The 230686-nt window shown below is 64.2% G+C and carries 215 protein-coding genes, 7 pseudogenes and 1 riboswitch (2 of these 223 running past the window's edge); of the genes and pseudogenes, 92 read left to right on the forward strand and 130 right to left on the reverse strand.

Annotated elements, in window-relative coordinates; translation table 11 throughout:
• A protein-coding gene (locus QA642_RS30235) for an autotransporter domain-containing protein (protein ID WP_283080107.1) crosses the window boundary here: on the forward strand, nt 1–713 show its final stretch. 3514 nt of this gene lie to the left of the window's left edge; only the last 713 of its 4227 coding nucleotides appear in the window; its start codon lies off the left edge, out of view; its stop codon occupies nt 711–713.
• Nucleotides 714–846: 133 nt separating this feature from the next.
• On the opposite strand, the gene QA642_RS30240 is transcribed toward QA642_RS30235, so the two are convergent.
• From QA642_RS30240 to QA642_RS30280, 9 genes are all read right to left on the reverse strand, one after another.
• Nucleotides 847–1362 carry a GNAT family N-acetyltransferase gene (locus tag QA642_RS30240; RefSeq protein ID WP_283080108.1) on the reverse strand — a complete coding sequence of 172 codons (516 nt, stop codon included), beginning with the start codon at nt 1360–1362 and terminating at the stop codon, nt 847–849.
• 56 nt (nt 1363–1418) lie between these two features.
• Nucleotides 1419–1820, reverse strand: coding sequence for a dihydroneopterin aldolase (gene folB / locus QA642_RS30245; RefSeq protein WP_283080109.1), 402 nt, complete (start codon nt 1818–1820; stop codon nt 1419–1421).
• 38 nt (nt 1821–1858) lie between these two features.
• A riboswitch (ZMP/ZTP riboswitch) is annotated at nt 1859–1938 on the reverse strand.
• A gap of 303 nt (nt 1939–2241) precedes the next feature.
• Nucleotides 2242–3351 carry a polyamine ABC transporter substrate-binding protein gene (locus QA642_RS30250; RefSeq protein WP_283080110.1) on the reverse strand — a complete coding sequence of 370 codons (1110 nt, stop codon included), beginning with the start codon at nt 3349–3351 and terminating at the stop codon, nt 2242–2244.
• Nucleotides 3352–3358: 7 nt separating this feature from the next.
• On the reverse strand, nt 3359–4537 hold the full coding sequence (locus QA642_RS30255) for an aminotransferase (RefSeq protein ID WP_283080111.1): 1179 nt from the start codon (nt 4535–4537) through the stop codon (nt 3359–3361).
• Nucleotides 4538–4545: 8 nt separating this feature from the next.
• Nucleotides 4546–4872 (reverse strand): rhodanese-like domain-containing protein, encoded by a 327-nt coding sequence (locus QA642_RS30260; RefSeq protein WP_008139644.1) that lies wholly within the window; start codon nt 4870–4872, stop codon nt 4546–4548.
• Nucleotides 4873–5043: 171 nt separating this feature from the next.
• Entirely contained in the window at nt 5044–6972 is a 1929-nt protein-coding gene (locus QA642_RS30265) for a potassium transporter Kup (protein ID WP_283080112.1), read from the reverse strand.
• 143 nt (nt 6973–7115) lie between these two features.
• Entirely contained in the window at nt 7116–9014 is a 1899-nt protein-coding gene (locus QA642_RS30270) for a potassium transporter Kup (protein WP_283080113.1), read from the reverse strand.
• 169 nt (nt 9015–9183) lie between these two features.
• Nucleotides 9184–10014, reverse strand: coding sequence for a flagellar motor protein MotB (locus QA642_RS30275; protein ID WP_283080114.1), 831 nt, complete (start codon nt 10012–10014; stop codon nt 9184–9186).
• Between the two features lie 21 nt (nt 10015–10035).
• Nucleotides 10036–10809 (reverse strand): MotA/TolQ/ExbB proton channel family protein, encoded by a 774-nt coding sequence (locus tag QA642_RS30280; protein WP_018645542.1) that lies wholly within the window; start codon nt 10807–10809, stop codon nt 10036–10038.
• Nucleotides 10810–11107: 298 nt separating this feature from the next.
• Between QA642_RS30280 and plsY the strand changes: the two are divergent.
• Nucleotides 11108–11781 (forward strand): annotated as a pseudogene (gene plsY, locus QA642_RS30285) (glycerol-3-phosphate 1-O-acyltransferase PlsY).
• A gap of 174 nt (nt 11782–11955) precedes the next feature.
• Entirely contained in the window at nt 11956–12249 is a 294-nt protein-coding gene (locus tag QA642_RS30290) for a hypothetical protein (protein ID WP_283080115.1), read from the forward strand.
• Nucleotides 12250–12266: 17 nt separating this feature from the next.
• Here the strand turns inward: QA642_RS30290 and QA642_RS30295 are convergent, their stop codons facing one another.
• The 4 genes from QA642_RS30295 to QA642_RS30310 form a co-directional block, all read right to left on the reverse strand.
• Nucleotides 12267–12986 carry an RraA family protein gene (locus tag QA642_RS30295; RefSeq protein ID WP_283080116.1) on the reverse strand — a complete coding sequence of 240 codons (720 nt, stop codon included), beginning with the start codon at nt 12984–12986 and terminating at the stop codon, nt 12267–12269.
• Between the two features lie 122 nt (nt 12987–13108).
• A complete protein-coding gene (locus tag QA642_RS30300) occupies nt 13109–13990 on the reverse strand; it encodes a phosphatidylcholine/phosphatidylserine synthase (RefSeq protein ID WP_283080117.1) in 882 nt (293 codons plus the stop codon).
• Between the two features lie 86 nt (nt 13991–14076).
• Nucleotides 14077–14775 carry a phosphatidylserine decarboxylase gene (locus QA642_RS30305; RefSeq protein WP_283080118.1) on the reverse strand — a complete coding sequence of 233 codons (699 nt, stop codon included), beginning with the start codon at nt 14773–14775 and terminating at the stop codon, nt 14077–14079.
• A 78-nt stretch (nt 14776–14853) separates the two neighbouring features.
• Entirely contained in the window at nt 14854–16809 is a 1956-nt protein-coding gene (locus QA642_RS30310; RefSeq protein WP_283080119.1) for an ABC transporter ATP-binding protein/permease, read from the reverse strand.
• A gap of 201 nt (nt 16810–17010) precedes the next feature.
• Between QA642_RS30310 and QA642_RS30315 the strand changes: the two genes are divergently transcribed.
• Complete coding sequence (locus tag QA642_RS30315) at nt 17011–17616, forward strand: TIGR00730 family Rossman fold protein (protein WP_283080120.1); 606 nt, start codon at nt 17011–17013, stop codon at nt 17614–17616.
• Nucleotides 17617–17619: 3 nt separating this feature from the next.
• Here QA642_RS30315 and QA642_RS30320 read toward each other — a convergent pair whose 3' ends face one another.
• The 4 genes from QA642_RS30320 to cysS all read right to left on the reverse strand — a co-directional run bounded on the left by QA642_RS30320 (nt 17620) and on the right by cysS (nt 21707).
• Entirely contained in the window at nt 17620–17997 is a 378-nt protein-coding gene (locus QA642_RS30320; RefSeq protein ID WP_283080121.1) for a VOC family protein, read from the reverse strand.
• 128 nt (nt 17998–18125) lie between these two features.
• Nucleotides 18126–19724: a citramalate synthase gene (cimA, locus tag QA642_RS30325; RefSeq protein ID WP_283080122.1), complete on the reverse strand. Its 1599-nt coding sequence runs from the start codon at nt 19722–19724 to the stop codon at nt 18126–18128.
• Nucleotides 19721–20212, reverse strand: coding sequence for a GNAT family N-acetyltransferase (locus QA642_RS30330; protein WP_283080123.1), 492 nt, complete (start codon nt 20210–20212; stop codon nt 19721–19723). Before QA642_RS30330 ends, cimA begins: the two co-directional genes overlap by 4 nt.
• Nucleotides 20213–20327: 115 nt before the next feature.
• A complete protein-coding gene (cysS, locus tag QA642_RS30335; protein ID WP_283080124.1) occupies nt 20328–21707 on the reverse strand; it encodes a cysteine--tRNA ligase in 1380 nt (459 codons plus the stop codon).
• Nucleotides 21708–21995: 288 nt separating this feature from the next.
• Between cysS and QA642_RS30340 the strand changes: the two genes are divergently transcribed.
• Nucleotides 21996–22301, forward strand: coding sequence for a hypothetical protein (locus tag QA642_RS30340; protein WP_283080125.1), 306 nt, complete (start codon nt 21996–21998; stop codon nt 22299–22301).
• Between the two features lie 142 nt (nt 22302–22443).
• Complete coding sequence (locus QA642_RS30345; protein WP_283080126.1) at nt 22444–23646, forward strand: DUF2865 domain-containing protein; 1203 nt, start codon at nt 22444–22446, stop codon at nt 23644–23646.
• Between the two features lie 54 nt (nt 23647–23700).
• Here QA642_RS30345 and QA642_RS30350 read toward each other — a convergent pair whose 3' ends face one another.
• Nucleotides 23701–24609 carry a DUF2189 domain-containing protein gene (locus QA642_RS30350; protein ID WP_283080127.1) on the reverse strand — a complete coding sequence of 303 codons (909 nt, stop codon included), beginning with the start codon at nt 24607–24609 and terminating at the stop codon, nt 23701–23703.
• A 536-nt stretch (nt 24610–25145) separates the two neighbouring features.
• Here QA642_RS30350 and QA642_RS30355 point away from each other — a divergent pair.
• The 5 genes from QA642_RS30355 to QA642_RS30375 all read left to right on the forward strand — a co-directional run bounded on the left by QA642_RS30355 (nt 25146) and on the right by QA642_RS30375 (nt 29670).
• On the forward strand, nt 25146–25979 hold the full coding sequence (locus tag QA642_RS30355; RefSeq protein WP_283080128.1) for a cytochrome c oxidase subunit II: 834 nt from the start codon (nt 25146–25148) through the stop codon (nt 25977–25979).
• 78 nt (nt 25980–26057) lie between these two features.
• Nucleotides 26058–27836, forward strand: a complete 1779-nt coding sequence (locus tag QA642_RS30360) for a cbb3-type cytochrome c oxidase subunit I (RefSeq protein ID WP_283080129.1) — start codon at nt 26058–26060, stop codon at nt 27834–27836.
• Complete coding sequence (locus QA642_RS30365; RefSeq protein ID WP_283080130.1) at nt 27833–28531, forward strand: cytochrome c oxidase subunit 3; 699 nt, start codon at nt 27833–27835, stop codon at nt 28529–28531. Before QA642_RS30360 ends, QA642_RS30365 begins: the two co-directional genes overlap by 4 nt.
• A gap of 14 nt (nt 28532–28545) precedes the next feature.
• On the forward strand, nt 28546–29268 hold the full coding sequence (locus QA642_RS30370; RefSeq protein ID WP_283080131.1) for a heme-copper oxidase subunit III family protein: 723 nt from the start codon (nt 28546–28548) through the stop codon (nt 29266–29268).
• Nucleotides 29269–29277: 9 nt separating this feature from the next.
• On the forward strand, nt 29278–29670 hold the full coding sequence (locus QA642_RS30375) for a cytochrome C oxidase subunit IV family protein (protein ID WP_235547117.1): 393 nt from the start codon (nt 29278–29280) through the stop codon (nt 29668–29670).
• 167 nt (nt 29671–29837) lie between these two features.
• On the opposite strand, the gene QA642_RS30380 is transcribed toward QA642_RS30375, so the two are convergent.
• The 3 genes from QA642_RS30380 to QA642_RS30390 form a co-directional block, all read right to left on the reverse strand.
• A complete protein-coding gene (locus QA642_RS30380) occupies nt 29838–31595 on the reverse strand; it encodes an NAD+ synthase (RefSeq protein ID WP_283080132.1) in 1758 nt (585 codons plus the stop codon).
• Between the two features lie 212 nt (nt 31596–31807).
• Nucleotides 31808–32161, reverse strand: coding sequence for a diacylglycerol kinase (locus QA642_RS30385; RefSeq protein WP_027557254.1), 354 nt, complete (start codon nt 32159–32161; stop codon nt 31808–31810).
• Nucleotides 32162–32165: 4 nt separating this feature from the next.
• Entirely contained in the window at nt 32166–33554 is a 1389-nt protein-coding gene (locus tag QA642_RS30390; protein WP_283080133.1) for a 3-deoxy-7-phosphoheptulonate synthase class II, read from the reverse strand.
• A 181-nt stretch (nt 33555–33735) separates the two neighbouring features.
• Between QA642_RS30390 and QA642_RS30395 the strand changes: the two genes are divergently transcribed.
• On the forward strand, nt 33736–34632 hold the full coding sequence (locus QA642_RS30395) for an alpha/beta fold hydrolase (RefSeq protein ID WP_283080134.1): 897 nt from the start codon (nt 33736–33738) through the stop codon (nt 34630–34632).
• 4 nt (nt 34633–34636) lie between these two features.
• Here QA642_RS30395 and QA642_RS30400 read toward each other — a convergent pair whose 3' ends face one another.
• Nucleotides 34637–34900: a hypothetical protein gene (locus tag QA642_RS30400; protein ID WP_283080135.1), complete on the reverse strand. Its 264-nt coding sequence runs from the start codon at nt 34898–34900 to the stop codon at nt 34637–34639.
• A gap of 182 nt (nt 34901–35082) precedes the next feature.
• Nucleotides 35083–36567: an aldehyde dehydrogenase family protein gene (locus QA642_RS30405; protein WP_283087009.1), complete on the reverse strand. Its 1485-nt coding sequence runs from the start codon at nt 36565–36567 to the stop codon at nt 35083–35085.
• Nucleotides 36568–36680: 113 nt separating this feature from the next.
• Here QA642_RS30405 and QA642_RS30410 point away from each other — a divergent pair, with 113 nt between their 5' ends.
• From QA642_RS30410 to QA642_RS30420, 3 genes are all read left to right on the forward strand, one after another.
• Complete coding sequence (locus QA642_RS30410; protein WP_283080136.1) at nt 36681–37763, forward strand: substrate-binding domain-containing protein; 1083 nt, start codon at nt 36681–36683, stop codon at nt 37761–37763.
• Between the two features lie 80 nt (nt 37764–37843).
• Nucleotides 37844–38218 carry a winged helix-turn-helix domain-containing protein gene (locus tag QA642_RS30415; RefSeq protein ID WP_283080137.1) on the forward strand — a complete coding sequence of 125 codons (375 nt, stop codon included), beginning with the start codon at nt 37844–37846 and terminating at the stop codon, nt 38216–38218.
• 14 nt (nt 38219–38232) lie between these two features.
• A complete protein-coding gene (locus QA642_RS30420; protein WP_283080138.1) occupies nt 38233–38679 on the forward strand; it encodes a hypothetical protein in 447 nt (148 codons plus the stop codon).
• Between the two features lie 3 nt (nt 38680–38682).
• On the opposite strand, the gene QA642_RS30425 is transcribed toward QA642_RS30420, so the two are convergent.
• Nucleotides 38683–39060 carry a hypothetical protein gene (locus tag QA642_RS30425; protein ID WP_283080139.1) on the reverse strand — a complete coding sequence of 126 codons (378 nt, stop codon included), beginning with the start codon at nt 39058–39060 and terminating at the stop codon, nt 38683–38685.
• 184 nt (nt 39061–39244) lie between these two features.
• Between QA642_RS30425 and QA642_RS30430 the strand changes: the two genes are divergently transcribed.
• Together QA642_RS30430 and QA642_RS30435 are read left to right on the forward strand one after the other, a co-directional pair.
• Entirely contained in the window at nt 39245–40654 is a 1410-nt protein-coding gene (locus QA642_RS30430) for an aldehyde dehydrogenase family protein (protein WP_283080140.1), read from the forward strand.
• A 67-nt stretch (nt 40655–40721) separates the two neighbouring features.
• Nucleotides 40722–41282: a DUF2478 domain-containing protein gene (locus QA642_RS30435; protein WP_283080141.1), complete on the forward strand. Its 561-nt coding sequence runs from the start codon at nt 40722–40724 to the stop codon at nt 41280–41282.
• Nucleotides 41283–41286: 4 nt separating this feature from the next.
• Here the strand turns inward: QA642_RS30435 and QA642_RS30440 are convergent, their stop codons facing one another.
• The gene (locus tag QA642_RS30440) at nt 41287–41862 is read right to left on the reverse strand and encodes a hypothetical protein (protein ID WP_283080142.1); all 576 of its coding nucleotides are present in this window, start codon (nt 41860–41862) and stop codon (nt 41287–41289) included.
• 159 nt (nt 41863–42021) lie between these two features.
• On the opposite strand from QA642_RS30440, the gene QA642_RS30445 reads away from it, so the two are divergent.
• Complete coding sequence (locus QA642_RS30445) at nt 42022–42960, forward strand: LysR family transcriptional regulator (RefSeq protein ID WP_283080143.1); 939 nt, start codon at nt 42022–42024, stop codon at nt 42958–42960.
• A gap of 11 nt (nt 42961–42971) precedes the next feature.
• Here QA642_RS30445 and QA642_RS30450 read toward each other — a convergent pair whose 3' ends face one another.
• The 5 genes from QA642_RS30450 to QA642_RS30470 form a co-directional block, all read right to left on the reverse strand.
• The gene (locus QA642_RS30450) at nt 42972–43556 is read right to left on the reverse strand and encodes a TIGR00645 family protein (protein WP_283080144.1); all 585 of its coding nucleotides are present in this window, start codon (nt 43554–43556) and stop codon (nt 42972–42974) included.
• Between the two features lie 34 nt (nt 43557–43590).
• Nucleotides 43591–44229 (reverse strand): TerC family protein, encoded by a 639-nt coding sequence (locus QA642_RS30455; protein ID WP_283080145.1) that lies wholly within the window; start codon nt 44227–44229, stop codon nt 43591–43593.
• Complete coding sequence (locus tag QA642_RS30460) at nt 44226–44588, reverse strand: hypothetical protein (RefSeq protein ID WP_283080146.1); 363 nt, start codon at nt 44586–44588, stop codon at nt 44226–44228. The genes QA642_RS30455 and QA642_RS30460 overlap by 4 nt, the downstream gene beginning before the upstream one ends.
• A 2-nt stretch (nt 44589–44590) precedes the next feature.
• Nucleotides 44591–45049: a TerB family tellurite resistance protein gene (locus QA642_RS30465; RefSeq protein WP_283080147.1), complete on the reverse strand. Its 459-nt coding sequence runs from the start codon at nt 45047–45049 to the stop codon at nt 44591–44593.
• 392 nt (nt 45050–45441) lie between these two features.
• Entirely contained in the window at nt 45442–45822 is a 381-nt protein-coding gene (locus QA642_RS30470) for a nuclear transport factor 2 family protein (protein ID WP_283080148.1), read from the reverse strand.
• A gap of 159 nt (nt 45823–45981) precedes the next feature.
• On the opposite strand from QA642_RS30470, the gene QA642_RS30475 reads away from it, so the two are divergent.
• The 4 genes from QA642_RS30475 to QA642_RS30490 all read left to right on the forward strand — a co-directional run bounded on the left by QA642_RS30475 (nt 45982) and on the right by QA642_RS30490 (nt 50561).
• Nucleotides 45982–47742 carry an MOSC and FAD-binding oxidoreductase domain-containing protein gene (locus QA642_RS30475; protein WP_283080149.1) on the forward strand — a complete coding sequence of 587 codons (1761 nt, stop codon included), beginning with the start codon at nt 45982–45984 and terminating at the stop codon, nt 47740–47742.
• A gap of 15 nt (nt 47743–47757) precedes the next feature.
• Nucleotides 47758–48354 (forward strand): redoxin domain-containing protein, encoded by a 597-nt coding sequence (locus QA642_RS30480; protein ID WP_283080150.1) that lies wholly within the window; start codon nt 47758–47760, stop codon nt 48352–48354.
• A 39-nt stretch (nt 48355–48393) separates the two neighbouring features.
• Complete coding sequence (locus tag QA642_RS30485) at nt 48394–49857, forward strand: PLP-dependent aminotransferase family protein (RefSeq protein ID WP_283080151.1); 1464 nt, start codon at nt 48394–48396, stop codon at nt 49855–49857.
• A gap of 74 nt (nt 49858–49931) precedes the next feature.
• Nucleotides 49932–50561 (forward strand): FMN-binding negative transcriptional regulator, encoded by a 630-nt coding sequence (locus QA642_RS30490; protein ID WP_283080152.1) that lies wholly within the window; start codon nt 49932–49934, stop codon nt 50559–50561.
• On the opposite strand, the gene nhaA is transcribed toward QA642_RS30490, so the two are convergent.
• The gene (gene nhaA, locus QA642_RS30495) at nt 50558–51793 is read right to left on the reverse strand and encodes a Na+/H+ antiporter NhaA (RefSeq protein ID WP_283080153.1); all 1236 of its coding nucleotides are present in this window, start codon (nt 51791–51793) and stop codon (nt 50558–50560) included. The genes QA642_RS30490 and nhaA overlap by 4 nt on opposite strands.
• 195 nt (nt 51794–51988) lie before the next feature.
• On the opposite strand from nhaA, the gene QA642_RS30500 reads away from it, so the two are divergent.
• From QA642_RS30500 to QA642_RS30515, 4 genes are all read left to right on the forward strand, one after another.
• Nucleotides 51989–52813, forward strand: coding sequence for a class II glutamine amidotransferase (locus QA642_RS30500; RefSeq protein WP_283080154.1), 825 nt, complete (start codon nt 51989–51991; stop codon nt 52811–52813).
• A 19-nt stretch (nt 52814–52832) separates the two neighbouring features.
• A complete protein-coding gene (locus tag QA642_RS30505) occupies nt 52833–54059 on the forward strand; it encodes a carboxylate-amine ligase (RefSeq protein WP_283080155.1) in 1227 nt (408 codons plus the stop codon).
• A 62-nt stretch (nt 54060–54121) separates the two neighbouring features.
• Nucleotides 54122–54307 carry a hypothetical protein gene (locus tag QA642_RS30510; protein ID WP_283080156.1) on the forward strand — a complete coding sequence of 62 codons (186 nt, stop codon included), beginning with the start codon at nt 54122–54124 and terminating at the stop codon, nt 54305–54307.
• 351 nt (nt 54308–54658) lie between these two features.
• The gene (locus QA642_RS30515; RefSeq protein WP_283080157.1) at nt 54659–55795 is read left to right on the forward strand and encodes a hypothetical protein; all 1137 of its coding nucleotides are present in this window, start codon (nt 54659–54661) and stop codon (nt 55793–55795) included.
• 193 nt (nt 55796–55988) lie between these two features.
• Here the strand turns inward: QA642_RS30515 and gor are convergent, their stop codons facing one another.
• From gor to rpiA, 3 genes are all read right to left on the reverse strand, one after another.
• Nucleotides 55989–57377 carry a glutathione-disulfide reductase gene (gene gor / locus QA642_RS30520; protein WP_283080158.1) on the reverse strand — a complete coding sequence of 463 codons (1389 nt, stop codon included), beginning with the start codon at nt 57375–57377 and terminating at the stop codon, nt 55989–55991.
• A gap of 132 nt (nt 57378–57509) precedes the next feature.
• Complete coding sequence (locus QA642_RS30525) at nt 57510–58028, reverse strand: DUF2059 domain-containing protein (RefSeq protein WP_283080159.1); 519 nt, start codon at nt 58026–58028, stop codon at nt 57510–57512.
• 2 nt (nt 58029–58030) lie between these two features.
• Nucleotides 58031–58744 (reverse strand): ribose-5-phosphate isomerase RpiA, encoded by a 714-nt coding sequence (gene rpiA, locus QA642_RS30530; protein ID WP_283080160.1) that lies wholly within the window; start codon nt 58742–58744, stop codon nt 58031–58033.
• A 147-nt stretch (nt 58745–58891) separates the two neighbouring features.
• Here rpiA and QA642_RS30535 point away from each other — a divergent pair, with 147 nt between their 5' ends.
• The 6 genes from QA642_RS30535 (at nt 58892) to QA642_RS30560 (ending at nt 65368) form a co-directional block, all read left to right on the forward strand.
• Nucleotides 58892–59566 carry an HAD family hydrolase gene (locus tag QA642_RS30535; protein WP_283080161.1) on the forward strand — a complete coding sequence of 225 codons (675 nt, stop codon included), beginning with the start codon at nt 58892–58894 and terminating at the stop codon, nt 59564–59566.
• A 154-nt stretch (nt 59567–59720) separates the two neighbouring features.
• Entirely contained in the window at nt 59721–60197 is a 477-nt protein-coding gene (locus QA642_RS30540; RefSeq protein WP_283080162.1) for a hypothetical protein, read from the forward strand.
• 119 nt (nt 60198–60316) lie between these two features.
• Nucleotides 60317–61351: a GTP 3',8-cyclase MoaA gene (moaA, locus tag QA642_RS30545; protein ID WP_283080163.1), complete on the forward strand. Its 1035-nt coding sequence runs from the start codon at nt 60317–60319 to the stop codon at nt 61349–61351.
• Nucleotides 61352–61640: 289 nt separating this feature from the next.
• On the forward strand, nt 61641–62180 hold the full coding sequence (locus QA642_RS30550; RefSeq protein WP_283080164.1) for a TRAP transporter small permease subunit: 540 nt from the start codon (nt 61641–61643) through the stop codon (nt 62178–62180).
• Nucleotides 62177–63778 (forward strand): TRAP transporter large permease subunit, encoded by a 1602-nt coding sequence (locus tag QA642_RS30555; protein ID WP_283080165.1) that lies wholly within the window; start codon nt 62177–62179, stop codon nt 63776–63778. Before QA642_RS30550 ends, QA642_RS30555 begins: the two co-directional genes overlap by 4 nt.
• A gap of 300 nt (nt 63779–64078) precedes the next feature.
• Nucleotides 64079–65368: a M20/M25/M40 family metallo-hydrolase gene (locus QA642_RS30560; protein WP_283080166.1), complete on the forward strand. Its 1290-nt coding sequence runs from the start codon at nt 64079–64081 to the stop codon at nt 65366–65368.
• Nucleotides 65369–65390: 22 nt separating this feature from the next.
• On the opposite strand, the gene QA642_RS30565 is transcribed toward QA642_RS30560, so the two are convergent.
• From QA642_RS30565 to QA642_RS30585, 5 genes are all read right to left on the reverse strand, one after another.
• Nucleotides 65391–68357, reverse strand: a complete 2967-nt coding sequence (locus tag QA642_RS30565; RefSeq protein ID WP_283080167.1) for an autotransporter outer membrane beta-barrel domain-containing protein — start codon at nt 68355–68357, stop codon at nt 65391–65393.
• A 418-nt stretch (nt 68358–68775) separates the two neighbouring features.
• The gene (locus QA642_RS30570) at nt 68776–70161 is read right to left on the reverse strand and encodes an ATP-binding protein (RefSeq protein ID WP_283080168.1); all 1386 of its coding nucleotides are present in this window, start codon (nt 70159–70161) and stop codon (nt 68776–68778) included.
• A gap of 1 nt (nt 70162) precedes the next feature.
• Nucleotides 70163–70837: a response regulator transcription factor gene (locus QA642_RS30575; RefSeq protein WP_283080169.1), complete on the reverse strand. Its 675-nt coding sequence runs from the start codon at nt 70835–70837 to the stop codon at nt 70163–70165.
• 204 nt (nt 70838–71041) lie between these two features.
• Nucleotides 71042–71995, reverse strand: a complete 954-nt coding sequence (locus QA642_RS30580; protein WP_283080170.1) for an ABC transporter substrate-binding protein — start codon at nt 71993–71995, stop codon at nt 71042–71044.
• A gap of 170 nt (nt 71996–72165) precedes the next feature.
• Nucleotides 72166–73893: an adenylate/guanylate cyclase domain-containing protein gene (locus QA642_RS30585; RefSeq protein WP_283080171.1), complete on the reverse strand. Its 1728-nt coding sequence runs from the start codon at nt 73891–73893 to the stop codon at nt 72166–72168.
• A gap of 290 nt (nt 73894–74183) precedes the next feature.
• Between QA642_RS30585 and QA642_RS30590 the strand changes: the two genes are divergently transcribed.
• Together QA642_RS30590 and QA642_RS30595 are read left to right on the forward strand one after the other, a co-directional pair.
• Nucleotides 74184–75041 (forward strand): metal-dependent phosphohydrolase, encoded by an 858-nt coding sequence (locus QA642_RS30590; RefSeq protein WP_283080172.1) that lies wholly within the window; start codon nt 74184–74186, stop codon nt 75039–75041.
• Nucleotides 75042–75291: 250 nt separating this feature from the next.
• Complete coding sequence (locus QA642_RS30595) at nt 75292–76665, forward strand: epoxide hydrolase family protein (RefSeq protein ID WP_283080173.1); 1374 nt, start codon at nt 75292–75294, stop codon at nt 76663–76665.
• Nucleotides 76666–76770: 105 nt separating this feature from the next.
• On the opposite strand, the gene QA642_RS30600 is transcribed toward QA642_RS30595, so the two are convergent.
• Entirely contained in the window at nt 76771–77859 is a 1089-nt protein-coding gene (locus QA642_RS30600; RefSeq protein WP_283080174.1) for a TRAP transporter substrate-binding protein, read from the reverse strand.
• 384 nt (nt 77860–78243) lie between these two features.
• On the opposite strand from QA642_RS30600, the pseudogene QA642_RS30605 reads away from it, so the two are divergent.
• Nucleotides 78244–78609 (forward strand): annotated as a pseudogene (locus QA642_RS30605) (DUF5939 domain-containing protein); the annotation flags it as partial.
• Nucleotides 78610–78796: 187 nt separating this feature from the next.
• Here QA642_RS30605 and QA642_RS30610 read toward each other — a convergent pair.
• The 6 genes from QA642_RS30610 to QA642_RS30635 form a co-directional block, all read right to left on the reverse strand.
• On the reverse strand, nt 78797–79147 hold the full coding sequence (locus QA642_RS30610; RefSeq protein ID WP_283080175.1) for a zinc ribbon domain-containing protein YjdM: 351 nt from the start codon (nt 79145–79147) through the stop codon (nt 78797–78799).
• A gap of 82 nt (nt 79148–79229) precedes the next feature.
• On the reverse strand, nt 79230–79403 hold the full coding sequence (locus tag QA642_RS30615) for a hypothetical protein (protein ID WP_018644642.1): 174 nt from the start codon (nt 79401–79403) through the stop codon (nt 79230–79232).
• A 379-nt stretch (nt 79404–79782) separates the two neighbouring features.
• Nucleotides 79783–80121 carry a hypothetical protein gene (locus tag QA642_RS30620; protein WP_283080176.1) on the reverse strand — a complete coding sequence of 113 codons (339 nt, stop codon included), beginning with the start codon at nt 80119–80121 and terminating at the stop codon, nt 79783–79785.
• Between the two features lie 370 nt (nt 80122–80491).
• Nucleotides 80492–81583 (reverse strand): TRAP transporter substrate-binding protein, encoded by a 1092-nt coding sequence (locus QA642_RS30625; RefSeq protein ID WP_283080177.1) that lies wholly within the window; start codon nt 81581–81583, stop codon nt 80492–80494.
• A gap of 204 nt (nt 81584–81787) precedes the next feature.
• A complete protein-coding gene (locus QA642_RS30630) occupies nt 81788–82930 on the reverse strand; it encodes an Mrp/NBP35 family ATP-binding protein (protein ID WP_283080178.1) in 1143 nt (380 codons plus the stop codon).
• A 53-nt stretch (nt 82931–82983) separates the two neighbouring features.
• Complete coding sequence (locus QA642_RS30635; RefSeq protein ID WP_283080179.1) at nt 82984–83421, reverse strand: VOC family protein; 438 nt, start codon at nt 83419–83421, stop codon at nt 82984–82986.
• A 199-nt stretch (nt 83422–83620) separates the two neighbouring features.
• Between QA642_RS30635 and QA642_RS30640 the strand changes: the two genes are divergently transcribed.
• The 5 genes from QA642_RS30640 to QA642_RS30660 all read left to right on the forward strand — a co-directional run bounded on the left by QA642_RS30640 (nt 83621) and on the right by QA642_RS30660 (nt 88360).
• Nucleotides 83621–84493, forward strand: coding sequence for an NAD(P)-dependent oxidoreductase (locus tag QA642_RS30640; protein WP_283080180.1), 873 nt, complete (start codon nt 83621–83623; stop codon nt 84491–84493).
• Nucleotides 84494–84515: 22 nt separating this feature from the next.
• Nucleotides 84516–85793 carry a sodium:proton antiporter NhaD gene (nhaD, locus tag QA642_RS30645; RefSeq protein WP_283080181.1) on the forward strand — a complete coding sequence of 426 codons (1278 nt, stop codon included), beginning with the start codon at nt 84516–84518 and terminating at the stop codon, nt 85791–85793.
• Nucleotides 85794–85932: 139 nt separating this feature from the next.
• A complete protein-coding gene (locus QA642_RS30650; RefSeq protein WP_283080182.1) occupies nt 85933–87528 on the forward strand; it encodes a HAMP domain-containing sensor histidine kinase in 1596 nt (531 codons plus the stop codon).
• 45 nt (nt 87529–87573) lie between these two features.
• On the forward strand, nt 87574–87777 hold the full coding sequence (locus QA642_RS30655; protein WP_283080183.1) for a DUF1289 domain-containing protein: 204 nt from the start codon (nt 87574–87576) through the stop codon (nt 87775–87777).
• Between the two features lie 28 nt (nt 87778–87805).
• Entirely contained in the window at nt 87806–88360 is a 555-nt protein-coding gene (locus tag QA642_RS30660; RefSeq protein WP_283080184.1) for a TIGR02281 family clan AA aspartic protease, read from the forward strand.
• A gap of 6 nt (nt 88361–88366) precedes the next feature.
• Here the strand turns inward: QA642_RS30660 and dusA are convergent, their stop codons facing one another.
• The 11 genes from dusA to QA642_RS30715 form a co-directional block, all read right to left on the reverse strand.
• Nucleotides 88367–89326 (reverse strand): tRNA dihydrouridine(20/20a) synthase DusA, encoded by a 960-nt coding sequence (dusA, locus tag QA642_RS30665; RefSeq protein WP_283087010.1) that lies wholly within the window; start codon nt 89324–89326, stop codon nt 88367–88369.
• Nucleotides 89327–89847: 521 nt separating this feature from the next.
• Nucleotides 89848–90873: an aromatic ring-hydroxylating dioxygenase subunit alpha gene (locus QA642_RS30670; RefSeq protein ID WP_283080185.1), complete on the reverse strand. Its 1026-nt coding sequence runs from the start codon at nt 90871–90873 to the stop codon at nt 89848–89850.
• Nucleotides 90874–90888: 15 nt separating this feature from the next.
• The gene (locus QA642_RS30675) at nt 90889–92250 is read right to left on the reverse strand and encodes an amidohydrolase family protein (RefSeq protein ID WP_283080186.1); all 1362 of its coding nucleotides are present in this window, start codon (nt 92248–92250) and stop codon (nt 90889–90891) included.
• A complete protein-coding gene (locus QA642_RS30680; protein WP_283080187.1) occupies nt 92247–93047 on the reverse strand; it encodes an ABC transporter permease in 801 nt (266 codons plus the stop codon). The genes QA642_RS30675 and QA642_RS30680 overlap by 4 nt, the downstream gene beginning before the upstream one ends.
• On the reverse strand, nt 93044–93898 hold the full coding sequence (locus QA642_RS30685; RefSeq protein WP_283080188.1) for an ABC transporter ATP-binding protein: 855 nt from the start codon (nt 93896–93898) through the stop codon (nt 93044–93046). Before QA642_RS30685 ends, QA642_RS30680 begins: the two co-directional genes overlap by 4 nt.
• An 11-nt stretch (nt 93899–93909) precedes the next feature.
• On the reverse strand, nt 93910–94905 hold the full coding sequence (locus tag QA642_RS30690) for an ABC transporter substrate-binding protein (RefSeq protein ID WP_283080189.1): 996 nt from the start codon (nt 94903–94905) through the stop codon (nt 93910–93912).
• A gap of 394 nt (nt 94906–95299) precedes the next feature.
• The gene (locus QA642_RS30695) at nt 95300–96403 is read right to left on the reverse strand and encodes a hypothetical protein (protein ID WP_283080190.1); all 1104 of its coding nucleotides are present in this window, start codon (nt 96401–96403) and stop codon (nt 95300–95302) included.
• 333 nt (nt 96404–96736) lie between these two features.
• The gene (locus QA642_RS30700; RefSeq protein ID WP_283080191.1) at nt 96737–97321 is read right to left on the reverse strand and encodes an NAD(P)H-dependent oxidoreductase; all 585 of its coding nucleotides are present in this window, start codon (nt 97319–97321) and stop codon (nt 96737–96739) included.
• A gap of 3 nt (nt 97322–97324) precedes the next feature.
• Nucleotides 97325–98680: an FAD-binding oxidoreductase gene (locus QA642_RS30705; RefSeq protein ID WP_283080192.1), complete on the reverse strand. Its 1356-nt coding sequence runs from the start codon at nt 98678–98680 to the stop codon at nt 97325–97327.
• Nucleotides 98677–99474, reverse strand: coding sequence for a cysteine hydrolase family protein (locus tag QA642_RS30710; protein ID WP_283080193.1), 798 nt, complete (start codon nt 99472–99474; stop codon nt 98677–98679). Before QA642_RS30710 ends, QA642_RS30705 begins: the two co-directional genes overlap by 4 nt.
• Before the next feature lie 30 nt (nt 99475–99504).
• Complete coding sequence (locus QA642_RS30715) at nt 99505–99924, reverse strand: cupin domain-containing protein (RefSeq protein ID WP_283080194.1); 420 nt, start codon at nt 99922–99924, stop codon at nt 99505–99507.
• Nucleotides 99925–100068: 144 nt separating this feature from the next.
• On the opposite strand from QA642_RS30715, the gene QA642_RS30720 reads away from it, so the two are divergent.
• The 3 genes from QA642_RS30720 (at nt 100069) to QA642_RS30730 (ending at nt 103698) form a co-directional block, all read left to right on the forward strand.
• On the forward strand, nt 100069–100971 hold the full coding sequence (locus QA642_RS30720; protein WP_283080195.1) for a LysR family transcriptional regulator: 903 nt from the start codon (nt 100069–100071) through the stop codon (nt 100969–100971).
• Between the two features lie 178 nt (nt 100972–101149).
• Nucleotides 101150–101956 (forward strand): creatininase family protein, encoded by an 807-nt coding sequence (locus QA642_RS30725; protein WP_283080196.1) that lies wholly within the window; start codon nt 101150–101152, stop codon nt 101954–101956.
• Nucleotides 101957–102078: 122 nt separating this feature from the next.
• Nucleotides 102079–103698: a CocE/NonD family hydrolase gene (locus QA642_RS30730; protein ID WP_283080197.1), complete on the forward strand. Its 1620-nt coding sequence runs from the start codon at nt 102079–102081 to the stop codon at nt 103696–103698.
• Between the two features lie 65 nt (nt 103699–103763).
• Here QA642_RS30730 and QA642_RS30735 read toward each other — a convergent pair.
• From QA642_RS30735 to QA642_RS30745, 3 genes and pseudogenes are all read right to left on the reverse strand, one after another.
• Nucleotides 103764–103993 (reverse strand): annotated as a pseudogene (locus tag QA642_RS30735) (FCD domain-containing protein); the annotation flags it as partial.
• Nucleotides 103994–104293: 300 nt separating this feature from the next.
• Nucleotides 104294–104648, reverse strand: a pseudogene (locus QA642_RS30740) (hypothetical protein); the annotation flags it as partial.
• Nucleotides 104649–104661: 13 nt separating this feature from the next.
• Nucleotides 104662–105249 carry an aldehyde dehydrogenase family protein gene (locus tag QA642_RS30745; RefSeq protein WP_349253882.1) on the reverse strand — a complete coding sequence of 196 codons (588 nt, stop codon included), beginning with the start codon at nt 105247–105249 and terminating at the stop codon, nt 104662–104664.
• Here QA642_RS30745 and QA642_RS30750 point away from each other — a divergent pair.
• Nucleotides 105246–107603 (forward strand): annotated as a pseudogene (locus QA642_RS30750) (PAS domain S-box protein); the annotation flags it as partial. The gene QA642_RS30745 and the pseudogene QA642_RS30750 sit on opposite strands and share 4 nt — an antisense overlap.
• 460 nt (nt 107604–108063) lie before the next feature.
• On the opposite strand, the gene QA642_RS30755 reads toward QA642_RS30750, so the two are convergent.
• Nucleotides 108064–110394: a filamentous haemagglutinin family protein gene (locus tag QA642_RS30755; protein WP_283080198.1), complete on the reverse strand. Its 2331-nt coding sequence runs from the start codon at nt 110392–110394 to the stop codon at nt 108064–108066.
• Nucleotides 110395–111376: 982 nt separating this feature from the next.
• On the opposite strand from QA642_RS30755, the gene QA642_RS30760 reads away from it, so the two are divergent.
• The 5 genes from QA642_RS30760 (at nt 111377) to QA642_RS30780 (ending at nt 119701) form a co-directional block, all read left to right on the forward strand.
• Nucleotides 111377–112963 carry a radical SAM protein gene (locus QA642_RS30760; RefSeq protein WP_283080199.1) on the forward strand — a complete coding sequence of 529 codons (1587 nt, stop codon included), beginning with the start codon at nt 111377–111379 and terminating at the stop codon, nt 112961–112963.
• A 77-nt stretch (nt 112964–113040) separates the two neighbouring features.
• The gene (locus QA642_RS30765; protein WP_283080200.1) at nt 113041–114201 is read left to right on the forward strand and encodes a thiolase family protein; all 1161 of its coding nucleotides are present in this window, start codon (nt 113041–113043) and stop codon (nt 114199–114201) included.
• A gap of 5 nt (nt 114202–114206) precedes the next feature.
• Entirely contained in the window at nt 114207–114671 is a 465-nt protein-coding gene (locus QA642_RS30770; RefSeq protein ID WP_283080201.1) for an OB-fold domain-containing protein, read from the forward strand.
• A gap of 54 nt (nt 114672–114725) precedes the next feature.
• Entirely contained in the window at nt 114726–116342 is a 1617-nt protein-coding gene (locus tag QA642_RS30775; RefSeq protein ID WP_283080202.1) for a radical SAM protein, read from the forward strand.
• 170 nt (nt 116343–116512) lie between these two features.
• Complete coding sequence (locus QA642_RS30780) at nt 116513–119701, forward strand: BREX system ATP-binding domain-containing protein (RefSeq protein ID WP_283080203.1); 3189 nt, start codon at nt 116513–116515, stop codon at nt 119699–119701.
• Here QA642_RS30780 and QA642_RS30785 read toward each other — a convergent pair.
• The 12 genes and pseudogenes from QA642_RS30785 to QA642_RS30840 form a co-directional block, all read right to left on the reverse strand.
• Nucleotides 119655–120077 (reverse strand): annotated as a pseudogene (locus QA642_RS30785) (CoA transferase). The gene QA642_RS30780 and the pseudogene QA642_RS30785 overlap by 47 nt on opposite strands.
• Before the next feature lie 78 nt (nt 120078–120155).
• Nucleotides 120156–121310, reverse strand: a complete 1155-nt coding sequence (locus QA642_RS30790; protein ID WP_283080204.1) for an acyl-CoA dehydrogenase family protein — start codon at nt 121308–121310, stop codon at nt 120156–120158.
• Between the two features lie 31 nt (nt 121311–121341).
• A complete protein-coding gene (locus tag QA642_RS30795) occupies nt 121342–122841 on the reverse strand; it encodes a tripartite tricarboxylate transporter permease (RefSeq protein WP_283080205.1) in 1500 nt (499 codons plus the stop codon).
• A 12-nt stretch (nt 122842–122853) separates the two neighbouring features.
• On the reverse strand, nt 122854–123321 hold the full coding sequence (locus tag QA642_RS30800) for a tripartite tricarboxylate transporter TctB family protein (RefSeq protein ID WP_283080206.1): 468 nt from the start codon (nt 123319–123321) through the stop codon (nt 122854–122856).
• Nucleotides 123318–124100, reverse strand: coding sequence for a carboxymuconolactone decarboxylase family protein (locus QA642_RS30805; RefSeq protein ID WP_283080207.1), 783 nt, complete (start codon nt 124098–124100; stop codon nt 123318–123320). Before QA642_RS30805 ends, QA642_RS30800 begins: the two co-directional genes overlap by 4 nt.
• Before the next feature lie 13 nt (nt 124101–124113).
• A complete protein-coding gene (locus QA642_RS30810) occupies nt 124114–124887 on the reverse strand; it encodes an SDR family oxidoreductase (RefSeq protein ID WP_283080208.1) in 774 nt (257 codons plus the stop codon).
• A 10-nt stretch (nt 124888–124897) separates the two neighbouring features.
• Complete coding sequence (locus QA642_RS30815; RefSeq protein ID WP_283080209.1) at nt 124898–125923, reverse strand: acyl-CoA dehydrogenase family protein; 1026 nt, start codon at nt 125921–125923, stop codon at nt 124898–124900.
• Between the two features lie 40 nt (nt 125924–125963).
• Complete coding sequence (locus QA642_RS30820) at nt 125964–126734, reverse strand: SDR family NAD(P)-dependent oxidoreductase (protein ID WP_283080210.1); 771 nt, start codon at nt 126732–126734, stop codon at nt 125964–125966.
• Nucleotides 126734–127921: an acyl-CoA dehydrogenase gene (locus QA642_RS30825; RefSeq protein ID WP_283080211.1), complete on the reverse strand. Its 1188-nt coding sequence runs from the start codon at nt 127919–127921 to the stop codon at nt 126734–126736. Before QA642_RS30825 ends, QA642_RS30820 begins: the two co-directional genes overlap by 1 nt.
• A gap of 76 nt (nt 127922–127997) precedes the next feature.
• Nucleotides 127998–129215 (reverse strand): ABC transporter substrate-binding protein, encoded by a 1218-nt coding sequence (locus tag QA642_RS30830; RefSeq protein WP_283080212.1) that lies wholly within the window; start codon nt 129213–129215, stop codon nt 127998–128000.
• 63 nt (nt 129216–129278) lie between these two features.
• Nucleotides 129279–131402 (reverse strand): acetate--CoA ligase family protein, encoded by a 2124-nt coding sequence (locus QA642_RS30835; protein ID WP_283080213.1) that lies wholly within the window; start codon nt 131400–131402, stop codon nt 129279–129281.
• Between the two features lies 1 nt (nt 131403).
• Entirely contained in the window at nt 131404–132174 is a 771-nt protein-coding gene (locus QA642_RS30840) for an enoyl-CoA hydratase/isomerase family protein (RefSeq protein ID WP_283080214.1), read from the reverse strand.
• 186 nt (nt 132175–132360) lie between these two features.
• Here QA642_RS30840 and QA642_RS30845 point away from each other — a divergent pair, with 186 nt between their 5' ends.
• Nucleotides 132361–133338, forward strand: a complete 978-nt coding sequence (locus QA642_RS30845) for a tripartite tricarboxylate transporter substrate binding protein (RefSeq protein ID WP_283080215.1) — start codon at nt 132361–132363, stop codon at nt 133336–133338.
• Between the two features lie 22 nt (nt 133339–133360).
• On the opposite strand, the gene QA642_RS30850 is transcribed toward QA642_RS30845, so the two are convergent.
• Nucleotides 133361–134035: a TetR/AcrR family transcriptional regulator gene (locus QA642_RS30850; RefSeq protein ID WP_283080216.1), complete on the reverse strand. Its 675-nt coding sequence runs from the start codon at nt 134033–134035 to the stop codon at nt 133361–133363.
• A gap of 104 nt (nt 134036–134139) precedes the next feature.
• Between QA642_RS30850 and QA642_RS30855 the strand changes: the two genes are divergently transcribed.
• The gene (locus QA642_RS30855) at nt 134140–135051 is read left to right on the forward strand and encodes an SMP-30/gluconolactonase/LRE family protein (RefSeq protein WP_283080217.1); all 912 of its coding nucleotides are present in this window, start codon (nt 134140–134142) and stop codon (nt 135049–135051) included.
• Here QA642_RS30855 and QA642_RS30860 read toward each other — a convergent pair.
• Nucleotides 135032–135949, reverse strand: coding sequence for a LysR family transcriptional regulator (locus QA642_RS30860; RefSeq protein ID WP_283080218.1), 918 nt, complete (start codon nt 135947–135949; stop codon nt 135032–135034). The two genes, QA642_RS30855 and QA642_RS30860, sit on opposite strands and share 20 nt — an antisense overlap.
• Before the next feature lie 145 nt (nt 135950–136094).
• Here QA642_RS30860 and QA642_RS30865 point away from each other — a divergent pair, with 145 nt between their 5' ends.
• The 3 genes from QA642_RS30865 to QA642_RS30875 all read left to right on the forward strand — a co-directional run bounded on the left by QA642_RS30865 (nt 136095) and on the right by QA642_RS30875 (nt 138284).
• On the forward strand, nt 136095–137177 hold the full coding sequence (locus tag QA642_RS30865; protein ID WP_283080219.1) for an LLM class flavin-dependent oxidoreductase: 1083 nt from the start codon (nt 136095–136097) through the stop codon (nt 137175–137177).
• 47 nt (nt 137178–137224) lie between these two features.
• A complete protein-coding gene (locus QA642_RS30870; RefSeq protein ID WP_283080220.1) occupies nt 137225–137728 on the forward strand; it encodes a flavin reductase family protein in 504 nt (167 codons plus the stop codon).
• A gap of 67 nt (nt 137729–137795) precedes the next feature.
• On the forward strand, nt 137796–138284 hold the full coding sequence (locus QA642_RS30875; protein ID WP_283080221.1) for a hypothetical protein: 489 nt from the start codon (nt 137796–137798) through the stop codon (nt 138282–138284).
• Between the two features lie 165 nt (nt 138285–138449).
• On the opposite strand, the gene dhaK is transcribed toward QA642_RS30875, so the two are convergent.
• The 18 genes and pseudogenes from dhaK to QA642_RS30965 all read right to left on the reverse strand — a co-directional run bounded on the left by dhaK (nt 138450) and on the right by QA642_RS30965 (nt 154375).
• Complete coding sequence (gene dhaK, locus QA642_RS30880) at nt 138450–139439, reverse strand: dihydroxyacetone kinase subunit DhaK (RefSeq protein WP_283080222.1); 990 nt, start codon at nt 139437–139439, stop codon at nt 138450–138452.
• Nucleotides 139440–139479: 40 nt separating this feature from the next.
• A complete protein-coding gene (locus QA642_RS30885; protein ID WP_283080223.1) occupies nt 139480–139911 on the reverse strand; it encodes a hypothetical protein in 432 nt (143 codons plus the stop codon).
• A complete protein-coding gene (gene ptsP / locus QA642_RS30890; RefSeq protein ID WP_342731304.1) occupies nt 139908–141506 on the reverse strand; it encodes a phosphoenolpyruvate--protein phosphotransferase in 1599 nt (532 codons plus the stop codon). The genes QA642_RS30885 and ptsP overlap by 4 nt, the downstream gene beginning before the upstream one ends.
• A gap of 4 nt (nt 141507–141510) precedes the next feature.
• Complete coding sequence (locus tag QA642_RS30895) at nt 141511–141825, reverse strand: HPr family phosphocarrier protein (protein WP_283080225.1); 315 nt, start codon at nt 141823–141825, stop codon at nt 141511–141513.
• Complete coding sequence (gene dhaM / locus QA642_RS30900) at nt 141818–142204, reverse strand: dihydroxyacetone kinase phosphoryl donor subunit DhaM (RefSeq protein WP_283080226.1); 387 nt, start codon at nt 142202–142204, stop codon at nt 141818–141820. Before dhaM ends, QA642_RS30895 begins: the two co-directional genes overlap by 8 nt.
• Nucleotides 142201–142815: a dihydroxyacetone kinase subunit DhaL gene (gene dhaL / locus QA642_RS30905; protein ID WP_283080227.1), complete on the reverse strand. Its 615-nt coding sequence runs from the start codon at nt 142813–142815 to the stop codon at nt 142201–142203. Before dhaL ends, dhaM begins: the two co-directional genes overlap by 4 nt.
• Nucleotides 142812–143819, reverse strand: a complete 1008-nt coding sequence (locus QA642_RS30910; RefSeq protein WP_283080228.1) for an ABC transporter ATP-binding protein — start codon at nt 143817–143819, stop codon at nt 142812–142814. The genes dhaL and QA642_RS30910 overlap by 4 nt, the downstream gene beginning before the upstream one ends.
• On the reverse strand, nt 143812–144909 hold the full coding sequence (locus tag QA642_RS30915; protein WP_283080229.1) for an ABC transporter ATP-binding protein: 1098 nt from the start codon (nt 144907–144909) through the stop codon (nt 143812–143814). Before QA642_RS30915 ends, QA642_RS30910 begins: the two co-directional genes overlap by 8 nt.
• Before the next feature lie 6 nt (nt 144910–144915).
• On the reverse strand, nt 144916–145128 hold the full coding sequence (locus tag QA642_RS30920) for a hypothetical protein (RefSeq protein ID WP_283080230.1): 213 nt from the start codon (nt 145126–145128) through the stop codon (nt 144916–144918).
• Nucleotides 145125–146078 carry a carbohydrate ABC transporter permease gene (locus QA642_RS30925; RefSeq protein WP_283080231.1) on the reverse strand — a complete coding sequence of 318 codons (954 nt, stop codon included), beginning with the start codon at nt 146076–146078 and terminating at the stop codon, nt 145125–145127. Before QA642_RS30925 ends, QA642_RS30920 begins: the two co-directional genes overlap by 4 nt.
• Nucleotides 146075–147034: a sugar ABC transporter permease gene (locus QA642_RS30930; RefSeq protein ID WP_283080232.1), complete on the reverse strand. Its 960-nt coding sequence runs from the start codon at nt 147032–147034 to the stop codon at nt 146075–146077. The genes QA642_RS30925 and QA642_RS30930 overlap by 4 nt, the downstream gene beginning before the upstream one ends.
• A gap of 101 nt (nt 147035–147135) precedes the next feature.
• Complete coding sequence (locus tag QA642_RS30935) at nt 147136–148482, reverse strand: extracellular solute-binding protein (RefSeq protein ID WP_283080233.1); 1347 nt, start codon at nt 148480–148482, stop codon at nt 147136–147138.
• Nucleotides 148483–149101: 619 nt separating this feature from the next.
• Nucleotides 149102–149578 (reverse strand): annotated as a pseudogene (locus tag QA642_RS30940) (flavin reductase); the annotation flags it as partial.
• Nucleotides 149579–149586: 8 nt separating this feature from the next.
• Nucleotides 149587–150840, reverse strand: coding sequence for a Zn-dependent hydrolase (locus QA642_RS30945; RefSeq protein WP_283080234.1), 1254 nt, complete (start codon nt 150838–150840; stop codon nt 149587–149589).
• Between the two features lie 3 nt (nt 150841–150843).
• Entirely contained in the window at nt 150844–151725 is an 882-nt protein-coding gene (locus QA642_RS30950) for an alpha/beta hydrolase (RefSeq protein WP_283080235.1), read from the reverse strand.
• Between the two features lie 11 nt (nt 151726–151736).
• Nucleotides 151737–152882, reverse strand: a complete 1146-nt coding sequence (locus QA642_RS30955; protein ID WP_283080236.1) for a pyridoxal phosphate-dependent aminotransferase — start codon at nt 152880–152882, stop codon at nt 151737–151739.
• Nucleotides 152883–152889: 7 nt separating this feature from the next.
• Entirely contained in the window at nt 152890–153669 is a 780-nt protein-coding gene (locus QA642_RS30960) for an SDR family oxidoreductase (RefSeq protein WP_283080237.1), read from the reverse strand.
• 67 nt (nt 153670–153736) lie between these two features.
• Nucleotides 153737–154375, reverse strand: coding sequence for a GntR family transcriptional regulator (locus tag QA642_RS30965; RefSeq protein WP_283080238.1), 639 nt, complete (start codon nt 154373–154375; stop codon nt 153737–153739).
• A gap of 296 nt (nt 154376–154671) precedes the next feature.
• On the opposite strand from QA642_RS30965, the gene QA642_RS30970 reads away from it, so the two are divergent.
• The 7 genes from QA642_RS30970 (at nt 154672) to QA642_RS31000 (ending at nt 161169) form a co-directional block, all read left to right on the forward strand.
• On the forward strand, nt 154672–155541 hold the full coding sequence (locus QA642_RS30970; RefSeq protein ID WP_283080239.1) for an ABC transporter ATP-binding protein: 870 nt from the start codon (nt 154672–154674) through the stop codon (nt 155539–155541).
• Nucleotides 155538–156323 (forward strand): class II aldolase/adducin family protein, encoded by a 786-nt coding sequence (locus QA642_RS30975; RefSeq protein ID WP_283080240.1) that lies wholly within the window; start codon nt 155538–155540, stop codon nt 156321–156323. The genes QA642_RS30970 and QA642_RS30975 overlap by 4 nt, the downstream gene beginning before the upstream one ends.
• Before the next feature lie 23 nt (nt 156324–156346).
• On the forward strand, nt 156347–157363 hold the full coding sequence (locus tag QA642_RS30980) for an ABC transporter substrate-binding protein (RefSeq protein WP_283080241.1): 1017 nt from the start codon (nt 156347–156349) through the stop codon (nt 157361–157363).
• A complete protein-coding gene (locus QA642_RS30985; RefSeq protein ID WP_283080242.1) occupies nt 157360–158175 on the forward strand; it encodes an ABC transporter permease in 816 nt (271 codons plus the stop codon). Before QA642_RS30980 ends, QA642_RS30985 begins: the two co-directional genes overlap by 4 nt.
• Nucleotides 158172–158930: an ABC transporter permease gene (locus QA642_RS30990; protein ID WP_283080243.1), complete on the forward strand. Its 759-nt coding sequence runs from the start codon at nt 158172–158174 to the stop codon at nt 158928–158930. Before QA642_RS30985 ends, QA642_RS30990 begins: the two co-directional genes overlap by 4 nt.
• Before the next feature lie 4 nt (nt 158931–158934).
• Nucleotides 158935–160239, forward strand: coding sequence for an LLM class flavin-dependent oxidoreductase (locus QA642_RS30995; RefSeq protein WP_283080244.1), 1305 nt, complete (start codon nt 158935–158937; stop codon nt 160237–160239).
• A 69-nt stretch (nt 160240–160308) separates the two neighbouring features.
• On the forward strand, nt 160309–161169 hold the full coding sequence (locus QA642_RS31000; protein WP_283080245.1) for an alpha/beta hydrolase: 861 nt from the start codon (nt 160309–160311) through the stop codon (nt 161167–161169).
• Nucleotides 161170–161248: 79 nt separating this feature from the next.
• Here the strand turns inward: QA642_RS31000 and QA642_RS31005 are convergent, their stop codons facing one another.
• From QA642_RS31005 to QA642_RS31050, 10 genes are all read right to left on the reverse strand, one after another.
• Nucleotides 161249–161635, reverse strand: a complete 387-nt coding sequence (locus tag QA642_RS31005; protein WP_349253803.1) for a Rieske (2Fe-2S) protein — start codon at nt 161633–161635, stop codon at nt 161249–161251.
• On the reverse strand, nt 161628–162332 hold the full coding sequence (locus QA642_RS31010) for an ABC transporter ATP-binding protein (RefSeq protein ID WP_283080247.1): 705 nt from the start codon (nt 162330–162332) through the stop codon (nt 161628–161630). Before QA642_RS31010 ends, QA642_RS31005 begins: the two co-directional genes overlap by 8 nt.
• Nucleotides 162325–163107 carry an ABC transporter ATP-binding protein gene (locus QA642_RS31015; protein WP_283080248.1) on the reverse strand — a complete coding sequence of 261 codons (783 nt, stop codon included), beginning with the start codon at nt 163105–163107 and terminating at the stop codon, nt 162325–162327. The genes QA642_RS31010 and QA642_RS31015 overlap by 8 nt, the downstream gene beginning before the upstream one ends.
• Nucleotides 163107–164153: a branched-chain amino acid ABC transporter permease gene (locus QA642_RS31020; RefSeq protein WP_283080249.1), complete on the reverse strand. Its 1047-nt coding sequence runs from the start codon at nt 164151–164153 to the stop codon at nt 163107–163109. Before QA642_RS31020 ends, QA642_RS31015 begins: the two co-directional genes overlap by 1 nt.
• On the reverse strand, nt 164150–165022 hold the full coding sequence (locus tag QA642_RS31025; protein ID WP_283080250.1) for a branched-chain amino acid ABC transporter permease: 873 nt from the start codon (nt 165020–165022) through the stop codon (nt 164150–164152). Before QA642_RS31025 ends, QA642_RS31020 begins: the two co-directional genes overlap by 4 nt.
• Before the next feature lie 131 nt (nt 165023–165153).
• Entirely contained in the window at nt 165154–166308 is a 1155-nt protein-coding gene (locus tag QA642_RS31030; protein ID WP_283080251.1) for an ABC transporter substrate-binding protein, read from the reverse strand.
• 92 nt (nt 166309–166400) lie between these two features.
• Entirely contained in the window at nt 166401–167600 is a 1200-nt protein-coding gene (locus tag QA642_RS31035; RefSeq protein ID WP_283080252.1) for a 2Fe-2S iron-sulfur cluster-binding protein, read from the reverse strand.
• On the reverse strand, nt 167597–168433 hold the full coding sequence (locus QA642_RS31040; protein WP_283080253.1) for an FAD binding domain-containing protein: 837 nt from the start codon (nt 168431–168433) through the stop codon (nt 167597–167599). Before QA642_RS31040 ends, QA642_RS31035 begins: the two co-directional genes overlap by 4 nt.
• Nucleotides 168430–170820 carry a xanthine dehydrogenase family protein molybdopterin-binding subunit gene (locus QA642_RS31045; protein WP_283080254.1) on the reverse strand — a complete coding sequence of 797 codons (2391 nt, stop codon included), beginning with the start codon at nt 170818–170820 and terminating at the stop codon, nt 168430–168432. Before QA642_RS31045 ends, QA642_RS31040 begins: the two co-directional genes overlap by 4 nt.
• 9 nt (nt 170821–170829) lie before the next feature.
• Complete coding sequence (locus QA642_RS31050) at nt 170830–172107, reverse strand: amidohydrolase/deacetylase family metallohydrolase (RefSeq protein WP_283080255.1); 1278 nt, start codon at nt 172105–172107, stop codon at nt 170830–170832.
• Between the two features lie 156 nt (nt 172108–172263).
• On the opposite strand from QA642_RS31050, the gene QA642_RS31055 reads away from it, so the two are divergent.
• The 3 genes from QA642_RS31055 to QA642_RS31065 all read left to right on the forward strand — a co-directional run bounded on the left by QA642_RS31055 (nt 172264) and on the right by QA642_RS31065 (nt 175432).
• Nucleotides 172264–172758 carry a MarR family transcriptional regulator gene (locus QA642_RS31055; RefSeq protein WP_283080256.1) on the forward strand — a complete coding sequence of 165 codons (495 nt, stop codon included), beginning with the start codon at nt 172264–172266 and terminating at the stop codon, nt 172756–172758.
• Nucleotides 172759–173045: 287 nt separating this feature from the next.
• Entirely contained in the window at nt 173046–174464 is a 1419-nt protein-coding gene (locus QA642_RS31060; RefSeq protein WP_283080257.1) for a cytosine permease, read from the forward strand.
• A 14-nt stretch (nt 174465–174478) separates the two neighbouring features.
• On the forward strand, nt 174479–175432 hold the full coding sequence (locus QA642_RS31065; protein WP_283080258.1) for an acetamidase/formamidase family protein: 954 nt from the start codon (nt 174479–174481) through the stop codon (nt 175430–175432).
• Nucleotides 175433–175457: 25 nt separating this feature from the next.
• On the opposite strand, the gene hydA is transcribed toward QA642_RS31065, so the two are convergent.
• The 5 genes from hydA to QA642_RS31090 are packed head-to-tail and all read right to left on the reverse strand — an operon-like array spanning nt 175458 to nt 180235.
• A complete protein-coding gene (hydA, locus tag QA642_RS31070; RefSeq protein ID WP_283080259.1) occupies nt 175458–176867 on the reverse strand; it encodes a dihydropyrimidinase in 1410 nt (469 codons plus the stop codon).
• 11 nt (nt 176868–176878) lie between these two features.
• Complete coding sequence (locus QA642_RS31075) at nt 176879–177610, reverse strand: aspartate/glutamate racemase family protein (RefSeq protein WP_283080260.1); 732 nt, start codon at nt 177608–177610, stop codon at nt 176879–176881.
• A gap of 9 nt (nt 177611–177619) precedes the next feature.
• Nucleotides 177620–178396: an ABC transporter ATP-binding protein gene (locus QA642_RS31080; RefSeq protein WP_283080261.1), complete on the reverse strand. Its 777-nt coding sequence runs from the start codon at nt 178394–178396 to the stop codon at nt 177620–177622.
• Nucleotides 178396–179247: an ABC transporter permease gene (locus tag QA642_RS31085; RefSeq protein ID WP_235547275.1), complete on the reverse strand. Its 852-nt coding sequence runs from the start codon at nt 179245–179247 to the stop codon at nt 178396–178398. Before QA642_RS31085 ends, QA642_RS31080 begins: the two co-directional genes overlap by 1 nt.
• A complete protein-coding gene (locus tag QA642_RS31090; protein ID WP_283080262.1) occupies nt 179231–180235 on the reverse strand; it encodes an ABC transporter substrate-binding protein in 1005 nt (334 codons plus the stop codon). Before QA642_RS31090 ends, QA642_RS31085 begins: the two co-directional genes overlap by 17 nt.
• 202 nt (nt 180236–180437) lie before the next feature.
• On the opposite strand from QA642_RS31090, the gene QA642_RS31095 reads away from it, so the two are divergent.
• The 4 genes from QA642_RS31095 to QA642_RS31110 all read left to right on the forward strand — a co-directional run bounded on the left by QA642_RS31095 (nt 180438) and on the right by QA642_RS31110 (nt 182399).
• Nucleotides 180438–181145 carry a GntR family transcriptional regulator gene (locus QA642_RS31095; protein ID WP_283080263.1) on the forward strand — a complete coding sequence of 236 codons (708 nt, stop codon included), beginning with the start codon at nt 180438–180440 and terminating at the stop codon, nt 181143–181145.
• 2 nt (nt 181146–181147) lie between these two features.
• On the forward strand, nt 181148–181897 hold the full coding sequence (locus QA642_RS31100; protein ID WP_283080264.1) for an aspartate/glutamate racemase family protein: 750 nt from the start codon (nt 181148–181150) through the stop codon (nt 181895–181897).
• A 95-nt stretch (nt 181898–181992) separates the two neighbouring features.
• A complete protein-coding gene (locus QA642_RS31105; protein WP_283080265.1) occupies nt 181993–182130 on the forward strand; it encodes a hypothetical protein in 138 nt (45 codons plus the stop codon).
• 146 nt (nt 182131–182276) lie between these two features.
• Nucleotides 182277–182399, forward strand: a complete 123-nt coding sequence (locus QA642_RS31110; protein WP_283080266.1) for a hypothetical protein — start codon at nt 182277–182279, stop codon at nt 182397–182399.
• Between the two features lie 17 nt (nt 182400–182416).
• Here QA642_RS31110 and QA642_RS31115 read toward each other — a convergent pair whose 3' ends face one another.
• The 10 genes from QA642_RS31115 to QA642_RS31160 all read right to left on the reverse strand — a co-directional run bounded on the left by QA642_RS31115 (nt 182417) and on the right by QA642_RS31160 (nt 191614).
• Complete coding sequence (locus QA642_RS31115) at nt 182417–183430, reverse strand: formate dehydrogenase subunit gamma (protein WP_283087012.1); 1014 nt, start codon at nt 183428–183430, stop codon at nt 182417–182419.
• Between the two features lie 43 nt (nt 183431–183473).
• Nucleotides 183474–184070: a formate dehydrogenase FDH3 subunit beta gene (gene fdh3B, locus QA642_RS31120; RefSeq protein WP_011088224.1), complete on the reverse strand. Its 597-nt coding sequence runs from the start codon at nt 184068–184070 to the stop codon at nt 183474–183476.
• Nucleotides 184071–184082: 12 nt separating this feature from the next.
• Nucleotides 184083–187025, reverse strand: coding sequence for a formate dehydrogenase subunit alpha (locus QA642_RS31125; protein ID WP_283080267.1), 2943 nt, complete (start codon nt 187023–187025; stop codon nt 184083–184085).
• Between the two features lie 2 nt (nt 187026–187027).
• On the reverse strand, nt 187028–187246 hold the full coding sequence (locus tag QA642_RS31130) for a twin-arginine translocation signal domain-containing protein (RefSeq protein ID WP_283080268.1): 219 nt from the start codon (nt 187244–187246) through the stop codon (nt 187028–187030).
• 29 nt (nt 187247–187275) lie between these two features.
• Nucleotides 187276–188055 (reverse strand): Cro/CI family transcriptional regulator, encoded by a 780-nt coding sequence (locus QA642_RS31135; RefSeq protein WP_283080269.1) that lies wholly within the window; start codon nt 188053–188055, stop codon nt 187276–187278.
• Nucleotides 188056–188183: 128 nt separating this feature from the next.
• Nucleotides 188184–188810 carry a DUF3306 domain-containing protein gene (locus QA642_RS31140; RefSeq protein WP_283080270.1) on the reverse strand — a complete coding sequence of 209 codons (627 nt, stop codon included), beginning with the start codon at nt 188808–188810 and terminating at the stop codon, nt 188184–188186.
• Nucleotides 188807–189322 carry a DUF3305 domain-containing protein gene (locus QA642_RS31145; RefSeq protein ID WP_283080271.1) on the reverse strand — a complete coding sequence of 172 codons (516 nt, stop codon included), beginning with the start codon at nt 189320–189322 and terminating at the stop codon, nt 188807–188809. The genes QA642_RS31140 and QA642_RS31145 overlap by 4 nt, the downstream gene beginning before the upstream one ends.
• On the reverse strand, nt 189319–190326 hold the full coding sequence (locus tag QA642_RS31150; protein WP_283080272.1) for a DUF6352 family protein: 1008 nt from the start codon (nt 190324–190326) through the stop codon (nt 189319–189321). Before QA642_RS31150 ends, QA642_RS31145 begins: the two co-directional genes overlap by 4 nt.
• Nucleotides 190323–190862: a DUF6505 family protein gene (locus QA642_RS31155; protein ID WP_283080273.1), complete on the reverse strand. Its 540-nt coding sequence runs from the start codon at nt 190860–190862 to the stop codon at nt 190323–190325. Before QA642_RS31155 ends, QA642_RS31150 begins: the two co-directional genes overlap by 4 nt.
• Nucleotides 190859–191614 (reverse strand): biotin/lipoate--protein ligase family protein, encoded by a 756-nt coding sequence (locus QA642_RS31160; protein WP_283080274.1) that lies wholly within the window; start codon nt 191612–191614, stop codon nt 190859–190861. Before QA642_RS31160 ends, QA642_RS31155 begins: the two co-directional genes overlap by 4 nt.
• A gap of 152 nt (nt 191615–191766) precedes the next feature.
• On the opposite strand from QA642_RS31160, the gene QA642_RS31165 reads away from it, so the two are divergent.
• Together QA642_RS31165 and QA642_RS31170 are read left to right on the forward strand one after the other, a co-directional pair.
• On the forward strand, nt 191767–193737 hold the full coding sequence (locus tag QA642_RS31165) for a 4Fe-4S binding protein (protein ID WP_283080275.1): 1971 nt from the start codon (nt 191767–191769) through the stop codon (nt 193735–193737).
• A 4-nt stretch (nt 193738–193741) separates the two neighbouring features.
• Nucleotides 193742–194035: a hypothetical protein gene (locus tag QA642_RS31170; protein WP_283080276.1), complete on the forward strand. Its 294-nt coding sequence runs from the start codon at nt 193742–193744 to the stop codon at nt 194033–194035.
• Between the two features lie 4 nt (nt 194036–194039).
• Here QA642_RS31170 and QA642_RS31175 read toward each other — a convergent pair whose 3' ends face one another.
• Nucleotides 194040–195320: a c-type cytochrome gene (locus QA642_RS31175; protein ID WP_283080277.1), complete on the reverse strand. Its 1281-nt coding sequence runs from the start codon at nt 195318–195320 to the stop codon at nt 194040–194042.
• Between the two features lie 198 nt (nt 195321–195518).
• Between QA642_RS31175 and QA642_RS31180 the strand changes: the two genes are divergently transcribed.
• Nucleotides 195519–195755 (forward strand): hypothetical protein, encoded by a 237-nt coding sequence (locus QA642_RS31180; RefSeq protein WP_283080278.1) that lies wholly within the window; start codon nt 195519–195521, stop codon nt 195753–195755.
• A 151-nt stretch (nt 195756–195906) separates the two neighbouring features.
• Here the strand turns inward: QA642_RS31180 and QA642_RS31185 are convergent, their stop codons facing one another.
• The 5 genes from QA642_RS31185 to QA642_RS31205 form a co-directional block, all read right to left on the reverse strand.
• The gene (locus QA642_RS31185) at nt 195907–196119 is read right to left on the reverse strand and encodes a hypothetical protein (protein WP_283080279.1); all 213 of its coding nucleotides are present in this window, start codon (nt 196117–196119) and stop codon (nt 195907–195909) included.
• Between the two features lie 425 nt (nt 196120–196544).
• Nucleotides 196545–197894, reverse strand: a complete 1350-nt coding sequence (locus QA642_RS31190; RefSeq protein ID WP_283080280.1) for a carbohydrate porin — start codon at nt 197892–197894, stop codon at nt 196545–196547.
• Nucleotides 197895–198036: 142 nt separating this feature from the next.
• Nucleotides 198037–199095, reverse strand: coding sequence for an ABC transporter permease (locus QA642_RS31195; RefSeq protein WP_283080281.1), 1059 nt, complete (start codon nt 199093–199095; stop codon nt 198037–198039).
• Entirely contained in the window at nt 199092–200618 is a 1527-nt protein-coding gene (locus QA642_RS31200) for a sugar ABC transporter ATP-binding protein (protein ID WP_283080282.1), read from the reverse strand. Before QA642_RS31200 ends, QA642_RS31195 begins: the two co-directional genes overlap by 4 nt.
• 61 nt (nt 200619–200679) lie before the next feature.
• Entirely contained in the window at nt 200680–201642 is a 963-nt protein-coding gene (locus QA642_RS31205; RefSeq protein WP_283080283.1) for a sugar-binding protein, read from the reverse strand.
• Nucleotides 201643–201896: 254 nt separating this feature from the next.
• Here QA642_RS31205 and QA642_RS31210 point away from each other — a divergent pair, with 254 nt between their 5' ends.
• On the forward strand, nt 201897–203165 hold the full coding sequence (locus QA642_RS31210; protein ID WP_283080284.1) for an ROK family protein: 1269 nt from the start codon (nt 201897–201899) through the stop codon (nt 203163–203165).
• Between the two features lie 117 nt (nt 203166–203282).
• Here the strand turns inward: QA642_RS31210 and QA642_RS31215 are convergent, their stop codons facing one another.
• From QA642_RS31215 to QA642_RS31240, 6 genes are read right to left on the reverse strand one after another with little or no spacing between them, the layout of a single operon-like run.
• Complete coding sequence (locus QA642_RS31215) at nt 203283–204332, reverse strand: LacI family DNA-binding transcriptional regulator (protein WP_283080285.1); 1050 nt, start codon at nt 204330–204332, stop codon at nt 203283–203285.
• Nucleotides 204329–204973 carry a ThuA domain-containing protein gene (locus tag QA642_RS31220; RefSeq protein WP_283080286.1) on the reverse strand — a complete coding sequence of 215 codons (645 nt, stop codon included), beginning with the start codon at nt 204971–204973 and terminating at the stop codon, nt 204329–204331. Before QA642_RS31220 ends, QA642_RS31215 begins: the two co-directional genes overlap by 4 nt.
• A 10-nt stretch (nt 204974–204983) precedes the next feature.
• Nucleotides 204984–206081, reverse strand: a complete 1098-nt coding sequence (locus tag QA642_RS31225) for a Gfo/Idh/MocA family oxidoreductase (protein WP_283080287.1) — start codon at nt 206079–206081, stop codon at nt 204984–204986.
• A 23-nt stretch (nt 206082–206104) separates the two neighbouring features.
• Nucleotides 206105–206953 carry a carbohydrate ABC transporter permease gene (locus QA642_RS31230; RefSeq protein ID WP_283080288.1) on the reverse strand — a complete coding sequence of 283 codons (849 nt, stop codon included), beginning with the start codon at nt 206951–206953 and terminating at the stop codon, nt 206105–206107.
• Nucleotides 206946–207884, reverse strand: coding sequence for a sugar ABC transporter permease (locus QA642_RS31235; RefSeq protein WP_283080289.1), 939 nt, complete (start codon nt 207882–207884; stop codon nt 206946–206948). Before QA642_RS31235 ends, QA642_RS31230 begins: the two co-directional genes overlap by 8 nt.
• Nucleotides 207885–207886: 2 nt before the next feature.
• On the reverse strand, nt 207887–209146 hold the full coding sequence (locus QA642_RS31240; protein WP_283080290.1) for an extracellular solute-binding protein: 1260 nt from the start codon (nt 209144–209146) through the stop codon (nt 207887–207889).
• Between the two features lie 162 nt (nt 209147–209308).
• Here QA642_RS31240 and QA642_RS31245 point away from each other — a divergent pair, with 162 nt between their 5' ends.
• From QA642_RS31245 to QA642_RS31340, 20 genes are all read left to right on the forward strand, one after another.
• Nucleotides 209309–210067 carry an SDR family NAD(P)-dependent oxidoreductase gene (locus QA642_RS31245; protein WP_283080291.1) on the forward strand — a complete coding sequence of 253 codons (759 nt, stop codon included), beginning with the start codon at nt 209309–209311 and terminating at the stop codon, nt 210065–210067.
• 249 nt (nt 210068–210316) lie between these two features.
• Nucleotides 210317–211567 (forward strand): ABC transporter substrate-binding protein, encoded by a 1251-nt coding sequence (locus tag QA642_RS31250; RefSeq protein WP_283080292.1) that lies wholly within the window; start codon nt 210317–210319, stop codon nt 211565–211567.
• Nucleotides 211568–211690: 123 nt separating this feature from the next.
• Nucleotides 211691–212518 carry an AraC family transcriptional regulator gene (locus QA642_RS31255; protein WP_283080293.1) on the forward strand — a complete coding sequence of 276 codons (828 nt, stop codon included), beginning with the start codon at nt 211691–211693 and terminating at the stop codon, nt 212516–212518.
• Nucleotides 212519–212709: 191 nt separating this feature from the next.
• A complete protein-coding gene (locus QA642_RS31260; RefSeq protein WP_283080294.1) occupies nt 212710–213720 on the forward strand; it encodes a branched-chain amino acid ABC transporter permease in 1011 nt (336 codons plus the stop codon).
• A 1-nt stretch (nt 213721) separates the two neighbouring features.
• Nucleotides 213722–214804 carry a branched-chain amino acid ABC transporter permease gene (locus QA642_RS31265; RefSeq protein WP_283080295.1) on the forward strand — a complete coding sequence of 361 codons (1083 nt, stop codon included), beginning with the start codon at nt 213722–213724 and terminating at the stop codon, nt 214802–214804.
• A complete protein-coding gene (locus tag QA642_RS31270) occupies nt 214797–215579 on the forward strand; it encodes an ABC transporter ATP-binding protein (protein WP_283080296.1) in 783 nt (260 codons plus the stop codon). Before QA642_RS31265 ends, QA642_RS31270 begins: the two co-directional genes overlap by 8 nt.
• Nucleotides 215572–217776: an ABC transporter permease gene (locus QA642_RS31275; RefSeq protein WP_283080297.1), complete on the forward strand. Its 2205-nt coding sequence runs from the start codon at nt 215572–215574 to the stop codon at nt 217774–217776. Before QA642_RS31270 ends, QA642_RS31275 begins: the two co-directional genes overlap by 8 nt.
• Nucleotides 217777–217779: 3 nt before the next feature.
• Entirely contained in the window at nt 217780–218613 is an 834-nt protein-coding gene (locus tag QA642_RS31280) for a phosphoenolpyruvate hydrolase family protein (protein ID WP_283080298.1), read from the forward strand.
• Nucleotides 218614–218639: 26 nt separating this feature from the next.
• A complete protein-coding gene (locus QA642_RS31285) occupies nt 218640–221546 on the forward strand; it encodes a flotillin family protein (protein WP_283080299.1) in 2907 nt (968 codons plus the stop codon).
• A gap of 9 nt (nt 221547–221555) precedes the next feature.
• On the forward strand, nt 221556–221993 hold the full coding sequence (locus tag QA642_RS31290) for an SRPBCC family protein (protein WP_157331006.1): 438 nt from the start codon (nt 221556–221558) through the stop codon (nt 221991–221993).
• A gap of 2 nt (nt 221994–221995) precedes the next feature.
• Nucleotides 221996–222439 carry an SRPBCC family protein gene (locus QA642_RS31295; protein WP_283080300.1) on the forward strand — a complete coding sequence of 148 codons (444 nt, stop codon included), beginning with the start codon at nt 221996–221998 and terminating at the stop codon, nt 222437–222439.
• A gap of 3 nt (nt 222440–222442) precedes the next feature.
• Nucleotides 222443–223261, forward strand: a complete 819-nt coding sequence (locus QA642_RS31300; RefSeq protein ID WP_283080301.1) for an FAD binding domain-containing protein — start codon at nt 222443–222445, stop codon at nt 223259–223261.
• A 6-nt stretch (nt 223262–223267) separates the two neighbouring features.
• Nucleotides 223268–223744: a (2Fe-2S)-binding protein gene (locus QA642_RS31305; protein WP_283080302.1), complete on the forward strand. Its 477-nt coding sequence runs from the start codon at nt 223268–223270 to the stop codon at nt 223742–223744.
• Nucleotides 223745–223756: 12 nt separating this feature from the next.
• Nucleotides 223757–225349 carry a molybdopterin cofactor-binding domain-containing protein gene (locus QA642_RS31310; protein ID WP_283080303.1) on the forward strand — a complete coding sequence of 531 codons (1593 nt, stop codon included), beginning with the start codon at nt 223757–223759 and terminating at the stop codon, nt 225347–225349.
• Nucleotide 225350: 1 nt separating this feature from the next.
• Nucleotides 225351–226373, forward strand: coding sequence for a molybdopterin cofactor-binding domain-containing protein (locus tag QA642_RS31315; RefSeq protein WP_283080304.1), 1023 nt, complete (start codon nt 225351–225353; stop codon nt 226371–226373).
• 10 nt (nt 226374–226383) lie between these two features.
• Nucleotides 226384–227265 (forward strand): MoxR family ATPase, encoded by an 882-nt coding sequence (locus QA642_RS31320; RefSeq protein WP_283080305.1) that lies wholly within the window; start codon nt 226384–226386, stop codon nt 227263–227265.
• Entirely contained in the window at nt 227262–228383 is a 1122-nt protein-coding gene (locus tag QA642_RS31325; protein WP_283080306.1) for a VWA domain-containing protein, read from the forward strand. The genes QA642_RS31320 and QA642_RS31325 overlap by 4 nt, the downstream gene beginning before the upstream one ends.
• Complete coding sequence (locus QA642_RS31330) at nt 228380–229264, forward strand: amidohydrolase family protein (RefSeq protein ID WP_283080307.1); 885 nt, start codon at nt 228380–228382, stop codon at nt 229262–229264. The genes QA642_RS31325 and QA642_RS31330 overlap by 4 nt, the downstream gene beginning before the upstream one ends.
• A gap of 30 nt (nt 229265–229294) precedes the next feature.
• Entirely contained in the window at nt 229295–230143 is an 849-nt protein-coding gene (locus QA642_RS31335) for an MBL fold metallo-hydrolase (protein ID WP_063694536.1), read from the forward strand.
• Nucleotides 230144–230215: 72 nt separating this feature from the next.
• Nucleotides 230216–230686, forward strand: partial view of an isochorismatase family protein gene (locus QA642_RS31340; RefSeq protein WP_283080308.1) — the beginning only. Its footprint extends 1104 nt past the window's final position; only the first 471 of its 1575 coding nucleotides appear in the window; it begins with the start codon at nt 230216–230218; the stop codon falls past the right edge of the window.

The raw sequence follows: 230686 nt of genomic DNA on the forward strand, positions 1-230686 counted from the left end.
TGCTCGGCTTCGCGCTCGGCGGCGCCGGCTACAACTTTGCGCTGTCCGACAGTCTCGGCAGCGGCCGCGCCGATCTGTTCCAGGCCGGCTTCTATGCCCGCCACAATTTTGGACCGGCGTACCTCTCCGCCGCCCTCGCCTATGGCTGGCAGGACGTCACCACCGACCGCACCGTGACGGTGTCGGGCACCGACAAGCTCACCGCCAACTTCAAGGCCAGCACCTTCGCCGGCCGCCTCGAAGCCGGCTGGCGCTTCGCACCGATCCCCGCCTCCAGCTTCGGCGTCACGCCCTATGCAGCCGTGCAGGCGACCACCTTCCACGTCCCCGGCTACGGCGAAACCGCGATCGTCGGCAGCAACCAGTTCGCGCTGTCCTACACCGCGCAGGACACCACCAATGTCCGCACCGAGCTCGGCGCCCGCACTGACCAGCGATTCCTCGTCAATGACGGCGTGCTCACGCTGCGCGGCCGGCTCGCCTGGGCGCACGACACCAACACCAGCCGCCTCGTGAACGCCGCCTTCCAGACGCTCCCCGGCGCAGCGTTCACAGTCAACGGCGCGCAACCGGCAGCAGACTCCGCGCTGGTCGGCGGCCGCGCCGAGATGAAATGGCGGAACGGCCTGTCGCTCGCAGGCACCGTCGAGGGTGAGTTCTCCCAGAGCACGCAGACCTACACGGGCAAGGGCACGGTGCGTTATGAATGGTAGGCGGGCATTTTTCGGAGCCTCTGACAGTTGGGACTCTCGGAAAGGTCCGGCAGCGTCGGTGTGTCGGGATCGTGGTTGGGATCGTACCTGACTTGCCAGAAGCGCTCGGGTATCTTGTCTGCTGCGATGCTCTTCATCTTCCACCGATCCGGAGAGCGTAATAGCGTGAGTGGGCCTCGCCGCCCGGGTCCCATGAGGCCGTGAGCTGGAAGCCCATCCTTTCGTAAAGCCGATGCGAGGCCGTCAGCGCGTTGTTGCTGGACAAGCGTATACGATCGTATCCCGCATTCCCGGCAAAGCTGATGAGGCCATCGGCGATCGTCCGCGCGATGCCGCGGCCTCGGTAGATTGGGGCGACAAACATGCGAACCATTTCGCACTCCCGATCGTTGAAACCCTTGATTGCGCCGGTGCCGATGATTGCGCCTTCGGCAATCGCGCACAAAAAGAGAGCTCGATCGGCGTAGACCGTGTCCGCGTTGTCGACGTCCGACAGGCGCGAATAAATGAAGTCCCGGACGAAGGCGTCCGGGTGTTCGTGAAAATGCTCGCGCCAGACGGATTCGATGAGCCGCCGGACCGCTAGCGCGTCACCAGGCCGGAACGGCCGAATTGTCCAATTTGGCTCCATATGTGTTGGCGCCGCCATGCGCATCCCTCCCGAGATCATGAGCCCAGAAGTCATTTCCAAGACATTGGAGGGTGTCAGGCGCCGGCGATCTCGCCCTGGCATAATGCGAGGTCGGCGCGTCGAAGGCTGACCTGGACGCCGACCTGGTCTATCGCATGAGCAATCGGCGGACTGGATTTCGCAACGGCGACTGTCACGCTATCCATCCTGATGAAGCGCCGCAGCAGACCTGCAGCGATCGTCTCGCCCAGAGCCTCCAGAGTCTGGAACTTGCCTGACCCAGCAATTTGCACGGCTTCATCAACGACGGCGTCGTATCTCACTGAAGAATCCAGATCGTCACTGAGGTGCGTCCGGACCTCTTGCAGATCGGCGGAAATATCGAAACTGAATTTCTGTCCGAGCGTTCGCTCTTCCTCGAACAGGCCGTGATAGCCGTAAGTCTGAAGTCCGGTGATTTTGATCGACGTCAGCATGGGCAGCTCCGGATGAAGCATTTTGATTCGGGGTTTCCCCAAATCGCCCAGGCGAGCGGCAATTGCCCCGCGCTTCCCGATGGTGCTCCATCCGACGTCGCCAGTCACGCGAGGTCTAAACGATATCAGCTTTCCGCAATGCCCACAATGAACATCGTTCCTGCTCGGGAGGCGGCAGGATACTCTTCTGCTCCTGTTTTGCCCGACGAGTCAAACGACCGGAGCCTGATGACGTCAGGCGCGCCCAGCGGTTGATTTCTCGCCGCTCGGGAGCTGCCTCACGTCCTTGCGCCCGCGCATCGATTAGACCAGATCGCACCGCAACTTAAGCACTGCCACCGCCGGCAACGCCGCCGGTCGCAGTTCTACTGTGCATGGGGTTGTTTTGCAGGATTTGGTTTTGAGAGTGATCCCGGAGCGCCTACCGCCCCGTCTTCACCTTGGTCCAGAGCCGGTTGATGATGCGCTGGGTGGCCGGCTCGCGCGCCGTGATGACGAACAGTTTTGCAAGCGTCGCCTCGTCCGGATAGATGTTCTTGTCGTTCAGGATCTTTGGATCGACCAGCTTCTGGCTGGCGAGGTTGCCGCTCGCGTAGGACAGGAAGTCCGAGTTCTTGGCGGCGACATCCGGGCGGTAGAGATAGTTGATCAGCTCGTAGGCCTCCTTGACGTTCTTGGCATCCGCGGGAATCGCGAGATTGTCGAAGAACATCTGCGCGCCCTCCTTCGGAATGGTGTAGCCGATCTCGATGCCGCTCTTGGCCTCCGCCGCGCGGGCGCGGGCCTGCATGATGTCGCCGGACCAGCCGACCACGAAGCAGATCTCGCCGGTGGCAAGCGCGCTCAAATATTCCGACGAGTGAAACTTGCGCACCGACGGGCGGACCTTGGCGACGACGTCTGCGGCCTTCTCGAGGTCGGCCTGCTTGGTCGAGTTCGGATCGAGCCCGAGATAGTTCAGCGCCGCCGGAAAGATGTCGTCGGCGGAGTCCAGCATGTGCACGCCGCAGTCTTTGAATTTCGCGAGGTTCTCCGGCTTGAAGACGATGTCCCAGCTGTCGATCTTCGCGTCGGGGCCGAGGATCTGCTTCACCTTGGCGACGTTGTAGCCGATGCCCGTCGTACCCCACATATAGTTCGCAGCGAAGTCGTTGCCGGGATCGTAGGTCGCAAGATGCCTGGTCACCATCGGCCAGGCGTTGGCGAGGTTCGGCAGCTTCGACTTGTCGAGCTTCTGGAAGATGTTGGCCTTGATCTGGCGCTGCAGGAAATAGGCCGTGGGCACCACGACGTCATAGCCGGACTTGCCGGCCATCAGGCGCGTCTCCAGCGTCTCGTTGGCGTCGAAGGTGTCGTAGACCACCTTGATGCCGGTCTCCTTGGTGAAGGCCTCAAGGACATCCGGCGCCATGTAGTTGGACCAATTGTAGAAGTTGACGACGCGTTCCTCGGCCCCGGCGGGAGGCGAAAGCAACGTCAGCGCGGCGATTGCAAGACCAAGGCAAAATCCCGAGCGGCTGACGTTCGTCATCTCAAACCTACCTCTTGCGTCCACGCACCGCGTCCGACAGCCGCTCCAGCGCGATGTCGAGGGTCTCGTCCTTCTTGGCAAAGCAGAAGCGCACCACCGAGGTCACCGGGTCCTGCTCGTAGAACGCCGAAACCGGGATCGCGGCGACCTTGTAGTCCTTCACGATACGCCAGCAGAACTCGGTGTCGCTCTCGTTCAGCCCGAGCGGCGACAGGTCGACGGTGAGGAAGTAGGTGCCTTGCGACTTCAGCACGGGGAAGCCGAGGCTCTCGAGGCCCTTGGTCAGACGGTCCCTGCTCCGCGTCAAATCCTTACGCATCGACAGGAAGTAGTCGTCGGACTTGCCGAGGCCGTAGGCGACGGCGGCCTGCAGGTTCGGGGCGGTGGTGAAGGTCAGGAACTGGTGCACCTTGGCGGCGACGCGCAACAGCTGTGGCGCGGCGCAGACGAAGCCGATCTTCCAGCCCGTCAGCGAGAAGATCTTGCCGGCCGAACCGACCTTGATGGTGCGCTCGCGCATGCCGGGAATGGTGATCAGCGGGATGTGCTTGTGCTCGTCGAAGGTGACGTGCTCCCAGACCTCGTCGCAGATCGCGATGACGTCGAACTCCTGGCAGTAGCGCGCGAGCAGCTCGAGGTCCTCGCGCGGATAGACCACCGCAGAGGGATTCAAGGGGTTGTTGAACAGCACCGCCTTGGTCTTTGAATTGAACACGCTTTTCAGCATGTCCTCATTCAGCCGCCAGTGCGGCGGCTCGAGCCGGACGAGGCGCGGAATGCCGCCGGCCTGGCGGATGATCGGCAGATAGGAATCATAGACCGGCTGGAAGCAGACCACCTCGTCGCCGGGCTGGACCACGGCGAGGATCGCCGAGGTCAAAGCCTCCGTGCCGCCGGAGGTCACCATCACCTCGCTCATCGGATCGAGCTTGAGCCCGTGCCAGTGGCCGTAATGGGTCGCGATCGCCTGGCGCAGCTCAGGCAAGCCCATCATCGACGGATACTGGTTGTAGCCGTTCAGCGACGCCTCGGCCGCGGCGCGGCGGATATCCTCCGGGCCGGGATCGTCAGGAAAGCCCTGGCCGAGATTGATGGCGGCATTGTCGCGCGCGGCCTGCGACATCGCCTCGAAGATGGTGACAGGAAGGTCGGCGAAGACCTTGTTCAGGGACGAGCTTTTCGACATCGGGCCGATCAGCCACCGACCTTGCTGGGAAGACCCGCCGCCTTCCAGCCGAGCATGCCGCCGGCCAGGTGCTTGTCGTAAGGCAGGCCCGCCGCCTGAGCCGCGAGCGAGGCCGTCACCGAGCGTTTGCCGGAGCGGCAGGCGAACACGACCTCTTTGCCTTGCGGATCGGGGATCGCTTTGGGATCGAAGGTCGAGAGCGGCACGACGACGCCATAGGGATAGGCCTCGGCCTCGACCTCGTTCGGCTCGCGCACGTCGACGAGGAGATAGCGGCCTTCCGCGACACCCTTGGAGACCTCGTCCGGGGTCAGATCCTGTACTTGATTTGCCACATCATCCTCCAACGTCGCGGGGCCCTCGCCGGGGCGATCCCGGCGGGCGGCAACCTCGCCTCTCGGCAGACGAAAATCAAGCGCTACAAAGGCTTGAGCTGCCTTGCGCAAGTTAAGGCTAAATCGCAGCGACTTGAAGTGTGCTTTGAATCCTAGGCCGGGATGGCCGGCCTAGATCGTGACCTGCGTTCCGACCTCGACCACGCGGCCGCTCGGGATCTGGAAATAGTCGGTGGCGTCGTTGGCGGAGCGGCTCAGCGAGATGAACAGCCGGTCCTGCCAGCGCGGCATACCGGAATGGGCGGCGGGCTTGAGCGCCCTACGCGACAGGAAGAACGAGGTCGACATGATGTCGAACTGCCAGCCCAGCTTGCGGGCGATGGCGAGGGCCTTCGGCACGTTGGGCGATTCCATGAAACCGAACTTCAGCGTCACCTTGGAGAAGGTCGGCGAGATCTGCTCCAGCCTGACGCGCTCGGCCGGATCGATGCGCGGGGTCTGCGCGGTCTCGATGGTGAGAATGACGTTCTTCTCGTGCAGCACCTTGTAGTGCTTCAGACTGTGCATCAGCGCGGTCGGCGCGCTGAGCGGATCCGAGGTCAGGAACACGGCGGTGCCTGACACACGCTGCGGCGGGCGCTTTTCGAGCATCGCCACGAGGTCGGCGAGCGGGAACTCGAGCTTGCGCGACTTCTCGAACAGCAGCCGGCTGCCGCGACGCCAGGTGTACATCAGCAGGATCATCAGCGAGCCGAGCGCCAGCGGCACCCAGCCGCCCTCGAACACCTTGAGCAGATTGGCGGCAAGGAAGGTGAAGTCGAGGAACAGGAACGGGATGATCAGCGCCGCGGCGGCGACCGGCGACCAGCGCCAGGCCTTCCAGACCACGACGAAGCCCATCATCCCCGTAACCACCATCGTGCCGGTCACGGCGATGCCATAGGCGGAGGCGAGCGCGCTGGAGGAGCGGAACAGCAGCACCATCAGGATCACGGCGACCAGCAGCAGCTGGTTGATGCGCGGGATGAAGATCTGGCCGGAATGGGCCTCGGACGTATGGCGAATTTCGAATCGCGGCAGCAGACCGAGCTGGATTGCCTGGCGCGTCAGCGAATAGGCGCCGGTGATGACGGCCTGGCTTGCGATCACGGTCGCCATGGTGGCCAGCACGACCATGCTGCCGCGCAGCCAGCCTTGCGGAAACAGCTGGAAGAACGGGCTCACGATCGCGCCGGGATCGTCGAGGACGAGCGCGCCCTGCCCCAGATAGTTGAGCGCCAGCGACGGCAGCACGATGAACAGCCAGGCGGTCTGGATCGGCCGCTTGCCGAAATGGCCGAGGTCGGCATAGAGCGCCTCGGCGCCGGTCACGGCCAGGAACACCGCGCCCAGCGTGACGAAGCCGATGATGCCGTGGTGGAGCATGAAGGACACCGCATAGAGCGGGTTCAGCGCGAACAGGATCTGCGGCTGCCGGATGATCGGGCCGATCGCCGCGATCGCAATCACGGCAAACCAGACGCACATCACCGGGCCGAAGAACGCCGCAACGCGCGCGGTGCCGCGCGACTGCACGGCGAACAGGCAGACCAGAATCACCACCGTCAGCGGAACGATATAGGGCTCGAAGGTCAGCGTGACGTCCTTCATGCCTTCGATCGCCGACAGCACCGAGACCGCCGGGGTGATCACGGCATCGCCGTAGAATAGCGCGCCGGAGATGATGCCGAGCAGGACGATGGTGGCCCCGCCGGTACCCACCGCACGCTGGGCCAGCGCCATCAGGGCGAGCGTGCCGCCCTCGCCGTTGTTGTCGGCGCGCAGCAGGATCACGACGTATTTGAGCGTCACCACGACGATGAGCGCCCACAGGATGAGGGAGACCACGCCGAGCACGGCCGCCGTCGTCGGCGACCCTTCCGCGCCCGCGGCCACCGTCACCGCCTCGCGGAACGCGTAGAGCGGGCTGGTGCCGATGTCGCCATAGACGACGCCGATGCTGCCGAGCGTCAGCGCGCCGAAACCGGCGGTGGTGTGGGCGTCGCCATGCCCATTGGCCGCCGCCGTTTCCGGGGCGGGAACTGCTACGTCGCTTGTCATGGGAGAGCCCGATGGCCTCTAAAAATGCTTCACTGCACAACGGCGGAAGAGCGCGCGGCTTATAGTCCTGCGCTACCGGCATAGCCTAGCCCGATTTTGGGCCCTCGCCATGCGAATTTCGCATGGGTTCAGCAGTTGCGTTTTCAAATAGTCACTTGGGTTCCGACTTCAACCACCCGCCCGGTGGGAATCTGGAAATAGTCGGTGGCGTCGTTCGCGGACCGGCTCAAGGCGATGAACAGATGGTCCTGCCACAGCGGCATGCCCGACTGTGCCGACGCCTTCAGCGACCTCCGCGACACGAAGAACGACGTCGACATGATGTCGAACTGCCATCCCTGCTTGCGCGCGATCGCCAGCGCCTTCGGCACGTTCGGCTGCTCCATGAAGCCGAAGCGCAGGCGGACCTTCGAGAACTTGTCGCTGATCTTCTCCATCCGGAATCGCTCGGAGAGATCGACCCGCGGCGTATGCGCGGTCTCGATGGTCAGGATCACGTTGTGCTCGTGCAGCACCTTGTTGTGCTTGAGATTGTGCAGCAGCGCGGTCGGCACGAAAGCGGGATCGCTGGTCAGGAACACCGCGGTGCCCTTGACGATGTGCGGAGGCCGCTTCTCCAGGCTGCGGATCAGGTCGTCGAGCGGCACCTCGATCCGGCGCGTCTTCTGGATCAGGATTCCCGAGCCCTTCCGCCAGGTCCAGATCGTGCCGGCCATGGCCGCACCGAACAGCAGCGGCACCCAGGCGCCTTCGAGCAGCTTGAGCAGGTTGGCGCTGAAGAAGGTCATGTCCACCATGACGAAGGGCAGGATCACGGCCGCGGCGGTCGCGGCGCGCCAATTCCACAGCTTCCAGATCACGACGAAGCCCATGATGCCGTCGGCCACCATGGTGGTGGAGACCGCGATGCCATAGGCCGAAGCCAGATTGCTCGGCGTGTGGAACAGCAGGACCAGCAGCATCACGCCGATCAGCAGCAGCCGGTTCACCCGCGGCAGATAGATCTGGCCGGCATGGGTCTCGGAGGTGTAGCGCACCTCGAAGCGCGGCAGCAGGCCGAGCTGCACCGCCTGATAGACCAGCGAATAGGCGCCGGTGATCACCGCCTGGCTCGCGATCACCGTGGCCGCGGTCGCAAGCCCGACCAGCGGCAGCACGAGGTTCTCGGGCACCATGCGATAGAAGGAGTGCTCGATCGCGCTGGGATCGGACAGCACCAGGGCGCCTTGTCCGAAATAGTTGATCAGCAGCGAGGGCAGCACGAAGAACATCCAGGCCGACTGGATCGGTTTGCGGCCGAAATGGCCGAGGTCGGCGTAGAGCGCCTCACCGCCGGTGACCGCCAGGAACACGGCGCCCAGCGTCACCAGGCCAATCGTGCCGTGCGACAACAGGAATTGCAGCGCGTAATAGGGATTAATCGCCGCCAGCACCGACGGATCGTCGGCGATGTGGACGGCGCCCATCACCGCAAGGCAGGTGAACCAGATCACCATCACCGGTCCGAACGCCGAGGCCACCAGCGCGGTGCCCTTGCTCTGGACGGCGAACAGCAGCGCCAGGATCAGAACCGTGAGCGGCACGACATAATGCTCGAACGCAGGCGTTGCGAGCTTCAGTCCGTCGACCGCCGACAGCACCGAGATCGCCGGCGTGATCATGGAATCGCCGATGAACATGGAGGCACCGACGACGCCCAGCGCAAGCAGGAACCAGCTCCGACGTCCGAGCGCGCGCTGGCCGAGCGCCATCAGCGAGAGCGTGCCGCCCTCCCCGTTGTTGTCGGCGCGCAAGAGCAGCAGGACGTATTTGGCGGTGACGACGATGAACAGCGCCCACAGGATCAGCGAGAGCACACCGAGCACGATGACCCGCGAGACCGGCTCGCCGCCGGCGGCGCCCCTGACAGCCTCGTGGAATGCGTAGAGCGGCGACGTGCCGATATCGCCGAAGACGACGCCGATGCTCCCGAGCGTGAGCGCCCAAAAGCCTGTTTTGACCGGCCCTTCCTGGGCCTCGGTCGATGTAATGCTCGCCGCCATGGAGGTGGAAAACGCTTCTTCCCTTGAATTGATCCGGCGCCTTTTGACGCTTCCTGCGCGCCTGTCAATTGGCACAACATAGCAGGCGCAGCCGCGGATGCTGTGACGGCGCGGCCACGCCATCGCCTGCGCGACGAGATGCCTCAGGTAGGATGGTAGCGCAAGGGGGTTACGGCTTCAGATTCGGCGGCAGCGGCGGATCTTCGCGCATCAAGGTGATGGTCACCCGTCGGTTGGCCGCGAGCGAGGGATCGTCCGGAAACAGCGGCTGGGTGTCCGCCTTGCCGGAGACGGCGAAGATGTGGGACGGCGGCAGGCCCTCGCGTTCGAGGATCTGGCGCACCGCGTTGGCGCGGTCGGCCGAGAGGTCGAACGCGCCGTAGTCGCTGCGGGTCGGCACGAACCCGGCCGCGGTGTGGCCGGCAATGGAGACACGGAGCGGCGTCGCCTTCAGCGGGACCGCAAGCTTCTCGATCAGGCGGCGCGTGCGGTCGTAGGGCACCTTGGAGCCGTCGGCGAACATCGAGCGGCCGTCCTGGTCGACGATCTCGAGGTTAAGACCCTGCTTGGTCTCCTCGAACATGATGTGCTTGGACATCTCGGTCAGTTCCGGCATGTCCTGCAAGGCTTGGCGCAGCGAGGCCGCGGCGAGCGCGAAATTGCGGTCGACCTTGATCTTGGCACCGGAGGTCTTGTCGCGGTCCTCCTGATCAGGCGTCGGCGTGTTGGAGGCATCCTCGGGCTGGATGTGATCGACGTTCTTCAGGCGCGGACGGGTCGGCAGGCCGTCGGATTCGACGATGCCGGCGTAGCGCGCTTCGCTCTGCACGCCGAAGGCATCGCGCATCGAGCCGGCGACGATCTTCAGCTTGTTGGCGTCCTGCGTCGAGAACGCGACGAGCATCACGAAGAAGCTCATCATCAGGCCCATCAGGTCGGCGAAAGTCACGAACCAGCCGTGACCGCCGCCGTGAGCATCGCCGCGCTTCTTCTTGGCCATCTCGCAAAATCCCGGCGGGCGTTACGCCGGCACCGGCTCGCCTTCGGCGTGACGATGCTTCTCCGGCAGATAGGCCAGCAGCATTTCGCGCACGAGCGTCGGGCTTTTGGAGTCGCGGATCATCAGGATGCCGTCGATGATCAGCGTGCGGTTGGTCTCTTCATCCAGCAGCTTGCCGTGCAGCTTGTCGGCGATCGGCAGACAGAACAGGTTGGCGACCAGCGCGCCGTAGAGCGTGGCAAGCAGCGCGGTCGCCATGAACGGGCCGAGCTTGGAAGGGTCGGTCATGTTGGCGAACATCTGCACCATACCGATCAGGGTGCCGATCATGCCGAAGGCCGGGGCGCAGTCGCCGATGGCGCGGTAGATCTTGCTGCCCTCGTCGAGGTGCATCAGGAAGTTGTCGCGGTCGCGCTCGAGATTGTCGCGGATGAAGTCGAGGTCGTAGCCGTCGGCGACGTAGCGGATGCCCTTGGCCAGGAACGGCTCGTCGGTCTCGACCTTTTCGAGGCCGACCGGGCCCTGCTTGCGGGCGATCTCGGCGATGCGGGCGAGCTCGTCGACGAGGTCGTGCGCCGACAGCCGGCTCATGGTGAAGGCGAACTTCGCGCCGAGCGGAAGGCCATGCAGCAGCGCCGAGAGCGGAAAGCGGATCATGGTGGCGGAGATCGAGCCGCCGAAGATGATGATCATCGCATGTTCGGAGATGAACATGTGGAGGTCGCCGCCCATGAAGATCATCGCAGTGATGACGATGATGCCGGCCGTGAGCCCAACGCCCGTCATGATATCCATGGGAGACTCCAACGCGTCCGCAACAACGGCCGTCCTGGCCGATGGCGCGGCCCAACCCCGAACCGCATCGGAAACCCTAGAGTGCCGCCCTTAAAGCCACGTAAAGGTTAAGTTGAGCCGGCCCGCCCGACCGGTACAGCGTGCTGATAGACGCCCGCTTTGCCTGCAGCCGACATGAATCTCAACGCTTCGCTAACCATGATTGCGCGGCAGATGATAATGTCCCCGGCGGCGAGCATGGGCTCGGTAACGCGCAGCCGTGAGCGATTGCCTGATACAAAGCGCCGAGGTGAATCTGATGGGTTTCTGGATAGCGGGTGCGATTGGATTGGCGATCGCCTACCTCTTCGGTTCTCTGCCTACGGGCTACCTGGGCTGCTTAGAGGCATAGACATTCGCGAGCACGGCTCCAGATCCACCGGCGCGACAAACGTGTTGCGCACCCTCGGGAAATGGCCTGCCCTGGTCGTGCTTTTTGTCGATGTGCTGAAGGGCGCCGCGGCGATCGTCTTCGCCCGCTGGTTTTATCGTTGGCTCTCCACATTGCCGTCTGTCACGCCGCCGACCGCGCTCGATCTGCAAACCTGGATCGCCTGGGCCGTGTGCCTCGCGGGACTTGCCGCGCTGTTGGGGCACAGCCTTTCGATCTGGCTGAACTTCACGGGCGGCAAATCCGCTGCGACCGGGCTCGGTGTCCTGCTGGCGATGTCCTGGCTAGTCGGTTTGGGGGCTGCAATCGCCTTTGGCATTGTGTTGGCTGCTTCTCGCATTGTGTCACTGAGCTCGATCGTGGCCGCGCTGACTGCGATCGCCCTCGTCTGCAGCCTGGAGCAGCCTTTGCCCTATCGGTTGCTCGTGATTGCAGGCGGCATCTACGTGATCGTCCGCCACCGCGCCAACATTCAACGGCTGCTCGCAGGGACAGAGCCGCGGTTCGGACAATTCAGTCCAGAACCCAGGTCGGGATCGTAAGGAACTGCCGAGACTTCAGTCGCTTCTATCGCGAAGCTGAATCCGAACTTCATGAGCCCGGGTGGTCTTCGTAGCGCGCCGGCCGGCGACTGCGGCCCTGCGCCACATCCGCGGCGAGAGACCATGCAGTATTCTGCAGCCGGGCGGCCTGCTCCATCACGGGAGCGATTTGCAATGCTGACGGTGTTCAGTCTTCTCACCGCGCTTCCCGCGGTGCTGGCGTTTCATCTGCTCGCGCCGGAGCTCGTTCTTCCGGCGTTCAGCGCGCTGCTCTTCGTCGAGGCCGCCTTCGCCGTGGTCGCGGCGCGCTTGCTCCACAGTCCCGACAGCACGGATGAGATCACGCTGTGGGATCTGGCGGGCGGCTTCACTTTGGTCGGATGCGCCGCCGCCGTGTTCGGCGAGCCGGATCAGGCCGCCCTGTTCCTGACGGAGCAAGGCAGCCCGCGGCCGGCGTCGCGGCCATAGGCTGCTCCGGCGCCCGCTCAGTGAATCTCCGCCGAGCGCTTCAGCGCGGCCTTGAGCTTCTCCAGCGAGAAGTCGGGGCTGCGCGCGATCTCCAGGATCGGCGTCTCGCGGCGGCCGCAGAGCTCGGCGGCCTCCGGCAGCTTTGCGGCAACGTCCAGCGGGATCACGATCGCGCCATGCTGGTCGGCGTGGATGAGGTCATCCGACTTCACCGTCATGCCGGCGACGCGCACCTCGCCGCCAAAGCTCTCCGCATGCACCCAGGCATGCGACGGGCCGATCGAGCCGGCCAGCGCCTGGAAGCCCGGTGCCCATTGCGGGATGTCACGGATCGAGCCGTCGGTGATGACGCCGAGACAGCCGAGCGCCTTGTGCACGTTGCTCTGCACCTCGCCCCAGAACGCGCCATAGCCGACGTCGGGGCCGTCGATGTCCTGGATCACGGAGATGCGCGGACCGTGGCCGGTGCCGACATATTCGTAATATTCGATGCGGCGCTTCGACTGCTCTTCGGGAGGCAACGACGACTTCAGCACCGAGCGGATCGCGACCGTGCGGGCATAGCCGACGATCGGTGGCAGGTCGGGGAACGGGCAGACCAGTTGCTTGGTGGTGTAGCCGATCAGGCGGCGCTCGGGCGCCACGATCTCCATGGCATTGCAGATCGTCGGCGTGTCATAGCGGCCCAGCGCTTCGAGGACGGAAGCGGGCAGCGGCCCGGTCGCGGTATCAGTCACGGCGTTCTCTCCCAGATTGGCGGCCGCTGTTGGCGCGGTGCCGCCGGCACTGGGCGATATAGCCGAGATCGGGCGTCAACCCAATCGGGACGTCCTCATGGCAGATATCCGCGCCTGATCGCTCAGTGCAGCCGGCCGGGCCGGTCGTCGTCGTGCGGCGGTTCCGACAGGTTTGCCAGCGTTGGCGCCGACGGCGGCGACGGCACCTCGCCGCCCGCCGGCGCAGCGGCTTCCGTTGCCCGCGCCTGGTCGCGGTAGGATTTGTAGCCGAGCGGCAGGCAGAGCAGGTACAGCACCGTCCCGATCGAGAGCACGTGCCAGGGATAGGCGATCAGGATCGCGATGAAGACGATCACCGCGACGAAGGCCGGCAGCACCAGTTCGGGCGGCACGCGCATCCGCTTGGTCTTGCCGGAGAACACCGGCAGGCGCGACACCATCAGGAAGGCGATCAGCAGCGTGTAGGCCGCCGTCACCGCCGCTGGGATGCGGCCGAGATCGAGGAACGCGACATAGATCGGCAGCAATACCGTGATCGCGCCGGCCGGCGCCGGCACGCCGGTGAAGAAATTGGCGGCGAAGGCCGGCTTGTTCGGATCGTCCATGGTGGCGTTGAAGCGCGCAAGCCGCAGGCCACCGGAGATCGCGAACACCATCGCGGCGATCCAGCCGGCATTGCCGAGCTCGTGCAGCTGCCAGAAATACAGCATCAGGCCCGGCGCGACGCCGAAATTGACGAAGTCGGCAAGGCTGTCGAGCTCGGCGCCGAATTTCGACTGGCCCTTGAGAATGCGCGCAACGCGGCCGTCGATGCCGTCGAGCGCGGCCGCGAACACGATGGCGTAGACCGCGAGCGACATCCGTCCTTCGATCGACAGACGAATCGAGGTCAGGCCGGCGCAGATCGCCAGCAGCGTGATGACGTTGGGCACCAGCATGCGCACCGGGATCGGGCGGAACCGCCGGCGGCGTACATCGGGATCTCTCAAATCATAGGGCGTCATGGCTGTCCTCACCTCAAGGCGAGATATAGCAAGCCGCATCCCCCTCCGCCATCGCGGCGAAAGGCCCCTTTTGGACTGGTTATTGGTTAATTGGCGCGGAAAGCGCGGCTCGGGTCGTCGCCGGTAAGGTCGGCCAAAATGGTCTCGCCCGCGATCGCGGTCTGGCCTTCCGACACCAGCGCCTTGGTGCCAACAGGCAGGTAGACGTCGAGCCGCGAGCCGAAGCGGATCAGGCCAAAACGCTCGCCGGCGCCGATCGCCTGACCTTCCTTGACGAAGCAGACGATGCGCTTGGCGACGAGGCCTGCGATCTGGATCACGCCGATCCGCGCCGTCGGCGTCGAGATGACGAGCGAATTGCGCTCGTTGTCCTCGCTCGCCTTGTCGAGCTCGGCATTGATGAACAGGCCGGGCCGGTAGGCAATGCGGTCCACCCTGCCCGCGATCGGGCTGCGGTTCACGTGGCAGTTGAACACGCTCATGAACACCGAGATGCGCGGCAGCGGCCGGTCGCCGAGCCCCAGCTCGGCGGGCGGCAGCGCCATGGTGATCATCGAGACGCGGCCGTCGGCCGGCGACACCACGAGCCCCTCGCGCACCGGCGTCACACGGACCGGATCGCGGAAGAACAGCGCGCACCACACGGTCAGGATCGTGCCGATCCAGCCCAGCGGCGACCACAGCCAGAACAGGATCAGGCTTGCCAGCGCGAAGCCGCCGATGAAGGGATAGCCCTCCTTGTGGATCGGCGGGATCTGACGCTGGATCGAATCGAGAATGGACATCGCTATCTGCCGCTCGAGGTTAATGGCACGGGTCGTTGCGCGGGCTTGTTTAGGCCAGAGTTGGGACCGGAGACAAGGTCACTCCGCGGCCGCCGGCGCCGCGAGGGCGTCCTCGACCGGCGGCGGCTCCCGGTTGGGCGCCTCGCTAGAGTCGGCCATCTGGGCCAGTTTCTCACGTGCGGCCTCGGCCTCGCGCTGCCTGTTCCACATGCTGGCATAGAGCCCGCCCTGCGCCAGCAGCTTGGCGTGGGTGCCGCGTTCGGCGATGCGGCCCTGGTCCAGCACGATGATCTCGTCGGCACCGACGATGGTCGAGAGCCGGTGCGCGATCACCAGCGAGGTGCGGTTCTTGGCGACACGGTCGAGCGCGCCCTGAATCTCGTGCTCGGTATGGGTGTCGAGGGCCGAGGTCGCTTCGTCCAGCACCAGGATCGGCGGCGCCTTCAAGACGGTGCGCGCGATCGCGACACGCTGCTTTTCGCCGCCTGACAGTTTCAGGCCACGCTCGCCGACCTGGGTCTCGTAGCCCAGCGGCGCCATGCGGATGAAATGGTCGATCTGCGCGAGGCGCGCCGCCTCCTCGACGTCGGCGTCGCTCGCATCCCAGCGGCCGTAGCGGATGTTGTAGCGGATGGTGTCGTTGAACAGCACGGTGTCCTGCGGCACCATGCCGATCGAGGCGCGCAAGCTGGCCTGCGTGACCTCGCGGATGTCCTGGCCGTCGATCAGGATCTTGCCGCCCGAGACGTCGTAGAGGCGGAACAAGAGGCGCGAGATCGTCGACTTGCCCGCGCCGGAGGGACCGACGATCGCAACCGTCTTGCCGGCCGGCACCTCGAAGCTGATGCCTTTGAGGATCGGCCGCGTCGGCTCATAGGCAAAGCGCACGTCCTCGAAGCGGACCGTGCCGGCGGACACGTTTAGCGGCGCCGCGCCCGGCACGTCCTTGATCTCGGCCTCGCGGCCGAGCACGCCGAACATCTTCTCGATGTCGATGATCGCCTGCTTGATCTCGCGATAGACCATGCCCATGAAATTCAGCGGCTGGTAAAGCTGGATCATCATGGCGTTGACCAGCACGAAATCGCCGACCGTGTTGGTGCCATTGCGCACGCCGATCGCGCACATCAGCATGGTCGCGGTCAATCCCAGCGTGAAGATCACGGCCTGGCCGGTGTTGAGCACGGCGAGCGAAGTATAGGTGTGGACGCTCGCCTCCTCGTAGCGCGCGACCGACTTGTCGTAGCGCTGCGCCTCGCGCATCTCGGCGCTGAAATACTTCACGGTCTCGTAGTTGAGCAGCGAGTCGATTGCCTTGGTGTTCGCCTCGGTGTCGGAATCGTTCATCTTGCGGCGGATGCCGATCCGCCACTCGGTCGCGATGTAAGTATAGTACATGTAGACCGTGACCGTGATCAGGGTTGCGACCACGTAGCGCCAGTCGAACTGCCAGAGCAGCACCGCCATCAGCAGCGAGACCTCGACGATGGTCGGGATCAGCTGCAGGATCACCATGCGCACGATCACCTCGATGCCCTCGCGGCCGCGCTCGAGCACGCGCGTCAGGCCGCCGGTCTTGCGCTCCAGGTGAAAGCGCAGCGACAATTCGTGCATGTGGACGAAGGTCATGGTGGCGAGCTTGCGCACCGCATGCATGGCGACGCGGGCGAAGATGCCGTCGCGCCACTGTGTCAGCACCGCCATCAGGATGCGCATGGCGCCGTAGCTCGCGGTGAGCAGCAGCGGCGAGGCGATCACCCAGAGATGCCAATTGTCGGCCGCGACCGGCGCGGTGTTGGCGCCGGTCAGCGCGTCGGTCGCCCATTTGAAGCTGAACGGCACCGCCAGCGTGATCAGCTTGGCCGCGAGCAGCAGCACCATCGACCAGACCACGCGCATCTTCAGGTCGAAGCGGTCGCCCGGCCAGATATAGGGCCACAGATGCGCCAGCGTGCCCATCAAGGTGGCCGCGGCCGGCGCTCCGCCGGCAGGTTCAGGAACGTCGGCGCCGTCGAACGATTGAGGTTGGTCCATCAAGAAGCCTGAAAGCCCGCCGGATGCGGACGTCGCTGCGATTAACGGTTTTCGCCCGTCATATAGAGCCTTCCAGATGCCAGCGCACCCCGCCAGATGGCGAATCTTCGATTGTTTGTCGCCATTTACCGGTAGATTCCCGGTCAGGTCGAATCACCGATTGGGCTTGACGCCCCTTCGCTGCAATGCATCATGACACCAATGAGCACCATTCAAACCGTCTGTGTCTATTGCGGCTCCGGCCCCGGAACCAATCCCCGCTTCACCGAAGGCGCCAAGGCGTTCGGCAAGGCCCTCGCCGAGAACAACATCCGCCTCGTCTATGGCGGCGGCTCGCTCGGCCTGATGGGCTCGGTCGCGACCTCCGTGCTCGACCACGGCGGCACGGTCACCGGCATCATTCCCGAATTCCTCCGCAAGCGCGAGAACGCGCTGACGCGCGTGCAGGAGATGATCGTCACCCCCGACATGCACGAGCGCAAGCGGCTGATGTTCGAGCGCTCCGACGCCTTCGTGGCGCTGCCGGGCGGCGTCGGCACGCTGGAAGAGCTGGTCGAGCAACTGACCTGGAAGCAGCTCGGCCGTCACGCCAAGCCGGTGCTGCTCGCCAATATCGACGATTTCTGGGAGCCGCTGTTCTCGCTGCTGTCGCATATGCGCCAGACCGAGTTCATCCGCGCCGGCCTTTCGGTCGACATCCTCAAGGCCGACCGCGTCGAGGAGATCCTGCCGAAGCTGAAGGCGGCGGCAGCCCAGATCGCCGAGGCGGAAAAGCAGCTCGCCCCGGAGGTTGCGCGCAGGCTGTAAGAGCTACTCGCTCGGAAACGTCACCGCCTCGACCCGGTTACCATCGGGATCGAGGACAAAGGCTGCGTAATAGCGCACACGGTCGTGTGGCCGCAGGCCCGGCGCGCCGTCGGAGACACCACCGGCGGACACCGCGGCGGCATGAAACGCATCGATCTCGGCGGTGGTCTTCGCCCGCAGGCAGATGTGCACGCCGCTCTCGGCCGGTACGCGCGGCATGCCCTCGCGCAAATTGATCCAGAACTCCGGATAGGCCTTGCCGAAGCCGACCGTCCGTGGCCGCGTCACGAGACGCGTCAGGCCGAGCGTTGCGAGTGTCGCCTCGTAGAATTTTGCGGAGCGATCGAGATCGCTGACGCCGACGGAGATGTGGTCGATCATGCCCCTGCCCTCTCCTCCTCGTCATTGCGAGGAGCGAAGCGACGAAGCAATCCAGACTGCTTCGGCGGAAAGACCCTGGATTGCTTCGCTTCGCTCGCAATGACGGTGCTTGTGGCGCCGCCGTAGCCCTACGCCGGCGCGCCCGATTTCACGAGCTTGTAGATCACCGAATCCATCAGCGCCTGGAACGAGGCGTCGATGATGTTCGGGGACACCCCGACCGTGGTCCAGCGGTCGCCGTTCTCGTCCTCGCTCTCGATCAGCACGCGCGTGACCGCGCCCGTGCCGCCATTGAGGATACGCACGCGGTAGTCGATCAGCGTCAGGCCCTCGATGTATCTCTGGTACTTGCCGAGATCCTTGCGCAGCGCGACGTCGAGCGCGTTGACGGGGCCATTGCCTTCGGCCGCCGAGATCAGGCGCTCACCGGCGACGTCGACCTTGACCACCGCGAGCGCCACGGTGACGCGTTCGCCATGCGAATTGTAGCGCTGCTCGACATTGACGTCGAACTGCTCGACCTCGAAATAATGCGGCACCTTGCCGAGCGTGCGGCGCGCCAGGAGATCGAACGAGGCGTTGGCGGATTCATAGGCGTAGCCCTGTGCCTCCCGCTCTTTCAACTCCTCGACCAGCCGCGTCAGCTTCGGATCGCTCTTCTCGTAAGCGATGCCGGCACGGTCGAGCTCGGCGATGACGTTGGAGCGGCCGGCCTGGTCCGACACCAGCACCTTGCGGTGGTTGCCGACCGTTTCGGGCAGCACGTGCTCGTAGGTCTGCGGATCCTTCAGCACGGCGGAGGCATGGATGCCGGTCTTGGTGACGAAGGCGCTCTCGCCGACGTAAGGAGCATGCCGGTTCGGCACGCGGTTGAGCATGTCATCGAGCGTGCGCGACACTTTCACGAGCGTCGCCAGCTTCTCTGCGGTGACGCCGATCTCGAAGGCGTCGGAAAACTCCTTCTTCAATTTCAGCGTCGGGATCAGCGAGCAGAGATTGGCGTTGCCGCAGCGCTCGCCGAGGCCGTTGAGGGTGCCCTGGATCTGCCGCGCGCCGGCGCGCACCGCCGCGAGCGAATTCGCCACCGCCTGCTCGGTGTCGTTATGGGCGTGGATGCCGACATGGTCGCCGGGGATGTGCTTCGTCACCTCGGTGACGATGGCCTCGACCTCGTTCGGCATGGTGCCGCCATTGGTGTCGCACAGCACCACCCAGCGCGCACCGGCCTCATAAGCGGCCTTGGCGCAGGCGAGCGCGAAAGTGGCGTCTTCCTTGTAGCCGTCGAAGAAATGCTCGCAGTCGAGCATGACCTCGCGGCCCGCAGCCTTCGCCGCCGCGACGCTGTCGCGGATCGAGGCGAGGTTTTCCTCCTTCGTCGTCTCCAGCGCGACGCGCACCTGGTAGGCCGACGACTTTGCCACGAAGCAGATCGCATCGGCTTTCGCCTCGAGCAGGCCGGCAACGCCGGGATCGTTGGAGACCGAGCGCCCTGCCCGCCGCGTCATGCCGAAGGCGGTGAAGCGCGCATGATTAAGCTTGGGCCTCGTCGCGAAGAATTCGCTGTCGAGCGGATTGGCGCCGGGATAACCGCCCTCGACATAGTCGATGCCGAGATCATCGAGCATGGCCGCAATGATCTGCTTGTCGGTCAGCGTGAAATCGACGCCGTTGGTCTGCGCGCCGTCGCGCAGCGTGGTGTCGAACAGATAGAGGCGCTCCCTGCTCATTGCGGTGCTCCGAGCGTCTTCTTCATGGTGGTGTTGGCGAGCCACTCGTCATTGACGGTGACGCTGTTGCGCCGCTGGGCGGTGTAGCCGCGCTTGGCGAAGAAATTCTGGGCGGTGTCGCTGGCATCGACGGTCAGCGCGGTTGCGCCGCGGCCGCCGGCGAGCTTCTCCAGCGCATCGACCAGCATGGTCGCGATGCCCTGCCCGCTAACGGCGGGATGCACATAGAGCATGCGGATTTGATCGGTGCCGCGCAGCGAGGCAAAGCCAACGGGCGAGCCTTCCAGCGTCGCGATCAGCGTCAGGTCGGAGGCGAGCTGCTTGCCGAACTCCTCGTCCTCCGCGGCCTCCATCCAGGCCTGCTGCTGCGCCTCGCTATAGTCGTCGCCGGTCAGCTCCTCGATGCTGGCGGTGAAGATCGCGGCGAGCACCGGCACGTCATCCGGCAGGAACGGCCGCAGGCCGGGCTTTGGCAAACTCTGTCCCATCGTCGTCACCACATCCCATAGAGTTTCAGCGCGATCGCCACGGCGGCGCCGAGCAGTAGGATCTTCAGCGCGATGTAATAGAGCCAGTGCCGCGGGAACGGCGTGTCGGGCCGTTTCATCGCGCGATCTCCCAGGTCGTGCCGTCCTTGGAGTCCTTGATCGCAACGCCCATCGCCGCAAGCAGATCGCGGATGCGGTCGGACTCTTTGAAGTCCTTCCGACCACGCGCCGCCGTCCGCTCCGCGATCAGGCGCTCGACCTCTGCGGCATCGACGCCGCTCGCCTGCTGCTTGCGCCCTTCCCATTGTGCCGCGCTCTCGGAGAGGAAGCCGAGTAGCCGCAGCGATCCCGATACTGCAGCGGCATCGCCGCGCAAGCCGTGCAGCGCCGCAATCGCGAGCGGCGTGTTGAGGTCGTCGAGCAGCGGCTCGACGACGGATGCCGCCGGCTTGCCGGGCGCAACGTCGGCCGCGACCCGATACCAGTCGTCGAGCGTCCTGGCGCTCTCCTCCAGCGACTTCATCGTCCAGTCGATCGGCGAGCGGTAATGCGTCTTCAGCATGTTCAGGCGCAGCACCTCGCCCGGCCAGTCCTGGAGCAGCTCGTGAATGGTGATGAAGTTGCCGAGGCTCTTCGACATCTTCTCGCTCTCGACCTGAAGGAAGCCGTTGTGCATCCAGTAGTTCGCCATGCGCTCCTGGTGGAAGGCGCAGCAGGTCTGCGCGACCTCGTTCTCGTGATGCGGAAACACGAGATCGATGCCGCCGCCGTGGATGTCGAAGTGCTCGCCGAGATGCTTCCAAGCCATCGCCGAGCACTCGATGTGCCAGCCAGGACGGCCCTCGGCCTTGATGCCGGCCGGCGACGGCCATGACGGCTCGCCCGGCTTGGACGGCTTCCACAGCACGAAGTCGGTATTGCCCTTCTTGTAGGGCGCAACGTCGACACGGGCGCCGGCAACCATCTCGTCCAGCGAGCGGTTGGACAATGCGCCGTAGCGCGGCAGGCCCGCATTGGCCGCGTTCATCGCCTGCGGCGAGAACAGCACATGGTCCTCGGCGGCATAGGCGAAGCCGCCCTTGATCAGCCTCTCGATGATCTCGCGCATCTCGACGATGTGCTCGGTCGCGCGCGGCTCGACGCTCGGCCTGAGCGCACCGAGCGCGTCGACGTCGGCGTGAAACTGCTCGCCGGTCTGCTCGGTGACCTTGCGGATCGCCTCGTTCAGCGGCAGGCCGGGAAAGTCGCGCGCAGCACGGTCGTTGATCTTGTCGTCGACGTCGGTGATGTTGCGGACATATTTGACGTGCGCCTCGCCGTAGATGTGGCGCAGCAGCCGAAACAGCACGTCGAACACGATCACCGGCCGCGCATTGCCGATATGGGCGAAGTCATAGACGGTCGGTCCGCAGACATACATGCGGACGTCCTTCGCATCGAGCGGCACGAACGGCCGCTTTTCCTTCGTCAGCGTATCGTAAAGGCGCAATTCCATATGGATACCCGTCGGCTGTTGGCCGGGCGTCCAAGGCTCTCAATGTGTTTGAGAAAAGACGGCTCCAGCCAGCGAATCGCTAGCTCGTAATCTCGCGGCAAATGACGCAAATGGCGAGGAGACCGTTCATGCGGAACATATGGGCCATGAGGCGGCCCTGCGTCAAGAGAGCCGCGAAAATGCCGCTTTATTTCCGCAAAGCGCGGCCTCGCCGCCTTGATGGTTCGTCATCCTTAACCTTTTGAGACTATTCAGAAGCTGGCGGTTCCCCAAAGCCCCGGTATTTTCATGCGATCGATATTTGCGCTCATTTCCTTTGCCTCCATCCTTGCGGCATCCGGCGCTTTCGCCGAGACCCGCGTCTTCATCATCGCCAGCCAGGCGGACGGCTACGGCATCGACCAGTGCCTGGCCAAGGGCGACAAATGCGGCGCACAGGTCGCGCGGACCTATTGCCAGTCACGGGATTTTGCCCAGGCATCGAGCTATCGCCGGGTCGATCCCGATGAAATTACCGGCTCTGTCCCCAAAACCGGCGCAAACTGCTCCCATGGGCATTGCGACGAATACGTCGCAATCACCTGCCAGCGCTGAATTCGCTCGGAGCTGGCGTACCTTAGGTCCGATCTTTGGCCCTTGAAACGACGTGACGATGCCGCAGGAAGCGGCTATGGGAGGGCGCGCTTCGGCCCCCAAACTCACTTGGAATGTCACATTGGGCCGTGACCTCGCTAGAATGGCGGATATGCCTGAATCTCTCTCTCTCTTCCGTGCCCGCTCCCTCCTTGCCTGCACCGTGCTCCTCGGCGCCGTCGTGCTTGCCAACGGCGCTCTCGCGCAGGCCGGCCCGCCCGGACCGCCGCCGCAGCCTGGCCAGAACGGGCTCGGGCCGAACCCGATGTGCTCGCGGCTGGAAGGCCAGCTCGCCGCGCTCGATCGGGGCGGCGGCGGTGGCGACCCCGCGCGCGAAGACCAGATCCGCCGCTATCAGGAGTCCCAGAGCCGCCAGCAGGCCGAGCTCGACCGCGTCACCATGCAGGCCAAGCGCATGGGCTGCGATTCCTCCGGCTTCTTCTCGATGTTCAACGGCCAGTCGGCGCAATGCGGCCCGGTCAACACCCAGATCCAGCAGATGCGCGCCAATCTGGACCAGATCACCAGCAGTCTCGAACGCCTGCGTGGCGGCGGCCCCGGCGGCTTCAGCCCGGAGCGCGACAATCAACGCCGCTCGGTGCTGGCGGCGCTGGCGCAGAACAATTGCGGCCCGCAATATGCCAACGCCGCGCAGTCGCAAGGCGGCGGCAACTTCCTGAGCAATCTGTTCGGCGGCGGCAACAACCCCAACAATCCGCAAGGCGTGCCGCCGGCCGATCTCGGCCCGCAGTCGGGCACCTACCGCACCGTGTGCGTGCGCACCTGCGACGGCGCTTATTTCCCGATCTCGTTTGCGACCGTGCCGGCGCGCTTTCCCGACGACGAGAAGACCTGCAAGGCGCTGTGCCCGGCCGCGGAAGCCGTGCTCTACACCCATCGCAATCCCGGCGAGGACATGAACTCGGCGGTCTCCACCGCCGGCCAGCCCTACACGGCGCTGCCGACCGCGTTCAAATTCCGCAGCGAGTTCAATCCGTCCTGCTCCTGCAAGGCCGCGGGCCAGACCTGGGCCGACGCGCTGAAATCGGCCGACGACAAGGCCGCCGCCGAGCAGCAGGGTGACATCATCGTCACCGAGGAGAGCGCCAAGAAGATGCAGCAGCAGCGGCTCAGCAAGGGCACGCCGCAGCCCGCCAATGGCAAGAAGGGCGCAGCGCCTGCGCCGACGACGGCGGCTGCGCCAGCGCAGACGCCGCCGGCGGACACCGGCACTGCTGCGTCGAGTTCAGAGAACAAGCCGATCCGCTCAGTCGGCCCGACCTTCCTGCCGCAACAGCAGAAGTAGGCCCTGATCCGTCATGCCCTGCGAAGGCGGTCGCCAGGCGCGGCCGCTTCGCGGTTACTGCTCACCCTCGCGGCTCCACGGGAAGAGATTGGCCGGAAAGTCCGCTGCGTAGCGCTTTCCCTTCGGGGGCGGCGGCGGCTCGTCCGGTGGATTTGGATTCGGCTCGACCACCCGCCGATAGAGGTGCCAGGTGGCGTGACCGAGCACCGGCAGGACGACAGCGAGACCGACGAAGAACGGCAGCGAGCCGATCACGAGCAGTGCCGCGACGATGAGGCCCCATCCGGCCATCGCAACCGGATTCGCCGCCACCGCTCGGAGCGACGTGCGGATCGCGTCGATCGCAGTCGCATGCCGGTCGAGCATCAACGGAAACGACACGACGCTGACGCACAAGGCCACAACCGCAAACAGGAAGCCGACACCGCAACCGACGATGATGAGCGACCAGCCTTCCGGCGTCGTCAGCACGCGCGTTGCGAAGTCGGGAATGCTTGCGGCCGCCGCGTGACCGAAGATCGTGACATAGATTGCGTTCGCGACACCGATCCAGGCCCCGAACAGGACCAGCAGGAGCACGCCGAGTTCGACCATTGCGCCGAACGACGGTGCGCGCAGCACCTTGATCGCATCCCATGCATCGACCTCCTCGCCGCGCTCGCGACGCCGGCTGAGTTCGTAGAGACCGATCGCGGCAAAAGGGCCGATCAAGGCAAAGCCGGCAGCCAGCGGAAACAGGAGCGGCAGCACCGAATAGCCGAGAACCATCCTGAACAGGACGAGACCGAGAACGGGATAAATCACGCACACGACGATCGCGTGGCTCGGCATCGCCTGGAAGTCCTCCCAACCCAGGCGTAAGGCCTCGGTCAGGTCAGACAAGCTGATCTTGCGAATGGGATAGGAGGCCGCTTCGCCGAAGACGTGCCGCCTGATGATGTCGTGGGAGTACAGAGTGGCCATGAACGGACCCTCCCGTGCTGAAAATCGCGGTTTCGATCACACGCGCTTTTCAACCACGCGTGTCCGCCTGACGAGCGAGAGACGCGATGGGCCGAGTACGGCAACCCAGGTTCAACGGAAACGAGCCTGGCCGGACGGAACCCGTCGCGACCTACGTCGCAAGCTTAGCCCGCACGGAGCACGGCTGCACTCACGGTTCGGTGAATATGCATCTGCACCGATTTGTGCGTTGCGTCGTCTGAGACGCTGCCACCTATGATCCACGCGCCGGGCGGCGACAACGCCCACGCTACGTCAGCACTCTTACATGCTCTATTGACGCCGGATTAGGCTGGGACCATCTTAGAGCCAGACGCCCTTAGTTCCGATGAAATTGATGGTCGCGAGCGTTCTCTTGATTTCGCGACCAGAGGAATGGGCGAGGCAACAGGCCGGCGATGGCATAGATGCCAGCTAAGAAAGGCCAGCCATCGCGACAGACATGAGCTCCGCCCTGGATTCGTATCCGTAGCCTTCGATGGCAAGGATGGATCAGGATGGCTGTCGCACTGATACTGCTTCTGGTCGCGATCGGCTCGGTGCTGTTTCACCTCTACAGCCCGTGGTGGTGGACGCCGATCGCCACGAACTGGGCCTATATCGACCACACCATCAACATCACGTTCTGGATCACCGGCTTCGTCTTCGTCGCGGTCATCGCCTTCATGGCCTATTGCATCTTTCGCTTTCACCACAAGGACGGAAGACGGGCTGACTACAATCCGGAAAACAAAAAGCTCGAATGGTGGCTGAGCGTCGGGACCGGCGTCGGAGTCGCGGCCATGCTGGCGCCTGGCCTCGTGGTCTGGCACCAGTTCGTGACGGTGCCTGCGGATGCCACCGAGGTCGAGGTCATGGGCCAGCAATGGCAATGGAGCTTCCGCCTTCCGGGCAAGGATGGGCGGTTGGGCACATCCGATGTCCGCAACATCGCTGCCGACAATCCGATGGGCCTCAATCGGGACGACCCACACGCGCAGGACGACGTCGTGATCGAGAACGGCGACCTGCACCTTCAAATGGGAAAGCCGGTCAAGGTTCTCCTCCGCTCGGTTGATGTCCTGCACGATTTCTACGTGCCCGAATTCCGCGCCAAGATGGACATGGTTCCTGGCATGGTGACCTTTTTCTGGATAACGCCGATCCGAACCGGAACGTTCGATGTTCTGTGTGCGGAGCTTTGTGGCGCTGCCCATTATCAGATGCGGGCCAAGGTCATCGTCGACGAAGAGCGCGAATATCACGCTTGGCTGGAGCAACAAAAGACGTTTGCCGAATTGTCGCCGGCAAAAGCTGTCGTGAAGGCGACGTACCAATCCGGCGGCAAGTAGCAAGCTGCCGCTGCAAAGATGGATCGGGTGCAAGAGGCCAACGCCTCACCCCCGATGGAAACGACCGAGGAGGTTTCTATGGTCGATATTCCATATGAAGGGATCGCAGGCATCCCGCCTGCCGAAGTACCCGATGTCGAGCTCTATCATCCAAGGAGCTGGTGGACACGGTATGTCTTCTCGCAGGACGCCAAGGTGATCGCCATTCAGTATTCGCTGACGGCCACGGCCATCGGGCTGGTGGCCCTGGTGCTGTCGTGGCTGATGCGACTGCAACTGGGCTTCCCCGGCACCTTCTCTTTCATCGATGCCAACCAGTACCTGCAGTTCATCACCATGCACGGCATGATCATGGTGATCTATCTGCTCACTGCATTGTTCCTGGGCGGCTTCGGCAACTACCTGATCCCGTTGATGGTCGGCGCCCGGGACATGGTCTTCCCTTATGTGAACATGCTGAGCTACTGGGTCTACCTGCTCGCAGTCCTGGTGCTGGCCTCGACGTTCTTCGTGCCCGGCGGCCCCACCGGCGCCGGCTGGACGCTATACCCGCCGCAAGCGATCCTCTCCGGAACGCCCGGGCAGGATTGGGGCATCATTCTCATGATGTCGTCCCTGATCTTGTTCATCATCGGCTTCACCATGGGCGGGCTGAATTACGTGGTCACGGTGCTCCAGGCGCGCACCCGCGGCATGACGTTGATGCGCTTGCCCCTGACGGTGTGGGGCATCTTCACGGCGACCGTGATGGCGCTCCTGGCATTCCCTGCGCTCTTCGTTGCCTCGGTCATGCTGCTGCTCGACCGTCTCCTGGGAACCAGCTTCTTCATGCCCTCCCTCGTCGAGATGGGCACGCTGTCGAAATATGGCGGCGGCAGCCCGCTGCTCTTCCAGCACCTGTTCTGGTTCTTCGGCCACCCCGAGGTCTACATCGTCGCCCTGCCCGCCTTCGGCATCGTCTCCGATCTGATCAGCACGCATGCGCGCAAGAACATCTTTGGTTACCGCATGATGGTCTGGGCGATCGTGGCCATCGGCGCGCTCAGCTTCATCGTATGGGCGCACCACATGTATGTGAGCGGCATGTTCCCGCAATTCGGGTACTTCTTCGCCACCACGACGCTCATCATCGCCATCCCGACCGCGATCAAGGTCTACAACTGGGTGCTGACCTTGTGGCGCGGCGACATTCATCTCAGGGTGCCGATGCTGTTCGCCCTCGGCTTCATCATCACCTTCGTGAATGGCGGCCTCACCGGCCTCTTCCTCGGCAACGTCGTCGTGGACGTGCCCCTCTCGGATACCATGTTCGTGGTCGCGCATTTCCACATGGTGATGGGCGTGGCGCCAATCATGGTCGTGCTCGGCGCGATCTATCATTGGTACCCCAAGGTCACGGGGCGGATGCTGAACGACGTCCTGGGCAAGTTTCACTTCTGGGTCACCTTCCTCGGCGCCTACCTGATCTTCTTCCCCATGCACTATCTTGGGCTGCTCGGAGTTCCGCGCCGGTATTTCGAACTCGGCGACACGGCGTTCATCCCGTCCTCGGCCCATTCACTGAATGCCTTCATCTCCGTGGTGGCCTTGACCGTCGGCTTCAGCCAGATGGTGTTCCTGTTCAATCTTGCCTGGAGCCTGTTCAAAGGTGAGGCCTCAGGCGGCAATCCGTGGCGGGCGACGACGCTGGAGTGGCAGACGCCGGAGACGCCCCCCGGACACGGCAACTGGGGCAAGGAGCTCCCGGTCGTGTACCGATGGGCCTATGACTACAGTGTGCCCGGTGCCGCGGAGGACTTCATTCCGCAGAACCAGCCGCCACGCGCGACGCAGCTCGTTCAGGGAGCAGCTTCGTGAGCGCCATCATCCTGTTCCTGACTGTGCTTGCGATGATCGCCGGATGGTGGCTGTCGCAGCAGCGGCTGACGGCCAAGCCCTGGCTGGAGGAAGGCTCGGTCGGTGACTTCCCCGGCGGCGATAGCATGTCCTGGCCGGCAGCGAAGGTCGGACTTGGCGTGTTTCTCGCCGTCGCCAGCGCATTATTCGTCCTCTTCATCAGCGCCTACTCGATGCGCATGAGCGTGGTGGACTGGCGGCCGCTGCCGGTACCGCGGCTGCTGTGGGTCAACACGGGCGTCCTGGTCCTGAGCAGTATCGCGCTGCAATGGTCGTACGTGGCTGCCGGGCGACACGATACCGAGAACGTCAAGATCGGTCTGCTCGCTGGCGGAGCATCCGCCGTGATCTTCCTCGCCGGACAGCTCCTGGCCTGGCAACGGCTCGGGGCTGCCGGATATTTCGTGGCGTCCAATCCGGCGAATTCCTTCTTCTACCTGTTGACCGCGGTGCACGGGTTGCATCTGACGGGTGGCCTGGTGGCCCTCGGACGAACCTCGGCCAAGGTGTGGCGTGGCGCCCCCGACACGCGCTTAAGCGTGGAACTGTGCGCCATCTACTGGCATTTCCTGCTGCTGGTCTGGCTTGTCCTGCTCGGGCTTCTCACGGGCTGGACCGACGATTTCGTCAACATCTGTCGCCAATTGCTGAGCTAGGGAGGCGAGACCAGATGGCTGAGACCGTACTGACACATTCGGGCCAATCGCCTACGCGGCTTGAAGGCTGGCGCGGCATCGCCGCCGACTGGGCGTCCGATCAGCGCGCCTTCAAGAACGTGTCCTGGGGCAAGGCCATGATGTGGATCTTCCTCCTCAGCGACACCTTCATCTTCAGTTGCTTCCTGCTCTCCTACATGACGGCGCGCATGTCGACGACCGTGCCGTGGCCCAACCCGAGCGAAGTCTTCGCCCTCAACTTCGCCGGCAAGCAGATTCCGCTGATCCTGATCGCCATCATGACTTTTATCCTGATCAGCAGCAGCGGCACGATGGCGATGGCCGTCAATTTCGGCTACCGCCGCGATCGCGTCAGAACCGCGGCCTTGATGCTGGTCACGGCGGCCTTCGGCGCAACCTTCGTCGGAATGCAGGCCTTCGAATGGACCAAGCTGATCATGGAGGGCGTCCGGCCCTGGGGCAATCCATGGGGTGCACCGCAGTTTGGTGCAAGCTTCTTCATGATCACCGGCTTCCACGGCACCCACGTGACGATCGGCGTGATCTTCCTGATCGCGATCGCGCGGAAGGTCTTTCGCGGCGACTTCGACGTCGAGAGGCGCGGCTTCTTCACGAGCCGCAAGGGCTATTACGAAATCGTCGAGATCATGGGCCTGTACTGGCACTTCGTCGATCTCGTGTGGGTGTTCATCTTTGCATTGTTCTATCTTTGGTGAGGTCGGCGCATGACAAACGCGGCGGTACATATGGAAGGCCAGCTCCACGCTCCGGCGCACGGCGCAGTCGCAACGGCAGCCGTGCACGCCAAGGGGCAACAGCACCCGATCAAGCTCTATCTCGTGGTCTGGGGCTGGCTGTTCGTCCTCAGCACGTGCTCCTACCTCGTCGACTACTTTGGCCTGCAGGGCTACCTCAGGTGGTCGCTGATCCTGCTGTTCATGGTGTTGAAGGCCGGCCTGATCGTCGCCGTCTTCATGCACATGGCCTGGGAGCGGCTGGCCCTCGCCTATGCCATCCTGCTGCCACCGATCGCGGTGCTGGTGTTCGTGACCATCATGGTCCTCGAATCCGAATACACCCATTTGCTTCGGGTGCTGTTCTTCGCAACCCCGTCATAGCAGCAAGCGAGCTGGCACCTCGCTCCACTGTCATGCCCCGCGAAGGCAGGGCATCCAGTACTCTGCGGCAGGAGTCAGTTTCTACAACGTCCGCCGCGGAGTACTGGATCATCCGCCTTCGCGGATGATGACACTTGAGTACGTGGAAAGACCGCCCGCCTCTCGTGCTACCCCTCGAACGCGTCGATCGACGCCCGGCTGCCGCGCGACACCAGCGTCTCGTCCGGCGCGGGCAGCTTCTCGCCCTTGTCGCGAAAGCGGTTGGTGATGGGATAGCGGCGGTCGCGGCCGAAATTCCTGGCCGTCACCTTCACGCCGGGCGCGGCCTGGCGACGCTTGTATTCGGCGACGTTGAGGAGATGGTCGATGCGGGTGACCGTATCGCGGTCGAAGCCGGCGGCGATGATCGCCTCGAGCGGCTCCTCGCGCTCGATGAGGCGCTCCAGGATCGCATCGAGCGCGTCGTAAGGCGGCAATGAATCCTGGTCGGTCTGGTTCTCGCGCAGCTCTGCGGTCGGCGGACGCGTGATGATATCAGGCGGGATCACCTCGCCCGCCGGCCCGAGCGCGCCCTCAGGCTTCCAGCCGTTGCGCAAGCTCCCCAGGCGAAACACCTGCGTCTTGTAGATGTCCTTGATCGGATTGAAGCCGCCGTTCATGTCGCCATAGAGCGTGGCGTAGCCGACCGACATTTCCGACTTGTTGCCTGTCGTCACCACCATCAGCCCGGTCTTGTTGGAGATCGCCATCAGAAGGGTGCCGCGGGTGCGGGCCTGGAGATTTTCCTCGGTGATATCCGGCGGCAGGTTCTTGAAGATGCCGGACAGGATGGTCTCGAACCCGGTCACCGCTTCCGCGATCGGAAGCACCTCGTAGCGGATGCCGAGATGGCCGGCGAGCTCGCCGGCGTCGGCAATCGAATGTGCGGCCGTGTAGCGATAAGGCAGCATCACGCCATGCACCTGATCGGCGCCGAGGGCGTCGACCGCGATCGCCGCGCAAAGCGCAGAATCGATGCCGCCGGAGATCCCGAGCAGCACGCCGGGAAAGCCATTCTTGGTGACATAGTCGCGCAGGCCAAGCACGCAGGCGGCGTAGTCGGCCTTATCACCCTCGACCTGCTCCGCGATCAGACCGGTGCAGCGCCAGTCTTCGCCGTTACGCGTGAAGCGCAGTGTGGTGACGTTCTCCTCGAACGCCGGCAGTTGCGCGGCGAGCGAGAGATCGCCGTTGAGCGCGAAGGACGCGCCGTCGAACACCAGTTCGTCCTGGCCGCCAACCTGGTTGAGATAGACCAGCGGCAGGCCGCTTTCGGTCACCCGCGCCACCGCGACCGACAGGCGCACGTCGCTCTTGTCGCGGGCGTAAGGCGAGCCGTTCGGCACCAGGATGATCTCGGCGCCGGTCTCGGCCAACGTCTCGACCACGTTCTCGTAATCCTCGGACTCCTCCAGCCAGATGTCCTCGCAGATCGGCACGCCGATGCGCACGCCGCGCACGGTCACGGGGCCTGCGGCAGGCCCGCGCGAAAACAGCCGCTTCTCATCGAACACGCCGTAATTCGGCAGATTGCATTTGAAGCGAAGCGCGGCGATGCGGCCGCCGTCGAGCAGCGCGCAGGCATTATGAAGCCTGTCGTCCTCGACCCAGGGCGTGCCGACCAGCATCGCCGGACCGCCATCAGCGGTCTCGCGCGCCAGCGCTTCGATCGCGGCGCGGCAGGCGGCCTGGAAGGCGGGCTTCTGCACCAGATCTTCCGGCGGATAGCCGGCGATGAACAATTCCGGAAACAGCACGAGATCCGCACCGTCCGCGGCCGCCTGCGCGCGCGCGGCCCGTGCCTTGGCGGCGTTGCCCTCGATATCGCCCATGGCCGGATTGAGCTGGGCGAGCGTGACCGCGAATGCGTTGAGACGTTCGGTCATGGCGCGCTCTCCGTCACCTCTCCCGAAGGGAGAGGTCGGAGCGCATCGGGGATGCGATCCGGGTGAGGGGTTACGGTCTCTCTTGGGAGCCAAGCCCCCTCACCCGCTTTGCGCTCGACGATGCTCCGCATCGCGAGACGCAAACCGACCTCTCCCCGTTGGGGAGAGGTGAAGGGACCTCGGGCGCCTATGCGCAATGGATATTCTCCTCGCTAGAGGAACCCCAATCGCTCGACGATGGCAATGATCCAGAACGCGCCGGCCATCAGCAGCGCGACGCCGACCGCGGCCGAGCCCATGTCCTTGACCCGCCCGATCTGCTTGTCGTGATCCATGGTGAGGCGGTCGGCGAGCTTCTCGATCGCGGTGTTGAGCAGCTCGACCACCAGCACGAACGCAACCGAACAGACCAGCTCGACCGCACGCATCGCGGTCGCGGCGACGAGCCAGGCCAGCGGCAGCGACAACAGGAGCGCAAAGATCTCCTCGCGGACGGCCTGCTCCGAGCGGAACGCAAAGGCCAGACCGTTGCGCGAATTGATCGTGGCCTTCCAGATCCGCAGCAAGGTCTTAGAGCCCCGCTGCGGCCGGCATCGGCTTGACCTTGCCGGCGCGTTCCTGCTTGAGCAGCTCGGCGACCAGGAAAGCCATGTCGATGGATTGCTCGGCATTGAGGCGGGGATCGCAGACCGTGTGATAGCGGTCGTTGAGATCCTCGTCCGTGATCGCGCGGGCGCCGCCGAGGCATTCGGTGACGTCCTTGCCGGTCATCTCCAGATGCACGCCGCCGGCATGGGTGCCTTCGGCCGCGTGGATCGCGAAGAACGACTTCACCTCGGACAGGATGCGGTCGAACGGCCGCGTCTTGTAGCCGGTGGTGGAGGTGATGGTGTTGCCGTGCATGGGATCGCACGACCAGACCACCACCCTTCCCTCGCGCTGGACGGCGCGGATCTGGTTCGGCAGGTGCTCGCCGATCTTGTCGGAGCCGAAGCGGCCGATCAGCGTCAGCCGGCCCGGCTCGTTGTCGGGGTTGAGCACGTCGATCAGCTTCAACAGCTCGTCGGGCTTGAGCGAGGGGCCGCATTTCAGGCCGATCGGGTTCTTGATGCCGCGGAAATATTCGACATGGCCGTGGTCGAGCTGGCGCGTGCGGTCGCCGATCCAGATCATGTGGCCCGAGGTCGCGTACCAGTCGCCGGTGGTGGAATCGACCCGGGTCATGGCCTGCTCGTAGCCGAGCAGAAGCGCCTCGTGGCTGGTGTAGAAATCGGTGGCACGCAGCTCGGGGTGGCTTTCGAGATCGAGGCCGCAGGCGCGCATGAAGTTGAGCGCATCCGAGATGCGGTCGGCCAATTCCTTGTAGCGACGTGACTGCGGCGAGTCCTTCAGGAAGCCGAGCATCCATTCATGCACGCTGCCGAGATTGGCGTAGCCGCCGGTCGCGAAGGCGCGCAGCAGGTTCAGCGTCGCAGCCGACTGGCGATAGGCCATCAGCTGGCGCTGCGGATCGGGAACGCGCGCGTCCTTGGTGAAGGCGATGTCGTTGACGATGTCGCCGCGATAGCTCGGCAGCTCGACGCCGTTCAGCTTCTCGGTCGGCGACGAGCGGGGCTTTGCGAACTGTCCGGCGATGCGGCCGACCTTCACCACGGGGACGGCGCCGGCATAGGTCAGCACGACCGCCATCTGCAAGAGCACGCGGAAGAAGTCGCGGATGTTGTTGGCGCCGTGCTCGGCAAAGCTCTCGGCGCAGTCGCCGCCCTGGAGCAGGAAAGCCTCGCCGGCCGCAACGCGGCCCAAGGCCTTCTTCAGATTGCGCGCCTCGCCGGCGAACACCAGCGGCGGAAAGGTCGCAAGCTGCGCCTCGACGTCGGCCAGGGCCTTGGCGTCGGGATAATCGGGCACCTGTAGCACCGGCTTGCTGCGCCAGGACTCGGGCGTCCACCGCTCGGACATCGCAATCTCTCCGTGAAGCAAAAAGTGCAACCTGATCTATGGGTTGCGAGGGCCGCCTTATACACAGGCTGGCACGACATCGCCAGTTGTAAATCCGTTTCGCATTGCAAACCCTTGCGGCCAAAGCCGAATTCGCATTTGCTAGGGATTGCAGAGGAAACCGGCAAGACACCTTCCGCCCATGGACGCCGCACTGGACGACGTTTTCATCGACGAGATCAGCTTCCCGGCGGCCGACGGGTATGCGCTGGCCGGCACCCTGTTCCTGCCCCGCGGCGCCAAGCGCCATGCCGTCCTGGTCAATTCGGCCACCGCCATTCCGCGCAAGATCTATCGCGGCTTTGCCTCCTATCTCGCCCATCGCGGCTGCGCGGTGCTCACTTACGACTATCGCGGCATCGGCGGCTCCCGTCTGCCGGCGATGGTCGGTTACAACCAGCCAAAATCGCTGGTCGGCTTCAAGGCCTCGATGTCGGACTGGGCCGCGCTCGACGTCACCGCCGCGGTGCGCTGGATGCGCGAGCGCTATCACACCCTGCCGCTCGCCTATGTCGGCCACTCCTTCGGCGGCCAGGCACTGGGGCTGCTCGCGAACAACAGCGAGATCTCCCGCGCCGCCCTCGTGGCCTCGCAGGCCGCGACGTGGCGGCTGATGACCTCGCCGGAGAAATACCGCGTGTTCGCCTTCATGAATTTCGTCGGCGTGCCGCTGGCGCATGCGCTCGGTTATGCGCCGGGCTGGGTGGGCATCGGCGAGGATCTGCCCAAGGGCGTCTTCCTGCAATGGGCCGAGTGGGTCTCGAGCCCGCGCTATCTGTTCGATTCAAAGCTGCCGGCGCTGGAGAATTTTACGAAATTCAAGGGCGAGCTGCGCGCGCTGTGCTTCTCCGACGATCCCTGGGCGACGCGCCCCGCGGTCGAGCTGCTCACCAGCGGATTCACCGCGATCAAGCCGGAAGTGTTGACCGTAAAACCGTCAGACGTCGGCGCCAAGGGCATCGGCCATTTCGGCTTCTTCCGCCCTGACCACCGCGACACGCTGTGGCGCGGGGTGGCCGAATGGATCCAGGGCGAGTGAGGCGTTAGCGGATGATCGTCGTCAGCGCCGAGTAACGCCTGGTCGGCTTGGCTTCGCTCGGCGCAAACTGCGCGAACGCTTCGCTCACGCGCACCGCCGGCGGCGTGTCGCTTGCGAACCGAAACTCCTTCGGCTTCGGCGCGTAGAAGCTGGCGCTGTAATAGTCGTCGTCGAAACGCGTCTCGCCGACGCCGAACAATGCGTCGCAGGCGAACAGGAGCGCGTAGACTCCCGCAACCGCCACGACGGTCTCCTTGAGAATAGTCATGCTGATGCCCTGCCCTTTGCGGGCAGGATGCAGGCCGGTTCCAAAACTCTGGTTTAAGGCGCCGTGCTTCTTGTCGGGAGGGTTTGCGGCCGCTGAGCCGAATACGGACAATTTTATCGATCTCGAAAAAGAGCCCGCCTGACCGGATCAGGCGGGCTCAGGATTGGCCGATCGGGAGGTGATCAGGCGGACAGATTCATCCAGACAGTCTTCGGCTCGGTGAAATTGTCGAGCGCGGCGGTGCCGTGCTCGCGGCCGAGGCCGGAGTCGCGCTCGCCGCCCCAGGGCAGGCGCACGTCGGTATAGCCATAGGTGTTCATCCAGACCGTGCCGGCGCGCGCCCGCTTGGCGAAACGCTGGAGCCTGCCGATGTCGCGGCTCCAGACGCCGGCGGCGAGGCTATAGGCCGTGCCGTTGGCGATCCGTAAAGCATCGGCCTCGTCGGCGAACTTGATGACGCTGACGACGGGGCCGAAGATCTCCTCTTGCGAGATCCGCATCTCGTGCGCGACATCGGCGAACACGGTGGGGCTGATGAAATAGCCGCGTTCGCCGACCTTCTCGCCGCCGGTGACGAGCCTTGCGCCTTCTTTCCGGCCGATGTCGACATAGTCGAGGATCGACTTCATCTGCTTCTCGGAGATGACAGGACCGAGCGCCGTCTTGCGGTCGAGCGGATCGCCGATCTTGATCGACTTCGCGCGCGCCGCGAGCCGCTCGACGACCTCGTCATAGGCCTTCTCCTGCACCAGCACGCGGGAGCCGGCCGAGCACACCTGACCGGCATTGAAGAAAATGCCGGAGGCCGCAGCCTTGCTGGCGGCTTCCAGATCGGCATCGTCGAAGATGACATTGGCCGACTTGCCGCCGAGCTCGAGCGAGACGCGCTTGAAGTTGCTCGCCGCGCCTTTCATGATTCCGCGCCCCACGCCGGGCGAGCCGGTGAAGGTGACCTTGTCCACGTCAGGATGATTGACCAGCGCGTCGCCGACGATGCGGCCCGGCCCGGTCACGACATTGAAGACGCCCGCCGGAAGACCCGCTTCGAGCGCGAGCTCGGCGATGCGCAGCGCCGACAGCGAGGTCAGCTCGGCCGGCTTCATCACCACGGTGCAACCGCAGGCCAGCGCCGGGGCGAGCTTCCACATGCCGATCATCAGCGGGAAATTCCACGGCACGATCGCCGCGACCACGCCGACCGGCTCGCGCATGGTGTAGGTCAGGGCATCGTCGCGCACCGGCACGACGTCTCCGCTGATCTTGTCGGCCCAGCCGGCGTAATAGGTCAGCGTGTCGACGGCAGCCGGAAAGTCCTGGCGCATCGTCGCGGAGATCGGCTTGCCGGCGTCGATCGACTCGAGCTCGATGATCTCTTCGGCGTTGCGCTTGAGCAGGTCGGCCCAGCGCAGCAGGATTTGGCCGCGCTCGGACGCCCGCATCGTGCGCCACGGGCCCTCGAACGCCCGGCGCGCGGCCGCGACCGCATGCTCGACATCGGCCTCGCCGCCCTCGGCGATGGTGGCGATGACCTGCCCGGTGGCGGGATTGAGGGATTTGAAGGTGCGGCCGGAGGCAGCGGGGACGCGGCGGCCGTCGATGAGCAGATGCTGCGGCCGGGCCATGAACTCGGTGGCCGGCGAATGCGCAAAGTCATATGCAACAGACATCATATTTCCTCCTGATCTGGTATGCCAGACTAGGCACCTATTGGCTGCAGTAAATATGATATCTTCTGCAAATGGACGCACTACATATGAAGCGCAGTTCATAAGGATATCAGATGCTTCAGATCGAGATCGAGGCCGTCTGGCGGTTTCGCCGCGAGGGCAGCCCGCGCACCGCCGTCGTCATGCTGGGCGTGCTCAACGAAATCCGGAAGACCGGAAAGATCACGAGCGCCGCCAGCGATGCGCACCTCTCCTATCGCCATGTCTGGAATCTGATCGAGCAATGGTCCGAGTTCTTCGGCACGCCGCTGGTCGAGACCCAGCGCGGCAAGGGCTCGAAACTCACGCCGTTCGGCGAGCGGCTGGTGTGGGCCGGCGAGCGCATGCAGGCGCGGCTCGGCCCGCAGCTCGACAACCTCGCGCAGGAGCTCGCAAGTGAGATCAAGCCGTTCCTCGAGCAGCGCCCCTCCGTGATCCGCGTGCATGCCAGCCACGGCTTTGCGGTGGCCAAGCTGCGCGAATTCCTCGACCGCGAGCCCGGCATCGGCGTCGATCTGCGCTATGTCAGCAACCAGCATTCGCTGGTCTCGCTGGCGCAAGGCGCCTGCGATCTCTCCGGCCTGCATCTGCCGCACGGCGCGCTGCGCGCGCAAGGCATCAAGGCGGCGCGCGAATGGCTCGATCCGCGCGAGGACCGCATCATCAGTTTCGTCACGCGCGAGATGGGCCTGATGGTCGCGCGCGGCAATCCGTTGCGGATCGCTTCGCTTCATGACCTGACCAAGCCAAATGTCCGCTTCGTCAACCGCGATCACGACTCGGGCACGCGCCTGTTGTTCGACCAGCTGCTCGCAGCGAACGGCATCGACGAGAGCCGCATCAACGGCGCGCAGCAGATCGAGTTCACCCACGCCGCGGTCGCGGCCTATGTCGCGAGCGGCATGGCGGATGCGAGCTTCGGCGTCGAAGCCGCCGCGCGCCACTTCGGCCTCGATTTCATCCGCATCCTCACCGAGGATTATTTCTTCGTCTGCAAGCGCGCCTTCCTCGATACCGCGCCGATGCAGCGCATTCTCGAAATCATCCGCAGCGCCGATTTTCGCGCAGCCGTCGCCACCCTGCCCGGCTACGTGCCGTCGGATACGGGCACCGTCACCGGCGTGAAGGCGTTTCTGGAGATGCATGCCGTGCGGTGATACGGCGGATCGCCTTCACCTTGTCGGCGATGGGCAAGAGTGGCAATCTCGGTTTGGAGTCATTCAAGAGAGACCCGATCATGTCGCGCGCGAGCGCCAAATCGCTTCCCCAGCTAAGCCTCCGCATCGACCTCGACGGCGAGGATCGGATCGGGCCCGGCAAGATCGAGCTATTGGAGCAGATTCGCGAGCAGGGCTCGATCTCGGGGGCCGGCCGCGCCATGGACATGTCCTACAAGCGCGCCTGGGACCTCGTGGACGAGATCAACCGGATCTGCAGACATCCCGCGGTCGAGCCGCAGGCCGGCGGCAAGAACGGCGGCGGCGCCATGCTCACGCCGTTCGGCGAAAAGCTTGTCGCACGCTACCGCAAGATCGAGCGCGACGCCGCGCGCGCGGTCCACAAGGACCTGGAAGCGCTCAAGAGCGACATCGCCCGTTCCCGCAAATCGTGAACGGATGGGCCGAGTTGACGGATCAGATAAAAATTATAGCCCTTCGTCGGATCGGCAGCACAGATCCGCAGAAGCTGGAGCGGCACTCATTTGATTTCGTCGTCAACGGTCTCTCTCTCTTCGAGGCCACCCGGGCCGTCGAATTCGATATGTGTGGCTCTCTCTCGAACCCGCAGTTCGAACGAGAGATAGCTCGGCGGGTCAACAAGAGGACCTCGGCTATGTTGACTTCAGATGTCCCTGCCGGCGGTCACCGTGTGGCTCTGTTTGTCTGCCCAGAATGCGGCGGCTTCGCTTGTGGCGCCATTACTGCTCATGTTTCGCGAACCGCACGCGGCGTGCAGTGGTCCGCTTTCGCGTATGAAAATGGATCTGATGCTGCTTCTCAGCTCGACCTCGGGCCCTTTGAATTTGAGTGGGCCGCTTATTTGAGTGAAATCGAGCGCTCGAAGGTCGATTAAGCCCTAGTTCGGCCGCACCGACATCTCCGGCATCGTCTGAGTCAGCGCTTCACCCAACAGGCTCTGCTCCGCCCTCGGGATCGAGAAACGGACCTTGAAACCGTCCTCGGTCTGGAGCGTGATGATGCGCTGGGTCGTGTCGGTCGACTGTTCGAGCGCCCAGGACGCCAGCGGATAGGCATAGCGCAAGCTCTGGTCGCCGTAGCGAGCCTTGAGCGCCGTCTCGAGCAGTCCGGGCAGTGTCATGATGAGGGCACCGACCTGGTTGAGCGAGACGCTGACGGCCGTGGGATTGCCCGCCACATCCTCGAAGCCCAGCGAGATCGCGCCGCCATCGGCCGCCACCGCGCAGGTCGTGAGCTGCCTCACCTTGATTTCCATCGTCAGTCCCGAAAGCACACCTCGCTATATCCACCACGATATATCGATAAGTCCACCCGCGTCCAGCCTGCTTTTTCTGGAATTGATCGAGCCCGCCGCCATGGCCGGTCGGGCGCAAGCGTGATATATAGTTCGATATAACGAGGCCCCGAACGGCCCGTTTCTGCAAGGGAGCGCAAAGCCAATGAGTGACTTCAATCTTCTCATCGACGGCAAGATGGTGCCCGGCGACATGACCATGCCGGTTCTCAATCCCGCGACCGAAGAGGTGCTGGCGCAGTGCCCGCGCGCCTCCAAGTCCCAGTTGGATGCGGCCGTGGCCGCCGCGAAAGCCGCCTACCCCGCCTGGGCCGCAACGCCGATGGAAGACCGCCGCAAGGTCGTGATCAAGATGGCCGATGTGATCGAGGCCAATTCCGCCGAGCTCGCGCGCCTGCTCACCTCCGAGCAGGGCAAGCCGCTGGCGGATGCCACCGGCGAAGTGCTCGGCATGGCCGCCTTCTTCCGCTATCTCGGCTCGCTCGAACTGCCGATGAAGGTGATCGAGAATTCCGGCGACCGCAAGGTCGAGGCCTATCGCCGCCCGCTCGGCGTCGTCGGCGCCATCATCCCCTGGAACTATCCGCTCCTGATCCTCGCCTTCAAGCTTCCCTCCGCGCTGCTCGCCGGCAACACGCTGGTGGTCAAGCCGGCGCCGACCACGCCGCTGGCGACGCTTCGCTTCGCCGAGCTGATCAAGGACGTCGTGCCGAAGGGCGTGCTCAACTTCATCACCGACGCCAACGATCTCGGCGGCGAGATGACCAAGCACCCCGATATCCGCAAGATCTCCTTCACCGGCTCCACGGCCACGGGACAGAAGGTGATGGCGAGCGCGGCGCAGACGCTCAAGCGCATCACGCTCGAGCTCGGCGGCAACGATGCCGGCATCGTGCTCGACGACGTCGACCCGAAGAAGGTCGCGCCCGGCATTTTCGAAGGCGCGTTCCAGAATTCCGGGCAAGTCTGCCTTGCCATCAAGCGGCTGTATGTGCACGAATCCGTCTATGACGAGCTTTGCGACGAGCTGGTCGCCATCGCGAAGAATACCGTCGTGGACGATGGCTCCAAGCAAGGAACAAAACTCGGACCTATTCAGAACAAGATGCAGTACGAGAAGGTGAAGGCGTTCCTCGAGGACGCGCACAAGAACGGCAAGGTGGTGGCCGGTGGCGCCGCGATGGACCGCCCCGGCTATTTCATCGAGCCGACCATCGTGCGCGACATCAAGGAGGGCTCGAAGCTGGTCGACGAGGAGCAGTTCGGCCCGGTGCTGCCGCTGATCAAATATTCCGACAAGGACGACGTGATCCGCCGTGCCAATGCCACCACCTACGGCCTCGGTGCCTCGGTCTGGTCGTCCGACATCAAGCGCGCGCACGAGGTCGCGACCCAGCTCGAGTCCGGCACGGTCTGGATCAACAAGCATCTCGACATGGCCCCGCACATCCCGTTCGGCGGCGCCAAGCAGTCGGGCATCGGCACCGAATTCGCCGAGGAAGGCCTCGCCGAATTCACCCAGCTCCAGATCATCAACGGCCCACCGGCGGCCTGAACCGACAACAGGGCCGCGGCGGAACGGCCGCGGCTCCCATTCATTGGCTGTGAAGCGGAGATGCACCATGTTCGATGCGCAATGCGACCTCGGCGCCCTCGTCTACGAGCCGCATCAGGATCCCGACGCCGTCCTGCGCGACTTCGCCGCGGATTTGAGAGCACGCGGCCGCCGCGTCGTCGGCATGGTGCAGGCCGGCCAATGCGCCGACTCCAGCCTCTCGGCGGTGCTGCTGCACAGCGGCGAGAAACTCTTGCTCGCCCAGGATTTCGATCCGGCCGCACAGGGCTGCCGGCTCGATCTCGCACGGCTGCAAAATGCCGGCGAGCGTATCGCCAATGCCCTCGCCCACGGCGCCGACCTCATCATCATCAATCGCTTCGGCAAGCGCGAGCGCGACGGCAAGGGCCTGGCCTATCTGATCGAGCGCGCGCTCAATGCCGACATTCCCGTGCTGATCGCCGTCGGCAGCGACCATTTCACCGACTGGATCAAGTTCGCCGGCGGCATGAGCGTCAAGCTCGATTGCGATCGCGATGCGCTGGAGACGTGGTGGCAGGGCGTCACGGCCGCAGGCGCGCAGTCGGACAGCGGATCACATCCGACCGTCTGCGAGATTCTCAAATAGCCGGTCAGACGAGCGGCTCGTCCTTCAGCGCCGACACCACCTGCGCGCCACGCTCGGTCAGGCGATAGGTCACCAGCGGCCGGCTCGACGGCGGCTTGCGGCCGATCTCGACGATGTAGCCGCGCACCATCAGCGCTTCAAAACTGCCGTAGTAGCCGAACATGCTGATCTGGCTCTGCTTGAGCAGCTTGAACTCGCGAAGAAGCCGGATCTCGTTGCCCGAGAGCAGCGATCGGCGCACGCGCTGCACGAACCGTGCGCGCTGCTCAAACCAGGCCTGATCCGGCAATTCGTGCGAGGGCGCAGGATCGCGCTCGCAGGGACCCGCCTCCGGCGTGGCGTCGGCCGTGACGGGCGGCAGGCACGGCATGCTGCTGACGACCGTTTCCCTCGCGACGTCGAGCAAGGCGATCGGCCAGCGCCGCTTGCTGTCCACCATGACCGGCGGCGGCACGACATTGTCGCGCACCAATTGCTCGAAGCGCCCGGCAGTCACGCCGACATAAGCGGCCGCCCGTCGGCGATCGACCAGACGCGTATCCGGCCCGTGCTCCAGCTCGCAAGCAATGTTCTCGCCCACCCCAAGATCCCCTGACGCGTCGTTGCGCAAGGCCCGCGTCCCGCTTGGGGCCTGATCGAGCCGGCGGCGAACCTAGAGACGAGCAGCGCTCTCGAAAAGCAGAGAATGTCGTACATATTGATGCCGTTTCGGCAACGGCTATAGTCGACTGGGGATCCCATGCGCTTTCACTCACCGTCCATCCAGTATTTCCACGCCGTCCGCCGCACCGGCTCGATCCGCGCTGCGGCACGCGTCCTGAACGTTGCCTCCTCGGCCGTCAGCCGCCAGATTCTCAAGCTGGAGCAAGAGGTTGGATCGCCCTTGTTCGAGCGCAATGCGCGCGGGCTGACGCTGACGACGGTCGGCGAGATGCTGGCCCGGCACGTCATGAACGTACTCCAGGACCTCGACCGCTTCCGCTCGGACGTCGCCTCCCTGTCCGGCACCTGGCACGGCACCGTCAGCATCGCCTGCATCGAGTCGCTGACGGAATCCGTGCTGCCGGACCTGATCGCCGCGCATCGCGGCCGCGCCCGCCGCGTCAGCTTCACCCTTGAGGTGAAGGGATCGTCGGACGTGCTGGAGGCGCTCAGCCGCGGCGAAGCCGACATCGGCATCGCCATGGCGCTGAAACATCCGCCCGATCTGCGCCAGGTCGCCTTGAAGCGGTTTCGCCTTGGCGCCCTCGTCGGCCGCGAGCATCCGCTGGCGCGCCGCAAGACGGTGACGCTGGCGCGGTGCCTCGCCTTTCCCGTCATCCACGCGCTGCCGGAGCTGTCGATCTATCATCTGCTCCAGCCGCTGATCGCCCAGCTTCCGGAGACGCCAGAGCCGGCGATCCAGGCCAACTCGATCGACCTGATGCGCGAGCTCGCCGCGCGCGGCGTCGGCGTCGCGTTCCAGACCCAGCTCGGCATCAACAGGCTATCGCGCGACAGCCAGCTCGTGTTCCTGCCGCTCGACAATGCCGGCAGCCCGGTGTGGTCCGACCTCGGCATCTATGTCCGCGCCGAGCGTACCCTGCCCGACTACACCGAGTCCTTCCTCCAGGAGCTGGTGCGTGAGCTCGGCGAGCGCGAGCGGCGCGAGAACGCGGCCTATCCGCAGACCGCCTGACTAGCACGGGCTCAGCCGTGACGCGCCACCTTGCGGTGCCCGTTCTCGCTGAGGCGGTCGACCCAGGCGATGCCGATCGCGGAGATGATGAAGGTCAGGTGGATCAAGACCTGCCACATCACGCCGCCCTCGGTGAAATTGCTGCGCGTGGTGCCGAGATTGCCGGCCTCGATGAAGGTCCGCAGCAGCGAGATCGAGGAGATGCCGATGATCGCCATCGCAAGCTTGATCTTGAGCACGCTGGCATTGACGTGGCTCAGCCATTCCGGCTCGTCGGGATGGCCGTTCAGGTTCAGGCGCGAGACGAAGGTCTCATAGCCGCCCACGATCACCATCACCAGGAGGTTCGAGATCATGACGACGTCGATCAGTCCGAGCACGACGAGCATGATCTGCTGCTCGCTGGCGTCGAACGAATGCACGACGAGGTGCCAGAGCTCCTTCAGGAACAGCAGCACGTAGACGCCCTGCGCGATGATGAGGCCGACATAGAGCGGCACTTGCAGCCAGCGCGAGCCGAAGATCAACTGGGCGAACGGGCCGATCTGCGGCCGCGGCGAAGGCATGGCCGAATGTGCTTTGGGTTCGGACGTCATTGATCACTCCGGATTGCAGGCAGGACGCGTCGGCTTAGAGACTCGCGATCACAGGCGCAAGCTCGAGCGAGCCGCGATAGATCATCTCGAAGGCGACGTAAACGATGATGGCGAGGCCGACATAGGCGATCCAGCGCTGCTTTTGAAGCACGCGGCCGAGCAAATCGGCGGCAACGCCCATCATCGCGACCGAGAGCAGCAGGCCGAAGGCGAGGATGTAGGGATGCTCGCGCGCGGCGCCGGCAACGGCGAGCACGTTATCGAGTGACATCGAGACGTCGGCCGCGACGATCTGCAACGCCGCCTGCCCGAAGGTTTTGCGCGGCACATCTGCGGTGCCGGCGTTACCGCCGCGACTGAACGCGAGCTGGTTCGCATGCGCGGACTGCTCGCGCAGCTCGCGCCACATCTTCCAGCACACCCACAAGAGCAGCACGCCGCCGGCGAGCAGGAGGCCGATCACCTGCAAGAGCTGGGTCGCGACGCCGGCAAAGACGATGCGCAAGGCGGTGGCGGCGACGATGCCGACGACGATGGCGCGCCGGCGCTGCTCGGCCGGCAGGCCGGCGGCGGCAAGGCCAATGACGACGGCATTGTCGCCGGCGAGCACGAGGTCGATCAGGACGACCTGAAGCAGAGCGGTCAGCGCGTCTGCGGTGATGAACTCAATCATGATTGATCATTTTTCGATGCGGACGGATCGAGCCATTGCGGCTTCTTCCGCTCGACCCAATCCAGGACCTTTGCGCGCGAGGAGCGCAGCGCGGGCACGTCTTCGGCGAGCAGTGCAAGGCCGAGCGGCAGCATCCAGACGCCGAGCACCGGCAGGAACGACAGCACGCCGCCGGCGACGAGCAGCGCGCCGGAGGGAATCCTGACCCAGCGGCTGGACGGCTTGAGCAGATAGGTGACGGTATCGCTCATGCGCGGCGGCAGGCGATGGACGAGCTTGTCGAGACGCGGGTCACCGCCGGCCATCTGGCCGGTGGTGCCCTCGTTTACAGTCGTCGACTCGTCCGAAGCTGCGCTCATGCTCACTCCTGTTTGGCGGCGCTCGCCGCGCCCGGGCCGACCGGTTTTGCACGCGGCAACACCAGGGTCAGCAGGCGCAACAGCTTGATCGCCTGCACCTCATGCGGATGCACGTCCTCGTCGGCAGCCGCGACGCGCTCCGACAATTCCATCAGATGGGACGAGAGCGGCATGTTCGAAACCGGCCGCAACGTGTCGATCACCACATTGGCAAAGTCCGGCTCCTCCAATCGTTCCGCCAGCTCGTCGAACATCGACAACAGCCGCTCGTCGCTGATGTGCGGCGCCAAGCCGCGGTCCCGGATGAAGCGGATCACCTCGTCGCGCTCGACCGGCGAGACCCGCCGGTCAGCCACGGCGACCAGCGCGCCGGCGATGACCAGCGCCACCGCCGCCTGCTCGTTCAGGCTGGACGGCTCGGTGATCTCGATTTCGATGGGTTTTGAAGTGGCGTCAGACATCGTTGCTCCTCAATCTTGCGAAATGGCCGCACGGAGCTGCGATGGGGACGATGGGTCGGAAGGAACTCGAGAAGGCCCGACGATCGGCCGATCCATCGCATTCGCGCGGGACAGGTCATCCGACATCGCGAGGTTTGCCGACATTCGTCGGCGTCCTCGCCAGAGGGGCCCGGATTCTTGTTCGCATCAGACATAAAGATGGGTCGGACGGAATCAAGGCGAGAGACATGCGACCAGCCGCCGCATCGGGTTCCGTCTTGCCGTACTCCTCGCTGTCATCGCCCGCGAAGGCGGGCAATCCAGTATTCCGTGACGTCCGTGATTGAATCGAGAGGCCGCGGCGTACTGGATTCCCCGCCTTCGCGGGGAATGACAGCGGAGTGTTCGCGCGTCTACCCCATCAGCTCCACCAGATGCGCACGCGACGGTGACGGATCGAACCGGTCGCCGAAATACTGCGTCTCGTGCGCCACCAATCCCTCGCGGAATTCCATGATGCTGACGACGTAGGACGGCACGCCGTCATAGCTGAGGACGAACTCGCTCACCCAGAGATCGCCGCCACCGACGATCCGCCGGACCGTGAAGCGCTTCTTGTTCGGCTGCACGAAACGGCTTTCCTGGATCTTTCTGCGACCATGGATGCGCTCGCCGGACTGCGGATAGTCGAGCACGGCGTCCTCGCGATAGATGTCGTGCTCGGCCTCGAAATCGTTCGCGTCGGACGCAGCCCAATGACGCTGCAGCGCCGCCAGCTTCGCCTGATCATCCATCGCGACCTCCCGTCCTTGCGGTTTCCAGCCCTCAGATTGGCGCACAGTCGGGCGGGGGCAAGGCTCCCTCGCAACGTCTAACAACGACTAACGCGCCAAAAATCCGACTTGGATGCAGATTGACAATGCCGCGATTTGGAACCAGCCGGGAAAACGCCCATGGCACGTTTGCTGTCCGTCAATGTCGGCTTGCCGCGCGACGTCGCCTGGCAAGGCAGGACCGTTCATACCGGCATCTGGAAAGCGCCCGTCACCGGCCCGCGCAGGGTGCGCCGGCTCAACATCGACGGCGACGGCCAGGGCGACACGGCCGGTCATGGCGGCGAGCAGCGTGCCGTGTTCGTCTACCAGGAGGACTCCTATCGCTACTGGCAGAAACATCTGAGCCGATCGAACCTCGTTTATGGTCAATTCGGCGAGAATTTCACCGTCGAGGGCCTTGCCGACACCGAGGTCTGCATCGGAGACCGTTACAAGATCGGCTCTGCGCTGTTCGAGGTGACGCAGCCGCGCGTCACCTGCTACCGGCTCGGCATTCGCATGGAGGAGCCGGACATGGCCGCGCTGCTCGTCAGGCACGGCCGCCCGGGTTTCTATTTCCGTGTGATCGAGGAAGGCGACGTCGGGGCCGGCGACGAGATCACGCAAGTCGCCGATGGCCCCGAGCGCATGAGCGTGTTCGAGATCAATGCACTGCTTTACCTGCCCCCGCACCCGCGCGAACGTCTCGAACGCGCGTTGAAAATTCCGGCGCTGAGCCGCGGCTGGCGTCATTCATTCGGAGCGCTGCTCGACCAGCAGCACGCCGGCCATGCGGCAGGGGGAAACGCCGGACTTGGCCCGGCCGCAAGCCCGCCTCCGGCCTGGCGCGGCTTCCGGCCGTTTCGCGTCTCGCGCAAGATCGCCGAGAGCGGCAACGTGACCTCACTGGTCCTCGATCCCCAGGACGGACATGCCGTGGCGGCCGCCCTGCCCGGCCAATTCGTGATCGTGCGGCTCGGTCCTTCCGCCACGGCCGCGATGACGCGCAGCTATTCGCTGTCGCGCCGCGCCGAAGCCGCGTCCTATCGCATCAGCATCAAGCGGGAGGCACACGGAGCGGCCAGCCAATATATCGCCGATGAGCTCCGGATCGGCGACGTCGTGCAGCTCGGCGCGCCGCGTGGCAGCTTCACGCTGCGGCAGGATGCACGGCCCATTGCGTTGCTGAGTGCCGGCATCGGCGTGACCCCCGTGCTCGCAATGCTTCACGCGCTTGCCGCGGAAGGAACGACACGAGAGGTCTGGTGGCTGCACGGCACCCGCAACGGCCGCGAGCATGCATTCGCTGCCGAAGTGCGCGGACTGCTGGCCGGACTACCGGATCATCACAGCCATGTCTGCTACAGCGCGCCCGATCCTGACGATCGCGCCGAGGTGGATTACGACACGGCCGGGCGTCTGGATGCGCCTCTGCTGGAGCGGCTCGACGTGCCGCGCGACGGCGACTTCTATCTGTGCGGCCCGGCCGCTTTCATGAGCGATCTGACGACCGGCCTCGCCGCATTGGGCGTCACGCCCGATCGCATCCACACCGAGTTGTTCGGCTCCCAACCGTCGCTGACGCCCGGCATCGCGGCGGCGCCGAAAATGCCCGCGCATCTCCCGGCCGGGGCACCGGGCCCGGGGCCGATGGTGTCGTTCGCGCGCAGCGGCCTCAATGTCTGCTGGGGTCCAACCTATGCCAGCCTGCTCGAGCTCGCCGAAGCCTGCGACGTCCCCGTGCGCTGGTCGTGCCGGACCGGCGTGTGCCACAATTGCGAGAGCGGGCTCGTGGCGGGCACGGTGAGCTATGCGCCCGATCCGCTCGACGCACCGGCCGAGGGCAATGTCCTGATCTGCTGCTCGCAGCCGCAAAGCGACATCGTGATCGATCTCTAGACATGGGAGAGTTTGATGCGGACTGACATGGCGCCAGGAGCGACCTTCCCGGATTACGAGCTCAGCGATCACACCGGCAAGCACCGCAAGCTCTCCGAGCTGCAGGGAGGCGATCCCATGATTGTCGTTCTCGGCCGCGGCGGCTTCTGTCCGAAGGATCGCCGCCAGACCGAAGGCCTGTTGCAGCTTCATCGCGAAATGGAGGTCGGCTATTGCCGGCTGGTCACGATCACCACCGACAACATCACCGAGACCAACGAATACCGAAGCGGCGCGGGCGCGCACTGGCCCTTTCTCTCCGATCCCAGGCGGATCGTTCAGAAGGACCTCGACATCGCCGAATACACCGATCCCGTCCACAATCCGATGATTCCGCACGTCATCGTGCTGGAGCCCCGCTTGCGCATTCACAAGATCTACAACGGCTACTGGTTCTTCGGACGTCCGACCGTCGAAGAGCTTCGCCAGGACCTGGGCGCTGTCACCATGGCGTGCCGTCCGGATTGGGACATCACCGCGCCCGGTTTCAGGGCCCTCTGGGACCAGGGCCGCAAGGAACATTTTTACCCCTACGGCAAGCCTTTCGTCGCAACTCTCGGCGACCAGGGTTAGAAACACATTCCGACCTTGTCCATTCGGCCCGGAATGTGAATGACCCGGATGCAAACCAATCCCGGCGCGCGCGCCGGCCACATCGGCGCGCGCCAGATCTATGAGGCACTGCGCGATCAGATCATGGCGCGGGTGTATGGCACCGACGGCCAGCTGCCGTCCTCGCGCGCGCTCGCCGGCGAGATGGGCGTAGCGCGCTCGACCGTCACCGTCGCCTACGAGCAGCTTGCGGCCGAAGGCTTCATCGAGACACGCCATGGCGCCCGGCCGCGCGTCGCCCGCGCCGTCGTCGAGCGCGGACGCACGCGCCTCGCCTCGCATGCGCCGGCGCGCAAGGTGCACCTGTCGCGCTTCGGCGAGCGGCTGCGGCAGGACCCGCCGCGCTGGATCGAGCCGCCGCACGGGCTCGTTGCCAACTTCCGCTATGGCGAGCTCTCGCCATCGGACTTCCCGGTGCTAGCCTGGAAGAAGGCCGTGACCGCGGCGATGGCGCGCAGGCCCGCGCGGCTCGCCTATGATGACCCCTGCGGATCGCTCCGGCTGCGCACCGCGCTGCAGGGTTATCTGTGGCGATCACGCAGCGTCCGCTGCGAGGTCGAGCAGATCGTCGTCGTCAACGGCTCGCAGCAGGGCCTCGACATCTGCGCCCGTCTGCTGCTCGATGCCGGCGACCGCTTCGTGATGGAGGATCCCGGCTACCAGATGGCGCGCCACACCTTTGCGGCGACGGGCGCCGAGACGGTGCCGATCCCCGTCGACGCGGATGGCCTCGAGACCGAGCGGCTCGACGGCGTCGAAGCCCGCCTCGCCTATGTGACGCCGTCGCATCAATATCCGCTCGGCGGCGTCATGCCGATCGGCCGCCGGCACCAATTGCTCGCCTGGGCGCGCCAAAACGATGCCTACGTGATCGAGGACGATTACGACAGCGAATATCGCTACGACACAAAACCGATCCCGCCGCTGCATGCGCTCGAAGGCAGCGGCAACGTGATCTATCTCGGCACCGTCTCCAAGACGCTCTCGCCGACCTTGCGGATCGGCTATCTCGTGGTGCCCTCGGGGCTGCGATCCCTGTTCGCCGCCGCCAAGCAGGTCATGGACCGGCACACGCCGCTGATCGAGCAGGAGGCGCTTGCCGCGATGCTGGAGAGCGGCGCCTATGACAGTCATGTCAGGCGCGTGCGCCGGCGCAATGCCGAACGCCAGCAGGCGCTGGTCGACGCACTGCGCCGCCGGTTCGGCGATCGTGTCCGTATCGACGGCGCGGCCGCCGGCCTGCACGTGGTGGCCTGGCTCGATGACCTCTCGCAGAAGCACGAGGATGCGCTGATCCAGGCAGCCCGCGCCAGGGGCGTCGGCATCTATCCCGTCTCTGCGCTGCGCGTCGGCCCCCGCCGGTCGAAGACGGTCGGCCTCGTCATGGGCTATTCGGCGCTGGAGGTCGCGCAGATCGAACGCGGCTGCAAGCTGCTGGCGCAGGCCGTCGCCGAACTGGACTGATGAAATCGTTCGAAACTGGCAGTTTATCACAGGCCAGATTGAGGCTATCTCCGTGACCAGAACGGAGACACGCCATGTACATTCCCCCCGCCTTTCGCGACGACGACATCGAGAGCATTCGGGCGACCATTCGCCAAGCCCGCCTTGCGAGCCTCGTGACGGCCACCAGCGAGGGCCCGGTCGCAACGCCGCTGCCGCTGTTCCTCGACGAGAGCGAGGGCGAGCACGGCGTTCTATACGGGCATGTTGCGAAGGCCAACCCGCAATGGCAGCTCGCCCCGATCGGCCACGCGCTCGCGATCTTCAATGGACCCGAAGCCTATGTGACGCCGTCCTGGTACGCGACCAAGCAGGAGACCGGCAAGGTCGTGCCGACCTGGAATTACGTCGCCGTGCACGCCTACGGCCCAGTCGAGTTCTTCCAGGAGCCCGAGCGCCTGCTCGACGCCGTGACGCGGCTGACCAGCCGGCATGAAGGCGCGCGCGCCAAGCCGTGGGCGGTGAGCGATGCCCCCGCCGATTTCATCGCCGCGCAATTGCGCGGGATCGTCGGGGTGCGCATTCCCGTCGTGCGGTTCGAGGGCAAGCGCAAGATGAGCCAGAACCGCCCCGAGGCCGATCGCATTGGCGTCGTGCAGGGGCTTTCGGCGAGCGACAACCCCCACGACCGCGAGGTCGCGGCCCTGATCCCGCTCCCGACCTAGTCTTCGATCTCGTTGCGTTGGCGCTGGGCAAACTCCGCCCCGAAACCGAGGCCGAGCGTCACGGAGATGAGCGACCCCAGCAGCACGCCGAGCTTCGCGGCGTCCAGCAGGTTGGTGTCGGCGAAGGCAAGCATGGCGATGAAGATCGACATGGTGAAGCCGATACCCGCCAAAAGCCCGATGAGGCAAATGCCGCCCCATGAGACGCCCGGCGCCAGGCGGCACCAGCCCGAGCGCACCGCAAGCCACGTCACCCCGATCACGCCGACGGGCTTGCCCGCACATAAGGCGAGTGCAACGCCGAGTGTCACGAACTGAGTGCCGCTTGATAACTCCATGCCCTTGAAGCTGACGCCCGCATTCGCCAGCGCGAAGACGGGCATGATGGCGTAGGCGACCCAGGGATGCAGCGCCGTCTCCACACGGATGACAGGCGGCGCGATCTCGGGACTGGGTGAGCGCACCGGCGTGATCAGGCCAAGCACGACGCCCGCTAGCGTCGGATGAACCCCGGCCACGAGGAAACCCGTCCAGACGACGAACGCCGGCACGATATAGGCATAGGCTGAGCCGAAACCGAGGCGCTGAAAGCCAAGCGCCATGACAACGCCGAGCGCCGCGACGGCGAAGCCGCTGGGATCGAGCCCGCTGGTGTAGAAAAGCGCGATGATGAGCACCGCAATGGTGTCGTCGATGATGGCGAGCGCCAGCAGAAATACTCTGACGTTGCCGTGAATGGATTTTCCGAGCAGTGCCAATACGCCGACCGCGAACGCGATGTCGGTCGCCGTCGGGATCGCCCAGCCCTGATCGGGTCCCGCACCGGCATTGAGGCTGAGATAGATCAGCGCGGGAACAACGACACCGCCTAACGCCGCGAGCACCGGCAGAATCGCCTGATCGAATTTGCTGAGCGCGCCCTCGTGGATCTCGCGCCGGATCTCCATGCCGACGACGAGAAAGAACACCGTCATCAACGCGTCGTTGATCCAGAAATGCAGCGATCTCTCGAAGGCGAATGCGCCGAGGCGAAGCGGAATCGGCTGGCTCCAGACGTCGCGATAGGAATGGGCTAAGGGCGAGTTGGCCCACAGCAATGCGGCTGCCGCTGCCACGAGCAGCACGATGCCGCTGATAGCCTCGACATGCAGGAACTGCTGGAAGGTCGCGAGCGCTCGCTCGGCAAAAGATTGGGATTTGGGCAGGTGCCTGCCGGGCAGCTGGTCGTTCATGGGTGCACACATCCTGCGTGGCGGCCCGACCATCGCTTGACCTGTCGCTGCACCAATGCAGCGAGCACCCGGACGCTCTTCTACACAACGGAGGCACTAACGCAACCCCACACGGCCGTCCTTCGCCGGGAACCATCGTCCCGTCAGCTGTGTTGATGCATCTCAGCACGCATCTTCTGCCTGACAGGAACACCCATGTGCCGCTGGATCGCATACCGGGGCGAGACCACCTCGTTCGAGCCTTACGTGACCGAGCCCGAGCACTCGCTGGTGGCGCAGAGCATCCGCTCGCTCCAGTCGACGGCGGGATCGAACGGCGACGGCTTTGGTCTCGGCTGGTACGGCGAGCATCCGGAGCCCGGCCTCTACCGCGAGACGCGGCCGGCCTGGTCCGATGAAAACCTGCGCTATCTCTGCCGCCACCTCCGCTCGCATCTGTTCTTCGCCCATGTCCGCGCCGCCACCGGCACGGCGGTGACGCGGCAGAACTGCCATCCCTTCGCCTGCGGCCACTGGATGTTCATGCACAACGGCTTCGTCGGCAGTTGGAACAGGCTGCGGCGCAAGGTCGAGGCGCTGATCCCCGACGCCTATTATCCGTCGCGCCTCGGCACGACCGATTCGGAAGCCGTGTTCCTCGCCATGATGGGCGCAGGTCTCGAGAACGATCCGCTTCGAGCGACGAAGGCCGTGCTGCAAGCGCTCGTGGGCCTCGTCAATGAAGGCACACTGCGCGAGCGACTGCGCTTCACCAGCGCCATCGCCAACGGCCGGGATCTCTATGCCTTCCGGATCGCGGTCAACGACGCCGCCAACACGCTCTACTTCCGCGAGGATGGCGGCCAGGTCATCGTCGTATCCGAGCCGTTCGACAAGGAGACGGACTGGACGGAGGTGCCGCCCAACCACGCCCTCATCGCGCGCGCATCCGAAAGCGCGAAAATTGTTCCATTCGACCTTGCAATTTCCAGTGGGTCCGCGGAACCGGCTCCGGTCAGGCGGATTATAGCCCGCAGATAGAACTGCTGCCGGGCGGCATATGACAATTGCTTCGGACGTCTTGAAACTGCTGCGGCTGGATCCCTCCGACGGCGGGCAGCACCTCGTCATTCGCTCGGCCGGCGCGCGCGGCAAGGCGGCGGACTATTCGTTCGGCATCGAGGAGGAATATTTCCTCGCCGACCGCCGCACCCTCGAGGTCGCAATCCAGACTCCCAACGAGCTGTTCGAATCCGCGAACTGGTCGACCGGCGGCCAGGCCATGCGGGAGATGCTGCAATCCCAACTCGAGGTCGCCACCAACGTTCACGTCGACGTCAACGACGCGCGGGAAGAGCTCCGCTTCCTCCGCCGCGAGGTCGCGACTGTCGCCGCGCAGTATGGTTTCGTGATCATGGCCTGCGGCACGCATCCGACCGCAGTCTGGCGGATGTCGCAGCCGACCCCCAAGCCTCGCTACGAGGAAATGATCGAGGATCTGCGCAGCATCGGCCACCGCAACATGATGTGCGGCATGCATGTGCACGTGCAGCTGCCGGATCCCGAGAAGCGCATGGCGGTGATGCGGGCGATGCTGCCGCATCTGCCGCTGTTCATCGCGCTCTCCGCCTCCTCTCCCTTCTGGAATTCGCACAAGACGGGCCTGAAGGGCTACCGGCTCGCCGCCTATTCCGAGCTGCCGCGCACCGGCCTGCCCGAATTGTTCGAGAGCCGGCAGGACTACGACGAATATGTCGGCGCGCTGCGGCGCTCCGGCGTGATTCCCGACGAGAGCCACATCTGGTGGGCGATGCGGCCCTCGATGCGACATCCGACCCTCGAGCTTCGCGCGCCCGATACCTGCACCCTCATCGACGACGCCGTTGCCATCGCTTCGCTCTATCGCGGTTTGACGCGCCACCTCTATTTGCGGCCCGATCTGTCGAAACAGGTCACCGTGGTCGAACGCGCGATTGCGGTCGAGAACAAATGGCGCGCCCAGCGCTACGGCACCGACTGCATCTTCGCCTCCAGGGACGGGCCGGTCACGATCTCTGAGCAGCTCTCGCGCGTGATCGACGACACGGCCGAGGACGCAGCCGCGCTGAATTGCGCCGCCGAGGTCGAGCACTGCCGGACCATTGTCGAACGCGGCAGCTCGGCGGAGTTCCAGCTTCGCGCCTACCGCGATAGCGGCGACGACATCGCAGCCGTGTCACGTTGGATCGCTACATCTACGATCTCTGGAACGAGCGCGCCGATGGATCGCAGTCCCGCGCCGTCATAGCGCCCGCGCAAGCTTCGGCAGCCAAGGTGCCGCCCTCGAATTCGACGATCGTGGAGGACGACATGAATCGCATCACATCATGCACCGGCTGCGGCCATGCACTTGTCCCGATGCTGACGGCGAAGGGCCGCGCGGAGCTAAGCTGTCTCTGGTGCGAAGGCATCGACGCGCGTACGCTGGAGATGGCGAAGTGGGCGGACAGCCCCTCCGGCAAGCCCGAGCGGTCCGCCCGTCCCTCGTTCGAATGAGCCATTTCCGCCGCCGGGCCGCCGGCGGTCGATGATCGCGGTGGCTTTGGCGGCTGCATGCCCTTTGCAGGGCATGCCGACAAATTAGACAAGGAGCATCTCTTCACCGGACTTGCGAGTCCCGTGAACAGAGCGAGGTAAGCCGGTGATGCGGCTCATCTAACCTCAGGTGCAGCCTCGGCTTTTCTTGCCGCCGCGAGGGGCCGGAGAGCCCACGCGCGGGGAGCGCGCGCCGACTGGCCCAGAATTCGCAAGACAGCATCAGGCCTCAGTCCCTGCTCCTTTCACCGAGTGGAGCAGCAAGATGCGCGCGCCAGCTCCGGGATCGATGGCCCAGAATCGGAGAATGCCATGAACGTGCATGCCGCGGCCGATCTCAAATTCACCGGCCTCACCCGCCCGGATGGCTCACCCCTTCGCTTGAACGATCAGGATTTCATCGCGATCGATCGCGACAAGAATGCGAAATTCGAGGCGACCTACCGGCCGCAAGCACTCTACAACCGCGCCAACGAGGGATTTCACGCCAACAACGAGACCTTCCTCCTGCACGAGGTCGCGACGAATCTGCCGATCTATCGCCCCGACACCGGCCCCACCGATTTCCATCTGCATCTGCCGCCGGGCGGCTTCCAGCTCGTGCTGGTCACATCGGGCGCGTTCACCTTCGACTATGATGGGCGCTTCTACAATGTCGGCCCAGGCGCGGTGATGCTGCAAAGCGCGATCGTGCACCGCCAGCTGTTCTACACCTGGTCCGGACTGTCGACCGAAGAAAACCTGAAGACGCCGCAGACGGTCGTGCCCGATCCGATCTCGATGGGCTACTCCGGCAAATTCCTCGAAGCCTTCGTGACCGACCCGACGACCTTCCCGAACCCGACCATCGTCGGTCCCGACCAGATCAACGAGGCCGAGACGCCGCGCGTGGCCTGGAGCCATCCTCTGCACAACCGTCCGGCCGGTGCAGGCTTCTGGCTTCAAGACCCGTTGGCGCTCGATGCGCTGTTCAGGCCGCTCGCCGGCAGCTCCGTCAAATCCGCCATGCCGGTTTACGTCCGCGATATCGGCATCGAGATTCCGAGCGGCCACCTCGTCACCGGCCACATCATCGCGACCGACCCGCGCGGCCAGTCGCTGCTGCCGAAGAGCACAGCGGCTGCGGATGCAACCTGCTTTGCCAAGGGCGAGGTCGCGATCTACCGCGTCATCCGCGGCACCGCCGAGTTCAAGAAGAAGTCCGGCGAGAGCTTCGGGCTCTCTGCCGGCGATGTGGTGACGGCCGGCAAGGAGTCGATCAGCCTCGTCGGCCTCAGTGAAAACACCCAGGTCCTCCGCCTCGGTCTGCTCAAAGGCATGAACGAGCTTCGCAGCTGGACGCCGACGCAGCGCGACGAGATCGACGGCCTCGCCGGTCAGATCATCACGCAGAAGGACATCCGTCCCCTGCGCACGGAAGGAAAACCAGTCGGGTATTTGTACGGGTAGGCGCGTCGCAGCTAAGCGCTCGAGGTTCTTCCTTCTCCCCTTGTGGGAGAAGGTGGCGCGAAGCGCCGGATGAGGGGTTCTCTCCGCTCGCACGACCGCTTGTGAGGAGCGAGACCCCTCACCCGTCTCGCCGCTACGCGGCGAGCCACCCTCTCCCACAAGGGGAGAGGGTAAAGAAGAGCCGCTCGTGCCCCTACTCCGCCGCCTGCCTTACATGCCGCGCGGTCGGCGTGCGCATCGTCACCAGCTCTTCGGCCGCGGTCGGATGCAGCGCGATGGTCGCGTCGAAATCGGCTTTCGTCGCCTTCATCTTCACCGCGATCGCCACCACCTGGGTCACCTCGGCGGCGCAATCGCCGACGATGTGACAGCCGAGCACGCGGTCGGTCGAACCGTCAACGACGAGCTTCATCAGCACGCGGGTGTCGCGGCCGGACATCGTCGCCTTGATCGGGCGGAACGTCGTCTTGTAGATGTCGACGTGGCTGAACTGCGCGCGCGCCTCGGTTTCCGTGAGGCCGACCGTGCCGACCTCCGGCTGCGAGAACACCGCGGTCGGGATATAGGAATGATCGACCTGCACCTCGCGCTTGCCGAACACGGTGTCGGCGAAGGCATGGCCCTCGCGGATCGCGACCGGCGTCAGGTTGAAGCGATGGGTGACGTCGCCGATCGCATAGATGCTGTCGACCGAGCTCTTCGAGAAATGGTCCACCGCGATGCCGCCATTCCGAGGGTTGATGGCGACGCCGGCGTTCTCGAGCCCGAGATTGGCAACGTTGGGGTGGCGGCCGATCGCCAACATCACCTGGTCGGAGGCAAGGCTCGACCCGTTCGACAGATGCGTGGTGAACTCCTCGCCGTGGCGATCGACCTTGGTCACCGTGCAGCCGGTGAGGATGGTGATGCCCTGCTTCTCCATCTCGGTGCGGACATGGGTGCGAACGTCCTCGTCGAAGCCGCGCAAGATATTGTCGCCACGATAGATCACGGTGACGTCCGAGCCGTAGCCGGCGAAGATCCCGGCGAATTCCAGCGCGATATAGCCGCCGCCCTGGATCACGATCCGCCGCGGCAGCTTCTTCAAATGAAACGCCTCGTTGGAGGAGATCACGTGCTCGATGCCGGGGATCGCTGCACCATGGTTCGGCGCGCCGCCGGTGGCGATCAGGATGTACTTCGCGGTGATCTTCTTGTCGTCGGTGAGCAGGCGGACCGTGTGCTTGTCCTCGATCACCGCACGGCTCTTGACGACCTCTGCGCCCGACTTCTCGACATTGGTCGTGTAGGCCGCTTCCAGCCGCGCGATCTCCTTGTCCTTGTTGGCGATCAGCGTCGGCCAGTCGAAGGTCGCGGGCGGAATGGTCCAGCCGAAGCCGGCGGCGTCCTCGAGCTCGTGACGGACATGCGAGCCGATCACGAACAGCTTCTTGGGCACGCAGCCGCGGATCACGCAGGTGCCGCCCATGCGGTACTCTTCCGCGATCATCACGCGGGCACCATGGCCGGCCGCGATGCGGGCGGCACGCACACCACCCGAGCCGCCACCGATGACAAAGAGGTCGACGTCGAATTCAGCCATTGTCCACTCCGACCTCTTCTTTCAGCGCATGATCCGGAGAAGTGTGCAGCCGTTCTCCGACAGGATCATGCGCAAATACCGGGCCTAAAGCGCGATGACGCGCTTTAGGGCTTTCTGACTAGATAGGTGCTGTCAGATTTCCTTGCCACGCTTGCGCATCTCGGCGCGGAAGGCGCCCATCACGGTCTCGGAGAAGTTCTGGGCCCAGGAGTTCATGAAGGCCATGCTGAGACCGATGGCGCGCGGCTCGGCGTCGATCAGCTTCTTGCCCAGCGGCGACTTGTAGAAGGTGACGAGATCCTTCAGCTCCTGCTCGGTGAACTCGCTGGCGTAGATCTGCGCCATGCCCTCACCGATCTCGTTCTGGCGGCCCTGGAGCTGCTGGGCCACGATCGGAGCGACCTCGGCGAGGTCCTTCTGGTAGTTGAGGTTCTGCTGGGTCAGCGCGATCTTGGTCTTCTCGACGAGGCCGGGCACGGCGCCCTGATACATCGCCGTGGCGTTCTTGATCTGCAAGATCTCCTTGGCCGCCGCGATCGCCGCCGGCGAGGCCTTGGGCGGCGTGGCCTGCTGCGCGAGGGCCGGGGCAGCCGAAAGCGCCAGCCCCACAGCGAGGGTCGCGGCCGGCAAGAATTTCAAAACACTCTTCATTCCTAGTCTCCTTTCGGCTTACGCCGTTCAATCACGCGAATTCCCTCGCCACCCGCCAAAACGGCCGAGCTGGCCAAGCCGATGAACAACCCGTGGTCGACCACGCCGGGGATCGCGCTCAACGCCTTGGCGAGGCTGGGCGGATCCACAATACGTCCGAGCTGGGCATCGACGATCCAGTGGCCGCCATCGGTGACGAAAACGTGGCCATCTTTGGCCTTGCGGACCGCCATTTGCCCGGAAACGCCGCACGCCGCAAATGCCTTCTCGATCGCCCGGCGCGTCGCACCAAGGCCGAACGGGATGACCTCGATCGGCAGCGGAAACTTGCCGAGCGTCGGCACCCATTTGCTGTCGTCGGCAATCACGATCATGCGATCCGAGGCGGCCGCCACGATCTTCTCGCGCAGCAGCGCGCCGCCGCCGCCCTTGATCAGGTTGAAGTCGGGATCGATCTCGTCGGCGCCGTCGACGGTCATGTCGAGATGGTCGATCTCGTCGAGCGTGGTCAGCTTCACGCCGGAGCGGATCGCATCGAGGCGCGTCGCCTCGGAGGTCGGCACGCCGATCACCTTGAGCCCGGCGGCGACGCGCTCGCCGAGCAGCTCGACGAAATGCTTCGCGGTCGAGCCGGTCCCGAGCCCGAGCTGCATGCCGTCACGCACCTCCTCGAGCGCACGCGCCGCAGCCTGCCGCTTCAACTGGTCCATGTCCAAAATGCGCCCGCCTCTCGATAAGGGTGTTTGCGGCGGCCTATGTAGCCTCGTTTTTCCCGCCAGAACAGGCCTCTGGGCCGATCTTATAAGGTGAACTTATGGCGTCGGCCCTTGCGCCGATCCGGCCGGCCCGATAGCGCTTGGACCATGGCCTCCCCTTACACCCTCGTCTTCGATCTCGACGGCACGCTTGTGGATACGGCGCCCGACCTGATCACCGCGCTCAATTACGTGCTCGACCGCGAAGGCCTGCCGCCGGTGCCGATGGCCTCGGCCCGCAACATGATCGGCGCCGGCGCCCGCAAGCTGATCGAGCGGGGGGTGGAGGCCGAGGGCCGCACCGTCACGCCCGCGGACATGGACCGGATGACGGCGGATTTCATCGCCTATTACGCCGACCATATCGCCGTCGAATCCCGGCCCTTCGAGGGGCTCGAGACCGCGCTCGACCAGTTTGCCGCCCAGGGCCATCGCCTCGCGGTCTGCACCAACAAGCTGGAATGGCTGTCCAAGCGCCTGCTGGACCAGCTCGACCTGACCCGCCGCTTCGCCGCGATCTGCGGCGCGGACACTTTTGGCGTCCAGAAGCCCGACCCGGCCATTTTCCGCGAGACCGTGGCCCGCGCCGGCGGAGAGGTGAAGGCGTCCATCATGGTCGGCGATGCCGGAACCGATGTCGGGGTGGCGCGCCGCGCCGGGGTGCCCGTGATCGGGGTCAGCTTCGGCTATACGGACGTGCCGATTGCCGAGCTGAAGCCGGACCGGCTGATCCATCACATGCGCGACCTGCCGGCCGCCGCGCACAGCCTGATGACGGCCTAGCGCCCGCAATTGCCTGATATCATTTGGCTATTTCGCGGAACTCTGCATTAACCATCTATTAACTATGCGTGGACCGCCGGTTGCTCGCCCAAAGCGACGCACCTAAGGTCCGGCCGGGGTATGTGGCGGTTCGTCGCACTGGAAGTGGATGGTCATGCGTCGTGTCATCGCGATTGCGCTAGCGGGAGCGAGCCTTGGCGGCTGTTCCTCGATGTCTTGGGACATGTTCAAATCGGCCCCGCCGACCGCCCAGGTCCGGCTTGAGTCCAATCCGCCGGGCGCCGACGCGAGCACGTCCCTCGGCCCGGGCTGCAAGACCCCCTGCTCCGTCTCGGTTCCCGCTCCCGACGCGCCGTTCACGGTCGCCTTCGCGCTGCCCAAATACCAGCCGGCCAGCGTGCCGGTGAACGTGATCAAGAATCCCGGCGATTTCACCACGCCCGCCACGGTCACGACCGATCCGAATCCGGTGTTCGCGGAGCTTCAGCCCGCGGTGCCGCCCAAGCCGGTGAAGAAGAAGCCGCACCGGCCGAGGGCCAAACCGGCCGCAGCCGCGCCTGCTGCGGCACCGGCCGAAGCCACGCCGGCCGCGGCCTCGCCGTTCCCCGATCCGGGCACAGGCAAGCGCTGATCCAAGCGGTGATCACGTATACCACCCGATTGTCCTAGCCGCGTCCGATGCTTAGATTGCGTCCAAGGCACCGCCGAAGCAAAGGTGCCGCCCGTCGCCGTAAGTGACAAGGCATTGGTATGAACGGACCTTCCGTGAACCCCCGCGCTGCGCTGTCGAGCGCAATGACCGATCCGTTTGGGCGGACCATCTCGTATTTGCGCGTCTCCGTCACCGACCGCTGCGACCTGCGCTGCTTCTACTGCATGTCGGAAGACATGACGTTCCTGCCCAAGGCCGATCTGCTGACGCTGGAGGAACTCGACCGGCTCTGCTCGGCCTTCATCGCCAAGGGCGTGAAGAAGCTGCGGCTCACCGGCGGCGAGCCCTTGGTCCGCCGCAACGTGATGACGCTGGTCCGCTCGCTGTCGCGGCACCTGAAGAGCGGCGCCCTGAACGAGCTGACGCTGACCACCAACGGCACCCAGCTTGCGAAACATGCGCAGGAGCTGGCCGATTGCGGCGTCCGCCGCATCAACGTCTCACTCGACACGCTCGATCCCAAGAAGTTTCGCGAGATCACCCGCTGGGGCGAGATCGACAAGGTGATGGAAGGCATCGAGGCCGCGCGCGCCGCAGGCCTCGCCGTGAAGATCAACGCGGTGGCCCTGAAGAATCTCAACGAGGACGAGCTGCCCGAGCTGATGCGCTGGGCCCACGGCAAGGGCATGGGCCTGACGCTGATCGAGGTCATGCCGATGGGCGAGATCGGCTCGGGCCGGATCGACCAATATCTGCCGCTGTCCCTGGTGCGCGCGCGCCTCGCCCAGCAATTCACGCTGACGGATTTAGCCGAGAGCACCGGCGGCCCGGCGCGCTATGTCAGCGTCGCCGAGACCGGCGGCAAGCTCGGCTTCATCACGCCGATGACCCATAATTTCTGCGAATCCTGCAATCGGGTCCGCATCACCTGCACCGGCACGCTGCACACCTGCCTCGGCCACGAGGACGCCTCCGATTTGCGCAAACCTCTGCGTGCATCGGACGACGACATGCTGCTTGCGGATGCGATCGATCGCGCCATCGGGCTGAAGCCCAAGGGCCACGATTTCATCATCGATCGCCGCCACGACCGCCCCAGCGTCTCCCGGCACATGAGCGTCACCGGCGGCTAGGACTCAAGCCCGACCGCGTTAAGCTTTTGAGCGCGCGTCAATTTGTCCATTTTCCGATTGACGGCGCCTGAAGCCGCTGGTTTGGTGCGACCGCCTTTGCTTGCCCGGCAACAATAAGCCGGCCCGCCCGTTGGCGGTCGCGGTCAAGACGGCAAGGCACGAGGGGAGGACTGACGCCGCAACGCTTTCGGAAAATCATCCGTGCGGTCGCGTGCTTTTTGCACGCCGGCCCAGCGATGCGTGCTGAAGCCGCCCGTGAAGTGTTAGGCCGCGACGGAGAAACAATAAGATGCGTCCATTGCTGGCGGTGAGCAACGCCATCGACCTTCTCAACGAGAAGATCGGCTACGTCTGTAACCTCCTGGTGCTTCTGTCATGCTTGGTCAGTGCGGCCAACGCCATGATCCGCTACGCCTTCAGCTACTCGTCGAACGGGTGGCTCGAGCTGCAATGGTACATGTTCGCGATCCTGGTGATGTTCGGCGCGTCCTACACCTTCAAGCGCAATGAGCATGTCCGGGTCGAGATTTTCTATCTGCTGCTCTCCGAGCGCGGCCAGCTCCTGCTCGATCTGATCGGCACGTTGTTCTTCCTGATTCCCGCCTGCCTCCTGCTTGCCTATCTGTCCTGGCCGTTCTTCATGCAGGCCTATGACGTCGGCGAGATGTCCGGCAATGCCGGCGGCCTGATCCGCTGGCCGATCAAGTTCGTGATTCCTGCCGGCTTCGTCCTGCTGGCGCTGCAGGGTGTTTCCGAGGTCATCAAGCGTATCGCGGCTCTCCAGGGCTATGTGACGATCGACGCCAAGTACGAGAGGCCGACCCAATGATTACGCTGGAAATGATGCCGCCGCTGATGTTCGGCGGCCTGGTTCTGGCGATGCTGATCGGCTTCCCGGTTGCGTTCACGCTCGCGGCGGTCGGCCTCTCCTTCGGCTTCCTCGCCATCCATCTCGGCTTCTTCGACCTCAACTTCCTCCAGGCGATTCCCGGCCGCGTGTTCGGCAGCGTGCTCTCCAACGAGCTCCTGCTCGCGATCCCGTTCTTCACCTTCATGGGCGCCATATTGGAAAGATGTGGCCTCGCCGAGGACATGCTGGATTCGATGGGCCAGCTGTTCGGCCCGGTCCGCGGCGGCCTCGGCTATTCCGTCATCATCGTCGGCTTCATCCTCGGCGCCATCACCGGCACGGTGGCGGCGCAGGTCATCGCCATGGCGCTGATCTCGATGCCGGTGATGATCCGCTACGGCTACAACATGCGCTACATCACCGGCGTGCTGGCGGCCTCGGGCACCATCACGCAGCTCGTGCCGCCCTCGCTGGTCCTGATCGTGCTCGCCGACCAGCTCGGCAAGTCGGTCGGCGACATGTATCTCGGCGCCTGGGGCCCCTCGGTGTTCCAGATCATGCTGTTCGCCGGCTACACCTTCGTCCTCGGCCTGATCAAGCCGGGCCACGTGCCGCCGGTGCCGCTGGAAGCGCGCACGTTGACCGGCTGGGCGCTGTGGAAGAAATGCCTGATGGGCATCATCCCCTCCGCCGTGCTGATCTTCGTCGTGCTCGGCACCATGATGATGGGCCTTGCAACCCCGACGGAGGCCGGCGCCATGGGCGCGGTCGGCGCCATCGTGCTCGCCGCGATCCACCACAAGGACTTCACCTCGACCGATCGCAAGGTGCTCGTCGTCGGCATCATCGCCGCCGGCATCGGCACCATCGTCGCGATGCTGTTCACCGAGAACCTGATCTTCAAGCTCGCCTTTGCCGTGACTTATCTCGCGGTGGCCTGGATCTGCCTCTCGGCCGCGCGCATCCCGGACCTGCGCGACCTCATCAAGCAGGGCTACGAGTCCACCATGCGCCTCACCTGCATGGTCACCTTCATCCTGATCGGCTCGACCTGCTTCTCGGTGGTGTTCCTCGGCGTCTCCGGCGGCGTCTGGCTCGAGCATCTCTTGACCTCGCTGCCCGGCGGCGTCTGGGGCTTCCTGATCTTCATCAACCTCTTCATCTTCTTCCTGGCGTTCTTCCTCGACTTCTTCGAGATCGCCTTCATCATCCTGCCGATGATCGCGCCGATCGCGCAGAAGATTTTGGGCCCCGTCGTCGGCGACGGCCCGGCGCTGATCTGGTTCGGCGTCATGCTGTGCGTGAACATGCAGACCTCGTTCCTGCATCCGCCGTTCGGCTTCGCCCTGTTCTATCTGCGCGGCGTCGCGCCGAAGGAAGTGAAGAGCTCCGACATCTATTGGGGCGCGATGCCCTGGATCGGGCTGCAGATGATCATGGTGCTGATCGTGATCGCGTTCCCGATCACGGTGACCGGCCTCCTGGACAAGCCGCTCAACGTCGACCTGGACAAGGTCAAGATCGAGGTCCCGCAGATCGACCTGCCCCCGCTGGATCTCGGCCCGCCGCAGAAGTAGCCGAGGCCAACGTAGCTGCGCTTTTCCTTCTCCCCGTGTGGGAGAAGGTGGCATAGGCGGCCTATGGCCGCCGTTCTTAAGAGACGCCGAAGCGAAGCTTCGGCTACAGCGCCGGATGAGGGGTTCTATCGGCAAACTCATAGCGAGATGAACCCGCGGAGAGAGACCCCTCACCCGTCTCGCCGCTCCGCGGCGAGCCACCCTCTCCCACAAGGGGAGAGGGTCAACAGACCGATGCGCGTGACACGTGCGGGAAACACGGGCATACCGGGCTATCCTCCAACTCATGGACAGCCGCTTATGCTCCGATCGCACCCTGCTCCATCGTTCATCGTTTCCTTGTTTGCTTCGCTCTGGCTGGCCTCTGCGGCGACTGTCGCGCACGCCGAGCCGGTGGCCGATGTTCAGGCGCTGGCGCAGAAGGAGCAGCAGCCGCTGCTCGACACGCTGCGCGATCTCGTCAACATCGAAACCGGCAGCAGGGACATCGAGGGCCTGAACGTGATCGCAGGCCGCGTCGCCGACCAGCTCAAGCAGCTCGGCGGTACGGTGGAGATTCTGCAACCGACCGACATCTATCGCCTCGACGACACGCCCGAAAAGATCGGCCCGGCCGTGCACGCCGTCTTCAAGGGGACCGGCACCAGGAAGATCATGCTGATCGCCCACATGGACACGGTGTACCTGAGGGGCATGCTGAAGGACCAGCCGTTCCGCATCGACGGCGACAAGGCCTACGGACTCGGCATTGCCGACGACAAGCAGGGCGTCGCGCTCATTCTCCACACCGTGGCGATGCTGCAGAAGTTGAATTTTAGGGATTACGGCACGCTCACGGTGCTCACCAATGGCGATGAGGAAATCTCCTCGCCCGGCTGGCGCAGCACCATCACCAAGTTCGCTTCCGACCAGGACGTGGTGTTCTCGTTCGAAGGCGGCGGCACCGACGGCACGCTGCGGCTCGCCACCAGCGGCATCGGGTCGGCCTATCTCACGGTGACCGGCCGATCGTCGCATGCGGGCGCAAGGCCCGAGGGCGGCATCAACGCGCTCTACGAGCTCTCGCACCAGGTGCTGCAGATGAAGGACCTGTCCAAACCCGAGCAGGGCCTGAAGCTGAACTGGACCGTTTCCAAGGCCGGCACCAACCGCAACGTGATCCCTGCCGAGGCCACCGCGCAAGCCGATGCACGCGCGCTGAAGGTGTCGGATTTCGACGAGCTGGAGAAGGCGCTCCAAGAGAAGATCAAAAGTCACCTGCTGCCGGATTCCAAGGTCGAGCTGAAATTCGAGGTGCGCCGTCCGCCGCTCGAGGCCAACGACGCCTCGCGCCGGATGGCGGCCTACGGCAAGACCATCTATGAGGAGATCGGATTGCCTCTGAAGGTCGACGAGAAGCCAACCGGCGGCGGGACCGATGCGGCCTTTGCCGCGCTCAAGACCAAGGGCGCCGTGGTCGAAGGCATGGGCCTGTCCGGCTTCGGCGCACATTCCAACGACGCCGAATATGTGATGATCGGCAGCATCGTGCCGCGTCTTTACCTGACCACGCGCATGATCATGGATCTGTCCAACGGCAAGGTGAAGTAGCCGTCATTCCTTCTCCCCTTCCCTACCAGGAATAGTGCACGCCGAGGTTTCCCCTCACGCCGTCGCGCCTGCCGCCGTCGGTGCCGCTTACAGCGAACTGGTAGCCGGCCTGGGCGTAGAGGCTGAGGCCGGGAAGAAGCTTCGCGCTGAGGCCGCCGGCGAACTCCAGCCGCGTCGCCCGCTCGACCAGGGGCACCGCGTCGGGGCCGTACATCGTGATCGCCTTGGCGCCCCAGTCGCGCCAGACATTGGCTAGCACGTAAGGTTGCCACACCCGTCCGTCGAGGTCGTTGATGGTCCACTTGCCGCGCAAACCGAGCCGCCCGCTGGCGCCCGAAGTGGTGCCGAGTCCGACCGGGCCCAAGCCGTCGTTGGCGTCGTCGAAGGAAAGCCGCTGCCAGATGATCTGGCCCTCGGGCTCCAACACGAGGCGCGGCCCGAACCACGACAGCGGGATCGGATAGCCCGCCTCCAGCGATGAGGTGAAGCCCGTGCCACCGATAGGCAAGTTGGCAAACTGGGTCGCTGCGTTACCGTTGTAGAACGAGCCCTGCAACACCGCGTCGATGTACCAGCCGGTGGGGCCATAATGGGTCCAGTAGCCCCCGAATGAATAGGCATTGAGATTCACCGAGCCGGTGTGTTGCAGCACATAGGCGGTCGCGGCCGCGTTGGTGACGACACCGTCCACGCTCACATTGCCGTTGCCATAGGCAAAGTAGAGGCCGACGGTGTCGCTGTGGCTCGGGACCAGGCTGCCGCGCCAGACATCGATGCCGGTCTGGATGCCTGCCACCTGGCCGGTCGCGCGTGGATCAGCGAAGGCCTGGTAGTGGTTGTCGATCCGCTGACCAAACAAGCGGCCCCAGACCGCCGACCGGCAGTTGTATGGAACAGGTGGGGCCTTGGTGATGGCGCCGCCGTCGGGCGTGGCATTCAGGCACGCCGCGTCCGCCGACGCATCGCCGACGCGTTCATGCAGGGTGCCAAGTGTACTGAGCCCCATCTGCCGGGCGACAGGCTGCACCACGCCATAGGTCGCAAGCTCCGGTCCAATGATCGGCCAGACGCCCGGCGGTGGTGGCTGTCCGTCGTCGGGTGCAGGATCAGTGGGCAGCACGCCCGGCGGCGTGACCGGCCCGTTGCCGCTGTCGCCATTGCCGTTACCTCCGTTAAAGGTCGAGCGCAGAAACCAGTCGTCCGGATTGGTGCCGTTAAAGCCGCCTCTGTAGAGACGGTAATCTATAAACCCGGCACGCGCCTCGCCGGCGAGCGTAAAAGCGTTCTCCGCCGTCGCGCCACTATTCGCCGCCTCCACCACAAGGATGCCGTTTGCACTCGTGTAGGCGCCGGGGCCGCTGGCGTTGGTAATGCGTACAAACGAGTTGCCGGTCGCGCTGCCGCCGTTGATCACTAGCCTGTCCGATGGCGACCCGTCGGTGCCGAGGAACGTGTTGAGCCCGATCGCGCCGCCCGCACCAATGTAGTTGACCACGGTCAGCGTCTTGTAGCTGGCAAGAAGCGTCGGATCGCCGGTCGGCGATGTGAACAGGATCAGACTAGGATCGTTGGTCAGAATGTTGACGTTCGAACTGCCGGTCATCGTCCATAGCGAGCCGTTCTGCAGCGTAACGTTGGAGGCGCTGAGGGCGTCGGTAAGCGCAACGCCCTGAACGGTTGAGGCCTTCAAAACGACGTTGCTCGTGGAGCCGCCGCTGACATTCAGCCATTGGCCATTGTTCACGGTCGCGATCGCGTTGCTGAGATAAATGTTGGCAGTAGCGCCCTGCACCGAGAAAGAGGCGTCGCTCGCCACAATCGTCGCATTGCTGTATTGCAACGTATTGGCGGCGCCAGCGTTGTTGAAAAGAAAGCCGAAGCCGCCATTCCCCGAAGCCGTCACGTTGGTGCCGGCCATTGTTACGTTCCCGCCGTTCTGCAGCAGACCTCCCGCACCGTTGACGACGGAGACCCAGCCGCCAGTCGTCTCGATGCTGGCGGACCCGGTTGCGCGAAGTCCGCTCTCCCCGCCAGTGCCCACGACGGAAACGTCGCTCCTTGTCAGCTTTACGTGGCCACCCGAATCGGCGCTCACGCCGACATCACCGCCCGTGCCAGTGACGCTAATCGGCACATTGGTCGCCGTGATAGTGCTGCCAAAGCTTTGCGCCAGGACTCCCGTCTCACCGCCAGCGTTGAGGCCGGTCACGGTGATGGAGCCGCCGGTGAGCGAGATCGTGCTTGCCGAGAGCGCCTTGACCGCGGCATCGCCGCCGGTTCCACTGACACTGATGATCACCCTGTTAGCAGTAATCGTGCTGCCTGTTTCCGCCTCCACAGGCGTCTTGCCGCCGCTCGTGCCAGTAATGTTGATGGTGCTATTGCTAAGATCGATTTGCGCGCCCAACAGGGTATGCGCAGCAAAATCCCCGCCACCGAGCGGCCCTTGCACCGTGATGCTGTCTGCAATGATCTGGCTACCCGCGCCCGTCGCCAATAGACCCGTATTGCCGCCGCTGTTCAGGATGTTGAGGAGCGTGTTGTTGTCCAGCGTGATGACGCCGCCGTTTTCAGCCTTGACCAGGGTATTGCCGCCGCCACTCAGAATCACATTCAGGCCGCTGGCCAAGATATGGCTTTGCGCGCCGCTGGCGAGCAGGCCGATGATCCCACCGCCACCGGTCGGGTTGGCGATGCTCGATCCGCCCGCCGGCGCAGGCGCAATGCCGAAGGTAATGGTGGCTCCGCTCTGAGCCGTCACGGCGGTGCCGAATGGCACATTGATGCTGACACCATCCGCCGCGATCGCCGCGCTGTTTGCCGCGGTTACCCGAGCAACCGTACTGGCTGGAGGGATGGTGCAGGAAGCCGCCGCACCGCTGACGCTGACCTCCTGCGAGCCGTTGACCGGGCAGTTCGCCGCCTGCGCGGTGGAGATGCTGCCGTGTACCATGGCGAAAGGCGGCACCGCGGACACGACGCACACCATGTCCCTCCCGATGGGGAGGGCCGGCAGCAACGCTCTGAACAACAAGCGCCTCATCATCGAGGGGCAATTGCCTTTTGCGCTCACGGCGAGGTTTTCCGTCGTGATTCACCCCAATCGGCACCACACTTAAAATTGCAAAACTCGCCACAACTGCGGCGTGAGACCGGGCGGCTCGGATTTCTCGATGGTTGTGGCTAACAAGTTACGTAGTGGACAGAGATGCTGACCAATTCGGGAGTCTAACCGCGTCTTGCTCCGCGTCACACGCGCGAGCGTACCGTTGCTGGTCACGCTCCTGACGATAGAGCAGGATCAATCCGCTTGCGAGGTGGACCACCACATGGGGGATGAGGGGTCTCTCTCCGCGCATTCAGCTCGCAGTCGAACTCGCGGTGAGAACCCCTCACCCGTCTCGCCGCTATCCACCCTCTCCCACAAGGGGAGAGGGTAAAGCGCCCTTCTCCGCCAGCCTGAACCGCAGCGTGAACTCGGCGCCGCCGCCGGGAAGATTGTCCACCGCAACCGTGGCGTCGTGATCGTCGGCCACGCCGCGCACGATCGAAAGGCCGAGGCCCGCGCCGTCGCTGCGCTGGCGATCCCTCCGCCAGAAGCGCTGGAAGATCAGCTCACGCTCGCCATCGGCAACGCCTGGGCCGCAATCGCGCACGCGCACCGAGCCGTCGTCGCCGACCTCGACGTCCACGGCGGTATCCTTCGCCGTGAACTTGATGGCGTTTTCGGCGAGGTTGAAGATCGCGCGCTGGAGCATCTCGGCATTGCCGTGGATCAAAACCGGCCCCTCGCTGCCCTTGAGCGCGATCTCCTTGTGCTGGGCGATCGCAAGCGGCGCGATCGCGCCGACCACCTCGGCGCAGACGGCGCGCAGGTCCGCGGTCTCGCCGGGATCGAGCACCAAGGTGTCGAGCTCGGCGATCTCCAGGAGCTGGGCGACGATCCGGCTCATGCCCTCGATGTCGTCATGCAGCGCCTGCCGTGCGGCATTGTCGCCGAGCGTCTCGACTCGCGTCCGCAGGATCGTCAGCGGCGTGCGCAATTGGTGGGCGGCATCGGCGGTGAACTGCCGCTGCACCCGAAAGCCGTCCTCGAGGCGGTCGAGCGCCTGGTTGACCGCGGTGACGAGCGGCAGGATCTCGCGCGGGATCTGCTCGGTCGGCAAGCGGATGTCGGTCCGCGCCGGGCCGATATTGCTGGCCTCCTCCGACGCCTTCCACAGTGGCGCGATGGCGCGGCGGAAGATCACGATGTCGATGCCGAGCAGGATCAGCAGCACCGGAATGGTGATCCAGCCCACCCGCCGGAAGAAGTTCGAGATGATGTCGTCGATGATGACGTCGCGGTGCGCAAGGTCCTCGGCGACGCGGATGCGCACGACCTTGCCGTCGACGATGCGCGTGACGCTGGCGCCGGAGATCGTCTCCGATGGCGGTGGCGCCGACACTGCTGCGCCGGTCTTGCGGCGGGACGAGAACAGCAGGTGGCCGTCGGCGTCGCGGATGTCGTAGAGATAGCGGCCGTAGGCTTCCGAATAGAGGCCCCTCAGGCTGTCCGGCAGATTGAACGTCAGGAGGCCGTCCGGCTGCGCGACGATGCGCTCGGCGAGTACTTCGGCCTGGGCGCGCATGGCATCGCGGTGCAGCTGGTCGACCTCGGAATTGAGCAGCCAGAACAGCACCAGCGGCAGGAAGATCGCGACCACCGCGACCGCGACGATGTGCATGAACACGATGCGCCAGATCAGCGATTTGAAGGTCGGCGATCGGCCGTAGGCCGGCGCGGCGGCCACGTTATTTCTCCTCAGCCATGAGGTAGCCGACGCCGCGGATGGTGTGGATCACGACCCGGGCGCCGTGCTCGGCGAGCTGCTTGCGCAGCCGCGAGACGTAGACCTCGACCGCATTGGAAGCGACCTCGCCTTCGAGGCCGAAGATGTGGTCCTCGACGTTCTTCTTCGGCACCACCCGCCCCTGCCGGCGCAGCAGGATCTCCAGCACCGAGGTCTCGCGCGCGGAGATGATCCGCGGCTGGTCGTCGACGAAGATCTGGCGGCTCTCGGTGTCGTAAACGAGGTTGGCGAGACTGAGCGAACGGCCAAGCAGCTGACCCGGCCGGCGCAGGATCGCCTCCAGCCGCGCCACCAGCTCCTCCATCGCGAACGGCTTTGCCAAATAATCGTCGGCGCCGCTGCGCAGGCCGCTGACACGGTCCTGTAGGCCGCCGCGCGCGGTCAGCACCAGAACCGGCAGCGGCTCCATCTGGCGGCGCAGCTCGCGCAGCACCGACAGGCCGTCGCCGTCGGGCAGGCCGAGGTCGAGGATCATCGCGGCATAGCTGACGCTGCTGACCGCCTCGCGCGCCTCGGCGGCGCTGCCCACGATATCGCTCTCATAGCCGGCCGCCGCCAGCCCGCTGGCCACGAGCCGCGACAGCTCGGCATTGTCCTCGACGATCAGAAGGCGCATCGCAGTCCCGGCATCATCACACGGCTCGCGCCGTATCCCTGCTCTCTTCCACCATTCCGAACGCCTCGGCCAGCGAAAAGTGCCGCCTGGTCGGCCGTCCCGCCCCGTCAGGTTGGTGTAAGCCGATCTGGGCGCGCACCGGCGGATGACAGCTCCAGAGCAATGGCTCTGTCCGCCCATACGCCCCCGTCCGCGACGTGCAGTTTACTCGATCACCTCGTCTGCGCCGGCAACGATCGCGGATGAGAACGCATAACCGAGCAGTTTGGCCGCCTTCAAGTTGATGACGAGCTCTACTTTTGTGACGAGCTGGACAGGAAGATCAGAAGGCTTCTCGCCCAACAGGACCCGTCCGGCATAGATACCCGCGCGCCGGTGCGATTGCATGAAATCTCCTCCATAGCTCATCAAACCTCCGGCGGTGGGAAAGTCCCGGGTCTGTGTGATTGCGGGCACGCGATATTTCATCGCCAGAGCAGCGAGCCGCGAACTGCGAAATGCAAAATAAGGGTCGGAGGTAAACACAAGTCCACTCGCCCCGTCCTCGGCCGCCGCAGCGAACACAGATTCAAATTCATCCTCCTTGCTGGCGTTCAGTGTCTCCAGTTGAACACGCATTGTATCCGCAGCCGCGCGAAGCTTCTGCAATTGCGATTCTGCGGTCGGACTTGTCGGGTTGGCGACGACCATCAATTTGGTCGCCGTGGGCAACAGGTCGCGCATCAACTCGAGCCGTTTTGGCGACACGTCGACGCTCAGGCTCGAAACTCCCGTGATGTTTCCGCCCGGCCGCGGCAAGCTATCCACCACGTGGAGCTGAACGGGATCGCCGCCCATCTCAAAAACGATTGTCTGGGTCGGGCTCGCAGCTTTCGCAGCAAGTGCCACGGGAGCGCCCCCGGGCGCCACGAGGATATCCACATTTCGGGCGACCAGTTCGGCGGCCAACGCAGGCAATCGGGAATATTGTCCGTTGGCCCACCGAAAGTCGATCTTCACGTTGCGGCCCTCGACAAAGCCCGCTTCTGCCAGTCCCTGGCGGAAAGCCTCAAGTCGACTGGCAAAGAGCTCGGGCGACTCCGGGCAAAGATAGCCAATGGCGGGCATGGAGGACTTCTGCCCATACGCGTCGGCCGTCCACGTCGCGGCGCCCGCCATCAAAAGCAGAAAATCCCGCCGCCCGGCGCATCTTCGTAACGTTACTGCTCCCGAGTCGGGGCACCTCATGGCTACGAACCCGTTGCCGTCAGCCGATTGTCGAAGCATAGCCCCGGATGCTCCAACAGTCTTCAACTGGATTGTGCCGGGCATCCGGCGACCGGTCCCGGCTAGGGAGCGTTGAAGGCTATTCCGAAGACCGGAATAGCTTCGTCAAATCCCTTGATATTGCGATCCCCAAGGTCCTCGACGGGCCGCCGACCCTTGACGTCAGCGGCGACTTTCGCGTCGACCAGAATTTCCTTGTCTGCGGCAGATGCGCACAATCGGGCCGCGAGATTCACAACGCTGCCAATGGCGGTGTAGTCGAGCCGGTCCTTGTAGCCGATCCGGCCGACAGTCGCCGGCCCGCTGGCAAGGCCGATTCCGAAACCAACATGGTAGCCGCGCGATCGCCAGCCCGCGATAAGGACCTGCACGGTCCTCTGCATGTCGACGGCGAGATCGATGGCTCTCAACGCAGGCTCTTCGACCGGGACAGGTGCGTTCACCAGCACCATCAGCCCGTCTCCGGAGAAATTGATCAGCGTTGCCTCGAATTTCGCGATGACCCTGCCAAGGTCTTCATAGTACTCCGACAATACGCTCATGACGTCCTCAGGCGTAGCTCCCGCCGAAAAAGCGGTGAAACCCCTGAGATCGCAGAAGACAACGACGACTTCCGTGCGGCGACCATCGAGCACGCTGTCATCGCCGGCCCGATCGACGAGATCGGCGACCTGGGGAGCGAGGAATCGCTTGAGCCTCGCTATGCGCTCCTGGTGCTCCTGCGCCAGCGCCAGCTCGGAAGCCATCTTGTTGAAACTGTTTGCAAGGCGCTGGAACTCGTCCCCGGTGTGGATCAGGATTCGGTGGTCAAAGGACCCGGCACCAATCCTCTCCGTGCCCTCCTCGAGCAGTTTGATCGGCTCTGTCATCCGGTCGGCCAATGCATAGGCAAAAACGCCTGCGAGCATAGTGCTGACTGCGAGGAGCATTGCCGTCCGCCACAGGGCGGCGTAGATCGGCGCGTAAGCCTCGGATAGTGGCTGCGCGACCACGACTGTCCAATCGGTGCCCTGTACGGGAGCCGCGCTGGCGGCAACAAATTGTCCTTGTGCATCCCGGCTCGTTGCGAAGCCCGCTTTCGGCCCTATCGCGTCCCGCACAGCCCGAAATGGCTTGGAGGTTGCTTCTTCCGCCCCGCGGAGGACCAGGCTGATGTCGGGATGGGCGATCAGGCGACCCGACCGGTCCAGGACGAAAGCAAAGCCGGTCCTTCCGACCTTGATCGCCGAGATCACGTCCCAGATCAGCTTGAGGTTGACCTCGGCTACGACTGCACCGAGGGCCGGTCGGCTGCCGACAATCGCAACCGTCAGGTACGGTTCGGAGCCGCGATTGTAGTTGACGTCGCTGAACCAGACCTGAGCTGCCCGGGCCCCGACCAGGGCAGGATCAGCTGACCGGTCCGTACGGCTCTCAATTCGATTGAGGCCGATCCGTGAGACGTAGAGACGCTCGAGACCGCTGCCGTCGAGGAGTGTGAGACTGGCGATGGCAGGCGCTTGTCGAAGGAGGCGCAACGCGTCGGTCCGCCGGCGTTCGTCGGGCTCGTCGGTCCACGGAAGCTGCACCAGCCAGCCGAGCTGCGTTGTGATGCCGTGGATGAAATCGTGTATTTCGGCGGCCGCGGACGCTGACTGGAGGCCGAGCCACTGGTCCAGCCTCGCACGCTGATCGCGATAGCCGAACCACGCTTCAATAACGCCGTTGAATGCGAGTGGGACTGCGACCGCCACGAAAAGCGCGAGCAAATATTTATGAAAGAGGCCGCGAAACCGATCTTGAGGAATCATGATCCGGTCACCCGTACAATCGCACAGATACTATGGGCCCAGAATAACATGTCGCTTTGCCGTCAAGCGAAGTTCATTTGACCCGGGCGTTGCCCCTTCGCGCCGGCAAGGCGGACCAGTCACGCGGTCCGGCGACAAGCTACCGGGCAGGAGCAGCCCGGCGTCATCGCCACTATTGATCTAGGTCAAACATCATCCATCCGCTGGCTTCACCCTTCCGGGGTCCTCCTCTCCCTTCCGATCCTGCAGAAGGCCTACTGAAGGTTCGACGACGAAAGTGAGGCTCGCTCATGATCACGATTCCAGAACTGACGTCCCAGGCGCTCGGTGCGTTCCTGATCTCGGAGACGAGCGGTCGCTTCGGCTCGTCTCGCGCCAGCTTGCCGGAATTGCTCCCCTATGCAGCAAAGCTGGCTCTGGAATGTATCGGTAATAGCGACGCACTCTACCACAACGTCGAGCACACCTTGTTGGTCACGCTGGTGGGGCACGACATTCTGATTGGGCGCTCGCTTCTGAGGCCGACGACGGCCAGCGATTATGCTCACTTCATTCTGGCGTGCCTGATCCACGACATCGGCTACGTCAGGGGGATAGTGCACGGAGACCAGGACGGAGCCTATGTTGTTGATGGTACCGGACGAACGGTTGAGTTACCGATCGGCTCCTCCGATGCAGCGCTTGCGCCCTATCATGTCGACCGCTCAAAGTTGTTCGCCGTGGAGCGTCTCGACGCAGTCGACCAGATCGACGCCACTCGCGTTGCCCAGGCCATCGAATACACTCGTTTTCCCTATGCAGACGCACCAGCGAACGAACTCAAGGACGATCTGGACGAAGAGGAAGGCATGTTGCTCCGCGCCGCCGATCTGATCGGTCAGCTCGGCGATCCGAACTACATGAAGAAATCAAACGCGCTCTTCTACGAATTCGAGGAGATCGGGCTCAACAAATCGCTCGGATACGCCACGCCCGCCGATGTGGTATACAAATATCCTCAATTCTACTGGACCAAGGTCTCACCGCAGATCCAAACTGCCATCCGCTATTTGAACGTGACCTCGAGCGGAAGACAATGGATCAGCAGTCTGTATGGCAATGTCCTGCGCGCTGAGCGCGAGGTCCGACTATCTGGTCCGCAGCTGTAGACTGGCGTTTCCGAACTGTGATTTTCGCTTCTCTGGATCAAGTCAGGCGAAACGCCGCGTCCGTACCGGCAGCTTGATGATTGCTTTGTCCCGCCGAATTGCCTCGACCGGCGACACGCCGCCTGAATGATGCCGGCGCGACAACGGCTAACGAGCTCTCACAAACCATAACAGGCGCTCCCCGCGCTTTCGCGGGATGATCCGGGACGAAACACCAAGGCGAAATCACCCAAGGCAAAGGACAGGTTCCATGACAATGCTCATCAAACCGCCGGTCGCTGCTGCGGAGGCAATTTCGACCAGCGAGGCCGTCGATCACGACAGGCGCAGATTCCTGACCACCGCCGCCACAGGCATCGTGGCCGCCGGTACAGCGGCGCTGTTTCCCCTCCGCCCGACGCCCGCCGCGACGAGCGAGGCGATCCGCCGCTTCAGGATCAACATCCCCGACAAGGCGCTCACCGATCTGCGTCGTCGCCTCGCCGCGACGCGCTGGCCCGACAAGGAGACCGTCGACGACGATTCGCAAGGCGTGCCGCTGGCGACGCAGCAGCAGCTCGTCCGCTATTGGCAGACCGACTACGACTGGCGAAGGATCGAGTCCCGGCTCAACGCGTTGCCGCAATATATGACCGGGATCGACGGCCTCGATATCCATTTCCTGCACGTCCGTTCGAAGCATGCAAACGCGCTGCCGATGATCGTGACGCACGGCTGGCCCGGCTCCGTCATCGAGCAGCTCAAAATCATCGATCCCCTGACCAATCCGACCGCGCATGGCGGCAGCGCCGATGATGCTTTCCACCTCGTGATCCCGTCGATGCCCGGCTACGGATTCTCGGGCAAACCGACCGCCACCGGCTGGGATCCGCAGCGCATCGCGCGGGCCTGGGTCGTGCTGATGAAGCGCCTCGGTTACACCAGGTTTGTCGCCCAGGGCGGCGATTGGGGCTCGCCGGTCTCGAATGAAATGGCCAAGCTCGGGGCCCCGGAATTGATCGGCATTCACGTCAACCTGCCCGGCGTCGTTCCGCCGGAGATTTTCAAGGCCGTGGCTTCGGGCGAACCCGCACCCACCGACCTGTCCGACGAGGAGAAGCGCGTCTTCGCCCAGCTCAAGCTCCAGTTCACAAAGCGGCGCGCCTATGCCCAGATCATGGGGACGCGTCCGCAGACGATGTCGGCACTTGCGGATTCTCCGGCCGGCCTCGCCGCCTGGCTGCTCGATCACGGCGACGGCTACGCCCAGCCGGCCGCGGCGATGGCTTCGGCAGTCGCTGGGCATGCGGTCAACGGGCACTCCGCGGGCGCCCTGACGCGCGACGACGTGCTCGACAACATCACGCTGTACTGGCTGACCAACACCGCCGTCTCCTCGGCGCGGCTGTATTGGGAGAACAAGACCAATCTCTATCTGCCTGCCAACGTCACGATCCCGGCCGCCGTCACGGCATTCCCCGGTGAAAGTTTTGTAGCGCCACGGAGCTGGGCCGAGCGGGCCTATCACAAGCTGATCTATTTCCATCAGGCCGAGGCCGGCGGTCACTTCGCGGCGTGGGAGCAACCCGCGATCTTCAGCAGAGAGGTTCGCGACGCCTTCCGCTCGCTGCGCCGCTCGACCTGAACATTTTGGCGGCGCACGCCGCTTTCAAAACCGTCGCGAAGGCGACGCAACGGCAACGCCCCGGAGCCTTCGCTTCGGGGCGTTGCATTCGACGAGAGACTGCGATCAGCTCTGCGAGCGCCGCGCCATGAAGATGTCGTAGCCGACCTCGGCGACCTGGAACCAGGCGTAGCCGTCGCTGGAGAATTTTGCCAGGGAGTCATGCACTTTCTTGAAGTTGGCGTTGGTCGCGCCGACCTCGGCATGCAGCTCCTTGGCCGCCTTGTAGCAGGCATCCATGATCGCCGGCGAGAAGGCGTGCAGCTTGGTGCCGCTCGCGAGCAGCTTCTTCATGGCGAGCGGATTGGCGGTGTCGTAGCGCGCCATCATGTAGTTGTTGGCGGTGTGGCCGGCCTGCTCCAGTACGCTCTGGTAATATTTCGGCAGCGCGTTCCATTTGTCGAGATTGACGAAAGCGAGCAGCATCGGCCCGCCTTCCCACCAGCCGGGATAGTAGTAATGCGGCGCGATCTTGTAGAAGCCGAGCTTCTCGTCGTCATAGGGGCCGACCCATTCGGCGGCGTCGATCGTGCCCTTCTCCAGCGCCGGATAGATGTCGCCGCCGGCGAGCTGCTGCGGCACCACGCCGAGCTTCTGGAGCACGCGGCCGGCAAAACCGCCGATGCGGAATTTCATCCCGCTGAGATCCTGGGGTGTGTTGACCTCCTTCCTGAACCAGCCGCCCATCTGGCAGCCGGTGTTGCCCGCGAGCAGCGAGATGACGTTATAGCTCTTGTAGAACTCGTTGAGCACCTCGCGCCCGCCGCCCTGCATGTACCAGGCCTGGTTGATGCGCATGTTGGGGCCGAACGGCACCGATGAGCCGAAGGTGAATGTCGGGTCCTTGCCGAAATAATAGTAGGACGCGGTGTGGCCGATCTCGCAGGTGGCGTTCTGCACGGCGTCGAGGACCTGGAGGCCCGGCACGATCTCGCCGGCCGCGAAGATCTGGATCTGGAATTTGTTATCGGTTGCCTCGGCAACCATCTTGCACATCATCTCGGCGCCGCCATAGAGCGTATCGAGCGATTTCGGCCAGCTCGTCGGCATGCGCCATTTGATTTCCGGCATCGACTGCGCGATCGCGGGCGCCGCGAGCGTGGCGGCACCCGCCGCACCAAGTCCTGTGACCTTGATGAAGTCTCTTCTCTTCATGATTTCCTGCCCTGATGGATCTGATTGTTGAGCCTTCTTGCCGAGGCTTGGGGCCAGCATGGCGCAAGGGCCAACGGAATTCCATCGTGATCGCACTGCGGCAAAGAAAAAGGGCCGGGCCGCCGCGGGGGCCGGGCTGCTCTGGCAGCCGTGATCGGTCTGCTATGACCGAAAGCGGCCTCATCCTGCATCAAGCCAACCAGGAGCAACGTCCCGACGTTCCGGCTTCAAAAGTGCCGCAAGCAACAGCGGCAAGCCAAAGAAGAAAGCCCAACCTCAGCGCCGCAAAGCCCAACTTGTAGGATGGGTAGAGCGCAGCGAAACCCATCGACAGCACCCGGCGTGAACGTGATGGGTTTCGCTGCGCTCTACCCATCCTACCCGCTGCGCCCCGGCGCGCTGCGGTTGACCCTGGAAAACCTCACCGATGCGCGCGTGCCGCCGGCGGTGTGGGTGGCGAACCAACAGCTCGAGGATCTCCTAACCCGGCGCAAGCCGAGCCTGACCGCACAAAGCGCCTCCTCACGAACCAGACTTTCCGCGATCTCTACCGCACCGCCCCATCGCGCCATTGCCGCTGCGATCCGCATGCGCGAGGCCATGAGCGAGCTAGGGCCCCAGCGCCAGCAGCAGGGCCTGTTGCTGAAGATGGGCATCCACGAGGGATCGTGCCTCGCGGTCACGCTCAACGGCCAGCAGGACTATTTTGGGCAGACCGTGAACATCGCCTCGCGCGTTCAGGGCCTGGCTGCCTCGCGCTCGATCGTCGTGAGGAACCGGTGGTGGACCACGCCAGGACCCGCGACCTGCTGGAAGCCAGCGGCCTCAACCCGACCTGCCGCAGCGTCGCGCTCGGCGGGATCGCGGAGAGAGTGTCGGTCTACGAGATACCGTGAGGCGGCGCGGCCCGGCGAAGTGCAGCCGTCAATTGCGCCTGCTACGCCTTCTTCACGAATTCCGATTTCAGGTTCATCGCGCCGATGCCGTCGATCTTGCAGGCGATGTTGTGGCCGTCGGTGGCGTCCTGGAGGCGGATGTTCCTGACCTTGGTGCCGCCCTTGACGACCGATGACGATCCCTTGACCTTGAGGTCCTTCATCACGACGACGCTGTCGCCATCAGTGAGGATGTTGCCATGGGCATCGCGCACCCCAGCCTCCTGCGGGACCGGCGCGGCCGCATCGCCCGCAGCGCTCCATTCATGGGCGCACTCCGGACAGACCCAGAGATCGCGGTCCTGATAGGCGTGCTCCGACTGGCAGTTCGGGCATTTTGTTGCGTCGTTCATGGCAGGTGTCGATCTCCGGAAAAAGCTGCGCGCTGTGTAGGCTGGAGGCGCGCAGGTTGGCAAGTAGCCGGGCTACATCTCGTCACCGAAACAGTGCGACAAAGATCACGTAGAGCCAGCCCAGGATCCCGTGGATGATCGCCCACAGGATCGAATGGTTGTTGGTGTAGGATATCGCGATGGCGAGCGCCGAGCCAAAGCCGACGCCGTATTTGGCGCCTTCGACGCGGACGCCGTAGTATCGATTGCCGTTCATGGTGATCCCTCTCGAGATTGCGCTGCATCCTTCCTACGGGCCTCGCGCCGATCTCTTGACGCAGATCAATTTTGCTCTGCGCGCGGCGCTGATGGGTGTCAGACAAAAATGTCGAAAACAATCCCATGCAAAGTAGAAACGGCCGGCCCTGGACCTCATTTCTGAAATACCGAATAACGGTTGACGCGTCGAGGCTGGAGGAACGGTGCATTCCGGGAGTTGATGTAGTCCGTAGGATGGGTAGAACGAAGCGAAACCCATCGGCGGCCTCGCCGAGGCGACGGTGATAACGATCACCCTGGGGCGGTATGATGGGTTTCGCTTCGCTCTCCCCATCCTACGATTTGAACTCGCACGATGAGGTTCGCTTCCGCGCTACCTATCGTTCTCTCTCAAAAGCGGCCCTGAGTTCGGCGAGTTGCTCGCCGGTTGCTCCCAACTCCGCGTCCGCGCGATCCGTCGGAACGTCCATATACGCAATCGGCGCATCGAACTGGCTCGCCGTGAAGTCGTATCTCTTGCCTCCGATCCGGTTGTAGAAATGGTCGCCGGCGGGCAACGGCGTCTTCAGCAGGTCACCGCCGAAGAGCTCGTGGATCAGCAGCGAAGTGACGTTGCATTGCCCCACCGCCGGATTCTCCGCCGTCCATTTGCTGGCCGTCGACAGCGACCATGCCTTGAGCAGCGCGCGCTTGATGTCATCGGGATCGAAGCTCATCGTCGCTCCCCCGGCGATCGGCGGCAGCCGAATTTCGGATTATACGATTATCGCTTTATGCCACTGTTTTGCCCGACGTGTCAAACCGCCTCGCCGGTCGGGTAAGCCCCCAGGCCATCCGCGGGTCATTGCGGTCACGGTCGCAAAAATCGGCGCGTCGGCACCGGCTGCTCCGTGATCGCAGTGTCCTGCTGAATTGCCCCGTCCCGTCAAGCTGTTGGAAGCATCGACGAGGCAACCCGCCCTCACCTCGTTTCTACTGTGCATGGGGTTGTTTTCGATTTTTTTGTTTTGGCACTCATCCTCGATCAAAGAAAAAAGCCCGGCCTCGTCGGAGGCCGGACTTTCCGATTGCGACGTGCTGGAACGATCAGCCGCGGGTGCGCGAGCGGATCATGAAGCTGTCATAGGTGTATTCGGCGACCTGCCACCACAGATATTCGTCGGAGCGGTAGGCCTGCATGGCGTCGATCGACTTCTTGAAATCGGCGTTCTTGGCCGAGATCTCCGCCCACAGCTCGTTGGTCGACTTGAGGCAGGCCTCGAGCACTTCGTTGGTGAACGGACGAAGCTGGGTGCCGCCGGCGACCAGACGCTTCAGCGCCGCCGGGTTCTGCATGTCGTAGCGCGCGGCCATCCAGCTGTTGGCATTGGCCGCCGCGTTGGAGAGGATCGCCTGGTAGTTCTTCGGAAGCGAATTCCACTTGTCCAGATTGGTGAAGGCATGGACCATCGGACCGCCTTCCCAGAAACCCGGATAATAATAGTACTTGGCGACCTTGGCGAAGCCGAGCTTCTCGTCATCGTAGGGACCGACCCACTCGGCGGCGTCGATGGTGCCCTTTTCCAGGGCCGGATAGATGTCGCCGCCGGCGAGCTGCTGCGGCACCACGCCCACCTTCTGAAGCACTTGGCCGGCGATGCCGCCGATGCGCATCTTGAGGCCGGAGAGATCGGCAACGGTCTTGATCTCCTTGCGGAACCAGCCGCCCATCTGGGTGCCGGTGTTGCCGCAGGGAAAACCGATCACGTTCGACTTCTTGAAGAACTCGTTGCCGAGCTGCTCGCCGCCGCCCTGGTACCACCAGGAGTTCTGCTGGCGCGCGTTGAGGCCGAATGGCACCGAGGCGTAAATCGCCCAGGTCGGGTCCTTGCCGACGTAGTAGTACGAGACGGTGTGGCACATCTCGACCGTGCCGTTCGAGGTCGCGTCGAGGGCCTGGAGACCCGGGACGACTTCGCCGGCGGCGAACACCTGGATCTGGAATTTGTTATCGGTCATCTCGGCGACGTACTTCGCCAGCTGCTCGCCGCCGCCATAGATGGTGTCGAGCGACTTCGGGAAGCTCGACGTCAGGCGCCACTTGATCTCGGGCGAGGATTGCGCGATCGCCGGCGAGGCCACCGCGGCGGTCACCGCCGCGCCTGCTGCCGACACTTTCAGGAAATCACGACGCTTCATCTTCAGGTCTCTCCTTGCTGGGGCGTTTCCCCTCAACTTCTCTTTGTGCCGCCGCTCATTCCGGCGACGCGTTCAGGCCGCGTCGAACCGAAGGGGCTTGACTGCCGTGGGCGTTTAACACGGACGGGGCGCTTTCGGAACGCGACAATGGCATGATGGGGGTCTACGAAAGTCGCATCTCCCCAACGGATTGGCCTCACAGCCTCAGGCTGCGGCGATGACGCCCTTGAGCTGGTCCCGGACCTGCCCCGCAATGGCGCGGTAGATCGCCGCATGGGGCCCGTCCGGCTCGCTGTCGACGACGGGTTTGCCGGCGTCCGAGGTGGCGCGAATCGCCATGTGCAAGGGGATCTCGCCCAGGAACGGTACCCCGAGCTTCTCGGCCTCGTGACGGGCGCCGCCATGGCCGAAGATGTCGGATTTGGTGCCGCAATGCGGACACTGGAAATAGCTCATGTTCTCGACGATGCCGAGCACGGGCACGTTGACCTTCTTGAACATCGCAAGCCCCCGCCTTGCGTCGATCAGGGAGAGGTCCTGCGGGGTCGAGACGATCACCGCCCCCTTCAGCGGCACGTTCTGCGCCAGCGTGAGCTGGGCATCGCCGGTGCCCGGCGGCATGTCGACGACCAGCACGTCGAGCTGGCCCCATGCGACGTCGCGCAGCATCTGCGTCACCGCCGACATCACCATCGGGCCGCGCCAGATCATCGCGGTTTCTTCCTCCACCAGGAAGCCGATCGACATGATGGCGAGGCCGAAGCGGCGGAGCGGAATCATCTTGCGCTCGCCGTCCAGCTCCGGCTTGTCCCGCAGACCGGTGAGGCGCGGCACCGAGGGGCCGTAGATGTCGGCGTCGAGCAGCCCGACCTTGAGACCGAGGTCGCGCAGGCCGAGCGCGAGGTTGAGCGCGGTGGTCGACTTGCCGACGCCGCCCTTGCCCGAGGCGACCGCGATCACCGCGGCAACGCCGGGAATTTCGGACTGCCGCGCCATCGGCGATTGGGCGCCGCCCTGTGGCGGCGGCTTGTGGGCGTGGACCGGCTGCACGCCCGGCGTGCCGCGGCTCGGCTGCGGGGGTGGCGGCGGCGCGGAGCCCGGCTTGCGCTCGGCGGTCAGCGCCACCATCACGGTGGTGACGCCGGGAATGGCGCGCACGGCGGCCTCGGCCTCGGCCCGGATGGATTCCCAGGCCCGCGCCTCGGCGGCATCGACATTGATCGAGAAGAACACCTTGCCATCCGAGGCGCTGATCGCGCTCAGCACATTGGCATTGGTGAGCGCGACCCCGCGCGGCGACTTGATCCGGGCGAGGCTGTCGAGAACCTGTTGCTGCGTCACGCTCAAAGCGCATCTCCTGAAGTTCAAGATGCCCCATTAGAGCGGAAACGCCCAAAAGGCTACTGCCTGCCGATATCGTCAGCCATCTCGGCGGGCGCGGCTCCCTGCTCGCTGGCCGCCTCGTAATTGAGCTCGATCATGACCCCGTTGGGGTCGTGGACGAAGATCTGCCAGAGCTCGCCGCCGGGCACCTGGCGGGAGTCGAATTTCATGCCTTTCGAGGCCAGCCGCTGCTTCATGCCGTCGAACCCGCGGCTGACGAAGGCGACGTGGTGGACAACGCCGGAATCCGGCTTTTGTGGCTCGGCGGTCGGAGAAATATCGACGAGGTGCACCACCGCCTTGCCCTCGCTGTACATCCAGGCGCCGGGAAAGGCGAAATCCGGCCGCGGGCCTTTTTCCAGGCCCAGCACGTCCTCGTAGAAGCGGACCGTCTCGGCCAGATGCCGGGTCCGAATGTTGAAATGATCGAGCACGCCCACGCTCACGCCGCCCATCCCTCTGCTCCTTTTTTGAAGTCCTTGTTGAAGATCCCAGATCAGCCATCCTAGCACAGGGGGGCGTCAAACGAAGCCGTTGCCCTCTGCCATCAAGGGTTTATGGTGCGCCCGTTCCCCTTCATGTGGAACCTTAGGATCCCCCGGCTGGCGTCCCTCGCCCGGCTGCAACCGTAAAACTCAAGCTACGGACACACACATGGCTAAAGTCGCTTTCCTCGGTCTCGGCGTGATGGGCTTCCCCATGGCCGGACACCTCGTGAAAAAAGGGGGCCATGAGGTCACCGTCTACAACCGCACCGCGGCCAAGGCGAAGGAATGGGCGGACAAGTTCGGCGGCAAGACCGCGGCGACCCCGAAGGCCGCCGCCGAGGGCCAGGATTTCGTGATGTGCTGCGTCGGCAACGACAACGACCTGCGCGCGGTCACGATCGGCGCTGACGGCGCATTCGCCGGCATGAAGAAGGGCGCGACCTTCGTTGACCACACCACGGCCTCCGCCGAAGTCGCGCGCGAGCTGGATGCGGCCGCGACCAAGGCCGGTTTCAAGTTCGTCGACGCTCCCGTGTCGGGCGGCCAGGCCGGCGCCGAGAACGGCGTGCTGACGGTGATGTGCGGCGGTGCGCAGGATGCCTATGCCGGCGCCGAGCCGATCATCACGGGCGCCTATGCGCGGATGTGCAAGCTGCTCGGGCCCGCCGGAAGCGGCCAGCTGACCAAGATGGTCAACCAGATCTGCATTGCCGGCCTCGTGCAGGGCCTGTCCGAGGGCATCCACTTCGCCACGAAGAGCGGCCTCGACGTCGCCGCGGTGATCGAGACCATCTCCAAGGGCGCGGCGCAGTCCTGGCAGATGGAGAACCGCTACAAGACCATGAACGACGGCAAGTACGATTTCGGCTTCGCGGTCGAATGGATGCGCAAGGACCTCTCGATCTCGCTGGCTGAAGCCCGCCGCAACGGCGCCACCCTGCCGGTGACCGCGCTGGTCGACCAGTTCTACGCCGAGATCGAGAAGATGGGCGGCAAGCGCTGGGATACGTCGAGCCTGCTTGCGCGCCTGCAACGCTGACGTCTGAGGGACCGTTCCCGCTTTGCTGACCGCGATCGCCGTCATCTTCGTCGTCGCCTATGCGGCGATCGCGCTCGAGCATCCGCTCGGGATCAACAAGAGTGCCACGGCGCTGATCGGCGCCGCATTGCTCTGGACGGTCTACGCGGTCACCACGGGCGACCATGCGCTGGTCAACCATGCGCTCAACGAGTCCGTCGCCTCCACCGCACAGATCGTGTTCTTCCTCATCGGCGCGATGACCATCGTCGAGGTCATCGACGCCCATGACGGCTTCGAGGTCATCACCGCCCGCATCAGCACCACGAGCCAGATCCGGCTGATGTGGCTGGTCGGCTTCGTGGCGTTCTTCCTCAGCGCGATCCTGGACAACCTGACGACCACCATCGTGATGGTCTCGCTGATCCAGCGGCTGATCGCCAAGCGCGAGGACCGGCTGCTGTTCGCCTCCCTCATCGTCATCGCCGCGAACGCCGGCGGAGCTTGGACCGTGATCGGCGACGTCACCACGACCATGCTGTGGATCGGCGGGCAGATCACGCCGCTGAACATCATGGGCGCGGTGTTCCTGCCCTCGCTGGTCAATCTGCTCGTCCCGCTCGCCTTCCTCAGCTTCCTGGTGAAGGGGAAGACCATCGCACCGCCGCCGAAGGAGGACGGCTTGCAGGTCATCGAGGCGTTCGAGCGCAACCTGATGTTCTATCTCGGGCTCGGCACGCTGATCGCCGTGCCCGCCTTCAAGACGGTCACGCATCTGCCGCCCTTCATGGGCGTGCTGCTCGGGCTCGGCATCGTCTGGCTGGTCGGCGAGATCGTCCACCGCGGCAAGGACGAGCATGTCCGCCATCCCCTCACGCTGGCGCATGCGCTGACGCGGATCGACATGGGCTCGATCGTGTTCTTCGTGGGCATCCTGCTCGCGGTCGCCTGCCTCGAACATGCGGGCCTGCTCACGATGCTGGCGCGATGGCTGGAAGCGACCATCGGCCGCCAGGACATCATCGTCGTCGTGCTCGGCCTGCTCAGCGCCGTCATCGACAACGTCCCACTGGTCGCAGCGACCATGGGCATGTACGACCTCGGCCACTACCCGCCAGACAGCTTCATCTGGGAGTTCATCGCCTATTGCGCCGGCACCGGCGGCTCGATCCTGATCATCGGCTCGGCTGCAGGCGTCGCCGCCATGGGGCTCGAGCGGATCGAGTTCCTCTGGTACGCCCGCCGCATCGCCGGCCCCGCGCTCGCGGGCTATCTCGCAGGCGCCGTCGTCTACGTCGCGCAGCATGCTGCGCTGCACTGAACGGCCGCGCGCGGGCTGAAAATTAACGCGCGGTTAACGTAATTCTTTAGCTCCTTAAGTCACCTCTTAAGGATTTCTTGCCACAGATAGACAATGCAGAAGGCCCGCCTCGCGCGGGCCAGGAATCGTTGTTGTTGCGATGAGTAACCCCGCTGAAAAGCCAGAGGTAGTTCAGCTTCCGGCCGAGCCGGTCAGCGCTCCGTCGGCGAGCAGCCGAAGGGCCGCGGCGCAGCGGGTGCGCGAGGCCCGCGACAAATTAACATCGACCAGCGGAACCCGGCCGGCCTTCGACGCCGAGATGCTGCGCCAATATGCGCAGACCCGGTTGTCCGCCTCCTATGTCGTGCTGCTGTTGGTGGTTGCCACCGGTGTGTTGTTCGGGCTGTGGATGCAGCCGATCCCGGCCGCGGCCTGGACCTGCGGCATGATCTGCATTCACGCCGCGATGATCCGCAGCTGCCGGCGCTTTCTGGCGGAGCCCTCCTCGCCGACGTCAACGCGCGCCTGGCGGACACGCTTCGTCCTGCTCGACCTGCTCTACGGCCTGTGCTGGATGGCGATCCTGATCCATCCCGTGCTCGACATGGTCACGGAAACGCTGATGATGTTCCTGATGCTGCTGGTGATCGCAGTGTCGAGCATGCTCGCCGCCAATTTGCCGATCGCAGCCCTCGCCGCCACCGCGCCGGTCGCGGTCGCGATGGCCTTGAGCTTCGTGATGACCGGCTCGCTGGACAATTACATCCTGGCGGCGCTCGCGCTCGCGGCCGAAGGCTATTTCGTGCTGCTGGCGCACCGCCTGCATTCCTCGACCTTCGCAACCCTCGAGGCGCGCGCCGAGAAGGACGCGCTGATCGGCGAGCTGGAACAGGCGAAAGCAATCTCGGACGAGGCGCGTCACCGCGCCGAATCCGCCAATGTCGCCAAGTCGCGCTTCCTCGCGCAGATGAGCCACGAGCTGCGCACGCCGCTGAATGCGATCCTCGGCTTCTCCGAGGTGATGAAGAGCGAAATTTTCGGCGCGCATGCGGTGAGCGTGTACAAGGAATATTCCGCCGACATCCATAATTCCGGCGTGCACCTGCTCAACCTCATCAACGAGATCCTCGACCTGTCGCGGATCGAGGCGGGCCGCTACGAGCTGAACGAGGAAGCGGTGTCGCTGGTCGGCATCGTCGCCGACTGCCATCATCTGATGAAGCTGCGCGCGTCCAGCCGCGGCATCACGATCCACGAAGTGTTCGAGCAGGCGATGCCGCGGCTGTGGGCCGACGAGCGCGCGGTCCGCCAGGTCGTGCTCAATCTGCTCTCCAACTCGATCAAGTTCACCCCGCAAGGCGGCGAGATCTGGCTCAAGGCCGGCTGGACCGCCTCGGGCGGACAATATCTCTCGGTGAAGGATTCCGGCTCCGGCATTCCCGAGAACGAGATTCCCGTCGTGCTCGCCTCGTTCGGTCAGGGTTCCAACTCGATCAAGTCGGCCGAACAGGGCGCCGGGCTCGGCCTGCCGATCGCGAAAAATCTGATCGACCTTCACGGCGGCACGTTCACGCTGAAATCGAAGCTGCGCATCGGCACCGAGGTGATCGTCACCTTCCCGCCGGAGCGCGTGATGAGCGCGCTGGCACCGATGTCGGATGAGGCTCCGCCGCTCCAGCCGGAGAGTTCCGCAATTGCAGACGAGAAGCGGCGGCCGCGTCACAAACCGATCATGAGCGCAGGCACGGGCTCCTAAACGAGATGCTTGCAGAAATGCCCGACCATCCCCCACTATGTCCGAATGAGCAAAGAAACGCCGTGCGTCGCCGTCTGCATGATCGATCCCAAGACCAAGCTGTGCTTCGGCTGCGGCCGCACCTTGCCGGAGATCGCACGCTGGCACGCCATGGAGAGCGCGGAGCGGCTCGCGGTCATGGCGCTGCTGCCGACGCGGATGACGGACGCCGGGCTGACGCCGATCGCGGGAACGCCGAAGCGCGCCTGATCGCCTCGCGTGCCCTCGGAGGCGCGCCATGATGCGCTTCCTGCTTGTCCTAGTCATGCTCGCCGGCACGGCCGGCGCCGTCGTCGCCTATGGCGATCCCAGCAAGATCGCCCGCGCCAGCAACAAGGTCTCGCATATTTTCCGCGCGCAGACCGCCTCCCCGCCGCCTGCCGTACAGATCCAGCGCGGCCAGGGCGGCGAATTCGCGCTGCGCGCCAAGATCAACGGCGTCGCCGCTCCGATGGTGATCGACACCGGCGCGACCTCGGTGGTGCTGACCTGGGAAACAGCAAAAGCGATCGGACTGCCGCTCGAGATGCTCGAATATGACGTCGATCTCGAAACCGCGGGCGGCCACACCAAGGCGGCCCGGCTCACGCTCGACCGCCTCGCCGTCGGCCACCTCGTCGAGAAATCGGTGCCGGCCCTCGTCGTGCAGCGCGGGCAGATGAAGACCAACCTGCTCGGCATGAGCTTCCTCGACCGCCTGGAGAGCTGGGGCGTTCGCGCCGACACGCTGATGCTCACCGGCTATCCGGAGCTGCAGAGCAGCCATCGCCGCACGCGCACGGCGGCCGATTAGGCAGACTTACGCCGCCGCTTCCGCCGGCGCGCGCGCACCGACGCGGGCGATCGCATCGCGCAGCACATCAAGGCCGGCGCCCGGCTTCACGCCCTGCTCGGCGAGATGCCGGCGGAACGCCCGCGCGCCGGGTACGGCGTGGAACGCGCCGACGAAATGCCGGGTGATGGCGTGCAGCCGCGTGCCGCGGGCGAGCTGCTGCTCGATATAGGGCATCATCGCCTCGAACGCGTCCTGCATGGTCGCATGCGGCGGCGCCTCGCCGAAGATGTCGCGATCGACGCTGAGCAGCCGCCACGGCTCCTGATAGGCGGCACGGCCGAGCATCACGCCATCGACGTGATCGAGATGTGCCTTCGCCTCGTCGATGCCAGGGACGCCGCCATTGATGATGATGGGCATATCAGGCATCGCGCGCTTGAGGCGATAAACGCGATCATAGTCGAGCGGCGGGATGTCGCGGTTCTCCTTCGGCGACAGACCATTGAGCCAGGCTTTGCGGGCGTGCACGATCAGCGCGTCGCAGCCGGAGGCGACCACCGCGCGCGCAAGCGTATCGAGCGCGACTTCCGGATCCTGCTCGTCGATGCCGATGCGGCACTTGACGGTGACGGGAACGCCGACCGCGCGCTTCATCGCCTCGACGCATCGCGCCACCAGCTCCGGCTCCGCCATCAGGCAGGCGCCGAAGCGGCCGTCCTTCACGCGGTCGGACGGACAGCCGACATTGAGATTGATCTCGTCATAGCCGAACTCCTCGCCGATCCGCGCAGCGAGCGCGAGCTCGCGCGGATCCGACCCGCCAAGCTGCAGCGCCACCGGATGCTCGCACGCGTCGAAGCCGAGCAGCCGCTCCCGATCGCCATGAACCACGGCGCCAGTGGTCAGCATCTCCGTATAGAGCAGCGCGCGCCGGGTCAGCTGACGGTGGAACACCCGACAGTGCCGGTCGGTCCAGTCCATCATGGGTGCCACGGAAAAGCGATAACCTTTATATTTCAATGATTTATCCATCCGAGATGACGTGCCGTTTGAAGGTATTATCTGCGCCTCCTAGCGATTTGTGACATCATCCTCAAGATCGCACTTTCGAGCAACCGGCTTGAGGATCGCGCTCCTCAAGAGAGAGCAATACCGATCACAACTGCCGCAACTGGAAGAAGCTTGATCCCGCCGCGGCACGGCTCATCCAACACATCAACACATGGTGAGCAGCCGGCTCCCATTGAACAGAGCTTCAATAGGGCTGCTCGACAAAATCATGCGAGATTCAAAGGCATGGTGACGATAAGGCAGCATCTCAGGCGAGCTTATGCTGATCCCGCCAACCGAGTATGAAGGAATTCCTCGTTGGCCGCGCCTTCGCTGCTGGCCAATCCAGTCGCATGGGGAAAGTGCCCGGCGATACGCTCGAGATCGGTAAACACGCGGTAGCCACCCCAACCGCCTGCTCATCTTTGAGAGCTCGCGCGTCTTGAGGAAGAGGCCTAGGCCCGATACTCCCGCGGCTGCTCTTCCTCGCCATGCTGCCGAAGGAGGTCGAGCAGGCGCCTCCGCATGATCATGCCGGGACGGTCGGACGGCATATGCATCTCGATCTTGCGGCCCATGTCGACGATGGCGTCGGGGTCAGTCGATTCCAGCATGTCGCGATCTTCGGCGATGATCGCGGCGTCCCAATCGATCAACTCCTGCGTCGAGCAGTCCGTCTCGCTGTCATTACGGAACAGCAACTGAACGACCTGAATCTGTCCGTCCGAGATCGGCGTCGCGCAATTGAAGATGATGTGACGGATACCGGACGGATATTCCATGTCGAGACGCCGGCAGAACGGCATGAACCATTTGTTGCGCTGATGCCGCCTGGTCGTTTGCTCTTTCGTCCCCGTGATCCTGTAGGCATTGGGCGGATTACGAACCGTGATGATGGTCTCGGCATCGAAGCCGGTTGCGTTCTCGGTGATCTCGTACTTCTCAGGCTTTGGCTGATTGATGTCGCCAAAGGTACCCTTGTGGACAAAGGCAAAGTGGGCATTGTCGAAGGAGTTTTCCATCAGCCGCAGCGCGGCCGTGTTCCATTTGTCGTAGAACTGGTTGATGCGGCGATAGCCCGGCATACCATCCTCTGGAATTTCGGGGATGTCGGCCAAGGGCACGTCGAGCGCGACCCAGACGTAGCCGTAGCGAGCCTTGGCACGGAAGGAGCGCGCCTTGGCATCGGGAACAGGCTGCTCGAACGGGAACTGCGGGATCATCACCAGCTTGCCATCGCGGTCATATTCCCAGCCATGATAGCCGCAGACGATGTTGCCGTTGTTGCACCAGCCCTTCGACAGCTTCGCCGTGCGGTGGCAGCAACGATCTTCCAACGCTGCAGGCTCGCCATTGGCATCGAGGAACAGAACGATCGGCTCGCCGAGCAGCGTGAACGGCTTTGGACCATCCTTGAGATGATCGAGCGGCATCAGCGCGTACCAGAACCGGCGCAGCACGGGCTGTTTCGTGCTCAACATGATGATCCTCCGCGATCAGGCGGCCAGGCGCGTGACCACGCGCGCGGCATCAGATTTGAGCTTTTGCAGGTCGAGGCCAGGAATGGCGCCGTCCGCGACGACAATGCGGCCGCCGACCAGGAGATAGCGGAGCTTCGCAGAGCCGCCGCAAGTCACCGGCGCAATCAGAGGATCGTGCATGCCGAAATGCCTGACGTCATCGAGCTTGAAGATGGCAATGTCCGCTTGCTGCCCCGGCGCCAGCGTGCCGACGTGAGGCATGCCGAGCACGCGCGCGCCGCCCGCGGTCGCCCAGTGCACGACGTCCTCGGCCGTCACAGCACCAGCCCCCTTTACGGCGCGATGAGTGTGCCAGGCGCTGTGCATTTCGCAGAGCATGTCGGCTGCCTCGTTGGAGGCTGCCCCGTCCACGCCGAGCGAGACCGCGCCACCGAGGCGCGCCATCGCATCGGCCGGCGCGACGCCAGAGCCGAGCCGGCAGTTGGATTGCGGGCAATGCGCCATGCCGGTGCCGGTGCTCGCGAGAATTCGCACCTCGTCGTCGTCGAGGTGCACAAGATGCGCAAACCACACGTCTTCACCGAGCCAGCCGTGATCGGCGAGCCAATGCACAGGACGCTTGCCGTGCACCGACAGGCAGAAATCGACATAGTCGGAGGTTTCTGACAGATGGCTATGCAACCGCACACCCATACGGCGGGCCGCGGCAATGACCTCGCGCAGCTCGCCCGGATCGAGCGACCAGGTCGGCGTGGTTGGCGCCAGCGCAACCCGCGACAGGCCACTTGGTGAGGCGTCGTGGAAGCGCTGCGCACAGGCCTCGACCGACTGCAACATTCGATCGAGCGTTTCGACGGGCATCGCCGCAAACCTGTCGGTATCGACATGGCGCGCCGTGGTGCCGCCACCGCGGCAAAACACCAGGCGGATGCCGAGGCTGCGCGCCACCTCGAAGATCACCTGCGCAGGATCGAAGCCGAACGCGTCGCTGAAGAGGTAGTGATGGTCGGCGACCGTCGTCGTACCCGAAAGCAGCAGCTCTGCGAGCCCGATCCGGGCTGCAACGGCAAGCGCCTCCTCGTCGAATTTCGACCAGAACCTGTAAGGCACGGCGCGCAGCCAGCCGGCCAGCGGCAGGTCGATGCCGGATCGCACGCCCTTCAACACACTCTGGAACAGGTGATGATGGGTCGAGACCAAGCCGGGATAGATCACCCCGCCTTGGGCATCGAGGCGCTGCTCGCCCGGCTGCGGCTCCAGCGCGCCGATCTCGACGATGACGCCATCGCGAATGCGAATCTGGCCGGCGGTGCGCATGGCGGCGCCCGGCAGGCCCGTGAAGATGCCAGCGGCATTGTCGATCAACATCGCGGTCATGCTTCGGCCCTGGTCTCGCTGTCGTGCCAATCCGACAAAGCCCACTGCGACAACGCAACCATGGCCGCGAACAACAGGACCCCGGTCAACGTGATCAGGAACAACGCCGCGAACATGCGAGGAATGTCCAGCGTAAATCCCGCATCGAGAATTTCATAGGCAAGTCCTGAGGAGCGACCGCCGGTGCCCGCAACGAACTCCGCGACCACCGCGCCGATCAAGGCCAGTCCGCTCGAGATCCGCAAGCCGCCGAAGAAATAGGGCAGCGCCCCCGGAATGCGCAGCTTCACCAGCGTCTTGAAGCGACTGGCACGATTCATCCGGAAGAAGTTCGCAAGTCCCGGGTCGACGCTGCGCAAGCCAAGGGTCGTGTTTGAGATGATGGGAAACAGCGCCACCAAGGTTGCGCAGATGGTCAGCGACAGCTGCGTGTCCTTGATCAGGATGATGATGAGAGGCGCAATCGCGACGACGGGCGTCACCTGGAGAAGCACCGCATAGGGAAACAGGCTGACCTCGATCGCCCGGCTCTGCACGAACAAGAACGCGATCAGCGTGCCCAGAATGACGGCTGCGACGAAGGCCTGCAAGGTGACCCGCAAGGTCACGAGGAGTGCGCGCAAGAGCGAGGGCCCATTGTGCAGGAGGCTCGCGAAGATGTCCGTCGGCTTTGGAAACAGGTAGACGGGAACGGACGCCAGCCGAAAGCCGATCTCCCACACCGCGAACAGGACGATGCCGACCGCAACCGGGGCGGCAATCCGCACAAAGGCTTCAGATTCGAACAGCGGCTTCATGATTCGCCTCCACCGGCTGATTGCAGCGATGCTTCGGCAAGCCAGGTCGACAATTCGCGGCAATAGGCGGCAAATTTCGGGCTGTCGCGGAAACCCTGGTCGCGCGGCTGCGGCTGGTCGATGGTCATGACGCGAAAGATGCGACCGGGGTTCGCGGCCATGACGATGATCCGGGTCGAGAGAAACACGGCCTCGTAGATCGAATGCGTCACGAAGACCGTGGTCAGCTTGCGTTCCCACGACAGGTTGACGAGGTCATCGTCCAGTTTGTTGCGCGTGAACTCGTCGAGGGCCCCGAACGGTTCGTCCATCAGCAGAAGATTGGGATTGGTGACCAGGGCGCGCGCGATGGAGACGCGCATCTTCATGCCGCCGGACAGCTGCCGCGGGAAGTGCCGGTTGAACTTCGAGAGACCGACGCGCGCGATGGCGTCGGCGACCTTCGGATCCGCCGTGGCCCGCGGCATGTTGCCGAACTCCAGCGGCAAGCGAACGTTGGCCTCGACCCGGGCCCAGGGCATCAGGGTTGGCTCCTGGAACACGAAAGCGAGCCGCCTGCCCTCCTGCCCTACCTGCGCGAAGTCTCCGCGCCACCACAGCAACCGTCCGTTGGACGGTTCGATGAGGCTGGCGATCAGCTTGAGCAGCGTGCTCTTGCCGCAGCCGGACGGACCAATCAGGGTCAGGAATTCACCGTCGGTGATGGACAGATCGATCGGCGCCAATCCCCGTGCGCCGTTGGCAAATACCTTCTCGGCCGACAGAACCTCGACGGCCGGCGGCCGCTCATCAGCTGTCGTCATCTGCCTTGCCCTCTCGTCGAACGGCTCAACGGGCAACAGCACCGTCATGTCAGCATCCTTTATTTCAGCCCGATCTTCAGATTCTTGACGAAACGGTCGTCGAACGATTTCCGCCAGTCCACCTTGGAGTCGAGCAGGCCGCCGGCGACCAGGAAATCGTAGATTTGCCTGTATCGGTCGGCCGTGATGATGCCGACACCCAGCGTCGCGGCATCGCCGCGCTCGACGGCCTTCATGTCTTTCAATCGGTCGAGGGCAAATGCGAGCTGGCCGTCGGTCATCTTGGGATTGGCGGCCTTGATCAGCTCATTGCCGGGCGCAGGATTTTTCATGTAGTCGTACCAGCCCTCCAGCGAGGCCTTAACGAAGCGCTCCACCACACCGGGTTTTTCGGCGATCATCTTCTCGGTGGTGACGATCGTGGACCCATAGGGCGGATAGCCTCCGTCCGCGAGCAGGAAGAACTTGACTTTCTCCTGCTGCTGCTCGGCCTGATACGGCTCGGAAGATGGATAAGCCTGTTGCGCGACGGTCTTATCGGCGAAGAAAGGCTGCAGGTTGAAGGTGTAGGGGCGGATCTGGTCGTCGGTGTAGCCGTATTTGGTCCGCAGCCAGGGCCAAAACGTCGTCCGCGACGATCCGGCAATCAGAATCGGCCGCCCCTTGAGTGCGGCGAGGTCTGCCACATCGTCATGGACCATGATGCCCTGCAAGTCGAACTGGAACGAGGAAGCGACTGTGACGAGCGGCAGGTTCTGCTCGCGACCTTTGAGAACCTGGATGTCGTAGCCCATCATGAAATCGGTATCGCCCGCGAGCAGAAGCTGCGAGCCGTTCACCTGGGGGCCGCCCATCTTGATCGCGACATCCAGCCCGGCTTTTTCGTACAGCCCCGTCGCCTTGGCCTGGTAGAAGCCGCCATGTTCAGCTTGTGCGAACCAGTTCGTCAGGAACGTGATCTGGTCGACGGCCTGAGCCGGCGCGAGGGATGCGACCAGTGCTGCGCCCGCCAACAGACCGGCTGCGATCATTCGGGACAGATTCTTCATGGCCATGCTGGGTGCCCTTCTGCAGCTCGCCGCCATCGGCCGGCGAACACTGCGCTGCGAGACTTTCCGAGCGTGAGGATGCATGGGCAAGCTGTCACCTCAAAGCATTTAGATTCGAGCATTCCGTTGCCTTTCTGGCAACGCCGCTTTGCTGTGCAAGCGGGTTGGCCTCACGCAGCTACAGCAGGCGTCGCGAGCGTCTTCGGCTTGCAAGCCGGAGCCCGTTAAGCCCGAGCCCGCCATGGACTTGGCCGACAGAAGCGAAGGTTCCAGGCGCGCTGTTGCGTTCGCGGCGATGCTGGTTTCGTGGGCAATCTGCCACGAAAAACGAGGCACGAGCCGCCGCGAAAACGGTGTGCTCCGAGTACCGGTGACCAACCGGTCACCGGTCTGGGGCCCGTCAGAACTTCACGGTCACGCCGGCATAAACCGTCTCTTCCGTACAGCTGTTGTTGCTGGAGCCCTTGAACAGACAGCTTGCGCTCCGATTGTGATCGAGGCCGAATTTATTCTGCCAATAGCGGTAGGCAACCCAGAGATCGACGAAGTGGGCGTATCGCGGTCCCCACAATGCCTTGGCGGCATCGAACGTCAGTCGAATCGGTTCGGAGTTCAATGTCACGACGGTGGGCGCGCCGACGACCGGATTCTTCTCGTAGCCTTTCGGTCCCTGCCAGGCGGCGCGGCCGCTGATCGACCAGAACTGCATGTTCTCGGGCAGGAAGCCCAGATCCATGTAGTAATTTGCCTCCACCGACCACGTCACATCGAAGCTCCGCTCGCCATCCGCGAGACAGGTCGCGCCCGCGGCGGGGTACGGAACGCCCGCACCGAATAGGCCGCATTGGGCGAAAGCGTTGCGGCTCGAATATTCCCAATAGGCCAGCGGAGCCACGTTGAAATAGCCCTTGTACGGGAGGTCGAACGCAAACTGGAGACCAGCGACGACCGCGCGCTTGGAGTTCGCAAGGAAGCTGTTCTCGGTGTTCGCATCCATGCCGACTTCGAATGAGATGTTGTGAAGCGGGCCGATCACGAACGCCTTGGTGTTGAATATGTCGTTCCACCCGAAGGTCGAACGAAACAGGCCGTAGATTTCCGTCATTCCGGCGCAACTTGCCGGCAGGCCGGAGACGCTGCTCACGATCGCCCCGGACGCGTTCGTGAAACAAGGATTGGCGGGATCGTTGTGATCCGATTTGAACATCGAAAGCGAAAGGAAGTTGGTGCCGTACGCCCATACGTCGAAGTGCGTGAACGCGTAGACTTGCTTCGCCGTCGTCCCGTTGACGGCTCCGTTCGGCTGGACGCTGAAGAGGCCAGGGTCCGTCGCCTTCGGCATCCACGCGTAGGTCAGCCGATCGTCTATCACGAGGAAGAAGGGAAGATCAGGCGTCTTCTTTATGGATTTGACCGCGAGGTCGCCCGCGCGGGCAAGGCAGCTTGACGCTGCGGCAATCAGCGTCAGAGCGGCGGCAGTGAAGAAGCGTCGAAGATCGAACATTGAGTGTGCCCCTGATTTGACAAGCGGGTACTCGCAACCGTTCGCAACGAAGACTTATTCGTTACGGCTACAGCTCGAGCTCTTTACAAGGAGCCGCCCCCCAACGACTGCGTCCTCGCCCGAACTCAAGATGCAACAGGCAAGCTGTCGCCTAGAAGCATTTTGATTCGCGCAATGCGTTGCCTTTCGGATCACGCACGATCGATGCGCGAACAGCGCCGATGTACGACGATGTTCGCGCGCGAGCGGCGTCCGGCGTGCCGCCGATTCTTGTTGGTGGTGATCCGAAGAAGCGACAGCGCGCATGACGCGGCGCCGCCTTGCAGGCCGAAGCTAGAATCGGCCCATGTCCCGCCGCAGCTTTGCAAGAAAGCGGTTGCGCTTGTTCGTGGTGGCGACATTCATGTGATAGAGCGCGTGATAGCTCACGCGCGCCTTGCCGCCGGTGAACCACGGCAGATAGCGCTTGATGATCTTGCGCGGCGGATCGGCCATGCCGATCGCCTGCCAGCGCGGCCGACCGTAAGTCGCAATGCCAGCGATGCGTTCGATGTGCCGCAACATCGGCCTCGCGCGGGCGGGATCGGACAGGTCGAGCGCGATGCCCGGACCGAACATGCGATCAAACCAGCCCTTGAGCATCGCGGGTGGCCCAAATGACCAGGTGGGAAACTGTACCATGAGCGCGTTCGCCGCCATCAGGCGCGCGGCATAAGCCTCGTTGTTGCGCCGGTTCAGCACCGGATCGTGGTAGTCGCGGCGAAGTTCGGCGCTCAGGACGGGATCAAACCCCTCGGCGTAGAGATCGAGCAGGTCGACCGTGTGGCCGGCCCGGGCCAGCCCGGCGAGCGCTTCGCTGCGAATGGCCGCGTGAAAGCTGTCGGCGAGCGGATGGCAGTACACGTAAAGCACGTGCATCGCTCATCGCCTCTTGCTGACAAAGCTCCGCATTTTCCCAGGATTGAGCAGGCCATGCGGATCGGCCTCGTGCTTGAAGCCGAGCTGATCCGCATCGGCGCGCTTGTACCGGCTGCCGTCCTCGACGGTGAAGACATGCGGGTTGGCAATGAAGACACCGCGCTCCTCATGCAGCCGCATGATCTCGTTCAGGCGATCCGCATTGGTGTAGCGGATCACCGGCAGGCTGCTGCAGGTGACACGTCCGCCGAAGCGGATGAACTCGAGGTGCTGCAGCACCTCGTCCGGAAACAGCTCCCGCATCTCGGCAACCTTCTCCAGGACCCGATCATGCGGATAGAGACACTGCAGGTAGGTTACGGAACGATCGCTCTTCAGCACCTGGAGCGTGGTGTGGTTCCAGCAATATTCGTAGAGCGGGACCCGGCTGGGACTCTCGTCCGTCGGTATCTCGAGCGTGATCGTGCCGCGGCCGCCGAGCAGCGATTTGAAGCTATCGAGAGAGGGCTCGGCGATCATCGCCAGGAGCACGCTCTTTCCGTCGGGACAGGAGGGCTTCAGCGCCCCGAAATAGGACGGCAGCGGCCAGGTGATCGGCGAGAGCACCTTCTTCACGATCCCGTCGGCCAGGGCCGCCTCATAGCCGAATGCCGCTGCCTCGATGAAATCGTCGAAGGCCACCACGACGTCGATCCATTTCCATGCTGGCGCGAGCGGCATCTCGAGCGCCGTAATGATGCCGGTCGTGCCATAGGCGCGGTTGACCTTCTGCGCCGCATCGCCGCGCAATTCGATGATGCGCGGCTCCTCCTCGACCGTGACGACGCGCGCGGCCAGGATGTTCCCGGGATCCCGCAGGCCGCCATAGGTGATGGAGCCGATACCACCCGACCCGCCTGCGACGAAGCCGCCAATCGTCGCCATGCGCTTCGTGGACGGATGCATCCGCAGCTCCCACCCCTGCGCCTGCGCAGCCGCATCGAGCGTGTGCATCTTGGCGCCGGCACCGACGCGCATCGCGCCCGGCCTGATCCACTCGATGCTTTCGAGCCCCGAGATATCCAGCAGCACCCCGCCCACGAGCGGCACGGCCTGCCCATAATTGCCGGTACCGCCGCCGCGCACGGTGATCGGCATGCGATGGCGCGCGCAGGCGGACGCAATTCGGATCACGTCCTGCTCGTCGCGCGGCAACACGATCACATCGGCCGACTTGCCGTCAAGCTGTGCATCGAGGATGGGGCTATACCAGAAGAAGTCGCGCGAGCGCCGGCGCACGACTTTCTCTTCGGTCACCACAGGAATATCGCCGAGATCGGCCACCAGCCGGTCCAGCGCATAAGCTGCGAGATCAGTCACGGTTGGCCATCCTTCGATGCACGATGCACGAGTTCTGCTGCGATCGCTTCTGACCCGACGACGAAGCCGAAGCACTGGTTGACGTTGTAGATGGTTGCGGCCATGCAATAGTCGGGTGACGTCGTGGCCACGCAGTCCTCGAGGAGCAGGCAGTCGTAGCCGCGAAAGTTCGCGTCCTGCAGCGTGCAGAGCACGCACTGGTCGGCATTAACCCCCGCGAACATCAAGGTGTTCACGCCGAGATTGCGAAGAATGCTGTCGAGCTCGGTATCCTGGAAGCCCGACATCCGGTACTTGGCGACGTGGATGTCCGTTGGCTCGATCGGAAGCTCATCGACGATGGCCGCCGACCAGCTGCCCCGCTCCAGCACTTTCGCACCCGAGCCCGGCAGCGCGTCGCCGAGGCCGACACCGGCGCCGCTTGGATTGTACACATGCAGCAGCGACGGGCTGAGATTGAGTCGGTCGGGCCGGTTGCCCCAATTGAGCCAGATGATCGGCACGTCGCAGCCGCGCAGCAGCGGCAGCAATCGCCGCAACGGTGCGATCGGGCGCCGCGCCGGCGCGACGTCCACGCCGATATGCGCCAGCCAGCCTTTAGGGTGACAAAAGTCGTTCTGCATATCGACGATGACGAGCGCGGTGCGCGCGAGGTCGAAGGTGACGAGCTTGCCCTGGGCCTGGACCGTCGCCGGTCGCGGCGGGACCGGCTGGCGCACCAGATTGGCTCGCCCCTCGGCGACCATCCAGCAGTTCGCACGGCTCGAGCCGAGCGGTAGCAGGCCTTCGTTCACGGCGGGATCGGATGATGTGACGTCCATCGATCAGAGCCCTTGCAGGACGCGCATGTCCTCGGCGTCGAGCGCGACGGGCTCACCACTGCGGATCAGCTCGGAAAAGCCTTCGTTGGGCGTCATCACGGTGAGCGTGTAGAGCTTGCCCGGCCCCGTGTTCTCGATGACGTGCTCGGAGCCCGGGTGCAGCAGAAGCGAGTCGCCCTTCTTGATCGGCAGGGTCTTGCCGTCGCAGCGCGCGACACCGACTCCATGCAGCACGTGAAAGAATTCGTGCGCAGCGGCGTGCTCGTTGGGTGGCGTCGCCCCGCCAGGCTGAAAGATCTCGATGACGAAGATGCTGCCAATCCGGTCCGTCACCTGATCGAACAGGACGGCGAAATAGTTGGTGTCCTTCGGCGCGATGCGGAAAGCTTTCGCATGCGTGAGATCGGCGACGCTGAACGACATGGGATCAATTCCTTGGACGGTGCACTCTCGTCATGACGGATGTCGCATGACAACGCATCGCCTCAAAGCGCTTTAATTCGACAGACCTGTTGCCTTTTCGGCAACGAGCCACCATCCTGCGGAAAATTGATCGGGGCCCGAACCATGCTTCACAGCCGGCTGTTGAACTACATTGACGAGGTTGCCCGCACCGGCTCGATCCGCAAAGCGGCGGACCGTCTCAATGTCGCAGCGTCGGCAATCAGCCGACAGATTCTCGCGCTCGAAACGCAATTGGGAACGCCGATCTTCCAGCGTCTTCCGAAGAAGCTGATCCTGACCGCCGCGGGAGAGGTCTTGATCGGACATGTCCGCCAGACGCTCAAGGAGCTGACCCGCACCCAAGTCAAGATCGAGGAATTGAAGGGCCTACGACGCGGCGAAATCACACTGGCGATGATGAGCGGCCTTGCCTCCAACCTCGTCCCGAACAAGGTGAAGGAATTTCGAGCGGCCAATCCGCGCGTCAAGCTCAACCTGACGCTCTTCAATACCGGGGCGGAAATTCAGGTTGCGGTCACGAGCGGCGAGTCCGATCTTGGTATCGGGTTCGATTTCGGCAAGGACAGCAATCTGAAGGTCCTTGCGCGTGCCGTCGGCCGGCTCGGCGCGGTCATGACCCCCAATCATCCATTGGCAAAGCGAAGCAACGTCCGCCTCAGCGATTGCGTCGACTACCCGCTCGTCATCGCCGACAGCACGAGTGCGATCCGGCCTTATCTGGAGGCGGCTTTCGGACGGGTCGCGATCGACCTGCAGCCGGCGATCGAGACCAATTCGATCGAAATCATGCGACACGCCGTCATCCTGAACGATGGCATCACCTTCCTGACCCCCTTCGACGTGGAATCCGAGCGGCGAGCCGGCCGGCTGACCTACGTTCCCGCTCGCGAACTCGCGCAGGACGCGCAGGCGCTGATGCTGATCGGGCATGTCCGGGGCACCAGCGCGATCGCGAGCGTGCTTGCGGAGATGCTGAAGGCAATGATCCGCGAGGTCGCCAGCTGAACCGGAAGACAGCAGCGACGATCGTCACGGCCCGCCTGGACCGCGTTGCCAAAAGGGCAACACAAGAGACGAAATTAAGCACTTTTCATGCTTCCGCGGATGTCCAACAATGATTGGCAGGCCGCTGGGCGATGAAGCCTTGCCGGCATGTCCGCCAGTTCGAGCCAAGGCAACCGAGATGAAACTGAAGTCGCATTGGTGGTGGGACCTGTCGGCCGAGGATTTCCGTCGGCTCGATATGAGCAGGATCGTCGCCGTGCTGCCGGTCGGCGCTGTCGAGCAGCACGGGCCGCATCTGCCGGTCCGCGTCGATACGGCGATCGTCGAAGGTATCATCCAGAGCGCAGTCGCGCAGATGGCCGACGATTTTCCGGCCCTGATCCTGCCAACGATGTCGATCGGCAAGTCGAATGAGCATTCGGCTTTCCTCGGCACGCTGACGCTCTCGGCGGAAACCTTGGGGCGCGTCTGGTACGAGGTCTGCGAGAGCGTTCACCGGGCCGGGGTGCGCAAGGTTCTCTTCGTCAACTCCCATGGCGGCCAGCCGCAAGTCATGGAGATCGTCTGCCGCGAGCTCCGCGTCAGGCTGGGCATGCTGGCCGTCTCCTCGCAATGGTCGCGATTCACGGATCTGTCGGACCTTTTCAGTGCGGCCGAGCGCAAGCACGGAATCCACGCCGGAGAAATCGAGACCAGCGTGATGCGCCATCTGCATCCCGAACTCGTCGACATGGCGCTGGCAGAGAATTTCAGGGCGCTGTCCCAGACCTTGGAGACGGAATGCGAGATCCTCATGCCGGAAGGCCCGGTTGGATTCGGCTGGCAGATGCAGGACATCAACCCGAAGGGCGCCTGCGGCAACGCCGCGCTCGCGGATACCGAGCGCGGCCGTACGGCGGTCGAACGCGCGGCCAGCCGCCTGATCAAGCTGATCACGGAGGTCGAGCAGTATCCGATGTCACGGATCAGATCGGCAACGAACTAGCCGACCCCGTAGTCGGGATTTTCGACACGCCGCGCCTTTAAGCGCATGAATTCACGATGAAGCTTCCGTAGATGTCAGCAAAATCACCCCGACTGCCCGTCCTACCCCCGCAAATTGAGACCATGACGCTGAAGGACGGCACGCGGCTCGATGCCGACGTGTACCGTCCCGCAGCGCCAGGCCCCTATCCGGTTCTGCTTCAGCGCCAGGCCTATAGCCGGCGCATCGCATGCAGCATCTGCTACGCGCATCCTTCCTGGTACGCCTCCCATGGCTATATCGTCGTGGTTCAGGACGTCAGAGGACGCGGCACATCGGAAGGGACATTCCGCCCCGGCGAAACCGAGATCGAGGACGGCGCGGAGGCAGTCGAATGGGCGGCACGTCTCGATGGTGCGAACGGCGACGTCGGGATGTATGGCTTTTCGTATCAAGCTTACAACCAGCTGCTCGCCGCGGCGGGAGACTGCCCATCGCTGAAGGCCCTCGCGCCGGCGATGGGACCGTGGAATCCGGCGCATTGGGCTTACGAGAACGGCGCCCTGCAGATGAAGCACATGATCGGCTGGGGCATCCAGATCACTGCAGAGGCGGCGCGAAGGGCGGGCGTTGACGAGGCCTTCAGTGCCTTGCAAGCCGCCGGGGCCAACCTGCCGCTCAGCGGCCCGATCGCGGCGATGCCACAGCTGCTACAAAAATATCGGCACTATTCGCATGTCATGGATTGGCTCGAAACGCCCCCCGATTCTCCGTACTGGGAGAGCATTTCGCCTGCGACACACCTCGACGCCATTCGTGCCCGCCGTTTGCCGATGCTGTTCGTCGGTGGCTGGTTCGACCCTTTCCTGCCAGCCACGATTGAGTCCTTCCGGGCGGTCGCAAGCAGCTCCGATGACACCAGGCTCATCGTCGGACCCTGGATCCATTTTCCGTGGACGCGGAAAGTGGGCTCGGTCGACTTCGGGTCGGAGGCGGACCGCAATGTCGACAACGATCACATCCGCTTCTTTGACCGTATCCTCAAGGGTTCGTCGAGCCGGGCTGATAACCGACGGATCGAGTTGTTCGATATGGGGTTGAAAAAATGGCGGCAATATCAGGATCTGCCGGCAAACTCGCAGGAATTATTCCTCGGTGGCACGGCTCGAGCATCGCTGGATGCTCAGGACGGCACTCTCGGTCTTCGGCGGGGCCCGGAGGTAGATGTCGAGCACATCGTGCACGATCCCTGGCGACCCGCGCCTACTGTCGGCGGCTACTATGGCGCTCCGACGGGGCCAGTCGACCGCCGGGTCGCCGATGAACGCGGCGACGTCTTGACCTTCGCGACGGAAGCGCTTGCGGACGCCATCGAGGTGGTCGGCGAACCCGAGGTCGAACTCGAGCTGAGTTGCGACCGTCCGAGTTTCGATCTTTGCTGCATCCTTTCACTCGTCACCTCTGACGAAAGGGTTCTCCAGATCTCGAGCGGATATGCGCACTACCGCGCGGCGACGGCAGGCCGATACAAGCTGAAGCTGGCTACCACGTGCGCGACGCTCAAGAAGGGTGAGCGACTCCGCCTCTCCGTCGCGGGGGCCGATTATCCGGCCTATCCCGTCAATCCGGGAACGGGCGAAGATCCGGCGAGCACGCCAAAGACGCATGCCCTGGTGACCACAATTGCGGTCTGGCACGGTCCGTCCCGAGCATCACTGCTCTGGCTGCCCGTCGAGCCCGGCTCGGAGATCAGGCAAGGCTAGCTGCAGCCGTCGGCACGCCTGCGAAAAATCGCGGCATGAGACGTTTCGCGCGCAAACTGAAAAACTCAGCCGTGGCGGTCATCGATGTAGCGCCTGAGCGCCGAAGCGGCATTGAGCATGTGCGCCCGCATTCGGCGGGCCGCTGTCTCTCGTCGCCTTCCGCGGTCGCCTGCATAATGCTCTCATGCCCCTCTCGCGAACGACGAATGCGTTCACCCCGGCGAAGCTGAGTCCTTCGGAATGCACTGAGCCGTGAACGAACGTCGTGGGCCTGCTCGGCCAGAAACGAGTCATGTAGGCAGTCACAGCCTCCGCTCTCGGAAATTCGGGCGCCATAAGCCTGATTATGTTGGCCGCGATGAGATTTTTCTTGATCTCCCGGTGCACACGCCGCGCACACGCCACCCTCTAAGTATTTGAGAGATTTGAACTCTCGCGCCAATCCATCATGGGGAAGTTCGAGCTACCTTCAGCAAACGACGTCCGATTGGAGCTAGTTTAGTGGCGGGAGTGTCAGTCAATCCCTTATTGAACCATGCGATATAATGACTTTCCCAGGCCAAATCTGCATTCGAGTTACGGCTAAGGCCCGAAGTCAGCCCTTGGAGTGCGTCGGTCCCGTCTCAGGCTGCTCGTGTGGCAGCGAGAAATGCTTCACCCTTCGAGCCGGATTATTGTTGAAGAGCAGCCTTAGAACGTCAGGTCCCGAGTAATGCCAGCTGGATCCGCGGCGTTCTTGGCGAACCCGATCGCGGCCGGGTCGCTCATGCTTCTGAGCAATCGATCCATCCAAAGCGGCAAGTACCGCGCTGCCGATCGCCTGCTGCTGCTTGCGCAAATGATCTTCGAGAAGCTCGTGCCGCGTAATGTAAGCCCGCGTTTACTCCGGGAATGGCATGGTTCATCAGGAGCTTGGCGTCGACTTCGGATACGTCGGCAGCGGTTGCAATCGCACCGGATGCGTCACGCTATTCGCTTCAGGAACAGGACGATCCGCCGCGTGAAATCGGTAAAGGGGGGGTAGATCATTGATGCGCCCGAGAAGCGCGATTGGAAGAAAACGGGCTTCTCCTTCGAGAATGTCTTGAAGCCGTACTCGCCGTGATAATGCCCCATCCCCGAGGCGCCGATGCCGCCGAAAGGCAGGTTCTCCTGAAGGAAGTGCACCATTGCGTCGTTAATGGTGACCCCGCCAGAGATGGTTTGCGCCAAGACCTTCTTCTGCTTGGCACTGTCGTTTCCAAACCAGTACAATGCCAACGGCCGATCGCGCCCGTTGATGAAGGCCATCGCCTCGTCGAGCGTGTCGGCCGAGACGATTGGAAGCAGCGGCCCGAAGATCTCCTCTTGCATTACCGTCATATCGGGTGTGGCGCCCACGATCAGGGTCGGAGCTATGATCCGCCGGCCGGGGTCCCCGCCGACCGTGACGATCTTCGCATCTTTCGCGCGAGCATCCTCGACGAGTTTGCGGAGCCGGTCGGCATGGCGCTCGCTGATGATGCCATTGGCGTCGGGGTTGCCCTCGATCGACGGGTATTGCTTCAGTATGGGCGCAGGATTGCCCCGAGAATTTCGCGGATCGCGCCGTGCTCGCGGGCGCCGAAATCGCTCGCCTTCAGGGCCGAGAACTTGACGCCGAGCGTCTCTTTGAACAAGCCATCCGCTCCGCCCGCGACAACGGCTTCGTCCACCACGAGGCGCTCGCTTACGAATTGGCCGCGCGCTTTTACGGCACGCGTGGCTTCGAAGAGTTTGCTCGCATCTATCTGCAAAGAGCGCGCGATTGCTATGTTCGCTGGGGGGCGGACGGCAAGGTGCGGCAACTAGAGGATATTCATCCGCACCTCAAGGAGGTGATATCAGAGCCGGGCCCGATGAGCACTATCGGGGCACCGGTGGAGCATCTCGATCTCGCGACCGTCATCAAGGTGTCTGAAGCGGTATCAGGCGAGATGGTTTTGGAAAAGCTCATCGAGACGCTGATGCACACGGCCATTGAACAAGCAGGAGCCGAACGGGGTCTGTTGATCCTGACGCACGAAAACGAGCCACGCATCGAGGCGGAAGCCACGACGGTCGGCGATAGGGTTACCGTCGAACTGCGCGATGCAGCCGTGACCGAGGCCGTTCTTCAGGAATCCGTTCTGCAATACGTACTGCGGACCAGAGAGTGCGCTGTTCTCGAGGATGCCGCGTCCCAGCCTCCTTTTGCCACGGACGCCTACGTCAATCAGCGCAAGGCTCGTTCCATTCTGTGCTTGCCCCTGATCAATCATGCGAAACTTATCGGGGTGCTCTACCTTGAGAACACGCTGACGCCCCACGTCTTTGCACCCGCGCGAGTTGCCGTTATGAAGTTACTCGCCTCGCAAGCGGCAATCGCGCTGGAAAATGCCACCCTGTATCGCGATCTCAGAGAACGAGAGGCGAAGATCCGCCGCCTGGTCGACGCCAACATCATCGGGATCATTATCTGGGAGCTTGAAGGTCCAATTCTGGAGGCCAATGATGCGTTTCTGCGCATCGTGGGGTACGACCGCGAGGATCTCGCCTCGGGCCGCCTGCTCTGGACTAAGCTGACACCGCCGGAATGGCTCGACCGCCACGAGCGATGGTGGATCCCGGAACTGAAGAAGGCTGGAAGCGTGCAGCCGTTCGAGAAAGAGTATTTTCGCAAGGACGGAAGCCGCGTGCCGGTGTTGATCGGAATGGCTGCGTTCGACGATCAACGGGACCAAGGCGTCTCCTTTGTCGTCGACCTGACGGAGCGCAAACGGTCCGAGGAAGCTCTGCGAGAGAGCGAGGAGCGTTTTCGTACTCTCGTACAGTTCTCTTTCGATGTGTACTGGGAATCCGATGCGGACCATCGCTTCACCCGCCAGGAGTTCGCCGAAAGCACGGTTGACGCGCCCGCCTCGGGCTCTGAACTTGGTAAAACCCGCTGGGAGGTGCCCTACTTGGAGCCCGACGAGGAGGCTTGGCGCAAGCATCGGGAGACCCTCGATGCCCACCTGCCGTTCCGCGATTTCGAACTCGCGCGCCCTACGCCCGACGGCCGCAAGCGCTATGTAGCCGTCTCCGGGATGCCGGTTTTCGACCAGTCCGGGCAGTTCACCGGTTATCGCGGCGTCGGACGGCACATCACCGAACAGAAGCGGGCCGCGGAGGCCCTGCGCGAGATGCAGAGGGAGTTGGCGCATGCCAACCGCCTCGCCACCATGGGCGAACTCACCGCCTCGATCGCCCACGAGGTGAGCCAGCCGATTGCCGGGGCATCCATGAATGCTGGTGCGGCCGAGCGATTCCTTGACAGAAACCCGCCTGACCTCGAGCGCGTCCGGCAATCACTGGGGTGGATTATCAACGACACCGCGAGGGCCGGCGACATCATCCAACGAATTCGTGATCTCATCAAGAAAGCACCGCCCCGGAAGGATCGCTTGGACATCAACGAAGCGATCCGGGACGTGATTGAGCTTGCCCGCGGCGAAGCGATGAAGAACGGCGTCTCGGTGCAGACGGAACTTGCAGACAGCTTGCCGCTTGTCGAGGGCGATCGCGTCCAATTGCAGCAGGTGATACTCAATCTGATTATCAATGCCGTCCAGGCAACAGGCACGGTCGCGGACGGGTCCAGAAGGGTGCTCATCACCACGGCGCAGGCTGCGCCTGAATGTATTCTCGTCGAGGTGAAGGACTCCGGACCGGGATTGATCGTCGAAAATCTCGAGCGCGTCTTCGATCCCTTCTACACGACGAAGCCAGGCGGCCTCGGGGTCGGACTGTCGATTTGCCGCTCGATCATCGAAGCTCATGCCGGACGCTTGTGGGTGACCCACAACCTGCCGCGTGGTGCGATTTTTCAGTTCACAGTTCCGGCCTACCCGGTTGACGCCTCGTGATGATCGCCGGCTTCAACTTCGCGCACCGGCGTCCTTCGAGCGGGGCAGCGATTGCGTTAGAAGCAATCGATGCTTTCGTGTTTAAGTCCCGCACATGCGCCACAAGCCGGCTCACGTACGCCCTTCAACATCCATGCCGCTATACTAATTCCGCGAAAATAGTATAGCCGCCGGGGCGCGCGTGATCGCCAAGCCGCCCATAATGGCGGCAATATGCTCCAAAGAGAACTCCTAGGCCATCAAGCCAACTCCTGAGAAACGTCGCCGGGCGCATCGCCATTCGCGATGCATCTGCGAGGGATCACTCCCCGCGCATTGATGTCATTATGGAGGAACGACAATCGAAAGAGGAGTGTCGATCAGTCGCGAAACGGATTTCGACCCCCTATCCGGATGCACGATAATCGATGGGTGCGGTTTCGATTTACCAGTCGTCCGCTCCATGCGTCGGCCGTTAACGCTATGGCAGACCGCGCCTTTCTTCGTCGGTAAGATATCGCTTTTTCTCTTCGCTCAAGGCACCGTTCCCCAGCACCTGGAATGAGCTGTTCACATCATAGATCGAGCTCCGCTTGTCGTTACGCTTTGGCTGTTCCTCCCGTCGCTCACCTTCGCTATCGCCCGACGCGCCGCCATAGCCGAGCACCTCGACGATGATCACCGACGGCCGGCCGCTCGATGACTGCTGGGTCGCGTCCTTGGCAGCGTCGGCGGCGGCCCTGTCCTTGGTTTCAACCGTCAGCGGCGCAACTACGCTCACCGGTTTCGGCACACCCTTGGTTTCGCCGCCGACCTTGATGTTGTCCACATTCAGAACGAACAGGGCAGCGACGTTCAAATTGCCGCTGGCGCGAATGCCGGCGTCTCCTGCGTTGACGGTGCCCTTCGGCGCGATCAGATCCACGTCACCTTCGGTCACACCGGCATAGGCGACGACAGTGCCGATGCCACTACCGGAGATGTCGGCGCGCTCGGTGACCATGGTATTGGCGTTGACATCGGTGGTGACGATTGGCGCAGAGACTGAACGAGCCGTCTTGGCGCCACGGCCGGCGTCGATGTCGCCAAGCGTCGACCAGATGATATCGTCGCCGCCGCCGAAGGTCAGAATGCGCGACTGGTTCACGACCACGTCGTTGCGTGCAAAGATATTGATATTGCCAAAGCCGAGCGTGACAACGCCGTTACCGTTGCCCACCGTGGCGGTGAGCGAGGCGGCCTGAAAGCCGCCGCCCGGCGTCAGGATGTCGATGTCACCGCCGAAATTGGTGCGCAGGACCACGTTGCCGAACTTGGCATCGCCGCTCCAACCAGACCCCGGAAACAGCGTCGCGATCGCGGCGTAACCGCGATTGTAGCCGCCATTGACCGGCTGGCCACTCGCATTCAGCGTGTTCTGGTCGTTGCCGGCGGCGCGCAGCTCCTCCATGTAGACCTCGCGCAGGAAGCGCTGCTGGGTCAGCGCCGGCAAAGTCTTGAAGCGCACCCAAGCATCGAGCGGCGAAAGAACCTCGCCGGTGACCCTGGCGACGAAGCCGGCGACGCCCTCGTGCAGAATGTGGATGTTACCGTTCTTTCGGGTCTCAACGTTTGGCAGCAGGTAGATCGGCAGCATCGCGCCGCCGACACTTGCTTTCAGATAGTCGGGCATGTCTGCGACATTGGCAGGATCGAGATAGGCAGCAATCAAGGCGCCATAAGCGGGCTGCTTGCCGCGCAAGCCGGCCAGGATCGAGATGCCGGCGCCTTCAGTGGATTGGCCGGCAATCACCTGATTGGTGGCAAGTCCGGTACTTTGAATGCTGGGGGCCACCCCATAGACGTCGCGGCCTGCCGACAGCAGCAGCGCACCTGGTCCCTGGATCGAGATGCCGTTGGGAATGATATCATTACCGGCCTCAAGCATCGACACGTCGGTGCGATTGAGATTGCGCAGCAGGAGACTGTTGTTGCGGATGTCGGTGCCAGCCCGGAACCAGGTTTGCTCGCTGGTCACGATCTGACTGACGGCAAGGATCGAACCGGTGCGCGCGTAAATCCGGCTCGGTTCAGTATCATCGATCCCAGTAGTGGCCCCGTCTGTGACCAGACCCGCCTGAAAATCCGCGTTCTGGGTGCCACCGGCGGTCGGCAGGAACGGCGACGGCAGCATCGCCGCCGTCGCGTGCGCCATGAGTACAGCGCCGTTGAGCAGGACGCTGCCGCCGGCGAGGATTTGCAGTTCGGGATGACTGCCCGGCATCACCGACAGACGATTGGACATCACGTTGATGGATGGACTGACCAGCACGGGAATCTGCACATTGCCGTTCAGCGCCGTGATCCGCGTATTTGACGGATAGAGGTTGGCGGCCTTGGTCGTGAACCATTGATAGCTTTCGTCCGCGGTGACACAGCAATGGTCAAGGACCGAAATGCTCAGCGCTTTGGAAATATATTTTCCCTGATTGACCAGGATGGCATTGCCGCCGACCGAGGTCAGATCGAGCGCGGTGCGCTCGGTATAGCCGCTCATGGACGTCGTACCCGCCATCAGCGGGTCGAGCACGGTCTGCAGCCGCAAATCGCCGGCCGTCGTCACCGACATCGTTGCGTCGCCAAGTGCCAATACCGGCGCCAGCGAATAGGTGAAGGTGGTCGCCGCGTTAGCTGTATCGGTAATGGTCACGCTGCGCCCGACGGCGAATTCTCCGGCAAAGATGCTGCCGTCGCCACGGCCGACATAGAGCTGGCCGCCGCGGACGGCGCCGCCGACATTGACGTCGAGGGCGCCGCCATTGCGCAGCGACAATATCTTTGTCGGCGCAGCCCAGATCGCCAGGCTCGATATGCGCGCCTATGCGGCGGGGTCCGGCGGTGCGCTGACGGTCAACACCACAACGCCCTGATCGATGTCAGCGGCCAATGGATCAACGATGTGATCGGCGGCGCCAGTTCTGTCGTGCCCGTCATCAACGGGGGGCGATCAAGCGCTCGCGGCTTGGCTCCGCGTAGCGACGGAGGCGGACCGAGAGGGCGCCGGGTTCTCGACTTCGAAGGCTGCGCGACGCATGTGTAACGTATCCCGACGCGCTGCGGGCGCTTCGCTCTGCATCTTCAACTAGACGTCGAAGATCTTCCAAATCTGAGACTGAGTTCGCTAACTCGTTGGGCATAAAGCATTCCGCGAGAGCTTCGCATGAATGTCCCCCACAGTACAAAAAGCACGACAGGGACCGCTTCAGAGCAATAGCGAACCTAAAGTAGCAGGATACCTTGGAACACTTAGGGTTTCAATATGTCAGGCTTACTGCCTCAGCGAAAGATCCAACGTTGCAAAACCTCGAGTTCGGCCTAACGGCGAGGTGCCGCCTCATGATCTGAAAGTGCTGACGTGTTTGCATCCGTCGCTTCTACGGCTGAGTGGAAGGCAATCACCACTTACGTCGCGAACTCCTCGCCTCCAGCAAAAGCTGGTTTCTGATGTCGAGCCGAAGAATTGATTCTTCCATTCTGGTGAGCGGCGCGAAGGCGCGAAAACGGGCGAACGCAGAGGCGACGCGGTCAATTCCCGCCTAGGGCCGCGAGGCGAAGGAGTCCGGCGCGTACCCTCGCGGATACGTCATGTCCAGGCACCCGAATTCCGTCGAGCGACTCTCGGGCGCCCTCGAGCTGACGCCCTTTGCCGCAATCCCTTAATTTTTGGTCCAACAATGTGGCTCGCCTCCAAATACGATGCTAGGCTACCAAAGCGTCGCCCCAACTCGCGTATCCTTTGGGAGGGGACAGTTTGCATGCACATCGTGCTTATCTCCCCGAGAAACCCGCGGAGTTTCTGGACCCTGGACGGATCGCTCCCCGTGCTGGGAAAGCCATGCGTACTACCTAATCTCGCGCTACCGACCATTGCGGCACTCACCCCCCAGCCGCACACTGTTGAGCTCGTGGACGAGAATGTCGAAGACGTGGATTTTCGCGTCGATGCGGACCTGATTGGAATAACTGGGTTCATCGTTCACAAAGAGCGCATGTTCGAGCTGATTGCCGGATTCAAAGCGGAAGGCAAGCGCGTAGCTGTCGGCGGATCTTATGCGACGCTCTGTCCCGAAGACTTCGAAGGCAAAGTTGACGTGCTGTTCGCAGGGGAAGCGGAGGAAACGTGGCCGCGCTTTCTGGAAGACTTTTCGCGAGGGGATTTGAAGCCGATCTACCGCGCACCACAACTTCCCGACATCGCGTCCCGACCGATCCCGAGATTCGATCTGCTGCGCACGAAACGGTATCGCACGATGCTCATGCAGTTTGCGCGTGGGTGTCCGTTCGAGTGCGAGTTCTGCGACATCATCGTGATGTACGGGCGGAAGCCCCGGACGAAATCGGTGACCTCCGCCATGGCGGAGGTCGATGCGCTGTACCGGCTAGGTGCGAGCAGCGTGTTTCTCGTCGACGACAATTTCATCGGTAACCGCGCGCGGGCCAAGGATTTCCTGCGCGCCCTCGCCGAATGGCAACAGGAGCGCGGCTACCCGATCACGTTTCAGACCGAGGCCTCCATCAATTTGGCTCGCGATGACGAGTTGCTCGGGTTGATGCGTGCCGCCCACTTTAGGTCGGTCTTCATAGGGATCGAGAGTCCTCGCAAAGTCTCTCTCAAGGAGACCCGCAAAGTCCAGAACGCCCGCGAGGACATGGTCGTTGCGGTTCACAAGATCCAATCATTTGGCATTGAAGTACAGGCCGGCATGATCGTCGGCTTCGATGCCGACGATCCGAGCATATTTGAGGAACACTTCCGATTCCTCGAAGAGGCACGAATACCGATCTCGATGACGGGCCTCCTCAACGCCCTTCCCAAGACCCCGCTTTACAAGCGGCTTGAGCGAGAAGGCAGACTGCTCGGAACCACGACCGGTGATCAATTTGTGTTCACCAACATCATGCCTGCTGGGATGACCCGGCTGGAGCTCTATCGGGGTTACCGCGAGTTGTTGGAGGACCTCTACAACCACAAGCTCTTCCGGCGAAGGGCGCTGAAACTCATCCGCCACATCGGCGGAGGGGGCGCGCGGTTTAGCTTGCGAGACGTCGACGTATTTTTTCGGTATCTCTGGTATTGCATTCTCGGAGCCGACAAGTCGCGCGCCGCCTTGAGCATTTCATTATTGGCAGCGGCGCTGATCTACAAACCCAGTCGCTTAGGCGTCGCCGTGTCCCTGGCGATCTGGCACGTCCATCTGCATGATTTCGTGCGCACGCTCTCGCCCTTGCTTTCGGAAATGCAGGAGGCTTTGGCGCGCAACCCGGCTAGCAACCACATTTTGCCTGCGCAGATTCTTAGCCAAGATCCTGATCCTTCTGCGTTTGAAGAGCCAGCAGTATGAGAAAAGATTGCGCAAGTCGCGAAAGGGAGACGCTGTAGGACGCTCGAGAAAAGATTGCGCGAGGAACTATGGCAAAAATGGCTGCGATTGTTGGCGTCGGCGAGACCGCCTACACCAGGGGCACCGACGATACACCGCTGGAGCTGATGCTCGCCGCGTCGAAACGGGCGGCCGAGGATGCCGGGCTTTCGCTCCGCGACATCGATGCGATCCTTCCGCCCCCGGCATTCGTGACCGCGGACGAACTCGCGGCAAATTTCGGTGTCGAGATGGGCTACACCGTCACGCACCAACAAGGCGGCGCGAGCCCCACCGCCGCGCTGGAAACGGCGGCCCTCATCGTGACCCATGGCGTGGCCCGAAACGTACTGATCGTGATGGGCTGGAACGGGTACTCGGCCATTCGTCCGAAGCAAGGCAGTAAAGCGTCTCCGCTCAAGGTGGGCGAAGGCTTGGCGGCGCTCACCACCACACTTCGGGAGTACTATAATCCCCAGGGCGCAACCGCGCCGGCCCAGTGGTACGCGTGGCTCGCCATGCGTCACAAGCAGCTCTACGGAATTTCAGACGAGGCCACGGGCGCCGTCGCCATTGCCGCGCGCAAACACGCCCAGCAAAACAGCCGCGCTCTGATGCGGGGGCGGCCCCTCGATATGCAAACGTACCTTGCCTCCCGCTGGATCTCGGAGCCGTTCCGCCTGTTCGACTGCTGCTTGGAGACCGATGGGGCATGCGCAATCATCGTAAGCGCCGAGGAGCGCGCGCGCGACCTCCGTACCAAACCGGTGATCATTCTGGGGGCAGCGCAAGGACGCCCTACCCCCGCTGACGACATCGGATCCCGGGCAGATTTGCTGAACATCGGCCTTGCCTCCGCCGCGCCGCGCGCACTGGCAAAGTCGGGCGTGAAGGTGAGCGATATCGACGTGTTCGAGATCTACGATTGCTTCACGTACGTGGTGCTGCTCCAAATCGAGGCGCTCGGGTTGTGTGGCCCGGGCGAGTGCGGAGAATTCGTGAAGGGCGGCCGCATTGAACTCGGCGGACGCTGCCCGATCAATACTCACGGTGGTCTATTGTCTCAAGGTCACGCCTGGGGCCTCAACCACGTGGTTGAGGCGGTTCGCCAGCTTCGGCAGGAAGCGGGTGGCGCGCAGGTCTCAGACGCGCAGCTCGCGCTGGTGACGGGTTGGGGCGATTTCGGCGACGGCAGCGTGGCGGTCCTGGGAAACGGGTGAACCGCATGACCCTCCTCGCACGCCCAGTACCGGCCTTCGAAGACGCGATGTGGGTCGCCTTCTATGCGTATTGCGCGCGCGGGGAGCTTCGCTTCCAGCGCTGCCGGCAGTGCACCGGCTGGCGTCACCCACCGCGCCCGATGTGTCCGCTGTGCCATTCGGAGCGTTGGGAATGGTCAGCCGCGACTGGCCGTGGGCGCGTTCACAGCTGGACCATCGTCCACCAGGCGTTTCATCCGGGGTTCGCTGCCGACGTTCCTTACGCCATTGTTCTCGGCGAGATGGAGGAGGGTGTGAGATTGATAGCCCGCCTCTCCAAGATGGACGAGCCGGACGTCCTGGCTCTCGATATCCCTTTGCAGGTGCAATTCGAGCCCGTTTCAGATGAAATGGCTCTTCCGACGTTCTCTCTCGCGCGAGCCGGCGATTTCGCGCCAGGCACGGCGGTACCGTCTGAACCAAAGGTGTGAGGCATTCCAGAAAGCAGTCATTGCATCGACCAAATCAAAAGCAGCGAGGCGCCCGTGATCCGAAAAATTGTCTGCATTCAGATGAACGGCGAGTTTCCCGATTTCACGCATCGATTGGTGATGCCTGACTACGGTTTGCCCTTGATTGGAACGCTCCTCGCCAAGGAGGGCTACGATCTACGCATCTTTATCGAACACGTACAGCCGCCGAATTGGGACGCCATCCGAGAGTCGGATCTGGTTTGCTTCTCCACTTTGAACGCTGGAGCCGACAAGGTTTACAAGCTGGCTGATAGAATCCGCGCGGAGTTAGGGATCCCTACGGTGCTGGGCGGGACGAACGCGAGCTATTACCCGGAAGCTGCATTAGAGCACTGCGACTATGTCGTCTTCGGAGAGGGCGATGAGACGATCATTGAACTGGTGGCGACGCTGAGCGCAAAGGGAGACCCTGCCGGCGTGCGCGGCATCGCCTTTCGCAATGGGGAGCGTACGCACCGCACGCCGAGCCGACCGGGACCCGAGCGATTCGACACCGGCCCCGACTTTCGGCTGATCGAAGGGTACAAACAAATGACGATGCTGGACATGCTGCGCCAGCGGCGGCGGCCTCTGTTGACGGCGCAATCGTCTCGAGGGTGCCAATTCAAATGTACGTTTTGCATTGTAAACACGATGTTCCCGACCGGGTACCGGAAGCGAGACATCGAGAGTGTGATTGCGGACCTTCGGGACAAGCGGCGGTACGGCTCCAACTTGATGTTCGTAGACAACGATTTCACCATGAAGCGAAAAGCGACCAAGCAACTCTTGCGCCGCATCATCGAGGAACAGCTCGGATACAAATTCGTCGTTTTCGCGCGGACGGAAATCGCTCGCGACAAAGAGCTGCTCGAACTCATGCGGGAGGCAGGCGTTACCTGCGTCTATCAGGGTTACGAGTCCATCCGCGCCGACACGCTCGACGCTTACGATAAGCATCAAACGCTCGAGCAGATCGAGACGGCCATTTCTACTCTTCATGGCTACGGGTTTCAGATCCTCGGCTCCTTCGTCGTCGGAGCCGATACAGATACGCTCGAAAGCCTTCGTGAGACCCTCGAATTCGTGCGTCGTCAGAAGTTGACCTACGCATACTTCTTTCCGATTTGGGGGCACTACCCCGAGCAGATGAACGGATACCGAACAATCGTGCCGTGGTATCGCAGCATCTTTCACAGCTGGAAGCACAGCGACGGCAACTTCGTCACTCACTATCCGCTGCATATGTCCCCGTCCCGTCTGCAGCAGCTCGTGATCGACGCTTACGACGAACTGTATGGACCTATGGAGATCGCGCGGGCGATCAGGCGGAGTGATTTGCCTTCGGCACGAGGAAAATTTCTGCATTGGTACTCTTGGCAAAGGGTCAGAAAGGGGATGGTGGAGTATCTCCCATTTCTGCAAGAGATAGAGAGCGGCCTCTACGACGAGGATGGGACCCTGCGCGAAGAGGCGCTTCTGCAGCGAGTGAGCGCGGATCCGCGCTGGTCGTTCCGCGAGGGAAACCGAACGGTCGAAGCTCTCGGCCTCACCCCGCTCGAACTGCCCGTGCCGCGGTCGCGAAACATCACGTGTTTGCCCCCCAAATTCGACTCGACGGCAGTGCACGCGGACTCCGTCCAACCATGAGCGGCTTGTTCTGCACCGCCTGCGGAAGTGACGCGGAGCACGGAGCCCGGTTCTGCGAGCGATGCGGCGCGCAGTTGCACCAGAGGTGTTCTCAATGCGGACATGGATTGACTCGGACGGCGCTGTTTTGCTCTCGATGCGGGGCATCCGTCGACGTGGATCGTCAAAACGTGTCGCTCGAAGCTGTGAGGAACGACCCGGAAAGGCGTCAGCTGACCGTCATGTTTTGCGATCTCGTCGGGTCGACGGCGCTGTCCGCGCGGCTCGATCCCGAGGACATGCGTGCCATTATCGGTATCTACCGCAAGGCTGCCGCAAAGGCCGTTCAAGATCACGATGGGTTTATTGCGAGATTTATGGGAGATGGCATTCTCGTCTATTTCGGCTACCCACAGGCGCATGAGCATGACGCCGAAAATGCGGTGCGAGCTGGACTAGCCGTCACGGAAGTCGCGCCCACACTCGAGAATGCGTTCGGCGAAACGTTGCATGTGCGAGTTGGTATCGCAACCGGAATTGTGGTCGTCGGGGACATCACCGAGGCGGGCGAGTCGCGTGAGCGCGATGTTGTTGGCGACACGCCGAACTTGGCTGCTCGTCTGCAAGCCATAGCGAAACCGGACAGTGTCGTAATTGCTGCATCGACGCGCCGTCTGATCGGCAACCTCTTCCAGTTGAATGACTTGGGCTTGCAGGACCTGAAGGGTCTATCAGGAGGGACAAGAGCCTTTCAGGTAGTTCGCGCCCAGTCCGTCGAAAGTCGCTTCAAGGCGATGCGTGGGACGCTGACCCCGCTTGTCGGACGCGACAGGGAGACCGAATTGCTCACCCACCTCTGGGAAAAAGCAAAAGAGGGTCAGGGTCAACTCGTGCTTCTCTCCGGTGAACCCGGCATCGGAAAGACTCGGCTGGTGGAAGTGCTGAAGCAGCGCGCGCGGGCGGAGGCTGCAGCGTGCAGCGAGTTTCAGTGCTCGCCCGAGCACCGAAGCACCGCACTCTACCCCGTTGTCGATTTTCTTCGGCGTCTCATGCGATTTCACGAGTGCAGTTCGCCGGAGGAGAGACTTGCGCGCCTGGAAGCCTCCTTGGCGGGTTACAAATTTTGCGAGCCCGAAGACGTATCTCTGATGGCAAATCTGCTGTCCCTGCCCGTCAGCGAGAAATACCCCACCCCCGCCGGCAGCCCCGCCCTGCTGAAGCGCCGCACTTTCGACGGGTTGGTTGCGTGGCTTTGCGAAAGAGCAGCGGAGGATCCCCTGCTGAGCATCTGGGAGGATCTCCACTGGGCTGATCCGTCGACCCTGGAGTTGCTCGGCTTGCTGATCGAGCGCCTTCCCAAGGCCTCGATTATGGCAGCCTTTACCTATCGCGGCACGTTTGCTCCCCCTTGGTCGAAACCGCCGCACGTCACCGAGCTTGTGGTGGATCGGCTCGACGACTCGGACGTGGAGTCGATGGTCCGTGTGCTCGCCCAGGTTCGCCATTTGCCGCCACTTGCAGTGAGGCGCATCGTCACGAAGACGGATGGCGTGCCCCTGTTCGTCGAGGAACTGACAAAGATGCTGCTGGAAACCGGGGCTCTGCAGCAAGCCACGGCCATTCATGAGGCGAGCGGTGACCTCGCGGATACTGACGTCCCATCGACTTTGCAAGACTCCCTCATGGCACGACTGGACCGGCTCGAGAGCGCGAAAACGGTCGCCCAGGTAGGCGCGACCATCGGTCGGGAATTTACCTATGCGCTTATCCGCGAGGTAGGCGAATACGACGATCCGACGCTCGAGCGCGAACTTAGGCGACTCTGTGACACAGACCTACTCCGCGAACACGGGGTGCCGCCCTCATCGCGGTACACGTTCCGGCACGCGTTGATTCGAGACGCTGCCTACAACTCTCTGCTTAGAAGTCGCAAGCGCCTGGTGCACCGTAAGGTGGCCGAGGTTCTCAGGACCAGAGAGGGAGTCGAGCAGAGCCATCCTGAGCTGTTGGCGCATCACTTCGCAGAAGGCCAAATGCCGGAGATCGCGATCGACTACTGGCAAAAAGCAGGCGAACAGGCCGTGCGCAGGTCGGCCAATGCTGAAGCGGTCAATCACCTGCAGGCAGGCCTGGAGCTGCTACGCAAGCTTCCTCCATCGGCGTCTCGCGACTCCAAAGAGCTTTCTCTCCAAGTAGCGCTTGGCGCGCCATTGATCGCGGCCAAGGGCTTCGCCTCGGCGGAAGTGCAAGGGATATTCACGCGCGCGCGAGAGCTGTGCGGTGTTCTACAGGCGACTGGCGACCTTTTCCCGGTCTTATTCAGGCTACGATCCTTTCACCTCGTGAAGGGAGACAGCCAGACCGCTTACGACCTCGGCAAAGAACTCGTAGAGCTCGCTGAACGTGTGAGCGACCCCGACCTCCTTGTCGAGGCGTACTACGCGCTGGGTGCGGCCATTTACTACATAGGCGACTTTCCGTTGGCGCTTCAGGAGTTCCGGCGCATGGAAACGTTCTATGATGCCGATCGCCACGGTGCTCATGCCTATCTCTATGGACAGGAGCCTGGAATGGCCTGTTTGGCGTATCAGGCCTGCACTATGGCTTACATGGGACAACCGGCCGACGGTCAGCAAAAGCTGCGGGCCGCCCTGGCAATCGCCGAGAAGGCAAATCATCCCTTCAGCCTTGCATTCTCGTGGACGTTCGCTGCGTGGTTCTATAGCGTTTGCGGCCACGCGCCGCGCACGCAGTCTTGCGCCGAGACCGCGATCTCAGTCTCCACCAAATATGGTTTCCCATTTTGGCGCGCGATGGCCACCAACTTTCTTGGCGGAGCGCTCACCGAGCAAGGTCGTCCGTCGGAAGGCCTTGAACTGCTCCTGCAGGGCATCAACGGTGTTCGCGTGACCGGGTCCGAGCAGGGCAGCGTCCTATGGTTGCGGTTGCTGGCGCGCGCGTATGGCGCGCTGGGGCGCCAAGCCGATGCGCTGCGATCGATCGAGGAGAGCATCGCGATAAGCGAATCTCAGGGCGATAGAAATTTTGATTCAGCAAGTATCCACCGCGTGAAGGGAGAGCTGCTGCTGGCGCGACAAGAGCGCCCGGCAGACGCCGAGATTGCGGAGGCACTGTTCGCCCGTTCCCTCGAGCTGGCGCAGCGTCAGGGAGCGCAGCTCGCCGCCCTGAGCGCGGCAACCTGCCTCGCGCGGCTCTGGAGCGCGCGAGGCGACACGGAAGCCGCGCAGCACGTCCTTTCGGAACAGCTTGAGGGCGTCGCCTCTGCTAAGGGGGCGGCCCGCCTGACGGTCGTTCAAGCGGCGACAGCTGCGCTCAAGGCGCTCGGGGAACCGTCCAGTAAGCGGGGATATATGAGCTGACGGCCCATCGCCTCGAAAATCCGCGCGAAGCTAGGCCTGTCGCGATACGGCCGATCCTGGTCAAACGCGGTCGCGCGCAGGATGACGAGACGCGGCGGGATCTGCCACAGCACCTCTTTCGACAGCCCCAAGGGTCGAGCGTGCCGGGGCGGAAAATTCTCGATCAGCACGTCGAATTGCGGCAGCATCCGCTTGAACAGCGCGACACCTTCCGGCTTGCGCAGGTCGAGCGTTGCGAACTTCTTGTTTGCCAAAACGGCTTGCCGTCCTTGAACGGTGGAAAGGCGCGCACGCCGTCGCCCTGCCCCGGCATCTCGATCTCGAGCACCTCGGCGCCGTAGTCCGCCAGCAGCGTCGCGGCGAGCGGCGCAGCCACGATGGTCGTGATGTCCAGGACCTTCAGTCCTTTGAGCGGGCCGCTCGTCTCAATTCCTCGAAAATTTGAACCTGCTTCTCACACCGCGTCCCGCAGCAGCAGGCGCGCGATGTTGAGCTGGTGGATCTGGCTGGTGCCTTCGTAAAGCCGGAACAGCCGGACGTCCCTGTACCAGCGCTCGATCGACGAGTGATCGGCGATATAGCCGGCGCCACCGAACATCTGCAGGCAGCGATCTGCCACGCGGCCGCACATCTCTGTTGCGAAATATTTGCACATCGATGCTTCGAGCGCGACGTCCTCGCCACGATCGCGTTTGCGCGCGGTCTCGAGGATCATCGACTGCGCCGCGAAGATCTCGGTCCGGCAGTCCGCGATCATCGCCTGCACCAGCTGGTAGTTCGCGACCGCCTCGCCGAACTGAACCCGGCTGGTGGTATGGCGGATGGCCATGTCGAGCATTCGGATCGCCGGCCCGGTCGACAAGGCGGCCAGATGAATGCGCTGCTTGTTCAGCACCTTCATGATGGTCTTGAAGCCCGCGCCTTCGCGGCCGCCGATGAGATTGGCCGCGGGCACGCGGCACTGGTTGAAATAGACCGCGCTCACGGGCGAGCCCGCCTGCCCCATTTTGCGATAGGGCGCGCCGGTCGCAAGGCCTGGGCTACTGCGCTCGACGATGAAGGCCGAGACGCCGGCAGCGCCTTTCGACTGCGGATCGGTTCGCGCGGTGACGGTGAAGACGTCGGCGACGGGTGCGTTGGTGATGAAGCACTTCTCGCCATCGAGAACGTAGTGATCGCCCTCGCGGCGAGCGACGGTCCGTACGTTCGAAGCCTCCGAGCCGGCATCGGGCTCGGTCACCGCGAGGCAGCCGGTCCATTCCCCGCTGGCAAGGCGCGCCAGATAAGCCTGCTTCTGCTGCTCGGTGCCATCGGCGACAATTCCCTCCGAACCGATGCCTGTGTTGGTGCCGACGCGGGCGCGAAAGGCGACCGAACATTGCGACAGCTCGAACGCGGCAAGGACGAGCTCCTCCGTGGTGAGCCCGGCTCCGCCATAGGCCTCGGGGATGCTCCAGCCGAAGAAACCCTCCTCGCGCATGGTGGCGACTATGTCCGCTGGGACCTCATCGCCGCTTTCGACACGCGCCTCGGCCGGAATGGCGATGTCGCGGACGAAGCGGCGGACACGCTCCAGCAGGGCTTCGAAGGCAGCAGGTTCACGGATCACGGCAGAGATTTCCCGGGGCGTCTCATGCATCTCATTCCTGGAGCGCCTCCTCGCGCCGGGCGCGGATCGTCGGCAGCATGATCAGAAGGACCGCGATGGCAGCGGCGGCCAGCAGGCTCGCCGAGAGCGGAGACGTGAGCAGCACGGTGGCATCGCCCCGCGACAGCACCATGGCGCGGCGGAAGTTCTCCTCGATGGCCGGACCCAGCACCAGGCCCAGCAGCAGCGGCGCCGCAGGCAGTTGCAGCTTGATCAGGATGTAGCCGAACACGCAGAACATTGCGGCCTCATAGACCTCGAACGTTCCGCTGTTGATGGAATAGACGCCGATCGAGCAGAACACCATGATCGCAGGAAAGAGAAAGCGATAGGGAATGGTGAGCAGCTTCACCCACAATCCGACCAGCGGAAGGTTGAGGATCAGCAGCATCAGATTGCCGACCCACATCGAGGCGATCAGGCCCCAGAACAGGGTCGGGTTCTTCGTCATCACCTCTGGGCCCGGATGGATGTTGTGGATGTTCATGGCACCGACCATCAGGGCCATCACGACGTTTGACGGCACGCCCAGCGTCAGCAGCGGAATGAACGAAGTCTGGGCTCCGGCATTGTTGGCGGATTCCGGGCCGGCAACGCCCTCGATGGCACCCTTGCCGAACTGCTCGGGATGGCGCGACAGCTTCTTCTCCAGCGTATAGGACGCAAAGGACGACAGCACCGCGCCGCCGCCGGGCAGAACGCCGAGCAGCGTGCCGAGCGTCGTGCCGCGCAGCATCGCCGGCACCATGCGGCGGAAGTCGTCGCGGGTCGGAAACAGGTTGGTGATCTTCTGCGTCACCAGCGACAGCTTGTCATCCTGCTCGAGATTCTTGACGATCTCGGCGAAGCCGAAGATGCCCATCGCCAGCGGTACGAAATCGAGGCCGTCGAACAGCTGGGGAATGCCGAAGGCAAAGCGCTGGCTGCCGCTGTTGAGGTCAGTGCCGACGAGGCTGAGGAGCATGCCGAGCACGACCATGCCGATGCCCTCGATGAACGGTCCGCTCGAAAGCACCGAGGCAAGGATGAGGCCCAGGATCATCAGCGCAAAGAATTCCTTGGGGCCGAACAGCAGCGCAGTCGCGGTCAGCGGGCCCGCGAGCGCCGCAAGAGCGAGCGTCGCCACACAGCCAGCGAAGAAGGAGCCGATCGCCGCGGTCGCGAGCGCCACGCCCGCGCGGCCTTGCTTCGCCATCTGGTAACCGTCGATCGTGGTGACAACGGAGGAGGACTCGCCGGGAAGATTGACCACGATGGCCGTGGTCGAGCCGCCATACTGCGCGCCGTAATAGATTCCGGCGAGCATGATCAGCGCGGCGTCCGGTTGCAGCGCATAGGTGATCGGCAGCAGCATCGCGATGGTCGCGAGCGGCCCAAGGCCCGGAAGCACGCCGATCAACGTGCCGAGCAGGCAGCCGAGAAAAGCGTAGAGCAGATTGGCGGGCTGGGCTGCCGTCGCAAAGCCGATCGCCAGATTGTGGAAGAGATCCATCGACCCGCTCGGTCAGTTGAGGAGTGAAGGCCAGACGGGCAGTTGCAGTCCGAGGCCGTAGACGAAGACGGCCAGGCACAGCGCGATCAGCACCGCCGCATTGGTCAGCGCGCCCGTCCAGGTGAATTCGGGACTGGCTCTGCTCGACACCATGATCAGGGCGAACAAGGCGCCGACCAGACCGAGCGGAAACAGCAGGGCTCCGAACAGCACCACCGATCCGGTGATCCAGGCGAGCCCTTTGAGATCCCATTGGCGCAGCGCCTCCCGGCTTGCGCCCGGCTTGATCGCCCCGAGCATCACGACGAGACCGATGGCGGCGAGCCCGATCGCGAGCATGCGCGGGAAATAGCCCGGCCCCATCTTCGCGGCCGTGCCGGCGGGGTATTGCAGCGCGACCACGAAAAAAAAGATCGCAATGGCGAGGAACAGCGCGCCAGACGCGAACGCCCGCTGGTTGCGGATCGCCAATCCCTTCATTCCGCTCCTCCTGCGCCGGCCCTGGAGCGCTCGTCGAGGGCTTCCATCAGAACCGGCACGCCAATGGCGCATGCGTGCACGCCGAGATGCGCGGTCATCTGGAGAACCTGCACGATCTCGCGCTGGTCGATGCCGAGCCGCAGGGCGCGCTTGATCTGCACACGCAGCCCGTGCGGATCGAGCGCCGTGAAACAGGCGTTCAATGCGATCGAGATCAGACACCGCGAGCGCTGGTCGAGACCACCTTCGGCGTGGCTGCCCGCAAGCAGATCCAGCATAACGGCGAAATAGCCGGGATCGTGCCGCAGCCATTGCTCACAGAAGTCAGGCCAATCTCCGAATTTCGCCACATAGGCGCTCCGGAGCGCCCTCTGCTCGTCCGTCGGCTCGGGCTGATCGACCGCGAGGCCCGCGCTTGCCAATTCCTCGGCGAGGATATTGATGCCGACGTTGCTGCCGTCGAGCCCCTGCGCCGTTGCGAGCCGGAGCACGTCGATGATCTCCTGCGCCGACGCTCCCGTCTGAAGCGCAAGAACGAGATGCAGCGCGAGGCCGGAGCGGAACAGATGCGTTGCCGAGCCGTCGAGCGCGACGTAGATCAGCTCCCGCATCTTGGACGACAGCGGCCCGTTCTCCGCGGCATAGCCCGCATATCTGCCGTAGGTCTGGAGAAACTCGGGATCGAGGCGCAACAGGCCTTCCGTCCAGGGCCGCCAATAGCCACGGGCCTTGACGTAGGCGTCCTTCAGCGCCTGCTGTTCCGGCGTCAGGTTGGACATCGCGATCGTCCCGTCAAGCAATGTTGGTCAGGGTGATGCCGCCGTCGACGGTGAGCACCTGCGCCGAGATGAAGCCGCTCTCGTCGCCGGCGAGGAAGCAGATCGCCTTGGCGATGTCGTCGACGGTGCCGAGCCGCCCGAGCGGCGTCCGCGCGACCCGGCGCGCATCGAGCTCGGCGTTGCGGTTGCGCATCGTGCCCTCGGTCGGAATCGCCGAGGGCGCGACCGCGTTGACGCGGATGTTGCGCGCGCCGAGCTCCGCCGCGGCAGCGCGCGTGATGCCCATGACACCGGCCTTGATGCCGCTGTAGACGATGCTGTTCTTGGCCGAGATCAGGCCGGCCACCGAGGCGACGTTGACGATGGCGCCGCCGCGCTCCGCATCCATGACCTCCGCGGCGGCCTGGATTCCCCAGATGATCGCCTTGAAGCCGATGTTGAGCATGCGATCGACGGTTTCCGGAGCGATGTCCGGAACGGATTGATAGCGCACCCACGCCGCGTTGTTGACGAGGATGTCGAAACGCCTCTGACTCTCCGCCAATCCGAGAACCGTCTGCCGCATACCGTCGCGGCTGGAGACGTCCTGCGTGACGGCAACCGCGTTGCCGCCCGCTGTCTTGATCGCATCGACCGTTCCGTTCACGAACTCCGGCTTCAGGTCGTTGACGCCGACGATCGCGCCGCGCGCGGCGAGCTTGAGCGCGGTCGCGCGGCCGATGCCGTTGCCGGCGCCGGTGACGAGAGCGACGCGGCCTGCGAGGGTTTGATCCTTGGTCTCGGTCATGACTATCTCCTCACGCTCCCGTCTCTGCGAACGGTGCAATTTCCGACACGTAACGGCGGCCGAATGCGCTGATCAGGCCGCTGGCATCACCCTGTGCCTGGAGTGTGCGGATGCGGCGCAGATGGCGATGCACCGGCACGTCCCATGTGAAGCCCATGCCGCCATGGATCTGCAACGCGCCTTCGCTGATCGAGCTGCCATAGGTCGCCGCAGCCAGGAACGCCGCGTCGCGCTGAACCGGGCCACCGCCCTCGGACAGGCCGCGCGTGATCGCATGACGGATGCTCTCTAATCCGAGTTTCTGGCGCGCCAGCGCATGACGGATCGCCTGATTATAGGACAAGGCGTGACCGAACTGGCGGCGCGTCGAGGCATGCTCCTGCGCGAGCGCCAGGCACGCCTCGGCCGATCCCAGGATGGCGGCGGCGCGGAGCAAATTGGCGTCGGAGTTGAGCCCGTCCCATGTGCCGACCGGCAGGACGGAGCCGATGGGAACTTCGACTTTCTCGAGCCGCACCACATGCTCCGGCACCGTCAGGTCGAGGCCAGCCGCGTCCTCCACCAGGACGCCTTTGGCCTTGGCCGGGATCAGCGCCGCGGCACCGCCACCCATCCGTACCAGGATGTGGTCGACGGTCGCCGCGCACGGCGCGCGCGCGATCGTGCCGCTCAGCGTCAGCAATCCGCCCTCCCGGTCGGCGATCGCCTCGCCCTGCCAGGCGATCGTCGCCAGTCTCTCGCCGGACACGATCGCGGCGGCAAGACGCGTCAGCGACGACTGGAGCAGCCGGCTGACGAGAATGGTCTCCAGCAGCGGAAAGCCGAGCAATCCCGAATGCGCAGCCGCGATCACCGGCACCGCGAAGCCGAGCGGGAGGGCGAGCCCGCCCACCTCCTCATCCGCGATGACGCCGAGCAGACCGTCGCCGGCGAGATTGCGCGCCTGTTCGCGAACGTCCAGGCCCGCGCATGCGGTCACTGCGCGTGCCGCGGTTGCCGCGAACTCGGCGGGCTGAAGTCCTTCGACCATGCTCATCGTCGTCCTCTTCTAGAAACCTTGCGACTACAATCGTTCACTAGGCGAGATACCCGCCGTCGACCGGCAGGATGACGCCGTTGACATAGGATGCCATCGCTGATGCCAGAAAGATCACGGGTCCTGCGATCTCGTCGGGCTGCCCTACGCGCTTCATCGGGGTGCGCGCCATCAGGCCGGAGAGCCGCGCCGGATTGTCGCGCGTACTTTCGCTCATCTCGGTCGCGATGATGCCGGGCGCAACGGCGTTGACCCGGATGCCGTCGGGCGCGAGATCGCGGGCAAGTGCCTGCGTGAACAGCCGCACCGCCCCCTTGGACGGCGAATAGCCGAGCGCACCATTCATGCCGCCAAAGGCCGCGACCGAGGCAACGTTAATGATGGACCCGTGCGTCTTGCGCAACGCGGGGATGAAGGCATGAACCACGTTGAAGGTGCCGTTGACGTTGACGTCGAAGACCTGGCGCCAGTTCTCATGAGCGCGCGGACTGTCGATCGGCTCGCGGATGATGATCCCGGCATTGTTGACGACGACGTCGGCGGGGCCGATCTCCTCGTCCACACGCTTCGCCAACTCGCTGCAGGCCGCAGCATCGGTCACATCGAGCGCGCAGGCGAGCGCCTCCTTGCCCACGTCCCTGATGTCGCGCGCGGCGGACTCTGCCCGGTCCTGCCGCAGATCGGTCACGACCACCTTCGCGCCGGCAGCGGCGATGCCGAGCGCGATTGCACGTCCGATCCCCGCCCCCGCCCCCGTCACCACGACGCGGCGATCGTGCAGCAGGCCCGCGACCTGACCCTGCGCAGCCATTATTTGCCTCGCGACAGCTGGAGGATCCGGTCGGCGATGATACCGAGCTGAATCTCGGTGGTGCCGGCGTAGATCGTCTCGGCACGCGCCTGGAGATAGATGGTCTCGAAGCGTCGCCGTGCCACCTTGATCGCCGGGTTCTGCGGCAGTGAGGCCTGCGACAGCAGCTCGATCGCGAGCGCAGCGAAGCGCTGATGCGATTCACTCCAGTGTAGCTTCGCAAGACTGCCGCGCGCCCCGATCTTGTCGCCGCTCGCGAGCGCCTCGACGGCGGTCTCGACATGCGCCTTCAACACCTCGATCTCGACTGCGACCTCGCCGAGCCGGACCGCATAGTGCCGGTCCGCGACCATCGCCGACAGCGCCGGATCGGTCTTGCTGGCGGCGATCAAATGGCGCAGCTCGTTCTCAAATCGCCAAGCGCGATACATGCGGTTGGTCGCGCGCTCGATCTCGAGTACGCGGATGGCCGCAGCCCAGCCCTCGTCGGGCGCGCCGATCGCATCCGTCTGGGCAACTTCGACCTCGTCGAAGAACACCTCGCAAAAGCTCTCGCGGCCGTCGATCGATTTGATGGTACGCACGCGTACGCCCTTGGCATCGAGCGGCACCGCGAACATGGCAAGGCCGCGATGGCGGTCCTCCAGCGGTCCGGTGCGCGCGAGCACCAGGCAGCGCTGGGCGCGATAGGCGCCGCTGGTCCAGATCTTCTGGCCGTTGATGCGCCAACCGTCGCCATCCCGCGTCGCGCGCGTCCGCAGGCCCGCAAGGTCGGAGCCGGCCTCGGGCTCGGAGAAGCCTTGGCACCAGATGTTGCGCATCTCGAGGATCGCCGGCAGGAAGCGCCGCTTTTGCTCCTCGGTGCCGACGGCCAGGATAATCGGACCGGCAAGCTCCTTGCCGATCGAGTTGACGCTCTCCGGCATCGCAAGCCGGCCGATCTCCTGATTGGCGATGAGGTGTTCGCGCAAGGAGCGGCCGTGCCCGCCATAGGCCTGCGGCCAGGTGATGCCGGTGAGGCCGGCGCGGTACATCGCCGCCTCCCAGGCGACGGACTGCTGCAGCGTAGGCGCGGCGAACGCAGCGCTGTCGCTGCGGAAGCTGGCGGGCAGATTGGCATGCAGCCAACGATGCATCGCATCGCGATAGGCTTCGCCCGTCAGGTTCTCGCCTGCGACGGCTTGCATCGATACCGCTTCTAGTACACTCATCGCCTGCTTCCCGCTTTCGCCATCCATGCCGGCCTGTCCGGCTGCCTGTTGCTCACTGCGACTTGAGAAGGTCGCAGGCGCTCTCCGGCGCCGGCCGCCACGCGTCCTCGGGCGCGATCGTGCCGGTGATCTCGTAATAATCGTAGGTGTATTTGGATTCCGCCGGCGTCTTGATCCGTGCGACATAGAGCGGGCGCATCACCTGGCCGTCGGCCCGGATGCTGACGTTCTTCATCTCGAAATCGTTGACCGGCGTGTTCTTCATCTGCCGCATCACGGCCTCGCCGTCGTCGGCGCCCGCGGCGGCGACCGCCTTCAAATAATGCGTGATGGCGCTGTAGGTGGCCGACTTGCCCTCGTTGAGCAGCTGGCCGCCCGTCGCCTCGGCGTAGCGCTTGGCAAAGGCCCGGCTCTCCGGCGTCATGTCCCAGTAGAACGGAGTCGTCAGCCGCACGTTCTGGAGGTCTTTCAGGCCAATCCCGTGAGTTTGGCTGATCATGAGGCCGAGCGGAACGAGCAGCTGCGACTTGGTCAGCCCGAACTCCTGGGCCTGCTTGATCGCATTGGCGAAATCAGAGCCCGAATTAGCGAGTGCGATCGCCTTGGCGCCACTGGCCTGCGCCGTCAGCAGGAACGAGGAGAGATCCGACGCATTCAGCGGATGCAGCACCGAGCCGACCACCTTGCCGCCGCCGGCCTTGATGAAGTTGGTCGCGTCGGTCTGCCAGGCCTTGCCGAAAGCGTAGTCGACGGTCAGGAAGAACCAACTGTCGACGCCCTGCGCGAGCAGCGCCTTCACCGTGGCCTTGGGCTGGGCATAGGTATCGACCACCCATTGCGTCGTCATCGGCGAGCATTTGTCGTTGGTGAAGAACGAGCCCGCCGTGCCGGCCAGCATGTAGGGCCTCTTGCGGTTCTTCATGATCTCCTGCACCGCAAGCGCGATCGAGGACGCCGAGCAGCCGACGATGGCATCGACGCCCTCATTGTCGACCCAGCGCATGGCGATGGCGACGCCGACATCGGGCTTGTTCTGGTCGTCGGCGATCACGAGCTCGATCTTCTTGCCGCCGACCGTTCCGCCGAAATCGGCGACCGCGAGCTTGGCCGCAGCGACCGAACCAAGGCCGCAATTGTCGGCATAGGGACCGTTCTGGTCGTTCATGATGCCGATCTTGACGACATCGCCGGAAATGCCCTGCGCGTGCAGGGGCGCATTCGTGAACAGCAACGCCATCATGCCGAGCGCAGTGATCGTCGATCTCTTCACCGTTTCCTCCTGCCTTTCGCGTTTCCTCTGGGCCGGCTTGTGCGGCCTCTTGTGGTCTTGAATTCAGTGCCGTGCCTGCGCGCCGGTCAGAATCAGCAGCGCGTCGAGCGCCACCGCCCCCTCGCCCTCGGTGCGGAGCAGCAGCGGGTTGACGTCGATCTCGGCGACGGTGTCGGCATGCGCTGCGGCAAAACGCGACAGCGCGGCAACGGCCCGGGCCGCGGCGTCGAGGTCGGCGCGCGGCCGGCCGCGCGCGCCGTCGAGCACCGCGAATGCCTTGAGCGATGTCAGCATCGCCATCGCCTGCGCTTCGCTGACCGGAGCCATCTGCACCGCGGAATCCTGGAGAATCTCTGCAAAGATGCCGCCGAGGCCGACCATCACCACCGGTCCGAACACGGGGTCGATGCGGCTGCCGAGGATCAGTTCCGCAACGCCCTTGGCCATCGGCGCCACGATCACGCCGTCGATTGTTGCCTTGGGCGCGCGGGTGGCGACGCGATCGCGCATCTGGGCATAGGCGCGCCGGACATCGGCTTCCGAACCGACGCCCACCACAACGCCGCCGGCCTCCGTCTTGTGCGGCAGGTCGGGCGAGGCGATCTTCAGCACCACGGGATAACCGATCTCGGTGGCGGCGCGCACTGCTGCATCCGCATCCTGCACGAGATGTTCGACCAGCACCGGAACGCCGGCGTCGGCAAGCGCCCGCTTGGCGCCAAGCTCATGGCGGAAAGCGTCTGCCGGAAGCGGCTTCGCCTGCGCGATTGTCGCGGGCGCGTCCTGCGAACGTTGCGATGCGGCCTGCAACCGCACCAACGCGGCAACGGTTGCGCAGCAACCGTCGAAGCTCGCGATGGTCGGAAAACCCAGCGCGTGCAGCTCGGCCAGCGCATCATCCGGGCCGTCCACGCACAGGACGATCGGGCGGTGGGGAAATTGCGCGCGCATGTTGCGCAAGCTGTCCATGTAGATGGAGCGCAGGCGCGGCAGATGCAGCGAGAATGGCAGCGGCAGGATCACCGTGTCGGTCCGTTCGTCCGCCACGACGGCGGTCATGATCTTCTCCAGGAGATCAGGCCGGCTCGACATCTGCGCGGTGGCGTCGACCGGATTGCGGGCCGACGCAAAGGGCACCAGCTCCAGAATCTGGCGTTGCGTCTCCTCGCCGAGCTCCGGCAACGTCAGTCCGACCGACTGGGCGGCGTCCGCAAGCAGTACGCCGAAGCCGCCCGACGCCGTGAGGATCGCGATGTCCGGCCCCTTCGGCAGCCGGTCCGGCAGCAGGATCGACGCGGCATGGCCGAGATCGATCAGCTCATCGATGCTGCGCACCCGCACCGCGCCGCAACGGGCAAACAGCGCGTCGAACACAGCATCAGATCCCGCCATCGCGCCGGTGTGCGAGGCCGCGGCGGCCTGGCCTGCCGACGACGTCCCGATCTTCATGGCGATGACGGGTTTGCCGGCATCACGCGCCTCCTCCAGTGCGGAGATCAGGCGGCCGGCGTCGCGGCACGCTTCGAGACAGCACAGGATCACCTTGGTGGCGGGGTCACGTGCCATCCAGGCAATGCCATCGGCAATGTCGATGTCGCACTCGTTGCCGGTGGTGATGAAGCGGCTGACGCCGACGCCGCGCTCGCTGGCAAGGCGCATGGTGTAGCTGCCGAGATTGCCGCTCTGCGACACGATGCCGAGCGAACCCGCAGCCGGCATGCCGTGCTCGAGCACGATCGAGAAGGTCGCGATGCTCCTCTCGGCGACGCTGACCGCGCCAAGGCAATTCGGCCCAAGCAGGCGCATGCCGCTGCCCCGCGCGGCGACGCGCAGCCGGTCCTGCATGGCGCGCCCCTGCTCGCCGAGCTCGGCAAAGCCCGAGGAGAAGACGACGACGCTGCGGACGCCGCGGGCGACGCACTGCTCGACGGCTTCGCCCGCGCGTTCCGCATCGACCGCGACGATGGCGAGGTCGGGCGCTTCCGGCAGGTCGGCGACGGAGCCGTAGGCTTGCAGTCCCTGCACCGTCGCAGCCTTGGGATTGACCGGATAGATCCGGCCCGCATAGCCGTGGCGGCGCAACAGATCGACCGGCCGCCCGCCGATCTTCGTCGCCTCCTGCGAAGCGCCGATGATCGCGATCGAGCGCGGCGACATCAGCGCGTCGAGACCCTGTCCCGGCCGCATCTCAGCGCCCCTTGAACACCGGCGCGCGCTTCTCGAGGAACGCCATGCGCGCCTCCTTGGCGTCCTCGGTCTTGGACAGGGCCATGGTGATGTTCTGCTCGAAGCGATAGGCATCGCGCGGCGGCATCAGCTCGACCATGTTCGCCGCGTTCTTGGCGTATTCCATCGCGATCGGGCTCTTCGAGGCGATCTCGCGTGCAAGCTTCATCGCCTCCGGAATCAGGTTTTCCTTGGTCGTGCAGGCCTCGATGATGCCAAGGCGGTAGAGCTCGGCAGCCGGCACGCGATAGCCGGTGAAGAACATCCGGCGCATCAGCGAGCGACCGAATATCGTGTTCAGCATCGCGGCACCGCCGGCGAGACCGACATTGATCTCGGGCATGCCGAAGACGGCCTCCTCGCAGGCGTAGAAGATGTCGCAGGAGGCCATCAGGCCGACACCCGCGCCGAGCGCAACGCCGTTGATCGCCGCGATGACGGGCTTGGCACATTCACGGATGCAATTGCCGGTCTCGCGCGTGATCCGGTTGTGACTGTGAAACGCGCCGATCTTCGCCGGATCCGGGCGATCCTTCAGATCCGCGCCGCTGCAGAACACCTTGCCGGCGCCGGTCAGGATCGCGACCCTGACGTCCTGGCGCTCGGAAATCTCGTCGAACACCGCCACGATGCGGTCGCGCATGGCGCGATCGAGCGCGTTCACCGGAGGACGGTTCAGCGTCACCAGCGCGATGTTGTCGGACACTTCTAGGGTGACGATATCTCCTGACATGGGCTTCCTCCTGGCTTCTGTTCGTCTTGCTTGGGTCGCATCGCGATGCCTGACCGATCGGTCAGCTTTTCGTGCTGATAACACCAACCGCAGTTGCTTGCAATATCCTCTCGCGTCCCTATTGACCGACCGATCGGTCAGCCGCTAGCTTCACAGCAAGCAAGAACGACCTTGAGGAGGATTTCCGTGCCCAGGATCAGCCGACGCCAGGCGACAGCTCTGATCGCCGGCGCCCTCGCCGCGCCGCTCGGCGCGCCCGCAATCGTCAGGGCGCGTGCGTCGCAAATTTTCATCATCGTGCCCTATGCGCCCGGCGGTTCGATCGACAGCCTGATGCGCTCGATCGCAAAGGCGATGGCGGAAAACCTGGACCAGCCGGTTCTGGTCGACAACAAGCCCGGCGCCAACGGCATCGTCGGATCGCAATATGTGGCGCGCGCGCCGAAGGACGGATCCGTCCTGCTCGCCGGCGGCACGGGACCGATTTCGCTGAACGTCCTGCTACGCAAGAACCTGCCCTACAAGCTCGAGGACTTCGCCTCCGTCGCCATGCTCTGCAACGGACCGCTGTCGCTGACCGTGAATGCGCGCACGCCAGCCACCGACGTCAAGAGCTTCGTCGCCTACGCCAAGGGCCGCGACAAGCCGCTGTTCTACGCGACGCTAGGCCCGGGCAGCGTCACGCATCTGTTCGGGATCATGATGGGCAAGTCGATGGGATTTTCCGTCACCGAGGTTGCCTATCGCAACAATCCGGCCTCCATCATGGAGACGCTGTCGGGAGAGTGCGATCTCAATTTCGCAACGCCCGCCGCCGTCATCGAGCACGCTCGGGCCGGTCAGCTTCGCATCCTCGCGGTGTCCTCGGAAAAGCGCATGGCGAGCTTTCCCGAGATACCGACGCTGGCCGAATCCGGCCATCCCGACCTCACGGCCTCGTTCTGGACCGCGCTGCACGCGCCCGCCGGCACGCCGCGCGACGTCATCGCGCGGTTGAACGCGGCCGCGAACGCCGCAATGCAGAAGCCGGAGATCGCAAAGCAGCTCGATACCGACGGCCTGATGGTCGACACCGGCGCGCCGGAACGGCTCGACGCCCAACTGACCAAGGATGCCGCGCTCTGGGGACCGGTGATCAAGGCGCAGAACATCGTTCTGGAATGAGGCGCGGGCAGCCGCCCGCCGATCAGCGCGATTTGCGCCGGCCAGCCTTGGGCGGCTCCGCCGTCGGAAGTTCGACAAGCTCGCCACTGCGCAGGCCGTTGAAGATCATGTCGAAGAAGGCGTCGGCGATCTGCTCGGGGGTCGCGGACTTGTTGGGATTGTACCAGCGATGCATCCAGTTGAGCGAGGACAGGATCAGCCGGCCGGTCATGGGAACATCGACCTTGCGAATCTCGCCGGCATCGATGGCTTCCTGGATCAGGCCGCGCAGAAAATTCTCGAAGCGGTCGCGGCGCGTCAGCCGTTCCTTGTGCCGCTGGCGATCGGGATCGTTCCAGAAGGCGGTCGTCGAGGCGATCCAGGCCCAGCGGTAGCGGCGGAAATATTCCGCCGTGGCGACCATGAAAGCGCGGATTTTTTGCGACGGCGGCCCGTCGGGAATCCGGTCCCGCACGAACAGATAGAGCTCGAGCGTCGAGCCGACCGCGACGCGCGCGTAGATCTCGTCCTTGTTGGAGAAGTGATGATAGAGCAGCGACTTGGAGATGCCGCAGGCAAGCGCGATGTCGCGCATCGAGGTTCCCTCGAATCCCTTGCTGGCGAACAGCCGTCCGGCCTCGGCGAGGATCTGCAGCACGCGGTCCGACGCCTCGGCCTGGTTCGCAACGCCATCCTTCATCGTTGACAGTTCAGTCATGAACTCCGCAATCCATTCGTCAGCCAGCGAGTCTTTAGAATGAAACTAGGTTTTCACCGACCGATCGGTCAAGCCCGGCGATTCCCGTGCGAGGAACCATGAGCATGGCACGGATCACGCGCGTCGGCACGACCAGGAACCAGCTCGGCGAGAGCCCGGTGTGGGACGAGCGCAGGCAGCGCCTGTTCTGGATCGACTCCCGCGCCGGACTGATCCACACGCTCGATCCCGTCACAGGTGCGGCCGACGAACTCAGCGTGCCCGCGCCAATCGGCTCATTGGCATTGCGAGGCGACGGTCGTGCGGTGCTGGCGCTGCGCCATGGATTTGCGCACCTTGATTTCGGCACGCGCGCGCTGACCGAAGGTCCCTCGATCGGGCTCGACCACACCAAGGTGCGGCTGAACGACGGCAAGGCCGATCCTCATGGACGCTTCCTGGCAGGCACGATGCATAGCGAGCGCGCCCCGGACGAGGCGCCGCTGGGCGGTCTCTATCGCCTGGACGCATCAGGCGCGCTGCAGCTGCTGGACACCGATCTCGCCGTCAGCAACGGACCGTGCTTCAGCCCGGACGGCCGGACCTTCTACCTCGCCGACAGCGCCAGGCGGATCATCTGGGCCTATGACTACAGTCGGGACGACCCGCTCGCGAACAAGCGCGTCTTCGTCGACACCGAGGCGCAAGGGTCGGGCTGCGACGGTGCAACCGTCGATGCGGAAGGCTGCCTCTGGTCGGTGCTGGTGCGCATCGGCAAGATCGCGCGGTTCGCACCTGACGGAACGATGGTGCGGACGATCGACATGCCGGTCCGTCATCCGACCAGCGTGGCCTTCGGCGGAGCCGAGCTCGACATTCTCTACGTGACGTCGATCTCGCGCAGCCACGCGCTCGGTGACGATCACCCCGATGCCGGCGGGCTGTTCGCGGTCGAAGGCCTCGGCGTCCGCGGCCTGCCGGCGCACAGGTTTGGTCCGTACGGAACCGACGCTTCCGCTACTGCGCCGATCTCTTGATCTGCTTCGGCACGTTCTCCACCATGTAGTCCACGAACACCCTGATCTTCTCCGGCAGATAGCTGCTCTGGAGAAACGTCGCATAAATCCCTTCGTCGAAGGTGGAATTCGTCACCCGGAAGCCGGGCAACAGACGGACCAGGCGCCTGCTCTTCAATTCCTCCGCCACCGTGTAGTCATCGAGCAGCGCGATACCGTGCCCGGTGACGGCGAGATCGCACAGCACCACGCCGTTGTTGCTGCTGAGCGACGACGGCACGACGATCTCGCGCAAATTGTTCCTGCGCATGAACTTCCACACCACATCATCCGGGCCCATCCAATAGGTCAGGCAATGATGGCGAGTGATGTCCTCCGGTTCGCGCAACTTCGGCATCCGGCCGACATAGTCCGGTGAGGCCACGAGGATCCGCTCGCTTCGCAGCAGCCTTCGCTGCATGAGGCCCGGGTCTTTCGCCGCCTGGATCTGGAAGTCGACGTCGAATTCATCTTCGCGAAGCTGAGGACGCCGCTCGGACAGACGCAGCTCCACCTTCAGCTCCGGATAGAGCTTTTGAAATCCCGGGATCAGGGGCGAGAGCACCTTGATGCCGAACAGCGTCCGCGAGTGCACGCGCAGCGTTCCGCGCGGCGCGGTCTGGAGCGAGAGCGCCGCAGCCTCGGCATCCTCGATGCCGTGCAGCACCTGCTCGGTGCGCTGGAAGAAAATCTTGCCGGCATCGGTCAAGCCGAGATGGCGCGTGCTCCGGTTCAAAAGCTGCACGCCGAGCTGTGCCTCGAGCTCGCCGATGTAGCGCGACACCGACGCCGGCGAGAGCCCGACGCGGCGCCCGGCCGCGGAAAAGCTGCCTTCGCGGACGGCGCTGACGAACAATTCCATGGCCTGGAGGCGATTCATCGATCTTTTCAGATTTTGCAAAGGACATGCTCAGATTACGCCAATTGTTCGAAAAAGCTCAAGGCCATAGACTCATGAGAACGCGTCGCAAGAGCGACCGCGGCGGATCGCAAACGCGACCGCGATAGGGTGGAGGAAGCAACCGATGGAATTCGGCGTATTCATTCTGGCGCAGCAGCGCGGCTATCATCAGACCTCGCAGCAGGTGATCAACAACGCCGTCGAGCAGACCGTCGCCGCCGAGCAGGCCGGCTTCGACACGGCCTGGTATGCCGAGCACCATTTCAACAATTACAGCCTGTGTCCTTCGCCGCTGATGATGGTCGCGCATTGCGCCGGCCTGACCAAGCGGATCCGGCTCGGATCGGCCGTCTGCGTGCTGCCGCTGTACAACCCGGCGCGACTGCTTGGCGAGATCGGCTTTACCGACATTGTCTCGAACGGGCGCCTCGATCTCGGCATCGGCTCGGGCTACCAGAAGTTCGAGTTCGACCGCTTTGGCGTCGACCTTGACCAGTCGCACGCGCTGTTCGCCGAATTCTACGGTGTGCTCCACGCCGGCATGCGAGAGCGCATCTTCTCCTATTCCGGCGAGCATCTGAAGATGCCGCCGACTGCGATCGCGGTGCGCACGGTGCAGAAACCGATGCCGCCGATCTGGGTCACGTCCGGCCACGGCGAGACGCTCGGCCGCGCCATTCGCGACAATCATAACCTGTTCGTAACCGCGCTCTTGAACGGCCTCGACGCGATCAAGGCCCTGCGCGAACGCCTCGAGGGGATCGCAGCCAAGGAAGGTCGGTCCATCGACGATACGCATTTCGGCTTCCTGCGCTGTGCCTATGCCAGCGACAATGACAGCGAGATCCAGTCGTATCTCGATAACGCCCGCTTCCAGCGCCGGCTGTCCGAAAGCCTGAAGTTCCGGCGCGCCCAGAGCGATGACGGCTACCTGATCAAGGAAGAAGCCGGGCCGAACGACATGAGCCTGGAGACGATGCGGAGCAATCTGCCCGTCGGCAGCGTCAACCAGGTGATCGACCGCATGCTGGAGGAAATCAGCATCCTCAAGCCGACCCACATCGCGCTGCAGACTCAGCTCGGCGATTTCGATCAGCGCACGATGCTGCGCCAGATCGAACTGTGGGGCAGCAGGATCATCCCCGCGATCCGGAAAGAACTGAAATCCGGCCGCGGCAAGGTCGCAAGCGAAGCGGTCTCGGCTTAGCCCACCCGGCGAGGAGCGAGGTTCCGAGGTACGTCATGGGATGCCAGATGTCTCAACTGACCGATTTCCGCTCAGTCGATGCCGCGGCGTTTCGGCTAGCCATGCGCAATCTCGCAAGCGGCATCGCGATCGTAGCAACGGGATCGGAGAGCGCACGGCGTGGATTGACGGTCAGCTCCGTCACCTCGCTGTGCATGGATCCGCCCTGTCTCCTCGTCGGAGTCAATTCGAGCTCCGAAACGCATGCCGCTATCCTCGCCAACGGCCGCTTTGGAGTCAGCCTGCTCGGCCGGGGACAGGAGGATCTGGCACTTCGTTTCGCTGGCGGAGCGAAGGGCATGGACCGCTTCGCGACGGCACCATGGCAGCAAGGCGTCCTCGATGTGCCGATGCTCGAACCCGCGCTCGGCGGATTGGAGTGCGTACTGCATCATCACCAAATGGTCGGTACACACGGTCTCTTCATCGGCAGAATCGTGGCCACCCGCGGCGGCAACGGTGATCCTCTGGTCAACTTCCAGGGAGCGCTGCGCGCGCTGCCTCAGGCCTAGGTGAGGCTTTAGCGCCTAAACTGACATCATCACCACACCGGCCGGATGCGTACGAGGGAGCGGCACTATGATCATCGAATGCCTGGACGGCGACACTGTCAGGCTGACTGAGCCGTTTGACTTCTGCAGGTTCAAGCTGATCCTGCATGCCGAGGCGCGACCCGAAACGCAGCGCTGGAACGGGATCACACTTCTTGACGATCGCGATGCGCTCGTCTCGATCGATCTGGTCCCTACCCTGCCGGGCCGTCCTGACGATGCGAACTGGGATCAACGCTACGCAGAGATGGTGACCAAAGCCCGGGAGCATGGCTGGATCGACACCGAGCGACACGCGATCCGGGCTCACGTTAAACGAATACCTTGGCCGCCACGGCCGGCGCTTGTGCGCGTTCTCGGACCGACCAACGCGATCGCCTTGGTTCGTACTCCCCAACCCGTTCAGTACTCAAACGCCGGCATCGCACCAAAGAACGACGGCCCAACTTGCCGACGACAGATTTCTCTTGATCCACCGGTGGACACGTCGTGCACACGCCGCCTTCTAACTGATTGAAACGCTTGAACGCTTGCTCCAATCACGGATGCGCCGGCGAACGCAGGCTGCGCCAGCAATAGCGTCGCTGCGGCCATCGCGATCATGCCGAGAGCGAAAGTCCCGAACATCTGCACCTCAGGCGTATCGCTTTGTCGTTCATTGTCGATTCTGCGTTCCCGTCCATCAGATGCCCCAGCGTAGCGCGGCGGTATGCACCGGTGCATCCCACAATTCCTTTGACTGGTTGTCCAGCACGGAGACGGTGATCGAAGCACCAGCCATGTCGAGGGACGTCACGTAGGAACCGGTCAGGAAACGCGTGGTCGAGATCCCCGCTCCGTCCAGAATGCGCTTGGCGCTGTTGGCCATCAGATAGAGCTCGATCAGCGGCGTCGCGCCAAACCCGTTGATCAGAAGAAGCACTTCACTGCCCTTGCTCGGCGCGAGATCGCCCAAAATCGCGTTGAGCATCTCGGCGGCAATCGCATCGGCAGAGCCCAGCGGCACCCTGCGGCGTCCCGGCTCGCCATGAATGCCGACACCCATTTCCATTTCGTTGTCGGCCAGGGTGAAATTAGGCCGCCCCGCCGCCGGAACGGTGCACGGCAGCAGCGCCACGCCCATCGAGCGGGTGCGCCTGTTGACGCCATCGCCGAGCGTCTTGAGCGCGGCGAGCGGCATGCCCTGTTCGGCCGCAGCGCCGACCATCTTCTCCACGATCAACGTGCCCGCGACACCACGACGACCAGTGGTGTAGGTCGACTTCTCGACCGCGACGTCGTCGTTGGTTACGACGCTCGCGACTTCGCGCCCGGCCATCTCGGCGGCCATGGTGAAGTTCATCACATCGCCTTCGTAATTCTTGACGATGAAGAGCACGCCTGCTCCGGTATCGACGGCCTCCGCCGCCTCGATCATCTGATCCGGCGTCGGTGAGGTGAAGACCTGGCCCGGACAGGCGGCATCGAGCATGCCATGGCCGACGAAGCCGGCATGGAGCGGCTCATGGCCGGAGCCGCCGCCCGAGATCAGCGCGACCTTGCCCGGCTTCAGACTGCGGCGGCGCACGAATTTCCGCTCGGCGCCGAGCAGCAGAATATCGGCATGTGCAGCCGCCAATCCGTCGAGACTCTCTTCGAGCACCGTGTCGGCGCTGTTGATCAGCTTTTTCATCGCGTCCTCCCGGTTGTCACTTTTTTTCGTTTCGAATTGGTCAGCCGATGCTTTCGGCGTAGCGCGCGAGCTGGGCAGCGAAGTCGACGATGAGCTGCTCCAGCGCGCGATTTTTCTTGTCGTCGCCGAGATCGGGCACGGTCACAGTCACAACGCGCGTGCGCGCCTCGCGGTGGGCGCCGCGCAGCCGCCCCGGATGCGCGCGCCCATAGGCTTCGAGGAAAGCCGCACGCTCGGCACCTGCGAGATGGCAGACCTCGAAGATAATCGGGACATGCTTGGCCGGGATCGGCACCAGATAGGCCGGATTGGTGATCTGGCTGACGAATGACCGGTTCTTGCCGAGCGCCGCCGCAAGCTTCAACCGCGTCCCGGATGGCCGGTTGTCGAGCGCCCGTCGCAGGATGAGCTTGTAATCCGCAACATTGCTGTCGCCCGGCCGGCTTGTGTCTTCGTCTGCGTCGTCACTCATGCGGTCACCCTGGCAATGGCGGCCTTGAGCCGCGCCACCGCAATCGGCGAGACCGAGAGACTCGTCAAGCCTGTCGCCAGAAGCGCCTTCGTCAGGCGCGTGTCCGCCGCGGCATCGCCGCAGAGCGAGACCTCGACACCGCGCTTGCGCCCGGCCTCGACCGCCCGCGCGATCAGCGCCAGCACCGCCGGATGGCCGGCATCGTTGAGGTCGGCAACAGCGCCGATATCGCGTGCCGCAGCCATTGTGTATTGTGTCAGGTCGTTCGACCCGATGGAATAGAACGCCGCGCCGAAATCCTCGGCGCACAGCGCTGCGGCCGGGATCTCGACCATGATGCCGAGCGGCGGCCGGGCACAAGCGATGCCCTCTGCGCTGAGGGCCGCAAATTCGACGTCCAGCATAGCATTGGCCCGGTCGAGCTCCGAAGGGATAGCGACCATCGGCAGCATCACCTTCAGCGCCCCATGCACGGCCGCCCGGCACAGCGCCCGCAACTGCACGCGAAACACCTCCGGCCGCGCCAGCGAGAGCCGGATCCCGCGCACGCCCAGGAATGGATTGCGCTCACCATCGACCGTCACGCCGGGGATTGGCTTGTCGCCGCCAGCATCGAGGGTGCGGATCGTCACCGGCCGTCCTGCGGCCCACTCGAGGATGCGACGGTAGACGGCGTATTGCGCGTCCTCGCCGGGCAGGCCCCGCGATCCCTCGAACAGAAACTCGGTGCGCACGAGGCCGATGCCGTCGCAGATTGCGGGATCGAGACCCGCGAGCTCTTCGGGTGCGGCGACATTGAGAAGGACGGCGATGCGCCTTCCATCAGCCGTCAGCGCCGGCTTGAGGCGGCCCGCATCGGCAGCGATCTGTGCGGCACGCGCCGCCGCCATGCGCTGCTCGAACAGGCGGCGCGTTTCCGGCTTGGGATCGAAGATCACGCTGCCGGTATCGCCGTCGACCAGAGCCAATGAGGGCGGCTGTCCGTTCCACGGTAATGGACCCAGTCCAACCACCATGGGGGCGCCGCGCGATCGCGCGAGCATTGCGACATGCGACGATGGCGATCCACTAGCGAGCGCAATGGCACCGCCGCGGGTCCAGTCGACGGCGAGAAACGTCGACGGCGAAATATCGTCACCCGTGACGACGGAATCTCCGGAGATTGTTGCGATCGCGTTTGCGCCGTTCAGCCCGGCGAGCACTCGATCGCGAATGTCGACCAGATCGGCGGCTCGGGCGCGGAAATACTCCTCATCCGCCGCGCGATAGCCGGCGATCTCCGCGTCGAGTGCTGCGCGCCAGGCCTCATCGGCGGCCGTACCGCCCGCAATGGCTTCGTAGGCTCCCTCGGCAAGCGCATCGTCGCCGAGCATCGCGACCTGGAACTCCAGGATCTCCGCGGCCTCGCCGTGAACCGTCGCGATCAGGTCGGCGAGCTCCACCGCGGCCCCCTCGATCGCCGCCTTCAGCGCTGCCGCCTCCTGCGCCGAATCGCCCTTCGTCGCCCTGCTGGCGACTTTGGTCGTCAGCACAGCGACCGGGCCGATGGCGAGGCCTGGCGAAGCGGGATGGCCGGTGAGTTGGATCTCGCCCACGATTCTACGCCTCGCCGAAACCGTCATGCACGAGCGCCAGCATGGCCGCGAGCGCCGCCTCGCCATCAGGACCATTGACGCGGAAATGCAGCGTTGCGCCTTGCGGCGCTTTCACACGCATCACCTTCACCGGACTCTTGGCGTCGGTCCAGGGCCCCTCGGCTGCAAGCGCAATTTCGATCTTGGCGACAAAGCCTTTCGCGCACTGCGTGAGCTTCACTGACGGCCGCGCGTGCAGGCCGACCGGATTGACGAGGACCGCCGAGGCGGTCAGCGGCACAAACGTCTGGGCCGCCCGGTTGGCGTTGGCATCATGCATAGAATTCCTCCGCACTGCGCTTGACGGCGGCAAGCGATGAGCCGCCCGAAGATTCGGTCGCAGCGATCACGGCCCCTTCGACCACCGGGGCATTACAGACGAGCACGCGCGCGCGCCGGTCTTCCGGGAGCATCTCGACCGCCATCTCTGAATTAGTCTCGGCACCGCCGAGATCGACGAGGATCGCAACACCCGCCGGTGACCAGGCCATCTCGATCGCCTCGAGGATTCCCGCAACATTCGTACCTAGGCCGCCATCGACATCGCCACCGGTCCAGGCCAGCGGCACTGCGTCCCCGACCATCTGGCGCACCATGTCGGCCGCGCCTTCCGCGATCTTCGGCGAATGCGACACGATGACTATTCCGACGTTGCTCATGTTCTGACCTCGAGCTCCAGTGTCTCAACTGCTGCGCCGATCAGAAGGGACGCCGAGCGCGAGCCCGGGTCCATATGACCGATGGAACGTTCGCCAAGGAACGATGCGCGGCCGCGGATGGCCTGCATGGGCGTGGTGCGATCGGCCGCTTGCACAGCCTCGGCCGCGATTGCCTTGGCATCACCGCCTCCCGCGAGAACCGCGTGCACCGGCACCAGGACATCCAGCAGCGTCTTCTGTCCTGCCTCCGAACGGCCGCGTGCCTTGACGGCCTCGATGGCCTTCTCCGTCGCAGCGACCAGATCGGCCCGGCTCGGCTGCTCCGGAAGGGCCTTGCCCAGTTCCATGAAGAAAGTTCCGACCAGCGGCCCCGACGCACCGCCGACCTTCATGACCAATGTCATTCCGATCGCCTTCAGCATTTCGGGGAGCGACTTGTCAGCAAGGCCCGGCAATGCGGCGAGCACAGCTTCGAAACCTCGTTTCATGTTCAGCCCGTGATCCCCATCACCAATCGCCTGGTCGAGGCTCGTCAACTCGTCCGCATGCTCGATTACAGACGCTGCCAGCGCTCGCACCAATCTTTCCCTGGCTACGCGATCAAGGCTCATGCCGCTACCCTCCAGCCCTTCGCATCGAAAAACAGCGGCTTATTCAAACGGAGCGACACGACGTCTCCGGCCCCAAAACCCGCCTCGGGATCTGCCAGGGTCACAACCGGCCGGCCCGCGAGATCGAGATGAAGGTGGCTCTGGTCGCCGAGGTGCTCGACCCGCTTGACGGTTGCCGATATGTCGCCGCCGCCGCGAGCAATCGTCAGATGCTCGGTCCGCGCGCCAATCGTCTCGACGCCGACGGGCGCCCCCGCGAACAGCGTCGCCGGCAGCAGATTGATCGTCGGCTGGCCCAGCCTCGCCGCGACATGCGCGTTGATCGGGTTCTCGTAGATCTCCCGCGGCGTGCCGATCTGCATCAGCCGCCCGCCTTCGATCACGCCAATGCGCGACGCCATGGTCATTGCCTCGGTCTGATCGTGGGTGACATAGAGGATCGTCGCGCCGAGATCGACCTGGATCCGCTTAAGCTCGAGGCGGAGCTCGCCGCGAAGCTTGGCATCCAGCGAGGACAGCGGCTCGTCCATCAGATAGATCGAGGGTGAGCGGACCAGCGCCCGGCCGATCGCGACGCGCTGCATCTGCCCGCCTGACAGCTGCGTCGCCTTGTTGTCCAGCTTGGTCTCGATATGAAGCAGGCGCGCCACCTCCCGCACCTTCGCGTGGATATCGGCTTCGGGCACGCGGCGGGTCGGCGCACGCAACGCGAAGGCCATGTTCTCGAACACGGTGAGGTGCGGATACAGCGAATATTGCTGGAAGACAAACGCAACATCGCGATCCGCCGGCGCATCGCCGGTCACGCTGCGCCCGTCGATGCGGATCGAGCCAGAATCCGGCTGTTCCAATCCGGCGATCAAGCGCAATGCGGTGGTCTTGCCGGCGCCGGTCGGCCCGAGCAATGCCACGAACTCACCGTCGCCGACGGTCAGCGATAGATCACTCAAGGCTTGAGTCTTTCCGAAGGCCTTGGAGACGGCATTGATCTCGACCTCAGCCATGCGCGCCTCCTTCATGCAGCGCGGTGCGAATTGCCCGGCCCGATGCCTTGTCGAAGATCGACAGCGTATCGGGCCGGAAATCGAGCCCGACGGTCTCGCCGGTCCGAAACGATCTGCTGCTGGGTGAGCGGGCCTTGAGCGCACCGTAATGCGTCGTCACGGTCACGATCTGCGTCGTGCCCAGATATTCCGTGCCATAGACTTCGCCGCGCACCATGCCACGATCGGTAAAACGCACATGCTCGGGCCGTACCCCGAGCACGAGCTCGCTTTCCGCCATCGCCTCGCGCGCGGCGGGAATTGCAACGTCACGCTCGCCGAGCCGGATCGCCTCCGCGCCGGTCTGCAGGCCGCCGCGGAACGGCAGGAAGTTCATGGGCGGCGATCCGATGAAGTCGGCGACGAACAGCGACGCCGGCCGGTCATAGATGTCGCGCGGGCTCGCCACCTGCTCGACGACGCCGTTGTTCATCACCGCGATCCTGTCGGCCATCGCCATGGCCTCGAGCTGGTCATGGGTGACATAGACAGTCGTCGCGCCCAGCCGGTCGTGCAGGGCCCGCAATTCATGAATCATGGCGTCCCGCATCTCGGTATCGAGCGCGCCGAGCGGCTCGTCCATCAGAAAACACTTTGGCTTGCGCACGATCGCCCGCCCCAGCGCGACACGCTGCCGGTCGCCGCCGGCAAGGCCGGAGACGGAGCGGTCGAGAAGGTGCGAGATCCGCAGGATGCGCGCAGCCTCGACGACCCGCCGATCACGCTCGGCCGCGCCGATGCCCTCGCATTTCAGGGGAAAGCCGATGTTACGCCGGACATTCATGTGCGGATAGAGCGCGAAGAGCTGGAACACGAAGGCAATGTCGCGCGCCGATGCGCGGTTCATCGTCACGTCCTCGCCATCGAGCCGGATCGTGCCCGCCGTCGGCAGCTCCAGGCCGGCGATCATGCGGAGCGTCGTGGTCTTGCCGCAGCCGGACGGTCCGAGCAAGCAAAGGAACTGGCCGTCCTCCACCGTGAAGCTGGCGGACCTGACCGCATGAAAGCTACCAAAGGATTTGTCGAGCGCCTCGACCTTGATCTGTGCCATCGCGCGCTACTCCCGCACTTTGGACACGATGGTGAACATCACCGTGCCGAACAGGGTCGTCGCAAACGACCAGGAGTACAGTGTCAGAGACAATGGCTGCATCAGCATCACGACGCCGGCGGCGATGATCGTCGTCGCGACGGCTTCGAGCGGGCCGCGGCGCAGAAGACGGTCCGCAACACCGCGACGCGCAATGGATGGGATGGCATCGATGTTCATTTGCGGACAGCTCCAAAAGTGATGCCGCGCAGCAGATGCTTACGAAGCAAGACCGTGAACACCACGATCGGCACCAGAAACAGAGTCGTGCCGGCGGCCACTGCGGGCCAGTCTTGCCCCCCCTCGCCGATGATGATCGGAATGAACGGCGGCGCCGTCTGTGCGTTACCCGAGGTGAGAAGCACCGCGAAAGCGTATTCGTTCCAGGCGAAGATCAGGCAGAAGATTGCGGTCGCCGCGATTCCCGTGGTGGCCTGCGGCAGCACCACCTTCACGAACGCCTGGAAGCGGGTGTATCCGTCGATCATCGCGGCCTCCTCGTACTCACGCGGGATTTCGTCGATGAAACCCTTGAGCAGCCAGACCGCCAGCGAGACATTGACCGAGGTGTAGAGCAGGATCATCCCGAGCCTGGTGTCCGACAAGCCGACGGTGCGGTACATCAGATAGATCGGGATCGCGACCGCGATCGGCGGCATCATCCGGGTCGACAGGATGAAGAACAGCAGGTCATCTTTCAGCGGCACGCGGAACCGGGAGAAGCCGTAGGCCGAGAGGGTACCCAAAGCAACGGCGAGCACAGTCGAACCAAACGCAATGATCAACGAATTGACGAAGCGCGGCACATAGTTCGAGGGACCGGCAACGACCATGTTGCGGCTGCGCGCGATGTCATCGCACAGCCCTTGCGGCGGCCCCAGCGATCGGATGAATTCCGGTGTCTGGCGCGAGCGGGTCGTGAACAGGTTGCAGAAGCCTTCGAGCGACGGCTTGAACATCACCTTCGGCGGATAGGAGATCGCATCGTCAGGCGACTTGAATGCGGTGAGCATGATCCAGACCAGCGGGATCATGGTGATGATCGCGTAGAGCACGACGAGCGAGCCGGCAAAGCGCCGCGTCGTGGCCGACGGCTCGACGACTGAATGGGCCGTGGTGGCTGATGTCATCGGCTTTTCACCTTGTTCAGCGCCTTCACATAGATGTTGGCGAGTCCGAAGACCGTCACGAACAGTATGATCGCGAAGGCCGAGGAATAGCCGGTGCGCCAGCTCTCGAACGCCGCCCGCTTGAGCGTGATCGAGGCGACTTCCGTGGTCGATCCCGGCCCGCCGCCGGTGAGCAGATTGACCATGTCGAACATCTTGAAATTCTCGATGCCGCGGAAGAGCACGGCCAGCATGATGAACGGCAGCGCCATCGGCAGCGTGATCGACCAGAACTGCCGCCACTTCGACGCGCGGTCGACCTCGGCCGCCTCGTAGATGTAATCGGGGATCGAACGCAGGCCGGCGAGACAAATCAGCATCACATACGGCGTCCACATCCACGCATCGACGATGACGATGGCCCAGGGGCTCAGCGTGACGTCGCCCAGCATCTGGAAGGAGGAGGCTGCGCGTCCGGTGAAGAAGGCGACGACGTAATTGAACAGGCCGATCTGGGGCTGGTACAGAAACGTCCAGAAATTGCCGACGACGGCCGGCGAGAGCATCATCGGCAGCAGGATGATCGTTGTCCACATGCCGTGGCCGCGGAATTTCTTGTCGATGAGGTAGGCCAGGCCAAATCCGAGGACGGTCTCGATCACCACGGTCCAGATCACGAAATGCGCGGTCACCTGCATCGCCGCCCAGATGTCAGGATCGGTCAGGATCGACTGGTACCAGTCAGCGCCCAGCCAGATCGTCGGCACGTTGGCCCTGTTCGCGCGGTAGTTCGTGAACGACAGATAGATCGTCCAGATCAGCGGGAAGATATTGATCGCCAGCAGCAGCACGATCGTCGGCGTGATGAAGAGCCAGGCGAGCGTCCTGTCCGACAGGCCCCGGATACGGCGCGCCACGCCTGGCCGGACCATGACGGCCCGATAGGTGATCCGCGAAGAGGCACTCAATTCGTTCATTGCGTGAACCGATCCAGGCACCCGGCGTCGATACTGCGACGAATTCCGGTCATCTCGAAGGAAACCCGGAGCGCGAGCGCACGCGCTCCGGGCAGCTCGCATCAGAACTTCTTGCCTTCTTCCTTGAAGATCGCCTTCCAGTCCTTCACCAGACCGTCGAGCGCTTCCTGAGCGGTGCCCTTGTCGGCAACCACATAGTCATGCACGCGCTTCTGCTCGGCTTGCAGCAACTGGGCGTAGGAGGGCTCGGCCCAGAAGTCGACGACCATTCCCATCGACTGCAGGAACTCCTTGGCGAAGGGCGCGCTGTTCGGGAAGCCCGGGTCGTTCAGCACGGACTTGGCGCAGGAATAGCCGCCGAGCGCCCACCACTTCTTCTGGACGTCGCCGCCGGAGAACCACTTGATGTATTGCAGGGCCTCGGCCTGGTTCTTGGAGTAGGAGACCACCGAGATGCCCTGTCCGCCCAGCTGCGTCGCTTGCGCTGCGGGACCGGCCGGATTGACGAAGAAGCCGATCTTGTCGCCGCCGACATTCGGATCCTTGTAGAGGCCCGGGAAAAACGCGAAGAAATTCATCTGCAGCGCGACCTGGCCGGACTTGAAGGCATCAAGCCCTTCCGACATGTAGGAGTTGGAGGCGCCGGGCGGCGTGCAGCACTTGTAGAGCTCCTTGTAGGCCTCGAGCCCCTTCACCGCGCTGGCCGAGTTCACGAACCCATCCATCGCATAGGGCTTCTTCGGATCGTCGTATTTGAAGCCGTAGTCGTAGAGGTAGTTCGAGACGCCCATGGTGATGCCTTCCGAGCCGCGCTCGGTATAGATCGAGGCGCCGTAGACCTTCTTGCCGTCGATCTCGCGGCCCTGGAAGAACTGCGCGATGTCCTTGAGCTCATCGAGCGTCTTCGGCACGCCGATCTCGCGGCCGTACTTGGCCTTGAAGTCCTTCTGCACGTCCGGCCGCGCGAACCAGTCCTTGCGATAGGTCCAGCCCACCGCATCGCCCATTGCCGGCAGCGCCCAGTAGTTCGGTGTGTTCTTCGGCCACTCGGAATAGCCGACCACCGTGGCCGGCATGTAGTCGTCCATGCTGATTCCTTCCTTCTTGAAGAAATCGTTGAGCTTGACGTACTGGCCGTTCTCCGCAGCGCCGCCGATCCATTGTGAATCGCCGATGATGAGGTCGCACAGCGAGCCGTGCGAATTGAGTTCGTTCAGGAATCGATCGGCGTAATTGGTCCACGGCACGAATTCGAACTTCATACCGATACCCGATTTGGCGGTGAAGCCCTTCGACAATTCGACCAGCGCGTTGGCGGGATCCCATGCGGCCCAGCACAACGTGATGGTCTTGCCTTGCGCCTGCGCAGGCGTGGTGCCCGCTCCGACGCCGAACGCGGCGCCAACAGCCCCGCATGCCACTACAAGCGTCTTCATCGTTCGTTTCATTGCACGTTCCCTCCGAGTGGGCCGGCCATCGACATGGCGCGGCTTTCCTACCCGCTCGAATGCTTCGAGCAGAGCGACACAGTCCATGACGAGCTGAACAACTAAACTGGCGTTTCCTCGCGCCACCCGGATTCTATAGGCCCGGTAGGCTCGATTTGTTTAGTAATGCACGGTTTACTAAACATTGCAAGTGCAGTTTGGCTGGTCGTCCGCTCGGCCGATTGCAATTTTCTCGTCACGAGCTGATCGCTGTTGCGGACAAGGCGGAGCGTCGACGGAGCACGGGCGATCACCAGGTCCAGGTGATGATGGTGAGCATGATTGCTTTAGATGAATGGCATCAACCAGTGAGCAACGTGCTGGAGCAAGCGCTTGACTTGGGTGTGGCTGCGCTACGCCCACTGTTGCGTAGCCGCCGGCAAGCTCGGCGGCACAGGACACCGATGTGATGTACTTCGCGAGCAGCGAGAGAGGGCGCCGGAGATTGTAGCCACCGCTCCCGCATCGATGTTGGTGCAAACTTCGCTGAGATATCTACAGCGGGCAACGGCTGGCGATAGCCGCCGGCGGATCGGCCAAGAGCGGATTCGGGTCCAGCCTCGGCCGGATTGATCACCCCGATCGTGTGGTAGGCGCGGCCGAAATAGATCAGATTGTCGGCGCAGCCAGATCTTTGCAGCGCGACGACCCGGCAGAACAGCACATCGTGCGTGCCGACATTGACGACGTCCGCAATCCGGCAGTCGAACGCCGCGGCGCAGTCGGCCAGCACGGGCGCGCCGGTTGCGAGTGTCGACCACGCCGCAGCGGCAAAGCGTTCCTCCGCGGGCACCTTGCCGCCGAACAGGCGGGATAGTCGCTCGTGACGCGCCGAGAGCACGTTAACGCATACCACCTTATTGCGGGTCACGCTGTCATAGGCGGAGGAGCCGCGGTTGATGCAGACCAGAAGCGTCGGCGGATCGTCAGTGACGCTGCAGATCGCAGATGCGGTGAACCCGGCGCGGCCCGCAGCCCCGTCGGTCGCGACGATGGTGACGGCCGCGCCGAGACAGGCCATCGCGTCGCGGTACTCCCGAGGAGCCACATCTTGCATCGGTGTCCTCACGCCTCGATGGCAGGCGCGAAGGCGAGTTCGCGCAGCACCTGTGCCAGCACGGCGGTACCGGCCGCGACATGATCGGGTTCAGCCCATTCATGCTCCACATGGCTCGCGCCGTTGCGGCACGGGATGAAGATCATCGCAGCCGGGCAGACCTTGGCCAGATGACGGGCATCGTGACCCGCGGCAGAAAGGATCGCCATGGCGGAATGCCCCCGCTCCCGCGCAGCCTTCGCGATGCTCGCGCGCAGGCGCGGATCGAAGACGTTCGACGGCGCATCCACGAGCGGCGTCACCGTAACCGAGCACGGCGGGGCCTTCTCCTGGCATAGAGTTTTGATGCGCGCAGCCGCCGCATCGAGCACGACATTGTCAGGATGGCGCAGATCGATGCTGAAGCTGACGCGCGACGGCACCACGGACGGCGCGTTAGGCACGACGGCGACCCGGCCAATGGTGAACTTGATGTCGGCATCGATGGCGCCGATCTCGGCATGAAGTGCGCTCGCGACCTCCGCAAAGGCCGCGAGCGCATCGCGCCGTTCCTGCTGCGCCAGCGTGCCGGCATGGCCCTCGGCACCCTCGACCACCACCTGAAAGGTCTTCTTGCCCTGGATGCCGGTGACGACACCGATGGTGCAGCCGGCCGCTTCCAGCAGCGGTCCCTGCTCGATGTGCAGTTCGAGATAGGCCCCGGCGGCAAAGCCGAGGGGCCTGTGCGGGATATCGGGGAAAGCCTGGTGGAGGCCGTCGAGCGCCTCGCCGACGCTGATGCCATCCGCGTCGCGCGCGGCGCGGATCGCGTCCATGCCCCGCTCGCCGGTAAAGGCCTCCGAGCCCATCATGCCCGGCGCAAAGCGCGAGCCCTCCTCGTTCATCCAGGCGACGACGACGACGTCGCGCACGGGCGTCTCGCCTTTCCCGGCCAACGAGACCACCGCCTCCAAGGCCGCCATCACACCGGCCGCGCCGTCGAACTTGCCGCCGGTCGGCTGGCTGTCGAGATGACTGCCGAGCAGCAGCGGCGGCGCGGCGCGATCGCGGCCCGCCAGCGTCAGGAACAAATTTCCCGCAGCGTCCGTCGACGGCGTCAGTCTTGCTTCCAGCGCCCAGCCGATGACACGGCGCCAGGCGGCGATCTCACCGTCGCTCAGCGCCTGGCGGTTGACACCACCGGCCGGCGTCGCACCGATCTCGGCGAGCGACATCAAGCGAGTCCAGAGCCGGTCGGCGTTGATCAGAGGCTCGCTCGTCATCGACTACTTCGTGCGCATGATCTGGCCCGGCAGCGCGCGCGGATCGCGCGGCAGCCAACGTCCCGCCTCGACCTGGGCGATGAACTCGGCGAGCAGCGCGTTGAACGCCGCCGGTTCTTCGAGATTGAGCGTGTGGCCGGTCTTGGGGAAGACCGAGAGGCCGCAGGCGGGAATGGTCTTCTTCAGGAAGATGCCGGGCTGGAGACAGTGGTCGTCCTCGTCACCGACCACGACCAGCGTCGGCACTATCATCTTTTTCAGGCCGTCTTCGAGATCATAGAACGACGGCCGCCGCGCCTGCACGCCGCGCATGGTGTTGGCGGCGCCGCGATCGGAATGGGTGGCGAGGCGATCGGCAAATTCCTGCCAGCCGCGCGGATCCTTGTTCTGGAACTGCACCCGGCTCGCGCCGAGCGCATAGATCTTGGAAAACTCCTTCGCGCCCTGCTTCTCGAAATTGTCGGCGACTTCGAGCGAGACGCCGCGAAAATGCCCCTCGAATTCCTTCTCGCAGCCATAGCCGGCGCCAGCCACGGTGAGCGACAGCGCGCGCTCCGGCGTGCGCAGGCCGAAATGCACCGTGCAGAAGCCCCCCATGGAAAGGCCGACGATATGCGCCTTATCGATCTTCAGTGCGTCGAGCACAGCGACCGCATCATCGGCGGCGATCGCCTGCGAATAGGCCTCTACGCTGTCGGGCACGTCCGACGGCGAATAGCCGCGCGCGGCGTAAGTGACGCAGCGATGACGCCGGCTGAAATAGCGCAGCTGCGGCTCCCAGCTGTCGTGATTGCCGCCGAATTCGTGGATGAAGAGGATCGGCGTGCCCTCGCCCGCCTCTTCCACATGGAGCTTCACGCCGTCCTTCGTCGTAATCATCGTCATCGGCATCGTCCCTAAAATTGCGGCGGCAGGTCGTTGAGCGTGCGCGCCTGCGCGACCATGTCCGGCAGTAGCGTGCAGAGCTTTTCGACCCAGGCCTGCGGCACCGAGGTGCTGATCTTCACGAAACGGTCGCCGAAGCGCTGAGTGTGATAGGTGCCCTGGCGGATCATGATGCCCTGACGGCGATAGCATTCGACCAGCGCTTCGGGGCGGATGCCGGCCGCGATCGTTTCCAGTACGAGGAAGTTGCCGTGCGAGGGCATGATCGGCAGGGCCAGCCCGTCGATTGCGGCCGCCGCCTCCTGGACCATCGCCTTGTTGGCGCGGTCGATGCTGCGGACCTTCTTCATCCACTCGGCCTTGACCGACAGCCCCGCCTGCGCCGCGCGCTGGGCGATGACGCTCGCACCGAGCACGCTGGTGGAGGTCTGCGCCAGTTCCTCGAACAGATCAGGCGCTGCGACGAGCGCGCCGATCCGAAGGCCGGCAAGCCCGAGCCATTTGGAAAAGCTGGTCGAGACCACCGAGCCTTGCGGCGCCACGTGGAGCGCCGGCGTGTGGCCGTCGGCGAAATCGCGGTAGGTGCAGTCGTGCACCAGCAGCGCGCCGCAATCGCGCGCGATCACGGCAAAGCTCTCGATCTCCTCTCTTGTATAGCGGATGCCGAGCGGATTGTTGGGATCGACGAGATAGATGATCGCAGTGCGCTCGTCCACATTCGCCTTCAAGGCTTCCGGCGTCAGGCGGTAATTGCAGGCGGGATCGTAGATGGGGATCTCGATCACCTCGGCGCCCTGCTGACGCGCGAACAGGCATGGCCATTTCCAGGTCGGATCGGTGGTGACAAGCGTGGTGCCGGGCTTGCAGCGTGCACGGCAGATCATCGCCAGTGCGTTGACACCGCCCTCGGTCACCAGCGCTTCCGCACCCGGTGTGCCGAGATCGGCGACGATCGCCTCGCGCAACGCCTCGAAGCCGAGCGGCGGGGCATAGGCGTTGAACTCGCCCGCCTCGATCGAGCGCAGCATCGCCTCGCGCACAGCGGGGTGGCTCTCGATATGGTTGGTGTTCTGGCCGAGCCAATAGAGTCCAGGCGTCGCCGAGAGCTCGTCGAAATAGCGGTTGCGGACCAGTGCAGCGGATTGAGGCTTCGACATCGACGCCTCAGATCACCGAGCCACGTGCGGCGATGCCGCCGTCGATCGTCACCACGGTGCCGGTGATGTAGCCGGACCGCGGCGACGACAGGAAGGCGACGAGATCGGCGACCTCTTCCGATGTCGCAGGTCGTTTGCCCGGATATTTGTCGAACAGCTCCTCCCACCGGCTTTCGTCGCCGAGCATGTCGATCGCCTTGCGCTTCATGATCTTGAGCATACGGTCGGTGGCAACCGGCCCCGGATTGACCGCGACGACGCGCACGCCGTGGTCGAGGCTGCGGCCGCCGAGCGCCTTGGTGAAGGACATCAGCGCGGCATTGCCGGTCGAGCCTGCGATGTAGCTTGCGTCCCAGTTCTCGCCGGAATTGCCGATGATGTTGATGATGACGCCGTCCTTGCCCTTCATGCGCGGATAATAGAGACGCGACAGCGTGATGTAGCCGAACACCTTGAGATCGAAGCCGCGCCGCCAGGCGGCGTCGTCGAGAATTTCCAGCGAGCCTGCGGGGATGTCGCCGGCATTGTTGATCAGGATGTCGATGTCGCCGACCTCGGCCGCGAGCTTCTCCATCGCAGCCGTGCTCGACAGATCCAGCGCATGGATGGTGATCTTCACACCATGACGGGCCTCGAGCTGCTTCTTGGCCTCGAGCATCGCCTCGCCGTTGCGGGCGGCGAGATGCAAATGGCAACCCTCCGCGGCGAAGAGTTCGGCCACCGCAAGTCCAATCCCTTTCGACGCGCCGGTAATCAAGGCGGTCTTCTTCGTCAGCTTCAGGTCCACTCCGGGTCTCCAGGATGCGTGCTAGATATACAATGTCTAGCAATTTGCATACCAAGAGGCCGAGAGGTCATTCGAAGGCGGCGAGGAAGTCCAAGAGGTTGTCGCCGAGCAGATTGACGTGGTCCCTCATGGCGCTGTGCGCCCGCTCGGGATCGTGGGCCAGGATCGCCTGCATGATCGCCTCATGCTCGCGGACGGTGTCGGCAATCCGGTTCGGCATGCGCGTCACCCGGCGGCGATAGGCAGCCACCTGATTGCGCAGCTTGCGGGTCTGATCGGCCAGGAAGCTGTTGCGCGAAGCCTCGTAGATCGCTTCGTGGAATTCCTGGTTGATGTCGTAGAAAACGTCTATGTCGCCAGTTTCACCCGCCGCCACAAGCCGCTGGTGAATCTCGTTAATTTCTGTGCCCCAAGCCTGAGAGACCCGCCGGGCGGCGAGCCTTGCACACAGCCCCTCCAGCTCCGCCATCACCTGAAACATCTCGATCAGCGCCTGCGCCTTGATGCTGCGGACCGTCGCGCCCTGTCGGCCGCGCAGCTCGACCAGATTGTTGGCGGCCATCAGGCGGAACGCCTCCCGCACCGGTGTGCGCGAGACGCCAAAACGCTGGGCGATCTCCTGCTCGTCGAGGCGACTACCCGGCCCGAGATGGCCTGCCGCGATCGCCCCCTCGAGCTTCTGGCGCAGGCTCTCGGCGAGCGTCATTCCGGGGCTCGCGGCAAGCGTTTCGTGCCCATTTTTCACGCGTCTGCCTCCGCCATGTGCACCAATATCCGCCACCATGTTTCTCCGATGCCAATATAGGTATACATATTGACGCTCACATCTCAACGAAACGAGCTGTTTTCTCTCGGAGATGCACGTGTCTCCGACAGATCCATCGTCCATCTCGCAAGTCTTATGCCTGATTTGCCCGGAAATCGCACTGGCACACGAGTTGCTAAGAGATTTTAACGCGGCCCGCTTTCGTATGCGAATGGCCGCTGCCATTATACAAGGACATGCTGGTGCAGGCCGCTCGCCTCCCCGATTCCGGACCGACTATCGAAGCCCCGCAGGCTCACCCGAAGCCCGAGCCGCTGCTCGAGCTGCGCGCGATCAACAAGACCTTCGGTGCTGTCGCGGCCCTTTCGGGGCTTCAGGCGAGCATCGCCCCCGGCGAGTTCGTCACGGTCGTCGGCCCGAGCGGCTGCGGCAAGAGCACCCTCTTCAATATCGTCGCCGGCCTCGAAGAGCCCGATGTCGGCGGCATCCTGCGCTTCGAGGGCAAGAGCTGCCACGCCGCCGACCTGCTCGGCCGCGTCTCCTTCATGCCGCAGCGCGATTTGCTGTTTCCCTGGCGCAACGTCGTGGACAACGCCATCCTCGCGCTCGAGGTCGAGGGCATGCCGCGCGATCAGGCGCGCGCCAAGGCGCTGAAGATGCTGCCCGGGTTCGGCCTCGCCGGCTTCGAGAAACAATATCCCAATCAATTGTCCGGCGGCATGCGCCAGCGCGTCGCCTTGATGCGCACCTTCTTGTTCGAGCGCGACCTGATGCTGCTCGACGAGCCGTTCGGCGCACTCGACGCGCTGACGCGGGCGATGATGCAGCGCTGGCTGCTCGATGTCTGGCAGAAATACCGCCGCACCATTCTCTTCATCACCCATGACGTCGATGAAGCGATCTTCCTCGGCGACCGTGTGCTGGTCATGACCGCGCGTCCCGGCTCGGTGAAGCTCGAACAAATCGTCGATCTGCCGCGACCGCGTAAGCCCGAGATCGTCACCTCTCCCGAATTCGTGCGGCTCAAGCGCACGCTGCTCGATGCGATCGAGGAGGAAAGCATGAAATCGTTCCAGTCCTCGATCGCTCAGGAGAAGTCGCAGTGAACGCGATGTCAGCCAGAGAGCACGCGCCACATGGCATCGAACCCGCCGAGTGGGATGCCCGCATCAAGCTCGCGGCCTGTTATCGCATGGTCGCAAAGCTCGGCATGGACGATCTGATCTACAATCACATCTCCCTGCGCGTACCCGGTACCGAGGATCAGTTCCTGATCAATCCCTACGGGCTGCTGTTCGACGAGATCACGGCGTCGAGCCTCGTCAAGATCGACACCAAGGGCAACAAGCTCGACGACAGTGCGCAGGCCGTCAACGTCGCGGCCTTCGTGATCCATGCTGCGATCCACACGTCGAACCATGACGCGGCCTGCGTGCTGCACACCCATTCCGACGCGAGCGTTGCGGTCTCCGGCCAGGAGAAAGGCCTGCTGCCGCTGAGCCAGTTCGCGATGCGCTTCTACGAGCGCCAGGCCTTCCACGACTACGAAGGCGTCGCCATCGACCTCGACGAGCAGACGCGCCTCGTGCGCGACCTCGGCCCGCACAAGGTGATGCTGATGCGCAATCACGGCATCCTCACCGTCGGCCGGACGCCGGGCGAGGCCTTCATGCTGCTCTATTATTTCGAGCGCGCCGCGCGGATCCAGCTTCAGATGCAGGCGGCGGCCGCAGCCGGCGCCACGCTGGTGATGCCGCCGCACGAGATCTGCGAAAAGGCCGCTCGCCAGTTCTGGCAATTGCAGGGCGACATCCTCGTGCCCGGCGAACGCGAATGGCCGGCGCTGATGCGCCAGCTCGACCGCACCGATCCGTCTTACCGCAATTGATTTTCACCGCCTGGAGTATGACCATGTTGAGCCGACGCCACGCCTTCGCCGTCCTCTCCGCCATCGCACTGGCGACCGGCTCCCTTGTCACGGCTGCGCCAGCAGCCGACTTGCAGAAGGCGAGCCTGCGCCTGAAATGGTTGCCGCAGGCGCAGTTTGCAGGTTTTTACGTCGCGGCCGCCAAAGGCTACTACAAGGCCGAAGGCATCGACCTCACCATCAATCCCGGCGGCCCCAATCTGCTCACCGAGAACCTGGTCGCGACTGGCGCCGACACATTTGGCTTGTCCGGCGGCACCGACAGCGTGTTCGCGGCGCGCGACAAGGGCCTGCCGATCGTCTGCATCGGCGTGTCGCACCAGATCACTCCCTTCATCTTCGTCACCCGCAAGGACGGGCCGGTGAAGACGATCCAGGACTTCAAAGGCAAGACCGTCACCACCTGGTTCACCGGCGCCAACCACGTGCTCAACGGCATGCTGGCCAAGGAAGGCGTCAAGCCGGACGAGCTGAAGATCCAGCCGCAACAGGTTTCGGTGACGCCCTTCGTCGACGGCAGCGTCGATGTGGTCACCGCAACCTATTACAACGAGTTTTACACAATCCAGTCGCGCATGCCGAAGGACAGCCTGAAGACCTTCGTCGCCGAGGATTACGGCATCACCTTCCCGCGCGACACGCTGATCGTCGCCGAGGCGACCGCCAAGGAGAAGCCGGAGCTCGTCAAGGCATTCCTGCGCGCTTCGCTGAAGGGCTGGAAGGACGCGTTCTCGGATCCCAAGGGCGCCGTCGACACCGTGATGGCCGCAGCCCCGACGCTCGACCGCGCGCAGCAGGAGTTCATGCTCACCGAGGTGAAGCGCTTGATGACATCTGGCGCGGCCGCCAAGAACGGCATGTTCTGGATCGACGCGGACGCGGTCAAGACCGCCCACGACTTCTTCCTGAAGTACGGCGTGATCTCCAAGCCGGTCGATCTCGCCGCGGCCTATGACGCCAGCTTCATCCAGAGCGTCCCGCAGGCGGACCGGCTGCCGTGAGCAGCCCTGCGGCGACATCGCTTGATGACGGGCGAGCGGCTGCACGGTCGATCACCATGCCGGATCCGCTGCGCAAGGTGATCCGGCTGCTGCTCGGCCTTGCCATTGCGGCGGTGATCTGGGAAGGCGCGGTGCTGCTGTTCGGCATCCGCCCCTATTATCTGCCGCGCCTCAGCACGATCCTGATGGCCATGGCGGCGACGCCGCGCGCCTATGTTGACGGCTTCCTGCGGACGCTTGCCGAGACGCTGATCGGCTTCGCCTCCGGCGGCGCTTTCGGCGTGCTCATGGGCATCCTGTTCTTCCGTATCCGGGCGCTGCGCGAGATGATCTTCCCGATCTTCGTGGTGTCGCAGACCATTCCGGTCATCGCCTTCGGCGCGCTGGTGGTGCTCTGGTTCGGCAACACCTTACTCGCCAAGGCAATCATCGCATTCTACCTGACTTTCTTTCCGGTAACCGTGAACACGTTGCTGGGCCTCGAGACGGTCGACCCCAAGCAGGTGGCGCTGATGCGCAGCTTCGGCGCCTCCAACCGCCAGCTCCTGCTGCGCCTGCAGTTGCCGACCGCGCTGCCGCAGATCTTCGTGGCGTTGCGGCTCGCAGCGTCATTGAGCCTCGTCGGCGCCATCGTCGGCGAATGGTTCGGCGACACCACCGGCCTCGGCGTTCTGCTGCTCCAGGCCATGTTCACCGAGAACGTCGTGGCGATCTGGGGCGCCCTGCTCGCTGCGGCCCTGCTCGGCACCGGCTTCTATGCGGTGGTCGCCGCGGTCGAGCGGCGGCTGGTGTTCTGGAGCGCCGAGCAATGAGCCGCGCGATCGCCTCCCCCTCGCTCGCCGTTCAGCGCGGCTTTTTGGGCGCCGTCCTCCTGATCGCGTGCTGGGAAGGCACTGCGCGCGGACTGCATCTGCCGGCCTATGTGCTCCCCGCGGTCAGTGATATCGTCGCGGGCCTCTGGTCGAAGCGCGCAACGCTGACCGATGCCGCCGGCTACACTCTCTTCGAGGCGCTGGTCGGCTACGGGCTCGGCTGCCTGATCGGCATCGGCCTCGCCATCGCCATCGCATTGGTCCCGGCACTGCGCAGTGCGATCCTACCGCTTGCAACTGCGATCAATTCGGTGCCCGTGGTCGGCTATTCACCGCTGATCCTGCTGTGGTTCGGCATCGGCGTCAGCTCGAAGATCGTGATGGTGGCGATGGCGGTGAGCTTCACCATCCTGCTGTCGATGCTGGCCGGGCTCGACCGGGTCGATCGCCGCGCCGTCGACCTCATGAAGAGTTTTGGTGCCAGCCGCCTCAGCGTGCTCTGGCGATTGCGACTGCCAACCGCCCTGCCGCTGCTGCTCGCCGGCATGCGCGTCTCCACCGTACGCAGCGTCATCGTGGCGATCGTCACCGAGATGCTCGGCGCGCATGGCGGGCTCGGCTGGGTGATCTACCAGGCCGTGCTCCAGATCGATTTCGTCCAGGTCTGGTCGGCGATCTTCGTGGCGTCTGCGGCGAGCCTCGCCTTCTTCGGCCTGGTCGGCTTCCTTGAGCGAAAATTCTTGTTCTGGACATGACGCCATGAAACGACAGATGCATCTCGGCCTGTTCATCCTCGGCACCGGCAGTCATGTCGCGGGCTGGCGTTATCCCGGCGCAGTCGACAGTTTTCAAGACTTTACGGCGATCCAGGAGATCGGCCGCACTGCCGAGCGCGGCAAGTTCGACCTGATCTTCATGGGCGATAATCTCTATGCCGATGCGGCGGCCCATCCATCCTACACGCTGCGGCTGGAGCCGCTGACGATGCTGGCGGCGCTTTCGACATCCACCAGCCATATCGGCCTCGGCGCCACCGTCTCCACCACCTACAGCGATCCGTTCTCGGTCGCTCGCATCTTCGCGTCGCTCGATCACATCTCTAAGGGCCGCGCCGCGTGGAATGCCGTGACGACGGCCAATCCGGCCACGGCCGCGAATTTCGGCACCACCCATCCCGATCACGCCCGCCGCTACGAGATGGCCGGCGAATTCCTCGATGTGGTCAAGGGCCTGTGGGACGGCTGGGCCGATGACGCCATCGTCGCCGACCGCAGCAGCGGCCTCTACATCGATCCGGCAAAACTTCGCCCGATCGACCATGACGGCGCGTTCTTCAAGGTGAAAGGCCCGCTCAACATCGGCCGCAGCCCGCAAGGCCGTCCCGTCGTGCTGCAGGCCGGCGGGTCCGAGGCCGGTCAGGCGCTTGCCGCGCGCACCGCCGACATCGTGTTCTCGGTGGTACAGGATATCGAGGAAGCCAAGGCCGGCTACGCCTCGCTGAAGACCCGCCTGCCGGCGTTCGGCCGCGAGGCGGAGGATGTCACGGTGCTGCCAGGTGTGATGCCCGTCGTCGGCCGCACCGACAAGGAGGCCTTCGAGAAGCTCAACGTGCTCCAGAGCTTCGTCAGCGGCAGCAACGCGCTCGCGATTCTCTCCGACCGGTTCGGGCGTGACATGTCAGCCTACGATCTCGACGGGCCGATCCCCGACATCGCGCCCTCCGACAGCTATCACAGCTTTGCCAGTGTCATGCTAGCCAAGGGCCGCCGCGAGAACATGACGCTGCGCGATCTCTACAATCTCACCGCCGCCGCCCGCGGCCATTGGGTGCTGTGCGGCTCGGCCGAGCGCATCGCCGACACGCTCCAGCAATGGTTCGAGGAGCACGCCGCCGACGGCTTCAACGTGATGCCGCCTTACTTCCACGAGGGCTTCGAGGACTTCGTTGAGCTCGTCGTGCCGATCCTGCAGGAGCGCGGGCTGTTCCGGAGCGACTATGAGGGCACGACATTGCGCGAACATCTCGGCCTCGCACGGCCCGCCAATCCGTTCTTCGCAGGTTAGAGCACGCGGGCGATCCGCAGTGCCACGGAAAATCGCAACAGTGGTGCGGACAAGCGCATCGGAGTGATTATGATTGAGAATGCTCATTCGACAGGTCGACCGCTCGATCCCCGTTCCGCATGGTCCGGGCTATCCCAGGCAGAACGCGACGCCGCCTACGACAACAACGCGGCCGTCAAGAACAGCACGGCCCTGATCGCCGAACGGAACGAAGCCTCCAGCCGGCTGCGAGGCACGCTGAAATCCCATCTCGATCTGGCTTACGGTCAGCGGGCGAACAACAAGATCGATCTCTACCCGGCCGCCAGGCCTGAGGCGCCCTGCCTGGTGTTCCTGCATGGCGGCTATTGGCAGCGCAATTCGCGCGAGTTGTTCGCCCTGCTCGTCGAAGGCATCGCTGCCCATGGCTGGTCGGTTGCCATTCCCGGCTATTCGCTGGCGCCTGAGGTTTCCCTCACCGACATCGTCGCCGAAGTCCCGCGCGCGCTCGACTGGCTTGCCGCAAACGGCGCGTCCTATGGCGTTGCCGGACCGGTCGTCTTGTCGGGTTGGTCCGCCGGAGCCCATCTCGCAGCGATGGCGCTGAACCATCCGAGTGTCCATGCGGGACTGGCGATCTCAGGCGTGTACGAGCTCGCACCAATCCGCGATACCGGCCTCGACAACGCGCTGAAGCTGACGGACGAGGAAATCGCCGCGCTGTCGCCGTTACGCCTGCCCGTCACACCGAAGCGGCTCGACATCGCCTATGGCAGCAACGAGCTGCCGGCGCTCGTGTGCGATTCCATCGATCTCCACGACAAGCGCGCGGCGGCGAAGGCCCCCGGCAAGCTCATTCCGGTCGACGGCGCCGACCATTTCACCATTCTCGAGGCCCTACGGCGGCCAGACGGGGTCCTCGTCGACGCCGTCCGCCGGTTGCTGGACTAAAACGCGAAAACAACCCCATGCACAGTAGAGATGCCGTTGTTTTCAAAGACGAATTTTGCAGGCACGTCGACACCATCGATCATTTTGACTCGTCGGGCAAAACAGGGGCCTGACGCCGCGCTTGCTGCTGTCGCGCTTCCACGCAGATCTGGTCGCCCGTGATCCTTATCGGGTAAAGCCGCAACGGCGGGCTCGGCCATCCCGGATTGATCGCCCCGTCGCGCAAATCGAACGATGCCGCGTGACGCGGACAGAACAGCCGACCGGCCCTCACCTGTCCGAAAGCCAGATCCGCCTGTTCATGCGGACACGCGCGGTCGCATGCGACGGCATCGCCGTCGTTCCAGATGACCAGCAAGTCGAGGCCTGCAACATGTACGGGAACGATCGTCTCCGCTCTCAGGCGGTCGAGATTGCAGACCGGCGTCCAGCCGAAGCCAGCTGAACCGGCGGCATCATCATCCACCGAGATAGGCCTTCCGCACATGCTCGTTCTCGATCAGCTCGGAGCCTGCGCCTGACAGCACGATGCGGCCATTCTCGAGCAGATAGGCGTGGTCGCACATCTCGAGCGCGGCGAACGCATTCTGCTCGACCAGCAGCACCGTGGTGCCGGCATCGCGGATAGCGCGGATGATCGCGAAGGTGCGTTCGACGATGTTGGGCGCAAGGCCGAGCGAGGGCTCGTCGAACATGATCAGCCGCGGTCGCGACATCAGCGCGCGCCCGATCGCCAGCATCTGCTGCTCGCCGCCCGACAGCGTGCCCGCCGCCTGCCGGCGCCGCTCGGCGAGCCGCGGAAATTCCGCGTAGATGCGGTCGCGGTCGGCCGCGATCTCGCCCGAACCACGGCGGAGGTAAGCCCCCATGTCGAGATTCTCCTCGACGCTCATGTGCGGAAACACGCGCCGGCCTTCCGGACAATGTGCAATTCCGCTGGCGAGCACGCGCGGAGGTCTCGCCCCGGTGATGTCGATGCCCTCGAACCACATTTGCCCTGCGCGCGGCGGCACGAGGCCGGAAATCGCACGCAGCGTCGTGCTCTTGCCGGCGCCGTTGGCGCCAATCAGGGCGACGAGCTGGCCGGCCTTCACGTCGAGCGAGATGCCGCGCAGCGCCGTGACGCCGCCATAGCCGCACACCATGTCCCGGATCTCAAGCACGTCCCGCTCCATGTCCGAGATAGGCCTCAATCACGGCCGGATCGTTGCGGATCACATCCGGGGTCCCCTCGGCAATGATGCGGCCATAGTTCAGCACCACGATGCGGTCCGAAACGGTCATCACCATCGGCATGTCGTGCTCGACCAGCAGGATGGTGATGCCACGGTCGCGGACGCTGCGGATCAGCTCGACGAAGCGGTGGGTTTCCGAGGCGTTCATGCCCGAGACGGGCTCGTCGAGCAGCAGCATCGAGGGCTCCGCCGCCAGCGCCAGCGCGACACCGAGAAGGCGCTGCTCACCGTAGGACAGCGAGCCGGCCGCATCATGGGCGCGGCGTTCGAGGCCGACCCATTCGATCAACTCGCTGGCGCGCTGCCGCAGCCTGCGTTCCGAGGCGCGCGCGCCCGGCAGCCCGAGGATGGCATCGAGCAGCCGCACCCGGCCCTGACGATGCAAGCCAATCAGGAGGTTGTCGTAGACCGTATCGTTGGGAAACACGCTGGTGCGCTGAAAGGTGCGTATCAGGCCGAGATCGGCGATCTGGTGCGGCTTCAGTCCGGTCAGCGTCGTACCCTGATAGGTGACCTGGCCTGCGCTCGGCGTCAGGAAACCAGTCATAACGTTGAAGGCGGTGGTCTTGCCGGCGCCATTCGGCCCGATCAGGCTGACGATCTCGCCCTCACCGACCGTAAAACTCATGTCGGAGATCGCGACCAGCCCGCCGAAGCGGACGGCGACCTGCTCGATGGTCATGGCAATGCTGCGGGCGGTCATCACGCCGGCTCCTTGGCACCGGTTTCGGTGAGCGCAACTGATGCCAACGGCGGCGCGCCGCTGCGCCGTCGGATGAAGCGCTGTGCGAGCGATGGCACGATGCCGCGGGGCAACACGAACAGGATTGCGATCAGCACGCCGCCATAGGCGATCCACTGCGCCTCCGGCGCCATGACCGGCCGCAGCGCGACCGGCAGCAGCCCGAAGATCAGGCCGCCGACCACGGGCCCGGCCAGCGAGCCCTTGCCGCCGCTGATCACCATGATGACCATGGTGACGGTGTTGATGAAGGCGAACACTTCGGGGTCGATGATCCGGATGTAGTGCGCATAGAGGCTGCCGGCCGCGCCCGCGATCGCGGCCGAGATCACGGCTGCAAGCGTCAGCGTCCTGGTGACGTCGATGCCGACAGAGACGGCAAGCGTCTCGTTCTCCATCAGCCCCCGCATCGCACGGCCGAAATGGGAATGAACGAGGCGGGCGATCAAGAGATAGGCGACCAGCGCCACGACCAGCACCAGATAGTAGTTCTGCATCTTGGTGCGCAGCGTCAGCTCACCAATCCAGGGCAAGGGCAGCGCGATGGATGGAATGTTGGTCAGTGCGAGCGGCCCCTGCGTCAGCTCGACCCAGTTCAGCGCGACCAGCCGGACGACCTCGGCAAAGGAGATGGTCACGATGACGAAATAGGCGCCGCGGACGCGGAAGGAGAGCAACCCGACGAAATAACCGCACAATCCGGCGACCAGGATTGCCAGCAAGAAGCCCGCAATCGGTGGCCAAGGCGCGTGAACCAGGCGGACGTCTCCGGGCAAACTGACGTCAAAGCCGAGCGACGTCAGCGCGCTGACATAGGCACCGATGCCGAAGAAAGCGATGTGGCCGAGGCTGAGCTGGCCTGTGAAGCCCAGCAGCAGATTGAGGCTCATCGCGCCGATGACGAAGATGCCGGTCGTGATCAGCGCGTTCAGGAGATAGGGATCGCGCAGCCAGAGCGGCACTGAGGCCAGGGCCGCGACGGCGAGAATGGTGACGGCGGCTCTCATCCAACCCGCTCCGCGCGCGCAAACAGGCCGGTCGGCCGGAAGATCAGGACTGCGATGATGATCACGAAACCCATGGCATCGCGGTAACCCGATGAGACGTAGCCCGCCCCCAATTCCTCGGCCAGCGCCAGGATGAAGCCACCGATCACTGCGCCCGTGATGTTGCCGAGGCCTCCAAGGATGACGATGGCGAAGGCCTTGACGGCGGCGAGATCGCCCATTTGCGGGAAGATCACGTAGACAGGCCCAAGCAGAGCGCCGGCGGCGGCGGCAAGGCTGGAGCCGATCGCGAAGGTCGAGGTGTAGATCATGTCCACGTTGACACCCATCAGCGACGCCGTGTCATGGTCCTGGAACGTCGCCCGCATCGCACGTCCCAGGCTGGTCTTGTTGATCAGCAGATAGGTGACCAAGATGAGCAGCGCTGCCGCAGCCAGAACAAACAGGCGCAACCAGGAGACCGACACCGGCCCGAGCACCAGCGGCGCCTCGGGGAATGGCGTGGCCACCGATTTGGCGACACCGCCCCAGATCCACAGCGTGCCGGACTGCATCGCGATCCAGGCGCCGATCATGACCAGCATCGTGGTATCGATGTCGGAGCCGCGCAGCGGTCGCAGCAATGTCAGTTCGATGGCTGCCCCGAGCAGCCACCCGGCAAGCACCGCAACGGGCAACGCCAGGAAGAAATTCAGCCCGAGCTGCTGCACCACGATGAACATGATGTAGGCGCCAAACGTGTAGAGCACGCCGTGCGTAAAGTTCACGACGTTCATGATGCCGAAGATCAAGGTCAGCCCGATGCCCAGCAGCGCGTAGGTGCCGCCGAGCACGAGCATATTGACCAGATGCTGAAGGAATTCGCTCAAAGCCGTTCCCGAATAAGTCGCACATGACGAGGGCGGTGATGCACCGCCCTCGTCGTCGACGAAGCGCGTTATTGTTTGAGCACGATCTTGCCGGAAAACCGTTTCACACTTTTCCGGATCATGCTCTAGATCTAGAGCGTCTTCAGCTCGACCTTGCCGTCGTTGATCTCGATGAGATAGACGTTCGGCTGGCTCTGCCCGCTCTCCTTGCCCTCGGGACCGGACTTGCGGAACACGATATCGCCGTTCAGTCCCTTGATATTGATGTCCCAGAGCGCCGCCTTGATTGCGGCTGGATCAGCCTTGCCGGCCTTCTCGATCGCCGCCGCCGCAGTGCGGATGCCGTCATAGCCGCGAAAACTCTCGGTGCAGCCGGCGAACTCGAAACCGCGCTTCTTCCATTCCGTGATGAAATAATTGGTGGCTTCCGGATTAGGCGTCTTGTCCGGGAACCACGGCAGGAACGTGGTCAGATGCATGGTGCCATTGGCGGCGGCACCGGCCTGGGCGATGATCTGGTCCGGGTTCTGCGAGCCGCCGGTGGTGATGATGCGCTTCTTCAGGCCCAGCGCGGCCGCCTGCTTGAAGATCAGGGTGAGCTGATCGACCGCTGTCGTGACGATCACCGTCTCGGAATCCGAGCTCTTGATCTTGGAGAGCTGCGCGCTCATGTCCTGCGCGCCCTGGTCCATGGTCTCGACCAGGCCGATGCTGATGCCCTTGTCCTTCATCATCTTGCTGAAGTCCTCGGCCGTGCCCCGGCCCCAGTCGTTGTTGATGACGAGGAAATCGACCTTCTTGAGCGCGAGCTTGTCGACGATGCCCTTGAACGCGGCGGCCTCGACTGCCGAGGGCGGCGAGATCCGGAAGATGAAGGGATTGCCCGTCGTCGTGATCTTGCCGGAGGACGAGGTCTCCACCACCATCGGCGTCTCGTATTCCATCAGCTTGGGCATCACCGCCAGCGTCAGGCTCGAGCCCCAGGCGCCCATCAGCACCGGCACCTTGTCGCTGGTGATGAGTTTTTCGGCGACGGCGGCAGCCTCCGTCGGGTTGCTCTTGTTGTCCTCGATGACGAGCTCGATCTTCTTGCCCAAGATGCCGCCCTTGGCATTGATCTCGTCGGCGGCGATCTTCGCGCCGTTGACGACATAGGTCCCGGAGGCCGCGAACGCGCCCGTGAGCGGCTCATTGACGCCGATCTTGATGGTCTGCGCTCCTGCCGTGCCGCCGAACAAGGCCGTCGCAAGCGCGATGGCCGGAACCAGTCCGAATGCTCGTGTCATGTTGTCTCTCCAAATCCCACGCTGTTGATATCCAGGGTCGTCCAATCCAAGGTCGTTCAAGGCTTCGTCATTCCACGGCGCCGGGACGCCGATCATTCCGCGCCACCTTTTCCAGTGAAGACGCGGCCAAACATGCGCGCCAGCCGGGCGCGTAAAACGCCTGATGCAATCGACCAGCCACTGAGCTCTACCGCGGCCGCCTGCCCCAACGGCGCGCCGGACATGTGGCGGTCGAGATTGCCCGCGAACTCCGCAACGAGCCGCTTGGCAAGATCCCGCACCAGGCCAGGCCGGCCGACCTGCGCCAGCATTCCCGTGAGCGTGTACCCGATCGAGAGCTCGACGGCGGTCGCCGCGCCGCCTTCGAGCGGAAGCAGGCGATAGCGGATCTCTCCTTGCGTGGCCGAATGGCTACGCTGGTCGGTGCCGACGCCCACGATGCGTCCCGATATAGTTGCGGGATCGCGTTCGACGCGCGCGGCGCCCTCGAAGGACGCCGCGATCGGTCCGAGCCTGACGCTGATCATGCCCTCCACGCGCGCCGGCGTCGGCGGCGCCGTCAGCGATACGCCGGGCAGGCAGGACGCAATACCGGCGATGTCATCGAACATCGCGAACACCTTTGTGGGTGGGTGCGGCAGCGTGAAGCTCTGATCGAGAACGGTCGCCGGAAGGAAATCGGCAATTCTGACCTGTGCGGCGCCGTCCGATGCCGGCACTGGGACCTGCCGCGCAGGCCTCGGCTCGTCGCCGCTGAACGCGGCTCGCCCCGATCCGGCGGGGCCGAGACTGGTCCGGCCGCCATCGGCAAGCGGCGCGATGTTGCGCGCACGCCTCGCCTCGATGACGGACTGGACGGCCCGCACAATTCCGACATAGCCGGTACAGCGGCAGAGATTGCCGCTGAGGCCGACACGGATGCGCCGCTCATCGGCATCGGGCAGACGCAACACCAGGTCGCGCGCCGAGACCAGCATCCCCGGAGTGCAATAGCCGCACTGAAGCGCATGCTCGCGGGTGAAGGCTGTGCGCAACTCGGTCGTGACCTCGTCCTCATCGAGCCCTTCGATGGTGGTGATGTCGGCGCCCGCGCAGGCCACCGCATAGGTGATGCAGGAGCGCGCCGGCACGCCGTCGAGCAGCACGGTGCAGGCGCCGCAGACGCCGTGCTCGCAACCGAGATGGGTGCCGGTCAAGTCCAGCTCATCGCGGACGAAATCGGCCAAGCTGGTCCGCGGCTCGGCCGAGACTTCGACCGCACGGCGATTGACCTGTAGTGCGATCGTGGTCATGCCGCGGCCTCCAGGACGGCGCGCTTCAACACGCTGACATGGATATGACGCTGCGCGGCGTCCTCGATGCCGGCTTTGATCAGAAGGTCATCCGCGACGCGAGCGTCGAAGCGCTGCTTGTAGTCGGCCGCGATCCGCCCGCCGAACAGCTCGGCGGCATCGGTGACAACGATCGGCGTCGTGTCAATCGCACCGATCACGACACGCGCCGAGGCCGCAACTGGGTCGATCAGCACCGCGCCGATCGCGTGGGCGAACTCGCCGGTCTTGCGGCAGCTCTTGGCATAGCCCCAATGGGCCGAGGCCGCGCGTGACGGGACGTGAATCGCCTCGACGATTTCGCCCGCATGCAGCGCTGATTCCAGGGCGCCGACAACAAAGGCCTCGATCGCCATCGAGCGAGCGCCGGCAAGACTGCGCAGCGTCACGCGCGCACCCAGGGCCGCGAGCGACGAGATCCAGTCAGCGGCGGGATCGGCATGACTGAGGGAGCCGCCGATCGTGCCGCGGTTGCGCACCGCGCGGTATGCGATGTTGGCGGCGACGCCGCGCATGGCGCCGCGGGTCACGTCGGCCGTGCGCCCGTCCTCGATGTCGGCATGGGTGACCAAGGCGCCGAGCACGAGTTCGCCACGAGAAACCTCGGCCCGCTTGAGCTCGGCCAGGCCGGAGATGTCCACGATCAGCTCCGGCTGCACCAGCCGCAGATTGAGCATCGGTCCAAGCGACTGGCCGCCGGCGATGATCTTTGCCGAACCGCCGCTTGCGGCCAGCATCGACAGCGCGGCGGCTAGATCGCCCGGACGCTCATAACTGAAGGGCGCCGGTTTCATGCCGCGCTCCTCTCAGTCGCGCGTGCAGCCAGAACGGCTTCGACGACGCGATGCGGCGTGATCGGCGATTGCATCAGCTCGACGCCGAGCGGACGCAGCGCGTCGTTGACGGCGTTGGCGATGGCGGCCGGCGGCGCAATCGCACCGCCCTCCCCGATGCCCTTCACGCCGAACTGCGTATAGGGCGACGGCGTTTCCATGTGATCGAGCCGCGCCGCCGGAACCTCGGTCGGGCCTGGCAGCAGATAGTCGGCGAGCGTCGTCGCCAGCGGCTGGCCGGAGGCATCGAACGGCATCTCCTCGTAGAGCGCGGTGCCGATACCTTGCGCCAGACCGCCATAGATCTGGCCGTCGACCACCAGCGGATTGACCAGCACGCCGCCGTCCTCGACGATCACATAGTCGAGGATTTCCACCTGGCCGAGATCAGGATCGACCGCGACCACGGCCGCGTGCGCGGCATAGCTGAAGGTCCCGCTGTCGCGGACGGGCTTGTAGCCTTGCGTCACCTCAAGCCCGCCGGGATCGACATCGGCCGGGAGATCCTGGGGGCGACGATACCAGGTGTGGGCGATCGCCCTCAGGCTGACATTGCCATTGACGCGCACTTCGCCATTCTGCAACACCACGGCGGCCGGATCGTGCTGCAACAGCTTGGCGCCGATGCGCCTTGCGCGTTCGCCGAGCTCGCGGCAAGCCGTCGCCACCGCGCCGCCGGCCATCACCATCGAGCGTGAGCCCCAGGTTCCCGTCGAATAGGGCGTCATCGCGGTGTCGCCGAGGATGATGCGGATCTTCGCAACGTCGACGCCGAGGATCTCGTGCGCGACCTGGGCAAGCGTCGTTTCCATGCCTTGCCCGTGCGAATGCACACCGACGCGCAATTCAAGGCCGCCGTCCGGCGTCAAGCGTGCCGAGGCCTGCTCATGACCCGGCACCATAGGGATGCCCCAGCCGGAATAGACCGAGGTGCCGTGCGCCGCCTGCTCGCAATAGATCGAGACGCCGACGCCGATGCGGCGACCGTCAACCTCGCCCAGGCTCTGTTTGGCACGAATGGACTCGATGTCGATGGCGGCGAGCGCGCGCCGCATCGCTTCCGGGTAATCGCCGCTGTCAAAGTGCTTCCTGGTGATGTTATCGAACGGCATCTGCTCCGGCAGCACCAGGTTGCGCAGCCGCACCTCGCCGGGCTCAAGCCCGGCTTCGGCCGCCACGAGATCAAGCATCAGCTCCAGCGCGAAGCAGACGCCGGTGCGCGCGACGCCGCGATACGGCAGGATCGGGCATTTGTTGGTCGCAACCGAGAAGGTGCGGCAGCGATAGGCCGGCATCTTGTAAGGGCCGGGCAAAATACTCGCGACCTGCGCGGCCTCGAGACAGGCCGAGAACGGATAGGACGAGTAGGCCCCGGAATCCACGGTCGCCTCGCAATCGATGCCGCGCAGCGTGCCGTCACGGTCCGCATAGACCGTGATCTTGTAATGATGCTCGCGGCAATTGGAGCTGGCGACGAGATGCTCGCGGCGATCTTCGAGCCAGCGCACGGGATGCCCATTACGCATGGTCAGCCAGGACAGGCAGACCTCTTCCGGCAGCAGAATACCCTTGTGGCCAAAGCCGCCACCGACATCGGGCGAGATGACGCGGATCTGGCCCTCCTCCATGCCGAGGCATTCGGCAAGGCCGCTGCGGGTGATGTGTGGCATCTGCGCCGCGGAATGCAGCGTGAGCTGATCGAGCCGACGGTCGAAGGTCGCAACCACGCCGCGGCCCTCCAGCGGCGACATGCATTGCCGAGCCGTCGAGATCTCGCGCGTCACCTTGATCGGCGCATCCAGCGCGGCGGAGATGTCGACCTCGTAATTGGTCTCGAGGAAGACGTTGTCGCCCCAATGCTCGTGTACCAGCGCCGAGCCGGGCTCGCGCGCCTTCAGCATGTCGTAGACCGCGGGCAGCTCCTCCAGATCGAGCGTCACGGAGGCCGCGATGTCCTCGGCCTCGGCGCGCGTCGGCGCAAGGCAGATCGCAACGAGCTCGCCGACCTGGCGCACCTTGCCGGTCGCCAGCACCGGTTGTTCGGATATCTTGAAGCCAGGCAGCCCTGACACCGCGCGGATCGGCTTGATCCCGACGAGATCGGCCGCCGTGAACACGCTGCCGCGATAACGCTCGGGCACGTGGATGCCGCAGATGCGCGCATGCGCCATCGGGCTGCGCACGAAGGCGACATCCTGAAGGCCCGCGAGCCTGATGTCGGCGACGTATTGGCCGCGGCCGCGCATCAGGCGGTCATCCTCCTTCCGCGGCAGGCGTGCGCCAACGCCCTGCCCGGACTTGCCAGAAGGAAACTCTCGTTCGTTGCGCACGCCGGCGTTCTCCCTCACCGCGCGGACTTATGCCGCGACGGCTTGCGGCAGGATCGGTGCGACCGCGTCGAAGCGCGTGCCGGCGCGGAGGCAGAAGGCCGGCTGCAGCAGGCGCTCGGCGATGACCTCGTTCTTCTCGTTGTCCTTCAGCACGAACCGGCCGTTCTTCTCCGTGAGCACGGAGACGTCGGCACCCATGCCGACCTTGAGCGCGCCGATCTCTTCGCTGCGGCCGAGCATCTTTGCGGGATTGGAGGTGACCATCGGCACCACCTGCTCCAGCGACAGACCGAGCGCCATCATCGAGCTCATCGCCTGCACCAGGCTGAACTTGGCCTGTCCTGCGAACGGATGGTTCTCCTCGTCCTCGTGCTGGTCGGGCGTTCCGGCCGGCGCGGGCACATGCGTGTTGTAGCCGTGAATATCGGCGCCGAGCGTGGTCGGAATGATGCCGGCGGCAATCGCCTTCTTGGCGAGCCGGTAAGAGAAGTGGCTACCGTGACCGACATCGACCTTCAGGCCGCGGTCGAGCGCGGCCTGGATCACCGGATGCACCTCACCCTCGCGGTTGACGAAGCCGCCGGGATGACGCGTGAACGGATGAGCGAGAACATCGCCTTCACGCAAGAGCGGGATCACGCGCGTAAGAATGGTGTCGGCATCCTCGCCATTGGCGCCGCTCTCGGGCAGGCCCCAGAGCTGGCCGAAATGCACGTAGACCGGAAGATCGGCGCGCTTGCCGATCTCAGCCGCCATCTCGATGACGCGAATGCCCCAGCGCGCGAAACCACCGATCTCGGCATGCGCCTTGATGCCGCGTACAATGTCGAGATTGGCCGTCGCCGCCTTGACCGTGGCGTCGATGTCGACGCCATCGGGACTGTAGAGCTGCGGATAGAAGTGTCCTTCGAGGCCGCCGACGAGGTAGGCGGACAGAAAGGCATAAACTCGTGAGGCCGCAGGCTCCGCGATGAAGTGACGAAAGCCGGGCAGCGTCATGCAGGACGGGCCGCCCTGGTCGACCAGCGTCGTCACGCCCGACTGCACGCCGACCATGTCCGGATTCATGCCGAAGCGGCCGGAGACATATTGATAGACATGTGCGTGGGTGTCGATCAGCCCGGGCAGCACCAGCTTGCCGCTGACGTCGACGACCTCCTTGGCGCTGGTCGGCAGAATGTCGGGCGCGACGGCTGCAATCCTGCCGTTGCGAATGGCGATGTCCTTGATGCCATCAACGCCGGAGGCCGGACAGATCACGCGACCGCCTCGCAGCAGAAGGTCGAAGCTGGCAGTAACGGACATGGGCGCTTTCCTCTTCTTGAACGAGCGACGCATCGCCCGAATTACGAAGCATGCTTCGCATTTTGACAAAAGCAAGCTTCGTGCCATGATCCGGCGGTGGCGGGCGCACTCGAATCGAGCTAAGCGCGGCGGGGTTTTGGCTTGGGAGAGTGTGCATTGCGGCAGGCGAAGACACGTCGCAGCGGGGGCAAACATCGCCCCTGGCCATTATCGCAACGTCCCGGATATCTGATCCGCCGGTTGCACCAGATTCACGTCGCGCTGTTTCAGGAGGCCTGCGGCGCGTTCGAGGTCACGCCGCTGCAATACAGCCTCCTCTCGGCGTTGGCGGTGCGCGAAACCGCCGATCAGACCACTTTGGCGGCCGATATCGCCCTCGATCGCACCACCACGACCGGCGCATTGAAACGTCTCGCGGCACGAAACCTGGTCGAGCGCGCAGTCAACAAGGACGATCGCCGGGCGCGCCTGTGCCGATTGACGTCAGCCGGCGCAGCCTTGCTGGTCAAGATCGAGGGCGCGGCGCGACGGGCACATCGCGCAACGCTGGGAGACCTCAGCGAGCGGGAACAGGCGCAGTTCATCGAAATGATGCAGCGCATCGTGGCCGGCCACCCCAGTCGCGACAGTGCCACTGCCCTATTCGACTAGACGGAGCTGCCGCGCTATTGGGTTGGGCTGCTCAATTTATCATCGTACCGCTGCTCAGTCATGCAACGTCCCTTGCCTCTCGCCCACCGGCTCGCGGAGGGGTCGCCACCTCGTGGTTGCGGCGACCATTTCATGCGCGAGGTCGAAGCGCGCTTGAGAATCCAACAGCAATCCGACGCAAGCGAGGATGTATCCGGCATCGATGCAGACCCTGCTCCGGCCGGCCACAACCGATGGCACGATTTATGCTGCGATGATGCGAAGCGTGCTTCGTATTGGGGGATGTCATGACGGATTCCGAACTTCGCGCTGATCTTCACAGCATCGAGCCAATTCCCGATGCGGACCGGGACTCAACCGGGCCGCAGCAGATGTGGATCTGGGCCGGCGCCAACATCGCGCCGGTGAACTGGGCGCTCGGCGCGCTCGGCATCATCCTCAAGCTTGGCCTGATGGAGACGATCGCGGTCATCGTGCTCGGCAATATCGTCGGCTGCGCGATCTTCGCGACCTTCACGATGATGGGGCACAAGACCGGCGTCAACCAGATGGTGCTGAGCCGGTCCGCGTTCGGAGTCCGCGGCGCCTACCTGCCGAGCATCCTGATGTTCGTGATGACGCTGGGCTGGATTGGGGTCAACACGTACTTCCCGGTCAAGGTCTCGATGGGCATCCTTGGGCAGTTCGGCGTTCCCGACACCTGGCCGATCGAGATCGCCGTCATCACGCTGGTGATGGCCGTACAGGTCCTGATCGGCATCTACGGCTTCTACGCGATACGTACCTTCGAGAAGTACACGGTGCCGCCGACCATCGCCATCATGGTGCTGATGAGCGTTTTGGCATGGACGCGTCCCGGCGTCGTCAACTGGAACTTGACGACCTCGCTGCCGCCGGGCGCGCATCTGGCGATGCTGACGCTGCTGATGACCGCGATCGGGGTCGGCTGGGGCATTTCCTGGGTGACCTGGGCCTCCGACTATTCGCGCTTCGTGCCGCGAAGTGTGCCGTCGAAGTCCGTGTTCTGGTACAGCTATATCGGCATGTTCGTGCCGACGGTCTGGCTCGGCATCCTCGGCGCGACCATCGCCTCGACGACGCTGGATACCGATCCCGCCAAGATGGTGAGCGCGGTATTTGGAGGCCCCGTCAGCATCCTGGTCCTCCTGATGGTGTTGCACGGCCCGATCGCCACCAACATCCTCAACGTCTATTCGGCGACCTTGGCAGCGCTGAGCGCGGGGCTGAAGTTCTCGCGCTTCTGGCTCACCGTCATCGTCGGCGTCGCCGGCTATCTGGTCACGCTGTACTTCATCTTCGCGCCGTCCTTTGCGAAAGCGTTCGACAACTGGATGGTCAGCCTGCTCTTGTGGATGAGCCCGTGGGCCGGGGTGGTGCTGGCCGACTTCTTCATCAAGCGCAAGGGCAAGATCGACATCGCCGAGCTCTATCGCTCGCCGGAGACCAGCGCCTATGGCGACATCAACTGGGCCGGCATGATCGCCTTCTTTGCGGGCCTCGTTGCCGGATGGCTGGTCGAAGACGGCCTCGTCGGTGCGCTGCAGGGGCCGGTCTCGATCAACCTGCTCGGCGGTGCCGACCTGAGCTGGCTGTTCGGCATCGGGGTTGCAGGCCTTGTCTATCTTGGATTGGGCAAGCTCGTGACGTCGCCCTCCTCAATCGTTGCGAGCAGCGCCGGCAGCTAGCAGCGAGCAAGTCGATGGACCACCTTCTGCGTTCCACGCCCGGCAACGTCCAGTGGGGACTCTGGGATGGACGGCTAAAGCCCGTGCTCCGGATCGCATCCGGAGACCGGGTGACCATCGAGACGCTTTCGGGCGAGCCGGACGATCTGCCTGATCCGTCGCTCGGCTTTGACATCGTTCCCGGACATGCGGAGGTGCTGGCAAGCACCGTTCGCGGTCCGGGGCCGCATCTTCTTACCGGGCCGATCCACGTCGAGGGCGCCGAGCCCGGCGACGTGCTGGAAGTGCGCGTGCTGAATATCGAACTACGCTGCAATTGGGGCTGGAACCTCCAGGTGCCGATGCTCGGCACGCTGCCCGAGGATTTTCCCGAATTCCGTCGCATCCACATTCCGCTCGACCGCGCGCGCAACGTGGCGCGCCTGCCGTGGGGACAGGAGCTGCCGCTGTCCCCCTTCTTCGGCAATTTCGGCGTGGCGCCGCCGCTCGCCTGGGGCCGTCTGTCCTCCAAGGAGCCGCGGGCGTTCGGCGGCAACATGGACAACAAGGAGCTCGGCGCCGGCAGCACGATTTACTTTCCTGTCTTCGTGCCGGGCGCGCTGTTCTCCGCCGGCGACGGCCATGCGCTCCAGGGCGATGGCGAGGTCTGCCTGACGGCGATTGAGGCCGCGCTGACCGGCACCTTCGAATTCCACGTCCGGCGCGATCTCCGCATCGCCTCCCCGCGCGCGGAAACCGCGGTCGACTGGATCACGATGGGATTCGATGAAGACCTCGACGATGCGGCCAAGGCGGCGCTGCGCGACATGATCGCGCTGATCCGCGAGAGGAGCGGCCTCAGCGCGCAGGACGCCTATACGCTTTGCTCGATCGCCGCCGACCTCAGGGTTACGCAGATGGTCGACGGCAACAAGGGCGTCCACTGCGTCCTGGCAAAATCCCGCATGCCTGACCGCGTCCTTCGCTAGAGCGCGCCGCGCGAGCTGCGCCTGGTCAGATCAGGCTCGACTTGCCGCGGCTCAGCACCTCGCCCGAGCCTTTGTCGCCAACGATCTCGCCCTGGTCGTACACGACCCGGCCGCGGGCAATGGTGGTGACGGGCCAACCGGTGACATCAAAGCCTTCCCAGGGCGTATAGTCCGCGCCGTGGTGAAGATCGGCCTGCTGAATCTTCTTCTTCAGCCTGGGGTCCCACAGCGCGATATCGGCATCGAACCCGACGCCGATCGAGCCCTTGCGCGGATAGAGACCGTAGATCCTCGCGTGGTTGGTCGCGGTCAGCTCGACGAACTTTTGCAGGGTGATGCGGCCCTTCGAGACGCCCTCGGAGAACAGGATCGGCAGCCGCGTCTCGACGCCGGGAATGCCGTTCGGCACCCAGCGGAACGAGGTGCGAGCGTTCGGCGTCAGCTTACCCTTGGGATCATCGTAGCGGAACGGGCAGTGATCGGACGAGAAAGTCTGGAACACGCCTGACGTGATGCCTTCCCAGATCGCCTGCTGGCTCTCGACATCGCGCGGCGGCGGCGAGCAGACATACTTCGCGCCCGTGATGTCCATGTTCAGGCCCTTCATGTCGTCGGCCGTGAGCGTGATGTATTGCGGACAGGTCTCGGCATGAACAGGCAAGCCGCGCTGCTGGGCCCAGCGCACCTGCTCCATCGCCTCGCGCCCTGAGACGTGCACGATCATGATGGGAACGCCGATCACCTCTGCATGGCTGATGGCGCGATGTGTCGCTTCGCGCTCGACCGCCTGGGGCCGCGACGTGCCGTGATAGTAGGGCGCGATGTGGCCCTCGCGCTCGAGCCTGCTGGTGAGGAAGCGAATGGCGTCGTAGCCTTCGCAATGAACCATGACCAGCGCCTCCTCGCGGCGCGCAACCTCGAACACCTCGAGCAGCTGCCTGTCGCTGAGCACGAGGTCGTCATAGGTCATGAACACCTTGAACGAGGTATAGCCGTCCTTGACGAGGGCCGGGAGCTCCTGCCCGAGCACGACCGCAGTCGGATCGGAGATGATAAGGTGGAACGCCGTGTCGATATAGCACTCGCCCTCGGCGAGCTTGCGATAGTTCTCGACACAGGTGCGCAGCGAGGTGCCTTTCTCCTGCAGCGCGAAGGGCAGCACCATGGTGTTGCCGCCGGCCGCCGCCGCGCGCGTGGCCGAGGCGAAGTCGTCGGCCATCACCACGTCGGGGCCTGAAGCTTGCGAGATGTGGACGTGGCTGTCGATGCCGCCCGGCAGCGCCAGAAGGCCCGTCGCGTCGATCTCACGGGCCGCGCCCTCGATGCGGTCCGAGATGCTGACGATGCGGCCGCCGCGAATGCCGATATCGGCGCGAAACTCGTCGCTAGCCGTCACGATAGTTCCGCCGCGAATGGCGAGATCGAGCTGCGTCACGTGCGTCTCCGTCACTTGATGATCGCCGATGTCTGAAAAATGCGTCCCCACTGCGCGAGGGCTGCGGTGTCGCCGCCGGCCAGCTCCAGCGTTCGCCACAGCGTGACCGCCACCGAATCGAGCACGGCAATGTTCAATTCCCGCTCGAGCGAGGCCGCAAGCGCCGCGCCATCGAGATTGGTGCAGAGCACAATTGCGGCATCGCCCCCCTCCGCCGCGACGGCGCGGATCATGCCCGCTATCGCCGCGGGCGTGACCTCGCCGAAGGAAAAATTGTCACGCAGGCCGAGATGCCGCTCGGCATGCGGCGCGATGCCTTCCGTCGCCCAGACGTCGGCGATCCGCCGCTGCACATCGTCCGTGTAGGGTGATACGAGGCCGACGCGCTTGGCGCCGAGCGCGCGGGCAGCATCGATGCAGGCGAGCGTCGACGTCGTCGCGGGCTTGCCGGTGCGTGCGGTGATCGCCTCGCAAAGAGTTCGGTCGCGGTCGATGCCGAGCCAACTCGCCGAGGTGCCGTTCCAGGCGATGGCATCGACCTTGGCGTCGGCCAGCAGATCCGCCGCCGGCAACATCGCCGAGGCGTCGAACTGGCTCAGCGCCGCGGCATCGAGCGCGATCTCGGTGACGCGAAAGCGCGAGAAATGCGCGGTGACATCAGTCACACCATGCAGCATGGCACTGGTGACGGGCTCGAGCACCGAGTTGGAAGACGGCGTGATCATGCCGAGACGCTTGCGCATGGCGTTACCTTACGACGCCTGCGCAAGGCGCGTCGACTCCTCCCGGATCAAAGCCAGGATGTGGCGCTTGGCGTCGTTGAATTCGGGGCTGGTGATGTCGCGCGGGCGCGGCAGGTCGAAATTGACGGCCTCGCGGATCCGGCCCGGTCGCTTGGTCATCACCACGATCTTGTTGCCGAGCACCAGCGCCTCGTCGACGCTGTGGGTGACGAACACGATGGTGCAGCGGCGCTTCTGCCAGATCGCGACCAGCTCTTCCTGCATTTCGAGCTTGGTCTGGGCGTCCAGCGCCGCAAACGGCTCGTCCATCAGGATGACGCTGGGGTTCATGAGCAGCGCGCGTGCGATGCCGACGCGCTGGTTCATGCCGCCGGACATTTCAGAGGGATGATGGTGCTCGAAGCCGCGCAGGCCCACGAGATCGATGAACTCCATGGCGCGGTCGTAGCGTTCGGCCTTGGCGACGCCCTTGAGCTTGAGATGGAAGGCGATGTTGTCGATCGCGGTCAGCCACGGCATCAGGGTCGGCTGCTGGAACACCACGCCGCGGTCCGAGCCGGGCCGCGCCACCTGCTTGCCGTCGACCAGCGTGCGGCCGGAGGTCGCCTGCTCGAAGCCGGCGATGATGTTCAGGAGTGTCGACTTGCCGCAGCCGGACGGGCCGAGCAGGCAGACGAAATCATTGGCCTCGATGTCGAGATTGATGTTGTCCAGCGTCAAGAGGTCACGGCCGCGCCGCTTGTCGGAGAACACCTTGACGATGTTGCGAAGCTCGATTGCCGCCATCAGCCCGCCCTGCCCTGCACGGTGGTTGCCTGCTGCCAGCGCAGCGTGCGCGCCATGATCGCCTTGAGGCCAAGGTCGGAGAGATAGCCGAGCAGCCCGATCGAGATCATCGCCGCGAGCACGATGTCATAGCGCAGAAAGTAATAGGAATCCCACAGCACGTAGCCGAGGCCGCTCTTCACCGCAACCATCTCGGCCGTGACCGTCAACATCCAGGCCGAGCCGACGGCGATGCGCAGGCCGGCGAAGATCGAGGGCAGCGCCGCCGGCAGCACGATGTCGGTCAGCATTTGGCGGCTATTGGCGCCCATCATCGCGCCGGCGCGGACGAGATTATGATCCACGGTCTTCACGCCGTGGATGCTGTTCATCAGCACGGGAAAGAAGGCGCCGAGGAAGACGAGGAAGATCGCCGGCTTGTCGGCAATGCCGAACCAGATGATGGCCAGCGGAATCCAGGACACCGGTGGAATCGGACGCAGCATCTGCAGCGTCGGCTCCAGCGTCTTCTCGAACAGGCGTGACCAGCCGATCGCGACGCCGGCGAGAATGCCGAGCAGGCTTGCCAGCGCAAAGCCGCCGAACACGCGCAAGGCGCTTGCGAGCGCATCGCGCAGCCAGTGGCCGGAATAGGTTTGCGTGGTCTCGTCGAAGCCGAACACCCAGTCGCCGAGCGCATGCAGCACCGCGCTCGGCGCCGGAAGCAGCGCCGGCGGCAGCATGCCGCTGCGGGCAAAGGCTTCCCAGCCCGCAATCAGCAGCACGGGCACGATGAGGCGTTCGAGCCCCTGGAACGCCCGCGTCAGCCGAAACGCCGGCCTTGCGGGCGAAACGTCAGTAACCGAGGTCATTCTTGGCTTTTCCCGTGGCCTTCTCCAGGAACGAATAATCCATATTCTTCTCCGCTTCCGCGGAGACGTCCTTCGAGATGTATTTGAGGTCGCGCATCATCGCGGCGATTGCGAGCGTCTGCGAACGATGGATCGCAGGATCGGGCGAAGCATTGTTCAGCGCTTCGGTCGCCACCGCCTTGTCGAGACCGGTGAGCTTGTTGATGACATCGATCCACGGGCCCTTGTCGGCGATCAGCTTGTTGTCGAGCTCGACCACAGCGCCGACGACACCCTGCACGCCGGCGCGCTGGCTGGCGATGACGTCGGAGCGGGTGACGATCAGGTTGGTGAGATTTCCAGCCGCCTGATCATACGGCAACACAAAGTGCTTGCCGGCGCCGGCGAGCCGGATCTGCGAGGCGAACGGCTCGACCGAGCAGATCATGTCGACCTCGCCGCGCTGGAGCGCTGCAAGATGGTCGGAAGGGTTGGGGATGTTGATGAACTGGATGTCCTTGTTGGGATCGACGCCCTGCTTGAGGAACGCGCCGCGCATGTGGATGTCCTGCGCATTGCCGCGGGAGGCCGCGACCTTCAGCGGCTGGCCGTCGCTCTTCGCCTTTGCGACGGTCGCCTTGAATGCAGCCCAGTCTTCCGGGGGCAGGCTCAGCTTCGCCGAGGACAGACATTCCGAGCCGCCATTGATCTGACCGGAGACGGCGACGACATCGAAGCCCTTGTCGAGCGCGGTGATGTAGTGCAGGTAAGTGACCTGCGCGACGTCAATGCTCTTCGACACCAACGCGGTGAGCACGTCATTGCCGGAGTTGAAGCCGGTGGCCTCGACCTCGACGCCCTTCGCCATTCCTGGAATCAGCGACATCGGCAGGCAGTGCGCGCACTTGGCGTAGCCGAGCTTGATCTTCGCGGTCTGCGCCATGGCGAGATCGTCACTGCCGAACATCGCCGCCATCACCACGAGGCCCAGTCGCAAACTCGTCCGCATCGCCAACTCCGTTTCGGAAAGCGCGCGAGATCTCGCGCGTCGTGCGGTGATCATCCGTCGGCCTTCGCAGCAGCGCAATCCGCTTTTTGCATGCTGCATACAATTTCCGCTCTATGCCATTGTTTTCAGCTACATGCGTCGGTATTTTGGGCAAGCCAAGGGGCCGGAAACGGCTAGGATGAACTGAAGCAACGAGGCGCGCGTGCAGCAGAAGCCGGACACCCCGAAGGGACGAAAGTCGCCCAAACTCAAGAGGATGGGGCTGCATGAGCGCGCCGCCGCGCGGATGCGGACGATGATCATTCGCGGCGAGCTCCCGCCGGGATCGCAGACCCAGGAAACAAAGCTGTCGAAGGAGCTCGGCGTGTCGCGCACCCCGCTGCGCGAGGCGATGAAGGTGCTCGCGGCCGAAGGACTGATCGAGCTTCGCCCCAATCGCAGCCCACGTATCGCCGACATCGCGGTCGAGGATATCTCGGAACTATTCGAGGCCCTCGCCGGCATCGAGCGGCTCGCGGCAGAGCTGGCCGCGGAGCGCGCCACCGAACGCGATCTCGCTCGCCTGCGCACCTTGCAGACCCGCATGGAAGGTCATCATCGCAACGGCAAGCTCGACGATTATTTTGCGATCAACGGCGAGATCCACAACACCATCGTCCGCATGGCCCGCAACACGCCGCTCCGCGAAGCGCACGAGACGTTGATCTCCCGCGCCGAGCGCGCACGCTATCTCGCGCTGGGCGCCGACAAGCGCTGGAGCAATTCGGTCGACGAGCACGCCAATATTCTCGCCGCGCTCGAAGCGCGGGACAGCGAGGCCGCGGGACGCCTGCTCGGCGCCCATGTCCGTCAGACCGGCATCGCATTGCTCGAGACCCTCGCCCTCAAGCCCAAGCTGACGGCGGCCTGACCATGAAGCTGCTGCTGCTCAACCCCAACACCAGCACCGCGGTCACGCAATTGATGACCGAGGTCGGGCAGCGCGCGGCCGCGCCCGGCACCGAGATCATCCCCTGCACCGCCACGCGCGGCGTGCCCTATATCGCAACGCGCACCGAGGCGCAGATCGGCGGCGCCATTGCGCTGGAGATGCTGGCCGAGCAACACACAAAGGTCGACGCTGCAATCATCGCAGCCTTCGGCGATCCCGGCCTGTTCGCCGCGCGCGAGACTTTTGACATTCCCGTGGTGGGCATGGCTGAAGCCGCGATGCTGACCGCCTGTATGGCCGGACGGCGCTTTGCCATTGTCACCTTCGCCCAGGCACTCGGGCCCTGGTACGAAGAGTGCGTCCGCGACCACGGGCTGCGGGAGCGCTGCGCCGGCATCCGCATGCTCGATACGCCATTCAAGGCGATTTCGGAGGTCGGCACCGAGAAGGAGGATCTGCTCGTCGACCTCGCGCAACGCGCCATCGTCGAAGACGAGGCTGATGTCCTGATCTTCGCAGGCGCGCCGCTCTCGGGCCTTGCCGAACGCGTCGCCGACCGGATCCCCGTCCCCGTCGTCGATCAGGTCGTCGCCGCCGTGAAGCAGGCCGAGGCGCTGGTGGCACTGCGCCTGCGCAAGGCCACCGCAGGCACGTACCGCCGGCCCGCCGCCAAACCGACGATTGGTCTTCCCGACGCGCTCGCCGCCAGGCTAGAGCATCGCGACAGCTGATCAGAGAGGCGGCCGGCGATGCGAAAAACCCAATTCGTTTTCGATGGCACGGCCGAAACCGACTAGCGACGATGAAGGTGACAGCGAGATAATCGATGGGCGTCTCCAGCGCCGTGCTGTCGATCGCGGTGACATCACTGATCTCGTTCGGCCAGGGGAAGACGGACGCACACGCCGCCCCAAATTCATTGATGATATTGAGCTTTCACTCCAATCCATCACTGGCCAATTGAGCAGGTTTCAGCAAAGCCGCACAAGTAAGCGGCATTCTAAGCCCACGACCGTGACAGCGGCACCTTGGCTACGGCCCACATTGGCCTGCCCCAAGCGTTTATTCGCGGTCAGACATCCTGTATAACGCCTGCAAGGAGGGATCGCGATGAAGGCTTTCATCCTTGCCTGTATTGCGACGATCGTCATCGCAATGGTTGGAGTTGCGGTGCTCAACAGCGTACAGCAACCGGTCGCAGAAGCCTTTGCGACGACGGGCGTACGTCTTTAGGCAACGATCCGTCAGCTCTATTCGGCTGCGGACGCAGCATGGCGAGGCTGCGGCCGAGAATCGTTCGGGCCGCTCCGTGCCAACTCCTGGTCGAGCCACAGGCTATGGTGCTCGCGCGCCCAGTTGACATCCACCTCGCCTGATCCCATCGCCTCGAACGCCCCTTCCATTCCGATGGTGCCGATGTAGATGTGAGCGAGCATCGCGGCGATAAACAGCACGGCCACGATGGAGTGGATGATCTGGGCGATCTGCATGCCCTCGATCCCATTCAGGTAGAACGGGAACATGAGCAGATACCCGGTCGCCGCAACGATGCCACCGCCAATCACGACGATCCAGTAGATCCCTTTCTGGCCGGCATTAAAGCGTCGTGCCGGCGGATGATCGTGGCCAATAAGGCCGCCACCGCGCTTGACCCACTCCACGTCCACCTTGTTCGGAATGTTGCCGGCGATCCACATCAGAAAGATCAGCACGACACCAATCGTGAAGGGGAAACTCAGGTAGTTGTGGGCAAATTTCGCCCATTGCGACCATTCCGAGAAAGCGTCGAATCCAATCAGCGGGAGCAGCAGCGGCCGCCCGAACGTGATGTTCAGACCCGAGATTGCCAGGATGACGAAGCAGGTCGCCGTCATCCAGTGCACGAAACGCTCAAATGCGTTGAACCGCACGATGGTGCGGCCCGATCGTCCGCTTTCGAGGCGGACCATGCCGCGCGCCAGATAGAAGATCACGAGCGCCGCCAGCATGCCGAGCACGGCAACGCCGCCGATCCACCGCAGCGCGACGTTGCGGAATTCACGCCACTCGCGGCCAGCCGGTTGCATCAGCACGCTGGAGCGCTGGTCGGGAATGCTGACGCGCCCCTGGATCCGATCCATCTCCTGGAGCAACTGGCGTTCGTTGACCGAGCTCGCCGTCGGATTGACCTGCTGGGCCACTGACGGCGCCGGAACTGCCATGATCAACAGAAGCAACGCCCACGCGCCGACGGCTGGACGAATGAACCTTGCAAATGGGGACATGAACTCCTCCCGGCATTTGTACCGCGTCGCACGCGGCCTGTTTTCAGGACTCGATCGTCTCACGATAGGCAGTCTTCCAGCCCCACGCGCCTGAGCCGTAGCCGCGCTTCAGCACGCGCTCCTTATAGATCTGGGCGATGATCTCGCCGTCGCCGGCGAGCAGCGACTTGGTCGAGCACATCTCGGCGCACAGCGGCAACTTGCCTTCGGCGAGGCGGTTCGCACCGTATTTCTCGTATTCCTCCTTGCTGCCATCGGCCTCGGGGCCGCCGGCGCAATAGGTACATTTGTCCATCTTGCCGCGCGAGCCGAAATTGCCGACCTTCGGATATTGCGGCGCGCCGAACGGACAGGCGTAGAAGCAATAACCGCAGCCGATGCAGAGATCCTTGGAGTGCAGCACCACGCCGTCGGCGGTGGTGTAGAAGCAGTTCACCGGACACACTGCCGCACAGGGCGCATCCGTGCAGTGCATACAGGCCATCGAGACCGACCGTTCGCCCGGTTTGCCGTCGGCGATGGTGACGACCCGGCGCCGATTGATGCCCCAGGGCACCTCGTGCTCGTTCTTGCAGGCCGTGACGCAGGCGTTGCACTCGATGCAACGGTCGGCGTCGCAGAGAAATTTCATACGTGCCATCGTCGTTGCTCCTTATGCCGCCGCGATCTGGCAGAGAGTGACCTTCGGCTCCTGCATGCCCGTCGCGGGGTCGTATCCGTAGGTGGTGATCGTGTTCGCGCTTTCGCCGAGCACGATCGGGTCGGTGCCCTTGGGGTAGTTGCCGCGAAGATCCTTGCCCGCAAGCCAGCCACCGAAGTGGAAGGGCATCCAGGCAACACCTTTGCCGACCCGCTCGGTGACGAGCGCCTTCATCCTTGCCCTGGAATTGTTCTCGGCACCCGTGACCCAGACCCAGCCGCCGTCCTTGACACCGCGCTCGGCGGCGTCGGCGGGATTGATCTCGATGAACATGTCCTGCTGCAATTCGGCGAGCCACGGATTGGTGCGCGTCTCCTCGCCGCCCCCCTCATACTCGACCAGACGGCCGGACGACAGGATGAGCGGGAACTGTTTCGCAACGCCTTTCTCCACCGCAGCCTTCTGCACGGAGAACCCGATATTGGGCATCCGGAATTGCTTGGCGTCGGGCAGCGTCGGATATTTGGCGACGAGGTCGACGCGCGGCGTGTAGATCGGCTCACGATGGACCGGAATGGGATCGGGCAAGCCGAACGCATTCATGCGCGCCTTGCCGTTGCCGTAGGGAACACAGCCATGCGCCAGTGCAACGCGCTGGATGCCGCCCGACAGATCGAGCGACCACGACACTGTGTCCGGATTGGCGGGATTGACCTTGTTGATCACGGCCATTTCCGCTTTAGTGAGGTCGGTGTCCCAGCCCAGCTTCTTCAGGCTCGCCAGCGTGAATTCCGGGTAGCCGTCCTGGATTGCCGATCCCAGCGAGTACGAGCCGTCCGCGAGCAGACTGACTTTCCGCGTCGTGCCGTCCGGCAGCTTCTCCTCGCGCTCGATGCCAAACCGCGGCCGGAACGTGCCGCCGCCATCCATCACGTGCAGATTGGTGTTGTAGAGCAACGGCGTGCCGGGATGCTTGACCTCCGGTGATCCCCAGCACGGCCAGGGCAGACCGTAATAATCGCCGCCGACCTCGGGATCGTCCTTCGGCGCCCGCATCGTCAGCATGTCGAACTTCGCCTGGTTCTTCATGTGCGCCTTGAGGCGCTCGGGTGATTGCCCGCAATAGCCGGTCGACCAGCTGCCGCGGTTCATCTCGCGCAGTACATCCTCTGCTTCAGGAAGATTGTTCTCGACCTTGATATTCTTGAACATTTGGTCGGCGAAGCCGAACTTCTTCCCCAAGCGATAGATGATTTCGAGATCATCCTTCGACTCGAAGATCGGCTTCACGATCTGCTCGCCCCATTGCAGCGAGCGGTTGGAGGCGACGCGCGACCCCTTGCACTCGAACTGCGTGGCGACCGGCAGAATGTAGACGCCATCCTTGCGTCCTGCCTCAACGGAGAGCGAGGCCCAGGTCGTCGGATGCGGATCGGCGATGACGAGCAGCTCGAGCGCCTTCAGGCCATTGAGGGATTCAGGGATGCGGGTGATGCTGTTGGAGGCGTGTCCCTGCACGAACACCGCCTTCACATTGTCTTTCTGCGCGACCTGATCCTTCGGCAGCGTCACCGCCTCGAACCAGCGGGTCAGCGGGATGCCGGGGGTTTCCATGATCTGCTTGGTATCGAAGCGCGACTTCAGGAATTCGTAGTCGACCTCCCATACCCGCGACCAGTGCTTCCAGGCGCCCTCGGCCAGGCCGTAGTAGAAGGGCAGCGTGACGATATCGAGCCCGACATCGGTCGCGCCCTGCACGTTGTCGTGGCCACGGAAGATGTTGGCGCCCATGCCCGCTCCGCCGACATTGCCGGTCATCAGAAGCGCGATGCAGCTCGCGCGCACATTGGCGGTGCCGACGGTCTTCTGGGTCTGGCCCATGGCCCAGATCAACGTTGCCGGCTTCTCGGTGGCGAACATCTTGGCGACGCGCTTGAGCTGCTCGCCGGGAATGCCGGTGACGCGTTCGACCTCGTCCGGAGGCCATTTCTCAACCTCCTTCTTGAGGTCGTCGAACCCGTAGACGCGCTGCCGGATGAATTCCTTGTCCTCCCAACCGTTCTGGAGGATGTGCCACATCAGGCCGTAGAGCACCGGGATGTCGGTGCCCGGCCGCATGCGCACATAGTCGGTCGCGTGTGCGGCCGTGCGCGTCAGACGCGGGTCGATGACGACAAAGTTGGCCTTTTGCAGCTCCTTGCCCTCGAGCAGATGCTGCAACGAGACCGGATGAGCCTCGGCAGGATTGCCGCCCAAGATGACCTGTGTCTTCGCATTGCGGATATCATTGTAGCTGTTGGTCATCGCGCCGTAGCCCCAGGTATTGGCGACTCCGGTGACGGTCGTTGAATGGCAGATGCGGGCCTGGTGATCGGTGTTGTTGGTTCCCCAGAACGCCCCCAGCTTGCGGAACAGGTAGGCGCCTTCATTGGTCATCTTGGCCGAGCCGAGCCAATAGACGGAATCGGGGCCCGACTTCTCACGTACTGCTTGAAGTTTGTCGCCGATCTCGTTGATCGCAGTGTCCCAGGACACGCGGGTCCACTGCCCGTCCACCAGCTTCATCGGATAGCGCAGCCGCCGCTCGCTATGCACGAGTTCGCGCACGGAGGCGCCCTTGGCGCAATGCGAGCCGCGATTGATCGGGGAATCCCAGCTTGGCTCCTGGCCGATCCATACCCCGTTCAGGACCTCAGCCGTCACCGTGCACCCAACCGAGCAATGCGTGCAGATGGTCTTGCGCACGGTCGCGCCGGCAGTAAGCGGACCGGCCATCGCTGCCTCCGCCCTGCGCACGTTGCCGACTGGCAGGGTGCCAAGCGCTGCGAGCGCGCCGCCGGCAAGACCGGATTTGCGCAGGAAACTACGGCGGTCGAGACCGCCACCCTGACCTGCAAGGGACTCTGCGACGGAGCCGTGGCGCGGGGAATGCTGGTGTGTTCGCTTGATCAGCACGGTCAGCCTCCCTTAGCCGGATAGCGATTGACGCGGTAGAAGGCCTTGACGTGATCGGTCTCCTTGTAGCGCGCCTTGCGCTTCTCATCGTTGGTTTCGCTGTCGGCCTCGGCGGACCCGACCAGCGGTGTCGCGAGGGTCGCGCCGGCACCCACCGTGCCGATGCCGACCTTGCGCAGAAAGTCGCGGCGCCCGACCGTGGTTTTGCTGTCTTCACTCATCGCATCTCTCCTGGACCCGCGCATGCGGGTCAGTTGGCGAATGTGAATGCTTCTGTCTCGATCTCCATGAAAGCGCGACCGAGCGCGCCGACCGCACGATAGAAGGTGGCGTTCCCAGCGCGCTCGATGTCGGCGAACAGTCGTCCCATCCAGGGCGCGAGGTGCTTCTCGAAGAAGGCGCGCTGCGTATCTGATGACGCCGCGAAGCGCCCTGCCGCAAAGCCGGCCATGATCTCGCACAGGATCGCGGCGTGGTCCTCCGGCTCCGAATTGATCGCGACGCGCTCGATCCCGAGTGCTGCGAGGTCGGCACGCAGGCGCGACAGTGGCCGCTCGTTGAGAAACCCAGTCAGGTAGTAGGAGGCATAGGGCAAGATCTCGCCGCGGCCGAGACCGACGAACAGGTCGAAATATTCGCGCTCGATCTTGGCTGCGACCGCACCGGCCGCCGCTTCGGCCAGCTCAACATGTGCGCGCCCGAGCGGCGTCGTATCGCCGGTCAATGCGGAGAGTTGATCGAGCAGCCTTCTTGACGGTGCTGCGGACAACAGCGTCGCGAGCAATAGATACTCCTGCGCACGCGCCGCATCGACGGGATCAATCGTCTCTTCGAGCAAAAGCGGCTCGCTGTAGAGATCCGGCCGCAGGTGATTGCGCGATACGCCTGTGACCGCTTCGACCGCAATCACCCGCTGTGCGGGCACTTTGTTCCAGTTCGAAACGGAGGGCTGGCTGATGCCGATTTTGCGCGCAAGCTCAGCAACGCCGCCAACGGCGTTAATGGCTCGCTCAAGGCCATCATCACGCACGTGGACCTCCCATCCAAGTCCCAGGTGCTGATTTTGCTTTTGTTACAAAGCGCTAGCGAAGCGTAGTCCCGGCCTGACGGGGGGTCAATTGCCCCATAGTCCGAGGCTATGGCCTTTCGTCGGGGGACCTAGCAGGGCAGCGCGCCGCCATGCGCGCGGCGCCGAGCCGATGCCTGTTCGGTCTTAGTGCTTTCGGCGCCCGTTAGTTGCGTTGCAGCAGGAGGAGGTACGGGTTCGGTGGTCGCCGCCTCTTCGGCGACGAGGTCATCGCGCGGCGTCTCGGCTCGGCTCAATTCTGACGAAGAATCCGTGACTTCAACGGGAGCCTCAGACAGCGTCTCGGCCGACTTGCTGAGGCCACCGACGATCCTGTCCACGAGTGCGGCCAGCTCTGCCTCGGAACAATCCAGCGGGCCAAAACCCGGCATCGCAGAGGGATCGTTGAAATCCCAGGCGTTCTCCGCGAGCCCGACGAAGTCGCGAATGGCCGGATCGGCGCTCCAGGCGCGACGAAGCGCCGCACGCGTCAGCTCCCGCGGAATGCCTTTGTGCAGAAAGGCCTTGATGTCAGTTGCCGACGTGATCGAGTCGATCGAGGGCAAGCTCGACAGGTCGAACTCCGCTTCGTCGGCTTTCGCGACGGACACCGGTGCCGACTGCATGTCCTCGCGCACTGCCGGGTCCGGCTGCGCGGCGTTCGCGCTTGCCTCGTGCTTACGACGGGACCAGCGCGCCAGGAACTTGTCATCACTCATTCGTGTCCGCCCTCGTGCTGCCGGCGCGCCAGCGCCTCTGGATCGGCCTGCCGCCGCTTGCGCTTGAAGAACTCACGTTCGACGTGGTGCTCGGCCACGAACCTTTCAATCGCCGCGCGCAGCACCTCCGGCATCGGCACCGCCTCGACGAGATTGGCGCCGGCCTCGGTGAACGCCTCGCCCTCCGCAGGATCGGCGGTGGCGGCCGCCACCGAATAAGGCCAGATGCCTTCCGCGGGTGATAGCACGGTCCAGATGCTCGGCGCCCCCGAGGCCAGATTGTCGCGGTAGCGCGCAGTCTCGGATGGATAGAGATCAACCGCCGCGCTGCCGGCATAAAACAGGATTTTGCCGTCCTCTTCGCGGAGCACCGTCCAGGGCTTTGTCTCGGGCTCATCTGGCAGCACGGCGACGCAGCGCCAGACGAAGTCAGCCCACGGCGAGTCCGCCTTGCGCCGCTCGACCACGATGCCGACGGGAATGCACATAACCGGCAGCGCGGCGGGGGTCACGTTACCATCTCCAGGCGTTTGATCGGCAGCCCCGTGAGCAGATTCTGCGGCTTCATCCGGAGCTTCTGGTCCGGCGTCATCGCCAGGATGAGATGGACCGGCTCGCCCTGCATATTCGCTATGGCTGCACCGCTGTCCGCAAACGTCAGGCGAAACAACGCGAGCACGCGTCCGGCGCTGAGTTCGTCGAGCTGCTCGCCATGCCAGAGACGGTCGCCGAGAGCCGTGGCGTCCGTGTCCAGCCCCACATACCAGCTGAGTTGCTCATCCTGCAGCTCGCGCAACGGCTCGATGGCGACGTCGACCGCTAGCAGATGGGAAATCCAGCGTCCCATCGCCTGCGCCAGCGCATGCGGGCCGCGGTCACCCGCGGTGAGGTCGAACGCCATGTCGAAATGGTCGCTGCGCTGCCAATACTCGTCGGCATTCTCCTCGTTCAGCACGTCAAGCTGGGCGTCGGTTACGGCTCCCAGCATTGACATCAGCGAGAGCACTGGGGTCGGGCTCTGGCCGCCGACCACCTCGTCATCGCCGAGCAGCAAGGCCTGCTCATGCGGCAGGACGCGCTGCGGCCGGAAGAACAGTTCGGCGGCACGCGGTACGAATGGATCATCGCAGCCATCCAGCGCATTGCGCAGAATCACGTGCACGAGCTGATTGACGAATAGCGGCGGCAGATCGTTGGTCCGCGACCGGACCGTAGCAAGGTAAGCAGCCTCGAGCGTCGGATGCCGCAGCAGGAGATCGCGAAAGGCGAGCACGAACCGCCAGTTTTCGCGTGCGTCCGCATCGGCGATCGCAGCGATCTCGTCATCGCCCACTGGCTGGCGCGGACCAGCGAGTAACTCGCGGTGCAGCCTTCTTTCGACCGGGCATGCGTCGTCCGGCGGCATCAGCTCGGGACGGGCAAAATAAGCCTTCAGGAATTCATCCGTGACGCAGAGTCCACCGCTCTCGTCGCGATCGAGCAGATGGTGACCACACGCGATCCAGAAATCCTTCATCGATTCCGCGGCTCCTGGCCCATATCGGCAGGGTGAAGATCATGGTCGAGCTCGACGTCGTCCTCCACCTCCATGAATGAGAATGCCTTGCCATGGCCCTGCCCTTCCCGCAGTCGCAGCCTGCGGAAGGACTCGCGGACCTCGCCGTCGCTCACCGAGCGGTGGACGGCTATGAGCGAACTGACAGGATGCGTGCAAAGGGCCTGCGCAAAGGCAACCTCATCTTCCGCAGCCATCCGCGCGGTTGCCAGATCCGGCGCACCGAAACGATCCATGAGTTGCCCGGCGAGGAGCTCGATCAGCGTCCGGCAATCGTCCTCCGTTGCCGGCACAATCTGCACCAGCGTCGACCAGCCCCAGGATTGCACTCCAAGGAACCCGCCGCGGAACGCCGCGCGTGCCTTGCCGCTCAGCCTCGCCGGATCCAGATCGCAGAAGCGGAAGGCGCCGGATACGGCCCATTCGCCTGATACGGACGCCACGTCGAACACGAAGGTGTCGGAAGGATCGAGCGCGATGGTGCGCAAGAGTCTCACAGCCTTGGCCCTCCGAGCTTCGGATCGAGCCAAGACGGCGTGGCTAGCGCTTTGACGAGTTCGCTCCTCTCAGTCCGGTCAGTGTTGAGACGGCGTGTGAGGAGATCGCCGCAATCATCGATCCGCAATACCATTTTCCGCTCGCGGGCCATGCGACTGAGATAGTCCCGCGCAACGCTGTCGAAGCCATCGACCTGCCAACCATCGAAGACCCTCATCAGATGCCGCGCGAAGCTCTCGGTCACCTGCACCGCTCCGGCTTCGCCAAACCCCTCCTCGTCGAGCGCGGATGCGAGCGGATGAACGCCGGGCCCCTGGTCGGCCATTGCGACCGTCCGGATCATGGCGCCAAACACCAGCCAGGCGGGCGGCTCGTCCTCGCGCGCCGTCGACGGCCACCCCATCCGCCCACCGCCGACCAGCCCGCCGTCGATGTTGACCGCGTCGGGCCAGTCGATCGCCACCGTCTTGTTCGGCGGTGCATAGGCGCGGAGCGCGTCGGTGAGCGCGACCATGCCGGCGTAGAAGGCGCGTCGCGCGGTCCTCAAGGGTTCGCCCGGCTCGAGCACCACGGCGAACTCGGCAAGATCGAACCGCCCGACATAGACCAGCGTGCCAGCGCCGTTTTCGGGTGCAGTGCGGCAAGCGTGGGCAAAGGCGTCCCCGGCCTCGCGCAACCGGACGAGCGCGAACGGCGGCGGCAGATGGATCGGTTCCGCCAGGGAAACATGGCTGGTAGGGCGCGACGGCACGGCCGTCCTCCACTTTCCTTTTCTTCCCGATAGTGAAAATCTATACGAGGCAAGGGAACGGCGCGAGTCCGCTAAGCCCGGGCCGCACTGACGGAGGGATTCACCTGGAGCAACCAGCGAAGACCGTCCTGATCTGCTCGTGTGAGGACACGATGCGCCTCGACACGGCGGTGATCCGGCGTGGCTGCCCCAATTGTGAGATCAAAAGCTTTCGACATCTCTGCGGTGCGGAACTCGGTCATTTCCGCGCCGCCGCAAAAGCGGATGGCCCGCTGACGGTCGCCTGCACGCAGCAGGCGGCTCAGTTCTCCGATGAGGCCGGCGAACGCCCTGACGAGATCACTTTCGTCAACATCCGTGAGACGGCGGGCTGGTCGCGCGATGGCGCGGATACGGGTGCCAAGATGTCCGCGCTGCTCGCGGCGGCTGCGATTCCGAGGCCGGACTATCCGCTCGTCACGATGTCGAGCGACGGCGTCATCCTGATCTATGGACGCGACGAGGCCGCAATCGAGGCCGGACGGCTGCTTGCGGACCATCTTGATGTCACGGTCATGCTCAAGCAACCGACAGACATCACACCGCCTGCAGCGACGGTCTTCCCGATCGTGAAGGGAACCATCCGCAACGCGAAAGGACATTTCGGCGCCTTCGAGTTCACGATCGACGACTATGCGCGGCCCCGCCCCTCCTCGCGCGACCGCTTCGTGTTCGAACCCCCACGCAACGCCGCAACTTCGCGCTGCGATCTCATGCTTGACCTCTCCGGCGAGCCGCCGCTGTTTCCCGCGCATGATCTGCGCGACGGCTACTTGCGCGCAGATCCCAAGGATCCCGCCGCCGTGCTGCGTGCGGTACTTGCTGCGCGAGATCTCATCGGCAGCTTTGACAAGCCGAGATATGTCGACTTCACGCCCGGCCTTTGCGCACATTCGCGCTCGAAGCTGACCGGGTGCCATCGCTGCCTCGATTTGTGCCCGACCGGCGCGATCACGCCTGCTGGCGACCATGTCGCTGTCAACGCGGAAGTCTGCGCAGGCTGCGGGCAATGCGCTGCCGCCTGCCCCACGGGCGCCGTATCCTACGCGCTGCCGCCCGCCGATACCCAGTTACAGATCCTGCGCGCCATGTTGCTCACTTATCACGAGGCCGGCGGCGCGCATCCGGTGGTGATGCTGCATGACAGCCAGCACGGTACGCCGCTGATCGATGCGCTCGCCCGTCACGGCGACGGATTGCCGGCTAACGTGCTTCCCCTCGCCGTCAACGAGCTGACACAGGTCGGGCTCGAAGCGGTGATCGGCGCATTTGCCTATGGTGCGTCAGCCGTGCGTTTTCTGCTGCGCGCAAGACCGCGTCACGAGGTGACCGGACTATTGCAGACGATCGCGATGGCCGAAGCCATTCTTGCGGGCCTCGGATTCGATGGACACCGTGTCGCGACGATCGAAACGGACGATCCCGACGCGCTGGGTGCGCAACTGGGCGGAATCGAGATGCTTGCAACGGTCGAGCCGCCCGCGACCTTTAGGACTGTCGGAAAGCGGCGCGATCTGCTGCGATTTGCCCTCAGCGAATTGCACCGCCTGGCACCAAAGCCGGTCGATGTGATCGCTTTGCCGCAGGGCGCTCCGATTGGCGCGATCAGCGTCAAGACGGATGGCTGCACCCTGTGCCTATCCTGTGTTTCGGCGTGCCCGACCGGCGCGCTTCGCGACGATCCCGAGCGGCCTGTGCTCAAGTTCGTCGAAGACGCCTGCGTGCAATGCGGCCTGTGCCAGAGCACCTGCCCCGAAAAGGTCATCACGCTGAAGCCGCAGATCGATTTCCGCGCAGCGCGCGCGTCTACGGTCGTGATCAAGGAAGAAGAGCCCGCGCTGTGTATCCGTTGCGGCATCCCGTTCGGCGTGAAGAGCACGATCGATCGGATTGCGGCAAAGCTCGAGGGTCGGCACTGGATGTATCCTGCCGGCGACAAGAGGCTCGAGGCCTTGCGAATGTGCGCCGACTGTCGCGTCATCCTGATGAGCGAACAGCAGTTCGATCCGTTCCAGGGCGTGCCGGAACGCGCGCCGCCACGGACGACTGATGATTACCTGCGCCGACGCGAGAACAAGGATTAGCCGCATGCCACGCTTCATGATGCTCCTGCTGCCGTGCCTTGTCGCCACTGTCCTTGCCGCCGGTGCAGCAGAGGCTGCCGCCCTCACCAAGGCCGAGAAGATTGCGCTCAAGCAGGCGATCGTTGCCTGCAAGGCAGAGGCGAAGGGCAAGCAGATCAAGTGGCTGTCGCGCCGGAAATATGTCAATCAGTGTGTCGTGGAGGCGCTCAAGGAGCATCCCAGCGTCGACGTCGCCCGCATGTTTAGGGAGCGCCCGGAGTTAACGAACATTCCCGTGGAGCAATGGCCGGCGTATTAGCGCCCTACTTCGATGCCGCGCGGCCGAGAAAATCCGTGAGCGCCCGGCGATCCTCGGCCGAGCCGATGTGTTGTTCCGGCATCTTCGTGCCGGGCGTATAGGCGTTCGGCCCGATCTCGAACAGCTTGGAGACGGTCTCCGGCGTCCAGACGATGTCCATCGCCTTGAGCGCTTCGGAGAAGCGATAGCCCGGCAGCGAGGCGATCTTCCGACCGTAAAGTCGGGCAAGCGTCGGGCCGGCGCGCTGGACCTCCGTCTCCGACAACGTGTGGCAGGCGACGCAGGCCCTGAAGACTTCGGCGCCGTGATCGCCGGCATAGGCGGCAAGCGGATCCGCCGGCGTGCCCAGGAGGTTAGAGCCGGTGGCTTCGCCAGTTAGTACATTCCAGCGCCTGATCTTGCCGTCGGCGCCGCCGGTCAGCAACGTTGCGCCATCGGGCAGGAACGCAACTGACCAGACCGGCATTCCGGGCCCAACGAGCGTGCGCAGCACGCTGCGCGCCTTGCGATCGACGATCGCCACGGTTCCGCCAATTCCGGCCGCGGCGATCAAGACGCCGTCATGCGAAACCGCCAAGGACACGATCGGCGCAGCGGCGGCCATGACCTCGCCGCTCTCCCTGCCATCCGAGGTCATCATGCGCAGCTTGCCGTCTGCCGCGCCCGCGACGATTTCGCCATCCGGCGCTATCGCAACTGCGTTCAATGACGCCGGCAACGTTGCAATCTCCGATGTCCCATCCGCCAAATGCCAGACCCGCGCCGTCAGGTCGTAGCCGACACTCACGAGCGATAGTCGATCCGGCGTAAAGGCAACGGCATTGACGTTTTGCGAATGCCCCTCCAGCACGCGCGACGTACCATCCAAAAGAGACCATAGCCGCACGGTATGGTCCCACGAGGCCGATGCAAGCTCCGACGCATCGGGCGAAACGGCGAGCCCGACAATGGGCCCCGTATGGCCTTCGAGAACCCGGTCGGGCTGCGGCCGGCCTGGCGTCCAAATCGCAATCTGGCCGTCCGCGCCAGCCGTTGCCATTCTTCCATCTCCGAGGAAGGCAACCGCATTCACCGCATCCGAATGGAAGCGAAGGACCTGCTCGGCGGACTCGGTCGCCAGCGACCATCGGATCGCTGCAGTGTCGAAGCTACCCGACAAAACAGTCTTGCCATCGGCCGAGACGGCGATCGCACGGACAGGTCCGCCGTGTCCCGCCAACTGCGCTTGCGCGGGTTGCAGCGCCGGGAGCAGCGATGCTGTCAAAAGCAGGGTCGCGAGGCGCAAGGTCCCAATCCACTGCCGCCGGAGATGATCACAGCGAAACACCCGGCAGGCTCGGCTCCCGGGGAGAAAACCATCCCACTTGATCCAGCTCAACGAAGGGAGCTCATGTCCGGTTCCAGGCTGCGACAAGCGGCGCCTTGAATGGCGAGCTGCGTGGTCGCAGGCTTGCCAAAGGCCCCTCACCAATTGAGGCCGAACATGCAACTGCATCCGAAAGCATATCGGCAGCTTATCTCGCGGTTGTGGCACTTTCGCACTTTGCCGCGAAATCGCGATCCCGCCAGCCAGGCCGCGTCGCCCGTGCTCATCTACATCGTCGCCGCGCTCGGGTTACTATTGGCTGTCCTTGAGATCGACCTCCACCGTGCGGAGCTTCAATCCTTCGGACTGTCCGGGGATCCTGTTGGGATCAACCCGATCTTCATGAGTCCTTAGGATCTTCATGAGTCCTTAGGAAGACACTTGAGATATTGCTGCTCTCGCAAGCGGACCAGCCGCCAGCCCCATCAAGCTGTTCGATAGCACGCGAGCTGCGCAACGCACGCTCGAACCGTGGTTGGTTCGAGATGCCATGGCAGCATTCTCTCTACCGCTGTGTTCCCCTTGGAAACACCAGTGATCGATCCTCGAAATCCTCAACTGGCAGTTTGCTTTGTTGCGCCATCTTTTGCATCTCTTGCACAGTGGGCATCTCTGCTGCCGATGTATGACTCACCGATGGCGGATGTGCTCGCGGAATGCTCGTTGCGGCCAAGAAGAGCGCGAGGGCGGTCAGGCCTGAGATCATCAGGAGTTTCATGTGAACCTCGATTGAGACTGTCTCAATCCTGACTAGTGCAAGGCTCGGGGCCGCCGTGTGAAGTCCTTCACATCTCTCCTCTTCTTGATCACCGCTGGGCTCCGATCATCCGATGCGCTGATCCTGGCCGACAAGTCCTTTCCGGACGCAATGTGCGTATAATTGTCGTGCTTCTGGAAGCCCGGAGCACCGCAAGTCGCTCGACCGCTGCACGCTTTCCCGCGCGGATCTACGCATCCATGGCCTGAACGCGCGCGCCGTTCGACTAAAATGAGGTTCGTATCGCGCAAGGGACAGCAATGTCGATCCCGCAAGCTCCAACCGGTTGCGGATCGAATCCGGGCTCGGCATGCCCGTATCCGGGCATGCACTCACCTTTCGAGTCAGAGTCGTCTAGGCTTTTGACCCGGACGGCTAGCACAGCATCAGAAGTGGACCTCGGTTCGCATGCCAAGGACCCAGGCATTGTCGGTCTTCACGCCGGCAGCATTAAACCCGCGCCCGCCAGGATTGATGACATACTGCGCATCGAACTTGAGGTTCATCCAGCCGGTTGCCTGCCAGCCGTACCAGACTTCGATCGGAACTTCGTTTCCGCCCGCATTAGGACTGAGGGCGGCCGTATTGACGTGGGTCGTGCCTACCGCGAACCCAACTTCGTCCTGGGGACGCCAGGAGAACGTTCCGGTGTGCCTGAAGCCCAAGGCGATCTGGTAGTCCTGGAACGCTGTCCTGTGATCGGCGACGGTCGTATTGAGGAAGGTATACCAACCCACCGCCCCGGGTCCGTCAACGGTCAAGCGCTGCAGGATCGACTCATAGACGCCGTAGCGGCCTCTTTGGTCTCCCAGAAACTGGTCCGGGACACCACCGACGCCAGGGATGACCTGAATGACACCCGGAAGGCCACCATCGATCGTCGACGCGCTGTCATACCAGCCGCCCAATCTCCAGGTCCCGTTGAGGGGACCTTTCGGCGCCCAGACCAACTCCACCGGCACCATCACACCCGAGGCGCGGTTCGAGCCAGGGACGCCCGGCAAGAAGTAGATGCTGGGATCCGACGTGGTCAGATAAGTCGGATTGGCGTCGTAGACGCCGACCGACAATTGGAAATCCTGGGCGAAGTTGTAGTGGACGACACCGGCCCATTGGCTCACCGGCCAGTTATAGATGTAGCCGCCCTGGATGTTGCCGGGCTGACCGCCGCAGAAGGTCAGGTTGATGAACTCGCACAGACCGAAGAAGAAGTCGGAGCCGACTGGTAGACGGCCGCCCTTGAGTTCAAGCTGATCATTGAAAAGCTTCTGCGAGTAATAGAGTTGGGTCAGGCGAAAGATATTGCCGCGGCCGAAAACTTCGTTGGTCAGCTGCAAGGCCGGAATGCCTGCCTCGGTATTCAGGTTGTCGCCGAAACGCTGGACCAGCGTGAGGCCGACCGTGCCGCCCGGGATGCCGGCAAGCTTCGCCATATCGAGCTTGGCACCGAACCACAATTGTCCAGCATTGGCCGCGGTGTTCCTGTCTCCGCCCGACAGGTTGCCGACGGTTTCATTACCCAGCGTCAGGCCCAGATCGATGCCCTGCTCCTTGAGCCTGGTCCTGCCGAGATCGCCAAACAAGTATGGTCTTGTCCAGAAATCTTCGGTCTCAGCATAAGGAACAGGCGGCGCTTTCGTTGAAAAATCGGCCGCGTGTACCGCACCGCCAATCAGCGATGACAAAGCAATCCCCACACCCCACGCACATGCGGTGTTCACAAACCTGGGCAACATTTTTCTCCTCCCGCCGTCTCAGGCTTTGTCATTCGTGCCTCACGTTCCCGCCAAGCCCTCGAGCCTGGAACGCGCTCCTTCCCCAGCACACCGTCGCAGCCGCGCCCACGAAGCCGCTCTGTGTCAACTGGAGCCGAATCCCTCATGCTTGGTCGCCCGTTCTCGCCGGCAGCGCGTCCACGCCGCGCGGTGCTGCGCCCTGCTGTCGTTCAAGTGTCGATCTCGGCGCCATGCGGGCGAGGCCGGCCAGCGCCATGTTGCGCCGCCGTCGGGCCTGCAACTGATGATCCGCCAGCACGCCGATCAGAATCACCGTCCCCATCACCGCGAAGTTCAGGGAATTGGGAATGCCCAGGATATTCACGAGGTTCTGCAACACCTGCAGCAGCGCGGTCCCCAGGACGATGCCGAGAATGGAGCCTTCGCCGCCGCGCAGGCTGCACCCGCCGAGGACGGCGGCCGCGATCGCGTAGAGCTCATAGAAATTGCCGAATGAGCTCGGCGACACCGAGTTCGTGTAGAACACGAACAAGACTGTGGAAACTCCGGCGAGCCCGCCGCTGATGATGTAGGCGGTTGCGATCACGAAATTCGTGTTGATGCCCGAGAAGCGAGCCGCTTCCTCGTTCTTGCCGACGGCATAGAGCCAGCGCCCGTAGACCGAGCGGTGCAGCACCACACCGAGGACGAGCGCAAGGATGATCAGAAGGATGAAGGTGTTCGGGATGCCCGCCACATTGCCGGAGGCAATGCTGCTCAGCGTTCCGGCCTCGTCGCCATAGCCGAAGCCGCGTGTCGAGTCGCTCGTGTAGTAGCGGGCGGCGCCGCGATAGATCAGCAACCCGCACAGCGTCACGATGAAGGGCTGCATCTTCAGCCGGGTGACGAGCAACCCCTGAATTGCGCCCAGCGCCAGACCGCCCAGCAACACGGCCAGCAGCGCCAAGGGCCAAGGGACCTGAAAAGTCGTCAGAAGGTCGATGAATACGACGCCGAGCAGCGCGAACATCGAGCCAAGCGAGAGGTCAATGCCGCCGGTGATGATCACCAGCCCCTCGCCAAGCGCAAATACACCGAACAGGCCGATCAGGTTGGCCATGTTCAGCAAGTTCACCAGCGACAGGAATGCCGGATTGATCGCGCCCGTCACGGCGGAGATCACCACGAGCAGCAGACCCAGGCCGAGTTCTTTCTTGTTCATGGCGCGGCCGCTTCCACGGTGTCCGGCGCCTGCCCGATTGCAAGCTGCAACACGTTGTATTCGCTGAACTGCGGGCGCTCGAGCACGCCGCTGACGCTCCCTTCATGCATCACCGCGATCCGATCGGAGACGCCTATGACTTCCTCCATGTCCGAAGAAATCATCACGATCGCAACGCCCTGGTCCGCAAGCTCGCGCATCAGCGCGTAGATCTCGCTCTTGGCACCGACATCGACGCCACGGGTCGGCTCGTCGAAGAACATCACGCGCGGCTGCATCGAAAGCCACTTGCCCAGGACGACCTTTTGCTGGTTGCCGCCGGAGAGCGTCACGGCCTCCATATCGATGCTCGGCACCTTGATGGAGAGGCGCCTCACCTGCTCTTTCGCGACCTTGCGCTCGGCCGGGCCACTGACCAGCCACATCCGCGCATAATTCAGCAGGCTGGCGAGCGTCACGTTCTCCCGGATCGGCAGCTCCAGCACGAGCCCGGATTTCTTGCGGTCCTCCGGCATCAGATAGATGCCTTGCCTGATCGCGTCCTGCGGCGATGCGACATCGACCGGCGCGTTGTCGATCCTGATCTCGCCACCGAGCGGCGGGTCAATGCCGAAAGCCGCACGAGCCAAGGAAGTGCGACCGGCACCGACGAGCCCTGCCAGCCCGAGGATTTCGCCATGCCGCACGGAAAGATCGATCTGCCGGTCGGGAAAGGCCGATGTCACGAGGCCGACGATGTCGCAGCCGCCCGGCTGCGGCGGCCGTTTCGGCGGCGAATGCAGCGCTTTGAGGTCGCGACCGATCATCAGCCGGATCATGGCGGCATGGCTCAGCCTGTCCCGCGGCAGCTCTCCCACCGTGCGCCCGTCGCGGAGCACCACGACGCGGTCGGCGCAGGTCATGATCTCGCAGAGCCGGTGAGAGATGTAGATCACCGAGATACCGTGCGCCTTAAGGTCGGCAATCACCTCGAGCAGCCGTTCAGTCTCCGAAATCGTCAGGCTGGAGGTCGGCTCGTCCATGATGATCACGCGGGCGTCGATCGAGAGCGCCTTGGCGATCTCCACCAGCTGACGCTCGGCGATCGACAGGTTGTCGACCAGCGTGTCCGGGGTGAAATCGGCGCCCAGCCGCTCCAGCAGCGGAGTGACGCGGGCGCGCATCTCCGCGTCGTCCACCAGCTTCAGCGGACCGCCGACAAGCCTCTCGCGTCCAATGAAGACGTTCGCGGCGACGTCGAGATTTTCGAAAAGGTTCAGCTCCTGATGCACGAAGGCGATGCCGGCCTGCGTCGCCTCGTTCACGGTCATGCGGGCGTGGTCGACGCCGCCAATGCGGATCACGCCCTTGCTCGGCGCGACCACGCCTCCCAGCACGCGCATCAGCGTCGATTTGCCGGCACCGTTCTCGCCGATCAAGCCCAACACCTCGCCGCGGTACACGCGCAGGCTGACGTCGTCGAGGGCCATGACCCCGGGATAGGACTTGCTGATTCCGGCGAGTTCGAACAGGATTTCCGCCATTCATTTCCTCCCGCCTCGACGCCCGGCGGCCGTGCCACCGGGCGTCGAAAGGCGCTGAAAGTCACTTCTTCAACAGGCCTTTCAGATTTGCGGTGAATTCCGCGACGTTGGATTTGCTGATCACTTGGGTTGGCACGATCAGCTTGCTGTCAGCCGGAATCCAGGACTTGTCGCCGTTCAGCGTCTTGATGATGTTGGTGGCGGACAGGTACCCGAATTCGTACGGCTGCTGCACGACAGTGGATTCGATTGTGCCGTCGGATATTCCCCGCAGCGTGCGCTGGTCCTCGTCGAAACCGACGATCTTCACCTTGCCGGCCTTGCCCGCCGCCTTGACCGCGTCATAGATCAGCGGTGTCTCGTAGCTCCAAAGGCCGGACAACAGCGCGATGTCGGGATATTTGACGAGCACGTTCTCGATGTTCGCCTTGGCCTTGGCGAAGTCCACCTGGTCGGTGAACACGTCGACCAGCTCGACCTTGGTGCCGGCGATCGCGTCCTTGATCCCCTGTACCCGCTCGCGGGCATTGTCCGCGTCCATCGTGCCGACGAACAGCGCGATCTTGCCGCCGTTCGGCAGCGCCTTCTTGATCTCTTCGCCTGCTTGTCGCCCGGCCGCGACGTTGTCGGTGCCGATATAGGCGAGACGATTGCTCTGCGGCGCGTCGCTATCGGTCGTGATCAACACGGTCTTGGCCGCAACCTTGTTGAGCTGTTCGGTCGCATGCGGTGCATCGTCGACCGAGATGGAGATGCCGGCGACTCCGCGCACCAAGAGGTCGTCCAGCTCGCGCCGCTGGCCCGCGGCCGTGCCTTCGTTGGTGACGATCAGTTCGATATTGTATTCCGGGTGTTCTTTCTGCGCCTTTTCGAGCCCGCGGCCGGCGATGGTCCAGAAGTCGGCCGCAACGTTGGTGACCAGCGCGATGGTCTTCTTCTGCTGGGCCTGCGCCATCCCCGTCACCATCGCGAGCGCGGCGGTCGCGAGCAACGGGACTAGCAATTTCTTCATTGATCCGTTCATGTTCACCTCCCTTTGACACCCCGGATGAGGGCTTCAGGCCGCTTTTGCGCCTTATTTTATTTACGAAGAGAAGAAATGTCGCAGAGCAAAAACATCGGAATCGGGATGTACTGGCCCCTTCTTCAAGCGGAGATAGTACATGACGCATTTTATTAGTAAATATCGCCAGGAGACGTCGCCTTCTTGTTGTGCTTTTTCGATCACATCCCCAACCGCCCCCATATTAACTTCACACAATGAATAAAAGAGACAACATGGCTGACCAAATTGAGCCGACGAGACGCATTTCAAGCACCGTCCGCGGCTCGAACCGCGGCCGCCTCGTCGAAGTCTTGCGACGCCAGGGGCCGTTGCCGCGTGTGGAGCTCGCTCGGAGCACGGGATTGAGCTTCCCTGCCGTTTCTGGCCTGACGTCGCGACTGATCGCGGAAGAGTTGCTGTGCGAGACCGAGACAGCGGCAACCTCATGGCCCGACGACACGGACGAAGACGATGCGGACGGGCTGAACGGCCGCCGCCGTGGCCGGCCCGCCGTGCTGCTGACCCTGAACCCGGAGTTCGGCCGCATCATTGCGGTCTCGCTGCGCATGAATCTGATTGAAACGCTGATCGCGGATTTCAGCGGCTCCGGCCTGGCACAATCGCGGCTCGAAATCGCGACGCGAGCTCTCGATGCGGGTGCGCTGTGCGACCTCGTGATAGCGCAGATCGACGCGATGCTTGAGGCGACGGCCACACCGCGGCATCGCCTGTTGGGAATTGGGATTGCCCTGCAGGGGATCGTGAACGCGGATACTGGCCGGCACCTGTGGAGTCCGGCGCTCTCCGTCACCGATGTCGATCTGGTGAAGCCGGTGCGCGAGGCCTTCAACGCCGAAGTCGTGATGGCGAATGACGCTGTCGCGGTTGCGCTCGCCCTCACCGCCGCGGATCCATCACTGGCGCAGGGCCTCTCGGCCACGATCATGGTCGGCCACGGCGTCGGCATGGGCGTCGTTGTCGACGGCGAAGCGCGCTGGGGCGCCGGCGCCGGCAGCGAGATCGGCCATATCAAACTGGGATCGAACGGGCCGCAATGCCGCTGCGGCCAGCGCGGCTGTATCGAGGCCCATCTTGCAGACTACGCGCTCTATCGCGACGCTCGCACTTTCCTCGACCTGCCGCCGGCGGCGGCGCAACAGCCTTCCGAGGCGCAGATGGCCCTCCTGCGCGAGCGAGCGCGGGGCGGCGATCCCCGTCTCGACCACGTGTTCCAGCAGGCAGGTCGCGCGCTTGCCGAGGCGGTCGCGGCAACGATATCATTGCTGCGCCCACACCATGTGATCCTGGCGGGACCCGGCCTGCAGGCATTTGACATGATGCGCCGCGCCTATGAGGAGCGGCTCGAGCAAGCGGTGCTGCCATGGCTGCTCAAGTCCACGGCGATCTATCTGCGTCCAAGCGAGTCGGCAGCGATTGTCGAGGGCATGATGCGACGGACGCTGTGGGTGGTGGACCGAAACCGCATGGAGGCGACCGAGTGAACATGGGAGGCTGCGGCTCTTGCCTGAGCCGTCGCAAGGCAACCGAGGCTTGCCGCGATTGATGGGCGACGCAATCGTTGCCGCCAAGCACCCTGCGCATCTCGGACGCGCTCGCCATTACGGCAGATTGTCGCGCAGAAAAATGTCGATGCGGATGCGCTCCTGGTCGGGGCTGATGGGCTCACCCGAGCAATGCGCCAGCAGGATGCGCGCCGCGGAGCGCGCCTCGTGGCCGGGATCCTGGTTGATGATGGCATCGAGCGTGCCGTGCACCAGAAAACGCCGCGTGTGCCGCGTCAGCTCATGGGTGATCCAGACCACCTCGCGCGCGCGGCCCGAGGCCTCGAGCGCATCGGCGATGCCGCGGTTCCCGGCACCGCAGCAATAGATGCCGCGGAGATCGGCATGACGCGCGAGCAGCGCGGCCGTGAGCTCCCGTGTGCGGTCGCTGTCGTCGCGGCCTTCGAGGACCGGGAGCGCGCGCAGCTTCGGATACTCGCTGGACAGAATCTGATGGAAGCCGAACTGCCGCTCGGTGTGATCTCGCAGCGACAACGATCCCGCGATCACCGCAACCGTCCCCTCGCCCCCGGCGAGGAAACGTCCCATCAGCGTTGCCGCAGTCCGGCCCGCGGCCGGATTGTCTATTCCGACATAATGGAGCCGGCGCGAGCTCGGTGCGTCCGACACAAGGGTCACCACGGCGACCCCGCGCGATGCGAGCTCGTCGATCGCGGCGCGCACCCTGGGATGGTCGAGCGCGATGACGGCCACCCCCTGATAGGCCGGCGACAAGGTCTCCAGCGCGCCGGCGAGCACGTCCGGATCGAACACATCGACATGGTGGATGTCGATGAAGCCGCGCTGGCCGGCGAGCCACTCTGCGGTGCGCTGGACCTGCTCGGTCAGGCTGGTCATGAAGCTGTTGCTGCCGCTCGGCAGCACGAAGGCGAAGCGAAAGCTCTGCCCGCGCGCGAGCCGCGCCGCCGCGACGTCGGCGCGATAGCCGAGCTTGGCGACCGCGGCCTCGACACGCGCGACAGTCTTGGCGCGCACGCCCTCACGCCGGTTGACGACGCGATCGACGGTGGCGAGCGAGACGCCCGCCGCACGCGCGACGTCCTCCAGCGTGGCGCGAACCGCCGGCTGCGTCGCGCCAGCTGTCATTCGCGCGCCGCCCATAGCATGCCGCGGGTCATCAACGTCCGGATTTCCGGCACGTCGAGTTCGTAGGCGCGGTGCCCGAGCGAAGAATAGAACACCTTCCCCGCGCCGTAACGCTTCTTCCAGACCACCGGCATCACCACGCCCTCGATCCAGGATGCGTGCTCGCCGGTGAAAGTGGTCGTCGCCAACACCTCGTTGGCGGGGTCGACATGCATATAGTATTGCTCGGACCGATGCTCGAAACTCTTCAGGCCTTTCATGATGGGGTCATCCGGCTTCGTCAAGTCGACCGTGTAGTCGATGATGTTGCCGGGATGCGCGACCCACTGCCCGCCGCACAGGAACTGGTAGTCGACGGACTCGCGGAACGCATCGCACATGCCGCCATGATGGCCCGCGAGCCCAACGCCACCACGCACCGCGGCGCAGAGATTGAGCGCGTCCGCCTTCTCGATCTTCGACATGGTGTAGATCGGGATGATCAACGAGAGGTCATGGATCTCGGGATCGCCGAATGCCTCTGTCGTCGTTTCGATTCGCACCTCGAAACCTTCCGCCTTCAGCCAGCCGCGGATCATCGAGGCACAGAGATCGGGATCGTGTCCTGGCCAGCCGCCCCATACAATCATTGCCTTGCGCATGCTTCTATCCTCAGTCGATCTGTCCGGTTTCACGTCCGGCCGGCAGCATCGCCGGCCGCTCGACGCGGCTCTCGATCTTGACGCGCCGCCCTTCGTCGGCAGAGGTCTGGAATGCCTCCATCACCTCCAACACGTGGAAGGCTAGCGCGCCGCTAGCGCGATGTGGCCGGTTGTTCAGGATCGCGGAAGCCATGTCGGCGACACCGATGGAACGGAACTCGCCTTCGACGTGACCGTGCGTCGACGGCACCGTCTCAAATTCGCCGCCCGTCTTCGCGACCTGCACCTCGCCGCCGAAGCGGTTCGGGTCCGGCACCAGCATGCTGCCCTTGTCGCCATAGATCTCGATCGGCGCGTGCCGGTGCTTCGGCACATCGAAGCTCATCGCGATCGAGACGACGGCTCCGCTCTCGAACTCGAGCGTCCCTGCGACGTGGGTCGAGACTTCGACCGGAATCAAGGTGCCGTTCATCGGCTGGCTGGTAACCAGACGCTCCGATTTCGGGCGCGAGGTCGAGCCCATCACACTGGCGACCGGGCCCAGCAGTTGCACGAGATCGGTGATGTAGTACGGGCCCATGTCGAGCATCGGCCCGCCGCCGCGTAAATAATAGAAACCCGGCGCCGGATGCCAGCGCTCATGGCCGGGACAGCCGAAGAAGGCGCTGCCCGCCACCGGCGTGCCGATCGCACCGTCGTCGATCAGCTTGCGCGCGGTCTGGTGCCCGCCGCCGAGGAACGTGTCGGGCGCGCAGCCGACGCGAAGGCCCTTCTGCGCGGCGAGATCCATCACCTTGCGGGCTTCCGCGACGTTGATGCCGAGCGGCTTCTCGGAATGGACGTGCTTGCCTGCGTTCAACACCGCGAGGCTGATGTCGGTGTGGGCCAGCGGCACGGTGAGATTGACGACGATCTCGACGTCGTCGCGTTTGAGCAACTGGTCGACCCGCATCGCCGGTAGCCCAAAGGCAACGCCCTGCCTCTCCGCGACGTCGCTCCGCATGTCAGCCAACGCCCTGACCTCCATCACCGGGAAGCGCTGTGCCGCCTTGAGGTAGGCGGTGCTGATCACACCGCAGCCAATGATTCCGACGCCAACTTTTCTCATTTTCTGTCTCCGTGAGGTGTCGTTCATCCCTTGACCGCGCCCGCGGTGAGGCCGGCGACGATATGCTTCTGCGCCAGCAGGAACAGAATGATCGTCGGCAGGATGGTGAGCGTGATGAAGGCGAGGATCAGATGCCATTCGGACGAATATTCGCCCTGGTAAATCATGATGCCGAGCGGCCAGGGATAGAGCGCATCGGTGTTGAGCATCACCAGCGGCAGCAGATAGGCGTTCCAGCTGTTGACGAAAGTGATGGTTCCGACCGTCGCCAGGATCGGCCGTGACAGAGGCAACGTCACATAGCGGAAGAACTTGATGTAGGTGCACCCGTCGACCAGCGCTGCTTCCAGCAGCTCGTAAGGGATGTCCTTGAAGAAGCGCCGCAATAACAGAACGCTCATCGCCAGGCTGAAGGCCACCTGCGGCAGCGCGACGCCGAAATAGGTATCGAGCAGCCCGAGATCGCCCACCTTGATGAACAGCGGCAGCACGGCGGTCGCCGCCGGAAACAGCAGGCCGAGCGTCAGGTAGCTCAGCAGCATCGAGCTGCCGTAGAACCTGACATGGGCGAAGGTGAACGCCGCCATCGAGGCGGTGATCAGCGTCAACGTCACCGTGAGCGTCGAGATGATCAGCGAGTTGCGCAGGAGCTGCCAGTAACGGGCAGAGAGCAGGATGTCGGCATAATTCTGCCATTCCCAGTGCCGCGGCAGGCCGAACGGATTGACGCGCAATTCGCCGAGCGACTTGAAGCCGCCGAGCAAGGTCGCGAGCAGCGGCACCAGCACGAAGATGGCAACGACGGCGAGGAACGCCGCCTTGAACAGCACAGCGGGATCGAACGGCGCGCGGGTGGCCTCGGCGTTACTCATCGCGCATGAACCATCGCTTGTAGGTGAAGGCAAAGGTCACGCAGATCACGAACAGGATGACGCCGATGGCGCTGCCATAGCCGACCCGCATCCGAGAAATGCCGTTGTTGTAGAGGAAGCTCACCATTGTGTTCGAGGAATCCGCCGGTCCCCCGCGCGTCAGCGGCATCACCAGATCGAACAGCTGCAGCGAGCCGACGATGGCGAAGAACACGGAGAGCCGGATTGTCGGATAGAGCAAGGGGATGACGACATGGCGCAGCGCTTGCGAGCGCGTTGCCCCGTCGATGCGTGCTGCCTCGATCAGGCTTTTGTCCAGGCTCTGGAGCGCCGCGATGAACAGCATCATGTGGAAGCCAAAATACTTCCACACGATCACGATCAGCACGGCCAGCATCGCGGTGTCGGTCGAGGCCAAGAGATGCGGCGGCTCGGCGCCGAAGGTGCGCCAGATCGAGGCGACAAGACCGTAGTCGCCATCGTAGACGAAGCTGAAGATCAGCCCGGTCGCAATCTCGGCCAGGATGTAGGGCATGAAGAACAGCATGCGCAGCGCCACCGCGCCACGAAAGCGCTCGGCGAGCATCAAGGCCAGCGTGAGCGCGAGCGGCAGCTGGATCGCGAGCGAGACCGCGATGATCAGCCCGTTGTTGCGCAGCGCCAGCCAGAAGGCACGCGTTTCCAGCACGAAGCGATAATTGTCGAAGCCGATCCAGTTGGTCGGCCTGCCGAAGCCGTTCCAGTTGAAGCCCGAGTACCAGGCCGCCTCGCCGATCGGCAGCACCACGAACAGCGTGAACAGCAGCAGTGCCGGCGGCAGGAACAGGATCAGGACGGTGAAACGACCGTCCCACCCCGGGCCACGCAGCGCCTGCGGAGCCGCCTCACGGGCAATGCCGATCGGCGAAGTGATCGCGATCCGTCGCGGCACCGTCAGTTACCTTGCTTGAAGGCCGCTTCGATCGCTTTCGCAGCGTCCTGCGGGCTCATGCTGCCACCGGCGATCTCCGCCGTGACGTCGTTGACGACGCGACCAACCGAGGGGCCGAGACTCTGATCGTAGAAGTTCTGGTGGTAGTTCGACTTTGCCAGATTGACCGCGATCAGCTTCATGAAGGAATTGTTGAGGCCGGCGTCCGCGCCCTGCACCACGGGGATGATGTAGCTGCCCGCGGCGAGCCGCGTTTGCACATCCTTGGAGATGAAGTACTTGAGGAAATCGACCGCTTCCTTCGGCGAGCCCTTGGTGACCAGCCAGCCAGTGATGCCGCCGAGCGTATCCGTGGGCGCGCCCTTGCCGCCGGGTACGACAGGGAAATCGAACCAGCAGATCTTGTCTTCACTCAATCCGACTTTGTCGGCAGCCAGCGCGCGCTGCAAATTATAGACTGAGCTGATCGCGAGCGTCATCGCGGCCTTGCCGTCGCCGAAATAGCCAACGGCCTGTGGGTTCTTGAAGCCGAGAAAGCCGTTCTGGAACGGCTGGAGATCGACGAGCTGCTTGAACAGCTCGCCGGATTTCTGGAAGGTCTCGCCGGCGAAGCCGCCGTTCTCGCCACGCAATGCAGCGTCGAACGCTGCCTTGCCGCCGATGCGCACCGCAAGATGGGTCCAGTAGAAATGCAGCGGCCATTTGTCGGCGCCGCCGACCACGATCGGCGTCACGCCTGCTGCTTTGATTGTCTTCACCGCGGCGAGCAGATCGTCCCAGGTCTTGATGGAAGCGGGATCGACCTTCGCCTTGGCCATCAGTTCCTTGTTGCAGAGGAAGCCGACCTGCGACAGCGCGATCGGCAGGCCGTAGACGCGGCCATCGCGCGTGAATGCAGCGAGCGCCGCCGGCGTGATGCTGTCGCTATAGCCCTTCACCTGGTCGTTGATGTCGTCGAGGACGCCGGCATCGATCTGCGTCTTCAAGACGCCGCCGGCCCAGCTATAGATGATGTTCGGCCGGTCCTTGGATTGCAGGATGGTCGGCAGCTTGGCCTTGTAGGCCTCGTTCTCGAGGAACTGCATCTCGACCTTCACACCGGGATGCGACGCCTCATAGCTGCGTGCGACCTCCTCCCAGATCTTCACCTGGGCCGGATTCACCTCGATGTGCAGCCATTTGACGATCGTGTCGGCGGACGCGGAATTGGCCCAAAGCAGGCATGCGGCGGCGGTGAGTCCCAGCTTGGCGAGCAGCCTCATCACGTCCTCCCAATCGGCTCTTGTTCTTTGGCCGCAATCCTGCCTTCAGTTTTTGAGGTACGCAACTAAAATTCTGACCTATGCACCTCACGAGCGAAATGGCTAAGGTCCACCAAAGAGTCGGGGCGGCCTTCGCCGCTCGTAACAAACTGAAAGGTTCCCATGGCCGCCATCTATTCCGACCTCGCCGGCAAGGTCGTGCTCGTCACCGGAGGCGCAGCGGGAATTGGTGCTGCGATCGTGCGGCGGTTCGCGGAGCAGAAATCGAAGGTCGTGTTCTTTGACATCAAGATCGACGAGGGCCAGCGCCTGGCGCGCGAGCTGTCGGATCAAGGGCTGGTTGCGCATTTCCAGCACGTCGACCTGACCGACATCCCCGCACTGCGCGCTGGCGTCGCGGAGGCACGCGAGGCGCACGGCGCGATCAACATCCTGATCAACAACGCCGCGCATGACGAACGGCACAAAACCGAGGAGATGACGCCGGAATATTGGGACGACCGCATCGCGGTGAATCTGAAGCACCAGTTCTTTGCCTCGCAAGCCGTGCTCCCCGACATGAAGGCCGCGAATGGCGGCGCCATCATCAATTTCGGCTCGGTGTCGTGGATCGCCGGACAAGGCGGCATGGCGGCCTACACCGCCAGCAAATCCGGCGTAATCGGCCTGACGCGCTCGCTGGCGCGCGACTACGGTCCCTACAACATCCGCGTGAACGCAATCGCCCCGGGCTGGATCATGACCGAACGCCAGCTCGAGAAATGGATGACGCCGGCCGGCGAGGTCGAACTGCAACAGCGGCAGTGCCTGAAGCGTCGGCTCGTACCGGACGAGGTCGCGAAATTCACCATCTTTCTCGCATCCGACGAGGCCTCCGCCTGCACCGCTCAACACTACATCGTCGATGGCGGCTGGGTGTGACACGCTCTGAGAATGGTCGCAGCACCTGGACCCAAACCAGGGGCTGCTGAATCCTTCGCCTGCTGCACCGCGAAACCATCTGCGCCGCAACATTCAAAAATGAGACTGCCCGTCAAGCCGGACGAGGCGTCCACGCATGCACCGCATTCGACTTCGGTTAGCTTCCTTCTAAAGCCGCGGGCCATCGAGAGCCACGGGCGTCACGCCGGTTCGGCGCGGCAACAAATCGACGACACAGGGAGGAGCACAATGTCGAAATGCAGTATCGGACTGCTCGCGCTGAGCAGCCTGTTTCTTTCAGGCGCGGCGATCGCCCAGGAAAAAATCAAGGTCGGCGTGACCGCGACCCTCGAAGGTACCTACACGGTGCTCGGCGAGGACGGTATGCGCGGCCATCAGACGGCGCTCAACGTGCTGGGCAAGAAGATCGGCGACAAGGAGCTCGAATTCATTGTCGCCTCGACCGACGCGACCCCGGACTCCGCGGTGCGCGCGGTCCGCAAGCTGATCGAACAGGACAAGGTGCAGATCCTGCTGTCGCCGCTCTCCGGCGACGAGGGCATCGCGGTGAAGAACTTCGCAAAGACCCACCCGGAGCTGACCTTCGTCAACGCGGCATCGGGCGCGCAGGAAACCACCTATGTCGATCCTGCCCCGAACTTCTTCCGCTACAACATGGACGGCGCGCAGTGGCAGGTGGGCCTTGGGAAATATGCCTATGACGAGAAGAAGTATCGCAAGATCGCAACCGTCGGCGAGGACTATTCCTTCATCTACACCCAGGTGTTCGGGCTGGTGCTCGAGTTCTGCGGCGCCGGCGGACAGGTCACCAACCGGCAGTGGGTGCCGCTCGGCACCAAGGATTTTGCCTCGGTGATCGCCGCCCTGCCCGACGACGTCGACGCGATCTATCTCGGGCTTGGCGGCGCGGACGCCGTCAACTTCCTCAACCAGTATCAGCAGGCCGGCGGCAAAGCGCATCTGATGGGCGGTTCCATCATGATCGACCAGACCATCCTGTCGTCAAAGGGCAATGCCAAGAACGCCCTCGTCGGCACCATCGCGGCGAGCGGCCAGGCCGACACCTGGGAGGATCCGGGCTGGCAAAAATTCGTGAAGGCCTATCAGGACGCGTTCCCGCCGAACAAGCGCTTCCCAAGCCCCTCGCTGCTGGCCACCAACTACTATGGCTCCACGATGGCCTTGATCCTCGCGCTGCGCGAGGTCAACGGCGATCTCAGCGACAACCAGTCGAAATTCAAGGCTGCGCTGGCGAAGATCGAGCTCGACGCGCCGAATGGCAAGATCAAGCTCGACTCCAACCGCCAGGCGATCGGCACCAACTTCGTCACCGAGGTCGTCGATGACGGCAAGGGCGCGCTGTTCAGCAAGGTCGTGAAGGTGATCCCGAACGTGAACCAGACGCTCGGCTATGATCCTGCGGTGTTCTCGAAGATCGGCCTGCCGAGCCGCACCGTGCCGGAATGTAAGAAGTACTGACGCATCACGTCGGCAAGACGCAATCGGGGAGCGACCAGCTGACGCGGTCGCTCTCCGCTCTTGCAATCTCGGCGGCGTTGTTGAACGCTGGCTGAAAAGAAAAAACATTCGGGAGGGGAAGGCATGAGCCGTGCGCTCGCCGTCTTCCACGGCCGGTTCGGCCGGGCGACGGTTTATCAGCTGAACCGGCCTTTCAATATCCACGCCCATCGCGAAGGTCATCTGATCTTCCATGTCGGCGGCCTGCCGGCATGCATCGATGTCTCCGACGGACATTATGATCTCACCGAGACCTCCGTCGTCGCCGTCAATCCCTGGGAGCCGCACAACTTCCTGCCGACCGATCTCGATGGCGGCGCCATCTTCTTCGTGCTCTACGTCAACGCCGAGTGGTTCGCGCCCGATACCCCGGGCACCGACCGCCTACGGTTCGGCCGCACCCAGTTCAGGCGCACGCCTGCACTCGACAAGCACATCCGACGGACCGCCGCGCTCGTGTGCGGCGCACCATCCCTCTCCAGTCTCGATTCCGAGCTGAGGCGGCTGATCGACATCTGCTACGACGAAAGCTGGCAACAGGCCGAGATCGCGCGCGATCCGCGCGCAAGCGGCTCCGTCACCGATTTCCGCGTACGCAAATGCATCAGGATGATGTCGGAAAGCCCCGGCGCCGAGATCGAGCTCGATACGATCGCCCGCGAGTCCGGCCTGTCGCGGCCGCACTTCTACCGATTGTTCCGCGTCCAGACCGGCGTCACCCCGAACCTCTACCTCAACACGCTGATCATGGAACAGGCGCTCGAAGCGCTGGTGGCCAGCGAGACGCCGATCGCCGACATCGGCTTCGATCTCGGCTTCTCCTCGCAGAGTGGTTTCACCCGCTTCTTCGCCGCCAATGTGGGGATGGCCCCGACCGATTATCGCCGCGCAGCCAAGGTTTTGCGCGCCTAACCGCTGCACGAAAAGATACTCACGATCAAACGTCGCCCTCGCCGCCCGGTTAGGATGCGGGCAACGCGATCCCGAGATGATCGCGACCGACGGGAGCGCACGTCCATGGCAAGGCCTGCAGCCGCTATAGGGCTGTCCGACCTGCATTCTATGAACTTTCGGCGTGTCGCCCGGACAAGCGGACGGCGCACATGAGCCGTTTCATCGAACGCCATCCCGCCTGGGCGCTGATCACGATCATCGCCATCGCCGTCGTGCTCTGGCTCATCTTCGCGGTCTGGCCGCCGGGTCTCGAAGAGGCGGTCGGCCGCAAGCGCGTCTTCCTCAACGCCGTCTTCAACGGCATCACGCTCGGGGGCCTCTACTTCCTCGTCGCCAGCGGCTTCACGCTGATCTTCGGCCTGATGCGCAACGTCAATCTTGCGCACGGCTCGCTCTATCTGTTCGGCGGCTATGTCGGCTACGCCATCAGCACGGCGACGGGCTCTTGGCTGCTCAGCTTCATCGTCGCCTTCGTCCTGACTGCCTTGGTCGGCGTGCTGCTGCAGGTGATCGTGTTCCGGCGTATGGAGGGTCAGGACCTCAGGCAGACCATGGTGACGATCGGGTTGTCGATCGTGTTTGCCGATCTCATGCTGTGGGCCTGCGGCGGCGATTTCTACCAGATCCAGACCCCGAGCTGGCTGATCGGACCCGTGGACCTGCCGCTGATCACAGCAGTGAAGTCCTCGGGCGAGCCGGTCTATCTCAGATATCCGATGGTCCGGCTCGTGATCTTCGCCGCGTCCGTGGTCATTGGCGTTGCGATGTGGCTCGCGCTCAACCGCACCCGGATCGGCATGATCATCCGCGCCGGCGTCGACGATCGCGATATCCTGGCTGCGACCGGCGTGCGCATCCAGCTCGTCTTCGTCCTGGTGTTCGCGTTCGGCGCGGGGCTTGCCGGCATCGCCGGCGTGGTCGGCGGCACGTTCCAGTCATTGTCGCCCGGCGAGGACATTCGCTTCCTGCTCGCCTCGCTCGTTGTCGTAATCGTCGGCGGCATGGGCTCGATCCCCGGTGCGGCGCTCGGCGCGCTGATCATCGGCCTCGCCGAGCAGCTCGGCTCGGTCTACATCCCGACCTACGCCATCGTCGTGACCTTCCTGATCATGGTGCTGGTGCTGGCGATCCGGCCGCAAGGCCTGTTGGCGAGGCGCTGACATGTCGCTCGCACACGACGCTCGCGTTGCCGTTCGTCCCGCTGCCCGAGCAGAGCGCCCCGCGCGGACCTGGCCGGAGATCGACAATCCCGCCGCCTGGATCGTTGGGGCCATTCTTCTCATCATGCCGGTGATTGCCAACGGCTTCTTCCTGATCGAGATCTTCGCGACCACGCTGATCCTCGGCATCATGGCGCTGAGCCTGATGTTCCTCGCCGGCTATGGCGGCATGGTCAGCCTGATGCAGCTCACCATCGCGGGCTTCTCGGCCTACATGGTCGCCGTGTTCGGCGTCAGCGGCAACGCCAATATCAGCCTGGGCTGGCCGTGGTGGCTCGCTGTTCCCATGGCGCTGGCGCTGGCGACTGCCTTCGGCACGCTGGGCGGCGCACTCGCGGTGCGCACCGAAGGCATCTACACCATCATGATCACGCTCGCAATTGGAGCTGCCTTCTACTATTTCACCAACCAGAACTGGGCGATCTTCAACGGCCATACCGGCATCAACACCGTTGCGACGCCACACTTCTGGGGCGTCAACTGGCGCGCCGACATCCCCTTCTATTATGTGGTGCTCGCGGTCGCCGCGCTCTGCTATTTCGCCGTCGAATATATCTCGCGCGCGCCCTTCGGCCTCGCGCTTCAGGGCGTGCGCGACAATCCGCGCCGCATGGCCGCGCTGGGCTTCAACGTCAATGCGCACCGCATCGCCGCCTATGCTTTTGCGTCCTTCGTGGCCGCGCTCGCCGGCGTCCTCCAGGTCTGGAACTACCGGCAGATCTCGCCGGGCTCGGTCAGCGTCGGCGCCTGCATCGACGTGCTGATCATCGCCGTGGTTGGCGGCATTACGCGACCGATCGGTCCCTTCATCGGCGCGCTGATCTTCGTACTGCTCCGCACCTTCGCACTCGACTTCCTGGTCAGGCTCGGACTCGACGGCAACCGCTTCCGCCTGTTGATCGGACTCGGCTTCCTCGCCATCGTGTTCTGGTCGTCGGACGGCGTCGTCGGCCTGTGGCAGCGCTGGCGCCAGAGTCAGCGTCCTCGCGCGGACCGCCCAGGCGGAGGGCGCGGCCATGGATAGCGTCGCTCATCGCCTTTCCGCCGTCGGCGCCGGCGCCGCGCTGGAGCTGCGCGGGGTCACGCGGCTGTTCGGCGCGCTCGCGGCGCTGACCGACGTCACCATCACGGTAAAGCCGGGCGAGCGGCGTGCCGTGCTCGGCTCGAACGGCGCCGGCAAGACTACGCTGTTCAACTGTATCACCGGCGACTTCCCGCCATCCTCCGGCACCATCCGCTTCTTCGGCGAGGACGTCACGTACTTCCCGCCCTATGAACGCATCCGCCGTGGGCTGCGCCGGACCTACCAGATCTCGGCGCTGTTCCCGGGCCTCACCGTGCAGGACAACGTCTATCTCGCCTGCCGCGGCGTCTCGCGCGGACGTTTCTCGTTCCTGCGCCCCGGGCAGAACGACGCGCTGATGCATGCCGCCGACAACCTCGTCCGGGCCGTGCATCTGTCGGCCGTGAAGGACCAGCGCGTGGCCGAGCTCGCACACGGCCAGCAGCGCCAGCTCGAAATCGCACTCGCGCTCGCCGGTGCGCCGCGCTTCGTCCTGTTCGACGAGCCGGCCGCGGGCCTGTCGCCGACCGAGCGGGCCGAGCTGATCGAGATCCTGACCTCGCTGCCGGCCCATATCGGCTACATCATCATCGAGCACGACATGGACGTGGCGCTGCGCGTCGTCGAGAGCGTCACGATGATGCACAACGGCCGCGTCTTCAAGGAAGGCCTGCCGCAGGAGATCCAGTCCGATCCCGAGGTGCAGGAACTCTATCTCGGAGGCGGCCATGAATGAGGCCCGCCGAACTTCCGCCGCGCTCGAGGTCCGTGGCCTCGACGTCTATTACGGCCACTCGCACGCGCTACAAGGCGTCGACCTCACGCTGGAGAGCGGCGTGTTCTCGGTCGTCGGCCGCAACGGCATGGGCAAGACCACGCTGTGCAAGGCGATCATGGGGCTCGTCGGCGTGAGCGGCGGATCGATCCGGGTCCGCGGCGAGGATGTCACGCGGCGGCCGCCGGCCCAGATCGCCCGGCTCGGCGTCGGTTATGTGCCGCAAGGACGCCGTCTCTGGCGCTCGCTCAGCGTCGACGAGCATTTGCGGCTCGCCGGCGGGCTGCGCTCCGGCGCCTGGACCGTCGAGCGCATCTATGATACCTTCCCGCGGCTCGCCGAACGGAAGGACCACGGCGGTGGCCAGCTCTCCGGCGGCGAGCAGCAGATGCTGGCGATCTCGCGCGCGCTGCTCACCAATCCGCATCTCCTCATCATGGACGAGCCGACCGAGGGCCTTGCGCCCGTCATCGTCGCCCAGGTCGAGGAGATGCTGCTGCGGCTGGGCGAGGACAGTGACATGTCCGTGCTCGTGATCGAGCAGAACATCGGTGTTGCCACCGCGATCTCGCGCAACGTCGCGATCATGGTCAACGGCCGCGTCCACCGGATCATTGACTCCGCGCGGCTCGCCGCCGACCGCGAGCTGCAGCAGCGCCTGCTCGGCGTTGGGATTCATGCCGAGCTGGAACCAGATGTCGACATATCAACGGCCGCCGCCGGCCCGAAACCGGCACCGCGCCGCGACGGTCCGGTGCGGATCTACATCTCCAACCCGGCGCTCCCGACGCGATGGTCGCAGCCGGTGCCGATCGCCCGCATCGAAGCGGCGGCCCGCACACGGTCGACAGAGGTCACGCGACTGGAGGAGACGACGCGGCGCAGGCGCGAGCCCGTGGCGGCGCAGGCCGCCGGCCCGCCTGTCGTGCTGGTTGTCGGCACACTCGATACCAAAGGCCAGGAGCTGAGGTTCATTCGCGACATCATCGCAGCAACCGGCCTTCGCACCCGGCTGGTCGACGTCTCGACCAGCGGCAAGCACTCCAGCTGCGATGTCTCCGCGCAGGAGATCGCGCTGAACCACGGCCGGGGCGGTGCGGCTGTGTTCGGCGCTGACCGCGGCGCCGCCGTGACCGCGATGGCCGATGCGTTCGCGAACTGGCTGCGGCGCCAGGGCAATGTCGCCGGCGTGATCTCGGCCGGCGGCTCGGGCGCGGCGTCGCTGGTTGCGCCGGGGATGCGCACGCTTCCCGTCGGCATGCCCAAGCTGATCATCTCCTCCATCGCCTCGGGCGATGTCGGGCCCTATGTCGGCCCCGCCGACATCACCATGATGTACTCGGTCACCGACGTGCAGGGACTGAACGCGATCTCGCGCGCTGTGCTCGCCAATGGCGCCAATGCGCTCGCCGGCATGGTCAAGGCGCGGCTCGACGAGCGCGCCACGAGCGCGCGAGAGGCCGGCGGCCTGCCCTCAGTCGGCATCACCATGTTCGGCGTCACCACGCCCGCCGTCCAGAAGATCGCCGCCGATTTGCACGACAGTTTCGAGTGCCTCGTCTTCCACGCCACCGGCGTCGGCGGCCGTTCGATGGAGAAGCTCGTCGAATCCGGCCAACTCGCCGGTGTCATCGACCTCACCACGACCGAGATCTGCGACCTGCTGATGGGCGGCGTGTTTCCGGCGACTGAAGACCGCTTCGGTGCGATCATCCGCAGCCGGCTGCCTTTTGTCGGCTCGGTCGGCGCGCTCGATATGGTCAATTTCGGCGCGCCCGACACCATTCCCGAACGCTATCGCGGCCGCAAGTTCTACGTCCACAATCCTCAGGTCACCCTGATGCGGACGACGGCTGAGGAGAACGAGCGTATGGGCCGCTGGATCGCCGAACGGCTCAACCAGATGGACGGCCCTGTGCGCTTCTTCCTGCCCGAGGGCGGCGTCTCCGCGCTTGATGCGCGAGGCCAGCCGTTCTGGGATCCCGACGCCGACGCCGCGCTGTTCCGCGCGCTGGAGCGCGACGTACGCCAGACCGGCAACCGCCAGCTCATTCGCACGCCTAAGAACATCAACGATCCCGACTTCGCCGCCGCCATCGTCAGCGCGTTCCGAACGCTGTTCGGCCGCACCGGCGCGCGGCGGAGACTAGCGAGGTGACCGATGGCCAGATTTGAACGCGCAGCCCTCCTGAAGAAGTTCCGCGGCATGGCGAAGCGCGGCGAGCCGATCGTCGGCGGCGGCGCCGGCACCGGCCTGTCGGCCAAATGCGAGGAGGCGGGCGGCGTCGATCTCATCGTCATCTACAATTCCGGCCGCTATCGCATGGCCGGCCGCGGCTCGCTCGCCGGCCTGATGGCCTACGGCGATGCCAACGCCATCGTGCTGGAGATGGCGAGCGAGGTGCTCCCGGTGGTCGACCAGACTCCGGTGCTTGCTGGCGTCAACGGTACCGATCCGTTCCGCGACATGGACGTCTTCCTCGACCAGCTCAAGGCACTCGGGTTTGCTGGCGTCCAGAACTTTCCGACGGTTGGGCTGATCGACGGCACCTTCCGCGCCAATCTCGAGGAGACCGGCATGTCCTATGCGCTCGAGATCGACATGATCGCGAAGGCGCACGACAAGGACATGCTGACCACCCCCTACGTGTTCAGCGAGAAGGAGGCCGCCGCGATGGCGATCGCCGGCGCCGACATCATTGTCTGCCACATGGGCCTGACGACGGGCGGCACGATCGGCGCTCAGACGGCCTTGAAGCTCAAGGACTGCCCTGCGCGGATCGATACCTGGGCCGCGGCCGCGCTCAGCATCAATCCGGACATCCTGGTGCTGGCCCATGGCGGCCCGATCGCGGATCCCGCCGATGCCGATTTCATCATGAAGAACACCCGCCATTGCCACGGCTTCTACGGCGCCTCCTCGATGGAGCGGCTTCCAGTGGAGCGGGCGCTGACGGAACAGGTGCGTCAATTCAAGGCGATCGGCGCGCGGTAACGCCGGCAGGTTCGAGGGAGAGAAAGATGTCAGGGATACTCGTCGGTGAATTGATCCTCTGGCTGATCGTCGCGATCATCGTGATCGTGGTCGGCGTCTACATCGTCAACTGGCTGTACCACCGCTCCTCCAAGGAAACCTCGTTCGTCCGCACCGGCTTCCTCGGCGAGCGTGTGGTGATCAACGGCGGCGCCTTCGTGCTGCCGTTCATCCACGACTACACGCCGGTCAACATGAACGTGTTGCCGATGGGCATCGTACGTTCGAAGCAGGATGCTGTGATCACCCGCGATCGCATGCGCGTCGACATCGAGGCCGATTTCTATGTCCGGGTGCAGCCGACCCGGGAGGCCGTCTCGATCGCAGCGGCGACGCTCGGCCGCCGCACCATGGAGCCGGAGCAGCTGCACGCCCTGCTCGCCGGCAAGTTCATCTCGGCGATCCGTTCGGTCGCCTCCGAAATGACGATGGAGGAGATGCATGAGCAGCGCGGCGACTATGTCGCACGCGTCAAGACCAATGCGGCAGAGGCGCTCGCGCAGAACGGACTCGAGCTGGAATCGGTCGCGATCACCGATCTCGACCAAACCGACCTCGAGTTCTTCAACCCCTCGAACCGCTTCGACGCCGAAGGCCTGACGCGCCTGATGGAGGATATCGAGGCGAAGCGCAAGCTGCGCAACGACATCGAGCAGGACTCGATGATCAAGATCCGCTCCCGCAACCTGGAAGCCGAGCGGCAGGCACTCGAGATCGAGCGCGAGAGCGAAACCGCGCGGCTGGAACAGGAGCGCGACATCGAAATGCGCCGCGCGCTTCAACGCACCGAAGTGGCCCGAGAGCGCGCGCTCCGCGAGACCGAGGCTGAGCAAGCGCAGATCTCGGCGCGCGAGGCCATCGAGCGCGCCCGCATCGTCAACGACCAGGCGATCGCCGAGGCCCGCATCGCCTCCGAACGCGAGACCCGCCAGAAAGAGATCGAGCGGACCCGGACGATCGAGGAGAAGGAGCTGCTGGCCCGGGAGGAAATCGAGAAAACCCGGATCGCCAACCAGCGCTCGATCGACACGACCCGCATTGCCTCCGAGCGTGAGGTCCGCCAGCGCGAGATCGAGCGCATGCGCACGGTCGAGGAAGCCGAGATCGCCGCCCGCGAAGCCATCGAGAAGGCCCGCATCCAGCAGGATCGCGTCGTCACCGATGCCCGTATCGCCAATGAAGAGGAAACGCGGCGCCGTGAGATTGAGCGCACCCGCGCCGTCGACGAGGCCGAGATCGCCGCGCGCGAGGCCACCGAAAAGGCCCGCATCGCCCAGACGATGACGGTCAACGTCGAGCGCATCTCCTCGGATGAACGCACCCGCGCGCTGGAGATCCAGCAGGTGCGCACCATCCAGGAAGCCGAGATCGAGGCGCAGCGCGCAGTCGAGGCCGCCCGCATCGCCCGCGAGCGGACGCTGGCCGCAGAGCGCATTGCCGCCGAGCAGAACACCCGGCAGCTGGAGATCGAGCGCAACCAGACGCTGGACGTCGCCGGCATCACGGCGCGCGAAGCCACGGAAGCCAGCCGCATCGCGCAGGAGGAGCGCGTGCGTTCGCTCGAGATTGCCCGCAACCGCGCCGTCGAGGAAGCCGACATCGCCTCGCGCGAGGCGATCGAGGCGGCCCGCATCGCCCAGGAGAAGGCGGTCGCGGCCGAGCGTATCCAGGCCGACCGGGAGACCAGGGCGCTCGAGATCGAGCGGACCGGCACATTGGAGGCGGCCGAGCTGAAGCGGCGCGACGCCATCGAGCGCCAGCGCATCACGGTCGATCTGGCGCTCGAGGCGGAGCGCATCAACTCCTCCAAGAAGCGCGAGGTGCTCAACATCGAGCAGAAGAAGGCCGTCGAGATCGCGGACGAAGACCGCGTCATCGCCCTCTCCACCAAGCGCTCCGAACGCATCGACGCCGACCGGCAGGTCAAGCAGGCCGAGATCGTCGCGCGCAAGGAGGTCGAAACCACCGACGTCTCGCGCGAACAGGCGCTCGAGGCGGCCCGCATCGAGCGGCGGCGTGCGATCGAGCAGCTCGAGGTCGCCCGCGTCCAGTCGCTGCAGGAGGCCGAAATCGCCGCGCGCGAGGAGGTCGAGCGTGCCCGCATCGCCTCCGATCGCGGGCTGGACGAGGCCCGCGTCGGCCGCGAGCGCGAGCTGCGCAAGCTCGAGGTCAATCGCGAGAAGGATGTCGAGACGGTTCTGATGGAGAAGGCAATCGCCATCCATCAGAAATCGCTGGAGGAGTCGGCCGCGCGCGCCGCCGCGGAGGAGGCACGGATCCGTGCGACCGAAGCGGCCGAGCGCGTCGTCACCGCGCGCGAGAGCGAGATCGCCAAGCGCCGCAAGACTGTCGAGGTCCTGCTGGCCGAGAAACAGGCTGAGGAGACCAGGATCGCGGCCGAAGCCGAGCGTGTGCGCGCCGCTGTCGAGGCCGAGGCGCAGCGGATGCTCAATGAGGCCGAGAACGTGCTGACGGATCAGGCGCGCTACTCGCTGTTCCGCCGCAAGCTGCTCGACCGCATCGAGGGCATCGTGCGCGAGAGCGTCAAGCCGATGGAGAAAATCGAAGGCATCCGCATCCTCCAGGTCGACGGCCTCAACGGCAACGGACATGGCGGCGGCAACGGCGGCCGCAGCGCCACCGACGAGGTGATCGACTCCGCCCTGCGCTACCGCGTCCAGGCGCCGCTGATCGATTCCATCCTGTCAGACATCGGCGTCGAAGGCGGCAGCCTGGCAAAAATGCCCGGCCTGATCCGCGAGGCCCGCGACATGCAAGGCATCAAGGATGCCGCGCGTAAGGGTGGCGGTGGCGACAAGCCTGCGCCCTCCCCGCCCGCGGCTGAGGGCGGCGGCGAACCGCCGGCCGAGCGCGGTCCGCGGAAGAAGAGCTGAGGTCGCGCCATGGCCCGCGTCTACGTCTCCACCGTCGTCAATGCCCGCAACGACCGCGTCTGGGCGCGGGTGCGCGATTTCAATGGCATGCCGAACTGGCACCCGGCCATCGCCGAAAGCCGCATCGAGGGCGGCGAGCCCTCCGACAAGATCGGCTGCGTCAGGGACTTTCGCCTCCGCAACGGCGATCGCATCCGCGAGAAGCTGCTCGGGCTCTCCGACTACGACATGTTCTGCACCTATTCGATCCTGGAATCGCCGATGGGCGTCGAGAACTACGTCGCGACCCTGCGGCTCACGCCCGTCACCGATGGCGACCAGACCTTCATGGAATGGACCGCGGAATTCGACTGCGCGCCCGAACGCGAGACCGAGCTCGTCAACAATATCGGCGGCGGCGTGTTCCAGGGCGGCTTCGACGCGCTGAAGCGTGTGTTCGGAGGCTAGCCGTGCCGCATGTCGTCAAGAGCACGATTTTGAACGCGCCGACCGACGCGGTGTGGGACGTGCTGCGCGATTTCAACGGGCACGATCGCTGGCATCCGGCGGTCGCGACCTCCTCCATCGAACGCGCGCAGTCCGCCGACAAGATCGGCTGCGTCAGGCGGTTCAAGCTCAAGGACGGCTCCGAGCTGCGCGAACAGTTGCTGGCGCTGTCCGACCTCGAACAGACCTTCAGCTATTGCCTGCTCGATACGCCGATCCCGATGTTCAACTACGTCGCCCATGTCCGCCTGCTGCCCGTCACCGACGGCGATCGCACCTTCTGGCACTGGGAGTCGCGGTTCACCACGAAGCCGGAGGATCGCGATCGCATCACCCACATGGTCGCCGAAGACATTTACCAGGCCGGTTTCGAAGCGATCCGCCGGCACATGAAGGAGGCCGCTTAAGCCATGGCCGTGACGGTAAAGACCTTTGCGAATGCGAGCGAGGCGGCTGGGGTGCTGTCCTCGGACCGCAGCGCGCGCTATCTCGGCGGCGGCACGCTGGTGATGCGGGCGCTGAACGAGGGCGACGTCTCGATCTCGACGATCGTTCGCGCCAGCGACCAGGCGTTGAGCCGGATCGACGCTTCCGGCCCGCGCGTGACGCTGGGCGCCGGCGTCACCTTCGCGCGCGTCCTCGCCGAACGCGATCTCGCCTTCCTCCACGCTCCCGCCCGCTCGATCGGCGGCCCCGCCGTACGCAATATGGGGACCGTCGGCGGCAATCTATTCGCGCCAAGCCCCTACGGCGATTTCACCGTGGCGCTGCTCGCGCTCGACGCCACCGTCGCTGTCGCAGGCGGCTTCGGCGCGCGCGACATCCCGATCGAGGAGTTTCTGCAGGCGCGGGACCGGCAAGCCGGCACTCTGGTTCTCTCGGTCTCCTGCACCCGGCCGGCCAGCAGCGAGGCCTTCCGCTATCGCAAGATCGCGCGCATCAAGCCCAAAGGCGGCTCGGTGATCACGCTCGCCGCGCATCTGCCGATCTCTGGTGGCCGGATCGCGGGCGCCCGCATCGCGCTGGGCTCGATGGCGCCGACGCAGATCCGCGCCCGCGCCGCCGAGCGCGCACTGGAGGGCCGCTCGCTGGATGCCGCAACCATCGCGGCTGCCGCATCGGCGGCGAGCGAAGGAACATCGCCGTCGGACAACGCGCTCGGCAGCGCCTGGTACCGCCGCGAGATCGTCGGCGTGCATCTGCGGCGTCTGCTGTCGGGACAGGAATAGATCGCCATGTCGAAGATCCCCCTGCAATTTCGCCACAACGGCCGCGACGTCGCGATCTTCGTCGACGGTGGCACCAATCTCCTCGTGGCACTTCGCGAGCTGATCGGCGACATGACGCCGAAATTCGGCTGCGGCCAGGGCGGCTGCGGCACTTGCAGCGTGCTGATCGACGGCGAGCTGCACCTGTCCTGCCTGACGCTCGCCGAGACGGTCGCCGGCCGCTCGATCGAGACGCTCGACGGCATGAAGCAGGGCCCGAACCTGCATCCGCTGCAGCGCGCCTTCGCCGACCATTTTGCCGCCCAGTGCGGTTATTGCACGCCGGGCATGCTGATGGCGGCAAAAGCCCTGCTCGACCGCACCCCCTCGCCCAGCCGCGACGAGGTCGTCGAGGCGATCTCCGGCAACATCTGCCGCTGCACCGGCTACGAGCCGATCATCAATGCCATCCTCGCCGCCGCGGGCGGCCGGGTCAGCGCCTAAGGGAACGCGACCATGCTGGAACTGCGCAAGGACATCTTCGCCGACGAGCGCGACGATAATCTCAAGGAGATCGGCAAGGGCACCCAGCGCCAGGACATGCTCGGCCACGTCACGGGCACCTCGAGCTATTTCAATGACCACAAGCTGCAGGGCATGCTGCACCTGAAGGTCGTGCGCTCGACACATCCGCATGCAAGGCTGCGCCGCATCGACACCACGGAGGCCGAGCGGTCGGCCGGCGTGCGCCGCATCATTCGCGGGGCCGATGTGCCGGTCAATCTGAACACGCTCCTCAGCCTGATCAACTTCGGCAAGGACGACGAGCCGTCGCTGGCCGTCGACAAGGTCCGCTACAAGGGCGAGCCGATCGTCGCCATCGTCGCCGACAGCGAGCGCGAGGCGTTCGAGGCGGTCGCCAAGGTCAAGGTCGACTACGAACCGCTGCCGTCGGTGTTCGACGTCGAGGATGCACTGAAACCCGGTGCGCCCGTGGTCAACGAGACCTATCCCAAGAACACCTTTACCTATCACGACGTTTACGACCACCAGAAGCTGCGCTTTGGCGATGCCGATGCGGCGCTCGCGACCGCCGACCACGTGCTCGAGCAGCGCTACCAGATGTCGCCGATCGAGCACGCGCCGACCGAGACCAACGGCGCGATCGCCGCGCCCGACACCAACGGCCGCTACGTCGTCTACACCTCGACCCAGGCGCTGTTCTTCTCGGTCGACACCTGCGCCAAGATCCTGGACGTGCCCTCCAACACCTTCCACTTCATCGGCGGCACCGTCGGCGGCGGCTTCGGCGGCAAGGTGGACACCTTGACCGAGCCGCTCGCGATCCTCGGCGCCATGCTGACGGGGCGCCCCGTCCGCTACGTGTTCGGCCGCGAGGAGGAGATGCAATACGGCCCGCCGCGCGGAGCCGAGCGCATCTACATCAAGGACGGCGTGATGCGCGACGGCCGCATCGTCGCGCGCAAGATCCGCGCCTATTTCGACAGCGGCGCCTATACGCGGCTGTCGAGCTATGCCGCGGTGAAATGCGCCGCGCATCTGCCGGGTCCGTATACGATCCCTAACGTCCATGGCGACGTCTATTGCGTCTTCACCAACCGCACGCCGGCCACCGCCATGCGCGGCTTCGGCGTCACCGCGATGGACTTCGCCATCGAGTGCCAGATGGACAAGCTGGCGAACCTCGTCGGCATGGACCCGATGGAGTTCCGCATCCTCAACGCCTACCGCGACGGCGACATGAAGGCCCACCGGCGCGAGGCCAAGAACACCGCCTTGATCGAGTGCGTGCAGGTCGCCGCGGAAAAAGCCAAATGGCCGATCCGCGAGGAGTTCAAGCGGGCCTCCTCGCGCAAGGACGGTGGCGGCAGCCGCGCCGTGATCCCGCCTACGCCGACGGATTCGCGCAGCCGGCCGGCCGCGCCAGTCCAGCAGCGCACCAGCTATGACCGGCTCCCGCCCACCGTCACCCGCGAACCGCCGCGCGAGCCGCCACCACCAACTCCGCCGGCCCCCTCGCCACGGCCCACCGCGCCTTCGCATGGCGCGACTCGTTTCTCCTCCGTCTTCGGCACCAGGAGACGCTAAGATGACCCGGCATCGCGGACGCGGCATGGCGTCGATCAATTATCCCATCGGCATGAATCTCGGCGGCGACCCCAGCCAGGCGCTGGTGCATTCCAATCCCAGCGGCAAGTTCACAGTGGCGCTGTCGTCGATCGATCTTGGGCAGGGCATGAAATCGGTGACGCGGCAGATCTGCGCGGAGACACTGGGCGTGCCGGTCGAGGACGTCTATGTCGACACCGCCGATTCCGACACCGGTCCGCACTGCATGGGCTCGTTCGCCTCACGCGGCACCCACCGTGTCGGCAATGCGGTGATGGCCGCCGCCCGCGAGGCGCGCGGCGTGATGATGGAAGCGGCGGCCGAGGAGCTCGAGGTCAACGCCGCCGATCTCGACACCGACGGCCGTGGCAACATCCACGTCAAGGGTGCGCCGCATCGCTCGATCTCGACCAAGGATGTCGCGATTGCCGCCCAGTTCAAGCAGGGCAAGACCATCTCCGGTCGCGGCATCTTTCTCGTGCCGCTGTCCGACGTCGATCCCGAAACGGGCGAGATGTCGCCGGCGACCTGCTACGCCCACGCCTGCCTCGTCGCTGAAGTCGAGGTCGACGACGAGACCGGCGAGGTTGCGATGGTCCGCATGGACTCGGCCTATGAGCTCGGCCGCGCCCTGAACCCGCGCCTGGTGGAGCAGCAGCTGGTTGGTGGCGCCTGGATGGGTGTCAGTCACGCGCTCTACGAGACGCCCGAGCCCTATTACCCCGAACCGGTTCACGGGCCCCGCGACTTCGTCGAATATCTGATGCCTGGCCCGGGCGACATCTGTCCGCACGACATCGCCGTGCTGGAACGCCCCGCGCCCGACGGCCCCTTCGGTGCCAAGGGCCCCGGCGAGATGTGTGCCAACCCGGTGCTGCCGGCCGTCGCGAATGCGATCTTCAACGCCGTCGGCGTACGCATCGACGATCTGCCGATCACGCCGGAAAAGGTGCTGCGGGCGATCAAAGCCCAAGGCGGCGCGCGGCCGCAGGCACGGCGCTGAGGGAGACACCGTGGCCGTTCGCAGCAACATCGTCGGCATCGACACCCCGGAGGCGCTGGAGAAGGCGCTACGGGCGGCCTATTACCTCGCCGACGAGGGGCTCGCGACCGCCGCTTATCTCGGGCTCGCCCTCGGCAAGCCGCTGCTGCTGGAAGGCGCGCCCGGTGTCGGCAAGACAGAAGCGGCGAAAGCCATCGCTGCCGTGCTCGGCCGGCAATTGATCCGCCTGCAGTGCTATGAGGGCATCGACGCATCTGCCGCGCTCTACGAATGGAACTACCCGCGCCAGATGCTCGCGATCCGCCAGGCGGGCGACGACAGCATCGACATCTACGGGGAAACCTTCCTGATCGAGCGACCGATGCTGGCAGCGCTGCGCGCGCCTGATTCCACCGTGCTCTTGATCGACGAAATCGACCGTGCCGACCAGGAGTTCGAGGCATTCCTGCTGGAATTCCTCTCCGACTTCCAGATATCCATTCCCGAGCGCGGCACGGTCCGCGCCGCGGAGCGGCCGGTCGTCGTGCTCACCTCGAACCGGACGCGCGATCTACACGAAGCCCTGCGGCGCCGCTGTGTCTACCACTGGATCGACTATCCCACCGCCGAGCGGGAGGCGCGGATCATCATGATGCGCGCGTCCAGCGTCGCCGATGCCACAGCCCGGGCCGTCGTTGCGGCCGTCGAGAAATTGCGGCGAGAACCGCTGAGCAAGGCGCCTGGCATCGCCGAAGCCGTCGATTGGGCCGAGGCCGCAACGCTCCTCCATAAAGGTGGCGCGCGCTGGCCCGATGCCTTCAAGCGTTCGATCGGCGTCGCGCTCAAGGACGAGGAGGACCTGCACTTCATCGCGCCCCGGCTCGATGCGATGCTCGCGGAGGCAACCGCATGAGCGAACAGCTCCAGCTTCCGCGCGCTGCCCGAATCTTCATCTCGTTCGCCCCACTGCTGCGCGCCAACAGCTTCGCCGTCGCGCCGGAACAGACCACTGCATTTCTCTCCGCGATCGAGTTGCTCGGTCCGCGCCACCTCGAGCATATCAGGCAGGCTGCACTGGCCACCCTCGCCCCGCCGCCCGAACGCCGCGCGACCTTCGACCGGCTGTTCGACCTCCACTTCCGCGGCAGCGATGCGATCGAACACGCCGACGACGGCGAGGACGATGAGACGGTCCGGCTCCAGGAGGAAGGACGCGGCGAGGAGGAGCCGCTGCTCTCAGACGACGCCAACGAATCCGGCCTCACCGCGACCCGCACCGAAGCGCTGGTCGAGCGCCGTTTTGCACAGCTCTCCACCTCCGATCCGCTCCGACGCCTGGCACGCGAGGCGCCGCGGCGCCTGCCCCGCCGGCGTGGCCACCGCCGCATGCGGGCGCGCCGCGGCCCCTTCGCCGATCTGCGCCGCACCCTGCGCGACAGCGTCCGCAGTGATGGCGAGATCCTGCGGCTCGGCCACATGAAACGGCGCCAGCGCCCGCGCAAGATCCTGCTGCTGATCGACGTCTCCGGCTCGATGAAGAGCCGCACCGAGGAGAACATGAAGCTTGCGCATACGCTGGTGCAGGCTGCCCCCAATGTCGAGGTCTTCACCTTCGGCACCCGGCTGACCCGTGTCACCCGCGCACTACGGATGAAGCGCCGCGAACAGGCGCTGAGCGCCGCAGCGCACCTGGTCAGCGACTGGGACGGCGGCACACGCATTGGCGACGCGCTGCAGGCGCTCCTCGCGGTGCCGCGGTTCGCCGGTTATGCCCGCGGCGCCGCCGTCGTTGTCGTCTCGGACGGGCTCGAGCGCGGCGAACCCGATGCTCTTCGCGACGCCGTGGCGAAATTGTCGCGCCGGGCCTGGCGCCTGAGCTGGCTGACGCCGCTCGCGACAGGACCGGGCTTCCGCCCGCAGACCGAAGCGCTCGTCGCGATCGAACGCTTCGTCGACGATCTCGTCGACGGCGGATCGAGCGTCTCGATCGTAGCCCATGTACTGGCACTGGGACGAAGGAGAGCTGCGTGAACGATATTGTCGACGGCCATCATCACATCTGGCGGCAGGCCGACCTGCCTTGGCTGATCGGCCCCATGCAGCCGCGCATCTTCGGACCGTACGAGCCGATCCGCCGCGACTATCCGATCGAGGAGTATCTCGGCGATCTCAAGGGTGCCGGCGTCACCCGATCGGTCTATGTGCAGACCAATTGGGCGCCTGAGCACTTCGAGGACGAAGCAGCCGGGGTGCAGCGGACCGCCGAAGAGCGCGGCTGGCCGCATGCCATCGTCGCCTACGCCAATTTCGCAGCCGACGACGTGCGCCCGCAGCTCGACCGCCTGAAGCGTTATTCCCTGGTGCGTGGCGTGCGGATGCAGCTGCACTGGCATGAGAACCCGCTCTACCGCTTCGCGTCCAAGCCCGATCTCTGCATCGATCCGACGCTTCGCCGTAACATTGCGCACCTCGCCGACTACGGCTGGAGCTTCGATCTCCAGGTCTTCACGCCGCAGATGCCGGATGCGGCGCAGCTCGCCGAGTCCTGCCCCAAGGTGACTTTCATCCTTCAGCATGCAGGCATGCTCGAAGACCTTTCCGCGGCCGGGCGCGCCGCTTGGCGCGCAGGGATGGCCCGGCTTGCGACTTGCCCGAACGTCGTCTCAAAGCTCTCCGGGCTCGGCACTTTCATCCATCGCAACGATCCCGCGCATATCGCCGCCGTTGTCACTGATACCGTCGCGATCTTTGGCGCCGATCGCTGCCTGTTCGGCTCCAATTTTCCGATCGAGAAATTGTGGACCAGCTATCGCCAGCTCATCGGTGCCTTTCGCGCCGCCGCCGCGTCGCTGCGCGCCGAGCAGCAGGATGCGATCTTCCGGGCGACGGCGACGCGCGTCTACCGGCTTTGACAGACGAGAAACGAGACAGGAGGGAAACGTATGGCGCTGGAGATCAAGATCCTGGACTATGGCGATATCGAGCTGGAATCGAGCTTCCTGGTGCTCGGCCGCGACTGCGGCCGCACCCGCCGCGTCCTCACCCTCGGCTTCCTGATCCTCGGCGGTCCCTATCCGGTCGTAGTCGACACCGGCTATCGCTCCAACCAGATCATGGAGACGCTGGGCATGCGGGGGCTTCAGTACCATGAACACATGATCGAGAACCAACTCGCGCGCCACGGCGTTCGCATGGGCGACGTGCGCTTCGTCTGCCACACCCATCTGCACATCGACCATGCCGGCAAGGACGATCTGTTCCCGATGAACACGACCGTCGTCGTCAATCGGAAGGAGCTCGAATATTCCGTCTCCGGCCTGATGCATCCGCAATATCCGGCGCCCGACATCAAGCACCTGATCGACCGCCTGCACACCAAGAGCGCGCTGCGCTTCCTCGACCTGGAAATCACCGGCCCGATCGAGCTGATGCCCGGCGTCTATTGCGATGCCGCCAACGCCCACACCGAGGGATCGATGAACATCATCGTCCATACCGCCGACGGCATCGCGACCATCTGCGGCGACGTGATCTACGACTTCAACGACCAGATCGTCACGCCCTTCCACGAGATCCACGACTGGGAGCCGCGCACCACCGGCAACCACGGCACCAGCAAGCGCGCGGAAAAGGCGGCGATCAAGAAACTTTTGAGCAATTCGCGCTACCTGCTCCCGGTCCACGACCGGCCCGCCAAGATCGAAGGCGGCAACGTGGTCGGACGTCTCCACGATCAGGTTCCTGGCCCGATCGTGCAGTCCCTCCCCCAGCGCAACTGGTTCCCGGCGTGAGGCTTTTTTGCGCATGATCCTTTCGGAAAACCGCTCCACACTTTTCCGGATCATGCGTCCGAGGATCGACCGATGACGCATGTCACCCTGCGAAGCGAGTTCGAGAACCTGATTGATCCCTATGCGCCGGTCGCACAGATCGGCACCGGCTTCGACTTCACGGAAGGGCCGATCTGGCATCCGGTCGATCATTATCTGCTGTTCTCGGACATGCCCGGCGATGTGCGCCGTCGCTGGGATGCGCGGCGCGGCGTGATCGAGGTCAAGCGTCCTTCGAACAAATGCAACGGCATGACCTATGACGCCGAGCTCAATTTGATCGTCTGCGAGCACGCGACATCGTCGCTGGTCCGCGAACGCCCGGACGGGCGGCGCGAGGTGCTGGCTTCGCACTTCGGGGGACAGGAGCTCAACAGCCCCAATGACGTCTGCGTGCACTCGTCAGGTGCGATCTATTTTTCCGATCCCTGGTATGGCCGCATGCCGGTCTATGGTGTCGAGCGGCCGCGTCAGCTCGGCTTCCAGGGCGTCTATCGCGTGGTG

Origin of the sequence: Bradyrhizobium sp. CB2312, assembly GCF_029714425.1 — a bacterium.
Lineage (GTDB): Bacteria > Pseudomonadota > Alphaproteobacteria > Rhizobiales > Xanthobacteraceae > Bradyrhizobium.

Coding starts and splice junctions, on each gene's coding strand:
- QA642_RS30240 (WP_283080108.1), bottom strand. CDS start 1,362: ATGGCGGCGCCAACACATATGGAGCCAAATTGGACAATTCGGCCGTTC.
- folB (WP_283080109.1), bottom strand. CDS start 1,820: ATGCTGACGTCGATCAAAATCACCGGACTTCAGACTTACGGCTATCAC.
- QA642_RS30250 (WP_283080110.1), bottom strand. CDS start 3,351: ATGACGAACGTCAGCCGCTCGGGATTTTGCCTTGGTCTTGCAATCGCC.
- QA642_RS30255 (WP_283080111.1), bottom strand. CDS start 4,537: ATGTCGAAAAGCTCGTCCCTGAACAAGGTCTTCGCCGACCTTCCTGTC.
- QA642_RS30265 (WP_283080112.1), bottom strand. CDS start 6,972: ATGACAAGCGACGTAGCAGTTCCCGCCCCGGAAACGGCGGCGGCCAAT.
- QA642_RS30270 (WP_283080113.1), bottom strand. CDS start 9,014: ATGGCGGCGAGCATTACATCGACCGAGGCCCAGGAAGGGCCGGTCAAA.
- QA642_RS30275 (WP_283080114.1), bottom strand. CDS start 10,014: ATGGCCAAGAAGAAGCGCGGCGATGCTCACGGCGGCGGTCACGGCTGG.
- QA642_RS30280 (WP_018645542.1), bottom strand. CDS start 10,809: ATGGATATCATGACGGGCGTTGGGCTCACGGCCGGCATCATCGTCATC.
- QA642_RS30290 (WP_283080115.1), top strand. CDS start 11,956: ATGCTGACGGTGTTCAGTCTTCTCACCGCGCTTCCCGCGGTGCTGGCG.
- QA642_RS30300 (WP_283080117.1), bottom strand. CDS start 13,990: ATGACGCCCTATGATTTGAGAGATCCCGATGTACGCCGCCGGCGGTTC.
- QA642_RS30305 (WP_283080118.1), bottom strand. CDS start 14,775: ATGTCCATTCTCGATTCGATCCAGCGTCAGATCCCGCCGATCCACAAG.
- QA642_RS30310 (WP_283080119.1), bottom strand. CDS start 16,809: ATGGACCAACCTCAATCGTTCGACGGCGCCGACGTTCCTGAACCTGCC.
- QA642_RS30315 (WP_283080120.1), top strand. CDS start 17,011: ATGAGCACCATTCAAACCGTCTGTGTCTATTGCGGCTCCGGCCCCGGA.
- QA642_RS30320 (WP_283080121.1), bottom strand. CDS start 17,997: ATGATCGACCACATCTCCGTCGGCGTCAGCGATCTCGATCGCTCCGCA.
- cimA (WP_283080122.1), bottom strand. CDS start 19,724: ATGAGCAGGGAGCGCCTCTATCTGTTCGACACCACGCTGCGCGACGGC.
- QA642_RS30330 (WP_283080123.1), bottom strand. CDS start 20,212: ATGGGACAGAGTTTGCCAAAGCCCGGCCTGCGGCCGTTCCTGCCGGAT.
- cysS (WP_283080124.1), bottom strand. CDS start 21,707: ATGGAATTGCGCCTTTACGATACGCTGACGAAGGAAAAGCGGCCGTTC.
- QA642_RS30340 (WP_283080125.1), top strand. CDS start 21,996: ATGCGATCGATATTTGCGCTCATTTCCTTTGCCTCCATCCTTGCGGCA.
- QA642_RS30345 (WP_283080126.1), top strand. CDS start 22,444: ATGGCGGATATGCCTGAATCTCTCTCTCTCTTCCGTGCCCGCTCCCTC.
- QA642_RS30350 (WP_283080127.1), bottom strand. CDS start 24,609: ATGGCCACTCTGTACTCCCACGACATCATCAGGCGGCACGTCTTCGGC.
- QA642_RS30355 (WP_283080128.1), top strand. CDS start 25,146: ATGGCTGTCGCACTGATACTGCTTCTGGTCGCGATCGGCTCGGTGCTG.
- QA642_RS30360 (WP_283080129.1), top strand. CDS start 26,058: ATGGTCGATATTCCATATGAAGGGATCGCAGGCATCCCGCCTGCCGAA.
- QA642_RS30370 (WP_283080131.1), top strand. CDS start 28,546: ATGGCTGAGACCGTACTGACACATTCGGGCCAATCGCCTACGCGGCTT.
- QA642_RS30375 (WP_235547117.1), top strand. CDS start 29,278: ATGACAAACGCGGCGGTACATATGGAAGGCCAGCTCCACGCTCCGGCG.
- QA642_RS30380 (WP_283080132.1), bottom strand. CDS start 31,595: ATGACCGAACGTCTCAACGCATTCGCGGTCACGCTCGCCCAGCTCAAT.
- QA642_RS30390 (WP_283080133.1), bottom strand. CDS start 33,554: ATGTCCGAGCGGTGGACGCCCGAGTCCTGGCGCAGCAAGCCGGTGCTA.
- QA642_RS30395 (WP_283080134.1), top strand. CDS start 33,736: ATGGACGCCGCACTGGACGACGTTTTCATCGACGAGATCAGCTTCCCG.
- QA642_RS30400 (WP_283080135.1), bottom strand. CDS start 34,900: ATGACTATTCTCAAGGAGACCGTCGTGGCGGTTGCGGGAGTCTACGCG.
- QA642_RS30405 (WP_283087009.1), bottom strand. CDS start 36,567: ATGTCTGTTGCATATGACTTTGCGCATTCGCCGGCCACCGAGTTCATG.
- QA642_RS30410 (WP_283080136.1), top strand. CDS start 36,681: ATGCTTCAGATCGAGATCGAGGCCGTCTGGCGGTTTCGCCGCGAGGGC.
- QA642_RS30415 (WP_283080137.1), top strand. CDS start 37,844: ATGTCGCGCGCGAGCGCCAAATCGCTTCCCCAGCTAAGCCTCCGCATC.
- QA642_RS30425 (WP_283080139.1), bottom strand. CDS start 39,060: ATGGAAATCAAGGTGAGGCAGCTCACGACCTGCGCGGTGGCGGCCGAT.
- QA642_RS30430 (WP_283080140.1), top strand. CDS start 39,245: ATGAGTGACTTCAATCTTCTCATCGACGGCAAGATGGTGCCCGGCGAC.
- QA642_RS30435 (WP_283080141.1), top strand. CDS start 40,722: ATGTTCGATGCGCAATGCGACCTCGGCGCCCTCGTCTACGAGCCGCAT.
- QA642_RS30445 (WP_283080143.1), top strand. CDS start 42,022: ATGCGCTTTCACTCACCGTCCATCCAGTATTTCCACGCCGTCCGCCGC.
- QA642_RS30450 (WP_283080144.1), bottom strand. CDS start 43,556: ATGACGTCCGAACCCAAAGCACATTCGGCCATGCCTTCGCCGCGGCCG.
- QA642_RS30455 (WP_283080145.1), bottom strand. CDS start 44,229: ATGATTGAGTTCATCACCGCAGACGCGCTGACCGCTCTGCTTCAGGTC.
- QA642_RS30460 (WP_283080146.1), bottom strand. CDS start 44,588: ATGAGCGCAGCTTCGGACGAGTCGACGACTGTAAACGAGGGCACCACC.
- QA642_RS30465 (WP_283080147.1), bottom strand. CDS start 45,049: ATGTCTGACGCCACTTCAAAACCCATCGAAATCGAGATCACCGAGCCG.
- QA642_RS30470 (WP_283080148.1), bottom strand. CDS start 45,822: ATGGATGATCAGGCGAAGCTGGCGGCGCTGCAGCGTCATTGGGCTGCG.
- QA642_RS30475 (WP_283080149.1), top strand. CDS start 45,982: ATGGCACGTTTGCTGTCCGTCAATGTCGGCTTGCCGCGCGACGTCGCC.
- QA642_RS30480 (WP_283080150.1), top strand. CDS start 47,758: ATGCGGACTGACATGGCGCCAGGAGCGACCTTCCCGGATTACGAGCTC.
- QA642_RS30485 (WP_283080151.1), top strand. CDS start 48,394: ATGACCCGGATGCAAACCAATCCCGGCGCGCGCGCCGGCCACATCGGC.
- QA642_RS30490 (WP_283080152.1), top strand. CDS start 49,932: ATGTACATTCCCCCCGCCTTTCGCGACGACGACATCGAGAGCATTCGG.
- nhaA (WP_283080153.1), bottom strand. CDS start 51,793: ATGAACGACCAGCTGCCCGGCAGGCACCTGCCCAAATCCCAATCTTTT.
- QA642_RS30500 (WP_283080154.1), top strand. CDS start 51,989: ATGTGCCGCTGGATCGCATACCGGGGCGAGACCACCTCGTTCGAGCCT.
- QA642_RS30505 (WP_283080155.1), top strand. CDS start 52,833: ATGACAATTGCTTCGGACGTCTTGAAACTGCTGCGGCTGGATCCCTCC.
- QA642_RS30510 (WP_283080156.1), top strand. CDS start 54,122: ATGAATCGCATCACATCATGCACCGGCTGCGGCCATGCACTTGTCCCG.
- QA642_RS30515 (WP_283080157.1), top strand. CDS start 54,659: ATGAACGTGCATGCCGCGGCCGATCTCAAATTCACCGGCCTCACCCGC.
- gor (WP_283080158.1), bottom strand. CDS start 57,377: ATGGCTGAATTCGACGTCGACCTCTTTGTCATCGGTGGCGGCTCGGGT.
- QA642_RS30525 (WP_283080159.1), bottom strand. CDS start 58,028: ATGAAGAGTGTTTTGAAATTCTTGCCGGCCGCGACCCTCGCTGTGGGG.
- QA642_RS30535 (WP_283080161.1), top strand. CDS start 58,892: ATGGCCTCCCCTTACACCCTCGTCTTCGATCTCGACGGCACGCTTGTG.
- QA642_RS30540 (WP_283080162.1), top strand. CDS start 59,721: ATGCGTCGTGTCATCGCGATTGCGCTAGCGGGAGCGAGCCTTGGCGGC.
- moaA (WP_283080163.1), top strand. CDS start 60,317: ATGAACGGACCTTCCGTGAACCCCCGCGCTGCGCTGTCGAGCGCAATG.
- QA642_RS30550 (WP_283080164.1), top strand. CDS start 61,641: ATGCGTCCATTGCTGGCGGTGAGCAACGCCATCGACCTTCTCAACGAG.
- QA642_RS30555 (WP_283080165.1), top strand. CDS start 62,177: ATGATTACGCTGGAAATGATGCCGCCGCTGATGTTCGGCGGCCTGGTT.
- QA642_RS30560 (WP_283080166.1), top strand. CDS start 64,079: ATGCTCCGATCGCACCCTGCTCCATCGTTCATCGTTTCCTTGTTTGCT.
- QA642_RS30565 (WP_283080167.1), bottom strand. CDS start 68,357: ATGGTGTGCGTCGTGTCCGCGGTGCCGCCTTTCGCCATGGTACACGGC.
- QA642_RS30575 (WP_283080169.1), bottom strand. CDS start 70,837: ATGCGCCTTCTGATCGTCGAGGACAATGCCGAGCTGTCGCGGCTCGTG.
- QA642_RS30580 (WP_283080170.1), bottom strand. CDS start 71,995: ATGGCGGGCGCCGCGACGTGGACGGCCGACGCGTATGGGCAGAAGTCC.
- QA642_RS30585 (WP_283080171.1), bottom strand. CDS start 73,893: ATGATTCCTCAAGATCGGTTTCGCGGCCTCTTTCATAAATATTTGCTC.
- QA642_RS30590 (WP_283080172.1), top strand. CDS start 74,184: ATGATCACGATTCCAGAACTGACGTCCCAGGCGCTCGGTGCGTTCCTG.
- QA642_RS30595 (WP_283080173.1), top strand. CDS start 75,292: ATGACAATGCTCATCAAACCGCCGGTCGCTGCTGCGGAGGCAATTTCG.
- QA642_RS30600 (WP_283080174.1), bottom strand. CDS start 77,859: ATGAAGAGAAGAGACTTCATCAAGGTCACAGGACTTGGTGCGGCGGGT.
- QA642_RS30610 (WP_283080175.1), bottom strand. CDS start 79,147: ATGAACGACGCAACAAAATGCCCGAACTGCCAGTCGGAGCACGCCTAT.
- QA642_RS30615 (WP_018644642.1), bottom strand. CDS start 79,403: ATGAACGGCAATCGATACTACGGCGTCCGCGTCGAAGGCGCCAAATAC.
- QA642_RS30620 (WP_283080176.1), bottom strand. CDS start 80,121: ATGAGCTTCGATCCCGATGACATCAAGCGCGCGCTGCTCAAGGCATGG.
- QA642_RS30625 (WP_283080177.1), bottom strand. CDS start 81,583: ATGAAGCGTCGTGATTTCCTGAAAGTGTCGGCAGCAGGCGCGGCGGTG.
- QA642_RS30635 (WP_283080179.1), bottom strand. CDS start 83,421: ATGGGCGGCGTGAGCGTGGGCGTGCTCGATCATTTCAACATTCGGACC.
- QA642_RS30640 (WP_283080180.1), top strand. CDS start 83,621: ATGGCTAAAGTCGCTTTCCTCGGTCTCGGCGTGATGGGCTTCCCCATG.
- QA642_RS30650 (WP_283080182.1), top strand. CDS start 85,933: ATGAGTAACCCCGCTGAAAAGCCAGAGGTAGTTCAGCTTCCGGCCGAG.
- QA642_RS30655 (WP_283080183.1), top strand. CDS start 87,574: ATGAGCAAAGAAACGCCGTGCGTCGCCGTCTGCATGATCGATCCCAAG.
- QA642_RS30660 (WP_283080184.1), top strand. CDS start 87,806: ATGATGCGCTTCCTGCTTGTCCTAGTCATGCTCGCCGGCACGGCCGGC.
- dusA (WP_283087010.1), bottom strand. CDS start 89,326: ATGATGGACTGGACCGACCGGCACTGTCGGGTGTTCCACCGTCAGCTG.
- QA642_RS30670 (WP_283080185.1), bottom strand. CDS start 90,873: ATGTTGAGCACGAAACAGCCCGTGCTGCGCCGGTTCTGGTACGCGCTG.
- QA642_RS30675 (WP_283080186.1), bottom strand. CDS start 92,250: ATGACCGCGATGTTGATCGACAATGCCGCTGGCATCTTCACGGGCCTG.
- QA642_RS30680 (WP_283080187.1), bottom strand. CDS start 93,047: ATGAAGCCGCTGTTCGAATCTGAAGCCTTTGTGCGGATTGCCGCCCCG.
- QA642_RS30685 (WP_283080188.1), bottom strand. CDS start 93,898: ATGACGGTGCTGTTGCCCGTTGAGCCGTTCGACGAGAGGGCAAGGCAG.
- QA642_RS30690 (WP_283080189.1), bottom strand. CDS start 94,905: ATGGCCATGAAGAATCTGTCCCGAATGATCGCAGCCGGTCTGTTGGCG.
- QA642_RS30695 (WP_283080190.1), bottom strand. CDS start 96,403: ATGTTCGATCTTCGACGCTTCTTCACTGCCGCCGCTCTGACGCTGATT.
- QA642_RS30700 (WP_283080191.1), bottom strand. CDS start 97,321: ATGCACGTGCTTTACGTGTACTGCCATCCGCTCGCCGACAGCTTTCAC.
- QA642_RS30715 (WP_283080194.1), bottom strand. CDS start 99,924: ATGTCGTTCAGCGTCGCCGATCTCACGCATGCGAAAGCTTTCCGCATC.
- QA642_RS30720 (WP_283080195.1), top strand. CDS start 100,069: ATGCTTCACAGCCGGCTGTTGAACTACATTGACGAGGTTGCCCGCACC.
- QA642_RS30725 (WP_283080196.1), top strand. CDS start 101,150: ATGAAACTGAAGTCGCATTGGTGGTGGGACCTGTCGGCCGAGGATTTC.
- QA642_RS30730 (WP_283080197.1), top strand. CDS start 102,079: ATGACGCTGAAGGACGGCACGCGGCTCGATGCCGACGTGTACCGTCCC.
- QA642_RS30760 (WP_283080199.1), top strand. CDS start 111,377: ATGCACATCGTGCTTATCTCCCCGAGAAACCCGCGGAGTTTCTGGACC.
- QA642_RS30765 (WP_283080200.1), top strand. CDS start 113,041: ATGGCTGCGATTGTTGGCGTCGGCGAGACCGCCTACACCAGGGGCACC.
- QA642_RS30770 (WP_283080201.1), top strand. CDS start 114,207: ATGACCCTCCTCGCACGCCCAGTACCGGCCTTCGAAGACGCGATGTGG.
- QA642_RS30795 (WP_283080205.1), bottom strand. CDS start 122,841: ATGGATCTCTTCCACAATCTGGCGATCGGCTTTGCGACGGCAGCCCAG.
- QA642_RS30800 (WP_283080206.1), bottom strand. CDS start 123,321: ATGAAGGGATTGGCGATCCGCAACCAGCGGGCGTTCGCGTCTGGCGCG.
- QA642_RS30805 (WP_283080207.1), bottom strand. CDS start 124,100: ATGTCCAACCTGACGCCGGAACAGCAGGCGCTGAAGGACGCCTACGTC.
- QA642_RS30810 (WP_283080208.1), bottom strand. CDS start 124,887: ATGACCGAGACCAAGGATCAAACCCTCGCAGGCCGCGTCGCTCTCGTC.
- QA642_RS30815 (WP_283080209.1), bottom strand. CDS start 125,923: ATGAGCATGGTCGAAGGACTTCAGCCCGCCGAGTTCGCGGCAACCGCG.
- QA642_RS30820 (WP_283080210.1), bottom strand. CDS start 126,734: ATGGCTGCGCAGGGTCAGGTCGCGGGCCTGCTGCACGATCGCCGCGTC.
- QA642_RS30825 (WP_283080211.1), bottom strand. CDS start 127,921: ATGCAAGCCGTCGCAGGCGAGAACCTGACGGGCGAAGCCTATCGCGAT.
- QA642_RS30835 (WP_283080213.1), bottom strand. CDS start 131,402: ATGCGGCCGGGACAGGGTCTCGACGCGCTGATGTCGCCGCGCTCGATC.
- QA642_RS30840 (WP_283080214.1), bottom strand. CDS start 132,174: ATGTCAGGAGATATCGTCACCCTAGAAGTGTCCGACAACATCGCGCTG.
- QA642_RS30850 (WP_283080216.1), bottom strand. CDS start 134,035: ATGACTGAACTGTCAACGATGAAGGATGGCGTTGCGAACCAGGCCGAG.
- QA642_RS30855 (WP_283080217.1), top strand. CDS start 134,140: ATGGCACGGATCACGCGCGTCGGCACGACCAGGAACCAGCTCGGCGAG.
- QA642_RS30860 (WP_283080218.1), bottom strand. CDS start 135,949: ATGAATCGCCTCCAGGCCATGGAATTGTTCGTCAGCGCCGTCCGCGAA.
- QA642_RS30865 (WP_283080219.1), top strand. CDS start 136,095: ATGGAATTCGGCGTATTCATTCTGGCGCAGCAGCGCGGCTATCATCAG.
- QA642_RS30870 (WP_283080220.1), top strand. CDS start 137,225: ATGTCTCAACTGACCGATTTCCGCTCAGTCGATGCCGCGGCGTTTCGG.
- QA642_RS30875 (WP_283080221.1), top strand. CDS start 137,796: ATGATCATCGAATGCCTGGACGGCGACACTGTCAGGCTGACTGAGCCG.
- dhaK (WP_283080222.1), bottom strand. CDS start 139,439: ATGAAAAAGCTGATCAACAGCGCCGACACGGTGCTCGAAGAGAGTCTC.
- QA642_RS30885 (WP_283080223.1), bottom strand. CDS start 139,911: ATGAGTGACGACGCAGACGAAGACACAAGCCGGCCGGGCGACAGCAAT.
- QA642_RS30895 (WP_283080225.1), bottom strand. CDS start 141,825: ATGCATGATGCCAACGCCAACCGGGCGGCCCAGACGTTTGTGCCGCTG.
- dhaM (WP_283080226.1), bottom strand. CDS start 142,204: ATGAGCAACGTCGGAATAGTCATCGTGTCGCATTCGCCGAAGATCGCG.
- dhaL (WP_283080227.1), bottom strand. CDS start 142,815: ATGAGCCTTGATCGCGTAGCCAGGGAAAGATTGGTGCGAGCGCTGGCA.
- QA642_RS30910 (WP_283080228.1), bottom strand. CDS start 143,819: ATGGCTGAGGTCGAGATCAATGCCGTCTCCAAGGCCTTCGGAAAGACT.
- QA642_RS30915 (WP_283080229.1), bottom strand. CDS start 144,909: ATGGCACAGATCAAGGTCGAGGCGCTCGACAAATCCTTTGGTAGCTTT.
- QA642_RS30920 (WP_283080230.1), bottom strand. CDS start 145,128: ATGAACATCGATGCCATCCCATCCATTGCGCGTCGCGGTGTTGCGGAC.
- QA642_RS30925 (WP_283080231.1), bottom strand. CDS start 146,078: ATGACATCAGCCACCACGGCCCATTCAGTCGTCGAGCCGTCGGCCACG.
- QA642_RS30930 (WP_283080232.1), bottom strand. CDS start 147,034: ATGAACGAATTGAGTGCCTCTTCGCGGATCACCTATCGGGCCGTCATG.
- QA642_RS30935 (WP_283080233.1), bottom strand. CDS start 148,482: ATGAAACGAACGATGAAGACGCTTGTAGTGGCATGCGGGGCTGTTGGC.
- QA642_RS30945 (WP_283080234.1), bottom strand. CDS start 150,840: ATGACGAGCGAGCCTCTGATCAACGCCGACCGGCTCTGGACTCGCTTG.
- QA642_RS30950 (WP_283080235.1), bottom strand. CDS start 151,725: ATGACGATGATTACGACGAAGGACGGCGTGAAGCTCCATGTGGAAGAG.
- QA642_RS30955 (WP_283080236.1), bottom strand. CDS start 152,882: ATGTCGAAGCCTCAATCCGCTGCACTGGTCCGCAACCGCTATTTCGAC.
- QA642_RS30965 (WP_283080238.1), bottom strand. CDS start 154,375: ATGACGCTCGCCGAGAGCCTGCGCCAGAAGCTCGAGGGGGCGATCGCG.
- QA642_RS30970 (WP_283080239.1), top strand. CDS start 154,672: ATGCTGGTGCAGGCCGCTCGCCTCCCCGATTCCGGACCGACTATCGAA.
- QA642_RS30980 (WP_283080241.1), top strand. CDS start 156,347: ATGTTGAGCCGACGCCACGCCTTCGCCGTCCTCTCCGCCATCGCACTG.
- QA642_RS30990 (WP_283080243.1), top strand. CDS start 158,172: ATGAGCCGCGCGATCGCCTCCCCCTCGCTCGCCGTTCAGCGCGGCTTT.
- QA642_RS30995 (WP_283080244.1), top strand. CDS start 158,935: ATGAAACGACAGATGCATCTCGGCCTGTTCATCCTCGGCACCGGCAGT.
- QA642_RS31000 (WP_283080245.1), top strand. CDS start 160,309: ATGATTGAGAATGCTCATTCGACAGGTCGACCGCTCGATCCCCGTTCC.
- QA642_RS31015 (WP_283080248.1), bottom strand. CDS start 163,107: ATGACCGCCCGCAGCATTGCCATGACCATCGAGCAGGTCGCCGTCCGC.
- QA642_RS31020 (WP_283080249.1), bottom strand. CDS start 164,153: ATGAGAGCCGCCGTCACCATTCTCGCCGTCGCGGCCCTGGCCTCAGTG.
- QA642_RS31030 (WP_283080251.1), bottom strand. CDS start 166,308: ATGACACGAGCATTCGGACTGGTTCCGGCCATCGCGCTTGCGACGGCC.
- QA642_RS31035 (WP_283080252.1), bottom strand. CDS start 167,600: ATGACCACGATCGCACTACAGGTCAATCGCCGTGCGGTCGAAGTCTCG.
- QA642_RS31040 (WP_283080253.1), bottom strand. CDS start 168,433: ATGAAACCGGCGCCCTTCAGTTATGAGCGTCCGGGCGATCTAGCCGCC.
- QA642_RS31050 (WP_283080255.1), bottom strand. CDS start 172,107: ATGTCCGTTACTGCCAGCTTCGACCTTCTGCTGCGAGGCGGTCGCGTG.
- QA642_RS31060 (WP_283080257.1), top strand. CDS start 173,046: ATGACGGATTCCGAACTTCGCGCTGATCTTCACAGCATCGAGCCAATT.
- QA642_RS31065 (WP_283080258.1), top strand. CDS start 174,479: ATGGACCACCTTCTGCGTTCCACGCCCGGCAACGTCCAGTGGGGACTC.
- QA642_RS31075 (WP_283080260.1), bottom strand. CDS start 177,610: ATGCGCAAGCGTCTCGGCATGATCACGCCGTCTTCCAACTCGGTGCTC.
- QA642_RS31080 (WP_283080261.1), bottom strand. CDS start 178,396: ATGGCGGCAATCGAGCTTCGCAACATCGTCAAGGTGTTCTCCGACAAG.
- QA642_RS31085 (WP_235547275.1), bottom strand. CDS start 179,247: ATGACCTCGGTTACTGACGTTTCGCCCGCAAGGCCGGCGTTTCGGCTG.
- QA642_RS31090 (WP_283080262.1), bottom strand. CDS start 180,235: ATGCGGACGAGTTTGCGACTGGGCCTCGTGGTGATGGCGGCGATGTTC.
- QA642_RS31100 (WP_283080264.1), top strand. CDS start 181,148: ATGAAGCTGCTGCTGCTCAACCCCAACACCAGCACCGCGGTCACGCAA.
- QA642_RS31105 (WP_283080265.1), top strand. CDS start 181,993: ATGGGCGTCTCCAGCGCCGTGCTGTCGATCGCGGTGACATCACTGATC.
- QA642_RS31110 (WP_283080266.1), top strand. CDS start 182,277: ATGAAGGCTTTCATCCTTGCCTGTATTGCGACGATCGTCATCGCAATG.
- QA642_RS31115 (WP_283087012.1), bottom strand. CDS start 183,430: ATGTCCCCATTTGCAAGGTTCATTCGTCCAGCCGTCGGCGCGTGGGCG.
- fdh3B (WP_011088224.1), bottom strand. CDS start 184,070: ATGGCACGTATGAAATTTCTCTGCGACGCCGACCGTTGCATCGAGTGC.
- QA642_RS31130 (WP_283080268.1), bottom strand. CDS start 187,246: ATGAGTGAAGACAGCAAAACCACGGTCGGGCGCCGCGACTTTCTGCGC.
- QA642_RS31140 (WP_283080270.1), bottom strand. CDS start 188,810: ATGAGTGATGACAAGTTCCTGGCGCGCTGGTCCCGTCGTAAGCACGAG.
- QA642_RS31150 (WP_283080272.1), bottom strand. CDS start 190,326: ATGAAGGATTTCTGGATCGCGTGTGGTCACCATCTGCTCGATCGCGAC.
- QA642_RS31165 (WP_283080275.1), top strand. CDS start 191,767: ATGCGCCTCGACACGGCGGTGATCCGGCGTGGCTGCCCCAATTGTGAG.
- QA642_RS31170 (WP_283080276.1), top strand. CDS start 193,742: ATGCCACGCTTCATGATGCTCCTGCTGCCGTGCCTTGTCGCCACTGTC.
- QA642_RS31180 (WP_283080278.1), top strand. CDS start 195,519: ATGCAACTGCATCCGAAAGCATATCGGCAGCTTATCTCGCGGTTGTGG.
- QA642_RS31185 (WP_283080279.1), bottom strand. CDS start 196,119: ATGAAACTCCTGATGATCTCAGGCCTGACCGCCCTCGCGCTCTTCTTG.
- QA642_RS31190 (WP_283080280.1), bottom strand. CDS start 197,894: ATGTTGCCCAGGTTTGTGAACACCGCATGTGCGTGGGGTGTGGGGATT.
- QA642_RS31195 (WP_283080281.1), bottom strand. CDS start 199,095: ATGAACAAGAAAGAACTCGGCCTGGGTCTGCTGCTCGTGGTGATCTCC.
- QA642_RS31200 (WP_283080282.1), bottom strand. CDS start 200,618: ATGGCGGAAATCCTGTTCGAACTCGCCGGAATCAGCAAGTCCTATCCC.
- QA642_RS31205 (WP_283080283.1), bottom strand. CDS start 201,642: ATGAACGGATCAATGAAGAAATTGCTAGTCCCGTTGCTCGCGACCGCC.
- QA642_RS31210 (WP_283080284.1), top strand. CDS start 201,897: ATGGCTGACCAAATTGAGCCGACGAGACGCATTTCAAGCACCGTCCGC.
- QA642_RS31215 (WP_283080285.1), bottom strand. CDS start 204,332: ATGACAGCTGGCGCGACGCAGCCGGCGGTTCGCGCCACGCTGGAGGAC.
- QA642_RS31220 (WP_283080286.1), bottom strand. CDS start 204,973: ATGCGCAAGGCAATGATTGTATGGGGCGGCTGGCCAGGACACGATCCC.
- QA642_RS31225 (WP_283080287.1), bottom strand. CDS start 206,081: ATGAGAAAAGTTGGCGTCGGAATCATTGGCTGCGGTGTGATCAGCACC.
- QA642_RS31230 (WP_283080288.1), bottom strand. CDS start 206,953: ATGAGTAACGCCGAGGCCACCCGCGCGCCGTTCGATCCCGCTGTGCTG.
- QA642_RS31240 (WP_283080290.1), bottom strand. CDS start 209,146: ATGAGGCTGCTCGCCAAGCTGGGACTCACCGCCGCCGCATGCCTGCTT.
- QA642_RS31245 (WP_283080291.1), top strand. CDS start 209,309: ATGGCCGCCATCTATTCCGACCTCGCCGGCAAGGTCGTGCTCGTCACC.
- QA642_RS31250 (WP_283080292.1), top strand. CDS start 210,317: ATGTCGAAATGCAGTATCGGACTGCTCGCGCTGAGCAGCCTGTTTCTT.
- QA642_RS31255 (WP_283080293.1), top strand. CDS start 211,691: ATGAGCCGTGCGCTCGCCGTCTTCCACGGCCGGTTCGGCCGGGCGACG.
- QA642_RS31260 (WP_283080294.1), top strand. CDS start 212,710: ATGAGCCGTTTCATCGAACGCCATCCCGCCTGGGCGCTGATCACGATC.
- QA642_RS31265 (WP_283080295.1), top strand. CDS start 213,722: ATGTCGCTCGCACACGACGCTCGCGTTGCCGTTCGTCCCGCTGCCCGA.
- QA642_RS31270 (WP_283080296.1), top strand. CDS start 214,797: ATGGATAGCGTCGCTCATCGCCTTTCCGCCGTCGGCGCCGGCGCCGCG.
- QA642_RS31275 (WP_283080297.1), top strand. CDS start 215,572: ATGAATGAGGCCCGCCGAACTTCCGCCGCGCTCGAGGTCCGTGGCCTC.
- QA642_RS31280 (WP_283080298.1), top strand. CDS start 217,780: ATGGCCAGATTTGAACGCGCAGCCCTCCTGAAGAAGTTCCGCGGCATG.
- QA642_RS31285 (WP_283080299.1), top strand. CDS start 218,640: ATGTCAGGGATACTCGTCGGTGAATTGATCCTCTGGCTGATCGTCGCG.
- QA642_RS31290 (WP_157331006.1), top strand. CDS start 221,556: ATGGCCCGCGTCTACGTCTCCACCGTCGTCAATGCCCGCAACGACCGC.
- QA642_RS31300 (WP_283080301.1), top strand. CDS start 222,443: ATGGCCGTGACGGTAAAGACCTTTGCGAATGCGAGCGAGGCGGCTGGG.
- QA642_RS31305 (WP_283080302.1), top strand. CDS start 223,268: ATGTCGAAGATCCCCCTGCAATTTCGCCACAACGGCCGCGACGTCGCG.
- QA642_RS31310 (WP_283080303.1), top strand. CDS start 223,757: ATGCTGGAACTGCGCAAGGACATCTTCGCCGACGAGCGCGACGATAAT.
- QA642_RS31315 (WP_283080304.1), top strand. CDS start 225,351: ATGACCCGGCATCGCGGACGCGGCATGGCGTCGATCAATTATCCCATC.
- QA642_RS31325 (WP_283080306.1), top strand. CDS start 227,262: ATGAGCGAACAGCTCCAGCTTCCGCGCGCTGCCCGAATCTTCATCTCG.
- QA642_RS31335 (WP_063694536.1), top strand. CDS start 229,295: ATGGCGCTGGAGATCAAGATCCTGGACTATGGCGATATCGAGCTGGAA.